Origin of the sequence: Micromonospora sp. NPDC093244 (assembly GCF_040683695.1) — a bacterium.
GTDB lineage: Bacteria > Actinomycetota > Actinomycetes > Mycobacteriales > Micromonosporaceae > Micromonospora.
This window is the reverse complement of the sequence record NZ_JBFBEO010000002.1, coordinates 565,422-791,518: the sequence shown is the minus strand read 5'-3', so window position 1 is coordinate 791,518 and position 226,097 is coordinate 565,422. Positions and strand designations below refer to the sequence as shown.

The window sequence follows — 226,097 nt, the reverse complement described above, 5'->3', positions numbered from 1 at the left end:
CCACCTCGCGGGCGGAGAAGCGGTTGACGTGCCCGAACAACCTGGCGCGTACGTCCCGGCCGAAGCCCATCGCGACCCGCGCGCCGAGGTAGACGGCGGCGATCGAGCAGACGATCTGGATGAGGCTGACCAGCAGCATCCAGCCGCCGGTGCGCACGATGTAGTCGGTGTCGCCCCGGGCCACGCCCTGGTCGATGATGTCCGCGTTGAGGCTGGGCAGGTAGAGCGAGGCCATGGTGCCCACGAACTGGAGCAGCACCACCGCCAGCAGCGGTCTCTGGTAGGTGCGCAGTTGGTTGCGCAGTAGCCGGATCAGCACGCCGGATCCTTCGGGTCGGTGGGTCGTCCGGTCATCCGCGGGTCGTCTCCGCTGCCGATGACCTCGAGCAGGAACTCCCGGATGACCTGGGCCTTCGCCGGGTCGGCGTCGACCGAGGTGAGGGGGCGTCCGGAATGCATGAGTGCGCCGAGCGCGGCGACACGCTCCCGCCCGGCGGGGGTGATGGCGAGCCGGATGCTGCGCCTGTCGCTGTCGTCGCGCTGTCGTTCGACGAGCCCGTCACGGGCCAGTGTGTCGACGATGCCGGTCAGGGTCGCGGGGCGTACGAAGCCCTTCTCGGCGACCTCGCGGTGGGGCAGTTCGCCGTGTCGGGCGAGCGTCATCAGGGTGACCATGCCGGCCTGGGTGAGGCCGTGCTCCTCGGCGAGGTAGCGATTCCAACGCTGCCCGACGAGGTGCCCGGCGACCACAAGCAGCCGACCGAGCGGTACGTCCTGGAGGGTGACGAGTTCCACGAGAGCAGATTAGCTCCCTGATAGTCAGGGGCCAAACGAAATAGCGGCAGCAGTGGCGACGAACACGACCTGCAGGACGGTGCGCTGCCCGAGCGGGGTGACCGGGCGCCCGGCGAGGGTCAGCGTCCGGCGCGCGGCCGACACGTTGGCCGGGAACATCGCGAGCATCAGCAGGCCCAGCGCGGCAGCGGCCCAGCGGGCGGTGGCCGGAACGAGCAGCCCGGCCGCGCCGGCCAGCTCCAGCACCCCGGTGAGCGTGACAAGCAGGTCGGGGCGGGACAGTCGGGGCGGGACCATCGCGACCAGGTCGGCTCGGCGCTGCCCGGCGAAGTGCGCGACGCCGGTCAGCACGAACATCACCGCCAGCCCGACCCGTAGGGCGGGGTGCCAGCCGTCGAGTGCGGAGATGCCGGCCAGGCCGGCGAGTCGGGCCAGCGCCGTGCCGACCACAAGGGCGATCAGGGGTGCCATCGGAATCCTCCTCGGCGTGAACTTGTCGGTGACAAGATTGCGTGTCGCGGTGGCATCTTGTCAATGGCAAGATAGGATCGCCGCATGACCTCGTCGCGCGGCTACCACCACGGCGACCTCCGTCGCGCCCTGCTCGCCGCCGCCGTGGAGGCGATCGACGATGCCGGCCCGACGGCCCTGAGCCTGCGCGACCTCGCCCGCCGGGCCGGCGTCTCGCACGCCGCGCCGGCACACCATTTCGGCGACAAGGCAGGCCTGCTCACCGCACTGGCGGCCGAGGGCTTCGACCTGCTGGCCGAGGCGCTGGAGGCCGCCGACGACCTGCTGGCCGCCGGCGTGGCGTACGTCGACTTCGCCGTTCGGCGGCGCGCGCACTTCGAGGTGATGTTCCGACCCGAGCTCTACCGGGCCGATGATGCCGAGCTGGTCGCCGCGCGGGGCCGCTCCGGTGCCGCGCTCCGCTCGGGAGTGGCGACACTGTCCACAGCCGACACCGACCGGGACGCGCTCGCCGCCTGGTCGATCGCCCACGGCTTCGCCACGCTCTGGCTGGCCGGTGCCCTGCCGGACCGGGTGGGCGCCGATCCGCACGAGGCCGCCCGCGCGGTGCTGCGGCGACTGTTCGGCTGACCGGTCCCGAGGCCCCGGGTCAGGGCTGGGGGCCGCCCACCTGCTTGTCGGTAGGCGCGGTGGCCACGTACTCCCGCATCACCTCGGTGATCGCCCGCAGGAACGCGGTGGTCGCCGCCGCCTGTTCCGGGGTCAACCGACTCACCACCTGGTCCACGCTGACGAGCATCGGTCGCAGAGCCATCAGGACCTCGTCGTAGGCGTGCTCTGTCACTTCGAGCGCGAGACGGCGCCTGTCGTGCGGGTGCGGCGCGCGGCGTACGTGCCCGGCCTGCACCAGGCGGTCCACCAGGGTCGTGGCCGACGCGGAACGGATGCCCAGCCGGTGGCCCAACTCGACCGGGCCGAGCGGCTCGGAGCTGGAGATCAGGTGGTCGATGGCCGCCGCGTCGGTGGTGCCGATCCCCAACCGGCGGGCGAGTGCCCCCCGGGTGTCGCTGGCGACACGCAGCAGCTCACGCAGAGCGCGGGCCGTCTCGCTCGTTGGGGTTGACGAAGGCCGCGCCATGGGTAAAAGCTAGCAGCTCGGGTAGCTAGAAAATCTAGCTACAATAAGGAGCTGACCATGGCCGAGCACGGGCGCGGACGCTGGTGGGGACTGTTCGCAATCAGCCTGGGCGTCGCGATGATCATCGTGGACGCGACGATCGTGAACGTCGCCGTCCCGCAGATCATCAGGGACCTCGACATCACCTCCACCGACGCGCAGTGGGTCCAGGAGGCGTACACCCTGGTCTTCGCGGCGCTGCTGCTGGTCGCCGGTCGGCTCGCCGACCGGTCCGGACGCCGCCGGATGTTCGTCGCCGGGGTGGTCGTCTTCGTGGCGGCAAGCGTGCTCGCCGCGCTGGCCGGCTCCGGCGAGACCCTGATCGCCTCCCGGGTGCTCCAGGGCGTCGGCGGCGCGATGATGCTGCCCACCTCGCTGTCGCTGCTCAACGCCAACTTCACAGGCCGGGACAGGGGCATCGCCTTCGCCGTCTGGGGCTCCACCATCGGCGGCGCGGCGGCTCTCGGCCCGCTGCTGGGCGGCTGGCTGACCACCGAGTACTCGTGGCGCTGGGCCTTCGGCATCAACGTCCCGGTCGGCCTGGCCGTCGTCGCGGTGACCCTCGCGCTGGTCGCCGAGTCCCGCGACGACCGCGCCGAACGGGGCATCGACATCGTCGGCGCGCTCCTCTCCGTGATCGGTATGACAGGCGTCGTCTTCGCCCTCATCGAGGGACGCACCTACGGCTGGTGGGAGCGGGAGAAGCCGTTCAGCCTCTTCGGGCTGGACTGGACCCTCACGCTCTCGCCCGTCCCGGTGGCCGGTCTGCTCGGCCTCGCCGCGCTCGCCCTCTTCCTCGGTCACCAGCTCCGCCGCAACCGGGCCGGCCGCCCCGCCCTGCTCGACCTGTCGCTGTTCGGGATCGGGTCGTTCCGCAACGGCGTCCTTGCCGCCGCCATCGTCAGCCTCGGCGAGTTCGGGCTGCTCTTCGCGCTGCCCCTGTGGTACCAGAACGTGCTCGGCTACAGCGCGTTCGACACCGGACTGGCGCTGCTGCCACTCGCCGTCGGCAGCTTCCTCGCCAGCGGCATCGGCGCTCCACTCACCCAGCGCCTCGGTGCCGCCCGGGTCGTCCAGCTCGGCGTCGCCGCCGAACTGGTAGGGGTCGCCGGGCTGGGCCTGGTCGTCGCGCCCGACACCAGCTGGTGGGCTCCGCTGGGCTTCCTGTTCGTCTACGGCATCGGCGTCGGAATGGCCACCGCCCAACTGACAGGCGTGTCGCTCTCCGAGGTGCCGGTGCGGCGCAGCGGGCAGGGCTCCGGCGTCCAGAGCACCGCCCGGCAGGTCGGCTCGGCGCTCGGCATCGCCGTACTCGGCACCGTTCTCTTCGCCAGCCTCGGCGGCATCCTCGGCGACCGGCTGGCCGACCAGCCCGGGCTCGACGCCGCCCAACGGGACCAGGTGGTCACGGCGGTCAAGGAGAGCGCCGGGGCCGCCATCGGCGGCCTTGCCGACGACCCGCGTACCGCACCGATCGCCCAGGAAGCCCGCATCGCCTTCTCCGACGCGACCCGGTACGCCGCCTTCGCCGCCGCAGGCTTCCTCCTGATCGGCCTGGTGGCCTGCGCCCGGCTGCCCCGGACCCGCCCCGAGCCACAGGCACCGGCGGACGCTGCTACCAGCTCGTCGGCAGCGGCATCCCCTCGGTGAAACCGGCGGCGCTCTGCACACCCACCACCGCCCGCTCGTGGAACTGTGTCAGGTTCCGCGCGCCGGCGTAGGTGAAGGCGCTGCGGACGCCGGCGATGATCTCGTCGATCAGGTCCTCGACACCGGGCCGGGTCGGGTCCAGGTACATCCGGGCCGAGGAGATGCCCTCCTCGAACACCGCCTTGCGGGCCCGGTCGTACGGGCTGTCGTCGGCGGTACGGGCGCTCACCGCCCGCGCCGAGGCCATCCCGAAGCTCTCCTTGTACCGACGCCCGTCCGGCTCGGTGTAGAGGTCACCTGGCGACTCGTAGGTGCCGGCGAACCAGGAGCCGACCATCACGTTCGACGCGCCGGCGGCGAGCGCGAGCGCGACGTCGCGGGGGTGCCGCACCCCGCCGTCCGCCCAGACGTGCCGGCCCATCTGACGGGCGGCCGTCGAGCAGTCCAGCACGGCGGAGAACTGCGGCCGGCCCACCCCGGTCATCATCCGGGTGGTGCACATCGCGCCCGGCCCGACGCCGACCTTGATGATGTCGGCGCCCGCCTCGACCAGGTCGCGTACGCCCTCGGCGGTGACCACGTTGCCGGCCGCCACCGGGACGCCCGGATCCAGCTTGCGGACCGCCCGCAACGCGGAGATCATCCGCTCCTGGTGGCCGTGCGCGGTGTCCACGACAAGCGTGTCCACCCCGGCCTCCAGCAGCGCGGCGGCCTTGCCTGTGACGTCACCGTTGATCCCGACCGCCGCCGCGATACGCAGCCGGCCCCGGTCGTCCACCGCCGGCGTGTAGAGGGTGGCCCGCAGGGCGCCCTGCCGGGTCAGCACCCCGACCAGCCGGCCGTCGGCGTCCACCACAGGGGCGAGCCGGCGACGGCCCGCCGAGAGCCTGTCGAAGCCGGTACGCGGGTCCGCGTCCGCCGGAACGGTGTGCAGCTCGGTGGACATCACGTGCCGCAACTGGGCGAACCGGTCCACGCCCAAGGTGTCGGCCTCGGTGACCACACCCACCGGCCGGCCCGCCTCGTCGACCACGATCACCGCGCCGTGCGACCGCTTCGGCAGCAGGTGGATGGCGTCGCCGACGGTCTCGGTCGGGCCCAGGGTGATCGGGGTGTCGTAGACCAGGTGGCGCTGCTTGACCCAGGCGACGACGTTCGCCACCACCTCGATCGGGATGTCCTGCGGGATCACCGCGATCGCGCCCCGCCGGGCCACCGTCTCGGCCATCCGCCGGCCGGCGACCGCAGTCATGTTCGACACGACAAGCGGGATGGTGGTGCCGGTGCCGTCGCCGGTGGACAGGTCCACGTCGAGCCGCGAACCGAGGTCGGAACGGGCCGGCGCCATGAAGACGTCGGTATAGGTCAGGTCGTGCGCGGGGACCGCGCCGTGAAGGAACCGCACCCGGCCATCATTGCCGCTCGTGGTCCGTCCCGCCGCCGGTGGTGTCCGAAACCACCCGCGACCAGCCGGTCACGCGATGGTGCAGATCGCGGCGCCGGAGGTGATCACGGCACCCACCTCGGCGGTCAGGCCGCTGACCGTACCCGCCTTGTGGGCGTGCAACGGCTGCTCCATCTTCATCGCCTCCAGCACCACCACCAGGTCGCCCTCGGCCACGGTGTCGCCGTCCGCGACCGCGATCTTGACGATGGTGCCCTGCATCGGCGAGGTCAACGCGTCGCCGCTGACCGGAGCGCCGGCCTTGGCGCCGCCGCCCCGCCGGCTCGGCTTACGCGAGGCCGGTGCCGCGGTGGTCGTACCCCCGCCGAAGCCGGCGGGAAGGCTTACCTCGAGGCGTTTGCCACCGACCTCGACCACGACGGTGTCGCGTTCGGCGGGCGCCTCGGCGGCGCCGGCGGCGGCGGCGAACGGCGGCACGGTGTTGTCGAACTCGGTCTCGATCCACCTGGTGTGCACGGTGAACGGCTCGGCGGTGAACGCCTCGTCCCGCACGACCAGGCGGTGGAACGGCAGCGCGGTGGCCATGCCGTCGACGACCATCTCGTCGAGCGCGCGGCGGGCCCGCTCCAGCGCCTCGGTCCGCGTCTCGCCTGTGATGATCACCTTGGCGAGCAGTGAGTCGAAGTTGCCGCCGATCACGTCGCCGGCCGAGATGCCGGTGTCCACCCGCACGCCCGGGCCGGTGGGCAGCCGCAGCGCGGTGACCGTGCCCGGGGCGGGCAGGAAGTTGCGGCCCGGGTCCTCGCCGTTGATCCGGAACTCGATGGCGTGCCCGCGCGGCGTCGGGTCCTCGGTGCTCCGCAGCTTCTCGCCGTCGGCGATCCGGAACTGCTCGCGGACCAGGTCGATGCCGGCGGTCTCCTCGGTGACCGGGTGCTCGACCTGGAGTCGGGTGTTGACCTCCAGGAAGGAGATCGTGCCGTCCCTGCCGACCAGGTACTCCACAGTGCCGGCGCCGTGGTAGCCGGCCTCCCGGCAGATCGCCTTGGCGCTGTCGTGGATCTGCGCCCGCTGGGCGTCGGTGAGGAACGGCGCGGGCGCCTCCTCGACGAGCTTCTGGTGCCGCCGCTGCAACGAGCAGTCCCGGGTGCCCACCACGATCACGTTGCCGTGCTGGTCGGCGAGGACCTGCGCCTCGACGTGCCGGGGCTGGTCCAGGTACCGCTCGACGAAGCACTCGCCCCGACCGAACGCGGCGACCGCCTCCCGGGTGGCCGACTCGAAGAGCTGGGGGATCTCCTCCATGGTCCGGGCCACCTTGAGACCGCGCCCGCCACCACCGAAGGCGGCCTTGATGGCGACCGGCAGGCCGTGGTCGACGGCGAACGCCATCACCTCGTCCGGGCTCGCGACCGGGTCCGGCGTGCCGGGGACCAGCGGAGCGCCGGCGCGCTGCGCGATGTGCCGCGCGGTGACCTTGTCACCCAGGTCGCGGATCGCCTGCGGGGTGGGGCCGATCCAGGTCAGCCCGGCGTCGATGACCGCCTGGGCGAAGTCGGCGTTCTCGGACAGGAACCCGTAACCCGGGTGTACGGCGTCCGCGCCGGACCGGGCGGCCACGTCGAGCAGCTTGTCGATGCGCAGGTACGTCTCGGTCGCGCTGTCCCCGCCCAGCGCGTACGCCTCGTCCGCGAGGGTGGCGTGCAGGGCGTCGCGGTCGGAGTCCGCGTACACGGCGACGCTGCCCAGGCCGGCGTCACGGCAGGCGCGGATGACCCGGACGGCGATCTCGCCGCGGTTGGCGATGAGTACCTTGCGCACCTTCGTGGCTCCTCCCGGGGAAGTTACTGACGGGGAGTGTATCGGCCACCGTGGTGGCCCTAACGATCGCTCAGTGTGGGATGTGGCACTGACCTTAGTCAAACTTGGCTATTACGCTTGTCAGGTGTCCTCGACTCGAATGATGATCCTCGGTCTGGTGCGGTGGATGCAGCCCGTGCACGGCTACGACGTACGCCGTGAGCTGCTGAGCTGGAGCGCCGACAAGTGGGCGAACGTGCAACCCGGATCGATCTACCACGCGCTGCGCAAGCTCACCGAGGAGGGTCTGCTGCGGACGGTCGCCACCGAGCAGGTAGGTGCCCGGCCGGCCCGGACGACCTACGAGGTGACCCCCAAGGGGGAGGACGAGTTCGAGACCCTGCTGCGCAATCTCTGGTGGAACTTCGCCGAGCCGATCGACCCGTTCACCGCCGCGTTCTCCTTTCTTCCCGCCATGCCCCGCTCCGAGGCGGCGGCGGCGCTGCGCAACCGGGCCAACCTGCTGCGGGCCGGCATCGGGTCGATGCGCGCCTCGCTCCAGTCGGACTGGGTGCGCAACACCAAACCGGTGCACGTCGGTTGGATGTTCGAGCTGTGGTCGGCGCGGGCGGAGGCCGAGATGACGTGGTGTGAGCGGATCGCCGAGCGGATCGAGAGCGGCGTGTCGTACCTACCTGCTGAGCTGGCGAACGCCGAGGGTTGGTCGGGTCGGCGCGACGGCGAGGAGCGGATCGACCCTAACGCGAAATAATCAACGTTGACCATAAGAGTTATATCGCGTTAGCCTGCTCTCGGCACAGCGGGGGAGTGCGCCGTCCGGCGTCGTTCCCACTCGACGGCCGGCCCGGCCGGCCAGACCGACCAGGAGCAGAAATGATCGAGACCAGAGGGCTGCGGAAGTCGTTCCGCTCCCGCGCAGGTCGAGAGACGAAGACGGTTGACGCCGTGCGGGGGGTCAACCTCGATGTCGCCGAGGGCGAGATCTTCGGCTTCCTCGGCCCCAACGGGGCCGGCAAGACCACCACGCTGCGGATGCTCGCCACGCTTATCGAGCCGGACGGCGGAGAGGCCACCATCGCGGGGGCCGACCTGCGCAAGGACCCGGCGGAGGTCCGGCGTCGCATCGGGTACGTGCCTCAGGGCGGCAGCACCTGGGACGAGTCCACCGCCCGCGAGGAGCTGGTGCTGCACGCTCGCATGTACGGCATCGGCAAGGCCGACGCGCAGCACCGCGCCGTCCGCGCCCTGGAAGCCTTCCAGCTCATCGAGTACGCCGACCGCAAGTGCAAGACCTACTCCGGCGGTCAGCGCCGGCGGGTCGAGATCGCGCTCGGCATCATCCACGAGCCGAAGGTCGTCTTCCTGGACGAGCCGACCACAGGCCTCGACCCGCAGAGCCGCGCCCACATGTGGGACGAGATCCGGCGCCTGCGCCGGGACGGGATGACAGTCTTCATCACCACGCACTACCTGGACGAGGCCGACGCGCTCTGCGACCGGATCGCGATCATGGACCACGGCGAGGTGGTGGCCGAGGGCACCCCGGCCGAGCTGAAGAGGGAGATCTCCGGCGACGTGGTGCTGGTCGGCCTCGACCTGGCCGCCACCCCGCAGGCCGCGCAGACGCTCGACGGCGAGCCGTACGTCAACAAGCTGGAGACCGCCGACGAGGGCGGCCTGCGTCTCTACGTCGACGAGGGCGCCACCGCCATCCCGCAGGTGCTGCGCCGCCTCGACCACGCCGGGCTGGAGCTGCGCTCGATCGAGCTGCACCGTCCCAGCCTCGACGACGTCTTCCTCACCAAGACCGGCCGCTCGCTGCGCGAGTCCTGACCACCGGAGACGACTCTCATGAAATTCGCCCGTGACACGTGGCTGATCTTCCAGCGCCAGACCCAACTCCTGCTGCGCAACCCGGTCTGGGTCTTCGTCGGCGTCTTCCAGCCGGTGATGTACCTGCTGCTCTTCGCCCCGCTGCTCAAGCCGGCGCTGAACGCGCCCACCCAGGCCGCCGCCTACAAGATCTTCGTACCCGGTCTGCTTGTGCTGCTGGCCATCTTCGGTGGCCTGTTCCAGGGCTTCGGCCTGATCGCCGAGCTGCGCGCCGGCGTCATCGAACGCTCCCGGGTCACCCCGATCAGCCGGCTCGCCCTGCTTCTCGGTCGCTCACTGCGCGACGTGGTCTCGCTCATCGTGCAGGCCGTCATCATCACCCTGCTGGCGCTCCTGTTCGACCTGCGGGTGTTCATCGGTGACCTGCTGTTGGCGTACCTGATGCTCGCCCTGATCGCGCTCATGACCTCGGCCGTCTCGTACGGCGTCGCGCTCAAGGTCAAGAGTGAGGACGCCCTGGCCCCGCTGATGAACACGGTGGCCCAGCCGGTGCTGCTGCTGTCCGGCATCCTGCTGCCGCTGACCTTCGCGCCCGGCTGGTTGCAGGGCATCGCCGACTGGAACCCGTTCTCCTGGGCGGTCGACGGCACCCGGGCGCTGTTCGCCGGTGACCTGGGCAGCGACAAGGTCTGGCAGGGCCTCACCATCACCGCGGTCCTCGCCGCGTTGGGTGTCTTCTGGGCGGCACGCCAGTTCGCCCGCAGCGTCCGCTGACGCTTCGGGGTGCTCCCCGACTCAAGGGGAGCACCCCGCCGTCGGCGTGTGGGGCGGCCTCAGCGCACCCGGGCGAGGGTGAGGCCGTCGGCGATCGGCAGCATCACCGGGTCCACCCGTACGTCGGCCAACACCTCGTCGTTGAACGCGGCGATGGCCCTGTCGTTCTCGTCCCGGGGGGCGATCACCCGGCCGCCCCGCAGCACGTTGTCCACGGCGATGACCCCACCCGGACGCATCCGCGGCACCAGCTCCGCCCAGTACACCGGGTAGCCCGTCTTGTCCGCGTCGATGAACGCGAAGTCCAGGAAGCGCTCGTTCGGCAGCTGCCGCAGCGTCTCCCCGGCCGGGCCGATACGCAGGTCGATCCGGTCCTGCACACCGGCGCGGGCCCAGTAGCGCCGGGCGATGCCGGTGAACTCCTCGGAGATGTCGAAGCAGGTCAGCCGCCCACCCTCGGGCAGCCCCCGTGCAATGGCCAGTGACGACAGTCCGGTGAACGTGCCGACCTCGACGGCCTGCCGTACGTCGAGCAGCCGGGTGAGGAACGTCAGGAAGGCGGCCTGCTCCGGCGCCACCTGCATGGTGGCGTGCTCCGGCAGCACCGACCGGGTCTCCTCGGCCAGGTCCCGGATGATCTCGTCCGGCGGAGCGCCGTGGGCGACCAGGTACGCGTGCAGCTCGTCGGTGAGCGGAATCGACTTGGTGGTCATGACCGGACGTTACCGAGCGGCTCCACGGATTGACCGCCCGGCGCGACAGTCGTCCACAGGTCGGTGATCCGCAGGTCCAACTCGGCGAGGAGACGGCGCAGCAGCGGCATCGACAACCCGACAACGGTGCCCGGGTCACCCTCGATCCGCTCCACGAACGGCCCACCCAGCCCGTCGATCGTGAACGCGCCGGCCACGGCCAGCGGTTCACCGGTGGCCACGTACGCGGCGATCTCGTCGTCACCGATGTCGGCGAAGTGAACGGTCGTCGAGGCCACCGCCTCCGCGCGCCGCCCGGCGACCATGTCGATCAGGCAGTGCCCGCTGTGCAGGACGCCGCTGCGCCCCCGCATCCGCAGCCACCGCCGGGTCGCCTCCGCCGGGTCCGCCGGCTTGCCGAGGATCTCCCCGTCGAACGCCAGCACCGAGTCACAGCCGATCACCAACGTCCGCTGGTCGACGTCGGCGTTCAGCCGGGTCAGCACAGCCTGCGCCTTGAGCCGCGCCAACTCCAGGCACAGATCCTCGGCCCGGTCGGTCACCACCAGCGACTCGTCCACCCCACTGACAAGCACGTCCGGCTCGATGCCGGCGGCCTGGAGAGACTTACGACGGGCAGGGCTCGCCGAGGCGAGCACGAGGCGGAGCGGCAAAGATGCAGACACGACCCCGACGGTACCGGCTGCGGTGCCGCCCGGCGTCTGCCGACGCCCACTGGCGCGCCCCGACCTCCCGTACCCCTTGATCCACTCCACATCGCCGATATGGGGCTATCCCACCTCGACGAAAGCGCAATATCGGCGATATGGAGTCGATCCTCGCGCTCGGGTCGGTTAGCGACTGATCCTGGGCGGCGGATCATCACCGCGCCGACGACGTCGCACCACCAACGCCCAACCGACGCCAGCGGCCACGATCACCGCGAGAGTGACCAGGCCACGAACGGTCGCACCATCGCCGTCATCACCAGGACGAGCGCCAGCCGTCGTACTCGCCCCATCACCGGCCGGAGCGCTCGCCGACTCAAAACCCAACGGAGGTACGTCCGCCGTCAGCGCCGCCACAAGATCGATGACGCCGTACCCGTACTCGTCGTCACGACCAGGCGGACCCTTGTCGACGGCCGTGGCCGTGAGCCGATGCGCGACCTCCCGCGCCGGCAGGTAGGGGTACTTCGACCTGATCAACGCCGCAGCCCCCGCCACAATCGCCGTCGCGTCCGAGGTGCCGGTGCCCTTGCGGTACTTGCCGTTGATGCTCGTGCTGTAGATATCAACGGCTGGCGCAACCACGTCAATCTCCGACCCCGTCACGGACATGGCAGCACGGTTTCCATTGCGATCGATTCCGCCGACGGCAACGACACCCGGGTATGAGGCCGGAAAGCTGACGTACCGGTCACGTGGAAGATTGCCTGCCGCCGCGATCATAAGGACGTCTGCCTGTATGGCACTTTCCACGGCTTTCTGTAGATTCCGATTCGGGCCAGCGACAGAAGAGATGCTGATGATTTTGGCCCCGTGAGAAACGGCATACTCGATTCCCGCAGCAAGGTCGTCGCTGTCGCCTTCTTCATCCGCCACCTGGATCCGGATAGGCAGAAGGTTGGATCCTGGGGCGATGCCAAGCGCTCCTTGGTTGTCGCCACGTCCATGCGCAGCGATCAAACCCGCCATTCCAGTGCCATGGCTACTTGAATCGGTCTTACCGTCGCCAGTGTTGTCGGAAGTGATGTCTGTGCCGGAAAGCAGGTTGCTTCGCAGATCGGGGTGATCGTAAACGCCAGTGTCTGGCACTGCCACGATAACCCCACTGCCTCGACTGATCTTCTGCGCATCGCTTACATGAAGATAGCCCAGATGCCACTGGTCGCCGCGAATTCTCTCGACTTCTTGAGCTTCAGGTGCGGCATTTGCGTCTGTTGCCAGCGGGAGTTGCAGTGCGACGGCCGCAGCGCTCGCACTGACTATGGCCCTCCAGGCGGCATGCGGCTTATCGGTCAAAGCCGATGGCAGGGCCGGGGTCGATCGGACCCTGCTTGTCTGGTGGACGGACCACTGGCTCGACACCCTGCTCAGTTTCCCAGGGGTGATCAGGGTCCCACGGACGGCTCTTATCCCGGTCGCTTTCGCGCAAAGTCGGACGAAGCACGCCACCGCCTGGGCTCGAGTTCGGGGCACCACCGAATGGCGTGAACCCGCTTGAGAGGCCGACATTACGACCGCTGCCCGGCCTCGATCCCGCTCCGCCTGTAGGTCCGGTGCCGGCGCCTCCGCCACCTATCACGCCGCCCACCGGGTTAATGCGACGAGGCGATGTGCTCGCGCCTGGCTGGCCAATTCCGGCCCCGGGTATCCCCCCGATCAGACCACCAGGCGGCATTGAACGCGGTTGCGCTGGCGACGTTGCATGTGGTGGTGCATCGCCTCCGGCCGGGCGGTTGATCTGAGGGAGGTGCGAATCAGCGACTCTCGAAGGTCCAGCAATGGGAGCGACGCCAGGTGAGAGTGGTTGCGGTCCGAGGATGGATGTTGATCCTGCCAGCGTTGGTGGCGTGGACCCAAGACCTGAGCCGGCGTTCGTCACTGCGCCGGGTAACCCGCCGCTTGCAGCGCCAAGTATGGGCCCAGCACCTGGAACATTCGGCATGGAAACGGGCTCGGTTGTTATGGCCGATCTGCCTCCGGCAGGTTTCCGCGCCGGGACGGGCACGATTGGGGGAATGACTGGCCCCATACTTTCGCCGTAGACATCCGGGTTCGCCTGGTCAGCGACTGGTTTGCCTTTCGGTGGTGGTGGTGGTTTTTGGAGGGTGGCTTGGGCTTGTTGGAGTTCGCCGCTGAGGCCGAACATCATGCTCCGCGCCTGGACGTTCAGCCGTTCCAGTTCCGCGTCGGTCACAGGTGGCTCGGTGACCCGGTTCCCCATGATCGCCTTAGGGTCGGCCGCCGTCGTCTCGTACGCCTGCTTCTGCTGGAGTTTGTCCGCGTACTCCTCGTAGATCTTGCGGAGCGCGGCGCGGGTGGTGCCGATGGCCTGGGTGGCGGCGGACAGCGCGGTGTAGTTGGCGGCGGCGGCGTCGTGGGTGTGCCGGACCTTGTCGATGAGTTCGTCGAGTTGGGCGAGGTACGTGCGGGAGGCGGCGCTGGTTTCGGGGGGCCAGGCCGTGGCCAGCCCTCGCCGGTATTCCTGGAGCCGCCCGAGGTGGATCTGTGCCAGGTCGCAGACCTTGCGCCAGCCGGCGACCTGTTTCCAGTGGTTGGCGGTGTCGTGGTCCTGGAGGCACGCCCACATGCTGTTGACGTCCATGAGCTGCCAGTTGGTGCCGGCGGTGCGGCTGTTGCCCCGTTCGTTCATGGGAGCACCACCGGCCCGGTGGGGTCGCTGAGCATCGGTGTGGGCGCGGGGGTGTCGGGCAGGACGGCGCCCGGGTCGGCGAGGGCCTGTCGCACGTCGACCACTCGGGCGGCGGAGAAGGCGTCGGTGTCGGCGTATCGGGTGGCGACGCGGTCGGCGGCTGCGGCGAGGTGGCCGGTGGCGCCTCGGACGGCGTACACCATGTCGGCGGTCGCCTGCTGTGTCTCGTGGTGGGCGTGCAGGAACGTGACCAGCTCGACGAAGGCGTCGCAGGGATTGGGTATCTCGGCGGACATGTCGGCGGCGATGTACGGCAGGTGCGGCGCGTAGTTGCGTTCGACCTCGGCGGCGAGCTGGTCGGCGAAGTCCCGGAGTTGACGGATGTCAGCCTCGATACCGCCGTAGTTGCGCAGCCAGGGTGCTGGCCCGTCCTCTTCGGGGATCATCGATCCTCCCTACCGTCACCACACCGTTTCCCTGAGTGAGGTTAACGGCTTCCCGCGACCCTGGCAGCCCCCGTGGTGGGTCGTGTCAGCGGGGGAGGCCGGCGGTGCGCCAGGTGCGGGGGCTGGCCGGGCGGCCGCTGCGCGCCCAGGTGGAGACGGCGGCCGGCGCGGGGACCGCGGCCGGCCGGGACCGGACGACGATGGCCCCCACCAGGGCGGCCAACTCCTCGGCGGTGGGCACGCCGCGGACGACCCGGAACAGCGGCTCTTCGGCAGACATGCCGCCAGGGTACGCGGCCGGAAGTTACGGGAGACGCACAGTGGCGTGCCGGCGGTGTGACGGTCGGACGGTCCGGGTACCGTCTCACCGATGTCGAACGCGCTTCCCCAACTCGTCGCTGACCGATACCGGCTTCTGTCGCCGCTCGGCCAGGGCGGCATGGGTCGGGTGTGGAAGGCGCGCGACGAGGTGCTGCACCGGGACGTGGCCATCAAGGAGTTGGTGCCGCCGCCCGGTCTCACCGACGAGGAACGCCGTGAGATGCGGGAACGCTCTCTGCGGGAGGCGCGGGCCATCGCCCGGCTCAACCACGCCAACGTCGTGCGCATCTTCGACGTGCTGCGCACCGACGGCGATCCGTGGATCGTCATGGAGTACGTGGCGTCGAAGTCGTTGCAGGACACGCTCGCCGAGGACGGCCCGGTGCCGGTGGCCCGCGCGGTCGAGATCGGCCTCGGTGTGCTGGGCGCCCTGAACGCGGCCCACAAGGCGGGCGTCATGCACCGCGACGTGAAGCCGGGCAACGTGCTGCTCGGCAACGACGGCCGGGTGGTGCTGACCGATTTCGGTCTCGCCACCATCCCGGGCGACCCGAACGTCACCCGCACCGGCATGGTCCTCGGCTCGCCCGCGTACATCTCGCCGGAGCGGGCCCGGGACGGCACCGCCGGGCCGGAGGCCGACCTGTGGTCGCTGGGCGCGACGCTCTACGCGGCGGTCGAGGGCAAGTCGCCGTACGCCCGGCCGTCGGCGATCGGCACCCTGGCCGCGCTGGCCACCGAGCCGATCCCGCCGCCGAAGAACGCCGGCCCGCTCAAGGCCGTGCTCAACGGGCTGCTGCGGAAGGACCCGAACGAGCGGATCAACGCCGAGGTGGCGGAACGGCTGCTGCGCCGCGCCGGCGGCAAGCGGTCGCGCTCGATCTCGCTGCTCGATGGCGTACGCCGGCCGGGGCCGAACGGTCCGCGCGAGCCGCGCCTGCCGGTCGTGCCGGCCCCGCGACCCGCCGAGGATTCCTCGAACCGGCCGGTGTCACCGCCCCCGCCGCCGCCCGTCGCGGAGACCTCCGCCGACGCGACGCCGACCGCCACCGTGTCGTCCGGCGCCGATGCCGAGCCGACCGCGCTGGTGCCGGCCGAGCCGACGGCGACCATCGACCCGCCGGCCACGCCTGACGCCGACCCCACCGCGCCCGTCACGGCCGCGGCCAGCACCTCCGGCGGAGGTACGACGACCGACGACGAGCCGACAGTCGTGGACGGTCCGCCAGTGGCGCCGGAGCAGCGCAAACCGTCGACCCCGACGTCGGTGATGCCCCCGGTGAGTCCGGCCGGTCGTGCGGCGGTGCCGCCGTCGGACGGCACGAAACCGAACAACACCCGGCGCAACCTCCTGATCGGCGCCCTGGTGGCCGTGCTGCTGATCGGCCTCGTGGTGATCGTGCCGATGCTCACCAACGGTGACGACGACACTCCGCAGGCCGGCCCGACGGGTGCTGCCGCGACGTCCGCGTCCGCCCCGGCACCGACGTCCGCCCCGGCGGCGCCCCCGCCGACGAGCGGCGCGCCCAGTCCGACCCCGTCGGCCACGCCGTCGGTCGACCCCAACGCGCTGCCGGCAGGCTGGAAGCTGCACAAGGACCCGGTCGGCTTCTCCCTGCCGATCCCCGACGGGTGGGTCCGCAGCCAGCCCGACAGCGACACGGTCGTCTTCGACGAGTCCAACGGCCCGGGCGAGCTGCTGGTGCAGTGGACCCCGACGCCGGCTAAGGACGCGGTCAAGGACTGGCAGGACAAGGAGCCGGACCGGAAGAGGCGGGTCACCAACTACCAGTACCTCAGTATCGAGCGCTGCAACTTCTGGAAGACGTGCGCGGACTGGGAGTGGTTGGAGACCCGGGACGGGCAGCGGATCCACGTCCGTAACCGGGGCTTCGTGACGGCCAGCAACCGGGGTTACGCCCTGCGGTGGGAGATCGCGGAGAAGGACTGGCAGGCCAACCTGCCGAACTTCGACCGGATCGCCAAGGGTTTCGTGCCCGACCGCAAGGACTGAAATTGATTCGCATGACCTTCCGTCGTCCGGGGTAATTGACCTTCGACGACGGAAGGAGGTACGACATGGGTTACCGACGGAGGGATGCCCGGCCCCGGCTGGCACTGTGGATGCTCGTCGCGTTCGGCGACGCGGTTCTGCTGCTGGTCGCCGCAGGGGTTCCGGCGTTCATCGCACTGCTCAGCGTCGTGGCCGTTGCCGTCTGCGGGGTCGGCGCGTGGCGGCTGACCCGGCGGGGTGCGCTGACTCCCGATGAGACTCCAGTGCCGGCGATGAGCCGACGGCGGGCCTGACCCGAAACCGATTGTGTGGCGGCAGCCGGACCGATTGTCGACCGTGTGGTGACAGTCGATCCCGCTGCCGCCAACGGCTCGGTCAGGTGTTGTTGGCCAGTGCGATCAGCCGACTGCGGTCACCGTTCCAGTAGTTGCGGTCCACGTTGCCGCTGATCCCGGAGACGGCTCCCGTGCTGGTGTACTGCCAGAAGCTCCACACCGACGCGCCGGCCGGCAGGGCGCCCGGCGCGCTCGCCCAGCGGGCCAGCCAGAGCGGGTGGTTCGCCCACGGGCCGGTCCAGCTGCCGGTGCACTGGTTCCACCAGCTCGTGGTGGTGTAGATGACCGCGTACCGGCCGGTGCGCGAGCGGTAGGTGTTCAGGAAGTCCTGGATCCAGTTGCGCATCCCGGTGGTGCTCAGGCCGTAGCAGTAGCCGCCGGCGTACGGGTTGCCCTCGATGTCCAGCGCCGCGGGCAGTGTGCGGCTGTCGGCCGACCAGGCGCCACCGTTGGACGCCAGGTAGTTGGCCTGGGTGGAGCCGGCGGAGATGTTCGGCCGGGCGAAGTGGTACGCCCCGCGGATCACCCCGGCGTTGTACGCGTTCACGTAGTTCGCGTTGAAGTTCGGGTCCTTGTAGCTGGTGCCCTCGGTCGCCTTGATGAAGGCGAACTGGACGCCCGCGTTGCGGACGCTCGTCCAGTTGATCGATCCCTGGTAGCGGGACACGTCGACGCCGGGGGTGGTGGCCGCCGCCGCCGGGCCGGCGGTCGCGACGAGGGTCGCCGCCGCGGTGGCGAGGACGGTGAGGCCGGCCGCGAGTACGCGGCGCAGCGGTGAGTCGGTGCGGGCCATGAGTGCCTCCAGATGGGGCCGTCTATTGACGCCCATCTTTGGAGATAACTGCCCAAGATCGCAAGGGCTGCTGAAGAAAGTTTCATCGACGGGTGTCGGTCGCCCCGGTGACCGGACTCGAACTGATCAGCGCAGAGTGCCAGGGTCGAGCTGCCAGCGGAACGGCTCGACGACGGTAAGCGTTTCGCCGGGCTTTGCCACCTGGTCCTCGACGTAGTGCCCGCCGTCCAGCCGGAACAGCCGCAGCGAGTGACCGTCGCCGTCCTGCTCGACAAGCAGATACCAGGGGATGCGCGCGATGGCGTAGAGCTGCATCTTGACCAGCCGGTCGGCGGCGGCGTTGCCCGGCGAGACGATCTCGCCGACGAGGGCCACCCGGTCGGCGTCGAGGAAGGCGCCGTCGTCGTCGATGTCGGTCACGACGAGATCCGGAATGACGACCCGGTCGATGCCGAGCCGGACGTTGATCGCCTCATAGACCAGGAGGCCGTCAGGATCAGCCGCTGTCTCGATGCTGTTCGCCAGTCGGCGCGACACCCGCTGGTGCCATCGGCTCGGGGCAGGGCTCACGATCAGGCTCCCGTCGAGCAGCTCGATCCGGTCCGGGGTTTCACCCAGGGCGAAGTAGTCGGCCTCGGTCCAGAGCCCGACGTGGTGTCCCAGGGGGTCCGCACTCACCGGCGCTCACCTCCCGCTTCACTCGCCACCCGATCAGTTTCACAGGATACGAGCCGACGCCTCGGGAGCGACACGGAACGCCGCCGGTAGGCTCGCGCCCCATGATGTCGATCGACGGGCTGGGCGACATGTGGGACACGCTGTTCGACGCGCAGCCGGACCCGCCTCCGCTGCTGGTGCTGATCACCGCGATCGTCGCGCTGGTGGTGGTGTCCACCCGGCTGCCGTGGCGGATCGCCCGCAACGCCATCACCATCGCCCACGAGGGCGGGCACGCGCTCGTCGCCCTGCTCACCGGCCGTAAGCTGCGCGGAATCCGGCTGCACTCGGACACGTCGGGTCTGACGCTCTCCGCCGGTCGACCCACCGGACCGGGCATGATCCTGACCCTGCTCGCCGGCTACGTCGCCCCGCCGCTTGTCGGGTTGGCCGGTGCCTGGCTGCTCGGCGGCAACCGGATCACCCTGCTGCTCTGGGTCGCGGTGGTGCTGCTGCTCGCCATGCTGATCATGATCCGTAACGCGTTCGGTGTGGTGTCGCTCCTGGTCACCGGGGCGCTGGTGTTCGCCGTGTCGTGGTACGCGACGCCGCAGGTGCAGGCCGCGTTCGCGTACGCCGGGGTGTGGTTCCTGCTGCTCGGTGGGGTGCGGCCGGTGGTGGAGCTGCAACGGCTGCGCTCGCGCGGCCGGATGCCCGCCTCCGACGCAGACCAGCTCGCCGGGCTGACCCCGTTCCCGGCGTTCTTCTGGGTCATGGTCTTCGCCCTGGTCAACGTGGCAGCCCTCGTCGCCGGCGCCCTGCTCCTGGCGGGCCCCATCCTCACCAGCGCCGGCCTGACGGTCTAGCCGCACCGGGCAGAATGGGGCCATGCGATACGTGATCATCGGGGCCGGCGCGGTTGGCGGAACGATCGGGGCGCGGCTGGCCGAGGCCGGCCGCGACGTGACGCTTGTGGCCCGTGGGACGCACCTGGACGCGATCCGTGATCGGGGCCTGACCCTGCGCCAGCCAGACGGTGACATCACCGTCCGGCTCGACGCCGTGGACCGGCCCGGTGACCGTCCCCTGCCCGCCGACACGGTTCTGGTCCTCACTGTGAAGTCGCAGGACACCGCCGGGGCGTTGGCCGCCTGGGTGGACGCGCCGGTGGCCGGTGGCGGTACGGCGGGTGAGCGATTGCCGCTTGTCACCGCGCAGAACGGGGTGGCTAACGAGCGGACCGCGCTGCGGCTCTTCGCCGACGTGCACCCCGTCTGCGTCTGGCTGCCCGCCACCCATCTGCAACCGGGCGTGGTGGTGGCCAACGGGTACCCGCATCCGGGGATGCTCCACATCGGGCGGTACCCGGACGGCGCCGACGACACCGACCGGGCCGTCTCCGCCGACCTCACCGCCGCCGGATTCGTCGCGCCGGTACGCGAGGACGTGCTGCGCTGGAAGTACGGCAAGCTGCTCAGCAACCTCGGCAACGGCCTTCAGGCGCTGCTCGGGCAGGACATCCCCGACGCGCTTGCCGAGCGGGTACGCGCCGAGGGCGTCGCCGTACTCGCCGCAGCGGGAATCGCGCACACGTCCCCGCAGGAGGAGAAGGCCGAACGCGGCGACCTGGTCGGGCTACGCCCGGTGGCCGGCGAGGCCCGATCCGGCGGCTCCACCTGGCAGAGCCTGGCCCGGGGCACCGGCCGCACCGAGGTCGACCACCTCAACGGGGAGGTCGTCCTGCTCGGCCGGCTGCACGGCGTACCGACGCCCGCGAACGCGGCGGTGCAGCGCGCGGTACGCCGGGCCGTCCGCGAACGAGTCGGAGCTGGCGCGTTCCCGCTGACCGAGCTGGAGAAGATGATCGCCTGATCGGGGCAACCGGAGACCCCGCCCGACGCGTGTTCCCTGCGACCGACACGGGGAGGTAACGGGTGCCGGACGTCGACGGGTTCGACGAGTTCTACCGGGGGAGCCGGCAACGGCTGCTCGGGTTCGTCTACGCCCTGACCGGCGATCGGGTCGAGGCGCAGGACGCCGTGCAGGAGGCGTACATCCGGGCGTGGCAGCGCTGGTCGACGGTCAGCCGGTACGACGACCCGGAGGCGTGGGTGCGGGTGGTGGCCAGCCGGGTCGCGGTCAGCCGGTGGCGCAGCCTGCGCAGCCGCGCGCGGGCGTACCTGCGGCACGGGGCCACCGAGACCGTTCCCGGGCCGAGCACCGACACCGTCGAGGTGGTCGCCGCGCTGCGCCTACTGCCCGAGGAGCAACGCACCGCCATCGCCCTGTACTACCTGATGGGCATGCCCGTCGCCGAGGTGGCCCGGGAGACCGAGGCGCCGGTCGGCACCGTCAAGGCCCGACTCTCCCGGGGGCGCGTCGCGCTCGCCGGCCTGCTCGCCGTCTCTGATCTGGAGGAGGCCACCGATGCGTGACGACGACCTGGCATTCGTCGAACGGGTCCACCGGGATCTGGCGGACGTGCGCTGGCCCGGCCCGGAGGAGATCCGTGCCCGTGCCCGTCGTCGCGGCCGACGCCGGATCGTGGTGGCCACCGTCGTGCTGGTTCTCGCCGGTGCCTCCGCGCTGGCGGGCGTAGCCCCGGGACGGTCGCCGGCGCCCGCGCTGCCGGCGGCCGCGCCGACGCGGCACGAGATTCCCCTCGACGCGCTCCTACAGCCGGAGGATCTGTGGCAGCCGGTCTACACGCAGCTCAGCCAGTCGGGGCTGGGCGAGCCGGTCCAGCTGGAGGACACGCTCGGCCGCTGCCGGACGAGCCAGGGACTCTCCGACGGTTGGCAGACGTCGAACCTGTCCCGCTCACAGACCCTCATGCGCAAGCACCCCCCGAGCAACCTCGTGCTGGGTGACGGCGTGGTCATGCAGGATCTCTTCAGGCTGGCACCGGAGACGGCCCGACATGTCTTCACCAGTCTGGACGACCTGGTCGCCCCCTGCGCCGAGTGGCGGAGCGTCGAGCAGCTGGAGACGGTGGACACCACCCACACCGTGGAGGTGATCCACCGGTGGGCGGTGGTGCAGCGGGGCTTCGCGGGGGACGACGCCGCCATCCTGCGGGATTCGTTCACAGCCGCTCGGGATGTGCAGACCGGGCAGACGTTCGGCAACACACCGCCGCCGACCGTCGTGGCCGTCGTCCGGGTCGGCGACACTGTCTCTCTGCTCCGCGTCGCGGATGACGACGCCGAGGCGAAACTCCGCCAGCTCGCCCCGGCGGCGGCAGCGCGGATGTGCGCCGCCGCCAACCCTGCCTGCTGACCATCCTGGTTCGCACAACTTCATGGACGGTGCTGCCTCCCGGCGCAGGGAAGCAACAGTTTCCGGGAAGTTGCGCGGACCACGCCGGCGCGGATCAGGCGACCATGCCGGCGCGGATCAAGCTCTACAGCGGGATGTTGCCGTGCTTCTTCGGCGGCAGGGTCTCCCGCTTGGTGCGCAGGACACGCAGCGCCCGGACGATCTGCGTCCGCGTCTCGTGCGGCGGGATCACCGAGTCGATGTACCCGCGCTCGGCTGCTACGTACGGGTTGGCCAGGGTGTCCTCGTACTCGGCGATCTTCTCGGCACGGACCGCAGCCGGGTCTTCGGCGCCTGCCAACTCCGAGCGGTAGAGGATGTTCACCGCGCCCTGCGCACCCATCACGGCGATCTGCGCGGTGGGCCAGGCGAAGTTCAGGTCCGCGCCGAGGTGCTTGGAACCCATCACGTCGTACGCCCCGCCGTACGCCTTGCGGGTGATCACGGTGACCTTCGGGACTGTCGCCTCGGCGTACGCGTAGATGAGCTTGGCACCTCGGCGGATGATGCCGTCCCACTCCTGGCCGGTGCCGGGCAGGAAGCCGGGCACGTCCACGAAGGTCAGCACCGGGATGTTGAAAGCGTCGCAGGTGCGGACGAACCGGGCGGCCTTCTCCGAGGCGGCGATGTCCAGGGTGCCGGCGAAGTGCATCGGCTGGTTGGCGACCACGCCCACCGGCCGCCCCTCGACCCGGCCGTAGCCGACCACGATGTTCTGCGCGTAGAGCGGCTGGACCTCCAGGAACTCCCCGTCGTCCAGGACGTGCTCGATCACCGTGTGCATGTCGTACGGCTGGTTGGCCGAGTCCGGGATCAGCGTGTCCAGTTCCCGGTCCTCGTCGCTGACCTCCAGGTCCGCGGGGGCCTCGAAGACGACAGGCTCGTCGAGGTTGTTCGACGGCAGGTACGACAGCAGCGCCTTGACGTAGTCGACCGCGTCGTCCTCGTCGGTGGCCAGGTAGTGCGCGTTGCCGCTGCGCGTGTTGTGCGTGCGTGCCCCGCCCAGCTCCTCCATGCCGACGTCCTCGCCGGTCACCGTCTTGATCACGTCGGGGCCGGTGATGAACATGTGCGAGGTCTGGTCGACCATGACCGTGAAGTCGGTGACCGCCGGGGAGTAGACCGCGCCGCCCGCACACGGGCCCATGACCAGCGAGATCTGTGGGATGACGCCTGAGGCGCGCACGTTGCGGAAGAAGATCTCGCCGTACAGGCCGAGCGAGACGACACCCTCCTGGATGCGGGCGCCGCCGGAGTCGTTGATGCCGACCACCGGGCAGCCAATCTTCATGGCGAGGTCCATGACCTTGACGATCTTCTCGCCGAAGACCTCGCCCAGCGAGCCGCCGAAGACCGTGAAGTCCTGGGCGAAGACGCAGACCTGCCGGCCGTCCACCGTGCCGTAGCCGGTGACCACGCCGTCGCCGTACGGGCGGTTCTTCTCCAGGCCGAACGCCGTGGAGCGGTGCCGGGCCAGTTCGTCGAGCTCGACGAAGGAGCCCTCGTCGAGGAGCATCTCGATCCGCTCGCGGGCGGTCTTCTTGCCCCGGGCGTGCTGCTTCTCGACCGCGCGCGCCGACCCGGCGTGCACCGCCTCGTCGACCCGGCGCTCCAGGTCCGCCAGCTTGCCCGCGGTGCTGTGGATGTTGGTCCCGGTCTCGGTAGTCACCCAGGGAATATAACGATGGTTCAGGTCGACGCGGCTGTGCAGTACACCTCAATGCCTCCCCGGGCGTCGCCGTACGCTGACGGGATGCCGGGCTCCCCGTACACCGATCTGGACCGCCCGCCGCTGTCGGCGGCCCGGCTGCGGCGCGCGCTTGTCGCGCCGAACGGGCCGTGGGCCCGGCTGGAGTTGCACGCCGAGACCGGCTCCACGAACGCGGACGTGGCCGCGGCCGCCGCGGCCGGGGAGCCGGAGGGCCTGGTCGTAGTCGCCGAGCGACAGACCGCCGGGCGCGGTCGTCGCGGCCGGGTGTGGCAGTCGCCGCCGCGTGCGGGCATCGCGACGAGCGTGCTGCTGCGGCCCGGCGAGGCCGTTCCGGACCGCGGCTGGCCGGCGGCACCACCGACGGGGTACGGCTGGCTGCCGCTGCTGGCCGGCGTCGCGCTTGTCGAGGCGGTGGCCCGGCTGGCCGAGCTGGACGCCGCCCTGAAGTGGCCGAACGACCTTCTGATCGGCGACGCGAAGTGCGCCGGGGTGCTCGCCGAGGCGGTGCCCGGCCGCTCGCCGGCACAGCCGCCGGCCATCGTGCTCGGCGTCGGGCTCAACGTGACCCTGCGCGCCGACGAGTTGCCGGTGAACCCGACCGGGCTGCCGGCCACCTCGCTGCAACTGGCCGGTGCGGCGGCCACCGACCGCGATCCGCTGCTGCGGGCGCTGCTGCGTTCGGTCGCCGACTGGTACGACCGCTGGCGCTCCGCCGGTGGCGACGCGGTGGCCTCCGGCCTGCGCGACGCCTACCTGGCGGCCTGCGCGACTGTCGGCCGTGAGGTACGCGTCCTGCTGCCCAACGGCGAGGCGCTGACCGGTACCGCCACCGGAGTTGACCCGGACGGCCAACTGCTGCTGACCACCGCAACCGGCACCCGCACCCTGGCGGCCGGCGACGTCCTCCACCTGCGCTGATCTTCGCCCCTTGGTGGGGGCCGCGTGGCGGATGTTGTGGTGGGGGTTGGGGGGTTTACGGTCTGCGCGTCGAGAAAATGGCGTTGGAGGTTGTCGTGGCGTTTCCCGAAGACGTGCTCACCAAGGACGAGCACGTCGTGCTGCACCTGCACCCGCACTGGAAGGCGCTGATCCGGCCGATCGTGGTGCTGGTGCTGGCCATCGCGGCGCTGGTGGTCGGCGTGCTCCTGCTGCCCGAGACCAGCGGGGGTTCGATCGCGCTGGCCGTGATCGGCGTGATCGCCCTGGTCGCGGTGCTGTGGCTCGGTCTGTGGCCGTTCCTGGTCTGGCGGACCACCCACTACCTGTTCACCAACGAACGCGTGCTGCTCCAGCAGGGTGTCTTCTCCCGCGACCGGAGGGACCTGCCGCTCACCCGGATCAACGACCACTCGATGAACCAGCACTTCGTCGAGCGGCTGCTCGGCTGCGGCACGCTCACCATCGAGTCGGCAGGCGAACGCGGCCAGTCCGTGCTGGCCGACGTACCGGGGGTCAGCCGGGTGCAGACCACCCTGTACGAGCTGGTAGAGGCGCAGCACGACAAGCACTCCCTGGGCGACGGGGAGATGCGCGACATCCTCGCCGACATGCGCGAGGGCAAGCCGCTGCGCGACACCACGACCTGATCCCGAACGGCTGAGATCATTCCGGCGTACCCGCCGGGGTGGTCTCAGCCGGTCGGTCCGGCCCCGGTCGGCTCGGCCCTGGTCGCGCTGGTCTCGGCCTGGTCGGCCCCGTTCGGATCCGCCTCAGGCGGGTCGGGCTCCGCCGCGTCCGCCCCGGTCGGGTCCGCCTCGGCCGGATCGTCCTCGGTCGGGCCGGGCTCGGCAGAGCCGGGCTCGGCAGAGCCGGGCTCGGTCGGGCGCAGGGCGAACCAGCCACGGAACCGCGTCCGCAGCACCTCCTGCTCGGGCCGGCCGTCCGGGCCGAGGCGGAGCATGGTGCCGGTGAGGGTGGCCGTACCCAGCCCGGGGCGGGCGGTCGACGGTCGCGCGCCCATCACGTCGACCCGTACGGCGAGCCGGTCGCCGGCGCGTACCGGGGCGAGCCAGCGCAGCTCCTCCAGGCCGGGGGAGGCGTCCGCCGCCGCCCGGGACAGCAGGTGGTCGACGTACGCCCGCATGAAGAGGCTGACCGTGTAGAAGCCGCTGGCGATCACGCCACCGTGCCGGCTGGCAGCGGCCAGTTCCTGGTCGACGTGGTACCACTGCGGGTCGAAGCGGCGGGCGAAGGCGACCATCTCGTCGCCGTTCACGGTGACCACGCCGAGATCGACGGTGAGCCCCGGGACGAGGTCTTCGAAGAACAGTTCGGCGGGAGTGCCGGTGCCGGACCGGGCGGCTGGTGTCGTCACCGGCGGGGTGAGCGGCGCGTGCCGGCGTGCAGTTCGGCGGCGAGCGCCGCGTCCAGGTCGGCGGTGAGACCGGCGGTCAGCGGTGTGGGCCGGCCCTGAACGGGTGTGCCGCTCGGGTCCGGACGGTCGTTGGCCTGTGCCTCCTCCAGCTCGGTGACGGACTCGGCGAGTTCCGCGACCGGGTCCATGCCGGCCATCGTGTCCCATTCGTCGCGCGGGATGTCGTGCCAGGTCGGCTCGGGCTTGGTCTCCGCCTCGGCCGGTGCGACAGGCTGGAAGACGAACGTCCGGTAGGACCAGAACCGGAACAGTGTGGCGAGCAGGACACCCGCGGTCTTCGCCACGTTCAGGGCGAGCAGCCCGTGTACGCCGAGCCCGTACTTGGCCGCCGCCACGGCGCCGAGTTCGATAAGAAGACCGGCGCCGTTGAACAGGAAGAACAGGACGTACTCCCGGCGAAGTGCCGATTTCGGGCGATCCCGGTACGTCCAGTGGCGATTCATCAGATATGACGTGATCGTGGCGACGATCGTCGCGATCACTGTCGCCTTCAACTGACCGTTGACGAAAACGGTAAGTGCAAGGACATTGAACACCGCGTAATTGATGACGGTGTTGATGCCGCCGACGATGCCGAACTTGAGCGCCTCGTGGATGAACTTCTGCCAGCGCTCAGGCAGCAGACGGACAAGACGCATGCGAAACACCTTAGGGCAGTCGGAGAGGCCGGCGATCACCGGCTGGACGAAGGTGGGCGGCAGGTCACGCCCCGTGGTCACGGTCGTGCTTCACCTGCGGAACGGTCCGGTTTCCCGCTTCGACGAAGACGAACCGCCGGTAGGACCAGAATCGGAACAGCGTGCCGAGGCCCGTGCCGACCACGAAACTGGCGATGTTGTCGGCCAGCGGCGTCTGGAACACGGACGGCCAGATGCTGCCCAGCCCGTACCGGCTGATCGCGAGGCAGGCCACCGCGATGCCGAGACCGACTGCGTTGAAGAAGAAGAACAGCGCGTACTCCCGCGCGGGGTTGCTGCGCTGGCGGTGCCGCCACGTCCAGAACCGGTTACCGACGAAGGCGACGGTGGCCGCGATCACTGTGGAGATCGTCTTCGCGGTCACCTGCTCGACCCCGCGCACGGTGGTCAGGTAGTTGAACAGCGCGAAGTCGAGGAGGAAGGCGATCCCGCCCACCGTGGCGAACTTGCTCAACTCGCGGAAGAGATGACCGAAGCGGTCGAGCAGCGCCCGAAGCGGACCCCGTCGGGTCTGCCGGGGGCCCGGTTGCTCCCCGGTCATCGTGGCGGCCACAGGCCGAGCCTACCGGCTGGTGACCAGTCAGCGGGGGAGCAACGACGAGTGGGCGTCGACGCCCGTGCCGGCTGATCACCGGGTGCGCCTCCGCTACACACAGCGTAACCAAATGGGAGGACTGACCCGCCTCCGAACGGGAATCCACGGATCGGTCGGCGAGGCAGGTCCACGACCGACCGCACCTCACGTCGGCCGGGGTGCACAACAAGATTTGCGTGAAACTGCGCGGGAAAGCGGGTATCAGATCGTGATGCCGCAGCGTGGCCGTACCTTGTGCAGTTCTTCACAACCAGTCCCACTGACTCGGAAGGCTGCCCGGTTTACGCTGAGCCCAATCCCAGGTTTCCACGAAGCGACGCATCGCGCCGCTGAGACTCGTGCATCCCATAGATCGGTCAGCGTCGACCACAAGGAGATGTGTCATGGTTGCTCCGGCTGTTGTGCGGGGTATCGATCAGGCCCCGACGTCCCATCCGAAACTGCTCGCCTGGGTCCGTGAGGTCGCAGAACTGACCACCCCCGACCGGGTCGTGTGGGTGGACGGGTCCGACGAGGAGTGGCGCCGCCTCACCGATGAACTGGTCGAGGCCGGCACGCTGATCCGTTTGAACCCGGAGAAGAAGCCCAACTCGTTCTACGCGCGCACCGACCCGACGGATGTCGCCCGGGTCGAGGAGCGCACGTTCATCTGCTCCGTCGACGAGGCGGACGCCGGCCCCACCAACAACTGGATGGCGCCGGCCGAGATGAAGCGGACGATGACCGAGTTGTATCGCGGCTCGATGCGGGGCCGCACGATGTACGTCATCCCGTTCGTGATGGGCCCGGTCGAGGCCGAGAGCCCGATGTTCGGCGTCGAGATCACCGACAGCCCGTACGTGGTCGCGTCCATGCGCATCATGACCCGGATGGGCGCGAAGGTCCTCGAGGCGATGGGGAACGACGCGGACTTCGTGCACGCGTTGCACTCGATCGGTGCGCCGCTCGCCCCCGGTCAGCAGGACGTGGCCTGGCCGTGCAACGAGACCAAGTACATCTCGCACTTCCCGGAGACCCGGGAGATCTGGTCGTACGGCTCGGGTTACGGCGGCAACTCGCTGCTCGGCAAGAAGTGCTACTCGCTGCGGATCGCCAGCGTCATGGGGCGGGACGAGGGCTGGCTCGCCGAGCACATGCTGATCCTCAAGATCACCTCGCCGGAGGGCAAGGTCCACCACATCGCAGGCGCCTTCCCCTCGGCGTGCGGCAAGACCAACCTGGCGATGGTGGAGCCCACCATCCCAGGCTGGAAGGTCGAGACCATCGGCGACGACATCGCCTGGATGCGGTTTGGCCCGGACGGCCGGCTCTACGCGGTCAACCCGGAGTACGGCCTGTTCGGCGTCGCGCCCGGCACCGACTGGAAGACGAACGCCAACGCCATGCGCACGTTGGACCGGGGCAACTCGATCTTCACGAACGTGGGCCTCACCGACGACGGTGACATCTGGTGGGAGGGCATGGGTGAGCCGCCGGCGCACCTGATCGACTGGAAGGGCAACGACTGGACGCCGGAGAGCGAGGGTCTCTCCTCGCACGCCAACAGCCGGTTCTGCACCCCGATCACCCAGTGCCCGATCCTCGCCGACGAGTACTTCGACCCCAACGGGGTGCCGATCGACGCGATCCTCTTCGGCGGTCGCCGCAAGGACACCATCCCGCTGGTGACCGAGGCCCGCGACTGGGTGCACGGCGTCTACATGGGTGCGACGCTCTCGTCGGAGACGACCGCCGCCGCGTCAGGCGCGGTCGGTGTGGTCCGCCGGGACCCGATGGCGATGCTCCCGTTCATCGGCTACCACGCGGGTGACTACTTCAGGCACTGGATCGAGATGGGCAAGGGCGCCGACGGAGACGAGGCGAAACTGCCGAAGATCTACTACGTCAACTGGTTCCGCAAGGACCCGGAGGGCTCGTTCCTCTGGCCGGGCTTCGGGGAGAACTCCCGGGTGCTCAAGTGGATCGTCGAGCGGATCGAGGGCAAGGCCGACGCGGTGGAGACCCCGGTGGGCATGGTTCCGGCACCCGACGCGCTCGACGTCGAGGGCCTGGACATGACTCCGGAGGACGTCCGGATCGCGCTCAAGGTCGACCCGGAGGAGTGGCGCAACGAACTGCCGTTGGTCACCGAGTGGTTCGAGAAGTTCGGTGACAAGCTGCCCGGCGTGCTGTGGGCCGAGTTGGACGCGCTGCGCGCACGCCTGGACGCCGCGCAGCCGCAGCGGTAGGTGTGAAAGACGCCCTTCGCGGGCATCATCGGATTCCATGAGGACGGCCGCCGAGACCGAGGTCCGGCGGCCGTCCGCCGTCCGGGTGCTCACCTTCCTGCTCGCGACGACCGCGGCGGCCACGGTCGTGGTCGAGCTGCTCAACTGGTGGTACGCCCCGGAGCAGGGCTTCGGGCTGGCCGTACGCACCGGCTGGGCGATGCTGCGCTCGTTCGGCTTCCTGCTGCTCATCGGGCACGTCCGGCGGGGCCGTACGGTGGCCCGCCCGTTCGGGCTGATCCTCGCGGTCACCACGATCTTCGCGGTCGGCCGGCTGATCGTGCCCCGGCAGGGCGTGCCGCCGCTGCCCGGGCTGCTCGGCTTCGGCGTCCTCACCGCGCTCTGCGTGGCGGTGGTCTGGCTGCTCTACCGCTCGTCGGCGCTGGCCGGGCACCTGGTCCGGCACCGGCCGAGGCTGGTCATCGACCGGGACGGCATCTCCTGGCGGGAGACCCCGCCGCGCCGACCGCAAGCCAGCGCCTGGCTGCTGACCAGCCGGGTGGCGGCGTTCACCTACAGCCCGCTGATGCTGGTGCCGGCGCTGGTGGCCGGCGGCTCCATCCTGGACGGTCGGCTCAGCGCCGTACCGGCGGTGCTGTTCTGGTTCGGCGCCGGCATCGCGGCGAGCTACGCGGTGCTGTTCTGCACGGCGTTCCTGATGCGCGGCAAGCACTGGGCCCGTGGGCTGCTGGTCGCCGTCACAGTGGTCGTCCTCGCCGTGGACCTGCCGCTGTGCTGGTGGCTGCTCGGGGTGGACGGCCTGGTCCGCGACGGCGCGCCCCTGGTCGCCGCCGCGGCCCTGACGGTGTACGGCCTCCGGCGCGCGGCCCGCGCGGCGGACGCCCCCGTTCCGGCCTGATCCCGCACCGCCGGTGCCGGCTTGCCGGGGTCGGCTTCCTCGCCGATGCCAATCGCGGCAGCCTCACCGTGCTCAGGGGGCAGGTCGCCGCCGCCGGCGCCGCGAAGCCGCTCGCCCCGGCGCGGGGCTGGTCGCCCCGGCAAGGAGCCGGTCGGTCCGTTCAGCCGTATACCTCAGGGTCGCATTTATGACTCAGTGGTATATCGGTCCCCAGCGTGGCGGGTTTCGACCGGTGCAGCCCCGCCATCGTCGTAACGACGCCTGGTCGGCGCTTCCGGCGGCACCCCGGCGCTTCGGTGCGGTCGCGCGGGGGCGGCAGGAGGCAGGATGGCGGGGTGGCGTCGGTCACAGCGACCGAAGGCGTGGACGGATCGCGGGCCGGACCGGCCGTGCGTCGCCGGCCGCGCCGCACCTGTCGAAAGGAGGCCCATGGTGGGCGACGAGTTCGACGTGGTGGTGGTGGGGGCGGGGCCGGCCGGAGCGGCCGCCGCGCTGACGGCCCGCCGGGCGGGTGCCAGCGTGCTGCTTCTGGACCGGGCCGACTTTCCCCGGGACAAGGCGTGCGGCGACGGGATCGCGGCGCACTCGGTGGATGTGCTCACCGAGCTGGGGGTGCCCGAGGCAGTGGCCGGCTACGCCCCGCTGCCCGCGCTGCGGATGGTCGCCCCGGGGGGCGGTTCGGTGGCCCGGGCGTTGCCCCGACCTGCGTACACGGTGCCCCGGGAGGTCTTCGACGCGCGACTGGTGGCGGCGGCGGTGGCCGCCGGCGCGCAGCTGCGGCGGCACACCGTACGCCGGGTCGAGCCGCGCGCCGACCGGGTGGTGCTCGACGGCGAGGTGTCCGGTCGGGTGGTGGTGGGCGCGGACGGTGCCGGGTCGGTGGTGCGCCGGGCGCTCGGCCATCCGGTGAACCCGGATCGGCACCTGGCACTTGCCATCCGCGGGTACGCTCCGGCGCTGCCCGGGCCACCCGAGCAGCTCATCGTCACCTCGAAGGCGCGCTGGCCGGCGTACGCCTGGTCCTTCCCGATCGGCGACGGGCGGGCGAACGTCGGGTACGGGGAGGTGCTGCGGGGCGAGCCGCTGAGCCGCGGCTACCTGCTGGACCGGCTGGTGGCGCTGCTGCCCGGCACCGACCTGGGCACGGTGACCGCGCTGCGCGCCCACCACCTGCCGCTGTCCACCCACCGACCCGCACCGGGGCAGGGTCGCGCCCTGCTGGCCGGCGACGCGCTGTCGTTGATCAATCCGTTCACCGGTGAGGGCATCTTCTACGCGCTGCTCTCCGGCGCGCTTGCCGGCTCGGCGGCCGCTGGCGCTCCGCAGAACGCCGCCCGCCGCTACGCACACGGGCTGCGCCGCCGCCTCGGCACCCATCTGCGGCACAGCTCGGTGGCGGCGTGGCTGGCGCGGCGTCGGCGGGTGGTCGACGCGGCGGTGCGGGCGGCCCGTCGGGACGACCGGGTCTTCGACGACGTGGTCGAGTTGGGGTTGGGTGACGGGCGGCTCACCGCTCGTACCCTGGCCATGATCGGCGCCGGTCTGCCCGGCGGTGATCGGGCTCCGAGGCGGTGATCCGGCTGGCGGGTCGCTACGCTGCTAGGTGATGACGCTGCGGAACCTTATCTACTCCGTGTACGAGCGCCGGCTCACGGCGAAGCTCGCGGGTAAGCCGGTGCCCCGGCATGTCGGGGTGATGTGCGACGGCAACCGTCGGTGGGCGAGGGAGATGGGCTTCGTCGACCCGAACGACGGGCACCGGGTCGGCGCGGCGAAGATCAAGCATGTCCTCGGCTGGTGCGACCAGGCCGGCATCGGGCACGTGACCCTCTACCTGCTCGCCACCGACAACCTGCGCCGCCCGGCCAGCGAACTGGATCCACTGCTGAAGATCATCGAGGATCTGGTGGTGGAGCTGGCCGAGGAGGGCAACCCCTGGCGACTGCGCATCGTCGGTGCGCTCGACCTGCTGCCGGCGCAGACCGCGACGGCGCTCAAGGGCGCCGAGGAACGCACCCGCGACCGCAGCGGCGGCGCGGAGGTCAACATCGCGGTGGGGTACGGCGGCCGGCGGGAGATCACCGACGCGGTCCGCTCACTCCTGCTGGAACACGCGGCCGCCGGCGGCACCATCGAGGAACTGGCCGAGGTGCTGGACGTCGAGCACATCTCCGAGCACCTCTACACGCGCGGCCAACCCGACCCCGACCTGGTCATCCGCACCAGCGGCGAGCAGCGGCTGTCCGGGTTCATGCTGTGGCAGTCCGCGCACTCGGAGTTCTACTTCTGCGAACTCAACTGGCCGGATTTCCGGCACATCGACTTCCTGCGCGCCCTGCGCTCGTACGCCACGCGTCAGCGCCGCTACGGCGCCTGACCCCGGGCCCGCCGGGGCCGGTCAGGGCAGGTGGGTGAGCGCCTCGGTGAGGAAGTCGCCCAGGGCGTCCGGGGACTCGATGGTCAGGTCGGCGGCGTTGGCCACCTCGTGACCGGTCTCCGGGTTGGCGACCGCCACGCAGACACCGAAGAAGTCCGGGTCGGCCGCGGCCCGGGCGCGCAGCGCGGCGAACGCCTTGATGTCCGAGACGTCGTCGCCGAAATACCACGCGCCTGTGGCGTCCCTGATGACCTCTCCGATCACCATGCCCTTGTCCCGGTCGACGGGCGGCTTGAGCTCCAGCACCATCCGCCCCGCCTGCACCCGTAGACCCAGGCGGTCGGCCTGCTCCTGCCCCCACTGCTGCACGGTCGCGCCGAGCTGCGGCGCCGTACGCCAGTGCAGCGCCACGGAGAGCCGCTTGAACTCGACGAGTGTGCCCGGCGGCAACTCCGCGCGGGCCAGGTCGGCAAGCTCCGCCATCGTCGGCACCCAGGGCAGCGCGGCGGGCTCGGTGACGATCTCGCCGTCGGAGTGGCTGTGCTCCAGCCCGTAGAGGCCGTAGAGGTCCACGCCGGTCAGGCCGCCGAGGCGTTCCCGGAGGAACTCGACAGGTCGGGCGGAGACGATCGCGACCCGTTGCACGACCGGGGCCAGCGCCTCGATCGCGGCCAACGCCCTGGGAGCGGGGCGTACCGCGGTCGGGTCGTCGTCGACGGGCGCCAGTGTCCCGTCGAAGTCGAAGAAGAGGACCGTCCCGGCGGCCCGGCCGGCGGTGGTTCGCCAGGCCTGGTCGGCGTTCAACGGGGTCCTTGGCTGCTGATTGCCCAGATTCAACGGCGGCACGCGCGTCAGCGTACCCCGGCGCCCGGGGCTCATTCCTGGCCGAGCGGACCCACTCGGCGGCCCTCGGTCAGCGTTCGGCGGCTCCCCGACCACGCCGTCCGAACGGCACCACCGCCGCATCCTGGCCGTGGCTCAACAGGTAGCCCTCCACGAAGCCGGTGTTGCGGTCCCCGGTGTGGCTCTCGATCTCGTTGAGGCGTGCCACCAGGAACTCGGTGAGGGCGCTGATCCGGTCGTTGAGCCGCTCGTGCAGCTCGGCGACGACGGCCAGGATGACCGCGGTGCCGGCGGTGATGAGCGCGAGAAGGTTGACGAGCAGCGGAAGCTGCCCGCCGTTGACCACGAGGGTCACCACGTTGCCGGTCACCCACAGTGTCATCGACACAGTGGCGACCACGACTGCCAACCACTTCAGGGTCATGGACAGACCCCTCCTTCTGTCCCGCAGGGCTGGGTTCGGCCTTGTCCCGTCCCCCCGCCGACGACGAGCCCAAGCAGTACGAATAGGGACGCTAGCGTGCCCGTTCCGGCCCCGGAGCGAAACGAATGAACCCGACCAGGCGTTCTTTCGCCATCTGAGGAACTAGCCTGCCTGATTGCCCCTTTTTCGGACATCGACCGGCAGCGTTGGTCGGTATGCGAGGTATCTGATGGTTTCGCGGATGTGGAACTTCTCCGCGTCCGACACGTTCGGGTCGATCAGCCGGCGCAGCAGCGCCTCCACGTCGGGGTCCATCGGAGGGGCCGGTTGGCCGGCGCGTGGGCCTGTCGCGGTGCGGTCCCAGCCGAGCGCGGTGAAGGCGGCGGCCGGGTTGAGCCCCAGGCCCTCGCAGAAGGCGACCACCCGTTCGGCCTCCGGGTCGCTGGCCCAGTCGCCCCGGACCCACCTGTTGATGGTCTGCCGGGACACGCCGGTGCGCCGCGACACCTCGGTGCCGCTCCAGGCCCTTGTCGCCCGCGCCTCGTCCAGGGCGCGGCGGACGAAGGTGGCGAAGGCGATCTTCCGCGCGTTGGCCGTCTCGGTCACCTCGTGACCGTACGGCGAGGCATTGGCGGACGTGCGTCCGGGCATGCCACTGTCACGCGAACGTGACAAGCTGCTCAGATTTCCGGTAAACGATCCAGTGCCGCTCTTGAGGGGTCTCACCCGGGCAGAATAGATGCCCGTAGTGGTGGAGGTAAACAGACGAAAAGCTGATACTGTCACGCTCATGGGACAACCTACGGTGTGTCACGTGCATGAGACGACTGGTGCTCACATGCGTCACGCCCCCGGTTCCGAGGGGGTGTGGTGACCGAGCTCGCCACCCGAGCCCAGGCCTTCGGGCTGATCGCCGAGGGCGTCGCCGCCGGGCTGACCGCCCCATGGCGCCTCTACCTCGCCCGAGGCTGCCGCTATCTGTCACTGAGTGTCGGAGACCGCACCGAGTGGAACGCCTGGCGTACCCATCTCGGCTGTCCGGAGCTGAGCGTCCGCGTGTACGACGCCGGCGGCGAGATCCGCCGGTCCTCGGTCGCCGAGGTCGTGCTCGACGGCTGCCGGATCAGCGTCGAGCTGGTCGAGGAGGTCAGCACCGACGACCTGGACCGGCTGCTCATCGCTGACCCGACCGCTATCGAGCCGGAGGAGCGATGATCCGGCGACCGGGCCGGGCCGGAGCCGCCCGATGAGCCCGTTCCTCGCGGTCTTCCTCGTCCTGGTGCTCGGTGCCACCAGCTACGCGGCCGGACGGCTGCACGGGCAGCTCAGCTACCGCATCGGCTACCGCTTCGGCTACCGGCAGGGCTACTTCGACGGTGACCGGGGCGCCTGGAACCGGCGTCGACGCGACGCGCAGGCAGCGCTCGCGTCGGCCCTGTCGGTGTCCCCGGCCGACGTGACGCGCTCGGCCGGCACCGTCGCCCGTCCCGGCACCACCTACACCGGCTCGTCGTTCACCGCGCCGGCCGCCCCGATCACCGGGCGGCACCCGACCGGCACCCTGGTTCGACGGTCCGGCTGAGCCGGCCGGCGGGCCGCCACGAGCGCGGTCCCGTCGACCGGCGCCACGATCGCGGTGCGTCGTCCGCGGCGGACACGCACCGTCGGGGTCACGTCAGACCGGTGACGGTGACCCCACCGGCCGGGATGCGCGCAGGGGGCATGCATCCCGGCCGGATCCGCCGCGTCCACTCCGGGCGTGCCCCGTGCCTGTTCACACGCTCGACTTCGGAGATCCACGATCGCCCTCTAGCCGCGACGGTCCGGCGCGGCTAGCGTCTAGGCATGGCACGGGGTTCTCCCGAGCCAGCCGGTCCGCCCGGATCTGCGACCTCGCACACGGGGTTCCGCATCCGACCCCGTGTCCCCGGGCACCGGAGGAGGCGGAACACGGGTGGCGGGTGCCCATCCGTCGGAGCAGGCCTGTGACGACTCGCCGTACCACCGCCGGTGCCGATCAGACCCCGGCCGCGACTGCCACGACCCGCCGCGCCACCAGGAGCCGCCGTACGGCGGCGACCGCGCCGGCCGACCCCAAGGAGCCGCGACAATCGGGCCAGGCGTTCGTCCTGGACACGTCAGTGCTGCTCTCCGACCCGGCGGCGTTCCACCGGTTCGCCGAGCACGAGGTGGTGCTGCCGCTGGTGGTCATCACCGAGCTGGAGGGCAAGCGGCACCATCCGGAGCTGGGCTGGTTCGCCAGGCAGTCGCTGCGGATGCTCGACGAGCTGCGTGTCAGGCACGGCCGGCTGGACACGCCGGTGCCCGCCAACGACGCCGGCGGCACCCTGCGGGTGGAGCTGAACCACACCGACGACGGAGTGCTGCCACCCGGCTTCCGGACCGAGAGCAATGACGCCCGGATCCTCTCCGTTGCGCTCAACCTCGCCGCCGAGGGGCGGGAGGTCACGCTGGTCAGCAAGGACATGCCGCTGCGGGTCAAGGCCGCCTCGGTGGGCCTGCGGGCCGACGAGTACCGGCACGGTCAGGCCAGCGACCCGACCTGGACGGGCATGTCCGAGCTGGAGCTGGGTGAGGAGCAGATCTCTTCGCTGTACGCGGGGGAGACGCTCGACGTGGACGAGGCGGCCGGGCTGCCGTGCCACACCGGCCTGGTGCTGCACTCGACGCGCGGCTCGGCGCTCGGCCGGGTGCTGCCTGACAAGTCGGTACGCCTGGTCCGGGGGGACCGGGAGGCGTTCGGGCTGCACGGCCGGTCGGCCGAGCAGCGGGTCGCCCTGGACCTGCTGCTCGACGAGTCGATCGGGATCGTCTCGCTGGGCGGGCGGGCCGGCACGGGCAAGTCCGCGTTGGCGCTCTGCGCCGGCCTGGAGGCGGTGATGGAGCGGCGCCGGCACAAGAAGGTGATCGTGTTCCGCCCGCTGTACGCAGTCGGTGGCCAGGAGCTGGGCTACCTGCCGGGTTCGGAGTCGGAGAAGATGTCGCCGTGGGCCCAGGCGGTCTTCGACACGCTCGGGGCGGTGGTGCACGAGAACGTGCTGGAGGAGGTCACGTCGCGGGGCATCCTGGAGGTGCTGCCGCTGACCCACATCCGGGGGCGCAGCCTGCACGACGCGTTCGTGATCGTGGACGAGGCCCAGTCGCTGGAGCGGGGGGTCCTGCTGACCGTGCTGTCCCGGATCGGGCAGGGCTCCCGGGTGGTGCTCACGCACGACGTGGCCCAACGGGACAACCTTCGGGTGGGGCGGCACGACGGGGTGACCGCCGTGATCGAGACGCTCAAGGGTCATCCGCTCTTCGCCCACATCACGCTCAGCCGTTCGGAGCGGTCGCCGATCGCCGCGATGGTGACGGATCTTCTGGAGGACATCCCGTTGTGATGGTGCTTTTGTAGAGGTTTATCCCTATTTTTTATGTGGCGCAGATCACAAAGCGCTCGGTCCGTTTCCCATCGGTCTCACTGTGCGCGATGGTGTCCCACGAGCGCCCACGCACCATGAGCATCGTTGACGATCGTTCGTCCCGGGACGGACGGCATCGGCGAAGGTCGGTGCGTCGGCGCGGCCGGCAACCGGTCGGGGCGCTCGTGGCACGGCCGACGGCCAGATGTGGCCGGCGCCGCGCCGCGTCCTTGCCCCCGACGAAGGGACCTCTTCGTGAGTCGGCTGTGGAGCCGGTTGGGCGCCCGTACGGCCGCTGTCGCGCTGCTCTCCGTTGGCGTCGCCGGTGGCTTTTACCTGGGCGAAGACCGGGAAACCCAGCAACAGGGCCTGACCGAACAGGTCAGCGTCGAAGTCGACAAGGCCGACCTCGCGTACCAGCGCGAGCGGCACGCCGCCCACCAGGTGCAGTTCTCCAGGCAGCGGGCCGCCGAGTACCAGGCCAAGCTGCGGGCGGCGCAGGCCGCCAAGGAGGCCGCCGAGCGGGCCCGCAAGGCCGAGGCCGCGGCCGCGTCCCGCAAGCGCGAGCGCGACGCGGCCAACGCGGCAGCCAAGCCGTACAACGGGCCGATCCCCGCGTCCTGCGCGGAGTACAGCGGCAACCGCAAGACCGGGTGCGCGCTGATGATCGACGCGGGCTTCGGCATCGCCGAGTTCCCGTGCCTGGAGAAGCTCTGGACCAAGGAGAGCGGCTGGAACCACAAGGCCAGCAACTCCTCCTCCGGCGCGTACGGCATCCCGCAGTCGCTGCCGGGCAGCAAGATGAGCTCGGTCGCGGACGACTGGCGTACCAACCCGGCCACCCAGATCAAGTGGGGGCTGGGCTACATCAAGGGCAGGTACAAGACGCCCTGTGGCGCCTGGAACTACTTCCAGAACAACGGCCACTACTGACATCGTCGACGGCGGGGCGGGTGGACGACAACCCGCCCCGCCGTCGCGCGTCCACCCGGTGGGCGTACGGGACGCGAGTGGCGGCGGACCCTTTTTGCTGATAGCAGTTGGGGGGTGAGCCTGCACCCGCCAAGCGGCGACCCCTTCCGGTTCGGCACCGAGGCGTTCTACGCCGCGCTCGGCCGGGCCTTCGTCGCCATGTGCGCGGTGGTCCCGTTCCTCTTCCTCATCGAGGCGGTCGACCAGGGGCTCGCGTTCGGCCTCGACGCCACGGCCGGCATCATCCCGCACCGCATCGACGGCCTGGACGGGGTCTTCTTCTCCCCGTTCCTGCACCACGGCTTCGACCACCTGTACAGCAACAGCATCCCGCTGATCCTGCTCGGCACGTTCGTGCTCGCCGCCGGCGCCCGCCGATTCCTCTGGTCGACCCTGATCATCATCCTGGTGAGCGGGCTCGGCGTCTGGTTCACCGGCTCGCCCAACTCGGTGGTGGTCGGCGCCAGCGGGGTGATCTTCGGTTACCTGGGCATCCTGCTCACCCGGGGCATCGTCGAGCGCAGCTGGTGGAACTTCGCGGTCTTCCTGCTGGTCGGCCTGCTCTACGGGTGGCAGCTCGTCGGCATCCTCCCCACCGACGAGCGGATCTCCTGGCAGGGGCACCTGTTCGGGCTGCTCGGCGGGGTGGTCGCCGCGATCCTGTTCCGTCGCCGCAGGCCCACAGTCGAAGGTCCGGACTACTCCGGGTCCACGCTCAGCCTGCCCTGACCTGCTCGTCGGCGCGCCTCTGGGACATGCTTGCCCGACCGCTGCCACCCGCCTACCGTCGAGATCAGCAAGCGTTGATCCGTGAGCGGAAAGCGACGGTACGCCATGCGTGAGGTCGACATCGCCGTGATCGGGGCCGGGCCGTCCGGCCTCTTCGCCGCGTACTACGCCGGGTTCCGGGGGTTGTCGGTGGCGGTGATCGACGCGCTGCCCGAGCCAGGTGGTCAGGTCACCGCGATGTATCCGGAGAAGCTGATCCTGGACGTGGCCGGGTTTCCCGCCGTCAAGGGCCGGGACCTGGTGGCGAACCTCGTGGCCCAGGCGGCGCCGTTCGGCCCGCAGTACCTGCTCAACACCCGGGCCGAGAAGCTCTCGTACGCCGACGAGCGGCCGGTGCTGGGCCTGGCCGGTGGTGAGCAGCTCGGCTGCGGCGCCGTGGTGGTCACCGGCGGGCTGGGCAGCTTCAGTCCTCGGCCGTTGCCCTGCGCCGACGCGGCTCCCGGAAGCGGGATCGTCTACTTCGTGACCGAGCCGGCGGAGCTGACCGATCGGGACGTGCTGATCGTCGGTGGCGGTGACTCCGCCTTCGACTGGGCGTTGGCTCTGCAACCGCTGGCCCGTTCGGTGACTCTCGTACACCGGCGGGAGAAGTTCCGGGCGCACGCCTCGACTGTCGCCCGAGTGCTGTCCCTGCCGGTCCGGGTGGTGGTCAACGCCGAGGTCACCAGGCTCTTCGGAGAGGGCGCGGTGACCGGGGCCGAGGTGACCGTACGCGGTGGCGCGACCGAGACGTTGCCCGTCGACACGGTGGTCGCGGCGCTCGGCTTCACCGCCGATTTGGGCCCTCTCGCCGAATGGGGACTGCGGCTGGACCGCCGGCACATCCTGGTGGACAGCGCCATGGCCACCAACCTCCCCCGGGTCTTCGCGGCCGGTGACATCACCGAGTACCCGGGCAAGGTCCGGCTGATCGCCACCGGCTTCGGCGAGGCGGCCACCGCGGTCAACAACGCGGCGGTGGCCATCGACCCGAGCGCACACCTCTTCCCGGGGCACTCCTCCGACGCCGGCTGACCGTCGGTATCGGACACTGACCGCTCCGTGTCCGGATCGAGACTGGCCGCCCCGACCCTGGGGGGATGACGGATCCCGAGACACCACGCGACGGCGCGTCGACGACGTTGTCCTGGCTCTGCCATCCCAGCACCCTGCTCGCGTTGGCCGTGCTGCTGGTCAACGACCACGTACTGAAGGCGGCCTTCCCGGGCCTGCTGACCGGCAAGCTGAGCGACGTCGCGGGCCTGGTGCTCACCCCGCCGCTGGTCGCGGTGCTGCTGACCCTCCTGGTGCCGCGGTTGCCCGCCCGGGCCGCCGCGCTTGTCGCCCTGGCGTCGGTGGGCGCCGGGTTCGCGGTCGTCAAATCCAGCGGGTACGCCGCCGAACTGGCCTCGTCGGCGTGGACCGTGCTGGCCGGTCCGTCGCTGGTCCGGGCCGATCGGACCGATCTGCTCACCCTGCCCGCGGTCGCCCTGGCCTGGTGGAGCTGGACGCGTTCGCGCCGCCGGCCGGTGCGTCGACGGACCGCCCGGACGGTCCGGCTGCTTGTGGTGCTGCCGCCCGCGGTGCTGGCGGTGGCCGCCACCAGCGCGGTCTACTACCCCTACGCGGTGAGCACCGCGCTGCTCGACGGTCAACCGGCCATCTCGGCCGGCATGGGATACGACAGCCGGGACTGGCCGACCCGGCCGGCCGACGGGTCGTGGTTGGTCAGCGAGAACCGGGGAATCACCTGGCGCAACGCCACCCTCGACGAGGAGCGGCGGTTGTCCGGCCAGGGCGCCGGGCAGCGGCAGGCGTGCGTGCCGGCCGAGCCGCAGCGGTGCTACCGGGCGGTCGAGGGTCACCTGCGGGTGGAGCAGAGCGACGACGCGGGTACGACGTGGCGGGTGGCGTGGGAGGTGTCGGACGCGCGCCGCGAGGGGCTGGCCCGCCAGTCCTACAACCCGGGTGACGTCAACCGGCACTTCGCCTCCCGGGACCTGATCGTCTATCCCGCCGCCGGCGGAGGCCACGAGGTGCTCGTCGCCAACGGCCGGGACGGCATCCTGCACCGCGGGTCGGATGGCGCGTGGCAGCGGAAGGGCTTCCTGGAGGGGCGGTTCTCGGAGGAGGCCCGCTGGGAAGATCCGCCCCCGCTGGACGGCGGCCCCGGTGACCGCCGGACGGACCTGCTGCTCGCCGTGGCGCTCGCGCTCACCCTCGGCTGCGCGGTCACCGTGCTCGCCAGTCACCTGGCGATCCGCCGCGGTGAGGGTCCACGCTGGTGGGGGTTCGCCGGCGGCCTGTCGATGCTTGTCGCGGCGAGCCCGTTGGCCGCGGTGTGGGACCGTGAGGACGACGGCCTCACGTTCATGGCCCTGGCGGCTGTCACGCTGCCGATGGGCGTGCTGACGGCGGTGGCTCTGCTCGTCCGGGCCCGTTACCAGGGCGCGTCATCCCGGTGGATCGGTTGGGCGCTGACCGGGCTTCTGCTCACCGCGCTCCTGGCCGGGTTGCCGCTCGTCGGTTGGCTGTTCGGCAACCCTCCGCAGGGCAGGGTCGCTGTGGCGATCGCCCTACTGGCCACGGTGCCGGGTGTGTTGCTGGCGATCCGGATCTCCCGGTTTGTCGACCCGGCTCGCGCGTACGAACGCCGGTACCGGCCGCGCCCGCCGTACCCGCCCTATCCGAACGCGCCCTACGCGTATCCGCCCTCTCCTCATCCGCCGCACCCTGCGGGCCCACCGGCGGTGCCGGATCCGCCCTACCCGTCGCAGCTGCCACCGCGCTGAGCAGGTCGTCCGGCGGGCTCTGCGTCGTGCGGTCCGGGGGCGGCCCGGTCAGCGGCGGGCGGGAGGCGCCAGCGCGGCGACCAGGACGGCCACCATGGTCAGCCCGGCGCCGAGCAGGGTGTTCGGCCCCGGGTGCGAGGCAGCCGTGGGCAGCACCAGGTCCAGCAGGACCGCCCCGACGATCTGACCGGCGATGGTGGCCAGGCCGAGCAGCAGGACACCTGTGAAACGCACTATCGCGGCGGCGATCGCGATGAACACGATGCCGATCGGGCCGCCCAGGTAGAGCCACGGCTCGCTCGGCAGGTGACCGGTCGGCCGGCCGCGTACCGCGATGTCGATCGCGAACGCGATGAGCAGGACTGTCGTGCCGACGGCGAAGTTGACGAGGGTGGCGGTCAGCGCGCTCCCGGCCGCCGCCCGGACCCGCCCGTTGACCGCCTGCTGCCAGGCGGTGCCCACCCCGGCGAGCAGCGGAAGGAGGGCCAGCAGCAGCGTGCCCGGTGCACCCAGCCGGTCACCGACCGCCAGGACGACCGCGAGCACGGTGAGCACCGCACCGGCCAGCCGTTGCCGGGTGACCGGCTGTCGACCGGTCGGACCGATGCCGGCCCGGTCCACGGCGAGGCTGCTGCCGCTCTGCCCGGCGACCACGGCCACGGTGAAGACGGCAACCCCCAGCGAGCCGATGGTCAGCCCCTGGGAGGCGACCAGGAACGCCCCGCACATGCCACCGAGGCACTGCCACGGCCGGAGCGTCCCCGTGGCGAGCGCCCGCCGCAGCGCGACCAGCCCACGCCGCCCGCCGGGGGTGGCGGGCACGAGCACCAGCAGCACCAGCAGACCCAGCCCGAACGACACCACCGCCGCGGCGAACCCGTCGGCCAGACGTACGCCCAACTCGCCGTTGATGCGGGACTGCACCGCCACCGCGACCCCGGAGAACGACGCCAGCGCGACGCCGGCGATCCGGCGCGTCGCGGAGAGGGCCTGCGGTGTCGCGGTGCCGGTGTCGATCACTCCTGCTCGGCCAGCGGTCGGCCGTCGAAGTCGACGGCTGAGTAGAGCGCCAGCTTCTCCAGACGGTGGTACGAGTCGATCACCCGGATCGTGCCGCTCTTGGAGCGCATCACGATCGACTGGGTGTACGCGCCGCCGGCCCGGTAGCGCACCCCGCGCAGCAGGTCGCCGGAGGTGACGCCGGTGGCCACGAAGAAGCAGTTGTCTCCGGTGACGAGGTCGTCGGTGCCCAGCACCCGGTCCAGGTCGTGCCCGGCGGCGAGCGCCTTCTCCCGCTCCTCGGCGTCGCGCGGCCAGAGCTTGGCCTGCATCGCCCCGCCCATGCACTTCAACGCGCAGGCGGAGATGATGCCCTCCGGGGTGCCGCCGATGCCCATGAGCACGTCGACGTCGGACTCTCCCCGCGCCGCGGCGATCGAACCGGCGATGTCGCCGTCGGAGATGAAGCGGATGCCCGCCCCGGCCCGGCGGATCTGCGTGACGAGGTCGTCGTGGCGGCTGCGGTCCAGCACACAGACCGTCACCTCGGAGACGTCGGTGCCCTTGACCTTCGCGATCCGGCGCAGGTTCTCGGCCACCCCGGCGTTGATGTCGATCACGTCGGCGTACGCCGGGCCGACCGCGAGCTTCTCCATGTAGAAGACAGCGCTCGGGTCGAACATCGCGCCCCGCTCGGAGACGGCGAGCACCGCGAGGGCGTTCGGCATCCCCTTGCTCATCAGCGTGGTGCCGTCGACCGGGTCGACCGCGACGTCCACCTCCGGGCCGGTGCCGTCACCTACGTGTTCGCCGTTGAAGAGCATCGGGGCGTTGTCCTTCTCGCCCTCGCCGATCACCACCACGCCACGCATCTGGATCGAGTTGATCAGCTTGCGCATCGCGTCGACGGCGGCTCCGTCGCCGCCCTCCTTGTCGCCCCGGCCGACCCAGCGGCCGGCGGCCATCGCCGCGGCCTCGGTGACCCGGACCAGGTCGAGGGCAAGGTTGCGGTCGAGATCCTGTGGGATCCGCGTCCTGGTGTTCGTCATGACGGCTCCTCCTCGCGACGGTGCGGGGACGACCGGTGGCAGGGTGTTCCCCGCCGCCGGCTTTGTCGCTGATCCTCACACGATGGCCGACCGGGCGTCGGCGCGGGGCGGTGATGGCCCGGATACCGCCGGTCGGGCGGCTGCGAAGATGACGGGGTGGAACCCGCACAGCCAGCTGACCGCGTACCCGCCGACCGCACACTGCCGGAGGGCCAACCGCCGGCCGGCGTCCCCGCCGGCCCCGGCGGTGAGCCTGCCGCGACAGTTCCGACGTCCCCGCCGGACGGCGAGCCGGCGCTTGTCGAGCCCGGGCCCACCGCCGAGCCGGCCCGGGGCGACGCCGCCACCGAGACCGGTGAGTGGCCGGCGCCGCCGCCACGACGGGAGTCCGCCAGATCCGAGCGGTCGCCGAAGGACATGGCGATCTCGCTGCTGGTGCTGCTGGTCCCGATCGCGCTGCTGCTGGCGTTCTACCGGGGTTTCCTCGGCGGCGACCAGGCCACCACCGTCGACCCGGCCCCGGCGATCGAGCAGGCCCGCTCGGCGAACGTGTTCCCGGTGAGCCAACCGCAGGGGCTCGGCTCCGACTGGCGCACCGTCAGCGCCCGCTACCAGACGGTCGACGGGGGCGCGAACCTCCGTATCGGCTACCTCACACCGGAGGGGCGGGGCGTCCAACTGGTGCAGAGCAGCGTGCCGGCGGAGCGGCTGCTGCCCGCCGAGCTGACCGACCAGGGTCAGCCGCAGGGTCCGACCGAGCTGGCCGGGCGGACCTGGCAGCGCTACACCGCGCGCGGCAACCAGCAGGCACTCGTTCTGCTGGAGCCGACCCGTACGGTGCTGGTCATCGGCGACGCCCGGGACAACGAGCTACGCGAACTCGCCACCGCCCTGCGCTGAACCGGATCCGCCGATCGGCGGACCCGGACGGCAGCGAAGATCCGTTACGCTCCCACGGCTCAGATCCGGCAGATGTCGCAGCCGGATATTTTTTCCCCTGTCTTGGAGTGGAATCTTCGTGAACATTCGACGGTGGAGCTACGGCTTCCTCGCCGCCACCCTGCTCGTGCCGGCTCTCGCTGCGTGCGGCTCCGACACGGACGACAAGCCTGCGGCCTCGGGTTCGTCCCCGTCCGCCCCGGCGGTCCCGGCCGACCCCAAGGAGGCGCTGCTCGCCTCCACGAAGGAGCTCGGCAAGGGCGACTTCACCTTCACCCTGGCCGGCGCCGACACGACCGGCGGCGGTCTGGTGCACAAGCCGAGCAACAGCGCGCAGTTCACTGTGAAGTTCGGTGACGCGTCCGAGGACGTGTCGATCGAGATGGACATGATCTACATCGACTCGGAGAGCTGGGTGAAGATGGACATGGGCGGTGCCATGGCCGCCGCCATCCCCGGCGCGACGAAGAACAAGGGCAAGTACCAGCACCTCGACAAGACCAAGATCAAGGACATCAAGGATCTCCAGCTGGACCCGGAGACGCTTGACCCGCTGGCCAGCGACGCACTGGTCAAGGGTATGACCGAGGTGCAGAAGACCGGCGAGGGCGCCTACGCCGGCAAGATCGACATCACCACCGCCGCGACCGACTCGGCCGCCCTCGACGAGGAGGTCGTGACCGCCCTGGGTGCCCAGGCCAAGGCGCTGCCGTTCACCGCGAAGCTGGACCCCCAGGGCCGGCTCACCGAGCTGGTCATCTCGGTTCCGGCCGCCGGCGAGACCGCCGCGCACGAGGTCAAGATCGGTTACACCGGCTACGGGGCCGGCACCGGCGCGAAGAAGCCGCCGGCGGACAAGGTCGTCGAGGCGCCGGCCGAGACGTACGAGATGTTCAAGTAGGTCTGATCCACGGAACCGGGGTGGCCGTTGGCCGCCCCGGTTCCGCCTTTCCGGGCCTCACCCTTTCGAGCAACCGGACAGAAGGGTGATTGTCCGACGGGCCGACAGGGAACAGAGAGGGGGTGACCCTGGGCACGTTGCTCGGCCCGGGTCGCGCGGCGCAGCCGACGGTGCTGCTGCGTCGCCCGGTTTCCGGCGCCGTCCAGGTTGTCGGGTGACCCTCTTGGGAGACACGCATGACTGTTCGACGACTCGGCGCAGGCCTGGTAGCCGCCGCCCTGTTCACGCCCGCCCTGGCCGCCTGCGCCAGCGGCGGCACCGGCACCGCCGGATCGACGGCGTCCCCGACCGTGAGCGCGTCCGGCTCGGCGAGCCCGTCCGGCGGAGCACCGGTGGCGGGTGACGCCAAGCAGGCGCTGCTCGACTCCACCAAGGAGATCAGCAACGGCAACTTCCGATTCACCCTCACCGCCGCCGGCTCCACCGCCGAGGGGCAGGTGCACCAGCCGAGCCAGAGCGCGGCCATGAAGATCGCCATCGGCGGCCCCTCGTCCGACCTGGCGATGAAGCTCGACGTGATCCACTTCAAGCCGGACAGCTGGGTCAAGCTGGAGCTGACCGGCCCCACCGCCAACAGCCTGCCCGCCATCAAGCAGCTCAACCTGGGCAAGTACCAGCACCTCGACCAGGCCCGGATCAAGGGCAACAAGAACCTGGGCTTCGACTTCGACAAGGTCGACCCGGCCGGCAGCGCCGTCCTCACCCAGGGCATCACCGAGGTACGCAGCACCGGCACCGGCGCGTACGCGGGCACCATCGACGTCACCAAGGCCGCCGAGGCCGGCTCGCTGAACGCCGCCACGATCGCCGCGCTGGGCACCCAGGCGAAGACCGTCCCGTTCACCGCGAAGGTGGACCCGCAGGGCCGGCTCAGCGAGCTGGTGTTGCAGCTTCCGGCCGCCGGGCAGACCGCCGCCCAGGAGATCAAGATGACGTACTCCGACTACGGGACCGCCACCGCCGCGCAGAAGCCGCCGGCGGACCAGGTCGTCGAGGCGCCGGCCGAGCTGTACAGCCTGTTCAACTGACGCTCGTACGGGTGGGGTGGCTCCGGCCATCCCACCCGACGCTCAGGAGGCCTGCTCCTGCCGGGCGGAGTCGATCCGCGCCCGGGCGCCGTCAAGCCAGCGCTGACAGATCACCGCCAGGGCCTCACCGCGCTCCCAGAGCGCCAGCGACTCCTCAAGGGACGTGCCGCCGGCCTCCAGCCGCTCGACCACCGACGCCAGCTCGGCGCGGGCCTGCTCGTAGCTGAGCCGCTCGTCCGGCCCGGCCTTCGTGTCGTCAGTCATCGCGTCCCATCTCAGCACACCGCGTTTGTCTCATCGCGCCCCACCACTCAGCCGTCGACCGTGACGGCCAGTTCGCCGTCGGCCAGTCGTACCCGCAGCGGATCGCCCTTGCCGACCTCGGTCGCCGCGCGCACCACGTGGCCGTCGGCGCGCTGCACGATCGCGTACCCCCGGTCGAGGGTGGCGGCGGGGGACAGCGCGCGCAGCCGGGCCAGGGTGTGCCGCAGCTCGTCCTCGGCACCGGCCAGCCGGTGGTCCAGGCAGCGTCCGGCCCGCTGGCGCAGAGCGGCCAGGTCGGTCGTCCGCTGCTCGACCATCACCTGAGGTCGGGCCAGCACCGGCCGGGACCGCAGACTGTCGAGCCGGTGGGCCTCCCGGTCGACCAGGTTGCGCACCGCCCGGTGCAGCCGGTGCCGGGCCTGGCCGATGAGGCGTACCTCCTCGGTGAGGTCGGGCACCACCCGCTTGGCCGCGTCGGTGGGGGTGGAAGCCCGGACGTCGGCCACGTAGTCGATCAGCGGCGCGTCCGTCTCGTGGCCGATGGCGCTGACCACCGGCGTACGGCAGCCGAACACCGCCCGGCACAGCGCCTCGTCGGAGAAGGGCAGCAGGTCCTCGATGCCGCCGCCGCCCCGGGCGATGATGATCACGTCGATGGTCGGGTCGGCGTCCAGCACCTTGAGCGCGTCGACGATCTGCGGAACGGCGGACGGGCCCTGCACCGCCACGTTCACCGTGCGGAACTCCACCGCCGGCCAGCGACGCCTGGCGTTGGTCAGCACGTCCCGTTCGGCAGCCGAGGCGCGCCCGGTGATCAGCCCGACCCGGCCGGGCAGGAACGGCAGCCGGCGCTTGCGGGCCCGGTCGAAGAGCCCCTCGGCGGCGAGCAGCTTCTTGAGCTTCTCCAACCGGGCCAGCAGCTCACCGAGCCCGACCTGGCGGATCTCGTCGGCGCGCAGGCTCAGCGTGCCCCGGGCGGCGTAGAACTCCGGCTTGGCGTGCAGCACCACCCGGGCGCCCTCACGCAGCTCCGGCGCACCGATGTCGAGGACGTCCCGGTTGGTGGTGACGGTGAGGCTCAGGTCGGCCGACGGGTCACGCAGGGTGAGAAAGACAGTGCTGGCACCGGGCCGGCGGCTGATCTGCGCCACCTGCCCATCCACCCAGACCCAGCCCAGCTTCGCGATCCATGCGCCCACCTTCTGGCTGACCACCCGCACGGGCCAAGGCTCCTCCGCGCTGCTCCGCGCCCCCTCAGTCACCCGCCCACCCTACGACCCACCCCGTCCGGCCCGTCGATCATGAAGTTGTCGCCCTCCGTGCCGGCGTGTCGGAGCAACAACTTCATGATCAACGCGGAGGGGGGTGCGGGGCGGCACGTAGGATGGACGGGTGACTGATCTCCGGACCGGCAAGCGCGTGCTCCTGGCCAAGCCCCGCGGCTACTGCGCAGGTGTCGACCGCGCCGTGCAGACCGTCGAGGAGGCGCTCAAGCTCTACGGCGCCCCGATCTACGTCCGCAAGCAGATCGTGCACAACAAGCACGTCGTGCAGACCCTGGAGGCCCAGGGTGCGATCTTCGTGGAGGAGAACGAGGAGGTGCCCGAGGGCGCCACTGTCATCTTCTCCGCGCACGGCGTGGCACCGGAGGTGTACGAGCAGGCCAAGGCGCGTTCGCTGAAGGCGATCGACGCGACCTGCCCGCTTGTCACAAAGGTGCACCAGGAGGCGAAGCGGTTCGCCGCCGAGGACTACGACATCCTGCTGATCGGCCACGAGGGGCACGAGGAGGTCATCGGCACCGCCGGTGAGGCTCCCGCGCACATCAAGCTCGTGGACGGCCCGGACGACGCCGACAAGATCACCGTCCGCGACCCGGAGAAGGTGGTCTGGCTCTCCCAGACCACGCTCTCGGTGGACGAGACGCTGGAGACGGTGGCCCGGCTCAAGCAGAGGCTGCCCCTGCTCCAGTCGCCGCCCAGCGACGACATCTGCTACGCCACCTCCAACCGGCAGCACGTGGTCAAGGAGATCGCCGCCGACTGTGACGTGGTGCTCGTCGTCGGCTCGACGAACTCCTCCAACTCGGTCCGCCTGGTCGAGGTCGCACTGGACGCCGGCGCCCGCGCCGGTCACCTGATCGACTTCGCCCACGAGATCGACGACGCCTGGCTGGAGGGCGCCACCACGGTCGGCCTGACCTCCGGCGCGAGCGTCCCTGAGGACCTGGTCAAGGACGTGCTGGCCCACCTCGCGGCGCGCGGCTTCGGCGACGTGGAGGAGATCACCACCGCCAACGAGCGGCTCACCTTCTCGCTGCCGCAGGAGCTCAAGCGGGACATGAAGGCCGCCGCGGCGCGCGGCTGAATGCCTGAGGGAACGGCTCGGCGACGCGGCACGTCGGATACGGGTATGAGGATCTCTCGGCTCGCCGTACCCGCAGTCGTGCTGTGCGCGGCACTTGCCGCCTGCGGCGGAACGAACGACCCCACCACGCCCGGCCCGAGCGCGTCGGCGACCGACCAGCCCAGTCCGGAGCCGTCGCCGTCCACGGCCGTGCCGGCGACTCCCGGCCCGGGCGTGACCACCACGCCGACCCCGCCGGGACGCCCGAAGCCCGGTGGCCCCACGCCGCCGCCGCCGGTGGGCGCGACCACGCTCACCGGCACGGTCACCGCCGGTGTGGAGCCGAACTGCGTGCTGCTCGACGGCTACCTGCTGCTGGGCGGCCCACGGGACGTGCTGCGCGCCGGCGCGAAGGTCACCGTCACCGGTCGGGTGGAGGCGGGCGTGATGACCACCTGCCAGCAGGGCACCCCGTTCCAGGTGGAGAACGCCCAGCCCGCCTGACTCAGGGACGGGTGGGCTCGCCGGCCGCCACCCCGTCGTCGGCCGCGTCGACAAGCTCGGGTGCCTGCGGTTGCCGGGGCGTCAACTCGACCTGCGCCGGCGTGGCCAACTCCTCGTCCGAGACACCCAGCTCGGCGAGCTTGCGGGCGCTGACCAGCACCCGGGCCTCCAGCGACCCGACCGCCCGGTTGTACGCGGTCACCGCCCCGGCCAGCGACGACCCGAGCTTGCCCACGTGGTCGCCGAGCGTGGACAACCGGCCGTACAGCTCCCGGGCCAGGGTGTGCACCGCCAGCGCGTTGCGGGCCAGCGCCTCCTGGCGCCACGAGTAGGCAACAGTGCGGAGCAGTGCGACAAGGGTGGCCGGCGTGGCGAGGACAACGTTGCGGGCGAAGGCGTGCTCCAGCAGCGACGGGTCACGCTGCAACGCGACGTCGAGGAACGGGTCGGCGGGCACGAACAGCACCACGAACTCCGGTGAGTTGTCGAACGCCGACCAGTACGACTTCGCGGCCAGGGCGTCCACGTGCCCGCGCAGGTGCCGGGCGTGCGCGTCGAGGTGGGTGTCCCGGCCGCGCTCGTCGCGGGCCTCCATCGCCGTCAGGTACGCGTCGAAGGGCGCCTTCGCGTCCACCACCACCGACCGCCCGCCGTGCAGCCGGACCACGAGATCCGGGCGGACGACCTGCTGGTCGGTGGCGGCCGTGACCTGCTCGGAGAAGTCGCAGTGCTCAAGCATGCCTGCCGCCTCGACGATCCGGCGTAGCTGGTGCTCACCCCACCGGCCCCGCACCTGAGGTGCGCGCAGCGCCGCCACCAGCTGTTTCGTCTCCGTACGCAGCTCGCCGGAGACCGCGCTCATCGAGCGCACCTGCTCCCGCAGCTCCGCGTACGCGTCGACCCGGTCGTGCTCCAGCTCGGCCACCCGCTGCTCGTAGCGGCGCAGGGTCTCGTGCAGCGGAGCGACCGCCCGGGCCACCGCTTCCTGGGACTGCGCGGTGGCCTCGTAGCTCAACGCCCGCATGGACTGCTCCAGCCGCCCCTCGCCCTCGCGGGTGGCGGCCAGGGTGGCGTCGAGGCGGGCGATGTCGGCCACCGACCGGGACCGGGCCGCGAGCCAACCCACCGCACCGCCGACGCCGAGGCACACGATCACCAGCAGCAGCGTCGAGACGTCCATCACCGGAGCTTGCCAGACGGGTACGACGTGACACCCGGGGGTACGTTCGTTGACATGGAACTTGTGCTCTGCCTCGCGGTTGTGCTGGTCGGCGCGCTGGGCGCCGCGGCGCTCATCCGCGCTCAGGCCACCGCCCGTCGACGCACCGAGCTGGGCGACGCGCGCGCGGAGGCGCACCGCTGGTACGAGCGCCTCGGCGGCCAGTTGATGAACCTCCAGGGCGAGGAGCCGGCGGTCCGGCAGGCGCTCGCCGACGCCGGCGAGCGGTACAACGCGGCGGGTTCGCAGCTGGAGCAGGCGTCCACGCCGCACCAGTTCGCGCTGGCCCGCGAGACCGCGCTGGAGGGGCTGGCGTACATCCGGGCGGCGCGTACCGCGATGGGCATCGACCCCGGGCCCGAGCTGCCGACGCTTGCCGCCGCGCGTGGTGTCGGGCAGCTCACCAAGGAGCGCACGGTCGACGTGCAGGGCCAGACCTTCCGGGCCGGTCCGCAGCCGGGTCGGGAAACGCCCTACTACTACCCGGGTGGGCGTTACCAGGGCCGGCCGGTGCCGGCCGGCTGGTATTCGACGCCGTGGTGGAAGACGGCGCTGGGCGCGGGCGCCGGTGTGCTGGGCGGCATCCTGATCGCCGACGCGCTGTTCTCGCCTGCCTTCGCCGACCCGGGGTACGGGTACGAGGAGGGCTACCAGGAGGGCTTCGGCGACGGAGCCGACCAGGGCGGGGACGGCGGCGACCAGGACTTCGGCGGTGACCCGGGTGGCGACGCCGGCGGCGACTTCGGTGGCGGCGACTACGCCGGCGGTGACTTCGGCGGAGGCTTCGGTGGGGGTGACTTCGGTGGCGGTGACTTCGGCGGGGGCGACTTCTGACAGTCGGTGAATGACATGCGAAACAGGCCCCGGTCGTGGTGACCGGGGCCTGTTTCGTCGTTCCGACAGGTCAGCCGGTGTTGCGCATACCGGCGGCGATGCCGTTCACAGTGGTCAGCAGCGCGCGTTCCAGGGCGGTGCCGTCACTCGGCGCGCGGCGGCCGCCCGGCGCGGTGGCCACCGCCCGGCCGGCGGCACCCGAATCGCGGTACTGCCGCAGCAACGCCACCTGGAGGTGGTGCAGCGGCTCCAGGTAGGTGTCGCGGACCGCGAGGGTGCGCTGGAGCACTGGCGAGTTCTCCAGCAGGGCCGGGGAGGCGGTCACCGCCAGCACCTCCCGCTTGGTCAGCTCGTACTCCCGCTCGATCTGCTCGAAGATCGGGTGCAGCTTCTTCGGGACCAGCGTCTCGACGTACCGGCGGGCGATGCTCAGGTCGGTCTTGGTCAGCATCATCTCGACGTTCGACAGGAACGTGCGGAAGAAGTGCCAGTTGCGGTGCATCTCGGCCAGCACGTCGGCCAGCCCGGCCTCCCGGGCGGCGGCCAGCCCCGAACCGACGCCGAACCAGCCCGGCACGATCTGCCGGGTCTGCGTCCAGCCGAACACCCACGGGATGGCCCGCAGGCCGGACAGCCCCGCGCCGGTGTTCGGGCGCTTCGCCGGCCGGGAGCCGATGTTCAGTGCGCCGAGCAGTTCGGTGGGCGTGGACGCCCAGAAGTACGCCGGCAGGTCCGGATCTTCCACCAGCGACCGGTACGACCGGAATGCCGACTCGGACACCACGTCCATCGTCGCGTCCCAGCGTTCCAGCATCTCGGCCGGCTGCCGGGGTGCGGTGTGCAGCAGCGTCGCCTGGAGCACCGCGGCGAGGGTGAGTTCGAGGTTCTCCCGGGCCAGCGAGGGCAGCGTGTACTTGTCGGAGATCACCTCGCCCTGCTCGGTCACCTTGATCGCGCCGTCGAGCGTGCCGTACGGCTGGGCGAGGATCGCCTCGTGCGTCGGCCCGCCGCCACGCCCCACCGTGCCGCCCCGGCCGTGGAACAGCCGCAGGTGCACACCGTGCCGGGCGGCCACGTCCCGCAGCGCGCGCTGCGCCCGGTGGATCGACCACTGGCTGGTGGTGATCCCGGCCTCCTTGTTCGAGTCCGAGTAGCCGAGCATGACCTCCTGCACGTCACCCCGGGCCGCCACCAGCGACCGGTACGCGGGCAGCGACAGCAGCTCGTCGAGGAGTTCCCCTCCGGCGTTCAGCTCGGCGGGGGTCTCCAGCAGGGGCACGAAGCCGATCCGGGCCCGTCCGCTGTGCACGTCCACCAGCCCGGCCTCGCGGGCCAGCACCACCGCGGCAAGCACGTCGTCCACGCCCAGGGTCATCGAGATGATGTACGACTCGATCACCTCGCTGCCGAACCGGTCCTGTGCCTCACGGATCGTGCTGAACACGTCGAACGTCTTGCGCGTCGCCTCGGTGAGCGGAGTGTCCAGGGTGGACAGCGGCCGGCGGCCGGTCAGCTCGTCGGCGAGCAGCTTGGTGCGTTCCAGCCGGGTCAGCGCCGGGTAGTCCGCGACCTCGCCGACCGCCTCGTACAGCTGGGCGAGCACCGCGTGGTGCGCCTCGGCGTGCTCCCGGACGTCCATGGTGGCCAGGTGCAGGCCGAACGCGGACACCGTACGGATGGTGGAGGCCAGCCGGCCGACGGCGGTGAGCTGCCCGGAGTTGCGGGCCAGCGAGGCACGCAGCAGCTCCAGGTCGGCGACCAGCTCGGCGGAACCGCGGTAGTCCCGTCCCGGGACGTGCGCGGTGCCCATGCGCAGCCGCTGCCGGGTGTTGGCCAGCTTCGCCTTCACGCAGCGCGCCTTGAGCCGGTACGGCTCCTCGGCGTTGACCCGGCGGAAGCGCTGCGCCACCTCGGGCAGCGCGTCCAGGTCGGCGGCGAGACTGGCGGAGAGGTCAAGCGACACCCCGCGCAGCCGGCGGGAGACGGACACCTCGTTGATCAGGTGGTCCATCGCCTTCTCGGTGGCCGCGATGCCGTGCTCGTGCTGGATGTTCAGCACCTCGCGGGTGACAGCCGGGGTGACGAACGGGTTGCCGTCCCGGTCGCCGCCGATCCAGGTGCCGAAGCTCAGCGGGCGGGCCGTCGGCGAGGTCTCCACGCCGAGCGTCCGCAGCGTGTCGGCCAGGTCGTCGAGCACCTGCGGGGCGGCCTCGGCGTACAGGTCGCGCAGGTAGTAGATGGCGTTGCGGGCCTCGTCGGTCGGGTCCGGTCGGTCCAGCCGCAGCTCGTCGGTCTGCCACATCAGGTCGAGCAGCTCGGCGAGGCGGCGGTTCGCCGGGCCCTCGTCGCTGGCGCCGTAGAGGATCGCGTTCGCGGTCTCGGTGTCCAACTCGTCGGCGATGGCCCGCAACTTGGACAGGATCGAGCGGCGGGCCGCCTCGGTGGGGTGCGCGGTGAAGACCGGTCGGACGGCCAGCCGGCGGGCGGCGTTGGCGATCTCCTCGGCCGGTACGCCGCGCTCGGCGATCATCTTGGCGGCCTGGTCCAGCCAGCCGCCCTGTACCGCGCGGCGGCGGCGCAGGTCGCGGGCGCGGTGCACCTGCTCGGTGATGTTGGCCAGGTGGAAGTAGGTGGAGAAGGCCCGCGCGAGCTTGGTGCCTGTGGTCACGTCGAGCCCGCCGAGCCGCTGGGCGGCAGCCGGGGCGTCGCTGCGGACCTGGGCGCGGATCTCCTCGACGAGGTCGAGCAGCGGGCGGCCCTCCTGGCGGGCCAGGGTCTGCCCGAGCAGGGTGCCGAGCCGGCGGATGTCGGCGCGCAGCGCGGCGTCCGGGCCGTCGTGGTCGTGCTGGTCGGTCACGATGCGCTCCTTACGTTGGTACGAAGGACAGCGCTGTCCGACTTCCTGGATCGTATCCGCGTGGACCCGGATGGCAGGAGGGGCCCCGCCGGATCTCCCGCCCGCAAAGGGTCGATTCGGACGTGATCTCAACCACCGTCCCGGGTCGGGGCGGGGAGGGAGGCACCCACGCGGGGACCGCGGACCAGGCTGGCGGTGACCAGTCCGACAGCGCCGAGGAGCGCCCAGAGGGCGAGCGCCGCCGCCGGCCAGCCCGCCGACCGCCAGTCGAAGTACACAGCCGCCTTGGTGAGGTCGTTGGCGAGTCCGGGGATGTTCCAGGTGTGCATGCCGCGCAGCAGCGTGGGCAGGAACTCCGGCGCGTAGATGCCGCCCGAGCCGGGATTGCCGAGCACGACGAGCAGCAGGATGACGAGCGCGGTGCCGGCGACTCCGAGCCACCCCTGGATGGCGCTGGCGAGCATCGCGGCGGCGAAGACGGCGAGCGCGCCGATGGCGGCGATTGTCGGTACGTCGTGGTGCCAGATGTCCAGGCCGGGACCGACCACGAGCGCGCCGGCGATGCCGAGCAGCACGCTGTAGACCGCGAGCGCGGCGATCCGCAGCCCGGCGCGACGCGCCGTACGCGGGGTGGTGCCGGCGGAGATGCCGAGCACTGTGGAGGCGAGGTACCCGCCGAGCACGAACCCGACGTTCAGGTAGAAGGGCACCACTCCGCGCGGGTCGGCCGAGGGGACCGGCACCTCGTCGACGACCTCGAGCGGCGTGTTGGAGCGGGCCGCAGCGGTGGTCAGCACCGCACGGATCGCGCTTGTCGCGGAGGGGCCGGACGCGCTGGCGACGGTGAGGAGAAGACCGCTGTCCCGGCTGCTGAGCACCGCGTACACCGAGCGGCTGAGCAGGCCGTGTTCGGCGGCGTCCGGGTCGTCGTACCCGATGGGTTTGATGATTGTGCTCTGGTCGCGCACCGCGGCGAGCGTCCCCTCGGCGCGCTGGTCGCCGGCGGCGACGCCGACCGGCAGGTCCCGGGGTGTGGGTTGGTGCAGCGCCCCCACGTAGGCAGCGATGAACGCGGTGGCCAGCGCGAGGGTGCCGAGGAGCAGCCCGATGCTGCGCGGCGCCCAGTCGCGGGATCCACCGTGCGGCGTCTGGTCCACCTTGTCAGCCTATGTCTCGGTTGGGGTTCCGCCGGGGGAAACCGGTTGGCCGGGCCGCTAGCTTCTGAGCATGGTGTCGCTGAGCTACCCGCCGAAACCACGGCCGGGCGACCGGGTCGCGGTCGTCTCGCCCTCCGCCGGCCTACCGGCCGTCTTCCCCCACGTGTACGAGTTGGGGCTGCGCCGGCTGCGCGAGGAGTTCGGCCTGGAGCCCGTCGAGTACCCGACCACCCGCGCTGCGGGAGCGGACCCGCGCGACCGGGCCCGTGACCTGACCGCCGCCTTCGCGGACCCGGGCATCACCGCGGTGCTCGCCACCGTCGGCGGAGACGACCTGATCACGGTCACCCCGCACCTCGACGACGACGTGCTGCGGGCCAATCCGAAGCCCTACTTCGGCTACTCCGACAACACGAACGTGCTCAACCACCTGTACCGGCTGGGGATCGTGGCGTACCACGGCGGTTCGGTGCTGGTGCACCTCGGTCGCCCGGGCGCGCCGCACCCGCTGACCTTCGACTCGCTGCGCGCCGCGCTGTTCACCACCGGCTGGTACGACCTGACCCCCGCGCCGCTCTGGGGAGACCGGCCGAACCCGTGGCAGGAGCCCGAGGCGCTGGCGTACGAACCGGAGATGCTGCCCGGCTCGGGCTGGCGCTGGCAGGGGCCGGCGCGGGTGGTGCAGGGACGCACCTGGGGCGGCTGCCTGGAGATCCTGCACTGGCTGATGGCCACCGACCGGGTGCCGACCGCCGACGAGCTGACCGGATCCGTACTGGTCTTCGAGACCTCGAACGAACTGCCCGGCGCCCGGGAGGTGTTTCGGATCGTGCGGAACATGGGGGAACGCGGACTGCTCGCCGCCTTCCCGGCCGTCGTCGTGGGCCGACCCAAGGCGTGGGACTTCGACAAGCCCCACTCGGTGCCGGAACGGCTCGCGTGGGGCGAGGCCCAACGCGCCGCGATCACCCGCGCGCTCGCCACCTACAACCCGGACGCCGTGGTGGTCTTCGACGTCGACCTCGGCCACACCGACCCGCAGCTGATCATCCCGTACGGAGGGGAGATCCGGGTCGACGCTGTCGACCACCGGATCGCGGTGCGCTACTGACCGGTGCCGGCTCGGGCTGTCCCGTCCCGGCGCGGGCTCTGGTGAGTGAGCAATTTTGTTCAAGACCGGGGTGGGCGCGCGTCGGCAGGATGGTCCGTGTCGGTCCGGGAGCCACCAGCGACGGCTGGCGGAGCGCGGCACGCGGACCTGTTCGGGGAGGTCCGACGCCCGCCCGGACCTTGGCGGGCCGCCTCGGCGCGCGCCCGTGGAGGTGCCGTACACCCCACGTGCGGCACCTCCACGCGATCGTTCCGCCGTCGTGGTCTGCGGTGCGGCAGGTCAGGCCGTTCCGCTCGCGTCACCGCCTGCGGTGAGCAGTCGGCGCAGTCGGGCCGGTGGATGACCTACCTGCTCGCGGACCACCCGGGTCAGGTGTGCCTGGTCGGCGAAGCCGTACTCGGTGGCGAGCGCGCCGAGCGGGCGCCCGTCCGGCTCGGCGAGCGTGTTCAGCACCTCCCGCACCCGCAGCCGGTTCCGGTAGGCGGTCAGGCTGCTGCCCGTCATGCGCTGGAACACCCGACTCAGGTGGTGCGGTGAGCTGCCCACCTCGCGCGCCACCTCGTCCAGACTCATCGTGAAGCCGGAGTTGGCCAGCACCTCCCGGGCCCGGTCGGCGAGCCGCCGGTGCGCGGCCAGTGTCGCCGGTCGTCGCCGTACCGCCCGCTCCACCTCTGCGTCCGCGTCGTCAGAGCTGAGGGTGCTGTGGTGCAGCAGACGGGCCAGGAACCGTTGCAGCCGTTCGGCCATCTCGAACCCGTCCAGCCCGCGCCGGAACTCCGCCACCAGCAGGCGGTGCGCCAGGTCCAGCGTGGCGTCCGAGGTGCCGGCCCAGCCCCGTTGGTCCAGCCAGCGCTCGGCGTCCTTGCGTTCCGCCAGCACCGCCGGATCGATCTCCAGGCAGGTGTACGAGTCGCCGCAGCCGAACGGGTGCGCGACCGACATCTCGTCGCCGGGCCGGGTCACAAGGACCGAGGTGGCGTCGGAGAGCCCGACACGTCCGTTGAGCCGACGCCGGTACGCACCGGAGCGGCCCAGCACGATCTTGTGGCGGTCCTCGGCGACGGTCTCCGTCCAGCCGTGGTTTTCGACGATGCAGTGCACCTGATAGATCAACATTCCGTCCGGGTGCCCCAGCACCCGCCATCGCGCCGGAGTGGTGCGGCGGCGCGGGTCACTCCCGGTGCCTTCTGCGGGCATCGTCCCTCCTGGCTCACGACCGGCATGGCGATCTTTCGTCCTCCCCCGATGGTGTCGGCCCACCCGCCCCCGGTCCACCCCCACGTTCTGCGGACCGGCCTCGCGGCGTCAGCCGTCGACCACCGCGAAGGCGCGAACCGGGAAGGTACCCATGCCGGCCACCATCGGCGGAGCCGCCGTGAACCGGAAGCCGCTCGGCGGCAGCGCGTCCAGGCCGGTCAGATGCTCCACGATCGGGATGCCGGCGGCCAGCAACGTACTGTGCGCGGGGCGTTCGCCGCCGGCCGCCGGGCCCATGTCGTCGATGTTGATCGAGTCGATCCCGACCAGGGCGGCACCGGCGTCGGCAAGCGCCCGGGCAGCCTCCCCGGTGAGATGCGGCGCCTCCGGCGCGGCGTACCGCTCGGTCCCGAAGTGCGCATCCCACCCCGTGTGCAGCAGCACCGCGTGCCCCGCCACCTCGTACGGCGCCAGCATCAGCCGGTCCACCGCCCGGGCGCCCGCGGGGACCCGGACCACCACCCCGGGCAGATCGGCGAGCCGGTCCAGCGGCACCCCGGTCAGGTCGTCGCCGCCGGCCCACCGGTGGGCCGGAGTGTCCAGGTACGTACCGGTGTTGGCGATCAGGTCGATCCGGGCCACGTGGAACTCGGTGCCCGGGGCGTAGTTCGCCCGGGAGTCCGCGAAGGTCAACCAGTCGCTGATCCGGGGCGCCGTCCAGCCGGGCAGCGTCACCATCCCGTCGCTGATCACATGGCTCAACTCGACGAGCCGGCGGCCGGTGCCGGGTACCCCGGTCACACTCCGGCCCCCCTTGTGCGGCTCCTCGATGATCGTCTTGGCGCTGATCCGGACGTCGGAGACCATCAGCAGCCCGAGGTGCCGCACGAAGAGCGCGGCCAGATCCTCGTCACTGATCTCCCGACCCTGGACGTCCAGCCGGAACCCCTCGGTGCGCAACCCGCCGCCGTTCGCGAAGCTCACCTCCGCGTCGAACTGCACCCGCCACTGCCTATCCATGCCCCAAACCCGATCACGACCCCCCGCCCCGGTCAAGATCCGCACGTCCCGCGCCGGCGGAGGCCCAGGTGCACCGCGCGGCGGGTTCCTCGCGCGTTGCGCCGTGGAGATCCGCGCACCTTCGGGGAAAGTGCTGCCTCAGCGCGCCGTGATGGCGCACTTTCCCGGAAGTTGTCCGGATCTTGGGTGCGGGGTGCGGGGTGCGGGGCGCCGGGTGCGGGGTTGGACCTGGGCGGAAGGGGGTGGCTGTCGGTGGACGGGGCTAGTCTGGTTGTCGTGCACCCCCCGTCCGACCGGACGAGGGGCAGCCGTCGTGTGCGTCGACTCCCCTGGAAGTGATCACATGCTCACCGGTCTGTTCTCCGCCGCCCTGGCCGACCCGGGGCTGGCCCGGGCGCGTGACCTGGCGCGCTCCGGTGCCGCCCGGGTCGACGGCCTCGACATCACCGCCCCTGCCGCGCTGCGCCCGTTCGCCGTCGCGGCGGTCGCCGCCGACAACGAGGGCGCCGGGCGGCCCGTGCTGGCGGTGACCGCCACTACACGGGAGGCCGACGACCTGGCCGCCGCCCTGGGTGGGTTGCTGCCGTCCGAGCAGGTGGTGGTGTTCCCCTCCTGGGAGACGCTGCCCCACGAGCGGCTGTCGCCCCGCTCCGACACCGTCGGGAGGCGGTTGGCTGTTCTGCGTCGGCTGGCGCATCCGGAGTCGACCGACGCGCACGGTGGCACCGAGCCGCTGCGGGTGGTGGTGGCGCCGGTCCGTTCGCTGCTCCAACCGCAGCTCAAGGGCCTGGGCGACCTGGAGCCGGTGCAGCTCGCTGCCGGCGAGGAGGCGGACCTGGAGGAGGTCGCCCGCCGGTTGACGGACATGGCGTACGCGCGGGTGGACCTGGTCACCAAGCGGGGCGAGTTCGCGGTACGCGGCGGCATCCTCGACGCCTTCCCGCCCACCGACGAGCACCCGTCCCGGGTCGAGTTCTGGGGCGACGAGGTGGAGGAGATCCGCACCTTCGCCGTCGCCGACCAGCGGACCATCGAGCAGGTTCCGCTGCTGTGGGCGCCGCCCTGCCGTGAGCTGCTGCTGACCCCTGCGGTCCGGGAGCGGGCCGCCGCGCTGGCCGAGCAGCACCCGGAGTTGGCGGAGATCCTCGACAAGCTCGCCGAGGGCATCCCCGTGGAGGGCATGGAGTCCCTCGCCCCGGTGCTGGTCGGCCCCGACTCGCTGGAGCTGCTGCTGGACGCGATGCCGGCCGGCACCCACGTGCTGCTGTGCGACCCGGAGCGCATCCGCACGAGGGCACACGATCTGGTGCGTACCTCGGAGGAGTTCCTTCAGGCCAGCTGGGCCGCCGCCGCGGTCGGTGGCCAGGCCCCGGTGGACGTCGGCGCTGCCGCCTTCCGCACCCTCGCCGAGGTGCGCGCCGTCGCCGGCAGGCTCGGCCAGCCGTGGTGGACGCTGTCCCCGTTCGGGCTGGTGGAGGCGGGGGCCACCGAGACGCGCCAGCCCTGGGAGGACGCGCCCGAGCAGGCGTCGGTCACCCCTGACGACGCCATCGCGGTGACCCTCGCCGCCCAGCCGGCCCCGCTCTACCACGGTGAGACCAGCCGGGTCGTCGACGACCTGAAGCGTTGGGCCGGCGAGGGCTGGTCGATCGCGCTGGTCTTCGAGGGGCACGGCCCCGCCCAGCGGGCGGTGGAGGTGCTGCGCGACGCTGGGCTGGGCGCCCGGTTGACCGAGGAGGTCCCGACCGCACCCGCCCCCGGTGACCTGGTGGTCACCTGCGGGGCGCTGAGCAGCGGGTTCGTCGACGAGTCGTCCCGTTTCGTGGTGCTGACCGGCAACGACGTGACAGGCGGTCGGGGCACCTCGACGCGGGACATGCGCAAGATGCCCAGCCGGCGGCGCAACACGATCGACCCGCTCGAGCTCAAGGCCGGCGACTTCGTGGTGCACGAGCAGCACGGCATCGGCAGGTACGTCGAGCTGGTGCAGCGCACGGTGAACGGCGCGAGCCGGGAATACCTGGTCATCGAGTACGCGGCCAGCAAGCGCGGCCAGCCCGGCGACCGGCTGTTCGTGCCCACCGACCAGCTCGACCAGCTCTCCCGTTACGTGGGCGGTGAGCAGCCGACGCTGCACAAGATGGGCGGCTCGGACTGGCAGAAGTCCAAGGCGCGGGCCCGCAAGGCGGTCCGGGAGATCGCCGCGCAGCTCATCCAGCTGTACGCGGCGCGCAAGGCGTCCAAGGGGCACTCGTTCGGCCCGGACACGCCCTGGCAGCGGGAGTTGGAGGACGCGTTCCCCTGGCAGGAGACGCCGGATCAGCTCGCCGCTATCGACGAGGTCAAGCGGGACATGGAGCAGACCGTCCCGATGGACCGGCTGATCTGTGGCGACGTCGGCTACGGCAAGACCGAGATCGCGGTCCGGGCGGCATTCAAGGCGGTGCAGGACGGCAAGCAGGTGGCGGTGCTGGTGCCGACGACGCTGCTGGTGCAGCAGCACTACAACACGTTCGCCGAGCGGATGAGCCAGTTCCCGGTGCAGATCCGGCAGCTGTCCCGGTTCCAGACCGCGAAGGAGACCGAGCGGACGCTGGAGATGGTGGCCGACGGCACCGTCGACATCGTCATCGGCACGCACCGGCTGTTGCAGACGGCGACCCGGTTCAAGCAGCTGGGCCTTGTGATCGTCGACGAGGAGCAGCGCTTCGGCGTCGAGCACAAGGAGCACCTGAAGACGCTGCGTGCGTCGGTGGACGTGCTGAGCATGTCGGCCACCCCGATCCCGCGGACCCTGGAGATGGCGATCACCGGCATCCGGGAGATGTCCACGATCGCCACCCCGCCGGAGGAGCGGCACCCGGTGCTGACCTTCGTGGGCGCGCAGGACGACAGGCAGGTGGCCGCGTCCATCCACCGCGAGCTGCTGCGCGACGGGCAGGTCTTCTACCTGCACAACCGGGTCGAGTCGATCGACCGGGCGGCGCGGCGGCTGCGGGAGCTGGTGCCCGAGGCGCGGGTCGCGGTGGCGCACGGCCAGATGGGCGAGGACGCGCTGGAGAAGGTGATGGTCGGCTTCTGGGAGAAGGAGTTCGACGTCCTGGTCTGCACCACGATCGTCGAGTCGGGCATCGACATCCCGAACGCCAACACGCTGATCGTGGAGCGGGCCGACCTGCTCGGCCTGGCCCAGCTGCACCAGATCCGTGGTCGGGTGGGCCGGGGCCGGGAGCGGGCGTACGCGTACTTCCTCTACCCGCCGGAGAAGCCGCTCACCGAGCACGCCCACGAGCGGCTGGCGACCATCGCGCAGCACACCGAACTGGGCGCCGGCATGTACGTGGCGATGAAGGACCTGGAGATCCGGGGCGCCGGCAACCTGCTCGGCGGCGAGCAGTCCGGGCACATCGAGGGTGTCGGCTTCGACCTGTACGTGCGGATGGTCGGCGAGGCGGTGTCCGCGTTCAAGGGTGAGCGGCCGGAGGAGGAGACCGACGTCAAGATCGACCTGCCGGTCGACGCGCACCTGCCGCACGACTACGTGGGCGTGGAGCGGCTGCGTCTGGAGATGTACCGCAAGCTCGCCGAGGCCCGCGACGAGGACCGGCTGCGCGAGGTCGTCGCCGAGATGACCGACAGGTACGGCGAGCCGCCGGCCCCGGTGCAGAACCTGGTGGAGGTGGCCCGGTTCCGCCTGCTGGCCCGCCGCTACGGCCTGACGGACGTGTCGATGCAGGGCAAGCACGTACGGTTCGGTCCGCTGCCGTTGCCCGATTCGAAGCAGATGCGGCTCAAGCGCTACCACCCGGACGCGGTCTACAAGCAGGCCACCGACCAGGTCAGTGTGCCCCGGCCGACGACCCGCCGGGTCGGTGGTGAGCCGCTGCGCGACCAGGCGCTGTTGCAGTGGTGCGCCCAGTTGCTCTCCGATGTGCTCGGTGCTCCCGCCCCGCTCGCCGTCGCGGCCACGTGAGGTGGGGGGCGTGCGCGGTGTGGTGGGGGCCGTCACAGCGACCGGGAGGGCATGAGAGAGTGACGGGCATGCGTGCTCGCCGTGTGATCGCCGCCGCCAGCGTCGCGGCTCTGGGTGTCCTCTCCCTCGCTGCCTGCGGGAAGTCCGCGCCGGACGTCGCCGCGTACGTCGGTGACACGACGTACTCCCTGGACCGGGTCGACGCGATCTACGACGACGTGCAGGCGAAGTACGGGGAAGCCGTCCGCCGCGAGGCCGGCCAGGCGGGCGCGTCGCCGTCGCCCGAGCAGCTGCGTTCCGCAGTCACCCGGCAGGACGTGGTGAACCTGCTGGTCAGCCTGGACCTGGGCAAGCGGGTCGCGTCGGCGAAGAACCTCCAGGTGCCCGACGAGATCAGCCCGGAGCAGTTGGAGCAGAACCTGCGGGTGCCGGCCAGCACCGAGTACGCCAAGCTCTGGGGTGAGTGGATCGACCTGCTCCAGGCGCTCAACCAGCAGCTTCCGCCGGCCGACCTGAGCGACGACTCGTTGATGGCTGTCTACGACGCCCTCGCGAAGACCGGCGCGATCCAGGGCGGGATGTCCGTGGCCGACGTGCGGCGGGCCTTCGGCGACGGCGGTTTCGTGCGCAGCGCTACCGCGCTCAGCGCCGCCCTGGAGGAGGAGGCCGACCGGGTCGACGTCACGATCAACCCCCGTTTCCGGGCGGTGGGCGTGCCGTCGGTGGTGAGCACCGGCCAGTCGTTGGTGTTCTACTCGCTGCCGTACATCAACGAGGAGGGCCCGGTCACGGACATCTCCACCCCGGAGTCGGTGCCGTCGAGTGGCAGCCCGGACGCCGAGGGCACGGCCAGCTGAGCATGACGGCACGGATCGTCCTGCTCGTCACCTCGCCCCGGCTGCCCGCGGGTCTGCTGACCGCTGCCGCCTGGGACGTCGTACGTCAGCATCCGGTGCTGTGCGGCGCGGAGAGTGAGCTGGTCACGGCCGTGCGCCAGGCGGGCGCCGAGGTGACGGTGGTGGACGGCCCGGCGACGCAGCGGCTGCTGGACACGGTGGCGGCGCACGGTACGGCGGTCTGGTTGGCAGGGCCGGCCGGCGACGAGGCGCTGGCCCGGGAGTTGGGTCTGCGGCTGGCGCGGGAGCCGGGGTTGGCCGAGATGGAGCTGATGTACGGCTCGTGGGACCCGCCGGGTGCCCGCCTGCTGGACGCGGTTGCCGTGATGGACCGGCTGGCCTCGCCTGGTGGTGATCCGTGGAAGCGGGCGCAGACGCACCGTAGCCTCGCCCCGTATCTGCTGGAGGAGAGCTACGAGGCGTACGACGCGATAGGCGCCGACGACACCGACGCGTTGCGCGAGGAGTTGGGCGACGTGCTCCTTCAGGTGGTGTTGCACGCCCGGCTGGCCGAGGAGCTGCCCGAGGGTGAGCGGTGGACCATCGACGACGTGGCCGGTGGCCTGGTCGACAAGATGATCAGGCGCAATCCGCACGTCTTCGCCGGGGCGGAGGCGGGCACGCTTGAGGAGATCACCGCCAACTGGGAGCGGATCAAGCGGGCCGAGAAGGCACGCGACTCGATACTGGACGGGGTGGCGCTGAGCCAGCCCGCGCTGGCCCTGGCCGCGCAGATCCTGGACCGCGCCGCCCGGATCGGCCTGGCCGTTCCGCCGCCGCTGGCCGACACCCAGGTGGACGAGGAGGCGCGGCTCGGTGCCAGCCTCCTGGCGACGGTCGCCGCGGCCCGTCAGGCCGGCCTGGATGCGGAATCCGCCCTACGTCGCACCGCACTGGCGTACGCCGAGGCCGTCCGCGCCGCCGAGTCCGGCTGATCGCCGGATCCCTGACCTGCCGCCGGCGGCCGATTCAGGGACGCCGGCCGGTCACCAGGTTGGCGACCGCCTCGGCACCGGTGCCGATTCGCCGGCACTCGTTCCCGAAGAGCATGAACACGGTGGACTCCTCGTCGATGGCGAGAATGGCGTGTCCGCCTCCGGCGTCGCCGATCGGGTAGAGCTCGCCCCGAGCCGGGCAGCCGAGACTGCGGAACCAGTCCCGGCGGCCCTCGGCGTTACGGGGATCCAGCTCGAAAGCGACCGAGGCGACATCCTGCCCGAGGCCGCGGATGCGGGGCACGTTGATCCCGCCGAACTCGGCCAGGAACGTGGCCGCCGCCGGATGCAGCTGGAATCCGCTGCCCGTGGCCAGCTCCTGCGCCCAGTCGCGCAGGTCGATCCGGCGGCCCGGCTGCCAACCGGCAGTGGTCAGGTGGGCGACGACCTCTGACGTCCAGTCGTGTGCCTCGGCCATCAGATCGCCCTTCTCAGGTCCAGCTCGTCGAACAGCGGTTCACAACTATCACACGGCGGAACGTACCGCCCGTGGGTGCGACTGCCTGGCGGGCCGATCTGAGCCGAGCCGACCGATGCTCCCCGGAAGTCCTCCAGGTCGAGGCCGTCCCGCACGATCGCGTCCTCGATGGCCCGGGGTAGCGCGCAGCGCCCGTGCCAGTCGGCGCGCGGGTCCGCGCGGTCGATCACGTCGCGCACGTCCGGATCTTGAACGGGGAAGGGGGTGTCCGAGCTGCTTGCCGTGTATTCGCGGCCATCGGCTGTCACCACCGACTCGGAGACGCCCTCCTCCCGTCCCTCGCGCTGGCGGCGATCGGCGTTCTCCGCGGCGAGCTCTCGGGCCCGGGCGTCCCGTTCCTCAGGGGTCATGTCGCGGCCCCGCCCCGGTGGCCGGGGACCACCCGGGCCGCCGGGACCCCCGGGGCCCCCGGCGTTCGGCGGGAAGTCGAAGAAGTCGTTGGCCGGGCTGGCTATGCCGCGACCGCCACGACCGCCACGACCGCCACGCCGGTCTCCCCGGCCCCCGCCACCTCGGCCGCCGCCACCCCGGCCTCCTTTAGCCATTGAGGATCATTTCCAGGGCCATCCCGATCAGCTGATCGATGATCAGCTCAGCGATTATCTTGAAGATCGGTATCTCGAGCAGTGAGGCGCCAAACGTGGCCACGGCGGTGGCGATCGCCTGGGCGACCTGGAACGCGAGAAGCGCCAACTGCACGATCACATTGATCTTCAGCGCGAGCACGATCCCGGCGCAGACGATCATCGCCAGGCCCAGGATCCGCGCACCCTGGCCCGCGTTCTCCAAATTGCCAGCCGGTGAGTTCTCCGCCGTCCAGGCGGCCCGGAAGGCGTCGATCGCCTCACCGGCACTGCTCTGCCACAGCGTGGTGGCGGCGTTCGACGCGTAGGTGACCGGACCGTCGACCTCGTCGGCTAACCGCAGCCACTGCTGGCCCAGTTCGAACATCCGCTCCTCGTCGGCCTCCGGCCAGGAGAAGCCCAACCAGCCAAGCACCGATACGAGTTCGCCGGGGAGCTGGAGACCCATCGTTCACGCCCTCCCGGCGCCGCTGTCGAGAGCCCGCCCCAGGTCGAGCAGGGTCTGGGTGTTCGTCTCCTCCACCCGCTGGTACGCCTCGGCCATCCCACGCAGCCGGTCGGCGTACTCCTCGAGGGCTTCGGTGTTGGCCTCGAAGCAGTCGACTGCCAACTCGAAGGCGCCGCCGAAACACTCGCCGATGAGGAATCCCACGTCGTCACCGCCCCACACCTCGCCGACCGTCGCGAGTTGGCCGCTCACCTGTTGGACCAGCGCGTCCATCCGCTCCGCCGCCGAGTCGAGTTCGCCGCCGGTCTGCCGCAGCAGCTCCGGGTCCACGTCCAGCGGCTTCACGGGCGCCGCATCCGATCGAGGACGTCGTTCACCGTCTCGGAGAACCTCGCCATCTGCCGGAGGCTCTCGGACTGGATCCGTCCGATCCGTTCCCCCAGAGCGTCGAGGTCGACTTGGGGCACGTCGTCCGGGATCTGCGGCTCTGTCGCGGCCCGCGCCTCGGTGACCGCCGCGTTCACCGCCTGCCGTACGCCGTCGGCGACATCGGCCAGCGGGACGCGCAGCACCCTGGGGTCCAGGGTGAGGTCGGAGAGGGCGCCGTCCGCGTTCGCGACGGCGCGTACCAGACCGTCCAGGGCCTCGCCCACCGCCTGAACCGCGCCCGGCTCGGTGTCGCCGCCGCTGGTGGGCTGCGCCGCCCGGCGAGTCGAGGCCAACGTGTCACGTGCCTGCTGGAGGAGTTGGTCGAACTCCACCGCCCCGAAGCCGGGGCCACCCAGCCGCCCGCCCTGGCGCGGAACCCGCGCACTCTCGTCTTCCACGACCAGACCTCCCGACGCCGAGGTGTCGAGAATATCGACACAAGTCAAACCGTTGAGCCCCGTTCGCCGACGGTGAGCGCAGGGCGGTCGGTAGGGTCGGGGGGTGGAAGAGTTTGAGGTCCTGGCGGAGCGGGTCGTCGAGGCGTTGTTGGAGAGTCGGCCGGGGATCGCCACCGCCGCCGGCGACCACCGGTTCGACGATCGGCTGCCGGATCTGTCCGCCGGGGCGATGGCCGGCGACGTGGCGATGCTCTCCGACGCGGCGAACGCACTGTCCGAACTGGACCCGGACTCGCTCGACGTGGACGAGCAGGTGGACCACGCGCTGCTCACCTCGTTCGTCGACCGGGAGCTGTTCGAGCTGACCGAGATCCGCTCCCACGAGTGGAACCCGCTGCGGCACAACCCCGGCCCGCTGCTGCATCCGCTGCTGGCCCGCCCGTACGCCCCGGCCGAGGTGCGGCTGACCCAGCTGGCCGGCCGGCTCGCCGCCGTACCCGACGCCCTCGCCACCGCCCGCGCGACCCTGCGGGACATGCCGCGGATCCACGCCGAGACGGCGGTCGGGCAGTTCACCGGCACGGCCGCGCTGATCCGTGACGAGCTGCCGGGGCTGATCGCCCAGGCGCCGGGCAGCCTCGACCGGGTGGAGCCGGCGGCCACCGCCGCCATCGCCGCGCTTGAGGAGTTCGTCGCCTGGCTGCGCGCCGGTCTCGCCGCCGACGCCGGACCGGGCCGCGACCCACGGCTGGGCCGTCGCCGCTGGGAGGCCCGGCTCTGGCACACCCTCGACACCGAGCTGAGCGCCGCCGAGATCCAACGCCGCGCCTGGGCCAACCTGGACCGGGTCACCGAGGAGATCCGCGCGGCGGCGGTCGAGCTGGTCGGTGGCCGGGCCGACGACGAGGCGGTACGCCGGGCACTCGACGTGCTCGCCGCCGAACACCCCGACGACGCGACGATCGTCGAGCTGGCCGGCGTCACCCTCGACGAGGCGACCGACTTCGTCCGCCTCCACGACCTCGTCAGCCTTGTCGACGACAGGTGCGTCATCCAGGAGATGCCGGAGTTCGCCAGGGGCGTCGCCGTGGCGTACTGCGACTCGCCGGGCCCGCTGGAGACCGCGAACGTCCCCACCTTCTACTGCATCGCCCCCACCCCGTCGGACTGGCCGGCGCAGCGGGTGGAGTCGTTCTACCGCGAGTACAACGACCACATGATCCGCAACCTGACAGTGCACGAGGCGATGCCCGGGCACTTCCTCCAGCTGGCCCACGCCCGCCGCTACGTCGGCGGTACGCGGGTGCGGGCGCTCGCCGAGTCCGGTCCGTTCATCGAGGGCTGGGCGGTGTACGCCGAGGAGCTGATGGCCGGGTTGGGCTTCGGCGGGCTGCCGGTGCGGTTGCAGCAGCTCAAGATGCAGCTGCGGATGACCATCAATGCGCTGCTCGACCAGCTGGTGCACGCCGAGGATCTGCCCGAGGCCGAGGCGATGGCGCTGATGACCGGGCGCGGCTTCCAGGAGGAGGGCGAGGCGGCCGGCAAGTGGCGCCGGGCGTTGCTCACCTCCACGCAGCTGTCGACGTACTTCGTCGGGTACAGCGAGGTGGCCGAGATCGCCGCCGCCCGCCCGGACGGCGTGTCGACGCGCGAGTGGCACGACGCGATGCTCGCCCACGACTGCCCGCCTCCGCGCCACCTGCGCACCCTGCTGGGGGTCTAGGAGACCTCCGCGCCGGTCACGCGCCCCCGGGGCGGCGGTCCACCACGTTCGCGCCCGCGGGCGGGTCGAACGCGTCCTGCGGGACCGTCTCGGAGTAGTGGCTCAACGCCAGTTCCATCGGTTTGCCGTCGACCGGCCCGGTGAAGCTGCCCAGCACACCCTCTGTGGTCACGCAGGCGGTGAAGTCGCCGTCCGACCGTTGCACCTCGACGCAGGTGGCGTGCCGCCCGGCGACAGTGGTGTCGGTCTGCTTGATGACCGCCTGCGGGTCGAGCGCGGCGGCGGTCAGCAGTCCCACCACCACGGGTGGGGTGGCCAGGCCCTGCTGGTTGGCCTCGGTGAACAGCGACACGGTGGGCTTGCCGGCCGGTGTGGGAGGTGCGACGAGTGTGCACTCGGTGCGAGGGCCGGTGCCCGTGCACCTGGTGACCGCCTCCGGGGTGACGGTGAGCCGCCCACCGGGGTAGGTGTACGACGAGCGGGCCGGGTCCTGTGCCTGCACGATCGCTGCACTCTGGCCCCCGGGGAGCTGGTAGTCGGCCGAGTAGGTCAACTCCAGCGCCCGGTCGAGGCGGGTGGCGAGGTCGTTGACGAGTTCGGAGCGCTCCAGGGCGACTCCGGCGTCCTCGAATGTCTGACAGCCGGTGACCGTGAGCGACGCGATGACCGACACGGCGAGCATGCGGAGGGTGGTCGAGGCGGCGGGCATGACGACCAGCCTGGTGGATCCGGTCCGCGCAGCGCAAACCAGTTGCCGGTTGACGCCCGGAAATCCGGGAATGTCCGTCAGTGCGGGGCGGCTCGGGTGCGCGGGCGACGCCGTGCCCTTTCCCGTGGACCGATACGCTGCGTTCAACACCTGCCTCAGCCGCACCGTCGCGGCCCACCCACGGACCGGATCACAACAACGAGGAGCGACTCAGTGGCAACCATCGAGGGAATCGTCGCCCGGGAGATTCTCGACTCGCGGGGCAACCCCACGGTCGAGGTCGAGGTCGGCCTGGACGACGGCACGGTGGCCCGCGCCGCGGTGCCCTCCGGCGCCTCCACCGGCGCGTTCGAGGCGATCGAGCTGCGCGACGGTGACGCCGACCGCTACCAGGGCAAGGGCGTGGAGAAGGCGGTCTCCAACGTCGAAGACAAGATCGTCGACCAGATCATCGGGTACGAGGCCAGCGAGCAGCGGCTCATCGACCAGAAGATGCTCGACATCGACGGCACCGACAGCAAGTCGGAGCTGGGCGCGAACGCCATCCTGGGCGTCTCCCTGGCGGTGGCGAAGGCGGCCGCCGGCAGCGCCGAGCTGAGCCTCTTCCGCTACCTGGGCGGCCCGAACGCGCACCTGCTGCCGGTGCCGATGATGAACATCCTCAACGGTGGCGCGCACGCCGACTCGAACGTCGACATCCAGGAATTCATGATCGCGCCGATCGGCGCGCCCACGTTCCGTGAGGCGCTGCGTTCGGGCGCGGAGGTCTACCACGCGCTGAAGTCGGTGCTGAAGAAGAAGGGCCTGTCGACGGGGCTCGGCGACGAGGGTGGCTTCGCGCCGAACCTGCCGACGAACGCCGCCGCCCTGGACCTGATCGCCGAGGCGGTCGAGAAGGCCGGTTACCGGCTCGGCACCGACATCGTGTTCGCGCTCGACGTGGCGGCGACGGAGTTCTTCGAGAACGGCACGTACACGTTCGAGGGCGCCGGCAAGTCCGCCGAGGAGATGAGCACCTACTACACGAAGCTCGCGGACGAGTACCCGATCGTGTCGATCGAGGACCCGCTGGCCGAGGACGACTGGAGCGGTTGGCAGACGCTCACCGCCTCGATCGGCGACCGGGTGCAGATCGTCGGCGACGACCTGTTCGTGACCAACCCGCAGCGCATCGCCCGCGGCATCGCGGAGAAGGCGGCGAACGCCGTCCTCGTCAAGGTCAACCAGATCGGTTCGCTCACCGAGACCCTGGACGCGGTGGACCTGGCCCACCGGGCCGGCTTCAAGTGCATGATGAGCCACCGTTCCGGCGAGACCGAGGACACCACCATCGCCGACCTGGCGGTGGCCACCGGCTGCGGTCAGATCAAGACCGGCGCGCCGGCCCGCTCGGACCGGGTGGCCAAGTACAACCAGCTGCTCCGGATCGAGGAGGAGCTGGCGGACGCGGCGCGCTACGCAGGCGCCGGCGCCTTCCCGCGCTACCGTTCGGCCTGAGACGTGGTCGGGAAGCCCCACCGCGGGGCTTCCCGGCAATCTCCGTAACGCACGAAGCCTCGGGGGAGGGGTGTGACGATGCAGCAGCGGCGCACACCGGGTGGTCAGCGTCCCGCCCGCCGGCCGGGTCAGTCCGGCCGGCCGGGTGGCGGCCGGGGCACCCGTGGGTCGGTCCGCGAGACAGGCGTACGCGCCGAGCCGCGGGGCGCCGCCGGCCGGGCGCCGGGCGCGGCGCGGGGTGCCGACGGCGTGCGCTCGGCGAACCGTCCGGCCGCCGCTCGGCGTACCGCCGCCGGTGGGGCCGTCAAGCGGCTCGCCGCACCCCATCCCCGTCGCTTCACCGGTCGGGCCACAGTGCTGTTCGCGGTGCTCATCGCGCTCGCCCTCGCGTACACCTATCCGGTGCGCGTCTACCTGGACCAGCAGGCCGACATCGAACGGATGGAGGCCGCGCAGGCGGTGCAGGAGCAGGAGATCGCCAAGCTCGCCGCCGAGGCCGCGAAGTGGCAGGACGACGCGTTCATCGAGACCAAGGCCCGGGAACGGTTCTTCATGGGCCGACCGGGCGAGAAGATGATGGTTGTCCTGCACGATCCGGAGGGCGCCGCCCGCGACGCCGGGAAGTCGGCCGGTCCGGCCGCCCCGGCGGGGCCGGTCACCTGGTACGACACGATGTGGTCGAGCGTACGGGCGGCGGACAGCCAGCAGCCCGGCAAGTGACCGACCGACAAGCGTCAGGAGAGATGGGCACCGTGACTGTCGTACCACCGTCGGAACCGGCGGCGGATTCCGTACCTCCGCCGAAGCGGGAACCGGCCACGGAGGCCGACCTGGCCGCGGTGGCCGCGCAGCTCGGCCGCCCGCCCCGGGGCACCCGGGCGGTGGCGCACCGCTGCCCGTGCGGCCTGCCGGACGTGGTGGAGACGACGCCGCGCCTCGCCGACGGCACCCCGTTCCCGACGCTGTACTACCTGACCTGCCCCCGGGCCACCGCCGCGTGCAGCCGGCTGGAGTCGGCGGGGCTGATGAAGGAGATGGCGGACCGGCTGACGACGGATCCGGAGCTGGCCGCCCACTACCGGGCGGCACACGAGGACTACCTCACCCGCCGGGAGGCGATCGGTGAGGTGCCGGAGATCGCCGGCATCTCCGCCGGCGGTATGCCGGGTCGGGTGAAGTGCCTGCACGTGCACCTGGGGCACGCGTTGGGCGCCGGGCCCGGTGTGAACCCGTTCGGCGACGAGACGCTGGACCTGGTCGAGCCCTGGTGGGCGGCCGGTCCGTGCGTGGACGTGCCTCCCGCCTGATGACAGCGTCCGTCGAGGGTCAGATCCTGGTGCGGCGGGCCCGCACCGGCGACGTGCGGGGCATCCGGCGGCTGGTCGACACGTACACCGACGACAGGCGTCTGCTCAGCAAGGCCACCGTCACCCTGTACGAGGACGTGCAGGAGTTCCGGGTGGCGGTCCGGGCCGAGGACGGCGTGGTGGTGGGCTGCGGCGCGCTGCACGTGATGTGGGAGGACCTGGCCGAAATCCGTACGGTGGCGGTGGATCCGTCCTGCCGGGGCCGCCGGATCGGTCACCGGCTGGTGGGCGAGCTGATCGACGCGGCCCGGGAGCTGGGCGTGGCGCGGATCTTCGTGCTCACCTTCGAGACGCGGTTCTTCGGCTCGTTCGGCTTCCGGGAGATCGACGGCGCTCCGGTGCCGCAGCCGGTGTACGAGCAGTTGCTGCGGTCGTACGACGAGGGTGTCGCGGAGTTCCTGGATCTGGAGCGGGTCAAACCGAACACGCTTGGCAACACCCGGATGCTGCTGCGCCTGTAGGTCAGGCCCTGCGCGGGTGGGCTGTCCGATCGCCAGCGAACGGGCCGTCCGGCACCACCTGACCACGCTTGGCGCGCAGGTGCTGGGAGGTCCGGTGCACGCTGTGCGAGGCGTGGCCTGCCGTAAGGTTGCTGCCGTGACGACGCGTGTGGCGGCCATCGACTGCGGGACCAACTCGATCCGACTGCTGGTGGCCGATCTGCCCGAGGCGTCGGCCGGCTCCGAGGCACCGCTGACCGACCTGACCCGGCGGATGGAGATCGTCCGGCTGGGGCAGGGCGTGGACCGGACGGGCCGGCTCGCGCCGGAGGCGATCGAACGGACGCGGGTGGCGCTGTCGTCGTACGCCGCCGACATCGAGAAGCTGGGCGCCGAGCGGGTGCGGATGTGCGCCACTTCCGCCTCCCGGGACGCGGCGAACGCCGACGACTTCACCGAGATGGTCCGGGCGACCCTCGGGGTCGAGCCCGAGGTGGTGACCGGCGACGAGGAGGCGCGGCTGTCGTTCACCGGCGCGGTGCGCGGGTTGCCGTCCGACGCGAAGGAGCCGTTCCTGGTGGTCGACATCGGCGGTGGCTCGACCGAGTTCGTGGTGGGAGACCGGGCCGCCGGGGTGCGGGCGGCGATCTCGGTGGACGTCGGCTGTGTCCGGATGACCGAGCGTCACCTGGCGGGCGACCCGCCGACGCCGCAGCAGGTCGCGGCCGCGCAGGCCGACATCGCGGCTGCGGTGGACCGGGCGCTCGCGGTGGTGCCCGGCCGCGAGGCCGCCACGCTTGTCGGCCTCGCCGGGTCGGTCACGACAGTGGTCGCCATCGCGCAGGGCCTCCAGGAGTACGACCCGGAGCGCATCCATTACGCCCGGGTGTCGTACGAGGCGGTGGCCGGGGTGACCGACGATCTGCTGGCTCGCACCAGCGCGCAGCGGTTGGAGATCCCGGTGATGCACCCGGGTCGGGCTGACGTGATCGGCGCCGGCGCGCTGGTGCTCCGCGTGATCATGGAGAGGGCCGGGATGCCGTCGGTGGTCGCCTCGGAGCATGACATCCTCGACGGGATCGCCTGGAGCCTCCGGTAGGCCACGCGCGGCCCTGATCGAAGGTCGTGTTCTAGATCCGGGGTCCGTGTCCCCCCGCCGAGGCCGGCGGGGGGTGGGTGATTCACGAGTCGGTGGGCAGGTGTGGGGTGCTCACTGGTGTTGGTGGCCGTAGGTCTTGGTGCGGTTCATCATGTCGCGCAGGTTCGCGGGTGCGTTGTAGCCGAAGGTTTGCTCGAAGGACTGGTAGCCCTCGGTCGAGGACGCGGCGCTGCGGGGCAGCATCTGTTCGGCGAAGGTGTTGAACGCCGTGTCGATGTCGGCGGGCTTTGCGGCGATGGCTTGTGCGAGCTGGGCGCCGTCGTAGAGGGCCCAGTTCGCGCCGTCGCCGTCGGGCGGGGTGAGGTGGGCGGCGTCGCCGATGAGCATGATGCCCGGGACGCGGTCCCAGGTGTGTTCCAGCGGCAGTCCCCAGATCGGGCGTGCGACCGGCGTGGTCTCGCCTCGGGTGACCAGTTCGAGCAGCTCAGGTGCCCAGCCCTGACCCAGCTGCTCGGCGACGAGCGTCAGCGCGCGCTCGCGGTCGGAGAAGTCGACCGACCGCATCCACTCGAGCGGCTTCTTCAGTACGACGTAGGTGTGGATCACGTCGTTCGCCTCGCGGTGTCCGAAGATTCCCCTGCCCGGCTTCATCGCCAGCATCGCGCCGCTGCCGACCAGTGCGGCGCTCTGCGGGTGGTTCTTTTCGACGTCGTGGAGGAACGTTTCGACCCACAGGGTTCCCAGGTACTCGGGCATGGCGCCGTTGAGCGAACCCCGGACCCGCGACCAGGCCCCGTCGGCGCCGACCAGCGCGTTGGTTGAGACCGACGAGCCGTTCGCGAAGTTGATCACGTGCGGTCGGTGGCCGTCTCCTGGGGTGACCGAGGCGATCTTGTGGCCCCACTGGATTGTGCCGTGGGGCAGTGACTCGATCAGGATCCTGCGCAGTTCGCCGCGCAGGACTTCGGGGTTGTTCAGTTCCCCGTCGTCGAGGATCTCGCCGACGAGTTCTCCGTCGGGGTTGAGGAATCGCATGGCCTCGGCGCCCATGTTGACGATCGAGTGGAACTCGTCCATGAGCCGGCACTGCTGGAGGGCGACCTGGCCGTTGAAGTCGTGGATATCGAGCTGGCCGCCCTGGGTGCGTCCGCTGGGCGATGCCTCCGCCTCGTAGACGGTCGAGGCAATGCCGTGGACGTGCAGGACGCGGGCGAGGGCGAGTCCGGCCAGTCCGGCTCCGGCAATGGTGATCGGTCCGTTCACTGTGATGACTCCTTGAGTTCCTTCGATGGGCCGCAGGCGACTGCTGGTCTGGGTGAGTCCGGCGGCCTGGTGGGCCCCGACCTCAGGTTGTTATGTCGCAAAACTATTATGCCACATAACTATACGAGGTTGCCGTAAGGTGCCGAGGGTGTCGAAAGGTGGGTCATGGCAGAGGCTGAGCCGGGTGATGAGTACGAGCGGGTGCTGAGCAGCCTCACGGCCTTCACCGCCACGCAGAAGGAACTGGCAAGGGCCTTCGCCCGCAGTGCGCGGTTGCACACCACCGACGCTGACGCCATCGTGCTGATCATCGAGGCGGAACAGCGTGGTCGGCCGCTGACGCCAGCTCGCCTCGCCGAACGCGTGGGGCTCTCGCCGGGTGCGACCTCGATCCTTCTCGGACGCCTGGAGAAGGCGGGGCATGTCGAGCGCGCACGGGAGGGCTCCGACCGGCGGATCGTGACCCTGCGCTCGACCACGACGATCAACGCCGCTGCCGACACCTTCTTCGAACCGCTGCATCTGCAGCTCGGTCAGGCGTTGGGTGAGTTCACCACGGAACAGCTCGCCCTCATCGTCCGTGCCGCCGACAATCTCCGCACCGCCATGGAGGCCTACCTCCGCGACTGCGAATCAACCCCGAAGGACTAACCCTCTGGGGCCGGCCGAGCCGAGCGGGCCAACGGCACGTCGGCGGACTGCGGGCTCCGCAAGGGCCTCGCTTCAGTCGGTCAGGTACGGGCGGGGAAATCGCGCCGGGAGGCAACCACGGAAGCCCGAGCGCCCCGCCGTTCATCAACGGGTTCGTTGACGGTACTTCGCACTGCACAGTAGTGTGCACTGCGTGGACACCACACAGTTGCTGAAGGGCGTGCTCGACCTCGCCGTCCTCGCCGTGCTCCGGGAGGAGGACGGCTACGGCTACGACATCCTGCGCCGGCTCCGCGAGGCAGGGCTGGAGGAGGTCGGCGACGCCTCGGTCTACGGCACGCTGCGCCGCCTCTTCGCCGCCGGCCTGCTCACCACGTACGTCGTGCCGAGCGAATCCGGGCCGCACCGCAAGTACTACGCACTGAACGCCGCGGGCCGCGACCAGTTGACCCGCTCCGGCAAGCTCTGGCGCTCGTTCGCCACCACAATGGACAGTCTGCTCGACGATCGGGGGATGGCGGCATGACCGTCACGGAGCAGGAAATCACGGACTACGTGGCGCGGGTCCGGGCCGCCCTGGCCGACCTGCCGCCCACCCAGCGCGACGAGCTGACCGAGGATCTGGCCGACCATCTCGCCGAGTTCGCCGCCGAGACCGACGGCACCCTCGTCGAGCGGTTGGGTGAGCCCGAGACGTACGCGGCCGAGCTGCGCGCCGCGGCCGGCGCCGCGCCGGACGGCGGCCGCAACCTCGACCAGCGGGTCGCCGCCCTGGTGGTCCGGGTCCGCACCCGGCTGCGCGCGGTCGACCTTCGGGTCGGCCCCCTCCTCGGGTACGAGAACGCGAGCGAATTCCTGCGGCTGCTGCGCCCCGGTTGGTGGGTGCTGCGCGCCTACCTGGCGGCGATGCTGATCACCGTGATGAGCACCGGCGGCGACTTCGGTCTGCTGCCCCGGTTCGGCGGCGAGCTGCTGGCCGGCCTGATCATGCTGGTCGGTCTCGTGCTCGCCTCGATCTGGCTCGGCCGCCGTTCCGAACGACTGACCAGGTGGCCACGCTGGGCGATGCACGCCGGCAGCCTGGTGCTCGTTCTCTTCGCGCTCGCCGCGCTGGCCAACGCCGAGGACCGGCTCGGCTACGACGACTACTACTACGACCAGACCTCGGTCGACAGTCAGTACAGCCAGGTCCGGGACGTCTTCGTCTACGACAGCGAGGGTCGCCTGGTGGAGAACGCCCGGCTGTTCGACCAGAACGGCAACCCGATCCGGCTGGGCTACCCGGACTGCTCCAGCCCCGTCGACGAGTACGGCAATCCGCTGCTGCGGCCCTACCCGTACTGCGTCGACCAGGCGCCCTTCGGTCACCGGGCGCCGGGCGCGGTGGTCCCGACACCCACCGACACACCGGAGCCCACCTCGACGCCGTCGACGAACCCGACGGCGACCACCACGCCCCCGGCGACGCCGGCTACGCCTCCGACGCCGACCCCGACGAGCTGACCGGCCATGTGAACTGGATCATGTGGGGAAAGCTGGGAAATAGCTGAACGGACGAGGCGAGCGGGACGGCACCGTAAATCAATGATCGTTACGGTGTCGTCTGCTCATCAACCCCTCGGAAGGAACCCCCGTGCCAGAGCAGGTCGCACCGCCCTCCGCCCCCGACTCGACGCCGCAGCAGCCAACCGACCAGACGCCGCAGCAGCCGGCCGACGAGACGGCGAAGCCCGCCGTCGAGACGCCGACGCCCCCGCCGGTCGAGCAGGAGGCGAAGAAGTCAGGTGCGAAGAAGGCGCTCGGGATCATCGGCGCGATCGTCGTGTTCCTCGTCATCGCCGGCCTGAAGTTCGGTATCGGCTCGGCCATCGGCAACTTCCTGAACAAGGACGAGACGGCCGACGCCAAGGCCGGTGACTGCATCGCCGAGCTTCCCGAGGTGACCGGCACCAAGGAGGAGGAGGTCGACGGCGCCAAGGTCGTCTCCTGTACCTCCACCGAGGCGGCGTACAACGTGGTCGGCCGGGTGGACGGGCAGACCGAGGCGCAGGCCAAGGCGCCCACCTCGTGTGAGCAGTTCCTCAAGGAGGGCGACGAGGGCTACGTCTTCTACAACATCGAGCCGGGCAAGACGGGCTACGTGCTCTGCCTGACCAAGAAGGCCTGACGAAACATCGGCGCGGACGACGGCGGCGGGGAAAGATCCTCGCCGCCGTCGTCGTACCCAAAGTCACCGGCCGTCGAACAGGAGGTGAATGCCACTGTTCGCGCGTCTTCCCGACGGCCCCCGCGGCGTGGCAGGCTACCGGCACGTAGGACCACTGGGCGACCAGCCAACGATGACTGACCGCTAGGAGGACGGCCGATGGGCGAGATGGTGCGCTACCGCAGCAACGGGGGCACGAGCGAGGGGTATCTCGCGATACCCGCCAGCGGCACGGCCAGTCCCGCGGTCATCGTCATCCAGGAATGGTGGGGCCTGGTGCCGCACATCCGCTCGGTGGCGGACCGGTTCGCCGAGGCCGGCTTCGTGGCGCTCGCCCCGGACTTCTACAACGGTGAGACGACAAGCGAGCCGGACGAGGCGCAGCGGCTGCTGATGGCCATGCGGATGGACGAGGCCGCGAAGGACATCGCCGGCGCGGCCGACTACCTCGCCGGACGGCCCGAGGTCACCGGCAAGGTAGGTGCCGTCGGCTTCTGCGCCGGTGGCAGCCTGGCCCTGTGGTCGGCCACCATCTCCGAGCGGATCGTCGCCGCCGCGGGCTTCTACCCGGTGCTGCCGTGGGAGTCGATGCGCCCCGAATGGGCCGACTACGCCGGCAAGGCCGCCGTCATCCACTGCTCCGAAGAGGACGGCACCTCCGCCGCCGAGGGCGTACAGACCGCCCGCCGGGCCATCGAGGAGGCCGGTGGCACCTGCCACCTCTACGACTACCCGGGCACCTCGCACGCTTTCTTCAACGACGACCGGCCGGAGGCGTTCGACCAGCGTGCCGCCGCCAGCGCCTGGGCCCGGACCCTGGAACTCTTCCGGGCCAAGCTTGGCTGAGTCGCGTACCCCCGAGCAGGTGGTCGCCCGCGCCGCGCGGGCGACCGACCTGGCCGGCCTCGACGCGGCGGTGAGCGACTGTTTCGCCTGCCCCCGGCTCGTCCAGTGGCGGGAGGAGGTGGCGCGTACCCGCCGTGCCTCCTTCCGCGACCAGGAGTACTGGGGTCGTCCGGTCCCGGGCTTCGGCACCGCCGACGCGCGGATCGCCATCCTCGGGCTGGCGCCCGCCGCGCACGGCGGAAACCGGACCGGTCGGATCTTCACAGGTGACCGCTCGGGCGACGTGCTGTTCGCCGCGCTGCACCGTGCCGGGCTCGCCAACCAGCCGACGAGCGTCGCCGCCGACGACGGGTTGGCCCTGCGCGACCTGCGGATCTTCTCGGCCGTCCGGTGCGCGCCGCCGGACAACAAGCCCACGCCTGACGAACGGGACACCTGCGCTCCCTGGCTGCACCGCGAGGTCACGCTGATCCGGCCCACCCTGCGCGTCGTGGTCGCGCTCGGCGCGTTCGCGTGGGCCGCGTGGTGGCCGGTGCTGCGCCAGGTGTACGGGCAGCGCCCGCCCAGCCCGCGACCGGCGTTCGGCCATGGGGCACACTGGTCCGGAACGGACGCACCGGAGCTGCTCGGCTGCTACCACGTCAGCCAGCAGAACACCTTCACCGGGCGGCTGACACCAGAGATGCTGGACGATGTCTTCGGCCGGGCCAAGCAGTTGGCCGGAGTGGACTGAGAACGCGTGGGGCGGTGGCAATGACTGACGGTACGCGCCCGCCCACGCCGTACCCGGCTGCCGAGCAGGGGGTGCTGCGTCCGGCTGTCGGGCTGCTGCGTCGCTGGTGGCCGGTGGGCGTGATCGCCCTCCTGCTCGCCGGGGCCGCGCTGGCGTCCGGAAACTCGTCGATCGGGGCCAGCCGGATCCCGCCTGTGGAACAGGTGCCGTGGGTCCCGGAGTACCCGACGGCCGAGCCGCCACCGTCGATCCCGGTGGAGCCGCGCGACGCCGGAGAGGCCACCCAGGCGCAGATCCCGCAGTGGATCGCGACGGTGGCGATGGTGCTGCTCGGGCTGGCCATCCTCGCCGCGCTCAGCTACCTGGGCTGGATCCTGCTGCGCGGCCTGCGGCGTCGTCGGGCGACCCGCGCGCTGCCCGCGCAACGGTCCCGGCGTACGGCCGAGGGCACCGCCCGCGAGGTCGTCGCCGCTCTCGACGCGGGTCTGGTGGACCTCGACGACCAGGCCACCGACCCGCGGGTCGCGGTGATCGCCTGCTGGGTGCGTCTGGAGGAGGCCGCCGCCACGGCCGGTGTTCCCAGGCGTACCGGTGACACCCCCACCGACCTGGTCAGCCGTCTGCTGCGCGGCGACCCGGACGCGGGCGTGCCGGCGATCGTCAGCGCCGACGTGCTGGCCGAGCTGGCGTACGTCTACCGGGAGGCCCGGTACGCCACCCGCCCCGTCGACGAACGCACCCGCGACCAGGCCCGCGCCGCGCTGCGCCGGTTGCGCGGCGAACTGACGACGGCGGTGGGCTCATGAGCAGCACCAGCATCGACGACCTGCTCGCCTTCGAGGAGGAGGCGGCGCCGGCCGGCCCGCAGGAGCACGGCTCCCGGGCCCGCCCGGTGTTGCGTGCGCTCGCGGTGGCCGCCGCCGTGGTCGCGGTGCTGCTCGTCGGCCTCCGCGCCGTAGGGCTCCAGGTCTCGCTTCCCGTGCTGGTCGCCGGGGTGCTCGCCGTGCTGGCGGTCCGCCGGGTCACCGCCCTGCTCGCGCCGCCGCCCCCTCCGCCACCCGCCGGCCGGATGGCCACCGGCGAGGAGGACGGCAGCTACCGCTGGACCTCCCGGGACGCGCTGCGCGGCGCGATCAACGGCTGGGAACGGCCCCTGGACTGGGCGTCCGGCAACCGCGAGCGGTTCACCGAACGGATCCTGCCCCGCCTCGGCGAGCTGGCCGACGAGCGGCTGCGCCAGCGGCACGGCCTCACCCGCGACTCCGATCCGACCCGCGCCCAGGCGCTGCTCGGTGACCAGCTCTGGAGCTTCCTCGCCACCCCCTCCCGCCGCCCCCCGTCGCCGCGCGACGTCGCGGCGATCGTCGCCGAACTGGAGAAGATCTGATGAACGACGTGGACCGGACCATGCCCGCCGCCGAGGTCGGCCACCTGGCGCGGGCGGTGCTGGACGCGGTCGGCACCGTCGTGGTCGGCAAGCGGGACGCGTTGGAGCTGGTCCTCGCCGGCATCCTGGCCGGTGGGCACGTGCTCCTGGAGGACCTGCCGGGTCTCGGCAAGACGCTCACCGCGCGTTCCTTCGCCCAGGCGCTCGGGCTGGACTTCCGCCGCCTCCAGTTCACCCCGGACCTGCTGCCCGCCGACGTCACAGGCTCGTTCCTGTACGACCAGCGCAACGGCGACTTCACCTTCCGGGCCGGGCCGGTCTTCACCAACCTGCTCCTCGCCGACGAGATCAACCGGACGCCGCCGAAGACGCAGTCCGCGCTGCTGGAGGCCATGCAGGAGAAGCAGGTCTCGGTGGAGGGGGTGACGTACAAGCTGGACGAGCCGTTCCACGTCCTGGCGACCGCCAACCCCATCGAGTACGAGGGCACGTACCCGCTGCCCGAGGCGCAGCTGGACCGTTTCCTGTTGCGGGTCTCCTTCGGCTACCCGGAGGGCGACGAGGAGTGGGAGGTGCTGCGTCGCCGGATGGGCCGCCGCCGCGAGGAGGCCGACATCAAGCCTGTGGTCGACGCGGCCACCCTGCGCACGATGCAGGCCGCCCTGGAGGACGTGGTGGTGGAGGACTCCATCGGCAGGTACATCGTGGCCCTCACCGCGGCCACCCGGGAGCACCCGTCGGTGCTGGTCGGGGCGTCTCCCCGTGGATCGCTGGCGTTGCTGCTGCTGGCCCGGGTCCGCGCGGTGTTCGGCGGCCGGGACTACGTGGTGCCGGAGGACGTCAAGGAGGTGGCGGCGCCGGCGCTCGCGCACCGGATCACGCTGCGCCCGGAGATGTGGTTGCGCCGCGTCGACCCGGCGTTCGTGGTAGGCGAGGTGCTGGACGCCACGCCCGCGCCGGCCAGCGGCGCGCTGCCGAGCTACGCCGCCGGCGGGCCCCGGCGCTGATGACCGGATCGACGGTGCCGCACGCTGCCGAGCCGGAACCGGCCGCCGGCTGGGCGCCCACCCGGGCGCTCGGCCGGGCGGTGCTGCTCGCCGGTCTGCTGCTGGTGGCGGGGGTGCTGCTGGGGCGGGTCGACCTGATCGTGCTGGCCGCGCCGTTCGCGCTGGGCACCGCGTACGCGCTGCGCCGCCGACCCACCGCGCTGCCGCAGGTCTGGATCAACCCCGGGGACGACGGGCCGCTGGTCGAGGGCGGCGACGTGGCGGCGGCGGTCAGCGTCGGCAACCCGGACACTGTGGACTACGACCTGGTGGTGGTGCGGTCCCGGGTGTCGCAGTGGCTGCGGATCGACCGGGCCGGCTTCGCCGGGTCCGTCGACGACGCGCTGGCGGCCGATGTCACGGCGGCGGGCGGCGCCGCTCGATCCGCCGCGGACCGGCCGTTCGTGACGTCGGTGCCCACCGGGGCGGCCGTCGACCTGGAACTCGCCGGCCGGGCCCTGCGCTGGGGCCGGCATCCGGTCGGCCCGGCCGGAGCCCGGGTCGCCACGGCCGGCGGCCTGCTGGTCTCCCGCGCGGTGATCACCGAGCCGGTCGGGGTGCGGGTCTACCCGCGCACCGAGCCGTTCGAGGCGGTGGAGGCGATGCCCCGCGCCGCCGGCCTGGTCGGGGCGCACCACTCCCGCCGGCCCGGCGAGGGCGGTGAGCTGGCCGGCGTACGGATCTTCGCTCCCGGCGACCGGCTGCGCCGCATCGACTGGCGGGTGTCGCTGCGCGCCCGGCAACTGCACGTGGCGGCGACCCTCTCCGACCGGGACGCCGAGGTGGTGGTGCTGCTCGACGTGCTCGCCGAGGCTGGCCGCTCCGGCGGGGTGGGCGGTGCCGCATCGGTGCTGGACACCACCGTGCGGGCCACCGCCGCGATCGCCGAGCACTACCTGCACCGTGGCGACCGGGTGTCGTTGCTGGAGTACGGGCCGGGGGCGCGACGGTTGCGCCCCGCCGCCGGCCGTCGGCAGTACCTGACGGTGCTGGAGTGGCTGCTCGACGTCCGCGCCGACTCGTCCCCGCACGAGCCGTACGACCAGGTGTTCGGCCCGCAGCTGCTCTCCTCGGACGCGCTGGTGGTGGTGCTCACGCCGCTGCTGGACGAGCGTTCGGCGCAGATGTTGGCCCGGCTGGCCCGCGCCGGGCGGTTCGTGGTGGCTGTCGACACGCTGCCGACCGACCTGACGCCGCCGAAGGACAGGGGCTGGGCGGAGGTGGCGTACCGGCTGTGGCGACTGGACCGGGAGACCATGATCGGCCAGTTGCGGGAGCACGGTGTCCCGGTGGTGCGGTGGGCCGGCGCCGGCAGCCTCGACCAGGTGTTGCGTGACGTGGCGCGGCTGGCCACGGCTCCGAGGGTGGGTGGCCGGTGAACGCCGTCGCCGAGCGGGTCCGGGCGGCCCAGGCCGCTTTCGGCCGGATCAGTCTCGTGCCGCTGCTGGTTCGCGGCGGGATCTTCGTCACAGTGCTGGCCGGGTTCGCCCTGGCGTTCCCCGCCGAGGTGCTGCCCGGCCGGCCGTTGCTCTTCCTGACGGTGGCGGCGCTGCTGCCGGCGGTGGGGCCCCGCCGTATCTGGTCGACCTTCGCGGCGCTGGTCACGGTGGGTGGCTGGCTGCTCGCCACCGACGGGTACGGCCGGCCGGTGGCGCTGTGGCGGCTGCTGGCAATCGCCGCGCTGCTCTACCTGGGGCACACCCTGTGCGCGCTTGCCGCGCTGCTGCCGTACGACGCCGTGGTCGACCCGGATCTGGTCGTCCGTTGGCTGCTGCGGGCGGGCGCGGTGCTGCTGGGTTCGGCTGTGCTCGCGGTGCTGCTGGTGCAGGTGGGGGGCCTGGGCGGCGAGACCGGCCACCAGTGGGTAACCGTGCTCGGACTGCTTGTCGCGGTGGGTACGTCCGCGTTGCTCGGCTGGCTGCTGCGCCGCAGGTAGCCCTGTGGGGCAGCAGGGTTACGCAGGTCACAGGGGTTGTGCTCCGTCACAGATGGGGGGCGCGAGCGGGATTACCTGAGCAGGCCGGGGAAAGATAGATGACGTGAATCCGAAGCGGATCCTTGTGGTGGGTGCCGGGCACGTCGGTCTTTACGCCGCCCTGCGCCTGTCGAAGAAGCTCAGCTCCCGTGAGGCTGAGGTCATCGTCGTGGACCCCCAGCCGCACATGACCTACCAGCCGTTCCTGCCCGAGGCTGCGGCGGGCAACATCTCCCCGCGGCACTCCGTGGTGCCGCTGCGGCGGGAGTTGCGCCGGTGCAAGGTGGTGGCCGGCACGGTCACCCGCATCGAGCACGAACGCAAGGTGGCCACCGTGCAGCCGATCATCGGCCCGGCCCGGGAGATCGCGTACGACCACGTGATCGTGGCGCCGGGCTCGGTGTCCCGGACGCTGCCGATCCCCGGCCTGCACGAGCAGGGCATCGGGTTCAAGACCATCGGTGAGGCGATCTACCTCCGCAACCACGTCCTGGACCGGCTGGACGTCGCAGCCGTCACCCCGGACCCGGACGTCCGCCGCTCGGCGCTGACCTTCACCTTCGTCGGCGGTGGGTACGCCGGCATCGAGGCGCTCGCCGAGATGGAGGACATGGCCCGCGACGCGCTGCGCTACTACCCGGAGCTGAAGCCGGAGGACATGCGCTGGGTGCTCGTCGAGGCGACCCAGCGGGTGCTGCCCGAGGTGGACCGGGACATGGGCGCCTACACGGTGCAGCAGTTGCTCAAGCGGAACATGGACATCCGGCTGGACACCCGGCTGGAGTCCTGCGTCGACGGCGTGGTCAAGCTGTCCGACGGTGACAGCTTCCGCTCGGACACGATCGTCTGGACCGCAGGCGTGAAGCCGTCGCCGATGCTCGACGCCACGGACTTCCCGCGTGACGAGCGCCGACGGGTCACCTGCATCCCCACCCTCCAGGTGGTCGACGGTGACCGGGTGATCGAGGGTGCGTGGAGTGCTGGCGACTGTGCCGCGGTGCCCGACCTCACGAAGGAGCCGGGCAACTTCTGCTCGCCGAGCGCCCAGCACGCGGTGCGCCAGGCGGCGCGGATGGCCGACAACATCGCGAACGTGATCCGGGGTCGCGAGCCGGTCAACTACAAGCACAAGCACGTCGGCAGCGTGGCGAGCCTCGGCCTGCACAAGGGCGTCGCCCAGGTGTACGGCATCAAGATGACCGGCTGGCCGGCGTGGTTCATGCACCGTACGTACCACATGAGCCGGATCCCGTCGTTCAACCGCAAGGTCCGGGTCGTGGTCGACTGGTCGCTGGCGTTCTTCCTCAAGCGCGAGGTGGTCGCCCTTGGCCAGCTGCACGACCCGCGCGAGGAGTTCGTCGAGGCCTCCCAGCCGGTGGGTGCCCCGCGCGTCTGATCCGATCGAACGACGAGGGCCCTGCCGTGTCGGCGGGGCCCTTCGCCGTCTCCGGTCAGACTTGCCAGGTCCAGGCGTCGGCGATCCGGGTGGACGGGCCGTAGAGCTGCTCCAGGGTCGCCTTCAGACTCTCCGCGTGCGGGGCGTCGTCGGCCAATGCCACGCAGGACGCGCCCCAGAAGTCGGCGTCCCGCGCGGCCTGTCGGCGCTGCTCGTCGCCGATGGCCGGCTGGTCTCCACGCCGTGCGACGTCCGCCAGCAGAGCAGAGGTGGGCTGCTTGAAGGTGCCCATCGCGGCGGTGCCGCCCCGCCCGTACGGGCCGATGAAGAACCCCTCGGGCATCCCGAAACCGGCGTCGGCGGCGGCCGCCCAGCGCATCGGCCACGGGTCCTTCGGCGTGGGCAGCGGCACCGGGACCAGCACCCCACCCGGTTTCACGCACTGCCGCCACCCCCCGCCGGTGATGAACTCCGGAACGGCGGGCCGCTCGGCGGTCGGCAGCGGCGTCGGGAAGATCGGCAGCAGCGCCGCGACCACTGCCAGCGGCACGAACCGTCGGACCCGACCGGTGCTGCCCAACGCCCGGTCGACCGCGAGGACGAGCAGCGTCGCGACGATCGGCAGGACCGCCAGGCCGAACCGCATGGGCAGCGCGCCGTCCACCACGGGCAGCCCGGCGAGCAGGGCGTACGGGCCGGGCAGCGCGGTGCGGGTGCCGCCGAGCACCACCTCCGGGCCGAGCGACAGGGCCGTCATGACGAGTCCACCGGCGACGCAGGCCAGCACCAGCCGCCGTCGCCCCGCCCAGCAGGCGCAGGCCACGGCCGCCAGCAGCAGTGGCCACCCGAGGAAGGTGTTGTACTCGGCCGGGCCGGTGGTGAGCCGCGCGGACTCGTCGCTGCCGAGCACCGACAGTGGGGAGACCGTCCACCAGCTGCTCAGGTCGGCGGAGAAGTACGCGGGGCTGAACATGCCGTCGGCGACGCCCTGCGGCCCGGCGAACTGGAACCACAGCGGGTAGCCGAGCACGAGCAGCGCCAGTCCGGCGGCGACCGCCAGCCCGGCGGCGAAGTTGGGCAACGCCCGCCGTGCCAGGTCCCGGTCCGTCACCGCGTAGCTGACCGCCATCACGAAGAGTGTGATGGCGGCGAGGAACAGCACCTCCTCGCCGACGAAGACCTGCACGGTGATCGCGGCGGCCAGTCCGGCCGCGGAGGTGAGGACCCGCCGTCGGTCCGGCCCGGCGAGCGTCGTCGCCCCCGAGTCGGACGCCCGCAGCAGCCGGACCACCAGCCAGACGATCACCGGCACCAGCCACTGGGCGGTCATGTGCAGGTGACTGTTGGTCTGCGACACCATCCCGGGGCCGAACCCGCACAGCCCGCCGCCGAGCGCGGCGGCGAGCCGGCGGGCACGCAGGGTCCGGTGGAACAGCAGATACCAGGCGAGCGCGGTGCCCGCCAGGTTGGCGGCGGCCAGCAGGGCGAAGGTGACCGGGGCGCCGAACAGGAGGGTGACCGGCGCGCAGACGACGCCCAGCGCGATGACGGTCGTGTTGGCCATCAGGTTGACCCCGTCCGGGGCGTTGAGCCGGTCGGTGAGCAGGCTGAAGTCGCCGAGCAGCGCTCGCGCGTCGATGGCCAGGAACCACTCGTACAGGGCCTGGTCCTCCGGGTTGAGCGCGAGCGTGCGCCCGCCCGGGTCGGGCCACAGCCCGTGGGTGAGCCAGCCGGCCAGCAGCACGAACAGCAGGACGACCGGCAGGTCCGCCCGACGGCGACGGACGGCAGCCACCAGCCGGACGGCCAGGGGCCGGCGGTTGGCCTGATCGGCGAGGCGCAGGGCCTGCTCAGGCGCGGCGTCGGGGGCCGTGGGGGCTGCGCTGCTCACGGCATCGACCCTAATGTGGCAAGCCCGTCGGGGTACGTCGGGTCGCCGCAGACCCGCTACGGTGACATTGCACCGCGCGTGTCGACGCGCCGGTGCCACCCGCCCGGGTGGTGGAACGGCAGACACGGCCGCCTTAAAAGCGGCTGCCGCAAGGCGTGCGGGTTCGACCCCCGCCCCGGGCACCAGTCGACTCGGTACGCATCCTCATTCGTGATCACCGGGACTTGGCTGCGCCGTTTACTCTTGGAGGGCACGTTCACGTGCAAACGACCCCCTGAGGGAGGCCAGACAGTGAAGACCTCGAACCCGGTGCTCGCCCGGCTCGGCCAGGCGGCCGAGCGGGAGCGCTCCGCCGGGTACGCCCCGGCCGGGCCGTACGGACAGCCCGGCATTCCCCAGCAGTACCCCTCCCAGGCCGGTTACCCGGCCGCTCCGCCGACCGTCGCACCCATGACTGTCGACGACGTGGTCGTCAAGACGGTCGCCCTGCTCGGCATCCTCGGCATCACCGCCGCGGCGGCCTGGGTGCTCGTGCCCGACGCGCTGGTCAGCACCGCCTGGATCGGCGCGGCGGTGGTCGGCCTGGTCCTCGGCTTGATCATTTCGTTCTCCCGGATGGCCAACCCGGCGCTCGTCATCGCGTACGCGGTCGTCGAGGGTGTTTTCGTCGGCATGGTCAGCAAGGCGTTCGAGACGCTCTACGACGGCATCGTGCTCCAGGCCGCCGTGGCGAGCTTCGGCATCTTCTTCCTGATGGCGATGCTCTACAAGGCGAAGGTCATCCGGGCCACCCCGGCCTTCGTCAAGGGCATGATCGCGGCGATGGTCGGTCTCTTCGCCGTCATGATGATCAACCTGGTGCTGGCGCTGTTCGGCGTCAACACGGGCCTGCGCGACGGCAGCCCGCTGGCCATCGGCTTCAGCCTGGTCTGCATCGTGGTCGCGTCGCTGAGCTTCGTGCTCAGCTTCAAGGAGATCGAGGACGGCGTCCGGATGGGCCTGCCGCAGCGCTACTCCTGGGTGGCCGCGTTCGGCATCCTGGTCAGCCTGGTCTGGCTCTACATCGAGATCCTGCGCCTGCTGAGCTACTTCCAGGGCGACGACTGACCTCGTCCGCACTGTCGACCGGCGCCCGCTCCCGCCTCTGGTGGGGGCGGGCGCCGTCGTCCGCGCCGTTTGCCCGCCGCCGCCGGTCCGCCCGGGGCAGAGTGACTGCGAGGGGTACGCGGGCGAAGGAGGCGGCGGTGCGCAGCAACAACCCGGTGCTCAACCGGCTGGACGAGACCGGCCGGTTGGAGTCCCGGGTGCTCGGCTCCCGCGACGTCGAGCCGATGACCGTCGACGACGTGGTGGTCCGTACCGTCGGGTTGCTGCTCGTCACAGGGGTGGCCGCCGCGGTGTCCTGGATGGTGATCCCCGACGCGGTGTGGCTGGGTGCCGCGCTGGCCGGCAGCGCCCTGGCGTCGATCGCGCTGGTCCTCGTCATCTCCCTGCGCCGGATCACCAACCCGGTGCCGATCGTCGGCTACGCCCTTCTCCAAGGGCTGCTGCTGGGGGTGGCCAGCCGGACCTTCGAACAGGTCTATCCGGGCATCGTGGTGCAGGCGGTGGCCGGCACCTTCGGTGTCTTCATCGGCATGGCGGCGCTCTACCGGGCCCGGATCATCCGGGCGACGCCCCGGCTGGCCCGTCTGGTGATCGGGACACTGCTCGGAATCGCCGTGCTCAGCGTCGTCAACCTGGTGTCGTATCTGATCTCGGGACGGCCGGGGCTGGAGGTCTACAGCGCCAGCGGGCAGGTCGGCTGGCTGCCGTACGCCTTCTCGGTGGTGGCGATCATCGCCGGGGCGTTCAGCTTCATCCTCGACTTCGACCTCGTCGAGCGCTCGGTGCGCGACGGCCGACCCCGCCGGTACGCGTGGCTGAGCGCTTTCGGGCTGCTCACCGGGCTGGTGTTCCTGTACTGGCAGTTGCTGCGGCTGATCAGCTACCTGCGTCGCTGAGCGGGCCGGCCCGGTGTGACAAGTGCCGGCCGTAGACTCGGCGCCGATGAGCGCAACGGAGTTGGATCAGACCGTACGCCTGCTGGTCGGCCAGGTCGGGCACTGGGAGCAGCCACGCTGGGCGGCGACCGCGACCACGGGCAACGTGCCCCGCGCCGACCTGGTGCACCGGCTGGTGCAGGAGGTCGCCAACCTGGCCGCCGACGCCGAGGGTCAGCCGCGCCGGGTGGTGCCGCGGCTCGACAACGACCTGGCCCTGCCCGACCAGCTGCGGGTGGTGACGGCCGACCTGCTGGCCGCCCGGCCCGGCGACGAGGTACTGGCGCGGGCCGCCGCCGAGGTGGCGGCGACCCGCGGCGCGCTCTGAGAACAGCTCAGCTCAGCCGCTCCAGCACCATGGCCATGCCCTGTCCGCCGCCGACGCACATGGTCTCCAGGCCGATGGTCTTGTCGTGCCACTCCAACGCGTTGAGCAGCGTGCCGGTGATCCGGGCGCCGGTCATGCCGAACGGGTGGCCGACGGCGATCGCGCCGCCCATCACGTTCAGCTTCTCCTCCGGGATGCCCAACTGGCGGTAGGAGGGGATGACCTGCGCCGCGAACGCCTCGTTGATCTCCACGAGGTCGACGTCGTCGATGGTCATGCCGGCCCGCTTCAGCGCCTGCCGGGACGCCTCGACCGGCCCGAGGCCCATGATCTCCGGCGAGAGGGCGGTGACGCCCGTCGAGACGATCCGGGCCAGCGGGGTCAGCCCCAGCTCCTCGGCCCGCTGGGCGCTCATCACGACCACTGCGGCGGCGCCGTCGTTCAGCGGGCAGCAGTTGCCGGCGGTGATCCGGCCGTCCGGGCGGAACACCGGCTTCAGCCCGGCGACCGCGTCCAGGGTGACGCCGGCGCGCGGGCCGTCGTCGGTGCTCACCACAGTGCCGTCCGGCGTGGTGACCGGGGTGATCTCCCGGGCCCAGAAACCGTCGGCGATGGCCTTCTCGGCGAGGTTCTGACTGCGGACGCCGAACTCGTCCATGTCGGCGCGGGTCACGTCGTACACCTGGGCCAGGTTCTCGGCGGTCTGCCCCATGGTCAGGTAGATGTCCGGCAGCTCGCCGGCCTCGCGCGGGTCGGTCCACACCTCGGCGCCGCCCTGCGCGCGACGCTTCGAGCGCTCGGCGGCCTCCGCGAAGCGCGGGTTCTCCCAGCCGCCGCCGACCAGGGCCTGCGCCTCCGGCGGTAGACCGTCGGAGCTGCCCCGCGCGTACCGGGAGACCATCTCCACACCTGCGGAGACGAAGACGTCCCCCTCGCCGGCGCGGATCGCGTGCAGGGCCATCCGGGTGGTCTGCAACGAGGACGCGCAGTAGCGGGTCAGCGTGGCGCCGGGCACGGTGTCGAGCCCGAGCAGGGTGGCCACCACGCGGGCCATGTTGAAGCCCTGCTCACCGCCGGGCAGGCCACACCCGAGGTAGATGTCGTCGATGGTGGTCGGGTCGAGCTGGGGGATTTTGTCCAGTGCGGCCTGGACGATTGTCGCGGCGAGGTCGTCGGAGCGGACGTCGCGCAGGGACCCCTTGTGCGCCCGGCCGATGGGGGAGCGGGCGGTGGCGACGATGACGGCGTCGCGGGACGACTCAATCGGCATGGACCAACGTTAACCGGTCGGTAACATGGCGGGAAGAAGCGAGCGCGGCGGGAAATGTCACCCCGCCCCGGGCCTAACGCCGGGAGGCGACCGCGGCCGCCGCCGCGATGGCGGGCAGCAGCGCGTGCGCCCACACCCGGTAGCCGTCGGCCGAGGGGTGGAAACCGTCGTGGCAGAGCGTCCCCGCGTCGGCCCGGAACACCGGCCCGGTCTCGGTGGCCAGGTCGACCACGCTGCCGCCGGCGTCCAGCACGGCAGTGGTCTGCGCGCGTGCCATCCGCCGGCCGGACCAGCCGATGACGTGGCGCAGCGGTGGGGCGATGGCTCGTACCGCGCCGAGATCGGGGCACGTGCCCACCACCACCTCGACCCGCGCCTCGCGCAGCCGGTGCACCGCCGACCCCAGGTACGCCGCCGCGTCGGCGGGCCGGCGCATCGCTGTGGCGTCGTTCGCGCCGATCAGGATCAACGCCACGTCGGGCCGCTCACCGAGCAGGGCACGGGCCACCTGGGTGGCCAGGTCCGTCGAGCGGGAACCGGAGACTCCTACGCTGGACAGGTGCACCCGGCGGCCGGCCGGACCCTCGGCGAGCAGATGGGCCAACTGACCGCCGATGGTGTCCTCCAGGCGGTCCACGCCCACGCCCAGGGCCGACGAGTCGCCGAGCAGCACCAGCCGCAGCGGCGGCGCGCCGGCCCGGCCGATCGTGGCACGCAACGCCAGCCCCAGCTCCGGCTGGGCGTACCGCCGGTGACGGGCGACGAACGCCTCACCGGCCAGGACGGCGGCGCCGCCCACCGTGCCGGCGAGCAGCGAGAGTGCCGCCGCCCGCCCCACTCGGCCGGGGAGGCCGGCGGTCACGTCCCGCCCGCTGCGCTCGTTCATGCGAGTCCCTCCACTGTCGAGGTGTCCGGGGCGGAGCCGCGCTGCGGCACCGCGCCGACACCGAAGAACGCCCGGCGGCGCAACTGCGCCCACCGACCGGCCGGTCCTCGGTCGTGGCCCCGGACCTGGGTGCCGCTGACCTCGGTGCCGGCGTGCCGGGCCGCCTCCTGCGCGGCCTCAGGCAGCGACCGTACGCCCTCGCCGCGCGCCTGTGTAGCCCGTCGTTCCGGCCTCGCGCCGAGTGCCGAGAGCATCGTCGGCAGGAGTGCGGCGGCGGCCATCGCGTACCCCTCGGCGGAGGGATGGAACCGGTCCCAGGCGAACATCCGGGCCGGCTCGGCGGCGAACCGGGGACCGAGCAGGTCACCGAGGGAGACGGTCCAGCCGCCGGCCTCGACCACCGCCACCGTCTGGGCGGCGGCGAGCTGGCGGCTCCAGCGGTGCGCCAGCCAGCGCAGCGGCGGCTGGATCGGCCGGATCGCGCCCAGGTCGGGGCAGGTGCCGACGACCACCTCGCACCCCGCCTCGCGCAGGGTGCGCACCGCCTCGACCAGGTAACGCACGGCCAGCCCGCGAGGCGTGCGGTTGGTGATGTCGTTGCCGCCGATGAGGATCACCGCGATGTCCGGCTGGTGCTCCAGCGCGGCCTCCACCTGGTGGCGCAGCGCCGACGAGATGGCACCTACCACCGCGAAGCGATGCAGTTGCACAGGTCGGTGCAGCCGACGCGAGAGGCCTGTGGCGAGCAGCGCGCCAGGCGTTTCCCGGCGGCGGTGCACCCCGTAGCCGGCCGCCGACGAGTCGCCGAGCACGACCATGGTGAGCGCGGGGCCGGGGAACTTCGCGCCGTACACCCCGTCGCAGCGCGGCGGCGGCGCCTCGGCCATCGGGATGGTGCGCCGGGCCTGCCGGGCCTGGCCGAGCAGCACCCCGCCGGTCGCCATCGCCGCCGCCGCGGCGGCGCCCGTTCCGATGGCCGCCAGGCGGGCGACCCGCCGGGCTTGTCGCCAGCGCGGGCCAACGGGTACGACGAAACCAGCCACCCCCATACAGCGACATTATCGCGCCGGCCCGACACGCCGCTGTCGTCGTGACGGCACCCGGGTGCCTGGAAAGCGACGCGACGGGGTACCAGTACGGGGGTGGCCGGCCGACTTGCGCCGACCCGCCACGCTGATCCGGCGGAGAGGAGCGCGACGATGGGGAAGACACTCAAGCGCAGCGCGGCGTTCACGGCACTGGCCCGGGCACTGGCCGCCGGGGCGCGCGGTGGCCCGTCGCTGGGCACCCGGTTGGCGGCGCTGCCCCGGATGATCAGGGCCACGACCAGGGGCGAGTACGACGGTGGCCTCCGGTTGGCCCTGATGACGGCGGCGACGGCGTACATCGTCTCGCCTATCGACCTGCTGCCGGAGATCCCGCTGGCGATCTTCGGGCTGGCCGACGACGCCGTCATGATCACCTGGTTGGCCGGCAGCGTGCTCGCCGAGACCGACCGTTTCCTGGAGTGGGAGGCCCGACGCAGCTCGGTCATCCCCGGGGGCCTGGTGCCCTGACGGCACGTACGCTGGGCGGCGAGGAAACGTCTGCCCGGCCGCCGTCGCCGGCGCCGCAACGAAGGGCACACCGTGCAGTACTACGACAACGTCGTCGACATGATCGGCAACACCCCGCTGGTACGTCTGCGTAACGTCACCGAGGGCATCCAGGCCACCGTGCTCGCCAAGGTGGAGTACGTGAACCCGGGCGGCTCGGTGAAGGACCGGATCGCGCTGCGGATGGTCGAGGACGCCGAGGCCGCCGGCCTGCTCAAGCCGGGTGGCACCATCGTCGAGCCGACCAGCGGCAACACCGGAGTGGGGTTGGCCCTGGTGGCCCAGCTCAAGGGCTACCGGTGCGTCTTCGTCTGCCCCGACAAGGTCAGCCAGGACAAGCAGGACGTGCTGCGGGCGTACGGCGCCGAGGTGGTGGTCTGCCCGACAGCTGTCGCACCTGAGGACCCGCGCTCGTACTACAACGTCTCCGACCGGCTGACCCGGGAGATCCCCGGCGCCTGGAAGCCGAACCAGTACAGCAACCCGGCCAACCCGCGTTCGCACTACGAGACCACCGGTCCGGAGCTGTGGAAGCAGACCGAGGGCGGGCTCACCCACTTCGTGACAGGTGTCGGCACCGGCGGCACGATCTCCGGCATCGGCCGGTACCTGAAGGAGGCGTCCGAGGGCCGGGTGAAGGTCATCGGGGCCGACCCGGAGGGCTCGGTGTACTCCGGCGGCACCGGCCGCCCGTACCTGGTGGAGGGCGTCGGCGAGGATTTCTGGCCGGAGACGTACGACAGGGACGTGGCCGACGAGATCGTCGAGGTGTCGGACAAGGCGTCTTTCGAGATGACCAGGCGGCTGGCCCGCGAGGAGGGGCTGCTGGTCGGCGGCTCCTGCGGGATGGCAGTGGTCGCCGCGCTGGAGGTGGCCCGCAAGGCCGGTCCGGACGACGTGATCGTGGTGCTGCTGCCGGACGGCGGCCGGGGCTACCTGTCGAAGATCTTCAACGACTCGTGGATGGCCCGGTACGGCTTCCTCGACAACTCCGGCGCGGAGCCGACGGTGGCCGACGCGCTGGCCAGCAAGCCGGGCGGGCTCCCGGAGCTGGTGCACGTGCACCCGACCGAGACGGTCCGCGACGCGATCGACTACATGCGCGAGTACGGCGTCTCGCAGCTGCCGGTCCTCAAGGCCGAGCCGCCAGTGGTGACCGGTGAGGTCGCCGGCTCGATCGCCGAGCGGGATCTGCTCGACGCGCTGTTCACCGGTCAGGCCCACCTGCACGACACCATCGAGCGGCACATGGGCGACCCGCTGCCGATGATCGGTGGGGGTCAGCCGGTCAGCGAGGCGGTCGGCCTGCTGGAGAAGTCCGACGCGGCGCTGGTCCTGGTCGACGGCAAGCCCAAGGGCGTCCTGACCCGCCAGGACCTCCTGTCCCACCTCGGCGCCCACTGAGTCCCGTCCCGGTGCTCCGCCTCCGGGCGGGGCACCGGGCACCGGCGTGGGCGGGGACCACTCAGAGCGGGCGGGCGTAGCGCAGTTGCAGGGTCCGGGCCGTGCCGATGTGCTCCTCGCGCTTCGCGCCCGTGGGGGTCCAGCCGCCGCGCTCGTAGAACGCACGGGCGTGCGCATTGTCCTGGAGCACCCAGAGCACCGCGCGTCGCCAGCCCTGCGCCCGCATGGCGTCCAGGGCGTCCACCATCAGGGCGCGGCCGGTGCCCCGGCCCTGTTCACCCGGGTCGAGGTGGATCGCGTTGAGCAGCCCGGTGGCCGGGTCGTCCTCGTCGTCCGGGCCCAGGTGGCTGAACCCGACCAACCTCCCGGCCCGTTCGGCCACTGTCATCCGGTGGGTGTCCCGCTCCCACTGCCACCGCTCGACCCAGTACCGCCCCATCGCCTCCGGCGTCGGGTCGGCCAGCGCCCCGGCCGGCAGGAACGAGGAGTACGCGGCGACCCGGGAACGCTGGTGCAGGGCACCCACCCCCATCAGGTCGTCACCGGTCGCGGGACGGAGCGTGACGGTCATCCGGCCGAGGGTACCCGGCGCGGCGGCACCTGCACCGTCGTCAGGTCCTCGGCGATGATCAGCTCACCGTCGAAGTGGGCCCGCGCCTCGTCGTGGAACCGGCGCGGGTCGGGGTACCGCTGAGAGAAGTGGGTGAGCACCAGCCGGCGTACCCCGGACTCGGTAGCCACCCGGGCGGCCTGCGCCGCGGTCAGGTGCCCGACCTCGGCGGCCAACGCGGCCTCCGACTCCAGGAACGTCGACTCGACGACCAGCAGGTCGGCGTGCTCGGCGAGGGCGTACACGCCGTCGCAGAGGCCGGTGTCCATCACGAAGGCGAACCGCTGCCCCGGCCGGGGCACGCTCACCTCGTCCCGGGTGACGCGACGCCCGTCGAGGTCGAGGTGCCCGACGCGGATCAGCTCGCCGACGGCCGGCCCCGCGATGCCGTACGCGGCAAGCTTCTCCGGCAGCATCCGGTGCCCGTCCGGCTCGACCAGCCGGTAGCCGTACGTCTCGATGGGGTGCCGCAGCCGGCGGGCCTCCAGAAAGCCGCAGCTCAGCGCGATCCGCTGCCCGTCGGCCTCGATCGGGGTCACCGCCAGCTCGGCCGTCTCGTAGAAGGAGGTGGCGTGCCGCAGGCGGGCGAAGTACTCCGCGCCGCCGGCCGGGAAGTGCACGGCCACCGGGTGCGCCACCCGGTCCAGGGAGAGCCGCTGGATGGTGCCCGGCAGCCCCAGGCAGTGGTCGCCGTGGAAGTGGGTGACACAGATCCGGGTCAGGTCGGTGGCGGTGACAGTGGTGTGCAGGAGCTGCCGCTGGCTGCCCTCGCCCGGGTCGAAGAGGATCACCTCGTCGTCCCAGCGCAGCACGTACCCGTTGTGGTTGCGCAGCCGCGTCGGCGCCTGGCTGGCCGTCCCCAGCACCACCAACTCGCGCATCGACATCGACGGGCCTCTTCCGGATATGAAGCGACCCCCGGGGCGCTCCGCGCTGTCGCGCGGGCCGGCTGGACTGGGCCGGCGCCCCGGGGGTCGGGTGGCTGCCTGGAATTCGCCGCACCGCTGCCACACGGTCTCGACGATGGTGCAGGTTGCCCGCCTGTCGGCGGACCGATCACTGTCGAGGACAGCGGCTAGCTGACAGCCACCTCACGAGTCCGATTGCTATACAAGTCTGGACCACCTCCTTTCACGTGTACCGCCACGCTATCGAGTTCCCGGCGGGCTCGGCAACGGATTTCGATCACAGGGCCGAACGGGAATGCCCGGCCACCCTCTCGGTGGCCGGGCATTCGAGGTCGTGCGGGCGTACGGCGGTCAGCCGGCGGTACGGGCCACGCCGACCGGGCAGCTCAGCCCGTTCGGGCCGTGGTTGCAGTACCCGTTCGGGTTCTTCGTCGGCGCCAGGTACTGCTGGTGGTAGTCCTCGGCGAAGTAGTAGTCACCGAGCGGGGCGATCTCCGTGGTGATCTCACCCTTGCCGGCGCGCGTCACGATCGGCTGGAACGCGTCCCGGGACGACTCCGCGATGGCCCGCTGCTCGTCGGTCGTCGTGTAGATCGCCGACCGGTACTGGGTGCCCACGTCGTTGCCCTGACGCATGCCCTGGGTCGGGTCGTGGTTCTCCCAGAAGACCTTCAGCAGGTCCTCGTACGTGATCTTGCTCGGGTCGTAGACCACCTGGACGACCTCGGCGTGCCCGGTCCGACCGGAACACGTCTCCTCGTAGGTCGGGTTCTTCGTGATGCCACCGGCGTAGCCGGCGGAGGTGGTGTACACGCCGGGCAGCGTCCAGAACAGCCGCTCGGCGCCCCAGAAACAGCCCATCCCGAACACGGCCACCTGAAGGCCCTCAGGGAAGGGCCCCTTGAGCGGGGTGCCCAGGACCTCGTGCCGGTCGGCGACAGGCATGGCGATCGGGCGGCCCGGCAGGGCCTGGTCGGGCGAGACCATCTCGGCGTTCATACGGCGCAGGAACACGGTGGGACTCCTCTCGTACCTCTCCCAGCGTGTAACACAGGTGGGTACGGCTTCCTTACCCGCGTGGGTGTGACTCAGGCCCCTGCCGGCAGGGCGGCGGCGATCCGGTCGGCGTGGGCCCGGGCCTCGGCGTCGTCGTCGTACCGGGTGCGCGGCCAGAAGAAGCCGCGCAGCCCGTCACCCTTCGTCCGCGGCACCACGTGGGTGTGCAGGTGCGGCACCGACTGGGACACCTTGTTGTTCATCGCCACGAACGTCCCACCGGCGCCCATACCGGTCTCCACCGCCACGGCCAGCCGCCGGACCAGCGCGAAGTAGCCGGGCAGCAGCTCGGCCGGCAGCTCGGCCAGGGTCACCAGATGCACCCGCGGCACGACCAGCACGTGCCCCTTGAACACCGGCCGCGTGTCCAGGAAGGCCACCCCGTCCGGCTCGTCGGCGACCCGGAACGCCGGCACCGCACCCGCCACGATCTCGCAGAACACACACCCGCTCATCGGCCCAGGCTATGCCGACCACCCGGGTCCGCCACGCCCCGCCGGGCGGGGCACTAGCCTCACCAGAATGAGTCACGGCTTCGAGACGCTCGCCATCCACGCCGGTCAGGACCCTGAGGCCCGCACCGGCGCGGTGATTCCACCGATCTATCAGACCAGCACGTACGCCCAGGACGCCGTCGGCGCGCCCCGGCTCGGCTACGAGTACAGCCGCTCCGGCAACCCGACCCGTGACGCCCTCCAGGAGTGCCTCGCGGCGCTGGAGGGTGGGCCTGTCGGTCTCGCCTTCGCCAGCGGCCTGGCCGCCGAGGACACCCTGTTGCGGGCCGTCTGCCAACCCGGCGACCACGTGATCATCCCGGACGACGCGTACGGCGGCACGTACCGGCTCTTCGCCCGGGTCGCCCAGCGCTGGGGGCTGGAGTTCACCCCGGCCAAGGTCTCCGACCCGGCCGCGATCCGGGCCGCCGTGCAGCCCGGCCGCACGAAGATCGTCTGGGTGGAGACGCCCACCAACCCGCTGCTCGGCATCGCGGACATCGCCGCCCTGGCCGCCGTGGCGCACGACGCGGGCGCGCTGCTGGTCGTCGACAACACCTTCGCCTCGCCGTACCTTCAGCAGCCGATCGCCTTCGGCGCCGACGTCGTGGTGCACTCGACCACGAAGTACGTCGGCGGGCACTCCGACGTGGTGGGCGGCGCGCTCGTCGTCGCCGACGCCGCGCTCGGCGAGGAGCTGCGCTACCACCAGAACGCGATGGGTGCGATCAACGGCCCGTTCGACGCCTGGCTCACCCTGCGCGGCATCAAGACCCTCGGGGTACGGATGGACAGGCACTGCGACAACGCCGAACGCCTCGCCGCGTACCTCGACGGGCACGCCAAGGTGTCCGAGGTGATCTATCCCGGGCTGCCCTCGCACCCCGGCCACGAGGTCGCCGCGAAGCAGATGCGCCGCTTCGGCGGCATGATCTCGTTCCGCGCCTCCGGCGGCGAGGAACACGCCGTGGAGATCTGCAACCGCACCAAGCTCTTCGTGCTCGCCGAGTCGCTCGGCGGCGTGGAATCCCTGATCGAGCACCCGGGCCGGATGACACACGCAAGTGCTGCCGGCTCGCCGCTTGAAGTTCCCGGCGATCTCGTGCGACTGTCTGTCGGCATCGAGACGGTCGACGACCTGCTCGCCGATCTGGAGCAGGCACTGGGCTGACCGCTGGGGAGGATGGCCGTGCAGGACATCATGGCGACCTGGGTCGGAGCGACCGCCAAGCAGATCGCCCGGGGGGTGCGCCGGGGCGACGTCTCGGCCACCCAGGTCGTCGCCGACCACCTCGAGCACATCGCCTCGGCCGACCGCGAACTGACCGCGTTCCGCGTCGTTCGCGGCGGCGAGGCGATCACCGAGGCGGAGAAGGTCGACGAGCAGGAAGACCTGGCCAACCTGCCCCTCGCCGGGGTGCCGGTGGCGGTCAAGGAGAACACCCCGGTCGCGGGGCTGCCCACCTGGAACGGGTCGGCCGCCGCGCGTACCGACGTCGCGGAGGCCGACCACGAGGTGGTCCGCCGGCTGCGCGGCGCCGGTGCGGTGATCCTGGGCGTGACCCGGATGCCGGAGCTGGGCCTGTGGGCGCTCACCGACGACGGCAGCGCGGTGACGCGCAATCCGTGGGACAGCTCCCGTACCCCCGGCGGTTCCTCAGGCGGCGCGGCCGCTGCGGTGGCGGCCGGCCTGGTGCCGATCGCGCACGGCAACGACGGGCTCGGTTCGATCCGGATCCCCGCCGCCTGCTGCGGCCTGGTCGGGCTCAAGCCGGGCCGGGGCGTGGTGCCCTGCCAGCTCGGCGCGGACGACTGGTTCGGTCTCACCGAGCACGGAATGCTGACAAGCACCGTCGCCGACGCGGCGGTCGGCTTCTCGGTGCTCGCCGGACGGCGGCCGGAGAAGCTGGTCCCCCCGCAGCGGCTGCGGGTGGGCGTCTCGCTGCGCTCCCCGGTGCGGGGAGTGTCGCCGGACGCGCCGAACCGCGACGCGGTCGCCGCCGCCGGCCGGCTGCTCGCCGCCGCCGGGCACGACACCGTGCCGGCCGACCCCGTCTACCCCACCGCGCTCGGTTTGCAGGGCATCGCCACCTGGCTCGCCGCCGCGGCAGCCGACGTACGGGCCGCCGGCCTGGACCGACGCGGCCTGCAGCGGCGTACCCGTCGACACGTCGCGCTGGGCGAGTGGGCGCAGCGCCGCGGGTACGTCCGGGAGGCCGATCGGGCGGCGTGGCGGGAGCGGTCCGTCGACTTCTTCACCGACCACTCGGTCGACCTGCTGCTCACCCCGGCACTGGCCACCGCGCCGCCGGAGGCCGCGCGCTGGTCCGACCGGTCCTGGCGGGCCAACATGGCCGCCAACATCAGGTACGCCCCGTACGCGGCGCCGTGGAACATCGCAGGCCTGCCCGCGATCGTCGTGCCGGTGGGCCGCCGCCCGGACGGCCTGCCGGTGGCCGTGCAACTGGTCGGTCCGCCCGGCTCGGAGCTGCTGCTGCTCGGCGTGGCCGGTCAGTTCGAGATGGCCGCTCCGTGGTCGCGCCACGCCCCCGGTTACCCCCGGGTCGGCACGGGGTCGCCGGCCACCGCTTGATCGTCGAGCCGGTCGCTCCCGGTGTCGCCGACGGCGGCGCCGGGGGCGGGTGGCACGATCGGGGCATGACGGAACTGGTCGGCCTCGACGACGTGCGGGCTGCGCGGAAACTGCTCGACGGCGTCATCCGGACCACCCCGCTGGAGCCGTCCCGGCCGTTGAGCGCGCAACTGGGCGGGCCGACGTGGCTCAAGTGCGAGAACGTGCAGCGGGCCGGCTCGTACAAGGTGCGCGGCGCGTACGTGCGGATCTCCCGGTTGTCCGCGGACGAGCGGGAACGCGGTGTCGTCGCGGCGAGCGCCGGCAACCACGCGCAGGGCGTGGCTCTCGCGGCCGGCCTGGTCGGTACGCACGCGACTGTCTTCATGCCGGTCAACGCGCCGCTGCCGAAGGTCGCCGCCACGAAGGGGTACGGGGCGCAGGTCGAGTTGGCAGGCAACACCGTCGACGAGGCGCTCGTCGCCGCCCAGACGTACGCCGAGCGGACCGGCGCGGTGCTGATCCACCCGTTCGACCATCGGGACGTGATCGCCGGGCAGGGGACTGTGGCGCTGGAGATCCTCGAACAGTGCCCGGAGGTGAAGACCATCATCACCGGTGTGGGTGGCGGCGGCCTGATCTCGGGCATGGCCGTGGCGGCCAAGGCGCTGCGGCCGGACATCCGGATCGTCGGCGTCCAGGCGGCAGGTGCGGCGGCCTTCCCGCCCTCTCTGGTGGCCGGGCAGCCCGTCCGGCTGCCCGCCTTCGCGACGATCGCGGACGGCATCGCGGTGGGCCGGCCCGGCGAGATCACCTTCCACCACGTCCGCGAGCTGGTCGACGAGATCGTCACCGTCACCGAGGAGGACATCTCCCGGGCGCTGCTGTGCCTGTTGGAGCGGGGCAAGCAGGTCGTCGAGCCGGCCGGCGCGGTAGGCGTGGCCGCGCTGCTGGCCGGTGTCGTGGAGGTGGAGACACCTGTGGTCGCGGTGCTCTCCGGCGGGAACATCGACCCGCTGCTGATGATGCGGGTGATCGAGCACGGCCTGGCCGCCGCGGGCCGCTACCTGCGGGTGACGGTGCGCTGCTCGGACCGGCCGGGGCAACTGGCCTCGCTGCTCAGCCAGATCGCCGAGCACCGGGCCAACGTGGTGGACGTGGAGCACCAGCGCGCCAACCCGCACCTGGGCCTCGGCGAGGTGGAGGTGGCGCTGTCGGTGGAGACGCGGGGTGTCGAGCACTCGGACACGCTGATCAGCGCGCTGCGGGCCAGCGGCTACCAGGTGGTCTTCGCCGCCGAGGCGTGACACCCGTGGGTGTCACGCCTCGGCTGCGGTGTCTCAGCGAGCGCCGGCGTCAGCCGGAGAACGGCTCGAAGCTGACCACTGTCACCTTGATGTCGGCGCCGCTGGGTGCCGTGTAGGTGCAGGTCTGCCCGGCCCGGCCGCCCAGGATCGCCTTGCCGAGCGCGGACTCGGGGCTGTAGACGGTCAGGTCGGTGGTGGCCGCGATCTCCCGGGAACCGAGCAGGAACGTCTCGGTGTCGTCGGTGTCGTCGTCGAAGTAGATCGTCACGACCATGCCGGGCGACACGACATCCGCCGTCGGCGCCTCGCCGACCTTGGCGGTGCGCAGCAGCTCCTTCAGGTAGAGGATGCGCCCCTCGGCCTTGCCCTGCTCCTCACGGGCGGCGTGGTAGCCGCCGTTCTCCCGCAGGTCGCCCTCCTCGCGCCGCGCGTTGATCTCGGCTGCGATCGCGGGGCGGTTGGCGATGTGCTCGTCGAGCTCGGCCTGGAGGCGGTCGTACGCGTCCTGGGACAGCCAGGTGGCGGGCGCCTCGTTGCCAGTGGACACAGGCGGTCTCCTCAGTTGTGCGTGGCTGGCTGACAGGTGAACTACCAAGTTACCAGTGCCGTACGACACAGCGTGTCGGCCATCACCGGCGGTGCCCGTGTGCAGCACCCCGGGTGAGCGGCCTCTGCCACGCCGCGAGAGCGACGTCTTCCCAGCTCAGGCCGGGGGTCGACAGCGCAGTACCTCGCCGATGAACGGCCGTGCGGTGGTGGCGAGGCGGTGCCTGGTGGTGACGTGCCTGTCGCCCGGGGCCGCAGTCACTGTGACCTCCTCGCGGGCCACCTCTGCACCGGCGCGGTCGCGGGCGCGCAGCACACACACCGCCGAGCCGCCCGACGGCACGGTCACCCGGAAGTCGACACGCACCTGGCTGTCGGTGATGTCGGTGTACGTGATCACCTGCGCGTCGTACACCGGGTCGCCGTACTGCTTGTAGAGGCGTACCGAGATCAGCGTCAGCGACGCCGCCAGCACCAGGAGGGCCAGCGTGGCCAGCAGCGTACGGCGGGTCCTGCCGCCCGGTTCGCGGCGGCGGCCGTAGCGCCCGGCGGGAAAAACCGGCGCGCCCGGTGAAATTGTGGCGTGCGTCTCGGTCACCGGCGGGTATCTCCTGGCGTTGTTGTCGGCGGCATCGGCAAGAATGACAGAGTCCATCCTCCCAGCCCGGCTCAGCGGCAGGAACGGCAGGTCGGGCCCCGCGCGGTGCGGCCGGCGGCGGAGTGTGGAGGATCCCCGGCAGGTCAAGCCGGTCGAGTCCGGTCGGGTCCACCGTCCGGCACAGACGAGGAGCGCCGAAGTTGGCAGAGCAACTGCGTCTCATGGCCGTCCACGCGCACCCGGACGACGAATCGAGCAAGGGTGCGGCGACAATGGCGAAGTACGTCGCCGAAGGGGTGGACGTCCTGGTCGTGACGTGCACCGGCGGTGAGCGCGGCAGCGTGCTCAACCCCAAGCTCGACAGGCCCGACGTGTGGGCCAACATCGCCGACATCCGGCGCGCCGAGATGGACGCCGCGCGGGCGATCCTCGGCGTCGACCAGGCCTGGCTCGGCTTCGTCGACTCGGGGCTGCCCGAGGGCGACCCGCTGCCGCCGCTGCCCGAGGGTTGCTTCGCCCTCCAGGACGTCGAGGTGGCCGCCGGGCCGCTGGTGCGGCTGATGCGCGAGTTCCGTCCGCACGTGGTCACCACGTACGACGAGGAGGGTGGCTACCCGCACCCCGACCACATCATGTGCCACAAGGTCAGCGTGGCCGCCTTCGAGGCCGCCGGCGACCCGGAGCGCTACCCGGAGCTGGGTGCCCCGTGGCAGCCGCTGAAGCTCTACTACGACATCGGCTTCTCCAAGGCCAAGATCATGGCCTTGCACGAGGGCATGCTCGCCGCAGGCCGGGAGTCGCCGTACGAGGACTGGCTCAAGCGCTGGGAGGACCGCCCGGACAAGGGCCCCCGGATCACCACCCGGGTGGAGTGCGCCGACTACTTCCCGGTCCGCGACGACGCGCTGCGCGCCCACGCCACCCAGGTCGACCCGGACGGCTTCTGGTTCCAGGTGCCGATGGAGTTGCAGCAGGGAGCCTGGCCCACTGAGGACTTCGAGCTGGCCCGATCGATGGTGGACAGCCCGATGCCCGAGTCCGACCTCTTCGCAGGTGTGCGGGAGACGGCGCACGCGCGCTGACTAACCGCGGCGCTACCCTGGTAACCAACCGCACATCGGAGGAACGCCATGCTGACCGCTGCCCAGGTGCTCGCGGAGAACAACTTCGGGGACACCCGCACGGGTGGGCTGGCCGGCCCGATGGGCCTCTTCCTCATCCTGCTGCTGGCCACCGCGACCATCCTGCTGATCCGCAACATGAACTCCCGGCTGCGCCGGCTGCCCGACCGGTTCCCCCAGCAGGGGCGGCCGACCGACCCGACCAGGGCCGATACGGCAGTCGCCGATCCGACAGACGGGACCGGAGGCCGTGATTCATCCACGCCCGCTCCCAACGGGCACCAGCAGCACCGGAACGGGTAGTCCCCGCATGATTCACGCCCAACCGGGTGGTCGCCCCCTGTTGCGACCACCCGGTTTGGCTTAGCCTTCCGCCGGGGGGACCAAAAGTCCCCGAGCCGTGCGCGGGAGGGGGCGCCGATGACAGTCACAGCACCGGCCGCCCGTCGTACCCTCGCCAGGCCGCCTGACGGGGGAGGTCGATGACCTCCGGCCCGGTCGGCGACCGGCTCGGGGTACGCGGCACGCCGGTCCGGCTTCTCGTGCTCACCGCAGCGGTCACGATGACCGCAGTCGTCGCCGCCACCGTGGGGTTGACCCTGCCCGCCAACCTGCCGTCGGACGACCCGCTCGGTGGTCCGGCCCGCTTCGGCATCGCCGTCGGCGTCGTCGCCCTCGCCCAGCTCGCCCGGCTGCGGTTCCGCTCACCGGCCGGGATGGTCAGCATCACCTGGGGCGAGGCGGCGTTGATCGTCTGCCTCTACCTGGCGCCCGCCGGTTGGCTGCCGTCGGCCACCCTGCTCGGCGCCGGGCTGTCCTGGACGGTGCTCTCGCTGCACAACGACCGCCGCCCGGCACTGGAGATCGTCCGGATCGCGGCGTCGTTGGCCGCCGCCACCGCGCTGGCCGTGTCCGTGGCCACCGCGTTGGGGGAGCCGCTGCTCGCCGCGCCCACCCCGATGCTGGCGCTGGCCGTGATCGCCGGCTCGGTGACGTACCTGCTGGTGACGGCCTGGCTCGGCGGGGTGACGCTGGGCCTGCGGCACGGTCTGCCGATCGGCCCGCCCCTGCTCGCGGCGCTGCGCGGCAAGCTGCTGATGTTCGTCGGCAACGTGGCGGTGGGCTTGGTGGTGGTCGCGCTGCTGGAGCTGGACGCGCGCTGGCTGCTGCTGCTCCCGCCGCTGCTCTGGCTGCTCCAGCAGACCTACCGCTACCGGCTGCGGGCCGACCAGGAACGCCGGACGTGGCGGGCCTTCGCCGAGGCCACCGCGGCCCTCAACCAGCTCGACGAGCGGGGCGCGGCCAGCGCGGCGGTCACCGGCGCGCTGGCGCTGTTCAACGCCGAGCTGGTGGACGTCGACGTGGCGCGGGCCGACGGCCGGTGGCGCCGCTACCGGGGGGACGCGGGCGGCCAGATGGTCGACCGTGAGGTGGGTCCACCGGACCTGTCGGAGCCGGACGAGCACGAGCTGATCCGTCCCCTCTCGGTCGGCGCCGCGCCGGTCGGCCGGCTGCGGGTCCGGTTCCCACGATCCGCCCCGCCGAGCGACCGGGAACGCGACGCCGTCGCCGCGTTCGGCGACGCCCTGGCCGCCGCGCTGCACGACGCCGCGACCCACCGCGAGCTGCGGCTGGTGACCGCGCGGTCGTCGTACGAGGCGGTGCACGACCCGCTCACCGGGCTTGCCAACCGGGCGGCCATGCTCGGCAAGGGTGACCAGTCGTTGCGGCAGCTCGCCCACGACCACCCGGTGGCGCTGCTGCTGCTGGACATCAACCAGTTCAAGGAAGTCAACGACACCCTGGGGCACGCCGCCGGTGATCAGCTGCTGCGGCTGACCGCGAACCGGCTCAGTTCGATGGCCCGGGCCGGTGACCTGCTCGGCCGGCTCGGCGGTGACGAGTTCGCGCTGCTGCTCACGTCCGTGCCGGTGCTCGGCGACCGGGCCGCGCCGCTGGCGCACGCGCTGCGCCAGGCCCGGGAGATCGCCGAACGGCTGGCCGCCCCGACCGAGGTGGCCGGGGTGCGCATGTCGATCGAGGTGTCCGTCGGGGTGGTCGTCGCCGACGCCGGCACTGCAGACATGACCGAGCTGCTGCGCCGGGCGGACATCGCGATGTACCAGGCCAAGGAGGGTGGCGGCAGCGTCGCCGCGTACGACGGCAGCCGGGACGCGGCAAGCACCGACCAGCTCGCCCTGCTGGCCGAGCTGCGTGAGGCGCTGAAGGTCGACGACCAGCTGGTGCTGGCGTTGCAGCCGGCCGTCGACCTGGCCACCGGCGCGCCCACCGGCGTGGAGGCGCTGATCCGCTGGCAGCATCCCCGCCGGGGCTGGCTGGGCCCGTCCGACTTCATCCGTCCGGTGGAGAACAGCGAGCAGCTCGGCACCTTCACCAGGTACGTGCTGGACAAGGCCCTCGGTGTGGCCGCCGGCTGGGCGCGGGAGGGGCTGGACGTACCGATCTCGGTGAACCTCTCGGCGCGCAGCCTCCTCGACCCCCGGCTGCCGGCGGAGATCGCCGATGCGTTGCGCCGGCACCAGGTACCACCGCACCGGCTCGTGTTGGAGATCACCGAGACCGTGGTGATGAGCGAGCTGGAGGTCATCGACGAGGTGCTGGCCACCCTGCGGTCGATGGGTGTGCAGCTCGCCGTGGACGACTTCGGCACCGGCTTCTCCTCGCTGACCTTCCTCACCCGGATCGCTGTGGACGAGTTGAAGGTGGATCGCTCGTTCGTGATCCGGATGGCCGATTCGCCGGAGGCCGCCGCGATCGTCCGGACCACAGTGGGTCTCGCCCACGAACTGGGCCTGCGGGTGGTCGCCGAGGGGGTGGAGACCGCCGAGCAGCGGATGGCGCTGGCCGAGCTGGGCTGCACCTCCGCGCAGGGCTACCACTTCTTCAAGCCGATGCCGGCGGACAAGATCGGCGCGGTGCTGGGGACGCTGCGCGACTCGGCCGAGTCGAACGTGTTCCGGCTCCGCGCCGACGGCGCCTCCTGACCACCGGGCACGTCCCGGCGGCTGTGGTTATGGTCGTCGGGTGAACCGACTCGCCGACGCCACAAGTCCGTACCTGCTCCAGCACGCCGACAACCCGGTCGACTGGTGGCCGTGGTGCGACGAGGCGTTCGCCGAGGCGAAGAGGCGCGACGTCCCGGTGCTCATCTCGGTGGGTTACGCCGCCTGCCACTGGTGCCACGTGATGGCGCACGAGTCGTTCGAGAACGAGCAGGTCGGCGCCCTGATGAACGACAACTTCGTGTCGATCAAGGTGGACCGCGAGGAGCGCCCGGACGTGGACGCGGTCTACATGACCGCCACCCAGGCGATGACCGGTCAGGGCGGCTGGCCGATGACCGTCTTCGCCACCCCGGACGGCACCCCGTTCTTCTGCGGCACCTACTTCCCGCGCGCCAACTTCGTCCGGCTGCTCCAGTCGGTCACCACCGCCTGGAAGGACCAGCGCGAGGAGGTGCTGCGCCAAGGCGCCGCCGTGGTCGAGGCGATCGGCGGCGCGCAGGCCGTGTCCGGCCCCACCGCGCCGCTGGACGCCCCGCTGCTCGACGCCGCGGCCGCCACGCTGGCCAACGAGTACGACGCCACGAACGGCGGCTTCGGGGGCGCCCCGAAGTTCCCACCGCACATGAACCTGCTGTTCCTGCTGCGCCACCACCAGCGCACCGCCGACCCGCGCAGCCTGGAGATCGTCCGGCACACCGCCGAGGCGATGGCCCGGGGCGGCATCTACGACCAGCTCGCCGGCGGTTTCGCCAGGTACTCGGTGGACGCGCACTGGACGGTGCCGCACTTCGAGAAGATGCTCTACGACAACGCGCTGCTGCTGCGTGTCTACACCCAGCTGTGGCGGCTCACCGGCGACCGTCTGGCCCGCCGGATCGCCCGGGACACCGCCCGGTTCCTCGCGGACGAGCTGCACCGGCCGGGGGAGGGGTTCGCGTCCGCGCTGGACGCCGACACCGAGGGCGTCGAGGGCCTCACCTACGCCTGGACGCCAGCCCAGCTCGTCGAGGCGCTGGGCGAGGAGGACGGCCGGTGGGCCGCCGACCTGTTCGCCGTCACCGACGACGGAACCTTCGAGCACGGCATGAGCGTGCTGCGCCTCGCCCGGGACGTGGACGACGCGGCACCCGAGATCCGGTCCCGCTGGCAGCAGGTGGTGGGTCGGCTGCTCGCGGCCCGCGACGAGCGCCCCCAGCCGGCCCGCGACGACAAGGTGGTGGCCGCCTGGAACGGCCTGGCGATCACCGCCATCGTCGAGTTCCTCCAGGTCGCCGCGCTGTACGCGTCGCCCGAGGACGACGACGTCAACCTGATGGAGGGCGTCACCATCGTCGCCGACGGCGCGATGCGCGACGCCGCCGAGCATCTGGCCACCGCTCACCTGGTGGACGGCCGGCTGCGCCGCGTCTCCCGCGACGGCAGGGTCGGCGATCCGGCCGGCGTCCTGGAGGACTACGGCTGCGTGGCCGAGGCGTTCTGCTCGCTGCACCAGCTCACCGGCGAGGGCCGCTGGCTCGACCTGGCCGGCCAGTTGCTGGACGCCGCGCTGGAGCACTTCACGGCGTCCGGCGGCGCGTACTACGACACGGCCGACGACGCGGAGCGGCTGGTCGCCCGACCGGCCGACCCCACCGACAACGCCACCCCGTCCGGCCGGTCCGCGTTGGTCGCCGGGCTCGTCGCGTACGCGGCACTGACCGGGGAGACCCGTTACCGGGAAGCCGCCGAAGAGGCCCTCGCCACAGTCGCGCCGATCGTCGGGCGGCACGCCCGGTTCACCGGGTACGCCGCCACCGTCGGCGAGGCGCTGCTGTCCGGGCCGTACGAGATCGCCGTGGTGACCGACGACCCGGCCGGTGATCCGCTGGTGGCCGCTGCCCGCCGGCACGCCCCGCCCGGCGCGGTCGTGGTGGCCGGGCTCCCGGACCAGCCCGGCGTGCCGCTGCTCGCCGACCGGCCGCTTGTCGACGGGCGGCCCGCCGCGTACGTCTGCCGGGGTTTCGTCTGCCAGCGACCGGTCACCTCGGTCGAGGAGCTGGTCGCCGAGCTGGGTGGGGCCCGCTGACCGTCGGCTACTGGACGTGACAGCCGACCTGGTCGCCGATCTCGTTCGGGATGCCGAATGAGCTGCATTCGAGGGCGCTGCCCTCGCCGATCTTCTTCCACCTGCCGGCCGCGTACTCGAAAACGATCACGCCGTCGCCCTGCTGCCCCGGGTCGACAGCGATCACACCGGCTGTCGCCCAGCGGCGTGCGCATTTGATGTGCTCCGGGTTGATCCGGTGGGTGCTGCCCAGCCCCGCCGCCTTGTGCAGGGTCGCGGCGCTCACCGGGCAGGCGGCGGCGGTGCTGGCCGACGTGGCGGGTGCCGGGCTGGGGGTCGACGACGCGTCGCTGGATGCCGTCGCACCGGAGGGCGTGGCGCTGGGCGCGGACGTCGTGGCGCCGGATCCGGCCACGGGATCGGGCGACGCGGTGGTGCAGGCCGTCAGCACCGCCAGCACGGCGACGGGCACGAGGACCCGTAGAGCTGCCAGATTCATCATCCCCCATGGTCCAGCGTGGATGGTCGATGCCTGTCACACGTCCGGTCAAGCCGCGGGGTTGCGTCGGGCACCGTCGCTTTGGCGACAACCGGCACCACGCCGCCCCACAGCCCGAAATGCTGCAATAGTCAGTCGCATGTCCGTGTGGGGTGGCGATCCCGTGTCGCCCGGGTGGGTCGCCGGCCCTCCGGGGTGGCTACGTCGATGGCCCGGATAGGCTGGCCGCGCTATGGATTCCCGCACCGGACTACCAGTTGTCGGCATGGTGGGTGGCGGCCAGTTGGCCCGGATGACCCACCAGGCCGCGATCGCCCTCGGCCAGTCACTGCGCGTGCTCGCGGCGGCCCCCGACGACGGCGCGGCCCTGGTCGCCGCCGACGTCCAGTACGGCGACCACACCGACCTCGCCGCGCTGCGCACCTTCGCCAAGAGCTGCGACGTGGTCACCTTCGACCACGAGCACGTGCCCAACGGGCACATCCGCACGCTGGCGGCCGAGGGCGTGTCCCTGTACCCGCCGGCGGACGCGCTGCTGCACGCCCAGGACAAGCAGGTCATGCGGGAACGCCTGACCGAGCTGGGCGCGCCGAACCCCGCGTGGATGCCTGTCGGCGACCCGGCCGACCTTGTCGACTTCGGCACGCGCGTCGGCTGGCCTGTGGTGCTCAAGGCGGCCAGCGGTGGCTACGACGGCCGGGGCGTCTGGATGGTCGACGACGCCGCCCAGGCCACCGAGCTGGCGACCACGCTGCTCGCCGGTGGCACCCGGCTGATCGTCGAGGAGCGGGTGCCGCTGCGCCGGGAGTTGGCCGTGCAGGTGGCGCGTTCGCCGTTCGGTCAGGTGGCCGCGTACCCGGTCGTGGAGACGGTCCAGCGGGACGGCATCAACGTCGAGGTGCTCGCCCCGGCCCCCGGCCTGGACGAGGACCTGGCGGTAGCCGCCCAGCAGCTCGCCATCGACCTGGCCACCGCGCTCGGCGTGGTCGGACTGCTCGCCGTGGAGCTGTTCGAGGTACGCGACGCCGCCGGCCGCCCCGCCATCGTGGTGAACGAACTGGCCATGCGGCCGCACAACTCGGGGCACTGGACCATCGAGGGCGCGCGGACCTCCCAGTTCGAGCAGCACCTGCGGGCGGTGCTGGACTACCCGATGGGCGACACTGCGCTCACCGCCCCGGTGGTCGTGATGGCGAACGTGCTCGGTGGTGAGCCGGGCGGCATGTCGATAGACGAGCGGCTGCACCACCTCTTCGCCGCCGAGCCGGGCGCGAAGGTGCACCTCTACGGCAAGCAGGTGCGGCCCGGCCGCAAGATCGGGCACGTGACGGTGCTCGGCGACGACCTGGACGACGTACGGGCGCGGGCGGCGCGCGCCGCCCGCTGGCTGCGCGAGGGGCACGAGTGACCCGGGCGGCAGCGAACCAAGGAGGAACCGCAGTGAGCACCGTCGGGCTGATCATGGGCAGCGACTCGGACTGGCCGACCATGCGGGCGGCGGCCGAGGTGCTCGACGACTTCGGGGTGTCGTACGAGGTCCGGGTGATCTCGGCGCACCGGACTCCGGTGGCGATGATCGAGTACGGTCGCGACGCCGCCGACCGGGGCCTCAAGGTGATCATCGCTGGCGCGGGTGGCGCCGCTGCCCTGCCCGGCATGGTCGCCTCGGTGACCCCGCTGCCGGTGATCGGTGTGCCGGTGCCGCTGAAGCACCTCGACGGCATGGATTCGCTGCTGTCCATCGTGCAGATGCCGGCAGGTGTTCCGGTGGCCACCGTGTCGATCGGCAACGCCCGCAACGCCGGCCTGCTCGCCGTACGGATCCTCGGCGCGTCCGACGAGGCGCTGCGCGCCCGGATGGCGACCTACCAGCAGGACCTGGAGAAGCTGGTGGCGGAGAAGGAAGCAACCCTCCACGCCACCCTGCCCTAACCCCCCCGCCCTCCGCGCCCCGTCCTCGCCGATCTTGCACTTCCGGTCGGAGGTTCGCGGCTTTTGCGCCTTATGTCGAGGCAGAAGTGCAAGATCGGCGCGCGCGGCCCCAGGGGTTTATCTCATGCCTCTCAGGGCTGTCTGGAGGCGTTCCTGGGCTCGGCGGCGGCGTTCGTTGCTGGCGCCGAGCACCAGCAGCAGGATGCCGACCGGGATCAGCGCCAGCCACGGGCCGAGACTGAACAGGGCGTGGATGGCGGCGATCGCGGTGACCGACGCGCCGACGATCACCGGCGCCTGCTGCCGGCTGGACGAACCGAAGATCAGCACCCCGACGGCGCCGAGCAGCAGGAGCATCTGCCGCAACGTGCTCGACTCGGTGGCCAGCACGATCGCCAGGGTCGGCACGAATGCGGCGACCAGCGCCGGCCCGTACGCCACCCAGCTGCTGAGGTCCGGTCGGTGGCGCAGCTCCAGGACGCCGACAAGCAGGGCCAGTGCGGCGAACGGCAGCGTATAGGCCTCGGGCAGCGCCACGTCGGCGACCCTCATGAGGATCCACCAGGCGGTGATCTCGCAGGCCACCACCGACCAGAACAGGATCCGGCGTTCCACCGGCCGCCGGCCGGGCCGGGTGGCGGCCACGCCGAGGACCGCCCCCCAGGCGGCGAGCAGGGCAGCGATGTGCCGGGGCGAGTCGAAGGCGAGGGCGAGGGCGATCAGTGCGGCCGCGTACCCGCTCCACTCCACCGTGGAGGCTTCGCGCTGCGCTTCCGGACGGCGCAGGCGGGGCAGGGTCGCGGCGCACACCTGGAGGGCCGCCCCGACCGCGAGCACCCCGAACGCGGACCAGACGGCGGCCAGCCCGGCCACCAGACCGGCGGTGAGCACGAAGAGCTGCGCCATCAGTGAGGCGAAGAGCCAGCCGAGGATGCGGGCCCGCTGGGTGGTGCCGTAGAACGCCCCGACGGCGCCGACGGCTACCGCGCTGCCGAGGGTGAACAGCGTCATGTCCCTGGTGGCCAGGCTGCCGGCCAGACCGGCGCTGCCGGCGGTCAACCCGATGACGAACACCAGCACCCGGGCGAGCCGCAGCGAGCGCGCCGGGTCGACAAGCGGGGGCGGCGGGGTCAGCGCGAGACCGAGCATCGCGATGGTGAAGACGGCGAGCGCGGCGACGGTGCTCGCCGGCCAGCCCTGGCCCAGCGCGATGGGCGTGATCAGCAGGGTTACGGCGGCGCCGGGCAGCACCACCGGAACGGCCCGGGACCGCCGTCCGCCACTGAAACCGGTGGCGGCGAGCGCCGCGGTCGCGGTGAGCAGCAACGCGGTGAGCACGTGGGTCGGGTTGATCACGTCCGGGGGTGGGGTGAGCAGCTCGGGTGGCGGCCCCTGCCAGATCCGAGCCAGCGTGCGGTGCGGCTCGACCAGGGCGGTGACCAGGGCGGGTGCGATCGACACGAGGGCCAGGACGGTCGGCAGAGCCGCCGCCGCCAGCGCGCCGGCGGACGGGCTGACCCGCCACCGCCGGTTCTCCGGGTCGTCGGGCAACCTGCGCAGCGCCCCGTTGAGCAGCACCGACCACCGGCGGACCGGCTGGGCCGAGCCGGTCGGCGGCACGGTCGCGGCCCGGATCAGCTCGGCGAGCACACCCAGCAGGGCGGCGGCGGCCGCGTAGACACCAGCGGCGAGGCCTGTGGGGATCGCCGCGAGCGCGCTGATGGTGGCCCCGCCGACCACCGCCACGCTCGCCCACGGCAGGTACTGCGGGACGTGGCGGCGGACCGCCGCCACGGCGGCCAGGCCGAGGCTTGTGGCGGCAAGCGCGGCGGTGAGCACCACCTGCGCCGAGTGGTCGAACTCGGCGGACAGCGCCGCCACCGCCCCCGGCAGGGCCAGCAGCGCGGCGCCGATAGCCGCCCCGCCGATCTGCACCAGGTGCGGTGGCATCCCCTCGGTCTCGATGTCGGTCACCTGCGGCCCGGCCAGGACGCGGGCCAGCGTGGCCACCACCACGCCGATCAGCGCGATGCTGCCCAACGCCAGCGCGGTGGTCCACGGCCGGACCAGACCGGCCCCGGCCGCGTGCAGGGCCACCGCCCCGGCGACGCTGGCCCGGGACAACGCCGCGCGGGCCTCCTCGGTGGCCACCGAGGCCATCCCGTAGACGGTGGCGACCATGCCGCCGACCAGGACCGGTGACCACCAGGGCAGGTCGAACGCGGCCGGTGCGCCGATCGTGGCGAGCACCACAGCCGCGCCGGACACGTCCCACCGCCACGGCGGCGGGAGCAGGATGCCGGCCGCGACGGCCAGCAGCGCCAGCGCGACAGGGGCCTGCCAGGTGGACCCGCCGGTCGGTGCGGCCGGCCAGCCGCTCAGGTCGCCGTCCCAGATCGGTCCCGGGGTCGCCAGCACGCCCACCCCGCCGCGCAGCGCCGTCCAACCGGCGAGCACACCGATGAGTACGCCGCCGACGGCGATGCCGAGGACCGGCCCGCGCCGCCACTCCTGCGGCATGGCGCGGACGCCCACGGCGACCACGAGCACGAGGCCGGCGGCCACCGCCAGCTGCCCGCCCGGCGTGAGTACGGCGGCGATGCGTACCAGCGTCGCGATGAGCGCGGTGGTCACCGCCGCCGCGGCCAGGTCCGAGCCGTCCAGGGTGAGGTCGGAGCGGCGGCCGGCGTCGATCGACGGAGCCAGGAAGAGCAACACGGCGGCGACCAGCAGCAGCGCGCCCACCCACGCGTCGGCGACCGTCGCGCCGGGTGCGCCGAAGGCCGCGGCGGTGACCACAAGCGCGCCGAGCCCGGTGCCCACCGACAGCGGCGCGGGGATGCGCCGCTGGGAGACCTGCACGACGGCGGCGTACCCGAGGGTCACGCAGACGGCCAGGAAGCTCGCCGCCAGCACCGGTACGGTCGCCTCGCGGAGGCTGGCCGGGGTGGGCGTGGGATCGACAGGCACGGTGGAGGCCACGAACGCGGCCACCGCGCCGGGCAGCGCGAATGCGGCGCCGCCGGCGGCCCAGGCGGCGACCGTGTCGGCGGCCTCGGAGGCGAGGCGGACCCGGGGCGCCAGCACGACAAGCGCGCCGGCCGCGAAGAGGGTGAGCAGGACCGCGGCGGTGAGCGGCGGCCGGGCGAGGCTGGCGCCCGCGCCGAACAGGCCCACCACCGCGGCGCCGGCACCGTGGGCCAGAGCGGCCCGGCTGGTACGCGCGGAAAGGCCGATCACCCCGATGCCGACCGCGGTGACGACCATCGGCCAGGGCGCCGACGCCCAACCGAGACCGAACGAGGCAGGTACGGCGAGTGCGGTGAGCGCCGCGCCGGCGACCGCGAACTCCCGGCGGATCTCCGGTGGCAGGGCCAGTACGGCGGCGATGGTGAGCAGGAACGCGGCGGCGGCGAGCTGCCAGGCGGTGGGACCGACAGCGGCGGCCAGTTCGGCCGGGTAGAGGTCCAGGTCCGCTGCCCAGGCGGGAAGTGACGCCCGGACCGGTGCCACCCCGGCGCGCAGCGCGCCTCCGGCGACCACCACCCCGCTGACGGTGAGCGCCACCGCCGAGGCGATCTGTGGGCCCCGCCGGGCGGCCTCGGGGACCGCGCGGACGGCCAGCCCGGTGACAGTGATGACCGCCGCGATGAGCAGCAGAGACCGGCCGGGCAGCGCCACCGAGACGACCCGGCCGAGTGCGCCGATCACGGCCAGGGTGAGGATGCCTGCGGCGACGTCCGGCAGCGGCGGGCGCCGAAGCACCAGCGCGCCGGCCAGCCCCACCGCGGCGGCCAGCAGCAGCGCCGCTCCGGCGCTGACCGCCGTCGGCACGGTCTGTGCGCGCAGCAGGGCGGTGACCGCGTACGCGAGGGCGACCGCGATCGCCGCCGCGTGCAGCAGCCAGATCAGCTCGCGCAGCCCGGGCACCGGGCGGGTCGGTCGGAGGTCTGCGGACCCGGGGGTGGCGTCGACAACCTCGGCGGCCTCCTCCGGGTCGCCCTCCGGTCGGCTCTCCGGGTCACGTTGACGGGGCGCGCTCGGCGCGACCGGGTCCGGCAGGTCCTGCCGGACGGGCCGTTCGAACGCCACCCCGGAGCGGGTCAGCCACAGGTCGAACACGCCGACCACGGTCAGCACCAGGGCCCAGCCGGCGGGTCCGGTGACCCGGTCGTACGCCAGCAGGGGCAGCACCGGCTGCGCGGCGAGCACTGTGGCGAAGCGGGGTACGCGCAGACCGGTCCACCTGGCGTACCCGTACGCCACGGCGGCGGTGACCGCGAAGATCAACGCGGCGAAGACGGCGCCGGAGGAGCCCCCGTTGCCGATCCGGTCCACCGCCCAGAGCGCGTTGCCGGCCAACGGCACCAGCAGCAGGCCGACCGCGGAGATCGTCTCGGCGGTCGAGGTGAGCCCGCGCCGGGCCAGCGCCGGTGGGGCGAGCAGCATCAGCGCGGTGGCGAGGAGCAGGATGCCGAGCCGGGCCAGCGCGTCCATCGAGCTGGTCGCCACCGCGGCGAAGACCACCGCTGCCACGCCGAGCAGCAGGGCACCGAGCCCGAGGGGGATGTTCTGCACCTCCCGCGACGACGCCTCCGGCGGGTGCTCCGGGTCATCGGCGTCGAGCCAGGACGGCCGGGGCGGGGGTGGTGGCGGATCCTCCGGCGCGTGCGGTGTGCCCTGGCGGGGCACCCGTGGTGGGGCGCCTGTGGTGGCGGTCGGTGGGCGGCGGCCGGGACGGCGACGCAGCACCCGGCGGGGCCTGGTGGCCTGCTTGATCCGTTCCTCACCGGCGTGCGCGAGGATGTCCCGCTGGAAGAGCGCGGCCTGCATCTTGGCCGCGATCTGCCGTTGCTCGCGGGCGATGGCGGCGTCGCGCGCCTTCATCTCCGCGATCGAGCGCTCGATGTCCGCCAGGTGCTCGACCCACTGCGGCTGGTCGGCGCCGCAGTGCGGGCAGCGCACGGCCGGCTTTATCTCCCGACCGCACGAGGTGCACTGAAAGGTCGCCACGACACCCCTCCGCTCGCACTGTGGACTCCCACTGTCGCAGCATGCCCAAAGCTGGCGCGGATTTCGACACTTGTCGGCGGGTCCGGGGCAAACAAACGACAACGGCCGGCGGCGGAGAGTGCTCCGCGACCGGCCGTCGCCGTCGAATCCGTCAGGGGCGGCCCATGCCCCGGTACTCCCAGCCGGCCTGCGTCCACAGTGTCGAGTCGAGGCAGTTGCGGCCGTCGACGACCTTGCGGCCGGCGACCAGCTCACCGAGGGCGACCGGGTCGGCGTTGCGGAAGTCGGCCCACTCGGTGAGAACGCAGACCAGGTCGGCCTCCGCGACCGCCTCATTGATGCCGACCTCGTAGGTCAGCTCGGGCACGGCACGCCGGGCGTTCTCGGTGCCCTGCGGGTCGTACACGTGCACGTCGGCGCCGGCCTTCTGCAACAGCGCGGCGACGGCGAGCGCCGGGGCGTCGCGGACATCGTCGGTGTTCGGCTTGAAGGTGGCGCCGAGCACGGCGATCCGGGTGCCGGAGAAGTCCGGACCGGCCGGCCCGGAGCGGCGGCCGAGCAGGTCCGCGGCGAGCTGGAGGACCCGGGTACGGCGGCGCAGGTTGATCAGGTCGACCTCGTGCAGGAACCGCAGCGCCTCACCGGCGCCGAGCTCCTGGGCGCGGGCCTGGAATGCGCGGATGTCCTTGGGCAGGCAGGCGCCGCCGAAACCGAGACCGGCCTGGAGGAAGCGGTTGCCGATCCGCGGGTCGTACCCGATGGCCCGGGCCAGCTGGGTGACGTCGCCGCCGGAGGCCTCGCAGACCTCGGCCATCGCGTTGATGAAGGAGATCTTGGTGGCGAGGAAGGCGTTCGCGGCGACCTTGACCAGCTCGGCGGTCGCGAAGTCGGTGACCACCAGGGGCACCTCGCGGTCCTCGGTGGCGGCCAGGTCGAAGACGCCCTTGTGCGCGGCGTAGAGCATGCCGTTGGCCCACTCGCTCTTGACGCCGACCACGATCCGGTTGGGTCGCAGCACGTCGTCGACGGCGAAGCCCTCCTGGAGGAACTCGGGGCTCCACGCCACCTCGACGCCCAGGTCGCCGGGGGTGTGCTTGCCGACCAGCTGCTCCACCCACTCGGCGGTGCCCACCGGCACGGTGGACTTGCCGACGATCAGCGCCTTGCGGGTCAGGTGCTGCGCGAGGCTGGTGACCGACGCCTCGACGTACGACAGGTCGGCGCCCATCCCGCCGGCCCGCTGCGGGGTGCCGACGCAGATGAAGTGCACGTCGCCGAACTCGGCGGTCTCGGCGATGTCGGTGCTGAACCGCAGGCGGCCGGCGGCGAGGTTGCGCTTGAGCAGCTCGTCCAGGCCGGGCTCGTGGATCGGCACCTGACCGGCGTTCAGCATCGCGATCTTGTCGGCGTCGACGTCGAACCCGAGCACGTCGTAGCCCAGCTCGGCGTAGCAGATGGCGTACGTCGCACCGAGGTATCCGGTCCCCAGGAACGTCACCCGCGGCCGAGGTGCGCCCGAAGGCGGCGTCACCGCGGCGATGGCGGGGGTCGGCTGGATGGTGGGGTAGGGGATCGTCACGCCTGTCTTCTCCGCTCGCACTGGCGGCGCGTCGTCGCGTCGCATTCTGCTGCGGCGCCTGGGCGGGCACCGGAGGGATGTCTCACTGTCTGTCTTCCATCATCGCCCAGCCGCGTGGGTGCTCCGTCATGCCCATACCTACGCGCCGGTAACATCACCTGAACTGCAGTCGCTAGTCTTCAGTCTGCGCGTTCGGCGGTCAGGAGACGTCACAGACTGCGCATGATAGCGGTGAAGGGGAGGGGCCGACATGGCCGCAGGCGAGTCGTTCGACGTCTACCGGTTGCCCGAGGAGCACCAGGCGATCCGGGAGGCGGTCCGTGAGGTCTGCGCGGCGAAGGTGGCCCCGCACGCCGCCGAGGCCGACGAGACGGCCGAGTTCCCCAAGGCGTCCTACGACGCGCTGCGGGCAGCCGACTTCCACGCGCCGCACATCCCCGAGGAGTACGGCGGGGCGGGCGCTGACGCGCTGGCCACCGCCATCGTGATCGAGGAGGTGGCCCGCGCCTGCGCGTCCTCCTCGCTGATCCCGGCGGTGAACAAGCTCGGCACGATGCCGCTGCTGCTGTCCGGTTCCGAGGACCTCAAGCGCCGCTACCTGACACCCGTCGCGGCGGGCGAGGCCATGTTCTCGTACTGCCTCTCCGAGCCGGAGGCGGGCAGCGACGCGGCCTCGATGACCACCCGGGCGGTGCGTGACGGGGATCACTGGGTGCTCAACGGCGTGAAGCGCTGGATCACCAACGCCGGCGTGTCGGAGTTCTACACCGTCTTCGCCGTCACCGACCCGACCGCCCGATCCCGGGGCATCTCGGCCTTCGTGGTCGAGAAGTCCGACCCCGGGGTCAGCTTCGGCGCCCCGGAGAAGAAGCTCGGCATCAAGGGCTCGCCCACCCGCGAGGTCTACCTGGACAACGTGCGGATCCCCGCCGACCGCATGATCGGCGCCGAGGGCACCGGCTTCGCCACCGCCATGAAGACCCTGGACCACACCCGGGTCACCATCGCCGCGCAGGCCGTCGGGATCGCGCAGGGCGCGCTCGACTACGCCAAGGGGTACGTGGCCGAGCGCAAGCAGTTCGGCAAGGCGGTCGCCGAGTTCCAGGGCGTCCAGTTCATGCTCGCCGACATGGGCATGAAGCTGGAGGCGGCCCGACAGCTCACGTACGCGGCGGCCGGCAAGTCGGAGCGCGGTGACGCCGACCTGACCTACTTCGGCGCGGCTGCCAAGTGCTTCGCCTCGGACGCCGCCATGGAGATCACCACCGACGCGGTGCAGCTGCTCGGTGGCTACGGCTACACGCGGGACTACCCGGTGGAGCGGATGATGCGGGACGCGAAGATCACCCAGATCTACGAGGGCACCAACCAGGTGCAGCGCATCGTCATGGCACGTCAACTGCTTGCCGGCATCGCCTAGCCGCCACCCGATCACACCCGCCCCACCGCCCGCGCCGGCGGTGGGGCGGTCGTCATGCGCCCGTGAGTCCCCCCACAGTGGGGATGTCATACGGGTCTGTGACGTTGTCAGCACGTGAGAATCACCGAAACCGATCCCCACCACTGCTCGCCCCACGACGTACGACCTGACCCAGAGAGATCGAGATGACGAAGCAGCTGGTGGAGAAGACCGCCCCCGACGTGGAGGCGCTGCCCGGCGACCTCATGACCAACCGCGAACGCGTCCAACTCGTCCTGGTGCTGGGCGCGTTGATCGCGATCGGCCCACTGACAATCGACATGTACCTGCCGGCGCTGCCCGCCATCACCGCGGGTCTGCAGACCACCGAGACCGCCGTGCAGTTGACGTTGACCGGCACGCTGCTCGGCCTCGCGCTCGGCCAGCTGCTGATCGGGCCGGTCTCCGACGTGGTCGGCCGGCGCCTGCCACTGCTCGCCGGCCTGGGCGTGCACATCGTGGCCTCCGTGCTGTGCGTCTTCGCACCCGACATCGCCGTGCTCGGCGCGCTGCGGGTGCTCCAGGGTCTCGGCGTCGCGGCCGCCACCGTGGTCGCCACGGCCGTCGTCCGCGACCTGTTCAGCGGCGCGTCCTTCGCGCGGATCTTCTCCCGGCTGATGCTGGTGATGGGGCTGGCGCCGATCCTCGCGCCGACGCTCGGCAGCGGCCTGCTGCGCTGGACCGAGTGGCGGGGCGTCTTCGCGGCGCTGGCCGTGCTGGGCGCCCTGCTGATCGTCGTCGCCGCGCTGCGACTGCCGGAGACCCTTCCGGTGACGCGACGCCGCCACGGCGGGGTGGCGGCGACCATGCGCGACTACCGAGGGCTGCTCAACGACCGTGCCTTCGTCGGTCTGGTGCTCGTCGCCGGGCTGGCCATGGCGTCGCTCTTCGCGTACGTGTCCGGGTCGTCCTTCGTCCTGCAGGACCAGTACGGCCTCGACGAGCAGCAGTTCGGCCTGGCCTTCGGGGCCGGTGCCGTGGGCCTCATCGCGGCCACCCAGTTCAACGTGCGGCTGCTGCGCCGCTACACCCCGCAGCAGATCCTCGTCAGCGCCCTGGTCGCCGGTACGGCCGCCGGGCTGCTGCTGGTGCTGTTCGCCGTCACCGGCATCGGTGGCCTGGGCACCCTGCTCGCGTCGCTGTGGCTCGTCCTGGCCGCCGCCGGCCTGGCCCTGCCGAACGCTCCGGCGCTGGCCATGAGCCGGCACAGTGAGGCCGCCGGGACCGCCGCGGCGCTGCTCGGGGCCGTGCAGTTCGGCGTCGGCGCGTTGTCGGCGCCCCTCGCCGGCCTGTTCGGCACGGGGAGCGTACCGATGGCGATGGTCGTCGCGGGCGGCATGGCCGCGGCGCTGGCGGTCATGGTCCTGGTCGTCCCCCGCGCCGCCCTCGGCACGGTCGACCCGGACCTGGCCGTCGCCCTGCACTAGGGGCGGGCCGGTTGCCCGGCCCGCCCGGCGATCAACGGATCTCGGTGGTGTCCTCGGGTCGCGGTTGGCCACGCGGCGGCGCGGACCACGGCGATTCGCCACCCACCCGGCGCGGCAGCGGCTCGGTGGGCGTCGGGTCGGCCGGGTAACCGAGGGTGAGCGGGGCGGTCTCCCGCTCGGCGGGCTCGGCGGGCGGCCAGTCGGTCAGGGTGAAGTTGTCGCTGCGGGGGCCGTCCGTCGGCGTCGTCGCGGGGGCCTCGACCGGCCCGGTCGCCGGCTGCGGCCACTGCCGCCAGCGCTGGCGGCTGAACGTCGCCATCAGCAGCAGCATGCCGATCAGGAAGAGCGTGCCGTTCTCCACCGGCAGCCGAAGCGGCAGCGGATCGCCGAACACCTTCCAGTCCTGCGGGACCGCGTCACGCACCTCGAACGGCGCCACGAACATCCCGACGTACGGGATGACCAGCAGCAGCCCGGCAACCAGCGGGCCCACCGGCGAGAAGCGCAGCGTGCCGAGAAGGCCGAGCAGGACACCGCCGACACCGAGGTAGACGGCCGGCTCGATCAGGTTGGCGGTGTTGAAGGTGCCGATCTCCACCCAGCGGTCGACCGTCCGGCTCGACCCGTCCTGCCCCAGCGTGACGAGCACCCAGGTGATGGGCGCCACCACCAGCCCGGCGAGGAAGCTCCAGAGATGTCGCATCCGCGCACCGTACCGTTTCCGGCATGACCGAGCACCTCTCCGCCGCTCCGACCGGCAAGCCGACGTCGTACTCCCGCGTCACTCTCAGCAAGATCATGACGGCTGTCGATGTGAATCTCTACGGCACCGTGCACGGCGGAGTCCTGATGAAGTTCGTGGATGACGTGGCGGGAGCCGCGGCCGCCCGGCACAGCGGCGGTACGGCTGTCACCGCGGCGATCGACGAGATCGTCTTCTCCGAGGCGGTCCGGGTCGGTGACCTCGTGCACGCGCACGCCCAGGTGAACTGGACCGGACAGACCTCGATGGAGGTGGGCGTACGGGTGGTGGCCGAGCGCTGGGACTCGGCCGAGGACACGCCGGTGCGGGTGGCCACCGCGTACCTGGTCTTCGTCGGCGTGGACGTGGGCGGCGCGCCGCGGATGGTCCGTCCGGTGCTGCCCGAGACGGCGGAGGACGAGCGCCGGTACAAGGAGGCGGAGATTCGGCGCGCCCACCGGTTGGCCCGTCGCAGGGCCATCCAGGCCCACCGCGCTGGCTGAACCACATGGGTGGGCCGGGTGGAGTGTGGGCCGCGCACGCGTCGATCGGCGTACCCGGTGCGCAGAATGGCGCTTCGAGGTAGGGCAAGATGGCGCCACGGCCCATTCACAGTGTCGTGCCGGGCCAGGGGAGGGTTGAGCAGTGGGTGACATGCTGTGGGCGCCGCCGGCGGACGTACGCGAGCGGTCCCGGATCGGCAACTACCTGCGCTGGCTGCGCGAGCACCGCGGGCTGGACTTCGCGGACTACGACGCGCTGTGGCGCTGGTCCACCACCGACCTGGACGGGTTCTGGCGCTCGATCTGGGACCACTTCGAGGTGATCGCGCACACCCCGCCGACCGCCACCCTGGCCGAGCGGGGGATGCCCGGCGCCCGCTGGTTCCCCGGGGCAACGCTCAACTACGCGGAGAACGTACTGCGGATGCCCGGCCGCGCCGACGACGACCCGGTGGTGATCGCGCACGGTCAGACCCGCGCGCCCGTCACGCTGACCGCCGCGGAGCTGCGCGAGCAGGTCCGCCGGGTGTCGGCCGGGCTGCGCCGGCTCGGCGTCACCGCCGGGGACCGGGTGGCGGCGTACGCCCCGAACATCCCGGAGACCTACGTCCTGTTGCTGGCCACCGCCAGCCTGGGGGCGATCTTCTCGTCCTGCGCGCCCGAGTTCGGCACCCGCAGTGTCACCGACCGCTGGCAGCAGATCGAGCCGACAGTGCTCGTCGCCGTGGACGGCTACCGGTACGGCGACAAGCCTGTGGACCGGCGTGCCGAGGTCGCCGCCATCCGCGCGGCCCTGCCGTCGCTGCGGCACACCGTCAGCATCGCGTACCTGGACCCGGCCGGCCCCGTCCCCGATGGCGCGCTGGGCTGGGCCGACCTGGCCGCGCCCACCGACGAGCCGTTGACGTTCACGCCGGTGCCGTTCGACCACCCGCTGTACGTGTTGTACTCCTCGGGCACCACAGGTCTGCCCAAGCCGATCGTGCACGGGCACGGTGGCATCCTGCTGGAGCACCTGAAGATGCTCGCCCTGCACCACGACCTGGGCGCGTCCGACAGGTTCTTCTGGTTCACCACCACCGGCTGGATGATGTGGAACTTCCTGGTGTCCGGGCCGGCGGTGGGCGCCGCCATCGTGCTGTTCGACGGCAACCCGGGCCACCCCGACCTGGGTGGGCTGTGGCGGCTGGCGGCCGAGACCGGCACCACGTACTTCGGTACCTCCGCGCCGTTCCTGCTGGCGTGCCGCAAGGCCGGCCTGGTGCCCCGGGACATCGCCGACCTGTCCGCGCTGCGCGGCGTCGGTTCCACAGGCGCGCCGCTGCCCGCCGAGGGCTTCGGATGGGTGTACGACACCGTGAGCGACCACGTGCAGCTCCAGTCGCTCTCCGGCGGCACCGACGTGTGCACCGGCTTCGTCGGAGGGGTGCCGCTCCTACCTGTGTACGCCGGTGAGATCGCCTGCCGGGCGTTGGGCGCGAAGGTGGAGGCACGGTCCGCCGACGGCACCCCGGTGATCGGCGAACTGGGTGAGCTGGTGATCACCGAGCCGATGCCGAGCATGCCGGTGGGCTTCTGGAACGACCCGGACGGCACCCGCTACCGCGAGGCCTACTTCGACGTCTACCCGGGCGTCTGGCGGCACGGCGACTGGATCACCATCAACGAGCGGGGCGGCTGCGTGATCACCGGACGCTCCGACGCCACCCTCAACCGAGGTGGGGTGCGGCTGGGCACCGCCGAGTTCTACTCGGTGGTCGAGGGCCTCGACGAGGTCGTCGACTCGGTCGTCGTGCACCTGGAGGACGACGAGGGCGGTGCCGGCGAGCTGCTGCTGTTCGTGGTGCTGGCCGATGGGCTGACTCTGGACGACGCGCTGCGGAAGAAGATCTGCCGGGAGCTGCGGACCGCCCTCTCACCCCGGCACGTGCCCGACGAGATCCACCAGGTACGCGCCGTTCCCCGCACCCTCTCGGCGAAGAAGCTGGAGGTGCCGGTCAAGAAGATCCTCACCGGCACCCCTGTCGACCAGGCCGCGGCCAAGGGCGCCCTGGTGAATCCGGATTCGCTTGGCGCGTTCGCCGCCCTGGCCCAACGCCGCCCTTCGAACAAGACGCCCGCCTGAGGTTGGCCGCGGCGACTCGTCCGCCCTGTCGGGGAGCACGGTGGTGACTGGGGTGTGCCCCGGCATGCGCGTCCTTTGCTCTGCTTACGGGGGCGCAACAGTCCGGGCCGCTTTCTGTTGCGCCGGTTGAAGCAGAGCAAAGGACGGGCGCGTGCCTACCGGCAGCTGCCCGTGCCGGGGCGCCACGGGGCCGCCGGCGGGTCGGTCACGGGAGAGCGTGCGTGACCTTCTCCGTGGTCAGGCGGGTGGGGAGGTTGGCCGGGGCCAGGTTGGCGCACAGGACGACGGTGGCGGCCCGGGTCAGCGGGGCCAGGAGCCAGTCGACCGGGTCCGGATAGCGGCTGGTGTCGGCCAGGACACGTGCCCCACGCTCGATGCCCAGCTCGTCGGCGCGGGTCTCGGCCCGGGCCAGCAGGCGCGCGTCGGCGGGGCCCGGACCGGACTGTGGCGTGAAGTGGTCGCCGTGTCGGCGTACCTCGACCACGTAGTCGGCGAACCCGGGCGGTACCTCCCGCAGCGGGGCGGCGAGTGGGGCGAGGCCCAGGGCGTACTGCTCGGCGGCCGACCAGGACTGCGCCTCGTCGAACCGGTCGACGGCGGCGAAGAGCACCTCCACGTCGCCGGGCGTGTCGGTGACGCTCACCTTGGCCGACCAGCAACCCAGCAACACCGCCGCGGTCTGCCAATGCGGAGGCAGCAGCACCCCCGCCGGTGAGCCCGGCGCGAGACCCACCTCGTCGACGAGCAGGTTCGCGGTCTTCGCCACCCAGTTCGCAAGTGTGGCACCGGACAGTTCGGTGCGGTCGCCGCTGGCGTCGTCGTACCAGGTCAGCAGCGGTCGGGTCGGGTCGGTCGCGATCGCGTCGGCGAAGACGCGGGCAATGTTGTCGGCCATCGGCGCGAACGATACGCCCCCGGGAGCCGTACTCGAAGACGATGACAAGTCGGCGTACGGTCGGGTCGCAGTCAGCGTCGGCCCCGTACTCCGGCGTAGGCTTTACCCCCGGAGTGTTGTTCCCCACAGACCCGCCAGTTCAAGGAGTCGCCCCGTGACCGCCGGTCGCCCGCCCCGCGTGCTCATCGACGCCACGAGTGTCCCCGCCGACCGTGGTGGTGTCGGTCGATACGTCGACGGTCTGCTCGGTGCCCTCGGCAAGGTCTGCGGGTCGGGGGTGGAGCTGGCAGTTGTCAGCCTCCGCACCGACCTGGAGCGGTACACCCGGATGCTGCCCGGCGCGGAGATCATTCCGGCGCCGGCCGCCGTGGCGCACCGCCCGGCACGCCTCGCCTGGGAGCAGACCGGCCTGCCGCTGCTGGCCCAGCAGGTGGGCGCCCACGTGCTCCACTCGCCCTTCTACACCTGTCCGCTGCGGGCCGGCTGTCCGGTGACGGTCACCGTGCACGACGCGACGTTCTTCACCGAGCCGGAGCACTACGACAAGTCGCGCCGGACGTTCTTCCGCAGCGCCATCAAGACCTCGATGCGGCGCGCCAACCGGGTGATCGTGCCCAGCAAGGCCACCCGGGACGAGCTGATCCGGCTGCTCGACGCCGACCCGACCCGCATCGACGTGGCCTACCACGGGGTCGACCACGCCGCCTTCCACGCGCCCAGCGACGAGGAGAAGGCCCGGGTGCGCGCCCGGCTGGGGCTCGGCAACAGCAGCTACGTCGCCTTCCTCGGCGCCAAGGAGCCGCGCAAGAACGTACCCAACCTGATCCGTGGTTGGGCGCGCGCGGTGGCCGACCGGGACGACCCGCCGGCGCTGGTGATCGCCGGCGGGCAGGGCCACGACGACGACATCGACAGGGCGGTGGCCGAGGTCCCGTCGCACCTGCGCCTGCTGCGTCCCGGCTACCTGCGCTACGGGGACCTGCCCGGCTTCCTCGGCGGCGCGCTGGTCGCCGCCTACCCGTCCTACGGTGAGGGATTCGGCCTGCCGATCCTCGAGGCCATGGCGTGCGCCGCGCCGGTGCTGACCACGCCCCGGCTGTCGCTGCCCGAGGTGGGTGGCGACGCGGTCGCTTACACCTCGGAGGACGCGGAGCAGATCGGCACCGACCTGGCCGCCCTGCTCGACGACGAGCAGCGCCGGTTGACGCTGGCGAAGGCTGGTTTCGACAGGGCCAAGGAGTTCACCTGGGAGTCCAGCGCCGAGGTGCACATCGCCGCTTGGAGCCGCGCCCGTTCGTGAGCGTCGAGGGCTGGGTGGGCGACGCGGCCACCGGCCCGACGTCCGTCGGGCATGATGTGCGGATGCTCTATGCGGTCATCCCGGCAGGTGGCAGCGGCACGAGGTTGTGGCCGTTGTCCCGCGCCGGCCACCCCAAGTTCCTCCACCCCCTGACCGGCACCAACGCTTCGCTGCTCCAGGCGACGGTGGCCCGGCTCGCGCCGTTGACCACCGCCGAACGCACCCTTGTGGTCACCGGCGCCGCGCACGTCGCGGCGGTGGCCCGGCAACTGACCGGACTGCCTGAGGAGAACATCCTCGTCGAGCCGTCCCCGCGGGACTCCTGTGCGGCGATCGCGCTCGCCGCGGCGGTGATCGCGTTGCGGGAGCCGGAGGCGGTGATGGGCAGCTTCGCCGCCGACCACCTGATCGGCGACCCGGAGAGCTGGGTGCGTACGGTCCGGGAGGCCGCCCTCGGCGCGGAGCGGGGCCTGCTGATGACCGTCGGAATCACCCCGACCCGGCCGGAGACCGGCTACGGCTACCTGGAGACCGGCGAGGAGACCAGCGGCACGCCGTGGCGGGCCGTCACGGAGTTCAAGGAGAAGCCGGCCGTCGACGTCGCCGAAGCGTACGTCCGCTCCGGACGCCACCTGTGGAACGCCAGCATGTTCGTGTGGCGGGTGGACGTGTTCCTCGCCGAGCTGGCCCGCCAGCAGCCGGCGCTGCACGCCGGTGTCACCGCCATCGCCGCCGCCTGGGGGACCCCCGAGCAGGACGACGTGCTCGGTGCCATCTGGCCGACCCTGCCGAAGATCTCCGTCGACTACGCGGTCATGGAGGGCGCCGCCACCGCGGGCCGGGTGGCCACGGTGCCTGGTGACTTCGGCTGGAACGACGTCGGCGACTTCCACACCCTCGGTGAGGTTCTGTCGGCCGACGAGGCGGGCAACGTGGTGCTCGGCAGCGCCGACACCAAGCCGGGCGTGCTGCTGCACGACAGCGCCGGCCTGGTGGTGGTCCCGCAGTCCGGCCGGATGGTGGCCGTTCTCGGGCTCCGTGACCTGATCGTCGTGGACACTCCCGACGCGGTTCTGGTCTGTCCGCGCGACCGGGCCCAGGACGTGAAGGCCCTGGTCGACGAGCTCAAGGAGCGAGGCGAAGAGGGCTACGTCTGAGGGCCGCGAGGGCCGGCGCGACGAGTTGAGCGGTCCCGCCGGCCAGCGGCTCGGGCAGCGCGTCCGGCGGGAACCACCCCAGCGCCTCGGCCTCGTCGCTCACCTGTTCCACCGCGCCGGGCGGCGCGAGTACGGCGAACCGGACGTCGAAGTGCAGGGAGCCGCCCTGGCAGGCGACCTGGTGCACGTCCACGTCGATCGGCACGGGGTCGATGCGCAGGCCGTCGATCCCGGACTCCTCGGTGGCCTCCCGCAGCGCGGCGGCCACCAGGGTCTCGTCGGTGGGTTCGCAGTGCCCGCCGAGCTGCACCCACATGCCGAACTTGCCGTGCAGGCAGAGCAGCACCCGTGAGCCGGTCGGGTCGAGGATCAGCGCGCTTGCGGTGAGATGGCCGGGGCGGTGCTGCCTGCTCATCGCGACCGGGCCGGCGGCGAGTACCGCGAGGGTCCTCTCGCGGGCGGTGGCGGCGTCCGGGCTGGTGGGCTGCCAGCCGCCGAGCAGCGCGGCGGCGTCGGCGTGCAGCGCGGCGTACGTCTCGGCGTCGGTGGGGTGGGCGGCGGGGCCGGTGAACGCGGTGTCGGGCACCTCGCCACTGTACGAGCGCCCGCTCCGTACCCTGGCGCGGTGACCCTGCGACTCGTCGAATTCGTGGTGGCCGGCAACGAGGCCAGCGATCTGCTGCCGGTGCGTTCGGCGGCGCTGCTGCGCGCGTACGGCGCCCGGCGGGGCTTCTGGACGGTGCTGGACGAGGGGCCTGTGGAGCGCTGCCTGGCGCTGCTGCTGGAGGTGGACGGCGGCGGGTGGACGGCCCGGCACGTGGTGGCGGACGCCGGGGCCGAGAACGGCCGCACCGAGGACGGTGAGGCGCTCGCCCACCACGACGGCTGGGTGTACGTCTTCGGCTCGCACTTCGGGTCGAAGGCCGGCCCGCTGCGCCCCAGGCGTGCCTTCGTGGCCCGGTTCCGGGAGGACGACGCGGCGGTCGGTCCGCTGCCGGTGCAGGTGGTCCGTAACCGGTTCCGGCTGCACCGGGCGGTAAACGACGCTCTCGCCGTGGCGCCGCTGAGCCTGCTGCCGCCGGGGGAGCGGGTGCGGGACCGGTTCATCGTGGAGACCCTGGCCCGGGGGACGGCCCGGTCGAAGAGCTGGGTGACCCGGCTGGCCCCGGACGACCTGCCCCTGAACGTGGAGGCGGCGGCGTTCACCCCGGCCGGGACGGTGCTGCTGGGGCTGCGCTTCCCGGTCACCTCGGCCGGTGAGCCGATCGTGGTAGAGGTGGCGGGCGTCCCGGACATGTTCGCGGCCGAGCCGGCGTGGCCCAGGGCGCTGGGGGCGTACGCGGTGAGCGGGGTGACGCCGACGGGGGCGTTGACCGGCTTCCGGGCCATCGCGCCGACCTCGGACGGCGGGTACGACGCGGTGGTCGGGTCGATAGACGCGCTGGGCAAGGGTTCGGTGCTGCTCGACGACCATCCGGGTGGGGGTGACGTCACGTCGCGGCATGTCCGGTTCCGGTTGCCGGCGGGTGGGTCGGGCGGCGCGGTGCCTGACGCGTACCTGCTCGACGGGGAGGTTGTGGCGGAGCTGGCGCCGTTCCACCACGTCGAGGGGCTGGCCACGCTGGACGGGCGGGTCTTCTACGTCACCGACGAGGACCACCGGGTCGCGTTGTGGGTGGGGTGAGCGGAGTTCGGCGAAATGATCGGACGGCACCTCTGCGGAGCAAGGGCCGCAGACCCTCGTGGTGCCGCCCGATCACCGGTCCTCCCCGGCCCCGGCGCCCAGGCGCCGCGTACGTCCACGACGTACCGGTGCCGTGCTCGGGCACTGGAAGCATGCCGAACTGTCCCGGGAGGCGTCGAGGTTTTTCATCTCAGGCTTAAAGATGGAGATAACTGCCGGGCAGGTAGAGTCGAACGGTCACCCGGCATCCCCCTGCCGGCGACACGGGAGTGCTCCATGCTGAAGATCCACTTTTCGGGCGAGGACATCCTCCGGACCCGGGTGGCCCCGGCGGCGGACCCGGTCTGGGAGCTGGTCCTCAGCCTGCACGTGTTGCAGGGCCGCAACCGCGACCCGCTGACGTCGTCCTGGCGACGCACGGTGAGCCGGGAGTTACGCCAGGACGCCGCCTCCGAGCAGCTCAGACTCCTCTTCGCGCTGAATCCGCCACGCGGGTACTTTCCCGACTTCCTGACCCCGTACGCGAGTGTGGAGGGTTTCGAGGCCGGGCTGGACGCGGTCCGCAGCACCCCCGTCGAGCTGCTGCGCCGGGACCTGGGTGTGCTTGCCGCCGAGACCCCGCTGCCGTCGTCGGCCGCCGCGCTGGCCCGCGGCGACGTGGGGGTGCTGCACCACCTCGCGCAGTCGATGGAGCAGTACCGGTCGCTGGCGATCGGCCCGTACTGGCACCGGATCCAGGCGGCCGTGGCGGCGGACCGGGCCCGTCGGGCGCGAGCGCTGCTCGACGGCGGCGTGGAGGGGCTGCTCACCAGCCTCCGGCCGGCGATGCGCTGGGAGGGCGGGGTCCTCGAGGTTCGCGACTACCCGCACCACCGGGAGATGCACCTGGATGGTCGGGGGTTGCTGCTGGTGCCGTCGTTCTTCTGCGCGAGCACCCCTGTCGCGCTGCTCGACCCGGCGTTGCCGCCGGTGCTCGTCTACCCGGTGGACCGGCTGGGCGGGCTGGCCCCGGCCGACGGCACCGCACCGGATGCGACAGGCGCCGGCCGGGACTCGCTCGCCGCTCTGCTCGGGCGGACCAGGGCGGCTGTGTTGCAGGCCAGCGACGACGGCTGCACCACCGGCGAGGTGGCCCGTCAGCTCAACATCTCACCGGCGGCGGCGAGCCAGCACGCCACGGTGCTGCGCAACGCCGGCCTGCTCGTCAGCCATCGTGACCGCAACCGGGTGCTGCACACGTTGACCCCGCTCGGCCGGGCCATGCTGGACGCCTGAGCGCGGCCGGACGGGTCACAGGGCGAGCGCCGCGCTCGCCGCGCTGCCGGACGGCGGCGGGAGCAGTGCCGATCCGATGCCCTCGGCGGCCAGGGCGACGCGCAGCCGGTGCAGGTCGGCGCCGAAACGGACCAGGTCCATCGGGTCGACGGGGGCCGGCGGTGTGCCGAGCACCAGGGCCGTGGCGCCGTCCGGCCAGCCGGGCACCCCGGCGATCAGACCGGCGCGTACCTCCGATTCGTCGACGAGGGTGAAGACCGTGCCGGGCGCGACGACGCCGGCGACCGCCTCGATCGCCCGTCGCGTGGCCTCCGGATCGGCAGGCGTCGGACCGGGACCGTCGGGCAGCGTGACGGCGTCGGCCAGACCGGCCGCGCGGGCCTCGGAGGTGCCGAGGGAGAAGAGGTCCTGCTCGGCGTCACGCACCAGCACCTTCGCGCCATCGCCGTCCGGGGCGTCGGCGGTCGAGAGGTAGCCCCGGACCACGGCGACCGGGACCTGGTCGCACTTGCCCTTGATCAGCTCGCCGGCGGCGGCCAGCTCGTCCACCACTGCCATCTGGGTCAGGTGCAGCTCGTTGCCGTAGGGGTCGACCTCGCCCCGGTGGTCGCGGATCGCCGGCATCCCCGCCACGCCGAGCGCCACGTCGGTGAGGCCGTTGCGCCAGGGCCGCCCCATCGTGTCGGTGACGATCACGGCGACGTCCAGCCCGTAGTGCTCGCGCAGCGCGGCGCGCAGCGCGCGAGCCGACGCGTCCGGGTCCACCGGAAGCAGGACCAGCCGGGTCTTGTCCACGTTCGACGCGTCGATGCCCGCGGACGCCATCACGAAGCCGTGGTGGGTCTGCACGATCCGGGTCGGCCCCCGGCTGGCGACCACCCGTGCGGTCTCCGCCGCCAACACCTCGTCGCGCGCGGCGAGCCGCTCCGGCCCGTCCGCCGGAACGTCGACAAGCCGCCCCTCGGCCTTCGAGACGATCTTGCTGGTGACCACCAGCACATCGCCGTCGCGCAGCCAGGGCGCGGCGGTCGCGATCAACGCCGCCAGGTCGTCGCCCTCGGTCACGTGGCCGATGCCCAGCACCGGCAGGATCTCCAGCCTCACGTCAACTCCACCGCGGCGCGGACCATCGCCGCCGTCGCCGCCTCGTCGGTCATCCGCAACGGCACCGCGCGGACCGTCACCTCCGGCACCACCGCGCCCGAGTCCTCCTCGGCGACCAGCCAGCCGTCCAGCAGACCACCGGCCGGTCGGCCCCCGTAGAGCCGACCCACTCCCGCCGCGCTGCACTCGACGCCGAGCACGGCCAGGCACCTGTCGGCCATCCCCCGCACCGGCGCGCCGCCGATGATCGGCGACACACCCACTACCGGCGCCGGGCCGTCCGCCACGGCCTCGCGCATTCCGGGTACGGCCAGCACCGGCGCGACGCTCACCACCGGGTTGCTCGGTGCGATCAGCACCAGGTCGGCCGCGCCGATGGCGTCCAGCACCCCAGGTGCCGGCTTCGCCGTCTCCGCGCCCACGAAGACGAAACGGTGCGTCGGGATGTCCGCCCGGTACCGCACCCACCACTCCTGGAAGTGGATGGCCCGCTGACCCTTGTCGTCCTCGACGGCGCTGGCGCTGTTCGCGACTGCGGGGCTCGCAAGCTCACTCCTCCCGCTCACGACGGCGTGGGTCTCCAGCCGGTCGTCGGTCGCCGGCAGCAGGCGTACGCCAGGCTCCCAGCGGGTTGCCAGCGCCTCGGTGACCGCGCTGAGCGGGTAGCCGCCGTTGAGCATGGTGCTGCGGACCAGGTGGGTGGCGATGTCCTTGTCGCCGAGGCCGAACCAGGTCGGCTCTGCCCCGTACGCGGCCAGCTCCGTCTTGACCGTCCAGCTCTCTCCGACCCGGCCCCAGCCTCGCTCGGGGTCGGCGCCACCGCCGAGGGTGTACATGACGCTGTCCAGGTCGGGACAGATCTTCAACCCGTGCAGCCACAGGTCGTCGCCGACGTTGACAACTGCGGTCACCTCGGCGCCGACCTCGCGGGCGTACGCCCGGACGCCGAGCAGGAACCGGGCGCCGCCGATGCCGCCGGCCAGTACCACGATGCGCATGTCGACCATCCTCGCGCACGTGACGCCTCCGGGACGCCAGTGGCCAAGGAGACTAGGCTCACGTGCGCCCTGTCCGTCCACGCCCCGAGGGGGAGCTCGTGACCAGCCCCGCCGAGCCCGCGTCCACCGACGCGACGCAGGCCCGCCAGCTGACCAGGCCACTACGCGAACTGGCTGCGCTCGCCCTGCTGGGCGCCAACGCCGTGTTCCTCTTCGTGGGCCTGCTCCGGCTGATCGCCCCGAACGACTACAGCGACTTCACCGACCGCGCGGGCAGCGCCTTCTTCGCGTTCGTCGGGATCGAGGCGGTGGTCCTGCCGCTGCTGGCCGTGCTGCTGGCCACCCACATCTCGCCGGTGCTGCCGAAGGCCAAGCTGATCACCCAGGTGGCCCTCGGCGAGTACGCGGTGAGCGCGCTGTTCGGCACGCTGACCCTGCTGGTCTGGACGGTGGGCCGGCTGGCCGAGGCCGAGGTCCTCGACGCGCTGCTGGGCGTGCTCACCCGGTTCGCCTGGATGGTGATCTTCGCGGTCGCCGCCTGGGTGGTCTTCACGCTCTGGCGCACCCTCTACTACGTGCCCAAGCCCAAGGCGCAGCCGGGCGTGTACGGCCAGCCCCAGCAAGGTTGGCCGCAGCAGCAGGGCGGGTGGCCGGGTCAGCCCGGTGGCCAGCCGCAGGGTGGGTGGCCAGCTCCCGGTCAGCCGGGCGGTTACCCGCAGGCCGGTCAGCCGGGTGGCTACCCGCAGGGCCAGTACGGGCAGCCCTCGCCGCCGTTCCAGCCCGCCCCGCAGTCGGCGCCCCCGTTCCCGCAGTCCGGACCGCCGGCCCCGCAGTCCGCGCCGCCGTTCCCGCAGTCGGCCCCACCGGTGAACCCCGCGCCGCAGTCCGGGCCGCCCGCTCCGCCGTTCGGGCAGCCGCCGTCGGCGGACCCGACCCAGGCCATCCCGCGCCAGTCCGCCGAGCCGGGCGCCGCCGACCCGACCCAAACCATCCGGCGCCCCGCCGACACGGACGGCGACCGTACCCAGCACATCAACCCCGACGGCCCGCGCTGAGTCAGCACCGACCAGACCCGCGCCGATCTTGCACTTTCGGTTGTCGACATGAGCGGTATACCCCTTGTGTCGCGACCGAAAGTGCAAGATCGGCGGGTCGGGGTGGGTCGGGGCGGGCCGGGGGCTCGTTGGGTGGGGAGCTGCTGCGCATAGGCTGAGTGGATGGTTGATCGCACCCACTCCGGTCCCAGCGAGGCGAGCGTGCGGCGGGCCCTGGGCCGGGCCGCGACCGGGCGGGCCCTCGACGTCGACGAGGCGACCGCGCTGCTCTCCGCCCGCGGTAACGCCCTCGACGAGCTGCTCCGGGTTGCCGGTGGGATCCGCGACGCCGGGCTGCGTGACGCGGGGCGGCCGGGCGTCGTCACGTACTCGAAGAAGGTCTTCATCCCGCTGACCCGGCTCTGCCGGGACCGCTGCCACTACTGCACGTTCGCCACCGTGCCGCACCGGCTGCCGGCGCCCTTCCTCGACCGTGACGAGGTCCTCGCGATCGCCCGCGAGGGCGCGGCGCAGGGCTGCAAGGAGGCGCTGTTCACCCTCGGTGACCGGCCCGAGGAGCGCTGGCCGGCGGCGCGGAGCTGGCTGGACGAGCGCGGCTACGACTCCACACTGGATTATCTGCGCGCCTGCGCGGTGGCCGTGCTGGAGGAGACGGGGCTGCTGCCGCACCTCAACCCGGGCGTGCTGTCCTGGTCGGAGCTGCAACGACTCAAGCCTGTCGCGCCGAGCATGGGCATGATGCTGGAGACCACCGCGACGCGGCTCTGGTCCGAGCCGGGCGGCCCGCACTACGGTTCACCGGACAAGGAGCCGGCGGTCCGGCTGCGGGTGCTCGACGACGCGGGCCGGGTCGGGGTGCCGTTCACCACGGGCATCCTGATCGGCATCGGCGAGACGCCTGCCGAGCGGGTCGACGCCCTCTTCGCGATCCGTCGCGCCCACCGGGAGTACGGCCACCTCCAGGAGGTGATCGTGCAGAACTTCCGCGCCAAGCCGGACACGGCGATGCGCGGCATGCCCGACGCGGAGCTGCACGACCTGGCCGCCACGGTGGCGGTGGCCCGGCTGCTGCTCGGCCCGAAGGCCCGCATCCAGGCCCCACCGAACCTCATCGCCGGCGAATACGACCTGTTGCTGCGCGCCGGGATCGACGACTGGGGTGGTGTCTCGCCGCTCACCCCGGACCACGTCAACCCGGAGCGGCCGTGGCCGCAGATCGAGGAGTTGGCCCGGCACACCGAGCTGGCGGGGTTCACGCTGCGGGAGCGGTTGACGATCTACCCCGAGTACGTCCGTGCCGGCGACCCGTGGCTCGACCCTCGGCTGTCGCCGCACGTGAACGCCCTCGCCGACCCGGATACCGGCATGGCTGTCGAGTCGGCGATGCCGCAGGGCCACCCGTGGCAGGAGCCGGAGGAGGTGTTCGGCGGGCGGACCGACCTGCACGCCACCATCGACACCACGGGCCGGACCGACGACCGGCGCGGCGACTTCGACAGCGTCTACGGCGACTGGTCCGAGGTCGCCGGCAAGGTCACGCCCGAGGCGGAGGCGCGGCGCACGGGCGTACCCCCGGTGGCGGCCGGAAGCGGCGCGGACCGTGACCTGGCTGCCGGGCTGCGGCTGGCGGCCGACGACCCGGCGGCGCTGCTGGAGCCCGGCAACACCGACGCGGCGCTGGCCCTGTTCGGGGCGGACGGCCCGGCGCTGGACGAGCTGTGCCGGCTCGCCGACGACGTCCGCCGTGACACGGTCGGCGACGACGTCACCTACGTGGTCAACCGCAACATCAACTTCAGCAACGTCTGCTACGTGGGCTGCCGGTTCTGCGCGTTCGCCCAGCGTGAGCGGGACGCCGACGCGTACCGCCTCTCGGTCGACCAGGTCGCCGACCGGGCCGAGGAGGCGTGGGCGGCAGGTGCCAGCGAGGTGTGCCTCCAGGGCGGCATCGACCCGAAGATGCCGGTCACCGGGTATGCGGACATCGTCCGCGCGATCAAGGCCCGCGTACCGGAGATGCACGTGCACGCCTTCTCCCCGATGGAGATCGTCACCGCCGCCGCGAAGGCCGGCGTGCCGGTCCGCGAGTGGTTGACCCAGCTCCGTGAGGCCGGACTGGACACCATCCCGGGCACCGCCGCGGAGATCCTCGACGACGACGTGCGCTGGGTCCTGACCAAGGGCAAACTCCCGGCCGCCGCCTGGGTCGACGTCGTCAGCACGGCCCACGAGCTGGGCATCCGGTCCAGCTCCACGATGATGTACGGCCACGTCGACCACCCCGGGCAGTGGCTGGCGCACTTCCGGGTGCTGGCCGGGGTGCAGGACCGCACCGGCGGGTTCACCGAGTTCGTGGCGCTGCCGTTCGTGCACACGAACGCCCCGATCTACCTGGCCGGCATCGCCCGCCCCGGCCCGACCTGGCGGGAGAACCGGGTGGTGCACGCCATGGCCCGGTTGCTGCTGCACGGCCGGATCGACAACATCCAGTGTTCCTGGGTGAAGCTCGGCGACGAGGGCACTGTGGCGATGCTCCAGGGCGGCTGCAACGACCTGGGCGGCACGCTCATGGAGGAGACCATCTCGCGGATGGCCGGCTCGGGGAACGGGTCGGCGCGTACCGAGGAGCAGTTGCGGGCCATCGCGACGGCGGCCGGGCGACCGGCGCGCAAGCGTTCGACCGCGTACGGTCACGTCCGGCCCTGAGGTCGAACCTTTTCCCGCCGGCACCCGTACCACGCGGTGCCGGCGGCGGTCGCGGCGAGGATCGCCGCCGGTGTCCCCGGAGGGGCCGGCGGCGTCGGTAGACGGCAACCGGACCCGTCCGTCACCGCGGGCGCGTTCGCGCCGCAGCCGGAAAGGTTGCCCATGACCAGTGATCAGCGGAAGCGGCAGTGGCCGCGACTGACCCGCAGGCAGACGTTGACCGCCGCGGCCAGCGCCACCCTCGGCGCCGCCGCGCTCACCGTGCCGGGTCTGTCCGCCGCCCAGAACGCCCCTGGCGCGGCCGCCCGTGCCGACGAGCCGATCGTCGTGCACCTGCGGGACGCCGCCTCCGGAACGATGGACGTCTTCGTCGGCGAGTCCCGGATCGAGGTCCGCGACCGTGGCCTGGCGGACCGGCTGCGGCGCGCCGCCCGGCGCTGACCGACCCGCCACCCCGCCATCCGCCCCCGCCCAGTGAGGTTGGTCCGCCATGTCTTCCCACCGCGAGGCACCGGAGATAGCCAAGGATCCGGTCGCCGACAGTTCCGACCTGTACGCGTTCGTGAGCCCCGACAAGCCCGACACGGTCACGCTGATCGCCAACTACGTGCCGTTGCAGCTCCCCTCCGGGGGGCCGAACTTCTTCGAGTTCGGTGACGACGTGCGCTACGAGATCCATATCGACAACGACGGCGACGGCCGTCCGGATGTCACCTACCGGTTCGAATTCACCACCGAGATCACCAATCCGAACAGCTTTCTCTACAACACCGGTCCGATCGACTCCCTTGACAGCGAGACCTGGAACCGGAGGCAGTTCTACAGCCTGACCCGGGTGGCCGACGGCCGGGAGCACCGGCTGGCGCACAAGCTGCAGTGCCCGCCGTGCAACGTCGGCCCGCTGTCCACCCCGAAGTACGCAAACCTGGTCCGGCAGGCCACCTACTCGCTCTCCACAGGTGAGCGGGTCTTCGCCGGGCAGCGTGCGGACGGTTTCTTCGTCGACCTGGGGGCGATCTTCGACCTCGGCACGCTGCGGCCGTTCCAGCAGTTGCACGTGGCCGGCAAGAAGATCTTCAAGGCCGAGGGTGAACCGGTGAACGCCACCGACCGGATGAACGTGCACAGCCTCGCCGTGCAGGTGCCGCTGAACCGGGTGCGGCGGCGCGCCAACAGGTACGGCGCGGACGACCAGGCGTCGGTGATCGGCGTGTGGACGTCGGCGTCGCGCCGGCAGGTCCGGGTGCTCGGCGACCGTGGTGCTGCGGACACCGCCACCGGCCCGTTCACCCAGGTCTCCCGGCTGGGCAATCCGCTGTTCAACGAGGTCATCGTGCCGATGTCCAAGAAGGACCTGTGGAACTCGCTGCCACCGTCGGAGGACAAGCGGTTCGCGAAGTTCGTCGAGCAGCCGGAACTGGCCGCGCTGCTGCCGGCGCTCTACCCGGACGTCTTTCCCAACCTGGACCGGCTCACCAAGTCCAAGAAGGCCCGGGCCGACCTGGTGGCGATCCTGCTCACCGGCGTACCCGCCGGGCTGATCGACGGCTTCACCAACGCCACAGGTGACGTGCAGGCCGACATGCTGCGGCTGAACACCGCGATCCCGCCGACCCGTGAGCCGGACCGGTTCGGGGTGCTCGGCGGTGATCTGGCCGGCTTTCCCAACGGGAGGCGGGTCGGCGACGACGTGGTGAGCATCGCCCTGCGGGCGATCGCCGGGGTGACCGTCCCGCTGGTGGACAGGTCGTTCCGTCCGGACGCGGCGGCCGGCGCGGTCACCCCCGGGTTGAGCGCCGCCGACGTGACCGCGCCGTTCCTCGGGAACTTCCCCTACCTGGGTACGCCGTACGACGGTTTCAACAACCCGCCGGCGTCGTCCTGACCGGGGTGGGGGAGCGGCGGATGCACGAGCACACGTACGGGCCGTCGGAGACCGGGACCGTCGTTCTCGAACTGGGCGGCGAGACCGGCGCGTTGATCCTCTACACGGGTCCCGATCTGCGCGGCCGGGAGATCGAGATCAGCCGGGGCGACGACCGGCGCGTCCACTCGGCGGTGCGCGAACGTCGGGTGCGGGACGGGTCGTTCCACAGCGCGGTCTACCCGGATCTGCCGGCCGGCATTTATACCGTCTGGTGGGACGAGGGTACGTCCGCCGGCACAGTTTCTGTCCATGGTGGAGCGATAGCCGAGTTCGTGTGGCCCACCAGCGGTTTCGGGGCCGCGGGCTGATCTCACCGCACCGTTTTGGCAGGCACGCCCCGTCCACATCGTGGACGGGGCGTGAATGCTGTCCCTCACTCGACGGGCGGTCTGCGCCGCGCCGCGTTAACCTGTCCCCCACCAAGATCAGCTTGACGGGAGGGGGTCGTCCGATGTGTCTGGCGCCGTCATGGCGGCGACTCGTCGGAGGCGCGCCACGGCAGAAAAGTCGGGCAACTCGCCGGAGAGGGCGTTACTCGGCCGGGGTCTGAATCGATAGGGCAGGTTGCGAGGCTGGACGACCTGAGGGGTCGGCCGGGGGTGTCGGGAGGGCGACTCCATTATCAAGTTTGGCTTGACGGCGCACGCATTACACGCGTGTAATTTGAATGGGGTTGTTCGCACGGAACGCAACAAAACGGGACCGGACGGACAAGCACGCCTTTCGCGTGGGGGGTTGCAGCGGCGATGACGCCGGTGCGCGACAAGGAGGCATTTGATGGACGGCCAGCTTGAGGTGGCCGACCTGCTCGGAAACGCGCCGGAGTGGCAGGAGCGGGCGCTGTGCTCGCAGACCGACCCCGAGGCGTTCTTTCCCGAGAAGGGCGGCTCGACCCGCGAGGCGAAGCGAATCTGTTCGCGCTGCGAGGTCAAGACCGAATGCCTCGAATACGCTCTCGGGCACGACGAGCGGTTCGGCATCTGGGGTGGGCTCTCGGAGCGGGAGCGGCGCAAGTTGAAGCGGCGGGCCGCCTGAGCGGTACGGGGTCGGGGCGGTGGGGGCCGCCCGGCTCAGGCCAGCTCGTCGGGGTCGACCCCGAGCAGGTTCGCCACCTGTTCGATGATCACATCGTGGACGAGATCGGCGAGGTCCTCACGGTCCATCGCCCGGAACTCCAGAGGCCGCCGGTACAGCACGATCCGCGGCGGCACCTCCTGTCGGCCCGGGCGGCCGGGGAGCAGCCGGGCCAACGGGACCTCGCCGTCCTCCAACACGTCGGAGTCGTAGACGTTCAGGTCCGGGGGGACGTCCTCGACGGCGAACTCGACTCCGGCCAACTCCTTGGCGAACCGGCGTTCCAGCGTCTCGACGGTGTCCAGGACCAGGTCGTCGAAGACCTCCGCCTTGGTGCGGGCCAGCGGCACCGTCGCCGGCACCAGTCGCCCGCGCAGGCCGCGCCCGTGCCGGTCGCGGTGCGCGCGCCGGCCGGAACCGGGGCGGCGGTGTTCCGGACTCGTCATGAGGCAAAGGGTAGCCCCCACGCCGGGCTGGCCAGCGGCAGCGCCGCACGCGCGGCGCGGCGCGTACCGGACGGGCGAATTGTGATCACCACGACGGGCGTGTCGCATCGCGAAGCGATGCGCCGGACCCGGTAATGGAGATACCCTGCCGCCGTGAGGTCACCACGGCGCTGCTCCCGTAACGGCTGCCCCCGGCAAGCGGTCGCCACATTGACCTATGTCTACAACGAGTCGACGGCTGTGGTGGGCCCGCTGGCGGCCTTCGCCGAGCCGCACACGTACGACCTGTGTGAGCCGCACGCCCGCAGCCTCACCGCCCCCCGGGGCTGGGACGTGGTCCGGCACGAGGGCGAGTTCGAGCCGCCGCCCCCCACCACTGACGATCTGGTGGCGCTCGCCGAGGCGGTCCGTGAGGCCGCCCGCCCGGCCCCCCGCCCGCCGGAGCCCGACCCGCACCACGACAACCCCCACCAGACCGGCCGCCGAGGCCACCTGCGCGTGATCCCTCCGAACCACTGACCCCGGCGGCCGGGCCGTCTCAGAGCCGCGCCCAGGCCTCGGTGAGGACCGTCCGCAGGATCTGCTCGATCTCGTCGAAGTGCTGCTGCTCGGCGATCAGCGGCGGGGCGAGCTGGACGACGGGGTCACCCCGGTCGTCGGCCCGGCAGTAGAGCCCGGCCTGGAACAGCGCGGTGGAGAGGAAGCCGCGCAGCAGCCGTTCCGACTCGGCCTCGTCGAAGGTCTCCCGGGTGGTCTTGTCCTTGACCAGCTCGATGCCGTAGAAGTAGCCGTCGCCCCGGACGTCGCCGACGATCGGCAGGTCGTGCAGCTTCTCCAGGGTGGACCGGAAGGCGTCCTCGTTGGCGCGTACGTGCCCGATGAGGTCCTCGCGGGCGAACACCTCCAGGTTGGCCAGGGCCACCGCGCAGGAGACCGGGTGGCCGCCGAAGGTCACCCCGTGGGCGAACATGCCGGTCTCGGTGAGGAACGGCTCCATCAGCCGGTCGCTGGCGATCATCGCGCCGAGCGGGGCGTACCCCGAGGTGATGCCCTTGGCCGTGGTGATGATGTCCGGCTGGAAGCCGTAGCGCACCGCGCCGAAGTACTCGCCGAGCCGCCCCCAGGAGCAGATCACCTCGTCGGAGACGAGCAGCACGTCGTACGCGTCGCAGATCTCCCGGACCCGCTGGAAGTAGCCGGGCGGGGGCGGGAAGCAGCCGCCGGAGTTCTGTACGGGTTCCAGGAAGACGGCGGCGACGGTGTCCGGCCCCTCCCGCTCGATGGCCCGGCCGATCTCGTCGGCGGCCCAGCGGCCGAACGCCTCGGCGTCGTCGCCGTGCTCGGGCGCCCGGTAGAAGTTGGTGTTCGGCACCTTGATCGCGCCCGGCACCAGCGGCTCGAAGTCGCTCTTGATGCCGGGCAGGCCGGTGATCGACAGGGCGCCCATCGAGGTCCCGTGGTACGCGATGTACCGGCTGATCACCTTGTACTTGTTGGGCTTGCCGGTGCGCTTGAAGTAGGCGCGGGCGAGCTTCCACGCCGCCTCCACGGCCTCGGATCCCCCGGTGGTGAAGAAGACCCGGTTGAGGTCGCCGGGGGTGAGCGTGGAGATCTTCTCGGCCAGCTCGACGGCCTTGGGGTGCGCGTACGACCAGAGCGGGAAGTAGGCCAGCTCGCCGGCCTGCTTGGCGGCGGCCTCGGCCAGCTCGGTACGCCCGTGGCCTGCGTTGACGACGAAGAGCCCGGCGAGCCCGTCCAGGTAGCGGCGACCCTGCGCGTCCCACACGTACGCGCCCTCGCCGCGCACGATTGTCGGCACCTCGCCGGCGGAGTAGCTGGCCATCCGGGTGAAGTGCATCCAGAGGTGGTCGGTGGCGTTGGCCATGTCAGCCCCATCGGTCGTCGGGCCGGTCCAAGGGGTGGCACCGGCCGCTCTGCCAACGGTTATCGCACAGGCCGGGGGGCGGAAGCAAGTGGTATCAGTGGCGCGGCGGGCTGCCTGCGACGGATTTAGCGCATCCATGTCGATGCTGCAACGGAATCCGCATCGCTGTCGGTCGGTCGGCGGGCGGTCCGGGGGAGGCGGGGTGTGCTGTTGGTTGCCTTTGGAGCTGAATCGTTTGCGACATCACGATCGCCAGTCGGCTCGCTCCCGCCGGTCTCCCGCCGGGTGCTTCTGCCGGGCTGTCCGGCTGGTCCTGTCGACGGCCGAATCGTTTACGACATCAGCTCCACTTCACGTCGCCGATGTGGCGGTATCAACCGCACCCTGATACCGCGATATCGGCGACGTGGAGTGGATCAACGCGGGGACCGGCGCGGCGGGTCTCGGGGCGCTGGCGGGACACCTCGGGGGCGGTCGGGGGGCGTCCTGAATGGGCGCCAACACGTCCTACCGCAACACGCCGGTAGGACACAGACACGGAGAGTCAGCGTGGCTATTGTCCGCCGCAGCGTGCATCGAGCGCGTCGCAGCGCGCCTGCTGGGCGGAGATCCCGGATCGTCCGCGCGCAACGACGAGCGGCGGGAGGATCGGGTGGCGGGAGGATCGGGTGGCGAACGAGGCGTTGCGGGTGGCGATGGCGGAGGCGGGGGAGACCGTGGAGTCGCTGGCCGAGAAGGTCGGCGTCGACCCCAAGACGGCGGCACGGTGGCTTGCCTCGGGTCGCATCCCGCATCCGCGTACCCGGGTCGCGGTGGCGGAGGTCCTGCGTCGGGAGCCGGCCGACCTCTGGCCGGAGCCGTTCCGCCGCCGGGACCTGCCGTGGTTCCGGCCGTGGGCCGACCTCGAACAGGACGCCACAGGCATCCGGTCCTATCAGCCGCTGTTGGTGCCGGGCCTGCTTCAGACCGAGGGGTACGCCCGCGCGGTGCTGAGCACCGGCGGCCTGGTCCCTCCGTCCGAGGTGGACCTGATCGTCGCTGGCCGGATCGAACGCCAGGCGGTCCTCAGACGGGACGACCCGCCGCAGTTCGTCGCGGTGATCGACGAGGTGGTACTACGCCGGCCGGTCGGCGACGGGTCGGTGATGGCCGGACAACTCCGGCACCTCGCGGCGGCGGCCGAGTGGGAACATGTGCAGGTCCGGGTCATCCCGGCGGAGAGTCCGTGGCACACCGGGCTGGCCGGTCCGTTCGTGCTCGGTCGGCTGCCAGACGGGACGGAGTTGGCGTACCTCGACAACCAACTCCGCGGTCAGGTCGTGACCGATCCCGTCGACGTCGCTAGCCTGGGGCGCAGGTGGGAGAGCGTCACCGGTGAGGCGCTGCCCCGACGACGATCGATCGAGCTGATCAGGGAAGTGGCCGAGACATGGACATGACCGACGCCCGCTGGCGCACCGCGACCCGCAGCAGCAACAACGGCGGCGACTGTGTCGAGGTGGCCGACAATCTTCCTGGCCGGGTGCTGGTCCGCGACAGCAAGGACCGGGACGGCGGCACGCTGACCTTCGCCCCGGCCGCGTGGACGTCCTTTGTGGGCGGCTTCCGGCGCTCCGGTCAGGCCGTACCCCAGGTGTAGGTCTGCTTGCGCAACTTGAGGTAGACGAACGCCTCGGTGGAGAGCACGCCGGGCACCGCGCGTAGGCGTTGCAGGATCTCCAGCAGGTGGTCGTCGTTGCGGCAGACCACCTCGGTGAGCAGGTCGAACGACCCGGCGGTGATCACCACGTAGTCGACCTCGTCCAGCTCGGCGAGCCGGTCGGCCACCGCCTCCAGGTCGCCGTCGGTACGCAGCCCGATCATCGCCTGCCGGGGAAAGCCGAGCTGGAGCGGATCGGTCACCGCGACGATCTGCATCACGCCGGAGTCGAGCAGTCGCTGCACCCGCTGGCGGACCGCCGCCTCGGAGAGCCCGACGGCCTTGCCGATGGTCGCGTACGGGCGGCGACCGTCCTCCTGGAGCTGTTCGATGATCTGCTTGGCCACGTCGTCCAGCAGAGCGTGATTGGCACCTTCACGGACAGCGACACGTCGGCCGCCGTTGCCGTTCTCGTGCTGCCGGTTTGTCATCGTGCGCTCCCCATGTCCCGGATCGTGATGTCGCGCGTGTATCCCCGCGTAGTCTGGCGTATTTCGTCGTGCATCGCTAATCCCGCAACGGAATCCCTTGTAAGGGAGGTCACCTCATGTCAGGATCAGTCGTCCACGGCACCGACCCCTAGGAGTCGTCATGCGTACTCCCCTCCGGCCCCTCTCCCGGCGTGGACTGCTCACCGGCACTCTCGGTTCGGCCGCCCTGTTGGCCGCGGGCGGTAGTCTCGCCGGCTGCGGCACCAAGGGCGCCCAGCAGACCGAGGCCGGCTGCGTCAGCGAGGACCTGTCCGGCACCGAGAAGAAGCTCGCCTTCTCCAACTGGCCGCAGTACATGGACGTGGACGAGAAGGACGAATCCAAGCGGCCCAGCCTGGACGAGTTCATCACGAAGACCGGCATCCAGGTCACGTACACCGAGGACATCAACGACAACAACGAGTTCTTCGGCAAGGTGCAGAACCAGCTCGCCGCCTGCCAGAGCACCGACCGGGACGTCATCGTGCTCACCGACTGGATGGCGGCGCGGATGATCCGGCTCGGCTGGATCCAGAAGCTCGACCCGGCGAAGATCCCGAACGTGCAGGCCAACCTGCTTCCGTCACTGCTCAACCGCTCCTTCGACGCCGAGAACCGGATCTCCATCCCGTGGCAGTCAGGCCTCGCCGGCCTGGCGTTCAACGGCAGTGTCACAAAGGAGCTGCGTACCGTCGACGAGCTGCTCACCCGCCCCGACCTCAAGGGCAAGGTGACGGCGCTCAGCGAGATGCGCGACACCATGGGCCTGCTCCTCGGATCCAACGGGCACGACCCGGCCAACTTCACGGCAGCCCAGTTCGACGACGCCCTCAACAAGCTCAAGAAGGCCGTCGACTCCGGGCAGATCCGCAAGTTCACCGGCAACGACTACGCACCCGACCTGGCCAAGGGCGACATCGCCGCGTGTATCGGCTGGTCCGGAGACGTCATCCAGCTCTCCAGTGAGAACGAGAAGGTGCGGTTCGTCGCGCCCGACTCCGGCGTGATGCTGTACAGCGACAACATGATGGTGCCCAACAAGGCCACCCACAAGGGCAACGCCGAAGCGCTGATCAACTACTACTACGAGCCGGCGGTCGCCGCGAAGCTCGCCGCGTACGTCAACTACATCTGCCCGGTCAAGGGCGCCCAGGCCGAGATGGAGAAGATCGACCCGGAGCTGGCGGCCAACCCGCTGATCTTCCCCGACGAGGCGCTGCTGTCGAAGTCCAAAGTGTTCATGGCCTTGGACGAGAAGCAGGAACGGGAGTACGAGGGTAAGTTCCAGCAGGTCATCGGGGCGTGACGGGATGGCGCGCGAGACACCCGCAGGCGATCTGCGCCTGGCCGACCTCACCAAACGGTTCGGCATCTTCACCGCCGTCGACGACCTCAGCCTGACCATCGCGCAGGGTTCGTTCTTCGCGCTGCTCGGCGCGTCCGGCTGCGGCAAGACCACCACGCTTCGGATGATCGCCGGCCTGGAGGAGCCGACAAGCGGCCAGGTGCTGCTCGGCGACACCGACATCGCCCGGCTGCGACCGTACAAGCGGCCGGTCAACACCGTCTTTCAGAGCTACGCGCTCTTCCCGCACCTGAGCATCTTCGAGAACGTCGCCTTCGGGCTGCGCCGACGCGGCATCCGCTCGGTCGACGACGAGGTCACCCGGATGCTGTCGCTTGTGCAGCTCGACGGCTACGGCAGCCGCCGGCCGGCCCAGCTCTCCGGCGGCCAGCAGCAACGCGTCGCGCTGGCCCGCGCGCTGATCAACAGGCCGCAGGTGCTGCTGCTCGACGAGCCGCTGGGCGCGCTCGACCTGAAGCTGCGCCGGCAGATGCAGATCGAGCTGAAGCGCATCCAGACCGAGGTCGGCATCACCTTCGTGCACGTCACCCACGACCAGGAGGAGGCCATGACGATGGCCGACACCGTCGCGGTGATGAACGCCGGCCGGATCGAGCAGCTCGGCGCACCTGCCGACCTCTACGAGTTCCCCGCCACCGCGTTCGTGGCGAACTTCCTCGGCCAGTCGAACCTGCTCGCCGCCGAGGCCGCCGGCACCACCGGCGGCGACGTCGCGGTGACGGCGCACGGCTCGCGCTTCTCGGTGCCCGCCGGCCGGTCGCGCGCCGACCGGGGTCCGGTCCACCTGGGGGTACGCCCGGAGAAGCTGCATCTGGTCGGCTCCGCCGACCAGGTGCCCCAAGGACATCAGCACGTCACAGGTGTCGTCACCGACGCCTCCTACGTGGGGGTCAGCACGCAGTACCTGCTGCGTACCGGCTGGGGGACCGAACTGTCGGTCTTCGCCGCGAACAGCGGCGCGGTGGCGCAGGTGCCGGTCGGCAGCGAGGCTGTGGCGTACTGGGATCCGCGGCACGCGTTCCTGCTGCCCCGGGACGCCGACGACATCGACCGGACCTCGCCGGTGCTCGACGAGCCGGTGGGCGCGTCGTCGTGACCCTCCTGGCCCCCACCCGACCGGGGCAGCCGCCGAGCGTGCCACCGGCAGCCCGGTCCGGGCGGCGCCGGCTCCTGCCGTACCTCCTGCTGTTGCCCGGCGCGGCCTGGCTGCTCATCTTCTTCGGTGTGCCGCTGCTGCAGCTCGCCGCGGCAAGCCTGTACGACCCCAGCGGCTCGCTCTCCACCGGGTACGCGCTGACGTGGGCGTTCGGCAACTACCCGGAGGTGCTCCAGGCGTACTGGCCGCAGTTCCTGCGCTCGTTCGGCTACGCCGGACTGGCCCTGGTGCTGGCGCTGCTGCTGGGCTACCCGTTGGCGTACGCCATCGCGCAGAAGGCCGGCCGGTGGAAGAACCTGCTGCTGGTGTGCGTGGTGGCGCCGATGTTCACCAGTTTCCTGGTCCGCACGCTGGCCTGGAAGACGATCCTGTCGGACAACGGCGCGCTCGTCGGCCTGCTGCGGGACGTGCACCTGCTCGCGCCGGATGGCCGGCTGCTGGCCACCCCGTTCGCGGTGGTGCTGGGCCTGACGTACAACTTCCTGCCGTTCCTGGTGCTGCCGCTGTACGCGAGCCTGGAGCGGCTGGACCCCCGGCTGCTGGAGGCGGCCACCGACCTGTACGCGAGCCCGGCGCAGGCGTTCCGGCGGGTGACGCTGCCGCTGTCCATGCCCGGTCTGGTCGCCGGCACGCTGCTCTTCTTCATCCCCGCCAGCGGTGACTACATCAACGCCGAACTCCTCGGCACCCCGAACGAGTACATGATCGGGAACGTCATCGACTCGGCGTTCCTGGTCCGGCTGGACTATCCGCAGGGCGCCGCACTGTCGTTCCTGCTGATGGCGGCGATCCTCGCGGTGGTCTTCGGCTATCTGAGGCGGGCCGGCACGGAGGAGGTCCTGTGAGACTTTCGCGGTGGTTGGCGGACCGCTGGGTGATGATCGTGGCGCTGCTGGTGCTCGGCTACCTGGCGCTGCCGATCCTGGTGGTGGCCGGGTTGTCGTTCAACAGGCCGTCGAGCCGGCTGTCGTACGACTTCAACGAGTTCACACTTGACAACTGGCGTCAGCCGTGTGCCACCTCGGACATGTGCGACGCGGTGGTCCGCAGCGTGCAGATCGGCTTCATCGCCACGGTGGTGGCCACCGTGCTCGGCACCCTCATGGCGTTCGCGCTGGTCCGGCACCGCTTCCGGGGCCGGTCCGGGGTCAACGTGCTGATCTTCCTGCCGATGGCCACCCCCGAACTGGTGATGGGCACGTCGCTGCTGGCCCTGTTCGTGTCCGCAGGGGTGCCGCAGGGCTTCTGGACTATCGTGATCGCGCACGTGATGTTCTGCGTGTCGTTCGTGGTGGTCACAGTGAAGGCGCGGCTCGCCGGGATGGACCGGCGGCTGGAGGAGGCCGCCATGGACCTCTACGCCAACGAGTGGCAGACGTTCCGGCGGATCACCCTGCCGCTGGTGCTGCCCGGCATCGTGGCCGCCGCGCTGCTGGCGTTCTCGCTGAGCTTCGACGACTTCATCATCACGAACTTCAACGCCGGCACCACAGTCACGTTCCCGATGTACGTCTGGGGCGCCGCCCAGCGGGGCATCCCGCCGCAGGTAAACGTCATCGGCACTGCCATGTTCGCGATCGCCCTGCTGCTGGTCGGGCTCAGCTCGCTGCGCGGCAGGCGGGAACGCCGCGCCAACCTGCTGGCCGGTACGGCCTCGGTTCGCCGGCCGTCATGACCGTCCCGCAGGTCGGCCGGGCGCTCGCCGACGCGGCGCCCCTGCCGTACTGGCTCGACCGACCGGAACGCCCCGACCCGCTGCCGCCGCTCACCGGCCCGCGGGACACCGACCTGCTGGTGATCGGCGGCGGGTACGGCGGTCTCTGGGCCGCGCTGCTGGCCAAGCAGGCCGACCCCGACCGCGACGTGCTGCTCGTCGACGCCGGTACCTGCGGGTGGGCGGCGTCCGGACGCAACGGCGGGTTCTGCGCCGCCTCGCTCACCCACGGGCTGGCCAACGGCGTCGACCGGTTCCCCGACGAGGTCGGCGAACTGGAACGCCTCGGCCGCGCCAACCTCGACGCCATCGCCGCCACCGTCGACGAGTTCGGCATCGACTGCGACTTCGAACGCACAGGTGAGCTGGTCGTCGCCGTCGAGCCGTACCAGCTCGACGGGTTGGCCGCCGACGCGGAGTTGGCCCGCAGGTACGGCCACCGGGTGCGGCTTCTGGACCGCGACGAGGTACGCGCCGAGGTCAACTCGCCGACGTACCTGGGTGGGATGGTCGACGCCGACCGGGTCGCCATGGTGGACCCGGCGAAGCTGGCCTGGGGCCTCCGCCGTGCCTGCCTCGACCTGGGCGTACGCGTGCACGAACACACCCGGGTCACCGGCCTGCATGCCGACGGCGCGGCCCTGCACGCGGTGACCGCCGGCGGGCCGGACGCCGCTCCCGGCTCGGTGCGGGCACGGCGGGTCGTGCTGGCCACCAACGCGTTCCCGCCACTGCTGCGCCGCCTGCGGGCGTACGTCGTGCCGGTCTACGACCACGTGCTGATGACCGAACCACTCACCCCCGCCCAGCGGGACACGATCGGCTGGCAGAACAGGCAGGGGCTGGCCGACACCGGCAACCAGTTCCACTACTACCGGATCACCGCCGACGGGCGGATCCTCTTCGGCGGCTACGACGCCGTCTACCACTACGGCAACCGGGTCGCCCCCGAACTGGAACAGAACCCGGCCACCTTCACCACCCTCGCCCAGCACTTCTTCACCACGTTTCCGCAGCTCGCCGACGTGCGCTTCAGTCACCGCTGGGGCGGCGTCATCGACACCTGCACCCGGTTCTGCCCGTTCTTCGGCACCGCGTACGACGGTCGGCTCGCGTACGCGGCCGGCTACACAGGCCTCGGTGTCGGGGCCACCCGCTTCGGCGCCCGGGTGCTCCTGGACCTGCTCGACGGCGGGAGCACCCCGCTGACCCGGCTCGACCTGGTCCGCCGCAAGCCCCTGCCGTTCCCGCCGGAACCCGTGCGCGCGATCGGCATCAACCTCACCCGCTGGTCACTGGCCCGCGCCGACGCGCGCGAGGGCCGGCGCGACCTCTGGCTCCGTACTCTCGATCGTCTCGGTTTGGGGTTTGATTCCTGATGCGTGTCCTGCTCGTCGGCGCCGGTGGCGTCGGCTCCGCCGCCGTAGCCATCGCCGCCCGACGGACCTTCTTCGAGACCATGGTCGTCGCCGACCACGACCCCGCCCGCGCCGACCGCGCGGTCGCCGAGCACGGCGACCGGTTCGTCGCCGCGCGCGTGGACGCCGCCAATGCCGACGCGGTCGCCGCGCTGTGCCGGGAGCACCGGATCACCCACGTGCTGAACGCCGTCGACCCGCGCTTCGTCCTGCCCGTCTTCGAGGGGGCGTTCGCGGCCGGCGCCGACTACCTGGACATGGCGATGTCGCTGTCGCACGCCGACACCGGCGTGAAGCTCGGCGACGACCAGTTCGCGCAGGCCGAAGCCTGGGCGGCCGCCGGCCGGCTGGCGCTGTGCGGCATCGGCGTCGAACCCGGCCTGTCCGACGTTTTCGCCCGCTACGCCGCCGACGAACTCTTCAGCGAGATCGACGAGATCGGCGTCCGGGACGGCGCGAACCTCACAGTCGACGGCTACGACTTCGCGCCCTCGTTCTCCATCTGGACCACAATCGAGGAGTGCCTCAACCCACCTGTCGTCTGGGAGGCCCACCGGGGCTGGTACACGACCGAACCGTTCTCCGAGCCGGAGGTCTTCCACTTCCCGGAGGGCATCGGGCCTGTCGAGTGCGTCAACGTGGAGCACGAGGAGGTGCTGCTCATCCCGCGCTGGGTCAAGGCCCGGCGGGTCACCTTCAAGTACGGCCTCGGCGACGAGTTCATCGGGGTGCTCAAGACGCTGCACAAGCTCGGCCTGGACGCGGTGTCCCCGGTGCGGGTACGCGGTGTCGACGTGTCCCCGCGCGACGTGGTGGCCGCCAGCCTGCCGGACCCGGCCACCCTCGGCGCGCGGATGCGCGGCAAGACCTGCGCCGGCACCTGGGTCCGTGGCCTCGGCCCGGACGGGCAGCCCCGGGAGGTCTACCTCTACCACGTCGTCGACAACGAATGGTCGATGCGGGAGTACGGCCACCAGGCGGTGGTCTGGCAGACCGCCGTCAACCCGGTCGTCGCGCTGGAACTGCTCGCCGCCGGGGCGTGGGCCGGTGTCGGGGTGCTCGGCCCCGAGGCGCTACCCCCGATCCCCTTCCTCGACCTGCTGACCGACTACGGGTCGCCATGGGGCATGGAGGAGCGCTGAACCGCACTCGTTGACAACATCCCGACACGGTCGCCGGTCGCCGCCGCAGACCGAACCGGGGCTGAGTGACAGGTGCTGATATGCGGCTTTGGTCGGTAGATGTGGCGGCACGATCGGCCCTGCCCGACCGGCCTGAAGACTTACCGCAGGTGTCGACTCGTCGCCGGGAACACCGCCCACCGATCATCCCCGCCGGAGCGAACGACGCCTGTGACAGACGCGACGGTGGATATTGCGTACGGTGTTTGCGACGACACTCATCGCCGTGACGATGCAACCACCGCAGAATCCCGGTCCGCCGTTCAGCCCCGGACCCCCACCGCCTGCCGCGCCGAACTGGTTCCGCCGCGCCAGCTCGGGCCACCGGGCCGCCGTCATCATCGGCTCGATCACCCTGTCGGTCCTGCTGCTCTGCTGCACCGGCACCGCAATCGTCGGCGCGCTTGACGGTGAGCCGGAGCCGAGCCGTACCGGCACCGCCGCCGAACAGGCAGGGCAACCCATCGTGGCGGCACCCGCCGAGCCGTCCGAGGAGGCGGCGTCGCCCGTCGCTGATGCCCCCACCCCGGCCGCACCGACCCCGTCCAGCGTGGCGCCCACACCTGTGGTGCAGGTGACGACAGTGGCGGAGCGGGCCACGATCCGGTACGGCGAGCGGACCGTCAAGGACTCGTCCCTGGCCGAGGGCAAGCGGGTGGTCCGCACCAAGGGCGTCAACGGTGTGCAGACCCTGACGTACGAGGTGACCACCACGGATGGGGCCCAGACAGGAAAGAAGCTTGTCAGGTCCGTCGTGACGAAGCAGCCGGTGACGCAGGTCGTCGCCGTCGGCACCAAGAAGGCCCGGTCATCGAACTGCGACCCCAACTACACCCCCTGCGTCCCGATCGCCAGCGACGTCGACTGCGCGGGCGGCAGCGGCAACGGCCCGGCCTACGTCAGCGGAGTCGTCAAGGTGATCGGCGACGACATCTACGACCTGGACCGAGACAACGACGGCTACGGCTGCGACTAACCCCCTTCCCCCCCGCCCCCCGGCCCTCCTCCCCGCCCCTCCTTCCCGGCGATCTTGCACTTTCTGTGCTCACATTTTGTCCTTATCGGACATAACGTAGACAGAATGTGCAAGATCGCGGGGGAAGGGAGGCGGGGTAGGGAGGGCGGGGTGTGGGGGCGCTAGCACGGGTGGGGTGGCGGTGGGGGTTGTCCACAGGTGGGACTGTTTTCCACAGGTGGGCTTTGGGGGGCGTTCTTCGGGGCTTCGGGTGGTCAGCCTGCTGTCATGGCTACTCAGTTGTGGCGCACTGACGCGCTGATGCGGGAACTCACCATGAGCCGGATCCGTACCCGGCTCGACCGCGAGGAATTGTTCCGGGTGCGCAGAGGGGTCTACGCCGATCAACCCTGCGGGGACGACGACGAACTCCGTGCACTGATGCTGCGCCTACCCGACGGGGCGATGTTGGCACGGCAGAGTGCCGCCCGCCGACACGGCTTCGGGGTGCTGCGCGACGACCTGATCCACATTCGGCTGCCCTCCGAGTTGCCAAAGCCCCGCCTGCCCGGGGTGGTCGTACACCGGACGGTTCTCCCCGTCCATCCGGTCGTCGTCGGAGGCCTGCCCTGCGTACCGGCGGCCCACTGTGCCGTTGACCTGGCTCGCGCGGTTCGGCGGCTCGACGCACTGCCCGTACTCGATGCTGCCCTCCGGTCGGGCGTGGTCACCCGGGATGACCTGCTGGCGGAGGTCGCGGCTCACAGGGCGTTGCGTGGGGTCTGCCAGGCCCGGCAACTCATACCGCTGGCGGACGGACGGGCGGAGTGCCGACAGGAGAGCCAACTGCGACTGATCCTGATCGACGGAGGCCTGCCCCCACCGGAGCCACAGATCTGGGTGACCGACAGCTGCGGCATCCCTCTCTACCGGCTCGACCTGGGCTACCGCGAGCGTCGGATCGGCATCGAGTACGACGGACTGTCGCACCTGAACCGTGACCGGCTCAGGCACGACCGGGAACGGGTCAACTGGCTGGATGCCGCCGGTTGGCGAATGCGCTACTTCACCGACCGCGATCTCTACCGCCGCCCCCAACACATCAGAGCCACCATCCGCGCCGCCCTCTCCTAACCCCGCCCCTCACCCCGTCGATCTTGCACTTCCCGTCACGACAAATGCCACCATAGAAGGCATTCCGGCAACACGAAGTGCAAGATCGACGGAGTGAGGGGCGGGACGGGGTTAGGGGGCTAGGCGGGAGCGGATCAGGAAGCGGACTCCTTCGGGTGCCTCCAGGGAGAAGCCGCTGCCTCTGCCCGGCACCACGTCGACTGTCATCGTGGTGTGTTTCCACAACTCCCACTGGGACGTCGACATCCAGAACTCGACGGGTTCGGAAACCCCGTCGACCGAGAGCGAGGCGAGCAGCACATCGGACGAGCCGGTGCGGAACTCGCCAGCCGGGAAGCACATCGGGGCGCTGCCGTCGCAGCAGCCGCCGGACTGGTGGAACATCAGCGGCCCGTGCCGCCCCCGCAGCGACCTGATCAACTCGGCCGCCGCGGGGGTGAGTGAGACCACGGACATCAGAAGAAGCCGAGCTTCTGGGTGGAGTAGCTGACCAGCAGGTTCTTCGTCTGCTGGTAGTGCTCAAGCATCATCTTGTGGTTCTCCCGGCCGATGCCGGACTGCTTGTACCCGCCGAAGGCGGCGTGCGCCGGGTACGCGTGGTAGCAGTTCGTCCAGACCCGGCCGGCCTGGATTGCCCGCCCGGCCCGGTACGCGGTGTTCATGTCCCGGCTCCACACGCCCGCGCCGAGGCCGTACAGGGTGTCGTTGGCGATCTTCACGGCGTCGTCGAGGTCGGCGAACGAGGTCACCGAGACGACCGGCCCGAAGATCTCCTCCTGGAAGATGCGCATCGAGTTGTCGCCCTCGAAGATGGTTGGCTCAACGTAGTATCCGCCGGACAAGTCGCCGCCCAAGTCCGCCCGTGATCCTCCGGTCAGTACCCGGGCGCCCTCCTGCCGGCCGATGTCCAGGTAGGACAGGATCTTCTCGAGCTGGTCGTTGGAGGCCTGCGCACCGATCATCGTCTCGGTGTCCAGCGGATGCCCGGCCACGATCGCCTTCGTGCGTTCCACGGCCGCGGCCAGGAAGTCGCTGTAGTGGCCCTGCTGGATCAGCGCCCGGGACGGGCAGGTGCACACCTCGCCCTGGTTGAGCGCGAACATGGTGAAGCCCTCGAGCGCCTTGTCGTAAAAGTCGTCGCGCGACGCGCTCACGTCGTCGAAGAAGATGTTGGGGCTCTTGCCGCCCAGCTCCAGGGTGACGGGTTTGATGTTCTCGCTGGCGTACTGCATGATCAGCCGCCCGGTGGTGGTCTCACCGGTGAACGCCACCTTCGCCACCCGGGCCGAGGACGCCAGCGGCTTGCCGGCCTCCACGCCGAAGCCGTTGACGATGTTGAGCACGCCCGGCGGCAGCAGGTCCGCCACCAGCGACAGCCAGTAGTGGATGGACGCGGGGGTCTGCTCGGCCGGCTTGAGCACCACGGCGTTGCCGGCGGCCAGAGCGGGCGCCAGCTTCCAGGTGGCCATGAGGATCGGGAAGTTCCACGGGATGATCTGCCCGACCACGCCGAGCGGCTCGTGGAAGTGGTACGCCACGGTGTCGTCGTCGATCTCGCCGAGGGAACCCTCCTGGGCCCGGATCGCGCCGGCGAAGTACCGGAAGTGGTCGATGGCAAGCGGGATGTCGGCCGCAAGTGTCTCCCGGACCGGCTTGCCGTTCTCCCAGCTCTCGGCGATCGCGAGGGATTCCAGATTGTCCTGCATGCGGTCGGCGATCCGGTTGAGGATCAGCGCCCGCTCGGCCACCGAGGTACGCCCCCAGGCGTCGGCGGCGCCGTGCGCGGCGTCCAGGGCCTTCTCGACGTCCGGGGCCGTGCCCCGGGCCACCTCGGTGAAGGCCTGACCGGTGACCGGGGTGGGGTTCTCGAAGTAGCCACCACCGTGCGGCTTGACGTACTCGCCGCCGATGAAGTGGTCGTAACGGGACTGCCAGTGGGTGGGCGCGTCGTAGCGCGTCATGGTTACCTCCGCCGTCGTGGTGCGGGTGTGCCGACGGCGACGCTAGTTTCCAGAACGTTGCAGCCACGTTGCGCGCGCAAGGTCGTACTCCCGGGCAAGCTGGTCGATGCGCGCCAGGGCGAGCGGCCGGCGCGGCGTGCCCACCGGCAACGCCCGCGCCAGGGCCTGCCAGGCGGCCAGGTCGTCGGCGCCGGCGGGAGTCGCGGTCCAGGCCGTGAGCAGCGTCGGGTCCGCGCTGGCCAGCACGGCCGCGCGGAGCTGGCCGTCGATGAGCCGGCGCAGTCGGGCCACTCCCGGCGCGTCCGACCCGGGCAGCAACGACCCGGGGTACGCGTCGAGCGCGCCCGCGACATCGCCCTGGTCGAGCCGTGCCGCGATGGCGGTGAAGTCGGCCCGGACGGTGCCGCGCAGCCGGTACGGGCGGGAGTCGAGCAGCTCCGGCCCGAGCACCCGGCGCAACCGGGACAGCTCCGCGCGCAGGGTGACCGGGTGCAGCCGGTCGTCGCCGTAGAGGTCGAGGCCGAGCTGTTCGCCGGTGCGACCCTCGGGGTGGTGCAGCAGCAGCACCAGTAGCTCGCTGTGTCGGCGGCCGAGCCGGATCCGTCGCCCGTCGACGCGCAGTTCCGCCTCGTCGCGGCCGAGCGCGGTCACCACTGCGACGCCCGGCTCGACCGGCCGGTCCGCGGCGAGCTGCGCCTCGGCGGCGCGGGCGGTGGCCCGGACCAGCGCCAGGCTGTGCGGGTTCGCCAGATTGTCGCCGCCGGTGATGTCGACAGCACCGAGCAGCAGCCCGGTGGCCGGGTCGTGAATCGGCGCCGCCGCGCAGGTCCACCGCTGCACCGGTCGGCTGAAATGCTCGGTGGCGAAGATCTGCACGCTGTGGTCGACGGCCAGCGCGGTGCCGGGGGCGTTGGTGCCGGCGTGGGTCTCGTCCCAACGGGCGCCGGGCACGAAGTTCATCCGCTCGGCGTGCCGGAGCACCCCCGGATGCCCCTCGACCCAGAGCAGCCGCCCGTACGCGTCGCACACCGCCATCAGGTGCGCGCTGTCCTGCGCGATGCCTCCGAGCAGGTCCCGGAAGAGTGGCAGCACGCGGGCCAGTGGATGCCCGGCCCGGTACGCGGCGAGCGCGTCGTCGCTCAGGTCGACGGGTGGGGTGGCTTCCGGGTCGAGTCGCGCCGAACGTTCCCACGAGCGGCGTACCACCTCGCGGACCCGGTGTGGCGCGGCGCCGGCGGTGAGGAACGCCTCGTGGGCGGCACCGACCTGCGCGATCCGCTCGGCCGGATCGACGCCGAACTCCAGGGCGAGCCACGGGTCAGCCATGGGGCGACCTCCTCCGGCCCTATCGTGACGCAGCTCACCCTCGATCGCCAACCGTCGAGTCGCCGGGATGGCCGGAGCAGAGATTGCCCGGACCGGATGAACGGTAGGGCGCTGCGATCCGTACCACGCGGTGACGAACACCACCGAGGACGGGAGCGACTGGCGATGAGGGTGCAGCGCAAGCACGTGCTGGCGGCGACGGTGGCGGTGCTCGCCGCGGCGGGAGTGGCGGTCGGGACCGGATTCGGGTTCGCCGGCACCGCCCCCACGCGGTCGTCGGTCTGCTCCGGCTCGGTCACCTTCTCGGCGGAGGGTGGGGCACCGGCGGCGACAAGCGACCGCTTCCCGGTGGGTACGCGGCTGCGCGTGACCAACCTGGACAACAACCGGGCCGCCACTGTGACGGTGACCGGCCCGTCGGGCAGTTGTGTGCTGCTCAACGCGGCGGCCATGGACCTCGTGCGGGAGCCGGGCAAGAACGTGATCCGCCGCAACGTGGTCGAACGCCTCGACGCCGCCCCGCCGGCCGCCGGTGCGCCGGCACCCGGCACGGTACGCCCCGGAGCCGCGTCACCGGGCGCGTCGGGCCCGGCGCCCCGATCGGCGTGCCCGGGGGCGATCACCTTCTTCGAGGAGGCGGCCGGGCCGGCGGCGACAAGCGGGCAGTTCCCGGTGGGTACGCGGCTGCGGGTGACCAACCTGGACAACAACCGGGCGACCACCGTGGCGGTGACCGGCCCGTCGGGCAGTTGTGTGCTGCTCAACTCCGCCGCCATGGAGCAGATCCGTGAGCCCGGCAAGAACCTCGTCCGCCGTAACACGGTCGAGGTGCTCCGCTAGGCGTCGGGCCGCCCGAGGGCGCCGTCGAGAATGTCGGCGCCCCGGGTGAGCTGCTCGTCGGAGATCACCAGCGGGGGCAGGAAGCGCAGCACGTTGCCGTACGTGCCGCAGGTCAGGGTGAGCAGGCCGGCGGCGTGACAGGCGGCCGAGACGGCCGCCGTGGCGACCGGGTCGGGGATGAGGGTGCCGGGCTGTACCAGCTCCACGGCGAGCATCGCGCCCCGGCCGCGTACCTCGGCGATGCGGGGATCGCGCTCGGCGGCGGCCCGGAGCCGGGGGACCAGCACGGACTCGATGCGCCGGGCGGCGGCGGCCAGGTCCAGCTCGTGCATGGTCTCGATGGTGGCCAGCGCGGCGGCGCAGGCGAGCGGGTTGCCGCCGTACGTGCCGCCGAGGCCACCGACGTGCACCGCGTCCATCAGCTCGGCCCGGCCGGTCACCGCCGCGAGGGGCAGCCCACCGGCGATGCCCTTGGCCAGGGCGACCAGGTCGGGTTCGACGTCCTCGTGCTGGCAGGCGAACCAGTCGCCGGTACGGCAGAAGCCGGTCTGGATCTCGTCGGCCACGAAGACCACCCCGGCCGCCGTCGCCCAGGATCGCAGCGCCGGCAGGAAACCGGGTGCCGGCACCACGAAGCCGCCCTCACCCTGGATCGGCTCGATCAGCAGCGCGGCCACGTTCTCCGCCCCGACCTGCTTCTCGACCATCTCGATCGCCCGCGCGGCCGCATCGGCGCCGGAGAGCCCACCGTCGCGAAGCGGGTACGACATCGGCACCCGGTAGATCTCCCCGGCGAACGGCCCGAACCGGTGCTTGTACGGCATGTTCTTCGCGGTCAACGCCATGGTCAGGTTGGTCCGCCCGTGGTACGCGTGGTCGAACACCACCACGGCCGGCCGTCCGGTGGCGTGCCGCGCGATCTTCACGGCGTTCTCCACCGCCTCCGCGCCCGAGTTGAACAGCGCGGAGCGCTTCTCGAACCCGCCAGGCGTCACCGCGTTGAGCTGCTCGCACACCGCCACGTACGACTCGTACGGCGCGACCATGAAGCAGGTGTGGGTGAACCGTTCGACCTGCGCGCGGACCGCCTCGACCACCTTCGGCGCCGAGCTGCCGACGCTCGTCACCGCGATGCCTGCGGCGAAGTCGATCCACTCCCTGCCGTCGACGTCGGTAATCGTTCCACCCGACGCGCTGTCCACGTAGGACGTGATGACACTGCCGACGCCCCGGGCGACGGCACCACCGCGCCGCTTGTGCAGTTCTTCCGAGGAGGCCACGGGTCAGCCCTCGATGTTGTGCATGACGTGCTTGATCCGGGTGTAGTCCTCCAGGCTGTAGACCGAGAGGTCCTTGCCGTGCCCGGAGTGCTTGAAGCCGCCGTGCGGCATCTCCGAGACGAACGGGATGTGCGTGTTCACCCAGACGCAGCCGAAGTCCAGCCGGCGGGTCATCCGCATGGCCCGGCCGTGGTCCTTCGTCCACACCGACGCCGACAGGCCGTAGTCGACGCCGTTGGCCCAGCGCACCGCCTCGTCCTCGTCGGAGAAGCGCTGCACGGTGATGACCGGGCCGAACACCTCGTCCTGGATGATCTCGTCGTTCTGCCGCACTCCACTGACCAGGGTGGGGGCGTAGAAGTAACCCTGCGTCCCCTGCCGGGATCCCCCGGTCCGGATCGCCGCGTGGTCCGGCAGCCGGTCGACGAAGCCGCTGACCCGGGCGAGCTGGTTGGCGTTGTTCAGTGGGCCGTAGAGCACGTCCGCGTCGTCAGGCGCGCCGGTCTTCGTGTTGCGGGCCTGCTCGGCGAGCGCCGAAACGAAGTCGTCGTGGATGCCCGGCCCGGCCAGCACCCGGGTGGCCGCCGTGCAGTCCTGCCCCGCGTTGAAGTAGCCGCCCATCGCGATGGCCTCGGCCGCCGCCGCCACGTCCGCGTCGTCGAAGACCACCACCGGGGCCTTGCCGCCCAGTTCCAGGTGGGTCCGCTTCAGATCGGTCGCCGCCGCGGTGGCGACCTCCATGCCCGCGCGGGTCGAGCCGGTGATCGACACCAGCTGCGGCGTGGGGTGGGAGACGAGGGTACGACCGGTGTTCCGGTCGCCGCAGACCACGTTGAACACACCGGGCGGGAAGAACTCGGCGGCGATCTCGGCGAGCAGCAGTGTCGACACAGGAGTGGTGTCCGACGGCTTGAGCACCACCGTGTTGCCGGCGGCCAGTGCCGGGGCGATCTTCCAGACGGCCATCATCAGCGGGTAGTTCCATGGCGTGACCTGGGCGCAGACGCCGATCGGCTCGCGCCGCACGTACGAGGTGTGCCCGGCCAGGTACTCCCCGGCGGACCGCCCCTCCAGCAGCCGGGCCGCGCCCGCGAAGAACCGGAATTGGTCCACCGCCGGCGGCAGCTCCTCCTCGGCGGTGAGCTGGCGCGGCTTGCCGGTGTTGCGGACCTCGGCGTCGACCAGCTCGGCCGCGCGGGCCTCCACGGCGTCGGCGAGCTTGAGCATCGCCCGCTGCCGCTCGGCGGGAGTGACCTCCCGCCAACTCTCGTACGCGGTGGCGGCGGCACTCATCGCTGCGTCCACGTCGGCGGCGCCGGACACCGGGGCCTGCGCGAACACCTCGCCCGTGCAGGGGTCGATCAGGTCGGCGTACCCGCCGTCGGCCGGTTCGACGTAGGAGCCGTTGACGAAGTTGCGCAGCTGCTGCTGATCACTCATGACGGGATCTCTCCGAGGGGCCGGGGTGCGGTTCTGCGGCGGTTATCGCAATCTCCCTGCCATCTTGGCCACTGAATTCGCGGCAGACAAGGGTTGCGGCGACTGTTTCCGTCGACAGCCGACTCGTCTACGCTGCTCGGCGTGGAGCCCACCGCGTTCTTCGTCGCCTCCCGCCCCGCCGCCGGCGAGGGTGAGTTGACAGTCCACCACCCGTACGACGGTCGCCCGGTGGGGCGTACCACGATCGCCACGCCCGACCAGGTCGAGGCCGCCGTCGCCGCGGCGGCCGGTGTGGCCGCGCAGGCCGCGGCCCTGCCCGCGCACACCCGCGCTGCCGCCCTGGACCACGTGTCCCGCCGGCTCGCCGAACGCGCCGACGAGGTCACCGCGCTGATCACCGCCGAGAACGGCAAGCCGGTGAAGTGGGCGCGGGCCGAGGTGGGACGGGCCGTGTCCACCTTCCGGTGGGCCGCCGAGGAGGCCCGGCGCTTCTCCGGCGAGCTGCAACGCCTCGACACCGACCCGGCCGCCACCGGGCGGATCGCGCTGGTCCGGCGGGTGCCGAGAGGGCCGGTGCTGGGCATCGCGCCGTTCAACTTTCCGCTCAACCTCGTCGCCCACAAGGTGGCGCCGGCCATCGCCGTGGGCGCGCCGATCATCGTCAAGCCCGCCCCGGCGACACCCCTGTCCGCGTTGCTGCTCGGCGAACTGCTTGCCGAGACCGACCTGCCGGCCGGCATGTTCTCGGTGCTGCCGCTGCCCAACGACCGCGCCGGCGAACTGGTCGCCGACCCCCGGCTGCCGGTGGTGTCGTTCACCGGGTCCGGGCCGGTCGGCGCGGCCATCCGCCAGCAGGTGCCCCAGAAGCACGTCACGCTGGAACTGGGCGGCAACGCGGCGGCCGTGCTCTGCGCGGACTGGACGTCCGGCGAGGACCTGGACTTCGCCGCGCAACGGATCGCCACCTTCGCCAACTACCAGGCCGGCCAGTCGTGCATCGCCGTCCAGCGCGTGTACGTGCACCACAGGCTGCACGCCGAGTTCCTGCCCCGGCTGGTCACGGCGGTCCGCGCGCTGCGCACCGGCGACCCCACCGACGAGTCGACGGACGTCGGCCCGATGGTGTCCGAGGACGCCGCCCGCCGGGTCGAGGCATGGGTGGGCGAGGCAGTGGCCGCCGGCGCCACGGTCGAGGTGGGCGGCGCGCGGGACGGCGCCACGTACCCCCCGACCGTGCTCACCGGCGTGCCCGCCGACGCCAGGGTCGTCGCCGAGGAGGTGTTCGGGCCGGTGCTCGTGGTCGCCCCGGTCGCCGACGACCAGGCCGCGTTCGCGGCGGTGAACGACTCGGCGTACGGGTTGCAGGCGGGCGTCTTCACCCGACGCCTGGACGTGGCCTTCGCCGCCGCGCGGACGCTCGAGGTGGGCGGGGTGATCGTCGGCGACGTGCCGTCGTACCGGGCCGACCAGATGCCGTACGGCGGAGTCAAGGGCAGCGGCGTCGGCCGGGAAGGGCTGCGTAGCGCGATGGACGACTACACCGAACCGCGGGTCATGGTGCTGACCGGGCTCACCCTCTAGGCCTCGTCGGCGCGCCAGGTGCCGTCGTCGCTCACCCGGGCCGGGGCGCGGCCGAGCAGCAGGGTGGTCAACGCGGCGTCGATCGTGTCGCCCAGGAACCACTCACCGGCCTGGTCGAGGGCGAAGACCCGGCCCCGCTCGTCGACGGCGATGATGCTGTCCTGGCCCTCGGTGCCGACCGGGAAGAGCCGTACGCCGAGGACCGCGCCGAAGTCGGCGAGCGTGTCGGCGGTGTGCGCGATCATGTGCGGGCGGATGTCGAACCGGGAGATCCACACCTGCTCGCCAGGGCCGCGCCGGGCACCCACCAGGCTGGGGAACGCGGTCAGCGCCTCGACGGCCGCTGGGAAGACCTCGTGCCGGTGGGTGCGCCCCGCCACTGCCGTGACGTCCCGTACGGCTGCGGCGGCCATGAGCTGGTCACCGATGTGCGGTCGCCAACCGGCAGCCACCAGCGCGTTGGCCACCTCGGGCGGGAAGCGGCCCGGGTCCGGGTCGGGCTCCGCCGGGGGTAGCCAGGTCTCCGTGTACGCCCGGGTCGACTCCGGCAGGACGTTGGCGCTCACCAGGAAGTTGACGCACGAGTCGCAGGGCCGCTCGGCCGGGCCGCCCGCCGGGTCCCCCGGCTCCCGCACCCGGAAGATCTCGAACCGCGCCCCCTCCAGCAGAGCCGCCGCCTCGGCCCGGCCCATCGGCGCGATGCCCTCGGCGGCCCGCCGGTGGTCGTACTCGTGCAGCACGTCGGACACCACGATCAGCTCGGCGTGACCCTCGCCGCCGCGGACCAGCTCCCCAGGGGGCAGCTGATCCAGGTAGGTGCGCACGAGCGGGTGATGGTTCAGGGGGACGGCGCCCTTCGTGCCCCGCGCCGTCCAGATGCGACCGTCGAGTGTCAGATGCGCCGTGGTGTTCGGGGTGGCGATCCGATGGATCTCCCGCACCAGCAGGCTCGACTGGTCGACGGTGCGCGCGGCGGTCGGCCCGTCCGGCTGACTACGCCGGTACATGTCCGCCACCACGTCGCTGGGCACCCGGGGCCAGGTGGTGACCTTCCCGGTCTGCTTGTCGACGACCGTCGTCGGCAGGTCACCCGGGACCGTCCGCACCTCGGTGGACACGACGGACGTGATGACGTAGCCGAGATCGAACTCGTCGACCACCGGCGTGCACTCGTGGCCGAGGCGGTGTGAATCGCGGCGGGCCCAGGTGGCCGCGAGCTGCTCGGCCTGTTCACGGTCGATCACACACCGAAACTACCGGACTACACGGATCGATGGCGGCCGGTATGGTTCGGGCTACCGACGGTGACGGGAGGAACGGCGGTGAGCGAACGCGTGGACCGCGACGTCAATCGCGAGCTACGGGCCCGATTCGACGACGTGTACGGGCAGTATCAGCAGCTCAGGTCCAACCTGGACGAACTGCGCGCCCGGCTCGCCGCGGTCCGGGTGACCAGGCGGTCTGCCGACGGGCAGGTGACAGTGACAGTCGGCGCCCGGGGCGAGCTGGTCGCGATCGAGCTGGACCCGGCCATCTACCAGGACCGGGACGCCGAGGCGCTGAGCCGCAGGATCACCGAAACCCTCCACGCCGCCACCACCGCCGCCGGCGACACCACACGGGATCTGGTGGCCGCACACGTACCGGCCGGCTCCGGCTCTGTCGAGTTCCTGCGTACCGGAGATTTCGGCGCGCTGCTCGGGCGCGCCGAGGCCGTCCTCGGGCGGCGCGAGGGGCCGGCATGACCGACGGGCAGCTGTGGCTCGACCCGTACCGAGCCCGCCGGGGCGGCGCCGACCTGGCCCTCGCCGGCGAGGCGGTGACAGCCCGCCGGGCGGCGGAGGGCGGCGAGATCGAAGCCGCAAGCGGCAACCGGCCGTGGGGCCGCGACGACATCGGCGCGGCGTTCGAGCGCAGCTACCGAGGGTTCGAGCAGACCGTGCTGCGGGCCTGGACGGGCATCGGCCACCGGCTCACCGAGCTGGGCACCGACGTGGTCCGCGCGGTAGACGCGAGCGTGCAGACCGACGGCAGCAGCGCCGCCCGGCTCGACCGGGCCGCCGACCGGCGCTGACAGCGGGGCGATCCGGATGAGCGTTCTGCCCAGCCCCATTCCGCACCCGCTCGACTACGCGCCCTGGGACGTGCCCGGCTGGATCTACGAGGCACTGGACTGGGTCGTCGGCGTGCAGTGGCCCGAGGGCGACGAGCGCGCCGTCTGGGACGTCGCCGACCGCTGGTACGCCGTCGCCGCCGTCCTCGCCGGGCCGCACAGCGACGCCGCCACCGCCGCCGGTGAGGTACGCGCCGGGTACGGCGGCGTCGGCGCGGTCGACGAGGCGTTCGAGGCGGCCTGGCGGGGGATCGCCGAGAACGCCGACGCGCCCCTGCCGGTGCTGCTCGCGGTCACCAGCGACCTGGGCCGGCTCGTCGAGGAGTGCGGCTGCGACATCGAGGGCGCCAAACTCGAAGTCTGGATCGAGCTGGGCATCCTCGTCATCGAACTGCTGACGGTGGCGGTGGCGGCCGTGCTCACCGCCGGCGCCGCCTCCCCGGCCGCCGGCGCGGCGGTCACCACCACCCGACTGCTGATCCAGCAGATCTTCAAACGGCTGATGGGGCAACTGGCCAGCAAGTCCCTCAAACACGGGCTGAAGGAGGCGGGGGAACGGGCAGCCAAGGAGGTCGCCCGGGGCGGCGTACGCGGCCTTGCCCGGCGCGCCGCCCGGGAAGGGCTGGAGGAGGCGGCGGAAGAGGCCGGGGTCACGCTGGCCACCCAGGCGTACCAGAACTCCACCGGCCGGGCGCACGGCCTGGACCTCACCGACCTGGGCGCGTCGGCCGTCGGTGGCCTCGCCGGCGGGGCGGTCGCGCCGCTGGCCGGCCTGGGTCGGCACGTGACAGGTCGCGCCGCTCGGGTCGGTGAGCACCTGGGCCGGGAGATGACAGGTGAGGTGCTCGCCGAGACCGCCGCCGGCCTGGCCACCGGGCAGGGCCTCACCTCGATGGAGGACGTGGCCCGCGCCGCCGCCTCCGGGGCCACCGGCTCGGCCACCGCCCAGACCGACCACGCGTTGCACGCCAAACTCGACGCGCAGGCCAACGCCCTGGCGGGCGCCTCCCTCACCGGCCCGTCCCTGGCGCCGCCTCCCGCAGCCTCCTTTGTGGAGGCCCCTGCCGCTTCCGCCGTCGTCTCGTCCGCTGCCGCCTCATCGGATCCGCCTTCGGCGGGATCGGTCTCTTCGCTGTCGGTGTCCTCCGCTGTCGGCGGGCCGGTGGCCGGGTCGCCGGTGGCTGCGGTGCAGCAGGCGGTCGGTGGTGCGGATGCGGCCGCGTCACCTGTGGGGTCGGTCCCTGACGTGCGGGCCGCCGTGTCGTACGGCCCGACCCAGCCCACTGTCCCGGACCTGGCCGGCTCACCTGTGTCGCCGACGATCGGCGACGAGCCGAGCCGCTCAATGCTGCCGACCGAGACCGTCGCGCCATCGCCGGACGGGCTCACCATCGACCGCCCCGGCCCCGCGCAAGCGATCGCCACCGACCCCACCCTCTCCTCGGTCGCCGCGCCCACCACCGGCACGCTCGACCAAGCCGGCACACCAGCCACCGGCGTCGCGCCCAGCCCGCACAACGGCAGCACCGGAACGGCCCCCGGTGTCACCGGCCCGTCCGCGTGGTCCCCGTCGGCGACGAACCCGACGAGCACCGCCGCTCCGGCAGTCGCCGCAGGTGTGGCACCACCGGCCGCCACCGCCAGCCCGGCGCCGTACCCACCGACGTGGCAGGCGTTCGGGCCGGGCCGCGTACCCGCCCACCCGGCGCGCGGCAGGGCATCGGTCCCCGGTGACCTGACCGCGCCGTCGCAGTCCGATTTCGAGGCCAGCGACTGGTACGCGGCTCGGTGGGCGGCCGAGGCGGAAGCCGCCGAGCGGCAGCGCTACCGGGGCTACTACGAGTCGCGGCGCAACGAGTTCGAAGCCAGCCGCCGGCAGGCCGAAGCCAGCCGACTTCACGCCCTGGCCGCCGAACACGACCGCCGGGCCGTCGAGTACGCCACCTACGCCCGGCAACTCCACCGGGCCGGCCACCAGCGGTGGGCCGACGGCTGGCAGCGGGCCGCGAACGACGAGACACGCGCGTACACCCAGTGCCGTGACCTGGCCGACGCGGTGCTGGCCGGCGCCCGGGCGCCAGAGGTCATCGACATCAGCGACGCGGCCTTCCGGCAGGCCAACACGGACGTGGGTGCGCTCGCCCTCGGTGCGGTGGAGGTCCGCGGCCCGTCCCGGCTCACCGGCGACGACGTGCCCCCGCCGATCGACGACTCCCGGCCGTACGGGCAGCCCGGCGGCCTACGCCCGCCGCTGGCCCTGCACCAGGTCGACGTCGAACGGCAGATGCCCCGCGACCCGGACGGCAGCGTCACCCGCACCGCCGATCCCCGCCGCGGCGCCTGGTTCCGGCTCCTCAACGACGGCGGGCCGATGGCCGACGCCACCCGGGGCATCAACTGCCTGGACTGCACCCTGTCCATGTTCGAGACATGGGTGCACGGGCGGCCCCGCGTGTCGGCGCCGCGCACCTTCGACGGGTACCTCGACGGCGACACCCGCCGCCCCATCCGAGGCGAAGCTGGCGGCCCCGGCCGGGTGGAGGACGTCACCGGAGGCCGGTTCCAGCGGCTGCTCGCCCCGCCGCCCGGCCAACGGCTGCACCCGGCACACGCACGACAGGCCGCCGACCGCGGCTACCGCAACCTGCACGACCAGATGCTGCTGGGCGGACACGGCAGCTACGCGTTCCTGATCACCGAGTGGGCCGGCGGAGGCTCCCACGCCTGGGTGGCGCTCAACCAGAACGGCACGATCCTCTACGTCGACCCGCAGACCGGCATCATCCGCGACCGGCCGCTGTACCCCGACGTGGTCGGCATCGACGCGCTGGTGCTCGACGGCGCCGGCCGGCCCATGCCGCTCGGCGGACTGCCCCGAGGCCGGTTCAGCGAACGACCCGACCTGCCGACCCACCCGTCGGCGCGGGACGACGGCGGTCACGGCGACCCGTACGTCAACCGGATGTACCTGCTCCTGGACGGGCCGGGCTCGGTTCCCGACGCGGGTGACGGATCCACCCACGGGGACGCCGCGTCGGTGGACCGTGATTCGGCTGAGGTGCTCGCATCGGCCGGCAGTCTGGACGAGGTGTTCGCGGCCGGAGTGAGCCCAGTTGAATTCGCTAGAGCGGCGTCCCAGCAGACCCTCCGGCGACTGGTACCCGACCTCGACGAGGCGGCTGCCCAGGATGTGTCGCGACTCTTCGCCGACGTCCGTATCCGCGACATGTTCGACACTGCTGTACGGGAACCGCTCCCGAACGAGCCGGGTCTCGCGGAGAGCCTGGCTCGGCAACTGGCGCAGGCGCCGGATCTGGCGCGAATGGTCCTGGCCACCCCCGAACTGGCGAACTCACTGACGGCCCGCCCGCTGACAATGCATCACCTTGCGAGTCACCAGCAGGCCATCGATGCCCTCGCCGGGGTGCTCGACGACATCGCCCGACAGGAGGAGGCGGGCGTAGGCGTGCCATCCGAACGAAGCTTGCCTCAGCCAGAGCCGACACCGCTCACTGAGGAACAGTTGAGGATCAGCGCCAGCATTGAGGTAGACCATGAGCCGGTCGTACAGGCAGGATTCGACAACCTCCGCCGCGGTGACCCCGACTATCGCGCGCGTTACCTCGACAGTCTTTACGCGGCGGCAGCCGTGGCGCAGGCAGATCTGAATCAGCTTGCGATGTCTGTGGCCCACGTCAATGGCCGTCGTATCGGAGAGCCTGGTTGGCGTTCGCAGCCCAAGGACCGCCGCCGAGCCGAGGACAAGGTAAACAAGAGACAGGGTGACGCGTCGACGTTGCTCGACCTGGCGGGGGCGAAGGTCGAGTTCGGTTGTCTGGACGACCTCTACGCTGCTCTTCAACGGGTCAAGGAGTATCCGGACGCCGTGATTGTGAGCTGCGACGATCGGTTTGTATTTCCCATGAGCAGTGGCTACCGGGATGTGCAGCTCACCTTGCGGATGCGCAACGGTCACCTGGCGGAGTTCCGCCTGCACCTCGCAGCGCTCGACGCAGTGGCCGTTTGGGAGCATGTGCTGTACGAGGTGCGCCGCGACGTGGAGGCCCTGGCACTTCTCGACCACCGAACGCTGACGCCTCGTGAGCGGGCGATCACGCAGGGGATTCGCATTCTGGAGCAGCAGCTGTTCTGGCAGGCGTTGCAGTCAACTTTCGAGGAGAAGTCCGGATGACCGAGGTGTCCAGCTCGGACCTTCCCGCCTACTACCTTTACCACCAGTCGCCAGTAAAGATCGTAGAGACCCCTGACGGTGGTGCTCGGGTCTGGCGCGTTTCCATCGACTCCGGCGGGTGGCACGAAAAGAACGACATCTTCGTGGAGATCATGCTTGCCGTCGGCGGCGACATCTTCACTCGCAGCGCCGCGGACTTCGTTCAGGAGGTGGAGGCGTTCCGAGCCCACTATCTTCAGGGCGACGGGCCGATCTTCGCGCTTTACGAGACGGTGCAGGCGCTTCGGGATGCCGCGAAAGCCGAGGGGCGCCATCTCACGCCGAAGGAGCGGGCGTTGATTCGGGGGATCCGCCAGCGGACGTTCGTGATGTTCGAGGAGCAGCTTCGTGCGGCTGGTGATCCCGGCGCGGACCCTGATATCGCCAGAGCGGTGTAGGCAGGGCTCTGTCGAGGACCCGTGGGTCGCGGAGGCGAACCTCAGCGCGCGTGCGTTGGGCCCGGCGGTCGGCGAGGCAGTCTCCCGAGGCCGGCGTCCCGTCCGCGCTTTCGGCTTGATCACGTGATGAGAAACAGTTGCCGGGCCCTTCCGAGGGATTTCGCCTGGTCCGAATAGGATCGAGACATGAGTGGGTCGAGGGCGGAGAAGAGCAGATCCCACGTCTGGGCGTGGCCGGCCGGCATCCTGATCGGTCTGGCGATCGGCATCCCCTCGTTCGGTTCGAAGGGTGGCGTCGCGTTCGGCGTAGCCCTCGGCGTCGCCTTCGCGATCGCCTTCGGCGCGGCGGGGAAGCGTTCCGAGGGCGGCAGGGCCGACGGTGACATGTCCGCGGGCGGCGCCGACGGCCCGCGTGGAGGGTGATCGACTCCAGTTCGCCGATGTTGGCGTATCCGGAGCCACTGGTTACCGCGATATCGGCGATGTTGAGTGGATCAAGCCGGGTGCCAGGCTCGGCGCCGACGAGTGTCGCCGAGGCGGTGGGCGTACAGGAGGTTTTGCGGCCGCTCGTCGACCTGGTCGGGCCGGGGCCTACCGCGCCCGCGACGGTCGCCGGCCTGGACGTGGCGTACGCGCAGAGCGGTGACCTGCTGGCGGCGGCCGTGACCGTGTTGGACGCCCGGACGTTGGCCGTGGTGGATTCCGCGGTCAGTGTGGGCCGGCCGGCGTTCGGTTATGTGCCGGGGCTGTTCGCGTTCCGGGAGTTGCCGGCTCTGCTCGCCGCGCTGGACCGGCTGACCACCCGACCGGACCTGCTGGTCTGTGACGGGCACGGGTTGGCTCATCCGCGCCGGTTCGGGCTCGCGTGCCATCTCGGGGTGGTGACCGGGCTGCCGGCGATCGGGGTGGGGAAGACGCCGCTGGTCGGCGAGTGGGATCCGCCGCCGGTGCGGCGGGGTGCCTGGTCGCCGTTGCGGGACGCGGGTGAGGTCGTCGGTCGGGTGCTGCGGACGCAGGACGGCGTGAAGCCGGTCTTCGTCAGCGTGGGACACCGGATGAGCCTGGACAACGCCACCGCCCAAGTGCTCGCGCTGGCCCCGCGCTACCGGCTGCCGGAGACCACCCGGACGGCCGACCGGCTCTGCCGTGACGCGCTCGCCAGGGTGGAGGAGCAGGCTGGCCGACCGGGGGCGTAAACCGTAACGCCGCACACATGCGGGCCGCTCTATGACCAGGGGTGGGGGTGGGCCGGTAGTAGCCTGACCCGCGGACCCCACCCGGGGTGAAACGGTGAGGTGATCATGACGGTGCGTCGGCGTGCGGCGCGGCTCGCGACGGTCTGCGGTGTCCTGGGCGGCCTGGTGCTGCTCGGTGCGTCGCCGGCGTCGGCCGACGACGACTCGGTCCGGGTCGGCGCCGCCAGCAGTTTCTCCGCCGGTGGTTCGGCGCAGGGGGTGAACGTCGCGGTGCGCAAGCGCTCCGACGGGTGCGTGCTGCTGCGTACCGCCCTGGGCCTGAGCCTGGAGGGTCTCCAGCCGGATCAGGTGACGGTGCAGGTGAACGCCGGTGGGCGTTGGTTCCCGGTGGCGGTGTCCGGGGGTGACGGCAGCGCGGTGACCGGGCAGACGTCGCCGGCGAAGCCGACCCTGTGCAAGGGCAAGGGCATCACGGTGCGGTACCGGGTGGCGTTCGCCGAGGGCACGCCTGGCGGGCGGCTCGTGGTGACCGGCGTGGGGGTCAGCGCGGCCGGCCAGGAGCTGGGTCGGGGCACCGACACGGCGCGGCTGAACGGCGCCCGGGTCACCCCGACGCCGTCGAAGAAGCCCACGCCGACTCCGAGCCCGACCGAGGTCGCGACCGCCAGCGAGGTGGTGAACCCGGCCGCGCTCGCGCCGACGGCCGCCGCGCCGTCCACGACGCCTGTCGCCGCCGAGTCCGGCGGCGGTTCACCTGTCATGTTCTTCGGTATCGCGATGGTCGCCGTCGGACTACTGCTCATCGTGCTGCTGGTCCGCCGCTCGCGGCAGGACCGGTCACCTGCCGACCCGCCGCCCGTGCCCCTGCCGGGCAACCCCGGCGGCACCACCTACCGCTCCGGCGGTGGGTCACCGGCCGCGCCCGCCAACCCCGGCTCGGTGTACGGCCAGCAGCCGTCCGGCGGCTACGGCACGATGCCCGCTCCCCGGCCCGCCCCCGGCGCTGTGTACGGGGCCCGACCGGTGGAGAACGCGCCGGCACCCCAGGCGACGCAGCCGATGCCGGGCGCTCCGGGCACCCCACTGCCGCCCGAGGATCCGCCCGACGGTGGCGAGCGCACGGCGATCATGCCCCGGCTCCCCGGCTGAGCGGGGCCGGACCCCTACCCTCCGATACGCTCAGGTTCGGTGGAAACTGCGGCCAAGGAGCGGAACCAGTGTCTGATCTGTCCCAGATCGTGAAGGCGTACGACGTCCGAGGGACGGTGCCGGACCAGTGGGACGAGCGGGTCGCCGAGGCGCTTGGAGCCGCGTTCACCCAGCTTCTCAACACCACCGACGAGCCGGGCGACGCGGTCGTCGTCGGGTACGACATGCGGGCCAGTTCGCCAGGGTTGGCGGAGGCGTTCGCGGCAGGCGTCCGCGCTGAGGGCCGCTCGGTGATCGAGATCGGGCTCGCCTCCACCGATCTGCTCTACTTCGCGTCCGGTTCGCTCGACCTGCCCGGCGCCATGTTCACGGCCAGCCACAACCCCGCGCAGTACAACGGCATCAAGATGTGCCGCTCCGGTGCCCGGCCCATCGGTCAGGACAGCGGGCTCGCCGAGATCCGCGATCGCGCACAGGCCCTCCTGGATTCGGGCACGGCCCGTCCGGGCGGCGAGCCGACCCGACCTGTCGAGCGCCGTGACCTGCTTCCCGACTACGCCGCGTACCTGCGCAAGCTTGTCGACCTGTCCGGCATTCGGCCGTTGAAGGTGGTGGTCGACGCGGGCAACGGGATGGGCGGCTTCACGGTTCCGACAGTGCTCGGCGACGCGGCCCTGTCGGCCCTGCCGTTGGAGATCGTGCCGCTGTACTTCGAGTTGGACGGCAGCTTCCCCAACCACGAGGCCAACCCGTTGGATCCGGCGAACCTGGTCGACCTCCAGCGCGCGGTGGTCGAGCACGGTGCCGAGATCGGGCTGGCCTTCGACGGTGACGCCGACAGGTGCTTCGTGGTGGACGAGCGCGGCGAGCCGGTTTCGCCGTCGGCGATCACCGCTCTGGTCGCCGCTCGCGAGTTGGCGAAGCACCCGGGCTCCACGGTGATCCACGGCCTCATCACCTCCAGCGCCGTCCCGGAGATCATCCGTGAGCACGGCGGCGAGCCTGTCGTCGCCCGCGTCGGTCACTCCTTCATCAAGGCCGAGATGGCGCGCACCAACGCCGTCTTCGGTGGCGAGCACTCGGCTCACTACTACTTCCGGGACTTCTGGTTCGCCGACACCGGGATGCTCGCCGCGATGCACACCCTGGCCGCGCTGGGTGAGCAGTCGCTGCCGCTGTCCGTGCTGGCCGGGGAGTACGAGCGCTACGTCGCCTCCGGCGAGATCAACTCGACGGTGGCCGACCAGGCGGGCGCGGTCGCCGAGGTGCGGGCCGCGTACCCCGAGGCGAAGGCCGACGAGATGGACGGGCTCACGCTGCGTTTCCCCGACGGCGCGTGGTTCAACCTGCGCGCCTCCAACACCGAGCCGTTGCTGCGGCTCAACGTCGAGGCGCCCACCCGGGATCGGATGGTCTCGCTCCGGGACGACGTGCTCAACCGCGTTCGCCGATAAGATCGCCTGCGCCGGTCGGCACCGCCGCCGGTGAAGCCGCACACGTGGAAGGAGCCGTGCCATGGCCCTGGATCCGCAGTTGCTCGAGATTCTCGCCTGTCCGGACACGCACCACGCCCCGCTCACCTACGATGCCGAGGCGCAGACGTTGACCTGCACGGAGTGCGGCCGGATCTTCGAGGTCCGTGACGACGTGCCGGTGCTGCTGCTCGACGAGGCGCGCGGTGGCCCCGGGCAGGCATCATGATCGACGGTACGGCCGGGGTCAGTGGTCGGCGCGACGCCGACGAGGCCCTGCTCGACAACCCGGCGGCGTTGGCCGAGCACGATCCGGGTGACATGCTCCGGCACACCGCCTCGGCGGGCGCGCAGGTGCGGGAGAGTGCGGCGCTGGCCGCCGAGGCGAATCTGGCGGTGCTCGCCGACGACGGGCGGCCCCGGGCCGTGGTGATCGCGGGCATCGGCACCGCCGGGCGTACCGGTGACGTGCTGGCCACCGTCGCCGGGCCGCGCTGCCCGGTCCCGATCATCGGGCACCGCAGCGCGGGCGTACCCGGCTGGGTGGGCGCGGCCGACGTGGTGATCGCGGTGAGCGCGTCCGGCCGGAGCCCGGAGGCGCTGGGCGCCGCCGAGGCGGCCCACAGGCGTGGTGCCCGGCTCGTCGCGGTGGGTGCACCGGATTCGCAGTTGCAGTCGATCGCCGAGCAGGCCCGGGCGCCGTTCATCCCGGTGCCCCGACGCGCGCCGGCGCGGGCCAGCCTCTGGGCGCTCACCGTGCCGGTGCTGCTCGCCGCCCGTTCGCTCGGGCTGGTGAAGGTCAACGAGGCGGACCTGGCGGAGACCGCGGCCCGACTCGACGCGGACGCGGACCGCTGCCGGTCCGCCGCGGAATCGTTCGTCAACCCGGCGAAGTCGCTGGCGCTGGGGCTGGCCGGCTCGATCCCGATCGTCTGGGGTTCGTCCCCACTGGCGACGGTGGCTGCCCGCCGGTTCGGCGACACACTGTCGGCCAACGCCCGCTACCCGGTGGTCACCGGGGCGCTCGGCGAGGCCGGTAGGGGTCGCGTCGGCCTGCTCGACGGCGTCTTCGGAGGTCTGGCCGAGGGCGAGCGGGACATCTTCGCCGACCCGGCGGAGGACGACGGCGAGGGGACCCGTCTGCGGCTGGTACTGCTGCGCGACGGCGGGCTCAACGCCGAGGACGACACCGACGAGCCACTGGCGGTGGAGGAGCGCCGCGCGGACGCGGTGCAGACCCTCGCCGAGCGGCGCGGGGTGCGGTGTGACGTGGTGACCGCCGAGGGCGGCTCCGCGCTGGAACGGCTGGCCTCGCTGATCGCGGTGCCGGATTTCGCGTCGATCTACCTGGCTCTGGCACATGGACTGGACCCGATGGCCGTACCGGCCATCACCGAGATGAAGGAGCTGTCGAACCAGTGAACGGACGTAGGGGGCGGCGCGTCATGCGCGGACCGGTTGGCTTCGTTCGGCGGAGCGGAGCGGCGGCGTGAGCGCCAACGGTGGAACGAAGGCGATCGTCGCCGCCCTGCTGGCCAACGTCGGCATCGCCGTCACCAAGTTCGTCGCGTTCCTGCTGACCGGGTCGTCGTCGATGCTTGCCGAGTCGATCCACTCGGTCGCCGACTCGGGCAACCAGGGCCTGTTGCTGCTCGGCGGCAAGCGGGCGAAGCGGGCGGCCACCCCGGAGCACCCCTTCGGGTACGGCCGTGAGCGCTACATCTACGCGTTCATCGTGTCGATCGTGCTGTTCAGCCTGGGTGGCCTGTTCGCCCTCTACGAGGCGTACCACAAGTGGTCGGATCCGCACGGCATCAGCGAGTGGCAGTGGGTGCCGATCACGGTGCTGGTGGCGGCGATCCTGATGGAGTCGTTCTCGTTCCGGACCGCCATCAAGGAGTCCAACCACATTCGGGGCAACCAGTCCTGGGTGCGGTTCATCAGGCGTGCCAAGGCACCGGAGCTGCCTGTCGTTCTGCTCGAGGACTTCGGCGCGCTTGTCGGTCTGGTCTTCGCGCTGTTCGGCGTCACCATGACGCTGATCACCGGAAACGGCAAGTGGGACGCCGCGGGCACCGCGATGATCGGTGTCCTGCTCGTGGTGATCGCCATCGTGCTGGCGATCGAGACGAAGAGCCTGCTGCTCGGTGAGGGCGCCGAACAGCAGGACCTGGACGCCATCGAGCGGTCCATCACCGACGGTCCCGAGGTGGAGCGGATCATCCACATGAAGACGCTCTACCTGGGCCCGGAGGAGCTGATGGTCGCCGCGAAGATCGGCGTACCGGCCTGCGAGAGCGCCGAGGACCTTGCGCGCGGCATCAACGCCGTGGAGGCGCGCATCCGCGCCGCCGTGCCCGTCGCCCGCGTGATCTACCTGGAGCCGGACATCTGGAGTGTCGCCGCCGCCAAGGCCGGCACGGGCGCCGCCGCCGACACCGCCGTACCCCAGCCGCAGGAGGGCGAGGCGGCCGGGCGGCCCGGGGGCTGACCTGTGGAACTGCTGTACGGACCGATCCGGGACTACGCCTGGGGGTCGCGCTCGGCTCTCGCGCTGTTGCAGGGCCGGCCGGTGCCCAGCGCCGGTCCGGAGGCGGAGCTGTGGCTGGGCGCCCACCCGGGTGCCCCGGCCATGGTGGAACGCGCCGGGCTCCAGGTCAGCCTGTGTGACCTGGTGCGGGACGAGCCGGGGCAGTGGCTCGGTACGCGGGTGTCCGACCGGTTCGGCAGCAGGCTGCCGTTCCTGCTCAAGGTCCTCGCCGCGGACGCCCCGCTGAGCCTGCAGGCCCACCCGGACGCCGAGCAGGCCCGGGCCGGGTACGAGGCGGAGGCGGGGCGTCCGGCGGCGGAACGCAACTACTCCGACCCGCACCACAAGCCGGAGTTGCTGGTGGCGCTCACCCCGTTCGAGGCGCTGTGCGGGTTCCGGCCGCCTGTGGAGTCGGCCGAGGCGCTCGCGTCGTTCGGCGTACCGGTGCTGGCGCCCGTGATGGAGGCGTTGCGGGCCGGTTCGCCGGGGTTGCGGACGGCGGTGCGGACGCTGCTGGCCTGGCCGGCCGGTGAGCGTGACGAGTTGTTGTCCGCAGTGGTGGCCGCGCCGGCCGACGGCCCGGACGCGGAACTGGCCCGGCGGTTGGCGGCGGCGTACCCGGGGGATCCGGGGGTGCTTGTCGCGTTGCTGCTGCACCACGTCCGGCTGGTGCCGGGGGAGGCGATCTGGATGCCCGCCGGCAATCTGCACGCCTACCTGAGCGGTTGCGGCGTGGAGATCATGGCGGCCAGCGACAACGTGCTGCGTGGTGGGTTGACGCCGAAGCGGGTGGACGTCGACGAGTTGTTGCGGGTGCTGCGTTTCGAGGTGCTCGAGGACCCGGTCCGGGCGGCGCAGCCGGTGGGCCCGGGGGTGGACTGGTGGCCGGTGCCGGTGGATGACTTCGCGCTGCACCGGGTGCGGGTCGGCACTGCGGTGCCGTCGGTCACGTTGTCGCTGCCCGGCCCGCGGGTGGTGCTGTGCGGGTCCGGTGCGGTGACGGTGGACGACGGGGCGGGCGCTGTGACGTTGGTGTCCGGTCAGGCGGCGATCGGCGACGCCGCCGGTGCGCCGCTGCGGATCGGTGGCGCCGGTGAGGCGTACGTGGCGACGTCCGGGCTGCGCTGACGCGCTCCCCGCAACGACGCAAGTCCGACTTTCCCGGAATAGCTTGACGTCATCCTGCCCCAGTGTGACTCTATGAGTACGCAGCGTTATCGCGACGACGGTCCGACAACGTGCGGGGAACCAAACCGGGGGGATGCGCGGGGCGGGCGGGAGTGGACGGGAAGCTGTCCACGACCGGCCGCCCCGTGCGCTGTCCACGTCCCCCTGATGCCCGTCGCCGACGCGCGTAAGGTGGAGGGTCGGCGCAGACATCGTTCGACAGGAGCTTTCATGACCAGCACCCTCCCGGCGTCCGCCAGCGGTACGCCGTCCGAGGCCCGGCCGAGCACGCTCGCCGAGGGCGACTTCAAGGTGGCGGATCTGTCGCTCGCCGAGTTCGGGCGCAAGGAGATCCAGCTCGCCGAGCACGAGATGCCCGGCCTGATGGCGATCCGTCGGGAGTTCGCCGACGCCCAGCCGCTCGCCGGCGCGCGGATCACCGGCTCGCTGCACATGACCATCCAGACCGCAGTCCTGATCGAGACGCTGGTGGCCCTCGGCGCGCAGGTGCGCTGGGCGTCCTGCAACATCTTCTCCACCCAGGACCACGCCGCCGCGGCGATCGTCGTCGGCCCGGACGGCACCCCCGAGGCCCCCGCCGGCGTCCCGGTGTACGCCTGGAAGGGCGAGACGCTTCCGGAGTACTGGTGGTGCACCGAGCAGGTGCTCGCCTGGCCCGACGGGCAGGGCCCGAACATGATCCTCGACGACGGCGGTGACGCCACCCTGCTCGTGCACAAGGGCGCCGAGTTCGAGAAGGCCGGGGTCGTGCCGCCCGTCGAGTCCGCCGACTCCGAGGAGTACGCGGTCATCCTCGACCTGCTGCACCGCTCGCTCGCCGAGGACGGCCAGCGCTGGACGCGGATCGCCGCAGGCATCAAGGGCGTGACCGAGGAGACCACGACGGGCGTGCACCGGCTCTACGAGATGCACCGCGCCGGCACCCTGCTCTTCCCGGCCATCAACGTCAACGACTCGGTCACCAAGAGCAAGTTCGACAACAAGTACGGCTGCCGGCACTCGCTCATCGACGGCATCAACCGGGCCACCGACGTGCTGATCGGCGGCAAGATGGCAGTCGTCATGGGCTACGGCGACGTGGGCAAGGGCTGCGCCGAGTCGCTGCGCGGCCAGGGCGCCCGGGTCGTGGTGACCGAGGTGGACCCGATCTGCGCGTTGCAGGCCGCGATGGACGGCTACCAGGTCGCCACCCTTGACGACGTGGTCGAGCAGGCGGACATCTTCATCACCGCCACCGGCTGCTTCGACGTCATCACCAACGAGCACATGGCCCGGATGAAGCACCAGGCCATCGTCGGCAACATCGGCCACTTCGACAACGAGATCGACATGGCCGGTCTGGCCAAGCGTTCCGACGTCGAGCGGGTCAACATCAAGCCGCAGGTCGACCTGTGGCGCTTCGCCGACGGGCACGCCATCATCGTGCTCTCCGAGGGCCGCCTGCTGAACCTGGGCAACGCCACCGGGCACCCGAGCTTCGTGATGTCGAACTCGTTCGCCAACCAGACGATCGCCCAGATCGAGCTGTTCACCAAGACCGAGGACTACCCGATCGGCGTCTACGTGCTGCCCAAGCACCTGGACGAGAAGGTGGCCCGGCTGCACCTGGGCGCGCTCGGCGCGAAGCTGAGCACGCTCACCAAGGAGCAGGCCGCGTACCTGGGTGTCGCGCAGGAGGGTCCGTTCAAGCCGGACCACTACCGCTACTGATCGCTCTTTTCGGGACCGGGTCGGCTGTTCGCAGCCGGCCCGGTTCGTCGTCTGCGCCTCAGGGCCGGCGGCGGGCGGGGCGGAACCAGGTCCAGACACACCAGGCGAGCCAGCCGAGCGACACGACTGTGGCCAGTGCCCGCATACGTAACGCGCTGAGCAGCAGAACCACCGCCAGCACCGTCAGCCACGGCAGGAATCCCTTCACGGCGGGATCCTCCCACAGCCGGGATGGGTGAGCTTGTCATGAACGACTTGACGAGCCCTCTGTCCAGGAGGAAGGTATGGCTGCCCTAAGTAAGCTGAGGCAGACCTGATGGACACGGAGCCGGGATGTTCGCGACCTACCTGATCGGGCTGCGGGAGGGCCTGGAGGCGACCCTGGTGGTCAGCATCCTGGTGGCCTTCCTGGTGAAGTCGCAGCGCCGGGACCGGTTGCCCCAGGTCTGGTCGGGCGTCGGCCTGGCCGTGGCGCTCTCGGTGCTCTTCGGCTGGTTGATCGAGTACACGTCGACCTCGCTGCTGGCCCGCTCCGAGGACCGGGAGCTGTTCGAGGCGATCACCTCCGTCGCCGCAGTGCTCTTCGTCACCTGGATGATCTTCTGGATGCGCCGTGCCGCCCGGACGATCGCCGGCGAGCTGCGCGGCAAGCTCACCGAGGCGCTGGCCGTCGGGTCCCTCGCGGTCGCCGGCATGGCCTTCCTCGCGGTGATCCGGGAGGGCCTGGAGACCGCGCTGATCTTCTACTCGGCCGCCCAGGGCGCGGCCGGCGACAGCGGGCCGCTGCTCGCGCTGATCGGTGGCATCCTCACCGCCGTGGTGCTCGGCGTACTGCTCTACGCCAGCGCCCTGCGGATCAACCTCAGCAAGTTCTTCACCTGGACCGGCGCGCTGCTGATCCTGGTCGCCGCCGGCATCCTCAAGTACGGCGTGCACGACTTCCAGGAGGCAGGTGTCCTGCCCGGCCTGAACGACCTGGCCTTCGACATCACCGGAACGCTCGACCCGAGCACCTGGTACGCCGCTCTGCTGGCCGGAATGTTCAACGTGACGCCCGCGCCCACCGTGCTGGAGACGATCGCCTGGATCGGGTACGCGGTGCCGGTCCTGGCGCTCTTCCTGCGCCCGGCCCGGCGTAAGCCGGCGCCCACTGCGTCCACCGGCACCGAGCGCCTAGCCGACACCGGCACCGAGGCCGAGGCGGCGACCGCGCCGCAGCGCGCCTGACCTCACGAGGAGAGACAGCCCAAGATGCGTACCACAGGCTTTTTCGCGCTGGCCGCCGCCGGTGTGCTGGCCACGACCGGTGTCGCCGCCTGCTCCGACTCCGCGAAGGATGACGCGGTGGGGGCCGGTGGCCCGATCGTGGTCAAGGCCAGCGACACCGCCTGCGACGTCGGTACGACCGATCTGGGCGCCGGTGCCGCCACCTTCAAGATCACCAACTCGGGCGCGAAGGTGACCGAGTTCTACGTGTACGCCTCAGGCGACCGGGTGATGGGCGAGGTGGAGAACATCGCCCCCGGCCTGAGCCGCGAGCTGCGCGTCGAGCTGCCGGCCGGGACGTACGAGACGGCCTGCAAGCCGGGGATGAGCGGCAAGGGCATCCGGGGTGCGCTCAAGGTCAGCGGCTCGGCGCAGCCGCTCACCGCCGACGCCGCCCTGGCCGGCGCCACCGAGAACTACCAGCGTTACGTCACGAGCCAGACCGCCGCGCTGCTGGACAAGACCGAGGAGTTCGTCGCCTCGGTGAAGGCCGGCGACGTGGCGAAGGCCAAGACGCTCTACCCGGTCGCCCGCACCTACTGGGAGCGGATCGAGCCGGTGGCCGAGATCTTCGGCGACCTCGACCCCAAGATCGACGGCCGTGAGGAGGTCATCGAGGAGGGGATGGAGTTCACCGGCTTCCACCGGATCGAGAAGGACCTCTGGCAGTCCGGCGACATCAGCAAGGACGGCCCGATCGCCGACCGGCTGCTTGTCGACGTCAAGGAGATCGTGGCCAGGGCCAACGCCGAGAAGCTCTCCCCGCTCCAGCTCGCCAACGGCGCGAAGGAACTGCTCGACGAGGTGGCCAGCGGCAAGATCACCGGCGAGGAGGACCGCTACTCGCACACCGACCTGTGGGACTTCGCCGCCAACCTGGAGGGCTCCAAGGCGGCCGTGTCGGCCCTGCGGCCGGCGCTGGAGCAGCGCTCACCGGAGCTGGTGACGCAGTTGGACACCGAGTTCGCAAACGTCGAGGCGCTGCTCGGCAAGCACCGGGCCGGCGACGGCTGGAAGCTGCACACCGCGCTGAGCAAGGCCGAACTCAAGGAACTGTCCGACGGCATCAACGCGCTCGCCGAGCCGATCAGCAAGGTCGCCGCGGCCGTCGCCAAGTGACCGTACGTCAGGGGGAGTCGAACCGATGAGCGGAAGCAGGGTGACCCGGCGCCGGGCGATCACGCTCGCCGGTGCCGGGGTGGCAGGCGTCGCCGGAGTGGCGGTCGGCGCGGGAGCGCTCGTCGGCGGCTCCCGTGGGCCGGCCGCCGCCAGCGACCACCCGGCCGGGGCGGTGCCGTTCCACGGCGAGCACCAGGCCGGAATCGTCACCCCGGCGCAGGACCGGCTGCACTTCGTCGCGTTCGACGTGATCACCAAGGACCGGGCGCGGCTGGTCGGGATGCTCGAGGAGTGGAGCGCCGCCGCCGCCCGGATGACCGCCGGCCGGGACGCCGGGGTGCTGGGCGCGGTCGGCGGGATGCCGGAGGCTCCACCTGACGACACGGGTGAGGCGCTCGGCCTGCCCCCGTCCCAGCTCACCCTGACCATCGGGTTCGGGCCGACGCTGTTCCGCGACGCCGACGGCCGGGACCGCTTCGGCATCGCCGACAGACGTCCGGCCGCCCTCGCCGAGCTGCCGAAGTTCCCAGGTGACGCGTTGCAGCCGCAGATCTCCGGCGGCGACCTCTGCGTCCAGGCGTGCGCCAACGACCCGCAGGTGGCGGTGCACGCCATCCGCAACCTGGCCCGGATCGGCATGGGCGTGGTGAGCGTGCGCTGGTCGCAGCTCGGCTTCGGTCGTACCTCGTCGACCTCCCGGGACCAGGCCACCGCGCGCAACCTCTTCGGCTTCAAGGACGGCACGGCAAACCTCAAGGCCGAGGACACCAGCCTGCTTCGCGACCAGCTCTGGGTGCAGCCGGGCGACGGGCCGGACTGGATGACCGGCGGCGCGTACCTGGTCACCCGCAAGATCCGGATGCTGGTGGAGACCTGGGACCGGACGTCGCTGGCCGAGCAGGAGGAGATCGTCGGCCGGGCCAAGGGCAGTGGCGCGCCGCTGGGCCGGAGGAACGAGTTCGACGAACCGGACTTCGCGGCGCGCGGTGACGACGGCAAGCCGGTGATCGCCGAGCACGCCCACGTCACGCTGGCCCATCCGAGCCGCAACAACGGTGCCCAGCTGCTGCGCCGGGGCTACAACTTCGTGGACGGCTCGGACGGCCTCGGTCGGCTCGACGCGGGCCTGTTCTTCATCGCCTACCAGCGTGATCCGCGCCGTCAGTTCGTGCCGATCCAGACCCAACTGGCCCGCCACGACGTGATGAACGAGTACCTGCGGCACGTCTCCAGCGCGCTGTTCGCCTGCCCGCCCGGCGTCCGTGACGGCGGGGACCACTGGGGGCGTGCGCTCTTCGGCTGACAGCCGTCCGGATCACGACAGCGCGACCGGCCCGAGGCTCCGGTGGCGCTGGGCGGCGCCGACGGGGGATCATGGTTGCAGCCGGGCGGGATCCACCCGACGCCGGTCCCACCGAACTGAACGGGGATGCAATATTAATCCCATGAGAGCCCGGGTACTGGTGGTCGACGACGACCCCGCACTCGCCGAGATGCTCGGCATCGTGCTGCGTAGTGAGGGCTTCCTGCCCTCGTTCGTGGCAGATGGTGAGCGGGCGCTGGCCGCCTTCCGCGACAGCCGGCCCGATATCGTGCTGCTCGACCTGATGTTGCCCGGGATGAGTGGTATCGACGTGGCCAGGTCCATCCGGGCCGAGTCCGGCGTGCCGATCGTCATGCTGACGGCCAAGAGCGACACCGTGGACGTCGTGCTCGGCCTGGAGTCCGGCGCCGACGACTACGTGGTCAAGCCGTTCAAGCCCAAGGAGCTGGTCGCCCGGATGCGGGCCCGACTGCGCCGGGGCGAGGACGTGGCGCCGGAGATGTTGACCATCGGCCCGCCCGGCAACCAGATCACCATCGACGTGCCGGCGCACACGGTCAGCCGCAACGACGAGGAGGTGAAGCTGACTCCGCTGGAGTTCGACCTGCTGGTCGCGCTCGCCCGTAAGCCGCGTCAGGTCTTCACCCGCGAGGTGCTGCTGGAGCAGGTGTGGGGCTACCGGCACGCCGCCGACACCCGGCTGGTGAACGTGCACGTCCAGCGGCTCCGCGCCAAAATCGAGCCGGACCCGGAGCGGCCGGAAATCATCCTCACCGTGCGGGGCGTGGGCTACAAGGCGGGTACCGGATAGCCTGGTCACACTGTGTTGACCTCACCGCCCCCACACCCCCCGACAGCGGCTGCCCGCCGGCGTATCGCCGGTGGGGAGCTCTGGCGTGCGGTGAGTGGCCGCGCCGCGCGGGTGCTGGCCCGGGTGCACCAGACCTGGCGCCGCTCGCTCCAGGTGCGGGTGGTGACCATCACGCTTGTCGCCTCCAGCCTGCTGGTCGGCGGCTTCGCGTTCCTGATCGCCGACAAGATCACCACGATCCTGCTGGACAACGCCCGCACCGACGTGCGGCTGCGGGTGAACAGCGGCGCCAGCTACGCGGCCAAGCAGGTCTCCCTGTACGGCCAGCCGCAGGAGGCGCAACTCCAGGAGACCATCGACGGCACGGTCAACTACCTGGCCGGCGGTGACCCCCAGCAGACCAGTGGCGTGGTGGTGGCGATCACCGCCGACGACTACCCCAACGACATCCAGACCCGCGCCGCGCCGTCGGTGAACGTCCAGCCGCTGATCAGCCCGGAGCTGCGGGCCGCGGTCGCCGACGGCAAGGTGGCCAGCCAGATCCGTACCGGCCGGCTCACCGGGCAGAGCACCAAATACCTGGTGTACGGCTCTCCGGTGCCCACCCGCTTCGGCCAGATCGAGCTGTACTACCTGGTGCCGCTGACCCGGCAGGACTCCACAGCCGCCGACGCCCGGGCCACGGTGGTGGCCACCGGAGTGGCGCTGGTGATCCTGCTCGGGCTGCTCGCTGCCCTGGTCACCCGCCTGGTGGTCAACCCGGTCCGGGTGGCCGCGCGTACCGCCCAGCGGCTCTCCGCCGGCCTTCTGGACCAGCGGATGGTGGTCAACGGCGAGGACGACCTCGCCCTGCTCGCCGCCTCGTTCAACCAGATGGCCACCAACCTGCAACGGCAGATCCTGCGCCTGGAGGAGATGTCGCGGTTGCAGCGCCGCTTCACCTCGGACGTCTCGCACGAGCTGCGTACCCCGTTGACCACGGTCCGGATGGCCGCCGACCTGATCTTCGCCGAGCGGGACGAGTTCGATCCGGCGGTGGCCCGCAGCGCCGAGCTGCTCCAGGCCGAACTGGACCGCTTCGAGGAGCTGCTCACCGACCTGCTGGAGATCAGCAGGTTCGACGCCGGGTTCGCCATGCTGGACGCCGAGCCGACCGACCTGGTGCCTGTGGTGCACCGGGTGGTCGAGCGGCTGGCCGGCCTGGCCGAGCGGGTGGGCGTACCCATCGAACTCGACCTGCCGGGCACCCCGGTGATCGCCGAGGTCGACCCGCGCCGGGTCGAGCGTGTGCTGCGCAACCTGGTCGGCAACGCCGTCGAGCACGGCGAGGCCCGTCCGGTGCTGATCACCCTCGGCATCGACGAGACCGCCGTGGCGATCACCGTGCGGGACCACGGGGTCGGGCTCAAGGCCGGCGAGGAGAAGCTGGTGTTCAACAGGTTCTGGCGGGCTGATCCGTCCCGGGCACGGCAGACCGGTGGCACCGGTCTGGGCCTGTCGATCAGCCTGGAGGACGCCCGACTGCACGGCGGTTGGCTGGAGGCGTGGGGCGCGCCGGGGCAGGGCGCCCAGTTCCGCCTCACCCTGCCGGCCCGGGCCGGTGACCGACTGACCACCTCGCCGCTGCGGCTGGTGCCGGCCGACGCCGCCCTGCCGTTCGGCGGCCCCCGCGACGGTGGTCCGCTGGCCATCGGGCCCGGCACCGGTGGGGCGTTGGCGATCGGCCCGGCGCCGACCGGGGACGGGCAGCGGGCGGAGGTGGGCTCATGAGGCGGCCGGTCGTGCTCGGGGCACTGGGTGTGGTGCTTCTGCTGGGCGGCGCCTGCGGCATCCCGGCCTCGTCGGACGTGCGGGTGGACGGTAAGGGCGGGGCGGCGACGGGGGCCGGTTCGGGGAACGGCCGGCCGAGCGAGCCGCCGTCGCGTACGGCGAGCGGCAGCTCCAACGAGGCCTTCGTCCGCAACTTTCTGTCCGCGGCCGCCGGTGAACCGGATCGGGCCTACGAGCGGGTCAAGGCGTTCATCGCGCCGGAGGACCGGGCCCGTCTCCAGGACAAGAAGGGCAGCGAGGTCGCCATGACGGTGGTCCGGTTGCGCGAGGCCGTCTACACCCTCAACAGCGACTCGACCACCACCGTGAAGATCAGCGTGCAGCAGATCGGTGTGCTGCGGGCCAACGGCACGCTGGCCCCGCCGGTGGCGACCGAGACGGAGTACGAGTTCAGGTTGCGCAGCGGCACGTTGGACGGCGCCGCCAACGACGAACGCGCCGGCCTGTACGTGGTCGACCCCCCGAACGTGCTGCTGCTCAGCGACGTGGCCCTCCAGCAGTACTACCAGGGCGAGTCGATCTACTTCTGGAGTTCCGACCGCACCCGCCTGGTGCCCGACCAGCGTTACCTGCCGGTGGCGGTGCCGCAGGAGCGGCGGGTCAACGAGGTCGTCAAGTGGTTGGTGGCCGGTCCGTCCGACTGGCTGCGCCCCGGTGTCGTGGGGCTGCCCGACCGCACCGAGCTGATCAACAACGCCACCGGCGCGAACGACAGGTGGGAGGTCAACCTGGACATGTCCGGCGACGACCAGAACGGCATTGACCAGCTGCTCACGCAGCTCGCCTGGTCGCTGGGCGACCTCGGGGGCCAGTTGGACCTGAAGATCCGCAACAACTCGCAGCCGGTGCTGGATCTGAACGCCCGCCGCGCGGTCGAACGGCTCTACCCGATCACCGAGAGCCCGCAGCGGTTCTGCGTGTACGAGGGCGGGATCCGCCCGCTCGACTTCGTCGGCGAGCTCAGCGGGGCGGTGCCCCTGGCACCCGACATCAACCGCAACATCGTCTCCGCCGGCCTGGCCCGGGCCGACAACCGGGTGCTCGCCGCGATGGTGGTGAGCAGTGGCAAGAGTCGCCAGCGCCTCGCCGTGGGCAGCGGGCCCGCCCCGATCACCACGCTCAACCGCAGCACCTCCGAGTACGCCTCGATCAGCCGACCGGTCTGGCTGCGGATGGCCGACTCCCGGCCCGGCCGGGGCCTGGTGGTGGCCGACGGGCAGCTCTACCGTTTCGACGAGGGTGCCCGGATGTATCAGGTGCCGCTCAACCTGCCCGCGCCGGTGAGCGCGGTGGCCGCCGCGCTGGACGGCCAGCGGGTCGCCCTGGTCGCCGGCGGTCAGCTCTACGTGGCGGCGGTCAACCTCGACGGCGGCGGGGTGTCCATCGGCCCGCCCCGGCAGCTGGTGACCTCGCTGACCGGCCTCACGACAGTGGACTGGGGTCGGGAGGACCAGCTCGTCGTGGCCGGGTCGGCCGGCCAGCCGGCGATCTACGAGATCAGCGTCGACGGCGCCGTGGAGACACCGCTGCGTACCGACGTCGGCGCCAAGGTGAACCACCTGACGGCGTACCCGACGAACCGCACCGTGCCCCTGCCCAGCGGGGCGTACATGTACGAGGCGAACGGGGTGGCGTACCGCAGCAGCCCGTTGGAGCGGATCGAGCCCGACCGGGTACGCGACATCGCCCCACCGCCGGCCGGCGGCCGTCCGAGCAACCCGTCAGCCCCGTTCTTCCTCTACTGACACCATGCGCGGGCTCTGGACGGACCTCACCGACCTGGTGCTGCCCGCCGACTGCGCGGGCTGTCGGGAACGCCGGTCCGGCCTGCGGCACGGGGTCTGCCCGTCCTGCGTGACGGCGCTCGACGCGCTTCGTCCCGGGCCGGTACGTCCCACCCCCGCCCCGGCGGGCCTCCCACCGTGTGTCGCCCTCGGTCCGTACGCCGGCCCGCTGCGGGAGGCCCTGCTGGCGTACAAGGACCATGGGCGGCACGGGTTGGCCCGTCCACTGGGCGGTCTGCTGGCGGAGGTCGTCGCGACGGCCGTCGGCGACGGAAGACGACAGGTGGCGCTGGTTCCGGTGCCGGACACGGCGGCGGCGGCCCGGGCCCGGTACGGCGATCACCTGGACCGGTTGGCGCGGCACTGCGCGGCACGCCTTCGTCGGAGCGGCTGGTCGGTCCGTGTGCACCGGCCGCTGCGTGCGCTGCCCCGACCCGACTCGGTGACGCTTGACAGCGCGGGCCGGGCCGAGGCGGCGCAGGAGGCGTTCCGACGGCGCTCGGCCGCGCCGATAGGCGCCGGTGCGGCGGGTGTCGCGCCGGTAGTGGTGCTCCTCGACGACATCGTGACGACCGGGGTCACGTTGGCCGCGGCGGCCCGCGTGCTGGGTGCTACCGGGTCGGCACCGGGTGTCGCGGCGGTGCTCGCGGCGACCGAGAAAAGAGTCCGTTCGTAACCGATAGTGTTTCCGTTTCACCCGTTGGTGTATGAGCTGCGAAAAATCTCGGGCGGTCTCGGCAACATGGGGTGACTGCCGGGCGAACAGGCGTTAGCGTTTTCCTGTCGGGGGTAGGAGGTCCATTCCACCCGCCCCCGGCGGTGAGAGGAGGCGTAGCCGCACTGTCCGGTCGACGCCAGCGGGTCTCCCACGGCGCGCGACCGGGTTACCGGATCGAAGACGTCCGAACAAGGGAGGTCACGTGGACATCGTGGTCAAGGGCCGCAACGTCGAAGTGCCGGACCATTACCGGGTGCACGTAGCCGAGAAACTCGCAAAGATCGAACGCTACGACCACAAACTTATTCGTGTCGATGTCGAGCTGTTTCACGAGCGCAATCCGCGCCAGGCCGACCACTGCCAGCGGGTGGAGATCACCTGCATTTCCCGGGGTCCGGTGATTCGGGCCGAGGCGTGCACGAACGACTTCTACAGCGCGCTCGACGCCGCCATCGCGAAGCTCGACACCCGACTGCGCCGCGCGGCCGACCGTCGCCGCGTACACAGGGGTCGGCACGCTCCGATCTCCGTCGCCGCCGCCACCGCAGGCCTTCCTGTCGCGGATCTGGTGGCCCCCCCGCTCAGCGCGCCGGGTGACGGCGCACGCGCCGGCACGGCCGTCGCCGAGCGGGTCGAGGAGGAGGACGACGCCCAGCAGCCGTGGCACATCGCCCGGGAGAAGGTGCACCCGGCGGAGCCGATGACCATCGACGACGCGTTGTTCGAGATGGAACTGGTCGGCCACGACTTCTACCTGTTCCAGGACAAGGAGACGGGCCGTCCCAGCGTCGTCTACCGGCGCCACGCCTACGACTACGGGATCATCTCCCTCGCCACCTGACCGGCAGCCGAGCCGATCGATCACGGGGTCGTGGTGGGGCAGCCCACCGCAACCCCGTGATCGCTCTCAGCGCAGGTCGGCGGGGAGCAGTGCGAACGTCAGGTCGTCCAGACGCCTGCCGTCCAGTCCCGGCAGGCGGCCGCGCTGGAGGCCTTCCCTGTGGAAGCCGGCCCGCTCCAGGACCCGGTGCGAGGCGCCGTTGTCCGGCACCGTGCCCGCGACAAGCCGAGCGACACCGGCCGAGCCGAAGGCCCACGCCGCGAGCAGCCGGACAGCCCTTGTCGCGTACCCCCGGCCCCGCCAGTCGGGCAGCAGCGCGTAACCGACCGAGGCCTCGCCGCTGGCCGCGTCCGTGAACGACAACCCGCAGCTGCCCGCCGGTTCGCCGGTGGCCGCGTCGACGATCAGCAGCCGGGCGATGTCGCCGGTCAGCCACCCGCTCTCGGCGAGCAGGCAGCGCCGCTCGATCGCCTCCCACGCCGGTGGCACCGGCGGCGCCTGGTTCGCGACGACCTCCTGCCGACTGTGCAGCCGGTACATCAGCTCCGCGTCGTCGGGCGCCAGCCGGCGCAGCGTCACCACCCGGTCGGTGAGCACCCCGTCGGGCAGGTCGGGCAGCGGCCGGGCGGTCGGGCCCGGTGGGTCGTCGGCGAGACGTACCCAGGCCAGCAGGTCGTGCCGGCCCCCGTCGCGGCCGGACCCGGCGGACCGGCGCGACCCCTCGTGACGGAAGCCGGCGGCCAGCGCGACCCGCTGGCTCGGGCCGTTTGCCGCCTCGGTGAGCAGTTCCAGTCGGGCGGTTCCGGTGGCGAACGCGTGGTCGCTCAGCGCGCGGGTCGCCGCGGTGGCGACCCCGCGTCCGCGCGCCTCGGGCCGCACCCAGTAGCCGATCTCGGCCTGACCCCGTTCGGGCACCGGGTTGCTGAGACCCACCGCGCCGAGCAGCCGGTCGGTGGCCGGGTCGGCGACGGCGTACGCGGCGCCACCGCCGGTCCAGGTCGCCGGGGCGCCGACGTCGATCCACCAGCGGGCGTCGACCTCGGTGTACGGGGAGGGCAGGTTCGGCACGAACCGCTGGCTGACCGGATCGGCGCAGCCGTCGACCACGTCGGCGGTGTCCTCGGTGCGGAACAGCCGCAGCCGCACCCCGTACGCCTCGATCACCTGCGGCGGCGTCATGCCAGGTCATCCGCGAGCAGCGCGGCGACCCAGACGTCGGCCCGCTCGCCCCGGTGCGGGATGCCACCCCGGGCGATCCCCTCGAACGAGAAGCCCGCCTTCTCCGCCACCCGGCGGGAGGCGTTGTTGCCCACGTGCGCCTTCCACTCGACACGCGCCAGACCCAGCGCGGTGAACCCCCAGGCGCTCAGCGCCAGCAACGCGGCGGGCATGACGCCGCGGCCACGGGCGTCGGGCGCCGTCAGGAACCCCACGTCGGCCAGCAACGGGTCGACCGGGGAGAGCCGAAGGTCGATCGAGCCGACGTACCTGTCGGCCGGGTCGGCGATCGCGAAGCATGCGGCGTCGCCGCGGGCCCACAGCTCCCGGCAGTGCTCCTGGTACCACCGCGCGTCGGCGTGGTCGTACGGGTCCGGCACCGTGGTCCAGCGGACGGTCTCCGGGTCTCGGCAGGTCCGCACCAGGGCGTCGAGGTCCTGCTCCTCAAGCGGGCGGAGCCGCAGCTCGCCGGCTCCGGCGGTGGCGAACAGCGGGGGCTGCGGGCGGCCGAAGACGGCGGCCCGCCGAGCGGCCAGGGTGCCCGGCCCGGCCGGCCCGGTCGACCCCTGTTCGGGTACCTCGCCGGGCAGCAGCGAGCCGACCCAGCCGTCCTGGAGGCCGTCCGGCGCCGGTCGGCCGAGCCGCAGTCGTCCGTCGATCCGGAACCCGGCCCGGAGCGCGACAAGGCGGGAGGCGTGGTTGCCCACCTCGGCCTGCCAGAGAAGCCGGCGCAGCCCGAGCGTTCCGAGGGCCCAGCGGGCCACCGCCCGGGTCGCCCGGACGGCCACGCCCCGGCCGCGCGCCCACGGGGCCGTCCAGTAGCCGACCTCGCCGGTGCCGCCGCCGTCGATGGAGACCAGGCCGCACGAGCCGAGCAGCTCGCCGGACGCGGGGTCGCAGACCGCGAACGGAGCACCGGTGCCCTCCGCCCAGGCACGTCCGCTCAGCTCGGTGACGAAGCCGTGCGCGTGTTCCGGAAGGTACGGGCGCGGTACGGTGGTCCAGCGCTGAATGTCCGGATCCTGGCAGGCGCGGTGCACGTCGTCGGCGTCGGCGTTCCGCCAGGGTCGCAGCAGTACGCCGTCCTCGATGATCTCCACGGGCTCCACTCGTGCATAGTGCCGGAACGTTCGCCGACGGCGTAACCGGATAACGTCCGGCGCACGACCCGGACGCGAGTTATGTCGGGTTCGGCGGGACGGAGCACCGCCACCAGTGACCATCGCGCCGATGGAGCGCCTACGATGGTTCGAGACTGTCTAGGGGAGCGTTGATCCGTGTCGATTCTGGAAAAGGTCCTTAACGCGGGCGAGGGCCGCATGGTGCGGCGGCTCAAGGCCATCGCCAATGCCGTCAGCTCGATCGAGGACGACTACGTCAACCTCACCGACGAGGAGCTGCGCGGCATGACCGAGCAGTTCCGGGAGCGGCTCGCCGACGGTGAAACCCTCGACGACCTGCTGCCGGAGGCGTTCGCGGTGGCCCGCGAGGCGGCCGCCCGGGTGCTCGGCCAGCGGCCGTACGACGTCCAGGTGATGGGCGGCGCGGCTCTGCACTTCGGCAACATCGCCGAGATGAAGACCGGTGAGGGTAAGACGCTGACCTCGGTCATGGCCGTCTACCTCAACGCGCTCTCCGGCGACGGCGTGCACGTGGTCACCGTCAACGACTACCTCGCCCAGCGCGACGCGGCCTGGATGGGTCGCGTGCACGAGTTCCTCGGGCTGACCGTCGGCGTGGTGCTGCCCAACCGGCCGGCCAGCGAGCACAAGGCCGCCTACGAGTGCGACATCACGTACGGCACCAACAACGAGTTCGGCTTCGACTACCTGCGCGACAACATGGCCTGGTCGAAGGACGAGTTGGTCCAGCGCGGTCACAACTTCGCCGTCGTCGACGAGGTCGACTCGATCCTCATCGACGAGGCACGCACCCCGCTGATCATCTCCGGTCCGGCCGAGCACTCGGCCCGCTGGTACGGCGAGTTCGCGGGCGTGGTGGCCCGGCTCCAGCCCGGCACCGACGGCGAGGGCGACTACGAGGTCGACCACTCCAAGCGCACCATCGCGGTGACCGAGCGCGGCGTGGCCAAGGTCGAGGACCGGCTCGGCATCGACAACCTGTACGAGTCGGTGAACACTCCGCTGGTCGGCTACCTCAACAACGCCATCAAGGCCAAGGAGCTGTACAAGCGCGACAAGGACTACATCGTCAGCGACGGTGAGGTCCTGATCGTCGACGAGTTCACCGGTCGCATCCTGCACGGCCGCCGCTACAACGAGGGCATGCACCAGGCGATCGAGGCCAAGGAGGGGGTGGAGATCAAGCAGGAGAACCAGACCCTGGCCACCATCACCCTCCAGAACTACTTCCGCCTCTACAACAAGCTGTCCGGGATGACCGGTACGGCGCAGACCGAGGCGAGCGAGTTCAACAAGGTCTACAAGGTCGGCGTCGTGAGCATCCCGACCCACCGCCCGATGGTCCGCGAGGACCGGCCGGACGTCATCTACAAGACCGAGAAGGCCAAGTTCAACGCGGTGATCGAGGACATCGCCGAGCGGCACCAGATGGGCCAGCCGGTGCTTGTCGGCACCGTCTCGGTGGAAAACTCGGAGATCCTCTCCCAGTTGCTGCGTCGGCGGGGCATCCCGCACAACGTGCTGAACGCCAAGTTCCACGCCCGGGAAGCCGAGATCGTCGCCCAGGCCGGGCGCAAGGGCGCCGTCACGGTGGCCACCAACATGGCCGGCCGTGGTACGGACATCCTGCTCGGCGGCAACCCCGAGTTCCTCGCCGCGAACGAGCTGCGCCAGCGTGGCCTCGACCCGCTGGAGAACGAGGAGGAGTACGCCAAGGCGATGGAGGAGGTCCTGCCCACCTGGAAGCAGGCCTGCGACGCCGAGGCGGAGGAGGTCGCCGCCGCCGGTGGCCTGTACGTGCTGGGCACCGAGCGGCACGAGTCCCGGCGGATCGACAACCAGCTGCGCGGTCGCGCCGGCCGGCAGGGTGACCCGGGCGAGTCCCGCTTCTACCTGTCCCTGCAGGACGAGCTGATGCGGCGCTTCCGGGCCGGCGCGGTCGAGGCGGTGATGGAGCGCTTCAACATCCCGGAGGACGTGCCCATCGAGTCGAAGATGGTCACCCGGCAGATCAAGAGCGCCCAGGCCCAGATCGAGGGTCAGAACGCCGAGATCCGTAAGAACGTGCTGAAGTACGACGAGGTGCTCAACAAGCAGCGGCAGGTCGTCTACGCCGAGCGGCTCCGGGTGCTCAACGGTGAGGACCTCTCCGACCAGGTGCGCAACATGATCGACGACACCGTCGAGGCGTACGTGCGGGGTGCCACCTCGGAGGGCTACGGCGAGGACTGGGACCTCGAGCAGCTCTGGTCCAGCCTCAAGCAGCTCTACCCGGTCGGCGTGACGATCGAGGAGCTGGAGGAGGAGGCCGGCGGTTCCCGGGCCGGCATGGACGCCGACTTCCTGGTCGCCCGCCTCAAGGAGGACGCGCACGCCGCGTACGACAGGCGCGAGGAGCAGCTCGGCACCGAGGGGGTGCGCCAGCTCGAGCGGATGGTGCTGCTCCAGGTGATCGACCGCAAGTGGCGTGAGCACCTCTACGAGATGGACTACCTCCAGGAGGGCATCAACCTCCGGGCGTACGCGCAGCGGGACCCGGTGGTGGAGTACCAGCGCGAGGGCTTCGACATGTTCGCCACCATGATGGACGGCATCAAGGAGGAGACTGTCGGCTTCCTCTACAACGTGGACGTCCAGGTGACCGAGCCGGAGCCCGCGGAGTCGGAGGAGGTCACGCTCCTGGACAAGCCTGTGGAGATCCGGGCCAAGGGCCTCAACCGCGCTCCGCAGCGGCAGGGCCTGCAGTATTCGGCTCCCACGATCGACGGCGAGGCCAGCCCGGGTGCGGTGGCGGTCGAGCAGGCCGAGCAGCAGGCGCCCGCGCTCGGTGTGGGTCGCCCGGCTCAGGGCGCCCCGGCGTCGCCGGGGCAGAGCGCGCCGTCCGCCCCGCAGCGGCCGGCTTCCGGGCTGCGTGGCCCGGCGCTTCCGACGGCCGGCTCGCGCCGTCCGGCGCCGAGTCAGGCGGACGCCTCCAACGGCCCGTCGCGCAACGCGCCGTGCCCGTGCGGTTCGGGCCGCAAGTACAAGCGCTGCCACGGCGCCCCCAACGGCGGCAACTGACCGAAGCAGCTCGAGCGATGGGTCCCGGCCGATTCTGGCCGGGGCCCGTCGGCGTATCCGGGCTCACCCGGCTCCGGCCGCTGAGCCGTGCCGGTGGGTGGTCAGAGGACGTGCAGGGCGGTGCAGAGCCAGCGGCCCCTGCGGTGTTCCAGGCGCAGCGCCATCGCCCAGCTCCGGCCGCCGTCGCCGGTGAGCACGGCGGCGGCCTCCACCGCGGCGTCCCCGATCTCGCAGACCCGCAGGCGGAGCAGCCGGGCCAGCGGCCGCGCGGCGCGGCGGCGGGTCACGCCGGTCCGTCCGGAGGCCCGGGCCAGCTCGATCAGCAGCTCTCCGGAGCGGGCCGGGTCGAGCAGTGGCCGCACCTGCGCCGGCGAGCGGTAGCCGTTGACAACCTCGAGGCAGGTGCTGACGAAGCGGTGCGCCGCCCGGGTCGCCTCGGAGGCGGTGGTGGACGGCAGTGGCGCACCCGGGTGGCCGGTCGGCCTGCTGGGCACCGGGCGGAGGGTGCGGCGACGCTGCGGTGGCCGGGCCTGCTCCTGGCGGGAGGCGGCGAACAGGTCGAGGGCGAGCTGGCCGTGGGTCGGCGCCGGCCAATAGGGTCCCTCCGCCTCGTCCGCGTACGGGGGGTCGATGGGTGGGGCGGGGCGCAGCCGTACGGGTGGTCGGGACGGACGCTCACTCATCGCAGCCCTCTCGATCTTGCGTTTGTCTTCGTTTGCTTTCGACTCATCGATTCTGGGCGATCGGACCGCCCGGGTCAATGGCGTCGTCGAAGGGCGGGACGGCGGCGGCGCTACTCCGGATCGCGGTCGACGAGGGGATTGCTCTGCACCCAGTCGGCGGTCTCGTCGTACTTGCGCGCGATGTACTCCTCCAGCCGGGCGCGCTCCACCCGCCACTGGCCACGCCCGCCGATCTTGATCGCCGGCAGTTCCCCGCTGCGCACCATGTGGTAGACCTGCGAGTCCGACACGTTGAGCTCGGCGGCGACGTCGGACAGCAGCAGGAACCTGGGCTCCACGGACACTCCCGGGGTTGATGTCGTTTGGTTCAGTTTGCCATCGACAGCGCGGAGAGCCCAGCGCCGGACCGCCCGGTCGCGGGACCGGCGACTGCTGACACACCGGCGAGGAACTTCCACCGAGCGGAGGTGCGGTGTATGACGGTCACGGCGTGCGGCATGATCTGCGCCCGTGCCGGCGGCCGCCGGTGGAGGACCGAGCGGGGAGACAACCGGTGAACCAGGAGCTTGTCCGGGTGTACGTACCGGCGACCGTACCGATGCTGGCTCGACTGCGCGAGCAGGGCCTGAGCGCCGACCAGGCGCACGCCGTGACGCCGGCGCTGCGCGAGTGGTATGCCGAGGGCGACGAGGAGGAGCTGGAGTACGTGGCGTTCACCAGGGCCGCCCAGGAGGCGCTGCACCTGCTCCGGGCCGACCCGGGCGCGCCCCGCCGCCGGGTCGTCGTCTCGGCCGACCTGCCGCCGGCAGCGCTCGGGCGGGGCGACGGCGAGCTGGGATCCAGCATGGTGACGCTGGCCGACGTCGTGCCTGTCGCCGCCGTGGCGGCGATCCACGTGGACGGCGCGGACGCCGTCGAGGAGATCGCCGCGGCGGCCGACGTGGTTGCCGAGGCCGCCGCCGGCGACCCGGACGCCCAGTTCACAGTCGACGGCGCCGAGGACCACGAGCTGGAGTGGTACGACGTGACGGAACTCGACCTGTTGCTGCGCGCGGCCGGCTGAGCGGCCGGGTCAGCGGGCCCGGTCCGCCTCGACGGCGTCGGTCGGGTCGTCCGCGTCGGCGGGGGAGTCGACCGGCTCGTCGTCGTCGGTGTGCGCCGGCCCGAGGGTGCGTCCGAACGCGATGAGCGCGGTCAGCGCGCCCACGAAGAGCACCCAGATGCCGTTGTCCACCCGCGAGGTGCCCAGTGAGGTCTGCGCCACCGCGTCCGCCTCGCTGAGCGCGCTGGCCAGGTCCAGCAGGGAACGGCCGCCGATCCGGATGATCACCTCGGCGAGCAGCAGGAGCAGCCCGGGTCCGGCGCCGGCGAGCAGGTACGCCGGCCAGCGCAGCGCGGGCGTCTCGGGATCGTGGCGGACGGCCCGACGCCGCGCCCAGCTCAGGTAGCCGAAGGCGAGCAGCCCCGCGAGCAGTCCGGCGACGAGCGATTCGGTACGCGACACCCACTTCGCGGCGTTGACCAGCGACTCCTGGGTGTCCCCGGCGCCGAAGAGGTCGAACAGCGGGTCGCGGGCCTGGCTGAACGCCACCACGAAGAGCAGTGTGCCGAGCGCGGCGGTGACCACCGCGCCGACCGTCGGGGCCGAGCGCGCGCCGGCGATCGCGCCACCGATGATCGCGGCGGCGGCCGTGGTGCCGGCGATCACGTTCGTGGTCGAGGTGTCGAAGTAGGTGAGGTTGATGGCCAGCGCGGCGGCCAGCCCGACCACCATCCCGGCGCCGATCGCCCCGACGAAACGCAGGGTGATCCCGTCGCCGTAGCGGCGGGCCAGCAGGTTGCCGCCGGCCAGCGCCACGGCCGCCCCGGCCACCAGCGCGGCCGAGATCACGCCGGGCAGGGCGAACGCGGAGAGGCTGATCGCGGTGACCCCGGCCGCTGCCGAGGTGGTGGCCTCCCGGGTGGACCAGAGCATGGCGGCCAGCCAGCCCAGCGCCAGCAGCGCGAGCACCGCCGCGCCGGGGGCGAGCGTCGGCCGACCGTCGGTGGCGTCGACCGCCGGCTCGTCCGACTCGACGGCCGGGACGCGGCCGGGCTGCTTGGTCATCGTCTCCCCTTCGAGGCGGCAGGTCACCGACCATTCAGGGTACGCGGGCCCGCTGGGTGACCCGTCGCACCCGACGGGTGCCGCCCGGTCCGGCTCCGCCGGTGGCGTGGGCCGAGCCGCCGCACGATGGCTGCGGGCTGTCGGATCGAGCCCGGTCGGTAAGGGGAGAAGGGGTGGGGCGGTCCTTGGCGTACGGAGGTGGCCGAGGTGGGGCGCACGGCCTCGCATGGGAGAATCGGGGGAGGTCCCGCCGCTGCTCGGCCCTGTCCTGCGGCGTCCGGTGTCCGGCCGTCCGGTCGGTGCCCGCGGGTCCGGTTTCGCCACTGCTGTCGAGATCGCCAGGAGCCTTGATGGACGCCGTGTTCTCCGTACCCGAGCCGCGCAACGAGCCGGTTCGCAACTACGAGCCGGGCAGCGGGGATCGGGAGCGGCTTCAGCGGCGGCTGACCGAGCTCGCCGCGGAGCGCATCGACCTGCCGATGACCATCGGTGGCGAGCAGCGGATGGCCGCCGGTGACCCGATCAACGTGGTGCAGCCGCACAAGCACGCGCACGTGCTGGGTGTGACGGCGCACGCCACCCACGACGACGCGCACGCCGCCATCAAGGCAGCCAAGGCCGCCGCCCCGATGTGGCGGGCGCTGCCGTTCGAGGAGCGCGCCGCGATCTTCCTGCGCGCCGCCGAGCTGCTCGCCGGCCCGTGGCGCGACACCCTCAACGCCGCCACCATGCTCGGCCAGTCGAAGACCGCGATCCAGGCGGAGATCGACTCGGCCTGCGAGTTCATCGACTTCCTCCGGTTCAACGTGCACTTCGCCCGTCGCCTGCTCGAGGAGCAGCCGGCGTCGTCGCCAGGTGTCTGGAACCGCTTCGACCACCGCCCGCTGGAGGGCTTCGTCTACGCGGTCACCCCGTTCAACTTCACAGCGATCGCCGGCAACCTGCCGTCGGCGCCGGCCCTGCTGGGCAACACGGTGATCTGGAAGCCGGGCCCGACCCAGCAGTTCGCCGCGCACTTCACCATGCGGCTGTTCGAGGCCGCCGGCCTCCCGCCCGGCGTGATCAACATGGTGACCGGCCGGGGCGAGGAGGTCTCCGACGTCGTACTCGCCGACCCGGACCTGGCCGGCATCCACTTCACCGGCTCCACCAAGGTCTTCCAGCAGTTGTGGCGGACCGTCGGCGACAACATCGCCCGCTACCGGGGCTACCCGCGGCTGGTCGGCGAGACCGGTGGCAAGGACTTCGTGGTCGCGCACACCAGCGCCGACGTGGACGCGCTGCACACCGCGCTGATCCGTGGCGCGTACGAGTACCAGGGCCAGAAGTGCTCGGCGGCGTCGCGGGCGTACGTGCCGCGCTCGCTCTGGGAGGGCGGGCTGCGCGACCGGCTGGCCGCCACCGCCGACTCGCTCACCTACGGCGACGTGGCCGACTTCGGCAACTTCGGCGGCGCGGTGATCGACGACAAGGCGTTCGCCAGGCACACCGCGGCCCTGGAGCTGATCGCCGGTGACGACTCCTGCCGGGTACTGGCCGGTGGCACGGCCGACGACTCGGTGGGCTACTTCGTCCGACCGACCCTCTTCGAGTGCGGCGATGCCGCGCACGAGACCTTCACCACCGAGTACTTCGGGCCGATCCTGGGCGTGCACGTCTTCGACGACTCCCGCTTCGACGAGGTGGTCGCGCAGGCCGAGTCGATCGCCCCGTACGCGCTGACCGGCTCGGTGTTCGCCACCGACCGGCAGGTGATCGACTCGGTCGGCGAGCGCATGCGGTACGCGGCAGGCAACTTCTACATCAACGACAAGCCGACCGGCGCGGTGGTCGGGCAGCAGCCCTTCGGCGGCGCCCGGGCCAGCGGCACCAACGACAAGGCGGGCTCCTGGCTGAACCTGGTCCGCTGGGTGTCGCCGCGCACGATCAAGGAGACGTTCGTGCCGCCGACCGACCACACGTACCCCCACATGGGCTGACCGGCGACGACCCGCCGGCGGCGCGCTCGGTGCCGCCGGCGGTCGGCCCGCCGATCCAATCCATCGATAGTCCTCAACGGACAGTCTGTCGCCGACAGTGCACTTAGGAAGTCCTGTCGGGTGGCAAACTGCCAAATCCTGGACGCCGCGTGCGCAAAGTGGCAGCGTAGTGGCCATGGCGGAATCCGGAGTCAACCCTACGGCGGCGGCCCTGCTCGGCCTCCTCCACGAGGGCCCGATGACAGGCGGCCAGTTGATGGCCGCCGCTGAGCGCCGTCTGGCGCCGTACTGGTCGATGACCCGCAGTCAGGTCTACCGCGAGTTGCCGGTCCTGGCCGAGCGGGGTTTCGTGCGGCTCGGTAAGCCGGGGCCGCGGATGAGCCAGCCGTACGCACTCACCGCAACCGGGAAACGGACATTTTCCCGCTGGCTGGCGGAGAACCCGGGGCGGGACACCATCCGTAACCCGATAGCGCTGCGGATGGCCTTCGGCAACCTGCACTCCGCCAGCCAGCTCAAGAGCCTGTACGCCTCCGCGAACGAGTACCACACCGAGGCCCTCGCCCAGGTCCGGGAACAGGTCAAGAACGCCAAACGGGACGGCGAGACCTACGACGCCAGCGCCCTGGAGTTCGCCGTCGCCTACCACCGGGCCGCGCTGTCGTGGTTGAAGTCCGCCCCCGTCGGGTGATCTCCGGCGGGTCCGCCGACAGGGAACGAGCTGCGCCTTCCGTGACGCAGTGCCGATTTGGCGCGGAGCTGCGGGGCTCGCAAGCTCACTCCTCGTCTGCGCAGTACCCTTGTCTGTCGTGACCGCTGCCGATTACGCCGAACAGCTCAAGGAACTCGACGCGACCCTGCGAAACATCGAGGCCGTCCTCAACCTCGACCGTCTCCACGAGGACAAGGCCCGCCTTGAGCAGGAGGCTTCCGCCCCCGATCTGTGGGACGACCAGGCCAAGGCTCAGCAGGTGACCTCGCAGCTGTCGTACGTCAACGGCGAGATCAGCAAGCTGGGCAGCCTGCGCGCCCGGCTCGACGACGCCCAGGTGCTGCTGGAGTTGGCCGAGGCCGAATCCGACCCGGGTGTGCTCACCGAGGTCGAGACGGAGATCGCCGGGCTGACCAAGGCCATCCAGGAGATGGAGGTCCGCACCCTGCTCTCCGGCGAGTACGACTCCCGGGAGGCACTGGTCGCCATCCGGGCCGGCGCGGGCGGCGTGGACGCGGCGGACTTCGCCGAGATGCTGCTGCGGATGTACCTGCGCTGGGCGGAGCGCCACGGCTACCCGACCGAGGTCTACGAGACCTCGTACGCCGAGGAGGCGGGTCTGAAGTCGGCCACCTTCGCGGTCAAGGTGCCCTACGCGTACGGCACGCTCAGCGTCGAGTCGGGCACGCACCGGCTGGTCCGGATCAGCCCGTTCGACAACCAGGGCCGCCGGCAGACCAGCTTCGCGGGCGTCGAGGTCCTGCCGGTCACCGAGCAGACCGACCACATCGACATCCCGGAGAACGAGGTACGCGTCGACGTGTACCGCTCCTCCGGCCCCGGCGGGCAGAGCGTCAACACCACCGACTCGGCGGTCCGGCTGACCCACATCCCGACCGGCATCGTGGTGACCTGCCAGAACGAGAAATCGCAGTTGCAGAACAAGGCCTCCGCGCTGCGGGTGCTGCAGGCCCGGCTCCTGGAGCGCAAGCGCCAGGAGGAGGAAGAGAAGATGGCCGGCCTCAAGAGCGGCGGCACCAGCTCGTGGGGCGACCAGATGCGCTCGTACGTCCTGCACCCGTATCAGATGGTGAAGGATCTCCGAACCGAGCAGGAGACCGGCAATCCGAGCGGCGTCTTCGACGGCGACCTGGACGAGTTCATCGAGGCCGGTATCCGTTGGCGCAAGCAGCGTCAACTCGCTGGCGACGGTGCGTGACGGTTCGCGGGCGGAGCGCGTCATCGATCTCCAGGTAGAGGCCTGATTCGACGACGCGCACCGGATCTGTGGGGCGTGGGGCTTGGCTCAGTTGTTACACCGCGTAGACTCACCACCCGTGATTCAGCTTGAGCAAGTGACGAAGACGTACCCGAAGGCGTCCCGGCCTTCGCTCGACAACGTGTCCGTCTCGATCGAGAAGGGCGAGTTCGTCTTCTTCATCGGTCCATCCGGCTCCGGCAAGTCCACAATCATCAAGATGCTGCTGCACGAGGTAGCCCCCAACAAGGGTCGCGTCGTCGTCAACGGCAAGGACGTCACGTCGATGCGGTCCTGGAAGCGACCTCACTTCCGCCGCTCGATCGGCTGTGTCTTCCAGGACTTCCGGCTTCTGCCGAACCGCACCGCCTACGAGAACGTGGCGTTCGCTCTCGAGGTGATCGGCAAGACCAAGGCGGTTGCCCGCCGGGTCGTGCCGGAGGTGCTGGAGCTGGTCGGGCTCGGTGGCAAGGAGCACCGCTACCCGCACGAGCTCTCCGGTGGTGAGCAGCAGCGGGTCGCCGTCGCCCGGGCGTTCGTGAACCGTCCGCTGATCCTGCTGGCGGACGAGCCGACCGGAAACCTGGACCCGGACACCTCGATCGAGATCATGCGTCTGCTGGACCGGATCAACCGCACCGGCACGACCGTCGTGATGGTCACCCACGACTCCAACATCGTGAACCAGATGCGCCGCCGCGTCGTCGAGATCGAGAGCGGTCGCATCGTGCGTGACCAGGCCCGCGGCGTCTACGGGTGAGTCGGCGCTCCACCCCATTCGCAGCCTGACGACGAACACCTCATGCCGGAGACCCGGAGGAAATCCCGATGCGCGTGAAATACGTCCTGTCCGAGGTACTGGTCGGACTGTGGCGCAACGTGACCATGTCCATCGCGATGATCATCACGATGGCGGTCTCGCTGACCATGCTCGGCGCCAGCGGTCTCATGTACCGCCAGGTCGACGACATGAAGGACCTCTACTACAAGAACATCGAAGTCTCGATCTTCTTGAACCAGGAGGTGAGCGAGCAGGAGCGCACCGACCTGGATGGCAAGCTCAAGAGCGACCCCCTGGTGAAGGAGGTCCTCTACGTCAACAAGGATGAGGCGTACAAGCGCTTCAAGGAGATGTACCAGGACGCGCCGGACCTGGTGAACGCCGTCAAGCCGGACCAGCTGCCCGAGTCGTTCCGGCTCAAGCTGAACAACCCGGAGCAGTACAAGAACATCTACGACCAGTACAAGGACACGGCCGGTGTCGACGAGATCGTCGACCAGAGCCGCCTGCTGGACAAGATCTTCAACATCCTCACCTCGATCCAGAACATCGCGCTGGCCGCCGCCATCGTGATGGCGATCGCCGCCCTGCTGCTGGTCGCGAACACCATCCAGGTGGCCGCGTACAGCAAGCGGCGCGAGGTGGCGGTCATGAAGCTGGTCGGCGCGTCCAACTGGTTCATCCAGGCGCCGTTCGTGCTGGAGGCCGTCGTGGCCGGCCTGATCGGCTCGCTGCTGGGCCTTGTCGCGCTCATCGCGGCGAAGTATCTGCTCTTCGACGGATCACTGAGCGCGTTGCAGGGTCTGCTCTCGCCGATCAGCTGGGGTGACATCCTGTTCATCTTCCCGCTGATGGCCGGCGTCGGTGGCCTCGTCAGCGCCGCCACCGCCTGGATCACCCTGCGGTTCTACCTGCGGGTCTAGGCACCGTACCTGGCGTCCCGTCGTCTCCCGGGGACCCTCCTGCGGCCGGAAATAAACGGCGCGGGAGGGTCCTTGTGACTCAGGTAGCATGATCGGTTGTCCGGCCGGGGTGACCTGCGGCCGTGACGTCAGACGGGAGGGGGTGGCACCGATGCCACGGGAAAAGGGGCGCAAGGTGGTCGCCTCCAACAAGAAGGCGCGCCACGACTACTCGATCCTCGACACGTACGAGGCGGGCATGGCGCTGACCGGCACCGAGGTCAAGTCGCTGCGGGCCGGGCGGGCGTCGCTTGTCGACGCGTTCGCGCAGGAACGTGACGGCGAGTTGTACCTGCACGCCATGCACATTCCGGAGTACACCCAGGGCACCTGGACCAACCACGAGCCCCGGCGTACGCGCAAGCTGCTGCTCAACCGGGGTGAGATCGACAAGCTCGTCGGCAAGACCCGCGAGGGTGGTCTGACGATCGTCCCGCTCCAGGTCTACTTCTCCGACGGCTGGGCCAAGGTGGAGATCGCCCTGGCCAAGGGCAAGAAGTCGTACGACAAGCGCCAGGACCTCGCCAAGCGCGACGCGGACCGGGAGATCGCCCGGGTGTCCGGTCGACGCGGCAAGGGAATGGACGACTGATTCATCCCGTTTGTCCAGGTCGGCGCGCCGGCCCGGGGCTCGGGATGAAAGCCGTTGCGCCAAGCGTTAGTCTTGTCAGTGCCGCCACATCGGCGGCCTGTCGAGGGGGTGACTGGTTTCGACTTCGTACGCAGCGACAGGGGAAGCGAGCCGAGGAAGCCGACGTCGTCTCGAGAATCGGTCGTCGGAAACCAATAAGCGCCAAGAACAATCGCGCTGACTTCGCTCTCGCCGCCTGAGGCGAGTAGCTAAGTCTGTCGGCCTGGGAACGCCTTCGTCCCAGTAGCCGGCATCAGCTAGAAGGCTGGCCAATCGGACCCGGTCGCGGGGTCCGTGCGGCGAGATCAATCAGCGACTGGGCCCGTCACACCAACTTGCTCGCGTGAGCGGTGGGGCCGAGTAGAGGCACAGCGAGCTGCGCTCGGAGAAGCCCTGACAAACCGGCGAAGGACCCGGGTTCGATTCCCGGCACCTCCACCACCTCGAGCGAAGCGCCCCGGCCCCAACGGCCGGGGCGCTTCGTCGTGTCCGGGGGGCACTACGCTGCCGCTGTGACGAACGAGGAGATGCGTCTGTCGGTAGGCGCGTCACCCGGCCAACGCACGGTCGCGGTGGTGCTCGGCGTCCTCGTCGCGGCGGTGGGTGCGACGTTCGTGCTGGTGCCCCTGATCGCCGGCGGGCTGCTGCGCCGGCTGACCGGCCCCGGCGACGCGTTCTCCTCCTACGAGGAGGCCCGGGACCTGCCGCCGGGAATGCTGCCGCCGGGCCTGCGGGACTCCGGCGGCGCGGACGGGCCCAGCCCGTTCGTCGGGCTGTGCGGCCTGCCCTTCGTCCTGCTCGGCGTCCACCTCGTCCTGCGGGTGCTCCGCACCGCCGCGTGGCTGGACGGCAGCCGGGCGCGGGTGCGGGGTGCGTTCCGTACGCGCGCCGTCGACCTCGCCACAGCCCGGATCGAGGGCGGCGCGGTGTCGTACCGCGAGGTGGGAGACCCCGACCGGATGCGGAGCATCATCGCCACCGACCCGTCGAGCGGGCAGCGGGTCACCGTCCCGCTGCGCGGCATGGGGCTCGCCTCGCTGCCCCCGTCCGAGCTGCTGGCGCTCGCCGACGCGATCACGACGGGCCGACCGGCCGATGGTCGGGACGGCGACGCCCACGCCGTCGCCGACCAGCTGCGCCGCCTGGCGGTCCGCGACCGCTGAGGACGGGGGGACTGGTGGGGCCTACGGGGCAGATGAGGCGCGACCCGACCCTGGACAGGGCGCGGCCGGCGGTTCACCATCGGCGTATGGAATAGAGCGCGGGAGGTGCCATGGCCACCGGACCGGTCCAGCAGCCGTCACCCGTCAGGGCGTCCACCGCGCACAGGCATCCATCCGGGCTGTCCGCCCCTGATCCGTACCCCGTCGGTCTTCCCGGTGAGCCCCGGCCCGCCGGGCTCGCGGGGGACGTGCACGCCCTCGCCCGGGCCGTCGCCGCGCCGCCGACCGAGCCGCGCTGGCGCGAGGACCTGCTGCTTCGCCTGCGTCCGGTCGGGCACCGCTTCGCCGAGCACGTCCGGCTCACCGAAGGCCCGTCCGGTCTCTACCGCGAGCTGCTCACCCACTCGCCCCGGCTGCACCACGGGGTGCTGCTGTTGACAGGTGAGCACGGCGCGATCGTCGCCACCCTCCAGGCCGTACAGCGGTTGGCGGAGTACTCGGACGTCAGCCTCGACGAGGTACGGCACCGGGCCGGGTACCTGCTGCGGGCGCTGGCCCGGCATCGACGGCGCGGCGCCGACCTGCTCTGGCAGGCGTACCAGACGGACCTCGGTGGCGAAACCTGACCGCCGGTCGGGGAACCGGGGCATCGACTGAGGCGTCGTACCGGCATGCGTCGACCGGCCCTGCTCCTCGTACTTCCGCTGCTGATGACGGTGGGCTGCGCCCCGACGGACGCCGGCCCGGCGATCGGGTCCAGCGACTCGCCGCAGCGGTCGGCGGCGTTCGACAAGCGGGCCGCCGAGGTCGCCGGCGCGTGGCGACCCGACGAGACGTGGCGCAGCGGGTACGTGCCGTTGCAGGGTCCTACCGTGCTCGTCGGCGACCCGCGCTTCACGCCCGACACCGAGGCGGCGTTCCGGGCCGGCTGGTACCGCGAACAGGTCCCGATCCCGCCCACCCCGGCCAGCGGGGAGATCCGGTTCCCGGACGGCCGGCTGCCCGTGCCGTTGGTCAACGCGGCCGAGGCGTACCGGCAACTCGACAGGGGTGACCCGGAGCCGTGCCCGGGCCGGCCGAAACGACAGGGGCTGCCGAGCCCCGGTGGCCCGACCGTCGAACCAGGACCGGACGGCTGGACCACCAGCGCGCCCCGGACGGCCTGCCTCGCGCTGACCGTCACCGGTGTGAAGTTCGGCAACGTGCCGGTCCGCACCAGCCGGGGTGAGGCGCAGGTGCCGGCCTGGCTGTTCACCATCGAGGAACTGGCGACCCCGGTGGCCCGGCTCGCCGTGGCATCGACGGCTGTCACGCCGGTCCCCGAGCCCGCGGCGCCGCCCCGTCCGCTGCCGGACGGGCTGGTCGCCGCCCAGGACCTGGCGGCGGTCGACGGCGCGCGGCTGACCGTCCGGCTCGGAGTCGGCGCCTGCGACACAGGCATCACCCCGCTGGTGTGGGAGGGGCCGGACGCCGTGGTGGTGGGTGGCGGCGTCACCCGGTCCACAGGGGTCTGCCCCGACCTGCTCAAACTCGAACCGGTCACGGTGACCCTCGCGGCGCCGCTGGGCGCCCGCCCGGTGCTGGACGTCTTCACCGGCACCCCGCTGTCGATCCCCGCACGCTGACCGACGGGCCGGTCAGAGAATGCTCGGCACCTCGGTGCTGATCGGCACCGGCACCACTGTGGGACGGTCGGCGCGCAGCCCGGCGGTGAGCGCCGCGCCGAGCTGGTCGGGGGTCTGGACCACCTCGGTGGCGCAGCCGTAGCCGGCCGCGATGGCGGTGATGTCCAACCCCGGCAGGTCCAGCCCCGGCACCCCGGGTGTCTCCTTCAACTCGGCGAACGCCTTCAGGATCGCGTACTGCTTGTTGACCGGGACGACGACCACTACCGGCAGTGACAGGCGCGCGGCGGTCCACAGCGCCTGCACCGAGTAGTGGAACGAACCGTCGCCGATCACCGCCACCACCGGCCGGCCCCGCCCGGTGTCCCGCTCGGCCAGGGCCACGCCTACCGCGGCCGGCAGGCCGTAGCCGAGGCCGCCGCTGGCCATCGTGAAGTACGACGCCGGCCGGGTGATCCGCAGTCGGCGGCGCAGCGCGGCCAGGTTGGACGGTGACTCCTGCACCAGCACCCCGTCGGCCGGCCAGTGCCCGGCCAGCGCGGCGAACAGGGCGTCGGCGGACAGCGGCGTGCTGATGTCCGGCGCGGCCTGGGTGGCGCGGGGCGCCGGGGGAGTCCGGTCGGCCTGCGGGAGCAGTTCCAGCAGCGCGGCCAGGGTCAGCCCGGGGTCGCCGAGCAGGCTGTCCCCGACCGGGGCTCGCGCGGCCTCGTCGGGGTCGTCGGTGACGTGCAGCAGGCGGGTACCGGAGGGCAGGTGCTCGCCCGGCACGTACGGGTAGTAGCGGAACACCGGGGCACCGACCACCAGCACCGTGTCGTGCCCGCTCAGCGCCTCGGCCAGGGGCCCGATCGCGAACGGCAGGACGCCACGGAAGTGCGGGTGGTCCTCCGGGAAGACGGCCCGCTCCGGTGCCGGCGCCGACCAGACGGGCGCGGCCAGCCGCTCGGCAAGGGCGACCGCCTCCGACCAACTGCCGGAGCGGTCCACCCCCGGCCCGAACACCAGCACCGGGTTGCGGCTGCCGGCCAGGATCCGGGCGAACTCGTCGAGGCGCCGCGGGTCCGGCCCGAACCGGGTGGCCACCGAACGCATCTCGGGTGCCGGCTCGGCGGGCTGGGCCCAGTCGTCCATCGGCAGCGACAGGAAGACCGGCCCGGCCGGGGGTTGCACAGCTGTCGCGTACGCCCGCAGCACCGCGCCGGGGATGTCCTGCGCCCGGGCCGGCTCGTAGGCCCACTTGACGTACGGCTGGGGCAGTTCGGTGGCCCGCCTGCTGGTCAGTCGGGGTTCGAGCAGCAGCATCTCCCGGGTCTGCTGGCCGGCCGTGATGATCAGCGGGGTCTTGTTGTGCCAGGCGGTGACCAGGTTGCCCATGCCGTTGCCGGTCCCCGGTGCGGTGTGCAGGTTGACGTGCGCCGGTACCCCGGCGGCCTGGGCGTAGCCGTCGGCCATCGCGACAGCCGTCGCCTCGTGCAGGGCGTGGACGTAGTGGAAGTCGGCCGGGAAGTCCCGCAGGAACGGCTCCTCGGTCGACCCGGGGTTGCCGAAGACGGTGGTCATGCCGAGGGTGCGGAGCACGTCGTACGTCGCGTCCCGGACCGTTGCCATCGTCGCCTGCCTCCGTCTCGCGCGCAGGGACGACTGCGGTCGCCCTCCCGATCATCCGAATCTATCGGGATGTGACGGACCTTTCGGGCTTTTCTCGAGCGCTTCGTCTCCGACGGCGGCTCAGGGCAGTGTGAAGGGCAGGGTGATGCCGTCGAGTGCCCGACCGCAGGCGCAGTCCTGGGCGGCCGGGAGCGCGGCCAGCGCTTCCAGCAACACGTCCCGCAGCCGGTCGGTGTTCGCCGCGAAGACCTGGAACACCTCGTCCTGGGTGACCGAATCGCCCGCTTGGACTCCGGCGTCCAGGTCGGTGACCAGGGCGATCGACGAGTAGCAGAGGGCCAGCTCCCGGGCGAGGACCGCCTCCGGGTGGCCTGTCATGTTCACGACAGTGCCCCCGATCGAGGCGAACCAGCGCGACTCGGCCCGGGTGGAGAACCGCGGACCCTCGACCACCACCACCGTGCCGCCGTCCACTGCCGCGACGTCCCGACCCGCTGCCGCGGCGAGCAGTGCGCGTCGGCCGTGCGGGCAGTACGGATCGGCGAACGGCACGTGCACCGCACCCCTGTCGTAGTAGGTCTGCGTCCGGCCGCTGGTCCGGTCGATCAACTGGTCCGGCACCACGAACGTGCCAGGTCCCAGTTCAGGGCGGAGCCCACCGACCGCGCAGGGGGCGAGCACCTGGCGTACGCCCAGCGAGCGCAGCGCCCAGAGATTGGCCCGGTAGGGGATCAGGTGCGGTGGATATCGATGGTCCCGACCGTGCCGGGGCAGGAACGCGACACGCCTCCCGGCCACCTCGGCGATGGTCACCGCGTCCGACGGCGGGCCGTACGGAGTGTCCAGCTCATGCGCTGTGCCATCGAGGAGCGCGTACAGACCAGAACCGCCGATCACCGCCACGTCCGCCGTCGGCGCCATCGAACCTCCGTCGCAACTGTCCGATCACCTGCTGGTCAGACCTTAGCCACCGCCCGGGACGCAGGCTATGGTGCCAGGCATGGCGTTGACAGCGCGGTTGATCCCGATGCACCGTGCGGATCCGGTGGGCGACGGATCCCCGGTGCGGGCTCACGGTTGACGGGTGTGTGGGATGCAGGGAGAGGGCCAGGCGATCGGCGGACGAGCGATGGAGTCGATGACCGGGCGGCTGCTGGTCGCGACTCCGGCGCTCAAGGACCCGAACTTCGACCGTACGGTGGTGCTGCTTGTCGCCCACGAGCCGGGCGGCGCGCTCGGCGTGGTGCTGAACCGGGCCACCGAGGTGCCGGTCGCTGACGTGCTCGGCGACTGGAGCGACCTGGCCCGCCACCCGGCGGTTCTCTTCGAGGGCGGCCCGGTGCAGCCCGACTCGGCCATCTGCCTGGCCCGGATGCGGCACCCGATGCGCCGGGTCAAGGGGTTCCACCAGGTGTCCGGCGCGGTAGGCACGATCGACCTGTCGGTCGACCCGGAGCGGCTGCGGGAGAGCATCGGCGGCATCCGGGTGTTCGCCGGCTACTCGGGCTGGGGCAGCGGCCAGTTGGAGCAGGAGATCGAGGACGGTTCCTGGTTCGTGCTGGACGCGCTGCCCGGCGACGCGTTCGTCGACCGTCCGGACGACCTGTGGCCGATGGTGCTGCGCCGGCAGGGCGGGATGATGGCGGCGGTGGCCCACTTCCCCCCGGACGTGGCGCTGAACTGACCCGGCGGTGGGGGCACCCCGCGAGATGACCATGCCGGCCGGTCTGTGTATAGTTTCCCAGTGCCCGGGCGACCGGGACGACAGCAAGGGGCCGTGGCGCAGCTGGTAGCGCACCACACTGGCAGTGTGGGGGTCAGGGGTTCGAGTCCCCTCGGCTCCACCTTGCGGACGCGGGTGAACGGCCCGGTTGATGATCATCAACCGGGCCGTTTCCTGTTGTCCACCCGACGCCAAAACGCCCTGACCGGAGTGACCCGGTCAGGGCGTTCGTCGACTGTATGTCCGGTAAGGGCGGGATCAGCCCTGGCGGCTCTTCCACTGCGGGTTCGCGCGGTTCACCACGACCACCCGACCGTGCCGGCGGACCACCACTGAGCCCGGCTTCTGCTTGAGCGCGCGCAACGAGGTGCGTACCTTCATGTCTGCCTCCTCGGCCTGGGGTCTGGCCTGAATTCGTACCGCCTATCGGAACGCCGGAGGCGGTGACGGGATTCCCGACCAGCCGACGTCGAACCTTTGACCCTTCGCGCCCGTACCACTGCCCGGGAGGTCACGCCATGACCATGCGCCGAGTGCTAACCGCCGTGCTGGTCGCTGCCGCGACCGTGCCGCTGGCCGGCACGCCCGCCGCCGCGCACGGCGCCCCGACCGACCCGATCAGCCGCGCTGCCGCCTGCGGACCCCAGGGCCGGTACGCGACGACCGCCGCCTGCCGGGCCGCCGTCCGGGCGGGAGCCGCCGTGCGCGAGTGGGACAACGTGCGCGTCGCCGCGATCAACGGCCGGGACCGGGAGCGGATTCCCGACGGCGAGCTGTGCAGCGGAGGCCTGTCCGCGTACCGGGGACTGGACCTGCCCCGGACCGACTGGCCGTCCACCGAGCTGACCCCGGGCGCGACGTTCACCTTCCGGTACCGGACCACCATCGAGCACCGGGGCACCTTCCGGCTCTACGTCACACGCCCCGGCTACGACCCCCGCGAACGGCTCACCTGGGCGGACCTGGAGTCGCGCCCCTTTCTGACGGTGACCGACCCGCCGGTGCGGGCCGAGGCGTACCAACTCGCGGGCCGGCTGCCGGCGGGCCGCAGCGGCCGGCACCTGATCTACACGATCTGGCAGAACTCCAACACCCCGGACACCTACTACTCCTGCTCCGACGTGGTGTTCCGGGCGGCGCGGAGCGGAACGGCGAAGAGCGCGCCGGCTGTCCCGCGTACCACGGCGAGTCGGCCAGCCGCCGCCGCGTCGACGGTGGCGGCGGCGGCCGACCCGGGCGTGCCTGTGGCGTCGGTGACCGACCTCGGCGCCCGGTGGCCGGTGCTGGCCGGCGCAGCCACCGTGCTGCTGCTGGCGTTGCTGATCACCGCCGGCTGGCGACGCCGGAGCGTCGCGGCGCCGGCCGGCCGGCAGTGCGGGGTACGCAACCACAGGGCCGGGCGGCGCCGGATCTGGTGACCCGACCCCGCCCGACACCCGGTGGCGCTCAGCCCAGGTGCCTGTCGAACGGCACCTGGCCGGCTCACCCGAGGTTCAGCTCCACCGTGTCGGCGCTTGCCCCGCCGCCGCAGGTGATCGCCCCCGCCACGAAGTAGCCGCGATCGCCGACCCGGGCGGCGCCCAATCCGTGCCGGCCCTGCGGCAACGGCGAAAGCGTGGTCCAGCGGTCCTTGCGGGGGTCGTACGCCGTCACGTCGTCGTAGGTGGTCTCGTCCGGCCTGCACTCGCCGCCGGCGTACACGATCCGGCCGTTGAGCACGACTGCGGCTCCGGCGGAGCGGGGAGTGGGCAATGGGGCTGCCCTGCTCCACCGTCGGGTCCGGGTGTCGTAGACGTCATGGCGTGCGAGGTTGTCCTCCCCGTCTGCGACCCGGCCGCCGAACACGTGCACGCGATCGCCGAGGACGGCGACTCCCGCGTGGTCGCGCGGCTCGACCGGCAGTGGCTCGGCCGTGGACCAGCTGCGCCGCGCCGGGTCGTACGTCAGGTGGGTCCGGACGGTGCCGTACCCCATGGAGATCGGCGGATCCGGCAGGGTCACGACGGTGTGAGAGTCCCGTCCGCCGAGCAGGTGCAGCTTTCCGTTCACCGCCGCGACGCCGACCGAGCCCAGCTTCTGGGGCATGTCCGGCAGCCGGCTCCAGGCGTCGCGCAGCGGGTCGTAGGCGTAGGCCACCTGCTGCGGGTGCATGTGCACGATGTCGGTGAAGCCACCGAAGGCATACAACTTTCCGTTCAGCCCAGTCACGCCGACGTGCGTGAGAGGGCGCGGCAGGGGTGCGTGCTGCCGCCACCGGTCGGTACGCGGGTCGTAGCTGGTCACCACTGTCGTCGCCCACGTTGGCTGCTCGTCGCCGTTCTGCACGGTGCCACCGACGACATAGACGCGGCCGTCCAGCGCGGCCACCCCTACCTCTGCCCGCGCCGTGTTCATCGGCGCCCTGCCGCTCCACACAGCTCGATCGTGGCCGGCGGGTGATTGTGCCTGCGCGCTGCCGGCCGACGTCACCTGCCCGAGGCCGGCGACGGACAGCGCCGCTGCCGCCAACGTCGCCGCGACGATGCGATGGTTCCTCTTCAACTCTGCTCCAAAGTGGGTAGTGGTCGACGGCTCGGTGGTGCGGTGTGTCATGCCCGAGGCGCGATCGGGGCCATCGAGTGGCGACCCCAGGCGACGAAGAGCGCGAGCGCGATGAACAGGACATTGACGGGCGCGTCCGCGGCCTCTCCCCGGGAGAGGTGGAAGACGATCGCGGAGGCTTGCAGCGCGACGCACCCGAGAGCCGCGAGCACTGTCACGCCGGGCCTGATCCGGGTGAGCGAGGGCAGGAGCACGCCGATCCCGCCGAGGATGTCGAGTGCGGCGGTCGCGTAGAACAGGCCCGGTGGGACCTCGCCTGCCCAGGCGAACGCCTCGGCGACGCGTTCGATGGGCGTGACGATTTTCCAGACGCCGCCGCCCGCGAAGATCAGCGCGAGGGCTCCCTGGGCGGCCCATAGGCCGATGGTGAGTGCGCTGACGGGCGGTGTCCGCAGCGTTTGTGCAGGGTCGGTCATCACGAGTTCCTCTCGGGGAAGCATGCCTCCAAAACTAGCCTAGTAGCTCAGTAATGAACAGCCTGTTCAGAAGTTGTCGGATGGTTTGGCTGTTCGGTAGGGTCGGTGATCGTGGAGCAGGAAGCCGACAGCGTCGATCCGAGGGTTCAGCGGACCCGGCGGGATGTCGTCGACGCGGCTACGGCGCTGTTCCTGGAGCAGGGTTGGGCGGCGGTGACCCACGCCGAGGTCGCGCGCCGGGCGGGCTACTCCAAGGCGACCCTCTATGCACACTGGCCAACGCGCCTGGACCTGGTTCGGGCGTCGGTCGATCAGATGTGTGCCGCGGTCGGGCACCCCCAGTTGACCGGCGACCTACGCCACGACCTGATAGCGGGCTTGCTCGACTTCGGGCAGGATCTCGCCGACGGGCACCTGGTCAGGGTTTTCGGCGGGCTCCTTGAGCGGGCCGGCAGTGACCCCGTCGTCGATGAGCTGCGCGAGCGGCTCTACGCGGCCGGGACCCGGTCGCTGGACTCGGCCCTCCGCTCTCACCTGCGGGCCGAGGATGTCGAGCCTTCGCTGGCGCTCCTGGTGGGCGGGGTGCTCGTGCGCGCGGGTTTCCAGGCTCAACCGGCGGATCGGCCCTTCGTCGAAGACCTTGTCGATCGGGTCCTGGCCGCGGCGAGGCGGAACGACGCGCGATAACCGTCCGGCCGTTGCCGGGACATCTTTTCCAACAACCGCGTTGGCCGGCACCCCGGAAGGGTGCCGGCCAACGTCGTATCGCGGTATCGCGGGCGCTCAGCCCAGCAGTCGGTCGATCTCGGCCAGTTCGTCGGCGGTGAAGTCGAGGTTGCCGACGGCGGCGACGTTGGTCTCCAACTGCTCGACGCTGCTCGCCCCGATGATGAGGCTTGTCATCCGCGGGTCACGCAGCGCCCAGGCCAGCGCGAGCTGCGCGAGTGACTGGCCGCGCCGCTCGGCGAGCCCGCCGAGCCCCCGGATGGTGGCCATCTTCTCGTCGCTCAGGTCGCTCTCGTTGAGAAAGACGCTGGTACGCACCCGCGAGTCCGCCGGGATGCCGCCCAGGTAGCGGTCGGTCAGCAGGCCCTGAGCGAGCGGGCTGTACGCGATGCATCCGGCGCCTACCTGCTCCAGCGTGTCGAGCAGGCCGTCGTCCTCGGTCCAGCGGTTGAGCATCGAGTACGACGGCTGGTTGATCAGCAGCGGCGTACCCAGGTCGCGCAGGATTGCGGCCGCCCGCGTCGTCTGCTCGGAGTTGTAATTCGAGATGCCCACGTAGAGCGCCTTGCCGGAGCGGACGACGGCGTCCAGCGCGCCCATCGTCTCTTCGAGGGGGGTGTCCGGGTCGAACCGGTGCGAGTAGAAGATGTCGACGTAGTCCAGACCCATCCGGCCCAGCGACTGGTCCAAGGAGGAGATCAGGTTCTTGCGCGAGCCCCACTCGCCGTACGGGCCGGGCCACATGAGGTAGCCGGCCTTGCTGGAGATGACCAGCTCGTCCCGGTACGGCTTCAGGTCGGTGGCGAGCAGCCGGCCGAAGTTCTCCTCCGCCGAGCCGGGCGGCGGGCCGTAGTTGTTGGCCAGGTCGAAGTGGGTGACACCCAGGTCGAAGGCGCGCCGGACGATGTCGCGCTGCCGTTCGAACGGGCGGTCCGGGCCGAAGTTGTGCCACAGCCCGAGGGAGACGGCGGGCAGCCGCAGGCCACTGCGTCCACTGCGCCGGTAGGTCATGGTGTCGTAGCGGTCATCCGCGGCGAGGTAGGTCACGATCATGAGCCTAGCTCCGGCCGGCGGTGCCGGAGATCGGGCTTGCGAAGCCGGACAGCGGGGTAGTTTCGACGCCATGCGGTTCATCTCGCTCGACACCCCCAAACCGTTGTCCAAGATCGGGTTGGGCACCTGGCAGTTCGGCTCCCGGGAGTGGGGCTACGGGTCGGACTTCGAGCGGCAGGCGGCCCAGATCGTCCGGCGGGCCGTGGAGTTGGGCGTCACGGTGTTCGACACCGCCGAGCTCTACGGCTTCGGGCGCAGCGAACGCATCCTCGGTGCCGCCCTCGGCGACGACCGGCCCAGCGTGGTGATCGCGTCCAAGATCCTGCCGGTGCTGCCTGTCGCCGCCGTCGTGCAGCAACGGGCTGTCGCCTCGGCGGCCCGACTCGGCGTCACCAGCATCGACCTCTACCAGGTGCACTCGCCCAACCCGCTCGTCGCCGACCACACCACCATGCGTGGCATGCGCGTCCTGCAGGACGTCGGGCTGGTCGCCGAGGTCGGGGTGAGCAACTACGGGCTGCGCCGCTGGCAGGTCGCCGAGGCGGCGCTCGGCCGGCGGGTGCTCAGCAACCAGGTCCGCTACAGCATGCTCGACCGCGCCCCCGAACAGGACCTGCTGCCGTACGCGCGGCAGGCCGGCCGGGTCGTCATCGCGTACAGCCCGCTGGCCCAGGGTTTCCTCTCCGGCCGCTACGACGCGAAGAACCCACCCTCCGGCGCGGTCCGGCGGGCCAACCCGTACTTCCTGCCGGAGAACCTGGAACGCGGCGCCACCCTGATCGAGACGCTGCGCCAGGTCGCCGACGCGCACGACGCCACCCCCAGCCAGATCGCGCTCGCCTATCTGCTGCGCCACCCGAACGTGCTGGCCATCCCCGGCGCGTCAGGGGTGGAGCAGATGGAACGCAACGCCGCCGCCGCGGACATCGACCTCGCCGACGACGAGTACGCGGCGCTCGCCGAGGCCGCGAAACGCTTCCGACCGGTCACCGGCCTCGCCGCGATGCCCGCCATGGTGCGCGCCCGGTTCGCCGGCTCAACGGGAAAGTGAGCACAGTGGACGACATCACCGCGCTGATCCTGGACGACCACGCCGCCTTCCGGCGCGGCTTCGCCCGCCTCGACGACGCCCGCGACGAGCAGGAACTGCTCGCCATCTGGGACGCCCTCGCCCTGCACCTGGACATCCACGCTGAGGCGGAGGAGGCCATCCTCTACCCGCACCTGGTCAAACACGGCGACGACGGCGAGGACGAGACAGCCGACGCGATAGGCGACCACAACAAGATCCGCGACGCCATCGCCGAGTCGAAGCTGCACCCGGTCGGCTCGAAGCAGTGGTGGGAGGCAGTCGGCACGGCCCGCCGGGAGAACAGCGAGCACCTGGCCGAGGAGGAGGACGAGGCCCTGCCCGACTTTCGCCGGCACGCCAGCTTCGAGCTGCGTGCCGAGTTGGGCCAGCGCTGGCTGACCTTCTACGGCGAGCACAAGAACGGCCGCGACCTGCCGTTCCGCGACAAGGATCCGCAGGGGTACGTCGCCGACCACCGCTGAGATCTCCCCGCTGCGGGGGAGTCGCGGCGCGGGGTGGGCGCAGCAGAATGACGGCATGACCTTCCGCGTGGCACTGGCCCCGCTGGTGGCCGGCAGCACCTGGCGACGCGGAGTTTTCCTGCTGCTCGGCGGTGTGCTGGCGCTGCCGTACGGGGTCCTCGCGGTGACATTCGCACAACTGCTCACCGACTCGACGATCCCCCGCCCACTGGTGTACGCCCTCCTGGTGATCGCGGGGCTGATCGCCGTGGTGCCGCTGCTGCTGGACGGCAGCCGGGCTCTGGAGATCGCCGCCGTACGGGCGCTGCTCGGCGTCGACCTGCCCGACCCCGCGCCCGGGCACCGCGCCGACCGGGAGAGCCGCCTGCGCAGCGCGCTCTGGATCGCCACGCACCTCACCATCGGCGCGCTGGTGATGATCGCGCTGTTCAGCGCGCTGCCGATGGCGCTGGCGTTCATCGCCCAGCAGTTCGGAGTGGGCGCGGAGATCACCAGCCGGGAGCGGTTCGGCCCGCTGGACGGACGGGACGGCGGCTGGCTGACGCTGACCGGGGTGGCCCTGCTCGTCGGCCTCGGCTACGCGGTCGCCGGGCTCGGCGCCCTGGCCGTGTCGATGGCGCCTGTGCTGCTCGGCCCCGCGCAGGCCGAGCGGATCGCCGCGCTGGAGGCGCGGGCCACCCGGCTGGCCGAACGCAACCGGTTGGCCCGGGAACTGCACGACTCGGTAGGTCACGCGCTGACCGTGGCCACCCTCCAGGCCGGCGCTGCTCGCGAGGTGCTCGACACCGATCCGGAGTTCGTCAGGCGGGCGCTCGCCGCCATCGAGGAGGCTGGACGGACCGCGATGGACGAGCTGGACCACGTGCTCGGGCTGCTCCGCGAGACAGGTGGTGACAGGCCACCTGCGGCGCCGCAACGTACCCTCGCCGACCTGGACCGGCTGGTCGCCGACACACGCGCGGCCGGGCTGACCGTGCACGCGCAGCGCGTCGGCGACCCGGCGCGACTGCCCGCGATCGTCTCCCGGGAGGGCTACCGGATCGTCCAGGAGGGACTGACAAACGCCGCCCGGTACGGGTGCGGGCCTGTGACGCTGCGCCTGGACCTGCGGCCGGACGCGCTGGAGCTGGAGCTGGTCAACACGATGAGCCGCCCCGACCGGGCCGACACGGGGCGGTCCGGTCGGGGCCTGGACGGTATGCGGGAACGGGTGCTGCTGCTCGGCGGTCGACTCACCGTGGGGCCGGCCGGCGACCGCTGGCTGATCCGGGCCCGACTGCCCTACGAGGACGCACGATGACCACTGGTGTGCTCATCGTCGACGACGACGAGTTGATCCGGGTCGGGCTGCGGGCCATCATCGACGCCCAACCCGACCTGCGGGTGCTCGCCGAGGCCGCCGACGGCGCCGAGGTCCCGCCCCTGGTCGCCCGGCACCGGCCCGACGTGGTGCTGATGGACGTACGGATGCCAGGCATCGACGGCATCCAGGCCACCCGCCACCTGCTGGCCACCTCGGCCGACCCGCCCCGGGTGCTGGTGGTCACCACGTTCGCCAACGACGAGTACGTCTACGAGGCGCTGCGCGCCGGCGCCTCCGGATTCCTGCTCAAACGGGCCCGACCCGCCGAGGTGGTGGAAGCCGTCCGGGTGGTCGCGGCGGGCGAGTCGCTGCTCTTCCCGGCCGCGATCCGCCAGCTGGTCGGGGCGTACGGGCCGGTCGGCGGCGATCGGCTGCGCGCGGCCCGGCTCACCGAGCGGGAGGCCGAGGTGCTGCGGCTGATGACCACCGGCCGGTCCAACCCGGAGATCGCCGCGCACCTGGTGGTGGGGGTGGAGACGGTCAAGACGCACGTCGGCAACGTGCTGGCCAAGCTGGGTGTCCGGGACCGCACGCAGGCCGTGATCGCCGCCTACGAGTCCGGCTTCGTCACCCCGTCCGGCTGACCGGTCCCCCACCCGGGGGAGCGGATTCACCGCGGGCCGGGAGGGATTCGGCGGGCTGTCGGCCGAGGCTCAGAGCATGACGACGATCACTGCATCCCGAGTCCGTGCCGGCTCCCGCTGGCCCGACCGACTCGCCCCACTGGCCGCCGGTTGGCTCGGCCTGTGGGGCGTACTCGCCCTGATTGGCACACTCACCGGCGCCGGCTATCCGTTCGGCGCGAACGACACGCACGGCGGCGACGTCAACCTGCTGCGCCTGGTGCCGGTGGACCTGGCCACCCCGCTCTTCGCCGGCGTCCTGCTGACCGCCGCCGTGGCCGCCCTGGCCATGAGCCGCCCCGCGGTCCGCCCGCCCGGTCCGCTGCGGGCGCTGCTCGCCGGCTACGCCTGGGCCGTGGCGTTCGGACTCGCCGTGGTCGTCCCGGACGCCCGGGTGCTGATCGTCCTCGGCTACCTGCCGATCCTGCTCGTCGGCGCCCCGTTCGGCTGGCCGCCGATCGAGTACTCCGACGTCTTCGACTGGGCGCTGTTCGGCAGGTTCGCCGCGCTGGCCGGCGGGCTGCTGCTGGCCGGGGCCGTGCTCGCCTGGCAGCGCCGCACCGCAGGGGCCTGCGTCGGTTGCGGGCGGGACGGCACCGACCGGGGGTGGACCACCCCGGCCGCCGCCGCGCGCTGGGGTCGGTGGGCCGCCGGCATCGCGGCGGCGATTCCGCTGACGTACGCGGTGACCCGGTTCGCCTGGGCGGCGGGCATCCCGCTCGGCATCTCCCGCGAGTTCCTGACCGAGATGCAGGACACCGGACTGGTCTGGGCCGGATTCGGGCTGGGCGCCTTCGCCACCGTCGGCGCGATCCTCACCCTCGGCCTGGTGCAGCGCTGGGGCGAGCGGTTCCCCCGCTGGATGGTCGGGCTCGCCGGTCGCCGGGTGCCGGTGCTGCTTGCCGTGGTGCCGGCCACCCTCGTCGCCATCGCGGTGACCGCGGCCAGCCTGGGGCTGCTCAGCAACCCCAGGTTCTGGGAGCTCACCGGCGGGGTCAGCCTGACCGGGACGCCGATGCTGCTCTGGCCGCTGTGGGGCGTGGCGCTCGGCGCGGCGACATACGCGTACCACAGGCGCCGCCGGGGAGCCTGCCGGCGCTGCGGCCGGGGCTGAGGGTGGGATCGGGGGTGCCCCCGCGATGCCGGGGCACCTCCGCGAATGTGAGCTAGCGTGGGTCGGGTGACTGCGCCTAACCCGGTAATCCCGGTTCCACCGGCCGACCTGCCCGGCACGCTCGGCGCGCTACGGGCGGCCGGTCACCAGTACCGCACCGTCAAGCAGGAACTCCGCGACAACCTCCTCGCCCGGATGCGTTCCGGCGAGCCCCGTTTCCCAGGCATCGTCGGCTACGACGACAGCGTGCTGCCCGAGGTCGAGCGCGCGCTGCTCGCCGGGCACGACATGGTGCTTCTCGGTGAGCGCGGCCAGGGCAAGACCCGCCTGATCCGCTCGCTCGGCGCGCTGCTCGACGAGTGGACCCCTGTCATTCCCGGCTCGGTGCTCAACGAGCACCCGATGCACCCGCTCACCCCGGCGTCCCGTGCCCAGGTCGCGGAGGCCGGCGACGACCTGCCGGTCGGCTGGCTGCACCGCTCGATGCGCTACGGCGAGAAGCTGGCCACCCCGGACACCAGCGTCGGCGACCTGATCGGTGACGTCGACCCGATCCGGATCGCCCAGGGTCGTACGCTCGGCGACCCGGAGACCATTCACTTCGGGCTGGTACCCCGTACCAACCGGGGGATCTTCGCCGTCAACGAGCTGCCCGACCTGGCCGAACGGATCCAGGTTGCCCTGCTCAACGTGCTGGAGGAGCGCGACATCCAGGTCCGTGGCTACCAACTGCGCCTCCCGCTGGACCTGCTCCTGGTGGCCAGCGCCAACCCGGAGGACTACACGAACCGGGGCCGGATCATCACCCCGCTCAAGGACCGGTTCGGCGCGGAGATCCGCACCCACTACCCGATGGAGCTGGAGCTGGAGCTGGCGCTGATCCGGCAGGAGGCGGACCTAGTCGCCGAGGTGCCGGAGCACGTGCTGGAGGTGCTGGCCCGGTTCGCCCGCGCGGTACGCGAGTCGCCGTCGGTGGACCCGCGCTCCGGGGTCTCCGCCCGGTTCGCCATTGCCGCCGCCGAGACCGTCGCCGGCGCCGCGCTGCGCCGCGCCGGACTGCTCGCCGCCTCCGCCGATGCGGACGACCGCCCGGAGGCCGCAGTGGCCCGCGTCGGGGACGCCGTGTCGGTGACCAGCACGCTGCGCGGCAAGGTGGAGTTCGAGAGCGGCGAGGAGGGGCGGGAGATCGAGATCCTCGCCCACCTGCTGCGCACCGCCACCGCCGAGACGTTCCGGGCGCACCTGTCCGGGCTGGACCTGTCCGGCTTCACCGCCCTCGTCGACGACGGCGCGGCGATCGAGACCGGCGAGCTGGTAAGCGCCGCCGAGCTGCTGCGCCAGGTCGGCACCGTACCGGGGCTGGCGAAGGTCCTGGACCGGCTCGACCTGGGCGACGCGCCCACCCCGGAGGAGGCTGCCGCCGCCGTCGAGTTCGTGCTGGAAGGGCTGCACCTGACCCGTCGGCTCGGCAAGGACGTCACCGACTCCGGGCGCACCGTCTACGGCGGCCGGGGCTGACCGTGGCCGGCAACCGGTTCCGGTACGGGCAGTGGAACGGCGGGCCCGACCCGCTCGCACCCCCGTACGACGTGCGTGCGGCGGTCGACGCGGTAGGCGCCGAGGTGCTGGCCGGCGGCAGCCTGCGCGAGGCGCTGCGTGACCTGCTGCGCCGGGGCCCGCAGGGGCGCGCCGGCCTGGACGACCTGGCCGCCCGGGCGCGGCGACTGCGCCGCGAGGCGATGCGTCGGGGCGATCTGGACGGCGCGGTGACCCGTGCCCAGGCACTGCTCGACCAGGCCCTCGCCGCCGAACGGGACGAGCTGCGGGGCCGCGACGACGACGCGGCGCGATTCGCCGAGGCGGTGCTGGACAACCTGCCCCGCTCCACGGCGCGGGCGGTGCAGGAGCTGTCCGGCTACCAGTGGGCGAGCGAGGACGCCCGCCACTCGTACCAGCAGATCCTCGACCAGCTCCGCGACGACGTGCTCGGTCAGCGCTTCGCGGGACTGCGCGACGCGGTCCGCGCGTCCGCCGACCCGGCCGCCCAGCAGCGGCTCGGCGAGATGATGGGCGACCTGAACGACCTGCTGGCCCGGCACGCCCGCGCGGAGGACACCACCGACGCGTTCGCCGAGTTCATGCGCCGGCACGGCGACTTCTTCCCGGAGAAGCCGGAGACCGTCGACGAGTTGATCGACGTGCTGGCGCGTCGCGCGGCGGCCGGCGAGCGGCTGATGAATTCGCTGTCCGAGCGGCAACGCGCCGAACTGGCCGGCCTCATGCAGCAGTCGCTCGGCGACCGCCTCGCCGGGGAGCTGTCCGCGCTCGACGCGCACCTGCGGTCGTTGCGGCCCGACCTGCGGTGGGGCCGTGGTGAGCGGGTCCGCGGCGACCAGCCGTTGGACTACGCCGACGCGGCCGGCGCGCTCGGTGAGATCGGCGAGTTGGACGACCTGCTGGACCAGCTCGACCAGGAGCACCCCGGCGCCACCCTGGACGACGTGGACGTCGACGCGGTGGCCCGTACGCTCGGTCGGGACGCCGCCGACGACGTCCGCCGGCTACGCGAGCTGGAGCGGGAGCTGCGTCGGCAGGGCTGGGTGAGCCGGGACGCGGACGGGCTGACGCTGAGCCCGAAGGCGCTGCGCCGGCTCGGCGGGACCGCCCTGCGGCGGGTCTTCGCCGACCTGACCGCCGGACCCCGGGGCCAGCACGACCTGCTTTCGGCGGGTGCGGCGGGCGAGGTCAGCGGCGCGTCCCGCCCCTGGGAGTACGGCGACGAGCAGCCGCTGGACGTCGTCCGCACGCTGACCCGGGCGGTGCGCCGGGCCGGGCCGACGGTTCCGCTGCAACTCGCCGCCGACGACTTCGAGGTGGTGGAGACCGAGAAACGCGCATCGGCGGCGGTGGTGCTCTGCGTCGACCTGTCGTACTCGATGATCTCCCAGGGTCGTTGGGGGCCGATGAAGCAGACGGCGCTGGCGCTGGCGCACCTGATGGAGACGCGTTTCCCGCAGGACGCGTTGCAGATCGTCGGCTTCGGTCGGGAGGCGATGACGCTCACCCAGCAGGAGCTGGCCGCCGTCGAGCCGGACGGGGAACAGGGCACCAACCTCCAGCACGCGTTGCGGCTGGCGGGGCGGCACCTGCGCCGGCACTCGGACGCCGAGCCGGTGGTGCTGGTGGTCACCGACGGTGAGCCGACCGCGCACCTGGACCCGGACGACGGGGAGGCGCTGTTCCACTGGCCGCCGCTGCCGGAGACCATCGAGGCGACCGTCCGGGAGGTGGACCGGTTGAGCCGCTACGGCGCGACGCTCAACCTGTTCATGCTCGGCGACGACCCGGGCCTGCGCCGTTTCGTCGACGCGGTGGCCCGCCGCAGCCGGGGCCGCATGTTCACCCCGGACACCGACGACCTGGGCGAGTACGTGGTCAGCGACTACCTCCGCTCCCGCCAATCCCGCCGCTAAGTCCCGCCGGGGCGGGTTGACTGGATGGATGGAGAGTGGGGGTTTGCGCCGGGCGTACGGCGGTGTGTTCGCCGAGCTTGACGCCTGGGAGTTCGAGGCGGCTCCGGAGGGGCAGCTCAGCGCCGAGCAGATCGTCGCGCATCTGGTCGCCAACGACGAGCTGATGATCCAGGCCACCGAGGCGTTGCTGGCGGGATCGCCGTTCGCCTACTACGAGCTGGAGGAGGACGTCCACCGTCCGCAGCTCGACGCGCTGGTCGCCGAGCAGGGCGGCCTGCGCGGCCTGACCGCGCTGCTGCACGGCACAAGCGACCGCCTGTGCGGGCTTGTCGACCAGCTCGGCCTGGCCGCCGAGACCCCTGTCGAGACCCACCTGCGCGAGGGCTTCGACCTCGTCGTCGACGAGTCGCTGCCCTGGTCCCGCACCCTCGACCTGCACGCCCGCGTCCACCTCCCCAAACACCAGGCCCAACTGCACATGCTCCACCCCTGACCGCCCGCCCCGCCCCGTCCGTCCCGCCCGCCCCGCCCTGTCCCGCCCTGTCCCGCCGATCTTGCACTTCCTGTGCCGACAAACTGGGGCGCACGGGGCAATCCGACAACCGCAAGTGCAAGATCGGCGGGGTGGGGGGGTGGGGTGGGGTGGAACCGGGTCAGGTTTCTACCAGCTCGGGGCGGGGGTGGAAGGTGCGGCGGTAGGTGGACGGGGCTACGCCGATGCGCTGGTGCAGCTGTTGGCGCAGGGCGGCGGTGGTGCCGAAGCCGCAGCGGCGGGCGATCTGGTCGACGGTGAGGTCGGTCGTCTCCAGCAGCAGCCGGGCGTGGTCGGTGCGCTGTTGCAGCAGCCACTGCGCCGGGCTCAGCCCGGTCTCCGAGCGGAACCGCCGGGTGAAGGTGCGCACGCTCATCCGGGCCTGTTCGGCCAGGTCGCGCAGGGCGATCGACTCGTGCAGCCGCTGCCGGGCCCACTCGCGGGCGGCCGCGGTGCTGGCGTCGGTGGCCCTGGGCACCGGGCGTTCGATGTACTGCGCCTGGCCGCCGTCCCGCCACGGTGGCATGACGCAGCGGCGGGCTGCCCGGTTGGCCACCTCGCTGCCGTGGTCGAGGCGGATGACGTGCAGGCAGAGGTCGATGCCGGCGGCCACCCCGGCCGAGGTGAGCATCCGGTCCTCGGCGATGAAGAGCACCCCCGGGTCGAGGTCGACCCGCTGGTGCAGGCGGCGGAACTGCTCGGCGTACGCCCAGTGGGTGGTGGCCCGCCGTCCGTCGAGCAGGCCGGCGGCGGCCAGGACGAACGCCCCGGTGCAGATCGACATCACACGTGCGCCCCGCTCGTACGCCGACCGCAGCGCGTCGGCCACCTCCGGCTCGATCCTGCCGGCGGTCAGCGCGTTGCCGTCGTGGATGCCGGGGACGATCACCGTGTCGGCGGTGTCGAGCAACTCCAGACCGTGGTCGGGGAGGACCTGGTAGCCGGCCGTGCTGCGGACCGGCCGCCCGCCGGGCGTGCACACCCGCACGTCGTAGAGGTGCGAGCCGTCGGTGCTCCGGGCGGTGCTGAAGACCTGGGACGGGGTGCCGAGGTCGAGGCCGACGACGTGGTCGAGGGCGAGGACGGCGATCCGGTGCGGACGTACGCTCATGGCCCGATTATTGCGCATGATGGCTTTCCGGCCACTCGTCGTGGACGGCGCCCCTGCCGAGACTTGTGACGTGACAGGGAAACGTCGTCTGCACCCCGCCTGGCTCGTCGCCGCCGTCGCCTTCGTGGCGCTGGTCGGCGCCGCCGGCTTCCGCGCCACGCCGTCGGTGCTGCTGCACCCGCTGCACGAGGAGTTCGGCTGGCCACTCGCCACCATCTCCGCCGCCGTCTCGGTCAACCTGCTGCTCTACGGGCTCACCGCGCCGTTCGCCGCGGCGCTGATGGACCGGTTCGGCATCCGCCGGGTGGTAGCGGTGGCGTTGCTGCTGGTGGCCGCGGGCAGTGGGCTGACCGTCTTCATGACCGCGAGCTGGCAACTGTGGCTCTGCTGGGGTGTGCTCGTCGGTCTGGGCACCGGCTCGATGGCGCTGGCGTTCGTGGCCACCGTCACCGGTCGCTGGTTCGTCCACCGCCGGGGCCTGGTCACCGGGGTGCTGACCGCCGGAGGGGCGGCCGGGCAACTCGTCTTCCTTCCGCTGATCGCGGTGCTGGTACGCGACAACGGTTGGCGCACGGCGGCACTCGTCGTGGCCGGGGCGGCGCTTGTGGTCGTACCCCTCGTGGTGTGGCTGCTGCGCGAACACCCGGCGGATCTCGGCCTGCCCGCCTACGGCGCGACCGAGGTCGTGGCGGCGCCGCCGCCGGCCGGCGGCGCGGCGACCCGGGCGTTGGGCGCGCTTGCCGCCGCGGCCCGGACCCGGCCGTTCTGGCTGCTGGCCGGCGGGTTCGCGATCTGCGGCGCGACCACGAACGGCCTCGTCGGCACCCACTTCGTGCCGGCCGCCCACGACCACGGCATGACCGAGACCACCGCGGCGGGGCTGCTCGCGCTTGTCGGCCTGTTCGACATCGTGGGCACGATCGCCTCCGGCTGGCTGACCGACCGGGTGGACAGCCGGCTGCTGCTCGGCGCCTACTACGCGCTGCGGGGATTGTCGCTGCTGGTGCTGCCGAGCCTGTTCAGTGGCACTGCCCGGCCGAGCATGCTGGTGTTCATCATCTTCTACGGCCTGGACTGGGTGGCCACGGTGCCGCCGACGGTGGCGCTGTGCCGGGAGTACTTCGGTGGCGCGGGAGCGGTGGTGTTCGGCTGGGTGTTCGCCGCGCACCAGCTCGGGGCGGCGGTCGCGGCGACGGGGGCGGGGCTGGTCCGGGATCGGCTCGGCGACTACGCGCTGGCCTGGTACGTGGCCGGTGCCCTGTCGATAGGCGCTGCCGGGCTGTCGCTGCTGCTGCGTCGGAGGCCGGGTCGGGCCGTGCCGGAGGCCGTCCTGGCCGCCGCCACCGCGCCCCGGGCCTGGAGCTACCGGGGCTGAGCGGGTCGGACGGTCAGCCGAGGGTCCACTGTTGGGCGGGGCTGCCGTCGCAGGCGCGCTGCCGGATCTCGTCGTCGGGCTCGTCGCCGTCGTCGTCGGCCTGCCCGCACTTGCCGCTGTGCGCGGCCACCAGCAGCACCGGGCCGGTGCCGGTGGGGGACAGCCGCCACTGCTGGTTGGCCCCGCCGTGGCAGGGGAACTGGAGCAGCCGCGCGCCGTCGTCGGTGCTGGCGCCCTCGACGTCGAGGCACTGCCCGTGGGCGGCGTTGGTAAGCGACACCGCGTCCGCGCCGGCCGGGTTGACGACCCACTGCTGCTCCGGCCCGCCGGTGCAGACGGCTAACTCGGCCCCGGCCTCCTTGTCGTCGCCGTCGAGCCCCAGGCAGAGCCCGGACGCGACCCGCAGCACCCGGGGCCCGGTGGTCGGCGCCACCGAGGGCGTCGGTGACGGTTCGGCGGACGGGGTCGGGCTCGGCTCGGCCTCCGGGGTGGTGGGCTCCGCCGCGCTGGACGGCGCGCCGACCGTGGCCGGCACCACCGGATCGCCACCGCCGCCGAGCAGGCCTGTCGCGAAGACCACCCCGAGGAGTACGCCCACCAGCCCCACCCCGAGCGCCACCCGCAGCAACGGGTCGGCGAGCGGGCCGGAACGTGCTGCCCGGCGACGGCCGCCGTAGACGGTGCCGGCGGGGTCGGGGCGTTCCTCGGGCGCGGACATACGGGTCATCCTCACCCACCGCCGTCGGCCACGGCCAGTCGGTGGGTCAGTCGACGACCCGGACGTCCTTCCAGAACGCCACCCGGTCACGCACCATCTCGGCGTCCGGCTTGGGGTCCGGGTAGTACCAGACGGCGTCCTGGCTGGTGCTGCCCTCGTGTTCGAGGGAGTAGTAGGAGGCGGTGCCCTTCCACGGGCAGACGGTGTGCGTCGCGGACTCGCGGATCAGGTCGTCGCGCAGGGCGGAGCGGGGGAAGTAGTGGTTGCCCTCCACCAGCACGGTGTCGTCGCTCTCGGCGACGACCAGGTCGTTCCACACGGCTTTCGGCATGCCTCAACACTAGGCCGTCCCGACGCCCGCGGCAGTGCTCAGCGGGTGGGCTGCGGGTCGGTGACGTCGGCCACCGTGGCGTCGAGGGCGGTGATCGCGGCGTCGGCGTCGACGGCGATGGCGAGGCCCCGTTCGCCGGCACCGAGGGTGATCTCCCGTCCGCGCAGCCGCTCGTCGGCGATCACCGGCCAGGCAGTGCTCGCGCCGAACGGGGTGATCGTGCCGCGTTCGTAGCCGGTGGCGGCCAGGGCACCGGCGGCGTCCGGCATGGATAGCCGGTGCACGCCGAGCAGGGCGCGCAGCTTGGGCCAGGACACGACCCGGTCGCCGGGGGTGAGCACGAACAGGTGGTCGTCGGCGCCCCGACGGACGACGATCGTCTTGACCACGTCCGCGACGGCCACCCCCCGGACCGCCGCGGCCTCGGCCAGGCTGCCTACCGCGCCGTGACTGACCAGCCGGTACGGCAGTCCGGTGGCGTCCAGGGCGGCGATCGCGGGCGACGGCATGACCGCCACGGTAACCGCCGGGCCTGCCGCGGGACGGGAAACGACCGGTGAGGACATCCCACGATTTCCCGGGGTGCAGGCGTAAGGTGATCACATGCGCGCTGAGCGTGTGGATCACCCCATTGACCATGATGAAGCGGTGGACACGCTGCGGCGGTCGTACGCCGCGGTGCCCACTGGCGAACCTGTCCGGCTCGCCAAACGCACCTCCAACCTGTTCCGCCCCCGGTCCGCACCACGGACCCCGGGCCTCGAC

Annotated in this window: 217 protein-coding genes, 2 tRNA genes, 1 other RNA gene and 1 pseudogene (2 of these 221 cut by a window edge); 141 read left to right on the top strand and 80 right to left on the bottom strand. The window is 71.7% G+C overall.

The genetic code is table 11. The features are described from left to right. The 3 genes in view from AB0N27_RS13760 to AB0N27_RS13750 are tightly spaced (at most 24 nt apart) and all read right to left on the bottom strand, a layout consistent with a single transcriptional unit that may run on beyond the window. On the bottom strand, positions 1-319 hold the 5' portion of the coding sequence (locus AB0N27_RS13760; protein WP_364368169.1) for an ABC transporter ATP-binding protein. It extends 1,415 nt beyond the left edge of the window; the window shows 319 of its 1,734 coding nt (coding positions 1-319); its start codon is at positions 317-319; its stop codon lies beyond the left edge, outside the window. Beyond that, positions 313-795: a MarR family transcriptional regulator gene (locus AB0N27_RS13755; RefSeq protein WP_364368166.1), complete on the bottom strand. Its 483-nt coding sequence runs from the start codon at positions 793-795 to the stop codon at positions 313-315. The genes AB0N27_RS13760 and AB0N27_RS13755 overlap by 7 nt, the downstream gene beginning before the upstream one ends. A 24-nt stretch (positions 796-819) precedes the next feature. Then, complete coding sequence (locus AB0N27_RS13750) at positions 820-1,266, bottom strand: DoxX family membrane protein (protein WP_364368163.1); 447 nt, start codon at positions 1,264-1,266, stop codon at positions 820-822. An 84-nt stretch (positions 1,267-1,350) separates the two neighbouring features. On the opposite strand from AB0N27_RS13750, the gene AB0N27_RS13745 reads away from it, so the two are divergent. Beyond that, positions 1,351-1,896, top strand: coding sequence for a TetR/AcrR family transcriptional regulator (locus AB0N27_RS13745; protein WP_364368160.1), 546 nt, complete (start codon positions 1,351-1,353; stop codon positions 1,894-1,896). Between the two features lie 19 nt (positions 1,897-1,915). On the opposite strand, the gene AB0N27_RS13740 is transcribed toward AB0N27_RS13745, so the two are convergent. Then, complete coding sequence (locus tag AB0N27_RS13740) at positions 1,916-2,404, bottom strand: MarR family transcriptional regulator (protein WP_364368157.1); 489 nt, start codon at positions 2,402-2,404, stop codon at positions 1,916-1,918. A gap of 57 nt (positions 2,405-2,461) precedes the next feature. Between AB0N27_RS13740 and AB0N27_RS13735 the strand changes: the two genes are divergently transcribed. Beyond that, positions 2,462-4,093 carry a DHA2 family efflux MFS transporter permease subunit gene (locus AB0N27_RS13735; RefSeq protein ID WP_364368154.1) on the top strand — a complete coding sequence of 544 codons (1,632 nt, stop codon included), beginning with the start codon at positions 2,462-2,464 and terminating at the stop codon, positions 4,091-4,093. Here the strand turns inward: AB0N27_RS13735 and AB0N27_RS13730 are convergent. Both AB0N27_RS13730 and AB0N27_RS13725 read right to left on the bottom strand, forming a co-directional pair. Then, positions 4,059-5,498, bottom strand: coding sequence for a GuaB1 family IMP dehydrogenase-related protein (locus tag AB0N27_RS13730; RefSeq protein WP_364368151.1), 1,440 nt, complete (start codon positions 5,496-5,498; stop codon positions 4,059-4,061). The two genes, AB0N27_RS13735 and AB0N27_RS13730, sit on opposite strands and share 35 nt — an antisense overlap. A gap of 69 nt (positions 5,499-5,567) precedes the next feature. Continuing rightward, the gene (locus tag AB0N27_RS13725; protein WP_364368149.1) at positions 5,568-7,319 is read right to left on the bottom strand and encodes a biotin carboxylase N-terminal domain-containing protein; all 1,752 of its coding nucleotides are present in this window, start codon (positions 7,317-7,319) and stop codon (positions 5,568-5,570) included. Positions 7,320-7,458: 139 nt separating this feature from the next. On the opposite strand from AB0N27_RS13725, the gene AB0N27_RS13720 reads away from it, so the two are divergent. The 3 genes from AB0N27_RS13720 (at position 7,459) to AB0N27_RS13710 (ending at position 9,926) form a co-directional block, all read left to right on the top strand. Next, positions 7,459-8,070, top strand: coding sequence for a PadR family transcriptional regulator (locus tag AB0N27_RS13720; protein WP_364370682.1), 612 nt, complete (start codon positions 7,459-7,461; stop codon positions 8,068-8,070). A gap of 122 nt (positions 8,071-8,192) precedes the next feature. Further along, positions 8,193-9,152, top strand: coding sequence for an ATP-binding cassette domain-containing protein (locus AB0N27_RS13715; RefSeq protein ID WP_364368146.1), 960 nt, complete (start codon positions 8,193-8,195; stop codon positions 9,150-9,152). An 18-nt stretch (positions 9,153-9,170) separates the two neighbouring features. Beyond that, the gene (locus AB0N27_RS13710) at positions 9,171-9,926 is read left to right on the top strand and encodes an ABC transporter permease (protein WP_354817453.1); all 756 of its coding nucleotides are present in this window, start codon (positions 9,171-9,173) and stop codon (positions 9,924-9,926) included. Positions 9,927-9,985: 59 nt separating this feature from the next. Here AB0N27_RS13710 and AB0N27_RS13705 read toward each other — a convergent pair whose 3' ends face one another. The 6 genes from AB0N27_RS13705 to AB0N27_RS13680 form a co-directional block, all read right to left on the bottom strand. Next, entirely contained in the window at positions 9,986-10,639 is a 654-nt protein-coding gene (locus AB0N27_RS13705; protein WP_364368142.1) for an O-methyltransferase, read from the bottom strand. After that, the gene (locus AB0N27_RS13700) at positions 10,636-11,304 is read right to left on the bottom strand and encodes a nucleoside triphosphate pyrophosphatase (RefSeq protein ID WP_364368139.1); all 669 of its coding nucleotides are present in this window, start codon (positions 11,302-11,304) and stop codon (positions 10,636-10,638) included. Before AB0N27_RS13700 ends, AB0N27_RS13705 begins: the two co-directional genes overlap by 4 nt. Positions 11,305-11,472: 168 nt before the next feature. Then, positions 11,473-12,642 (bottom strand): type VII secretion-associated serine protease mycosin, encoded by a 1,170-nt coding sequence (gene mycP / locus AB0N27_RS13695; RefSeq protein WP_364368135.1) that lies wholly within the window; start codon positions 12,640-12,642, stop codon positions 11,473-11,475. Next, positions 12,632-13,996, bottom strand: a complete 1,365-nt coding sequence (locus AB0N27_RS13690; RefSeq protein WP_364368132.1) for a hypothetical protein — start codon at positions 13,994-13,996, stop codon at positions 12,632-12,634. Before AB0N27_RS13690 ends, mycP begins: the two co-directional genes overlap by 11 nt. Beyond that, complete coding sequence (locus tag AB0N27_RS13685) at positions 13,993-14,442, bottom strand: hypothetical protein (RefSeq protein ID WP_364368129.1); 450 nt, start codon at positions 14,440-14,442, stop codon at positions 13,993-13,995. Before AB0N27_RS13685 ends, AB0N27_RS13690 begins: the two co-directional genes overlap by 4 nt. Before the next feature lie 85 nt (positions 14,443-14,527). Next, entirely contained in the window at positions 14,528-14,722 is a 195-nt protein-coding gene (locus tag AB0N27_RS13680; RefSeq protein ID WP_364368126.1) for an acyl-CoA carboxylase subunit epsilon, read from the bottom strand. A 90-nt stretch (positions 14,723-14,812) separates the two neighbouring features. Here AB0N27_RS13680 and AB0N27_RS13675 point away from each other — a divergent pair, with 90 nt between their 5' ends. Further along, the gene (locus AB0N27_RS13675) at positions 14,813-16,777 is read left to right on the top strand and encodes a protein kinase (protein ID WP_364368124.1); all 1,965 of its coding nucleotides are present in this window, start codon (positions 14,813-14,815) and stop codon (positions 16,775-16,777) included. Between the two features lie 65 nt (positions 16,778-16,842). Continuing rightward, entirely contained in the window at positions 16,843-17,070 is a 228-nt protein-coding gene (locus AB0N27_RS13670) for a hypothetical protein (protein WP_357988666.1), read from the top strand. An 82-nt stretch (positions 17,071-17,152) separates the two neighbouring features. On the opposite strand, the gene AB0N27_RS13665 is transcribed toward AB0N27_RS13670, so the two are convergent. Continuing rightward, complete coding sequence (locus tag AB0N27_RS13665) at positions 17,153-17,905, bottom strand: GH25 family lysozyme (protein ID WP_364368121.1); 753 nt, start codon at positions 17,903-17,905, stop codon at positions 17,153-17,155. 126 nt (positions 17,906-18,031) lie between these two features. Then, positions 18,032-18,583, bottom strand: coding sequence for a Uma2 family endonuclease (locus tag AB0N27_RS13660; protein WP_364368119.1), 552 nt, complete (start codon positions 18,581-18,583; stop codon positions 18,032-18,034). Between the two features lie 101 nt (positions 18,584-18,684). Here AB0N27_RS13660 and AB0N27_RS13655 point away from each other — a divergent pair, with 101 nt between their 5' ends. The 4 genes from AB0N27_RS13655 (at position 18,685) to AB0N27_RS13640 (ending at position 21,841) form a co-directional block, all read left to right on the top strand. Beyond that, the gene (locus AB0N27_RS13655) at positions 18,685-19,428 is read left to right on the top strand and encodes a M50 family metallopeptidase (protein WP_364368116.1); all 744 of its coding nucleotides are present in this window, start codon (positions 18,685-18,687) and stop codon (positions 19,426-19,428) included. A gap of 22 nt (positions 19,429-19,450) precedes the next feature. Further along, a complete protein-coding gene (locus tag AB0N27_RS13650) occupies positions 19,451-20,434 on the top strand; it encodes a 2-dehydropantoate 2-reductase N-terminal domain-containing protein (RefSeq protein ID WP_364368113.1) in 984 nt (327 codons plus the stop codon). 62 nt (positions 20,435-20,496) lie between these two features. Beyond that, positions 20,497-20,997, top strand: a complete 501-nt coding sequence (locus AB0N27_RS13645; RefSeq protein WP_364368110.1) for a sigma-70 family RNA polymerase sigma factor — start codon at positions 20,497-20,499, stop codon at positions 20,995-20,997. After that, a complete protein-coding gene (locus AB0N27_RS13640) occupies positions 20,990-21,841 on the top strand; it encodes a hypothetical protein (RefSeq protein ID WP_364368107.1) in 852 nt (283 codons plus the stop codon). The genes AB0N27_RS13645 and AB0N27_RS13640 overlap by 8 nt, the downstream gene beginning before the upstream one ends. A 124-nt stretch (positions 21,842-21,965) precedes the next feature. On the opposite strand, the gene AB0N27_RS13635 is transcribed toward AB0N27_RS13640, so the two are convergent. Next, the gene (locus AB0N27_RS13635; protein ID WP_364368104.1) at positions 21,966-23,549 is read right to left on the bottom strand and encodes an acyl-CoA carboxylase subunit beta; all 1,584 of its coding nucleotides are present in this window, start codon (positions 23,547-23,549) and stop codon (positions 21,966-21,968) included. An 84-nt stretch (positions 23,550-23,633) separates the two neighbouring features. Between AB0N27_RS13635 and AB0N27_RS13630 the strand changes: the two genes are divergently transcribed. Together AB0N27_RS13630 and AB0N27_RS13625 are read left to right on the top strand one after the other, a co-directional pair. After that, entirely contained in the window at positions 23,634-24,509 is an 876-nt protein-coding gene (locus AB0N27_RS13630) for a biotin--[acetyl-CoA-carboxylase] ligase (RefSeq protein WP_364368101.1), read from the top strand. A gap of 95 nt (positions 24,510-24,604) precedes the next feature. After that, positions 24,605-25,177, top strand: coding sequence for a PH domain-containing protein (locus AB0N27_RS13625; RefSeq protein WP_364368098.1), 573 nt, complete (start codon positions 24,605-24,607; stop codon positions 25,175-25,177). A gap of 44 nt (positions 25,178-25,221) precedes the next feature. On the opposite strand, the gene AB0N27_RS13620 is transcribed toward AB0N27_RS13625, so the two are convergent. The 3 genes and pseudogenes from AB0N27_RS13620 to AB0N27_RS13610 form a co-directional block, all read right to left on the bottom strand. Continuing rightward, entirely contained in the window at positions 25,222-25,905 is a 684-nt protein-coding gene (locus AB0N27_RS13620; RefSeq protein ID WP_364368095.1) for a MaoC/PaaZ C-terminal domain-containing protein, read from the bottom strand. Next, positions 25,902-26,603 carry a GtrA family protein gene (locus AB0N27_RS13615; RefSeq protein WP_364370679.1) on the bottom strand — a complete coding sequence of 234 codons (702 nt, stop codon included), beginning with the start codon at positions 26,601-26,603 and terminating at the stop codon, positions 25,902-25,904. The genes AB0N27_RS13620 and AB0N27_RS13615 overlap by 4 nt, the downstream gene beginning before the upstream one ends. A gap of 64 nt (positions 26,604-26,667) precedes the next feature. After that, a pseudogene (locus AB0N27_RS13610) lies at positions 26,668-27,506 on the bottom strand (GtrA family protein). Positions 27,507-27,641: 135 nt separating this feature from the next. Between AB0N27_RS13610 and AB0N27_RS13605 the strand changes: the two are divergent. The 4 genes from AB0N27_RS13605 (at position 27,642) to AB0N27_RS13590 (ending at position 32,761) form a co-directional block, all read left to right on the top strand. Next, on the top strand, positions 27,642-29,486 hold the full coding sequence (locus AB0N27_RS13605; RefSeq protein ID WP_364368092.1) for a phosphoenolpyruvate carboxykinase (GTP): 1,845 nt from the start codon (positions 27,642-27,644) through the stop codon (positions 29,484-29,486). A gap of 37 nt (positions 29,487-29,523) precedes the next feature. Beyond that, complete coding sequence (locus AB0N27_RS13600) at positions 29,524-30,384, top strand: hypothetical protein (protein WP_364368089.1); 861 nt, start codon at positions 29,524-29,526, stop codon at positions 30,382-30,384. 429 nt (positions 30,385-30,813) lie between these two features. After that, positions 30,814-31,959: a geranylgeranyl reductase family protein gene (locus tag AB0N27_RS13595; RefSeq protein ID WP_364368086.1), complete on the top strand. Its 1,146-nt coding sequence runs from the start codon at positions 30,814-30,816 to the stop codon at positions 31,957-31,959. Between the two features lie 31 nt (positions 31,960-31,990). Further along, positions 31,991-32,761, top strand: a complete 771-nt coding sequence (locus tag AB0N27_RS13590; RefSeq protein WP_139585087.1) for an isoprenyl transferase — start codon at positions 31,991-31,993, stop codon at positions 32,759-32,761. A gap of 21 nt (positions 32,762-32,782) precedes the next feature. Here the strand turns inward: AB0N27_RS13590 and otsB are convergent, their stop codons facing one another. The 3 genes from otsB to AB0N27_RS13575 form a co-directional block, all read right to left on the bottom strand. Then, positions 32,783-33,607 carry a trehalose-phosphatase gene (gene otsB / locus AB0N27_RS13585; RefSeq protein ID WP_364368082.1) on the bottom strand — a complete coding sequence of 275 codons (825 nt, stop codon included), beginning with the start codon at positions 33,605-33,607 and terminating at the stop codon, positions 32,783-32,785. Between the two features lie 67 nt (positions 33,608-33,674). Continuing rightward, on the bottom strand, positions 33,675-34,028 hold the full coding sequence (locus AB0N27_RS13580; RefSeq protein ID WP_364368079.1) for a hypothetical protein: 354 nt from the start codon (positions 34,026-34,028) through the stop codon (positions 33,675-33,677). 162 nt (positions 34,029-34,190) lie between these two features. Next, positions 34,191-34,634 (bottom strand): XRE family transcriptional regulator, encoded by a 444-nt coding sequence (locus AB0N27_RS13575; protein WP_364368076.1) that lies wholly within the window; start codon positions 34,632-34,634, stop codon positions 34,191-34,193. A 264-nt stretch (positions 34,635-34,898) separates the two neighbouring features. Here AB0N27_RS13575 and AB0N27_RS13570 point away from each other — a divergent pair, with 264 nt between their 5' ends. The 7 genes from AB0N27_RS13570 to AB0N27_RS13540 all read left to right on the top strand — a co-directional run bounded on the left by AB0N27_RS13570 (position 34,899) and on the right by AB0N27_RS13540 (position 41,982). Next, positions 34,899-35,243: a hypothetical protein gene (locus AB0N27_RS13570; protein WP_364368073.1), complete on the top strand. Its 345-nt coding sequence runs from the start codon at positions 34,899-34,901 to the stop codon at positions 35,241-35,243. A gap of 31 nt (positions 35,244-35,274) precedes the next feature. After that, a complete protein-coding gene (locus AB0N27_RS13565; RefSeq protein ID WP_364368070.1) occupies positions 35,275-35,610 on the top strand; it encodes a hypothetical protein in 336 nt (111 codons plus the stop codon). A 403-nt stretch (positions 35,611-36,013) separates the two neighbouring features. Continuing rightward, positions 36,014-37,429 carry a PhoH family protein gene (locus AB0N27_RS13560; protein WP_364368067.1) on the top strand — a complete coding sequence of 472 codons (1,416 nt, stop codon included), beginning with the start codon at positions 36,014-36,016 and terminating at the stop codon, positions 37,427-37,429. 276 nt (positions 37,430-37,705) lie between these two features. Then, positions 37,706-38,383, top strand: a complete 678-nt coding sequence (locus AB0N27_RS13555) for a transglycosylase SLT domain-containing protein (RefSeq protein ID WP_364368064.1) — start codon at positions 37,706-37,708, stop codon at positions 38,381-38,383. Positions 38,384-38,497: 114 nt separating this feature from the next. After that, a complete protein-coding gene (locus tag AB0N27_RS13550) occupies positions 38,498-39,151 on the top strand; it encodes a rhomboid family intramembrane serine protease (protein ID WP_364368061.1) in 654 nt (217 codons plus the stop codon). Positions 39,152-39,256: 105 nt separating this feature from the next. Continuing rightward, positions 39,257-40,225, top strand: coding sequence for an NAD(P)/FAD-dependent oxidoreductase (locus AB0N27_RS13545; protein ID WP_364370676.1), 969 nt, complete (start codon positions 39,257-39,259; stop codon positions 40,223-40,225). Positions 40,226-40,290: 65 nt separating this feature from the next. After that, positions 40,291-41,982, top strand: coding sequence for a hypothetical protein (locus tag AB0N27_RS13540; protein WP_364368058.1), 1,692 nt, complete (start codon positions 40,291-40,293; stop codon positions 41,980-41,982). Between the two features lie 48 nt (positions 41,983-42,030). On the opposite strand, the gene AB0N27_RS13535 is transcribed toward AB0N27_RS13540, so the two are convergent. Together AB0N27_RS13535 and glpX are read right to left on the bottom strand one after the other, a co-directional pair. Beyond that, entirely contained in the window at positions 42,031-43,002 is a 972-nt protein-coding gene (locus AB0N27_RS13535; protein ID WP_364368055.1) for a DMT family transporter, read from the bottom strand. Continuing rightward, the gene (glpX, locus tag AB0N27_RS13530; protein WP_357992627.1) at positions 42,999-44,030 is read right to left on the bottom strand and encodes a class II fructose-bisphosphatase; all 1,032 of its coding nucleotides are present in this window, start codon (positions 44,028-44,030) and stop codon (positions 42,999-43,001) included. Before glpX ends, AB0N27_RS13535 begins: the two co-directional genes overlap by 4 nt. 156 nt (positions 44,031-44,186) lie before the next feature. On the opposite strand from glpX, the gene AB0N27_RS13525 reads away from it, so the two are divergent. The 3 genes from AB0N27_RS13525 to AB0N27_RS13515 all read left to right on the top strand — a co-directional run bounded on the left by AB0N27_RS13525 (position 44,187) and on the right by AB0N27_RS13515 (position 46,958). Continuing rightward, complete coding sequence (locus AB0N27_RS13525) at positions 44,187-44,930, top strand: DUF4245 family protein (RefSeq protein ID WP_364368051.1); 744 nt, start codon at positions 44,187-44,189, stop codon at positions 44,928-44,930. Between the two features lie 118 nt (positions 44,931-45,048). Further along, positions 45,049-45,870, top strand: a complete 822-nt coding sequence (locus AB0N27_RS13520; RefSeq protein WP_364368048.1) for a hypothetical protein — start codon at positions 45,049-45,051, stop codon at positions 45,868-45,870. A gap of 236 nt (positions 45,871-46,106) precedes the next feature. Continuing rightward, the gene (locus AB0N27_RS13515; RefSeq protein WP_364368045.1) at positions 46,107-46,958 is read left to right on the top strand and encodes a hypothetical protein; all 852 of its coding nucleotides are present in this window, start codon (positions 46,107-46,109) and stop codon (positions 46,956-46,958) included. A gap of 42 nt (positions 46,959-47,000) precedes the next feature. Here the strand turns inward: AB0N27_RS13515 and AB0N27_RS13510 are convergent, their stop codons facing one another. Both AB0N27_RS13510 and xseA read right to left on the bottom strand, forming a co-directional pair. Beyond that, entirely contained in the window at positions 47,001-47,222 is a 222-nt protein-coding gene (locus tag AB0N27_RS13510; protein ID WP_364368042.1) for an exodeoxyribonuclease VII small subunit, read from the bottom strand. 47 nt (positions 47,223-47,269) lie between these two features. Continuing rightward, positions 47,270-48,484, bottom strand: a complete 1,215-nt coding sequence (gene xseA / locus AB0N27_RS13505; protein WP_364368040.1) for an exodeoxyribonuclease VII large subunit — start codon at positions 48,482-48,484, stop codon at positions 47,270-47,272. A 130-nt stretch (positions 48,485-48,614) separates the two neighbouring features. On the opposite strand from xseA, the gene AB0N27_RS13500 reads away from it, so the two are divergent. Then, the gene (locus AB0N27_RS13500; RefSeq protein ID WP_364368038.1) at positions 48,615-49,589 is read left to right on the top strand and encodes a 4-hydroxy-3-methylbut-2-enyl diphosphate reductase; all 975 of its coding nucleotides are present in this window, start codon (positions 48,615-48,617) and stop codon (positions 49,587-49,589) included. A 45-nt stretch (positions 49,590-49,634) separates the two neighbouring features. Next, positions 49,635-50,072 (top strand): hypothetical protein, encoded by a 438-nt coding sequence (locus tag AB0N27_RS13495; protein WP_364368036.1) that lies wholly within the window; start codon positions 49,635-49,637, stop codon positions 50,070-50,072. A gap of 1 nt (position 50,073) precedes the next feature. On the opposite strand, the gene AB0N27_RS13490 is transcribed toward AB0N27_RS13495, so the two are convergent. Further along, the gene (locus AB0N27_RS13490) at positions 50,074-51,252 is read right to left on the bottom strand and encodes a DNA recombination protein RmuC (RefSeq protein WP_364368034.1); all 1,179 of its coding nucleotides are present in this window, start codon (positions 51,250-51,252) and stop codon (positions 50,074-50,076) included. A 54-nt stretch (positions 51,253-51,306) separates the two neighbouring features. On the opposite strand from AB0N27_RS13490, the gene AB0N27_RS13485 reads away from it, so the two are divergent. Continuing rightward, positions 51,307-52,125, top strand: a complete 819-nt coding sequence (locus tag AB0N27_RS13485) for a hypothetical protein (protein ID WP_364368031.1) — start codon at positions 51,307-51,309, stop codon at positions 52,123-52,125. A gap of 70 nt (positions 52,126-52,195) precedes the next feature. Here the strand turns inward: AB0N27_RS13485 and ppc are convergent, their stop codons facing one another. Then, positions 52,196-54,982 (bottom strand): phosphoenolpyruvate carboxylase, encoded by a 2,787-nt coding sequence (gene ppc / locus AB0N27_RS13480; RefSeq protein WP_364368028.1) that lies wholly within the window; start codon positions 54,980-54,982, stop codon positions 52,196-52,198. Positions 54,983-55,110: 128 nt separating this feature from the next. Continuing rightward, positions 55,111-56,139, bottom strand: coding sequence for a hypothetical protein (locus AB0N27_RS13475; protein WP_364368025.1), 1,029 nt, complete (start codon positions 56,137-56,139; stop codon positions 55,111-55,113). A 70-nt stretch (positions 56,140-56,209) separates the two neighbouring features. Between AB0N27_RS13475 and AB0N27_RS13470 the strand changes: the two genes are divergently transcribed. Then, entirely contained in the window at positions 56,210-57,250 is a 1,041-nt protein-coding gene (locus AB0N27_RS13470) for a S66 peptidase family protein (RefSeq protein WP_364368022.1), read from the top strand. A 279-nt stretch (positions 57,251-57,529) separates the two neighbouring features. Here the strand turns inward: AB0N27_RS13470 and AB0N27_RS13465 are convergent, their stop codons facing one another. Continuing rightward, positions 57,530-58,447, bottom strand: a complete 918-nt coding sequence (locus tag AB0N27_RS13465; protein WP_364368019.1) for an AraC family transcriptional regulator — start codon at positions 58,445-58,447, stop codon at positions 57,530-57,532. A gap of 108 nt (positions 58,448-58,555) precedes the next feature. Then, positions 58,556-59,467: a cyclase family protein gene (locus tag AB0N27_RS13460; protein WP_364368017.1), complete on the bottom strand. Its 912-nt coding sequence runs from the start codon at positions 59,465-59,467 to the stop codon at positions 58,556-58,558. Positions 59,468-59,810: 343 nt separating this feature from the next. On the opposite strand from AB0N27_RS13460, the gene mfd reads away from it, so the two are divergent. The 3 genes from mfd (at position 59,811) to AB0N27_RS13445 (ending at position 65,271) form a co-directional block, all read left to right on the top strand. Then, entirely contained in the window at positions 59,811-63,440 is a 3,630-nt protein-coding gene (mfd, locus tag AB0N27_RS13455) for a transcription-repair coupling factor (RefSeq protein WP_364368014.1), read from the top strand. A gap of 68 nt (positions 63,441-63,508) precedes the next feature. Then, positions 63,509-64,297 (top strand): hypothetical protein, encoded by a 789-nt coding sequence (locus AB0N27_RS13450; protein WP_364368011.1) that lies wholly within the window; start codon positions 63,509-63,511, stop codon positions 64,295-64,297. Positions 64,298-64,299: 2 nt separating this feature from the next. Continuing rightward, the gene (locus AB0N27_RS13445) at positions 64,300-65,271 is read left to right on the top strand and encodes a nucleoside triphosphate pyrophosphohydrolase (RefSeq protein ID WP_364368008.1); all 972 of its coding nucleotides are present in this window, start codon (positions 64,300-64,302) and stop codon (positions 65,269-65,271) included. A 34-nt stretch (positions 65,272-65,305) separates the two neighbouring features. On the opposite strand, the gene AB0N27_RS13440 is transcribed toward AB0N27_RS13445, so the two are convergent. From AB0N27_RS13440 to AB0N27_RS13420, 5 genes are all read right to left on the bottom strand, one after another. Further along, entirely contained in the window at positions 65,306-65,749 is a 444-nt protein-coding gene (locus AB0N27_RS13440) for an SUKH-3 domain-containing protein (protein WP_364368006.1), read from the bottom strand. After that, entirely contained in the window at positions 65,749-66,159 is a 411-nt protein-coding gene (locus AB0N27_RS13435) for a hypothetical protein (RefSeq protein ID WP_364368003.1), read from the bottom strand. Before AB0N27_RS13435 ends, AB0N27_RS13440 begins: the two co-directional genes overlap by 1 nt. Before the next feature lie 187 nt (positions 66,160-66,346). Beyond that, positions 66,347-66,841, bottom strand: coding sequence for a hypothetical protein (locus AB0N27_RS13430; protein ID WP_364368000.1), 495 nt, complete (start codon positions 66,839-66,841; stop codon positions 66,347-66,349). Positions 66,842-66,844: 3 nt separating this feature from the next. Further along, the gene (locus AB0N27_RS13425; RefSeq protein ID WP_364367997.1) at positions 66,845-67,186 is read right to left on the bottom strand and encodes a type VII secretion target; all 342 of its coding nucleotides are present in this window, start codon (positions 67,184-67,186) and stop codon (positions 66,845-66,847) included. Then, positions 67,183-67,668: a YbaB/EbfC family nucleoid-associated protein gene (locus tag AB0N27_RS13420; protein WP_364367994.1), complete on the bottom strand. Its 486-nt coding sequence runs from the start codon at positions 67,666-67,668 to the stop codon at positions 67,183-67,185. The genes AB0N27_RS13425 and AB0N27_RS13420 overlap by 4 nt, the downstream gene beginning before the upstream one ends. Before the next feature lie 103 nt (positions 67,669-67,771). On the opposite strand from AB0N27_RS13420, the gene AB0N27_RS13415 reads away from it, so the two are divergent. Continuing rightward, positions 67,772-69,391: a DUF885 domain-containing protein gene (locus AB0N27_RS13415; protein WP_364367991.1), complete on the top strand. Its 1,620-nt coding sequence runs from the start codon at positions 67,772-67,774 to the stop codon at positions 69,389-69,391. Positions 69,392-69,407: 16 nt separating this feature from the next. On the opposite strand, the gene AB0N27_RS13410 is transcribed toward AB0N27_RS13415, so the two are convergent. Continuing rightward, a complete protein-coding gene (locus tag AB0N27_RS13410; protein WP_364367988.1) occupies positions 69,408-70,100 on the bottom strand; it encodes a hypothetical protein in 693 nt (230 codons plus the stop codon). Positions 70,101-70,313: 213 nt separating this feature from the next. On the opposite strand from AB0N27_RS13410, the gene eno reads away from it, so the two are divergent. From eno to AB0N27_RS13385, 5 genes are all read left to right on the top strand, one after another. Continuing rightward, entirely contained in the window at positions 70,314-71,597 is a 1,284-nt protein-coding gene (gene eno / locus AB0N27_RS13405; RefSeq protein WP_364367985.1) for a phosphopyruvate hydratase, read from the top strand. A 78-nt stretch (positions 71,598-71,675) separates the two neighbouring features. Beyond that, entirely contained in the window at positions 71,676-72,317 is a 642-nt protein-coding gene (locus AB0N27_RS13400) for a septum formation initiator family protein (RefSeq protein ID WP_364367982.1), read from the top strand. A gap of 32 nt (positions 72,318-72,349) precedes the next feature. Beyond that, positions 72,350-72,904: a DUF501 domain-containing protein gene (locus tag AB0N27_RS13395; RefSeq protein WP_364367979.1), complete on the top strand. Its 555-nt coding sequence runs from the start codon at positions 72,350-72,352 to the stop codon at positions 72,902-72,904. Next, complete coding sequence (locus AB0N27_RS13390) at positions 72,904-73,425, top strand: amino-acid N-acetyltransferase (RefSeq protein ID WP_364367976.1); 522 nt, start codon at positions 72,904-72,906, stop codon at positions 73,423-73,425. Before AB0N27_RS13395 ends, AB0N27_RS13390 begins: the two co-directional genes overlap by 1 nt. 148 nt (positions 73,426-73,573) lie before the next feature. Next, a complete protein-coding gene (locus tag AB0N27_RS13385; protein WP_364370673.1) occupies positions 73,574-74,503 on the top strand; it encodes a Ppx/GppA phosphatase family protein in 930 nt (309 codons plus the stop codon). Positions 74,504-74,614: 111 nt separating this feature from the next. Here the strand turns inward: AB0N27_RS13385 and AB0N27_RS13380 are convergent, their stop codons facing one another. Then, positions 74,615-75,766, bottom strand: a complete 1,152-nt coding sequence (locus AB0N27_RS13380) for an FAD-dependent monooxygenase (RefSeq protein WP_364367973.1) — start codon at positions 75,764-75,766, stop codon at positions 74,615-74,617. Between the two features lie 165 nt (positions 75,767-75,931). Between AB0N27_RS13380 and AB0N27_RS13375 the strand changes: the two genes are divergently transcribed. The 12 genes from AB0N27_RS13375 (at position 75,932) to AB0N27_RS13320 (ending at position 86,006) form a co-directional block, all read left to right on the top strand. Beyond that, complete coding sequence (locus tag AB0N27_RS13375) at positions 75,932-76,417, top strand: MarR family transcriptional regulator (RefSeq protein WP_364367970.1); 486 nt, start codon at positions 75,932-75,934, stop codon at positions 76,415-76,417. A gap of 193 nt (positions 76,418-76,610) precedes the next feature. After that, positions 76,611-76,943, top strand: a complete 333-nt coding sequence (locus AB0N27_RS13370) for a PadR family transcriptional regulator (protein ID WP_089017691.1) — start codon at positions 76,611-76,613, stop codon at positions 76,941-76,943. After that, entirely contained in the window at positions 76,940-77,920 is a 981-nt protein-coding gene (locus AB0N27_RS13365) for a hypothetical protein (protein WP_364367966.1), read from the top strand. Before AB0N27_RS13370 ends, AB0N27_RS13365 begins: the two co-directional genes overlap by 4 nt. A 130-nt stretch (positions 77,921-78,050) precedes the next feature. Further along, the gene (locus AB0N27_RS13360) at positions 78,051-78,584 is read left to right on the top strand and encodes a hypothetical protein (protein WP_364367963.1); all 534 of its coding nucleotides are present in this window, start codon (positions 78,051-78,053) and stop codon (positions 78,582-78,584) included. A 198-nt stretch (positions 78,585-78,782) separates the two neighbouring features. Then, the gene (locus tag AB0N27_RS13355) at positions 78,783-79,469 is read left to right on the top strand and encodes a dienelactone hydrolase family protein (RefSeq protein ID WP_364367960.1); all 687 of its coding nucleotides are present in this window, start codon (positions 78,783-78,785) and stop codon (positions 79,467-79,469) included. 19 nt (positions 79,470-79,488) lie between these two features. After that, positions 79,489-80,202, top strand: coding sequence for a uracil-DNA glycosylase (locus AB0N27_RS13350; RefSeq protein WP_364370670.1), 714 nt, complete (start codon positions 79,489-79,491; stop codon positions 80,200-80,202). A 20-nt stretch (positions 80,203-80,222) separates the two neighbouring features. Beyond that, positions 80,223-81,008, top strand: coding sequence for a DUF4129 domain-containing protein (locus AB0N27_RS13345; RefSeq protein WP_364367957.1), 786 nt, complete (start codon positions 80,223-80,225; stop codon positions 81,006-81,008). Next, the gene (locus AB0N27_RS13340; RefSeq protein ID WP_364367954.1) at positions 81,005-81,589 is read left to right on the top strand and encodes a hypothetical protein; all 585 of its coding nucleotides are present in this window, start codon (positions 81,005-81,007) and stop codon (positions 81,587-81,589) included. Before AB0N27_RS13345 ends, AB0N27_RS13340 begins: the two co-directional genes overlap by 4 nt. After that, positions 81,589-82,596 (top strand): MoxR family ATPase, encoded by a 1,008-nt coding sequence (locus tag AB0N27_RS13335; RefSeq protein WP_364367951.1) that lies wholly within the window; start codon positions 81,589-81,591, stop codon positions 82,594-82,596. The genes AB0N27_RS13340 and AB0N27_RS13335 overlap by 1 nt, the downstream gene beginning before the upstream one ends. Next, entirely contained in the window at positions 82,596-84,014 is a 1,419-nt protein-coding gene (locus AB0N27_RS13330; protein ID WP_364367948.1) for a DUF58 domain-containing protein, read from the top strand. The genes AB0N27_RS13335 and AB0N27_RS13330 overlap by 1 nt, the downstream gene beginning before the upstream one ends. Further along, positions 84,011-84,571, top strand: a complete 561-nt coding sequence (locus tag AB0N27_RS13325; RefSeq protein ID WP_364367945.1) for a hypothetical protein — start codon at positions 84,011-84,013, stop codon at positions 84,569-84,571. Before AB0N27_RS13330 ends, AB0N27_RS13325 begins: the two co-directional genes overlap by 4 nt. Before the next feature lie 103 nt (positions 84,572-84,674). Then, positions 84,675-86,006 carry an NAD(P)/FAD-dependent oxidoreductase gene (locus tag AB0N27_RS13320; RefSeq protein WP_364367942.1) on the top strand — a complete coding sequence of 444 codons (1,332 nt, stop codon included), beginning with the start codon at positions 84,675-84,677 and terminating at the stop codon, positions 86,004-86,006. Positions 86,007-86,061: 55 nt separating this feature from the next. Here AB0N27_RS13320 and AB0N27_RS13315 read toward each other — a convergent pair whose 3' ends face one another. Beyond that, complete coding sequence (locus AB0N27_RS13315; protein WP_364367940.1) at positions 86,062-87,897, bottom strand: hypothetical protein; 1,836 nt, start codon at positions 87,895-87,897, stop codon at positions 86,062-86,064. A gap of 101 nt (positions 87,898-87,998) precedes the next feature. On the opposite strand from AB0N27_RS13315, the gene AB0N27_RS13310 reads away from it, so the two are divergent. The 4 genes from AB0N27_RS13310 to AB0N27_RS13295 all read left to right on the top strand — a co-directional run bounded on the left by AB0N27_RS13310 (position 87,999) and on the right by AB0N27_RS13295 (position 90,267). Next, positions 87,999-88,082: transfer RNA gene (locus tag AB0N27_RS13310), tRNA-Leu, on the top strand. A gap of 106 nt (positions 88,083-88,188) precedes the next feature. Beyond that, positions 88,189-89,004 (top strand): Bax inhibitor-1/YccA family protein, encoded by an 816-nt coding sequence (locus tag AB0N27_RS13305; RefSeq protein WP_364367937.1) that lies wholly within the window; start codon positions 88,189-88,191, stop codon positions 89,002-89,004. Between the two features lie 137 nt (positions 89,005-89,141). Further along, positions 89,142-89,900 carry a Bax inhibitor-1/YccA family protein gene (locus tag AB0N27_RS13300; protein ID WP_364367934.1) on the top strand — a complete coding sequence of 253 codons (759 nt, stop codon included), beginning with the start codon at positions 89,142-89,144 and terminating at the stop codon, positions 89,898-89,900. Positions 89,901-89,946: 46 nt separating this feature from the next. Continuing rightward, on the top strand, positions 89,947-90,267 hold the full coding sequence (locus AB0N27_RS13295) for a hypothetical protein (protein WP_364367931.1): 321 nt from the start codon (positions 89,947-89,949) through the stop codon (positions 90,265-90,267). Positions 90,268-90,274: 7 nt separating this feature from the next. Here AB0N27_RS13295 and AB0N27_RS13290 read toward each other — a convergent pair whose 3' ends face one another. From AB0N27_RS13290 to AB0N27_RS13280, 3 genes are all read right to left on the bottom strand, one after another. Beyond that, positions 90,275-91,537 (bottom strand): acetyl-CoA C-acetyltransferase, encoded by a 1,263-nt coding sequence (locus tag AB0N27_RS13290; RefSeq protein ID WP_364367928.1) that lies wholly within the window; start codon positions 91,535-91,537, stop codon positions 90,275-90,277. 73 nt (positions 91,538-91,610) lie between these two features. Further along, entirely contained in the window at positions 91,611-92,423 is an 813-nt protein-coding gene (locus AB0N27_RS13285) for an SGNH/GDSL hydrolase family protein (RefSeq protein WP_364367925.1), read from the bottom strand. Next, a complete protein-coding gene (locus AB0N27_RS13280; RefSeq protein ID WP_364367922.1) occupies positions 92,420-93,472 on the bottom strand; it encodes an SGNH/GDSL hydrolase family protein in 1,053 nt (350 codons plus the stop codon). Before AB0N27_RS13280 ends, AB0N27_RS13285 begins: the two co-directional genes overlap by 4 nt. Positions 93,473-93,622: 150 nt before the next feature. On the opposite strand from AB0N27_RS13280, the gene AB0N27_RS13275 reads away from it, so the two are divergent. Both AB0N27_RS13275 and AB0N27_RS13270 read left to right on the top strand, forming a co-directional pair. After that, positions 93,623-93,979, top strand: coding sequence for a YkvA family protein (locus tag AB0N27_RS13275; protein ID WP_139584153.1), 357 nt, complete (start codon positions 93,623-93,625; stop codon positions 93,977-93,979). Positions 93,980-94,051: 72 nt separating this feature from the next. Then, on the top strand, positions 94,052-95,422 hold the full coding sequence (locus tag AB0N27_RS13270; protein ID WP_364367919.1) for a cystathionine beta-synthase: 1,371 nt from the start codon (positions 94,052-94,054) through the stop codon (positions 95,420-95,422). Positions 95,423-95,483: 61 nt separating this feature from the next. On the opposite strand, the gene AB0N27_RS13265 is transcribed toward AB0N27_RS13270, so the two are convergent. The 4 genes from AB0N27_RS13265 to AB0N27_RS13250 all read right to left on the bottom strand — a co-directional run bounded on the left by AB0N27_RS13265 (position 95,484) and on the right by AB0N27_RS13250 (position 98,451). Next, positions 95,484-95,993 carry a GNAT family N-acetyltransferase gene (locus AB0N27_RS13265; RefSeq protein WP_364367916.1) on the bottom strand — a complete coding sequence of 170 codons (510 nt, stop codon included), beginning with the start codon at positions 95,991-95,993 and terminating at the stop codon, positions 95,484-95,486. Next, positions 95,990-96,919, bottom strand: coding sequence for a ribonuclease Z (locus AB0N27_RS13260; RefSeq protein ID WP_364367913.1), 930 nt, complete (start codon positions 96,917-96,919; stop codon positions 95,990-95,992). The genes AB0N27_RS13265 and AB0N27_RS13260 overlap by 4 nt, the downstream gene beginning before the upstream one ends. 372 nt (positions 96,920-97,291) lie before the next feature. Then, complete coding sequence (gene msrA, locus AB0N27_RS13255) at positions 97,292-97,954, bottom strand: peptide-methionine (S)-S-oxide reductase MsrA (RefSeq protein ID WP_364367910.1); 663 nt, start codon at positions 97,952-97,954, stop codon at positions 97,292-97,294. Positions 97,955-98,028: 74 nt separating this feature from the next. Further along, complete coding sequence (locus tag AB0N27_RS13250) at positions 98,029-98,451, bottom strand: HIT family protein (protein ID WP_364367907.1); 423 nt, start codon at positions 98,449-98,451, stop codon at positions 98,029-98,031. A gap of 67 nt (positions 98,452-98,518) precedes the next feature. Between AB0N27_RS13250 and AB0N27_RS13245 the strand changes: the two genes are divergently transcribed. The 3 genes from AB0N27_RS13245 (at position 98,519) to ilvA (ending at position 102,369) form a co-directional block, all read left to right on the top strand. Beyond that, positions 98,519-99,661, top strand: a complete 1,143-nt coding sequence (locus AB0N27_RS13245) for a cystathionine gamma-synthase (protein WP_364367904.1) — start codon at positions 98,519-98,521, stop codon at positions 99,659-99,661. A 12-nt stretch (positions 99,662-99,673) separates the two neighbouring features. Further along, positions 99,674-101,083, top strand: coding sequence for an amidase family protein (locus AB0N27_RS13240; RefSeq protein ID WP_364367901.1), 1,410 nt, complete (start codon positions 99,674-99,676; stop codon positions 101,081-101,083). Positions 101,084-101,148: 65 nt separating this feature from the next. Further along, positions 101,149-102,369 carry a threonine ammonia-lyase gene (ilvA, locus tag AB0N27_RS13235; RefSeq protein ID WP_364367898.1) on the top strand — a complete coding sequence of 407 codons (1,221 nt, stop codon included), beginning with the start codon at positions 101,149-101,151 and terminating at the stop codon, positions 102,367-102,369. A 49-nt stretch (positions 102,370-102,418) separates the two neighbouring features. On the opposite strand, the gene greA is transcribed toward ilvA, so the two are convergent. Next, the gene (greA, locus tag AB0N27_RS13230; protein ID WP_364367895.1) at positions 102,419-102,916 is read right to left on the bottom strand and encodes a transcription elongation factor GreA; all 498 of its coding nucleotides are present in this window, start codon (positions 102,914-102,916) and stop codon (positions 102,419-102,421) included. A gap of 156 nt (positions 102,917-103,072) precedes the next feature. Next, positions 103,073-103,513, bottom strand: coding sequence for a DUF4307 domain-containing protein (locus AB0N27_RS13225; protein ID WP_364370667.1), 441 nt, complete (start codon positions 103,511-103,513; stop codon positions 103,073-103,075). Positions 103,514-103,713: 200 nt separating this feature from the next. Between AB0N27_RS13225 and mca the strand changes: the two genes are divergently transcribed. The 4 genes from mca (at position 103,714) to AB0N27_RS13205 (ending at position 109,725) form a co-directional block, all read left to right on the top strand. Continuing rightward, a complete protein-coding gene (mca, locus tag AB0N27_RS13220; RefSeq protein ID WP_364367892.1) occupies positions 103,714-104,595 on the top strand; it encodes a mycothiol conjugate amidase Mca in 882 nt (293 codons plus the stop codon). 48 nt (positions 104,596-104,643) lie between these two features. After that, positions 104,644-104,937 carry a hypothetical protein gene (locus AB0N27_RS13215; protein WP_364367889.1) on the top strand — a complete coding sequence of 98 codons (294 nt, stop codon included), beginning with the start codon at positions 104,644-104,646 and terminating at the stop codon, positions 104,935-104,937. A 179-nt stretch (positions 104,938-105,116) separates the two neighbouring features. Continuing rightward, entirely contained in the window at positions 105,117-107,639 is a 2,523-nt protein-coding gene (locus AB0N27_RS13210) for a bifunctional diguanylate cyclase/phosphodiesterase (RefSeq protein ID WP_364367886.1), read from the top strand. Positions 107,640-107,679: 40 nt separating this feature from the next. After that, complete coding sequence (locus AB0N27_RS13205; RefSeq protein ID WP_364367883.1) at positions 107,680-109,725, top strand: thioredoxin domain-containing protein; 2,046 nt, start codon at positions 107,680-107,682, stop codon at positions 109,723-109,725. 7 nt (positions 109,726-109,732) lie between these two features. On the opposite strand, the gene AB0N27_RS13200 is transcribed toward AB0N27_RS13205, so the two are convergent. Next, a complete protein-coding gene (locus tag AB0N27_RS13200; RefSeq protein ID WP_364367880.1) occupies positions 109,733-110,203 on the bottom strand; it encodes a hypothetical protein in 471 nt (156 codons plus the stop codon). 232 nt (positions 110,204-110,435) lie between these two features. Here AB0N27_RS13200 and AB0N27_RS13195 point away from each other — a divergent pair, with 232 nt between their 5' ends. Both AB0N27_RS13195 and purE read left to right on the top strand, forming a co-directional pair. Then, a complete protein-coding gene (locus AB0N27_RS13195) occupies positions 110,436-111,611 on the top strand; it encodes a 5-(carboxyamino)imidazole ribonucleotide synthase (protein WP_364367877.1) in 1,176 nt (391 codons plus the stop codon). Between the two features lie 32 nt (positions 111,612-111,643). Further along, entirely contained in the window at positions 111,644-112,135 is a 492-nt protein-coding gene (gene purE / locus AB0N27_RS13190; RefSeq protein ID WP_357980009.1) for a 5-(carboxyamino)imidazole ribonucleotide mutase, read from the top strand. Between the two features lie 117 nt (positions 112,136-112,252). On the opposite strand, the gene AB0N27_RS13185 is transcribed toward purE, so the two are convergent. After that, complete coding sequence (locus tag AB0N27_RS13185; RefSeq protein ID WP_364367873.1) at positions 112,253-117,148, bottom strand: permease; 4,896 nt, start codon at positions 117,146-117,148, stop codon at positions 112,253-112,255. 151 nt (positions 117,149-117,299) lie between these two features. Next, on the bottom strand, positions 117,300-118,727 hold the full coding sequence (locus tag AB0N27_RS13180; protein ID WP_364367870.1) for a UDP-glucose/GDP-mannose dehydrogenase family protein: 1,428 nt from the start codon (positions 118,725-118,727) through the stop codon (positions 117,300-117,302). Positions 118,728-118,977: 250 nt separating this feature from the next. Between AB0N27_RS13180 and AB0N27_RS13175 the strand changes: the two genes are divergently transcribed. Both AB0N27_RS13175 and AB0N27_RS13170 read left to right on the top strand, forming a co-directional pair. Then, positions 118,978-120,147 (top strand): acyl-CoA dehydrogenase family protein, encoded by a 1,170-nt coding sequence (locus AB0N27_RS13175; protein WP_364367867.1) that lies wholly within the window; start codon positions 118,978-118,980, stop codon positions 120,145-120,147. Positions 120,148-120,332: 185 nt separating this feature from the next. Continuing rightward, the gene (locus AB0N27_RS13170; RefSeq protein WP_364367864.1) at positions 120,333-121,613 is read left to right on the top strand and encodes a Bcr/CflA family efflux MFS transporter; all 1,281 of its coding nucleotides are present in this window, start codon (positions 120,333-120,335) and stop codon (positions 121,611-121,613) included. Positions 121,614-121,644: 31 nt separating this feature from the next. Here AB0N27_RS13170 and AB0N27_RS13165 read toward each other — a convergent pair whose 3' ends face one another. Continuing rightward, entirely contained in the window at positions 121,645-122,316 is a 672-nt protein-coding gene (locus AB0N27_RS13165) for a hypothetical protein (RefSeq protein WP_364367861.1), read from the bottom strand. Between the two features lie 23 nt (positions 122,317-122,339). Between AB0N27_RS13165 and AB0N27_RS13160 the strand changes: the two genes are divergently transcribed. Beyond that, on the top strand, positions 122,340-122,858 hold the full coding sequence (locus AB0N27_RS13160) for a hotdog domain-containing protein (protein WP_364367858.1): 519 nt from the start codon (positions 122,340-122,342) through the stop codon (positions 122,856-122,858). A 142-nt stretch (positions 122,859-123,000) separates the two neighbouring features. Beyond that, positions 123,001-124,983, top strand: a complete 1,983-nt coding sequence (locus tag AB0N27_RS13155; protein ID WP_364367855.1) for an acetoacetate--CoA ligase — start codon at positions 123,001-123,003, stop codon at positions 124,981-124,983. Positions 124,984-125,188: 205 nt separating this feature from the next. On the opposite strand, the gene AB0N27_RS13150 is transcribed toward AB0N27_RS13155, so the two are convergent. Then, complete coding sequence (locus AB0N27_RS13150; RefSeq protein ID WP_364367852.1) at positions 125,189-125,878, bottom strand: TIGR03089 family protein; 690 nt, start codon at positions 125,876-125,878, stop codon at positions 125,189-125,191. Positions 125,879-126,032: 154 nt separating this feature from the next. On the opposite strand from AB0N27_RS13150, the gene AB0N27_RS13145 reads away from it, so the two are divergent. Both AB0N27_RS13145 and AB0N27_RS13140 read left to right on the top strand, forming a co-directional pair. Next, positions 126,033-127,178: a glycosyltransferase family 1 protein gene (locus AB0N27_RS13145; RefSeq protein WP_364367849.1), complete on the top strand. Its 1,146-nt coding sequence runs from the start codon at positions 126,033-126,035 to the stop codon at positions 127,176-127,178. A 62-nt stretch (positions 127,179-127,240) separates the two neighbouring features. Continuing rightward, complete coding sequence (locus tag AB0N27_RS13140; protein WP_364370664.1) at positions 127,241-128,335, top strand: sugar phosphate nucleotidyltransferase; 1,095 nt, start codon at positions 127,241-127,243, stop codon at positions 128,333-128,335. Here AB0N27_RS13140 and AB0N27_RS13135 read toward each other — a convergent pair. Next, the gene (locus AB0N27_RS13135) at positions 128,304-128,921 is read right to left on the bottom strand and encodes an NUDIX hydrolase (RefSeq protein ID WP_364367846.1); all 618 of its coding nucleotides are present in this window, start codon (positions 128,919-128,921) and stop codon (positions 128,304-128,306) included. The two genes, AB0N27_RS13140 and AB0N27_RS13135, sit on opposite strands and share 32 nt — an antisense overlap. Positions 128,922-128,960: 39 nt before the next feature. Between AB0N27_RS13135 and AB0N27_RS13130 the strand changes: the two genes are divergently transcribed. Beyond that, entirely contained in the window at positions 128,961-130,019 is a 1,059-nt protein-coding gene (locus AB0N27_RS13130; protein WP_364367843.1) for a hypothetical protein, read from the top strand. Positions 130,020-130,295: 276 nt separating this feature from the next. Continuing rightward, positions 130,296-131,294 carry a winged helix-turn-helix domain-containing protein gene (locus AB0N27_RS13125; protein WP_364367840.1) on the top strand — a complete coding sequence of 333 codons (999 nt, stop codon included), beginning with the start codon at positions 130,296-130,298 and terminating at the stop codon, positions 131,292-131,294. Between the two features lie 15 nt (positions 131,295-131,309). On the opposite strand, the gene AB0N27_RS13120 is transcribed toward AB0N27_RS13125, so the two are convergent. Both AB0N27_RS13120 and cofD read right to left on the bottom strand, forming a co-directional pair. Beyond that, positions 131,310-132,398, bottom strand: a complete 1,089-nt coding sequence (locus AB0N27_RS13120; RefSeq protein ID WP_364367837.1) for a coenzyme F420-0:L-glutamate ligase — start codon at positions 132,396-132,398, stop codon at positions 131,310-131,312. Further along, on the bottom strand, positions 132,395-133,396 hold the full coding sequence (gene cofD / locus AB0N27_RS13115; protein ID WP_364367834.1) for a 2-phospho-L-lactate transferase: 1,002 nt from the start codon (positions 133,394-133,396) through the stop codon (positions 132,395-132,397). The genes AB0N27_RS13120 and cofD overlap by 4 nt, the downstream gene beginning before the upstream one ends. A gap of 98 nt (positions 133,397-133,494) precedes the next feature. Between cofD and AB0N27_RS13110 the strand changes: the two genes are divergently transcribed. From AB0N27_RS13110 to AB0N27_RS13085, 6 genes are all read left to right on the top strand, one after another. Beyond that, on the top strand, positions 133,495-134,451 hold the full coding sequence (locus tag AB0N27_RS13110) for a hypothetical protein (RefSeq protein ID WP_364367831.1): 957 nt from the start codon (positions 133,495-133,497) through the stop codon (positions 134,449-134,451). A gap of 162 nt (positions 134,452-134,613) precedes the next feature. After that, positions 134,614-137,157 carry a bifunctional FO biosynthesis protein CofGH gene (locus AB0N27_RS13105; protein ID WP_364367828.1) on the top strand — a complete coding sequence of 848 codons (2,544 nt, stop codon included), beginning with the start codon at positions 134,614-134,616 and terminating at the stop codon, positions 137,155-137,157. A gap of 162 nt (positions 137,158-137,319) precedes the next feature. Continuing rightward, entirely contained in the window at positions 137,320-137,598 is a 279-nt protein-coding gene (locus AB0N27_RS13100; protein ID WP_357980057.1) for a hypothetical protein, read from the top strand. A gap of 49 nt (positions 137,599-137,647) precedes the next feature. Next, positions 137,648-139,042, top strand: a complete 1,395-nt coding sequence (locus AB0N27_RS13095) for a DUF4331 domain-containing protein (RefSeq protein ID WP_364367826.1) — start codon at positions 137,648-137,650, stop codon at positions 139,040-139,042. Between the two features lie 20 nt (positions 139,043-139,062). Then, positions 139,063-139,392, top strand: coding sequence for a phospholipase (locus AB0N27_RS13090; RefSeq protein ID WP_364367823.1), 330 nt, complete (start codon positions 139,063-139,065; stop codon positions 139,390-139,392). A 469-nt stretch (positions 139,393-139,861) separates the two neighbouring features. Continuing rightward, the gene (locus AB0N27_RS13085) at positions 139,862-140,119 is read left to right on the top strand and encodes a WhiB family transcriptional regulator (protein WP_007455784.1); all 258 of its coding nucleotides are present in this window, start codon (positions 139,862-139,864) and stop codon (positions 140,117-140,119) included. 35 nt (positions 140,120-140,154) lie between these two features. On the opposite strand, the gene AB0N27_RS13080 is transcribed toward AB0N27_RS13085, so the two are convergent. Further along, positions 140,155-140,604, bottom strand: a complete 450-nt coding sequence (locus tag AB0N27_RS13080; RefSeq protein WP_074316962.1) for a metallopeptidase family protein — start codon at positions 140,602-140,604, stop codon at positions 140,155-140,157. A 153-nt stretch (positions 140,605-140,757) separates the two neighbouring features. On the opposite strand from AB0N27_RS13080, the gene AB0N27_RS13075 reads away from it, so the two are divergent. Beyond that, a complete protein-coding gene (locus AB0N27_RS13075; RefSeq protein ID WP_364367820.1) occupies positions 140,758-141,123 on the top strand; it encodes a DUF3499 domain-containing protein in 366 nt (121 codons plus the stop codon). Between the two features lie 19 nt (positions 141,124-141,142). Here the strand turns inward: AB0N27_RS13075 and AB0N27_RS13070 are convergent, their stop codons facing one another. Beyond that, a complete protein-coding gene (locus AB0N27_RS13070; protein WP_364367817.1) occupies positions 141,143-142,489 on the bottom strand; it encodes an aspartate aminotransferase family protein in 1,347 nt (448 codons plus the stop codon). Positions 142,490-143,184: 695 nt separating this feature from the next. Here AB0N27_RS13070 and AB0N27_RS13065 point away from each other — a divergent pair. Together AB0N27_RS13065 and AB0N27_RS13060 are read left to right on the top strand one after the other, a co-directional pair. Beyond that, positions 143,185-143,928, top strand: a complete 744-nt coding sequence (locus AB0N27_RS13065) for a helix-turn-helix transcriptional regulator (protein ID WP_364370661.1) — start codon at positions 143,185-143,187, stop codon at positions 143,926-143,928. Further along, complete coding sequence (locus AB0N27_RS13060) at positions 143,919-144,128, top strand: DUF397 domain-containing protein (RefSeq protein WP_364367814.1); 210 nt, start codon at positions 143,919-143,921, stop codon at positions 144,126-144,128. Before AB0N27_RS13065 ends, AB0N27_RS13060 begins: the two co-directional genes overlap by 10 nt. Here the strand turns inward: AB0N27_RS13060 and AB0N27_RS13055 are convergent. After that, positions 144,107-144,619, bottom strand: a complete 513-nt coding sequence (locus AB0N27_RS13055; RefSeq protein ID WP_203177830.1) for an Lrp/AsnC family transcriptional regulator — start codon at positions 144,617-144,619, stop codon at positions 144,107-144,109. The genes AB0N27_RS13060 and AB0N27_RS13055 overlap by 22 nt on opposite strands. Before the next feature lie 160 nt (positions 144,620-144,779). Between AB0N27_RS13055 and AB0N27_RS13050 the strand changes: the two genes are divergently transcribed. From AB0N27_RS13050 to AB0N27_RS13015, 8 genes are all read left to right on the top strand, one after another. After that, positions 144,780-145,964: a spermidine/putrescine ABC transporter substrate-binding protein gene (locus AB0N27_RS13050; protein ID WP_364367810.1), complete on the top strand. Its 1,185-nt coding sequence runs from the start codon at positions 144,780-144,782 to the stop codon at positions 145,962-145,964. 4 nt (positions 145,965-145,968) lie between these two features. Then, positions 145,969-147,120 carry an ABC transporter ATP-binding protein gene (locus AB0N27_RS13045; RefSeq protein WP_364367807.1) on the top strand — a complete coding sequence of 384 codons (1,152 nt, stop codon included), beginning with the start codon at positions 145,969-145,971 and terminating at the stop codon, positions 147,118-147,120. Next, positions 147,117-148,025, top strand: a complete 909-nt coding sequence (locus AB0N27_RS13040) for an ABC transporter permease (RefSeq protein WP_364367804.1) — start codon at positions 147,117-147,119, stop codon at positions 148,023-148,025. Before AB0N27_RS13045 ends, AB0N27_RS13040 begins: the two co-directional genes overlap by 4 nt. Then, complete coding sequence (locus AB0N27_RS13035; RefSeq protein ID WP_364367801.1) at positions 148,022-148,855, top strand: ABC transporter permease; 834 nt, start codon at positions 148,022-148,024, stop codon at positions 148,853-148,855. Before AB0N27_RS13040 ends, AB0N27_RS13035 begins: the two co-directional genes overlap by 4 nt. Beyond that, positions 148,852-150,273 (top strand): FAD-dependent oxidoreductase, encoded by a 1,422-nt coding sequence (locus AB0N27_RS13030; RefSeq protein ID WP_364367798.1) that lies wholly within the window; start codon positions 148,852-148,854, stop codon positions 150,271-150,273. The genes AB0N27_RS13035 and AB0N27_RS13030 overlap by 4 nt, the downstream gene beginning before the upstream one ends. After that, positions 150,273-151,454, top strand: coding sequence for a saccharopine dehydrogenase C-terminal domain-containing protein (locus AB0N27_RS13025; RefSeq protein ID WP_364367795.1), 1,182 nt, complete (start codon positions 150,273-150,275; stop codon positions 151,452-151,454). The genes AB0N27_RS13030 and AB0N27_RS13025 overlap by 1 nt, the downstream gene beginning before the upstream one ends. A gap of 271 nt (positions 151,455-151,725) precedes the next feature. Further along, the gene (locus AB0N27_RS13020; protein WP_364370658.1) at positions 151,726-152,469 is read left to right on the top strand and encodes a G5 domain-containing protein; all 744 of its coding nucleotides are present in this window, start codon (positions 151,726-151,728) and stop codon (positions 152,467-152,469) included. A 267-nt stretch (positions 152,470-152,736) separates the two neighbouring features. Further along, positions 152,737-153,582 carry a DUF559 domain-containing protein gene (locus tag AB0N27_RS13015; protein WP_364367792.1) on the top strand — a complete coding sequence of 282 codons (846 nt, stop codon included), beginning with the start codon at positions 152,737-152,739 and terminating at the stop codon, positions 153,580-153,582. Between the two features lie 111 nt (positions 153,583-153,693). On the opposite strand, the gene AB0N27_RS13010 is transcribed toward AB0N27_RS13015, so the two are convergent. The 3 genes from AB0N27_RS13010 to AB0N27_RS13000 are packed head-to-tail and all read right to left on the bottom strand — an operon-like array spanning position 153,694 to position 156,869. After that, positions 153,694-154,041 (bottom strand): DUF779 domain-containing protein, encoded by a 348-nt coding sequence (locus tag AB0N27_RS13010; RefSeq protein ID WP_364370655.1) that lies wholly within the window; start codon positions 154,039-154,041, stop codon positions 153,694-153,696. Continuing rightward, positions 154,038-155,543, bottom strand: coding sequence for an aldehyde dehydrogenase (gene adh, locus AB0N27_RS13005; RefSeq protein ID WP_364367789.1), 1,506 nt, complete (start codon positions 155,541-155,543; stop codon positions 154,038-154,040). The genes AB0N27_RS13010 and adh overlap by 4 nt, the downstream gene beginning before the upstream one ends. Before the next feature lie 42 nt (positions 155,544-155,585). After that, positions 155,586-156,869 (bottom strand): GAF domain-containing protein, encoded by a 1,284-nt coding sequence (locus AB0N27_RS13000; RefSeq protein WP_364367786.1) that lies wholly within the window; start codon positions 156,867-156,869, stop codon positions 155,586-155,588. Between the two features lie 165 nt (positions 156,870-157,034). Between AB0N27_RS13000 and AB0N27_RS12995 the strand changes: the two genes are divergently transcribed. Further along, positions 157,035-157,709, top strand: coding sequence for a hypothetical protein (locus tag AB0N27_RS12995; RefSeq protein ID WP_364367783.1), 675 nt, complete (start codon positions 157,035-157,037; stop codon positions 157,707-157,709). Here AB0N27_RS12995 and gabT read toward each other — a convergent pair. Together gabT and AB0N27_RS12985 are read right to left on the bottom strand one after the other, a co-directional pair. After that, positions 157,706-158,989, bottom strand: coding sequence for a 4-aminobutyrate--2-oxoglutarate transaminase (gene gabT, locus AB0N27_RS12990; RefSeq protein WP_364367780.1), 1,284 nt, complete (start codon positions 158,987-158,989; stop codon positions 157,706-157,708). The two genes, AB0N27_RS12995 and gabT, sit on opposite strands and share 4 nt — an antisense overlap. A 3-nt stretch (positions 158,990-158,992) precedes the next feature. Continuing rightward, positions 158,993-160,429 carry a gamma-aminobutyraldehyde dehydrogenase gene (locus AB0N27_RS12985; protein WP_364367777.1) on the bottom strand — a complete coding sequence of 479 codons (1,437 nt, stop codon included), beginning with the start codon at positions 160,427-160,429 and terminating at the stop codon, positions 158,993-158,995. Between the two features lie 141 nt (positions 160,430-160,570). Here AB0N27_RS12985 and AB0N27_RS12980 point away from each other — a divergent pair, with 141 nt between their 5' ends. Then, complete coding sequence (locus AB0N27_RS12980; protein ID WP_364367774.1) at positions 160,571-162,010, top strand: aldehyde dehydrogenase family protein; 1,440 nt, start codon at positions 160,571-160,573, stop codon at positions 162,008-162,010. Here AB0N27_RS12980 and AB0N27_RS12975 read toward each other — a convergent pair. Continuing rightward, positions 162,007-163,254: an SUKH-3 domain-containing protein gene (locus tag AB0N27_RS12975; protein WP_364367771.1), complete on the bottom strand. Its 1,248-nt coding sequence runs from the start codon at positions 163,252-163,254 to the stop codon at positions 162,007-162,009. The two genes, AB0N27_RS12980 and AB0N27_RS12975, sit on opposite strands and share 4 nt — an antisense overlap. Before the next feature lie 78 nt (positions 163,255-163,332). Here AB0N27_RS12975 and AB0N27_RS12970 point away from each other — a divergent pair, with 78 nt between their 5' ends. The 13 genes from AB0N27_RS12970 (at position 163,333) to ahcY (ending at position 177,997) form a co-directional block, all read left to right on the top strand. Then, positions 163,333-163,755, top strand: coding sequence for a YbaB/EbfC family nucleoid-associated protein (locus tag AB0N27_RS12970; protein WP_364367768.1), 423 nt, complete (start codon positions 163,333-163,335; stop codon positions 163,753-163,755). Then, on the top strand, positions 163,752-164,084 hold the full coding sequence (locus AB0N27_RS12965) for a hypothetical protein (RefSeq protein ID WP_364367765.1): 333 nt from the start codon (positions 163,752-163,754) through the stop codon (positions 164,082-164,084). The genes AB0N27_RS12970 and AB0N27_RS12965 overlap by 4 nt, the downstream gene beginning before the upstream one ends. Before the next feature lie 16 nt (positions 164,085-164,100). Then, complete coding sequence (locus AB0N27_RS12960; protein WP_364367762.1) at positions 164,101-168,315, top strand: toxin glutamine deamidase domain-containing protein; 4,215 nt, start codon at positions 164,101-164,103, stop codon at positions 168,313-168,315. Continuing rightward, positions 168,312-168,752, top strand: a complete 441-nt coding sequence (locus AB0N27_RS12955; RefSeq protein ID WP_364367759.1) for a hypothetical protein — start codon at positions 168,312-168,314, stop codon at positions 168,750-168,752. The genes AB0N27_RS12960 and AB0N27_RS12955 overlap by 4 nt, the downstream gene beginning before the upstream one ends. 186 nt (positions 168,753-168,938) lie before the next feature. After that, complete coding sequence (locus AB0N27_RS12950) at positions 168,939-169,175, top strand: hypothetical protein (protein ID WP_364367756.1); 237 nt, start codon at positions 168,939-168,941, stop codon at positions 169,173-169,175. An 80-nt stretch (positions 169,176-169,255) separates the two neighbouring features. Next, on the top strand, positions 169,256-169,948 hold the full coding sequence (nfi, locus tag AB0N27_RS12945) for a deoxyribonuclease V (RefSeq protein ID WP_364367753.1): 693 nt from the start codon (positions 169,256-169,258) through the stop codon (positions 169,946-169,948). A 105-nt stretch (positions 169,949-170,053) separates the two neighbouring features. Next, positions 170,054-171,097 carry a hypothetical protein gene (locus AB0N27_RS12940; protein WP_364367750.1) on the top strand — a complete coding sequence of 348 codons (1,044 nt, stop codon included), beginning with the start codon at positions 170,054-170,056 and terminating at the stop codon, positions 171,095-171,097. Positions 171,098-171,165: 68 nt separating this feature from the next. Beyond that, positions 171,166-172,551 carry a phosphomannomutase/phosphoglucomutase gene (locus AB0N27_RS12935; protein WP_364367747.1) on the top strand — a complete coding sequence of 462 codons (1,386 nt, stop codon included), beginning with the start codon at positions 171,166-171,168 and terminating at the stop codon, positions 172,549-172,551. 61 nt (positions 172,552-172,612) lie between these two features. Next, positions 172,613-172,798 (top strand): Trm112 family protein, encoded by a 186-nt coding sequence (locus AB0N27_RS12930; protein ID WP_364367744.1) that lies wholly within the window; start codon positions 172,613-172,615, stop codon positions 172,796-172,798. After that, positions 172,795-173,991, top strand: a complete 1,197-nt coding sequence (locus AB0N27_RS12925) for an SIS domain-containing protein (protein ID WP_364367741.1) — start codon at positions 172,795-172,797, stop codon at positions 173,989-173,991. The genes AB0N27_RS12930 and AB0N27_RS12925 overlap by 4 nt, the downstream gene beginning before the upstream one ends. Positions 173,992-174,058: 67 nt before the next feature. After that, on the top strand, positions 174,059-175,060 hold the full coding sequence (locus AB0N27_RS12920; protein ID WP_364367738.1) for a cation diffusion facilitator family transporter: 1,002 nt from the start codon (positions 174,059-174,061) through the stop codon (positions 175,058-175,060). Positions 175,061-175,063: 3 nt separating this feature from the next. After that, positions 175,064-176,227 (top strand): mannose-6-phosphate isomerase, class I, encoded by a 1,164-nt coding sequence (gene manA / locus AB0N27_RS12915; protein ID WP_364367735.1) that lies wholly within the window; start codon positions 175,064-175,066, stop codon positions 176,225-176,227. A 270-nt stretch (positions 176,228-176,497) separates the two neighbouring features. Then, entirely contained in the window at positions 176,498-177,997 is a 1,500-nt protein-coding gene (ahcY, locus tag AB0N27_RS12910) for an adenosylhomocysteinase (protein WP_364367732.1), read from the top strand. A 58-nt stretch (positions 177,998-178,055) separates the two neighbouring features. On the opposite strand, the gene AB0N27_RS12905 is transcribed toward ahcY, so the two are convergent. Then, positions 178,056-178,205 (bottom strand): hypothetical protein, encoded by a 150-nt coding sequence (locus tag AB0N27_RS12905; protein WP_364367729.1) that lies wholly within the window; start codon positions 178,203-178,205, stop codon positions 178,056-178,058. 125 nt (positions 178,206-178,330) lie between these two features. On the opposite strand from AB0N27_RS12905, the gene efeU reads away from it, so the two are divergent. From efeU to raiA, 8 genes are all read left to right on the top strand, one after another. Continuing rightward, complete coding sequence (gene efeU / locus AB0N27_RS12900) at positions 178,331-179,224, top strand: iron uptake transporter permease EfeU (protein WP_364367726.1); 894 nt, start codon at positions 178,331-178,333, stop codon at positions 179,222-179,224. Positions 179,225-179,248: 24 nt separating this feature from the next. Then, positions 179,249-180,382, top strand: coding sequence for an iron uptake system protein EfeO (efeO, locus tag AB0N27_RS12895; protein ID WP_364367723.1), 1,134 nt, complete (start codon positions 179,249-179,251; stop codon positions 180,380-180,382). A gap of 25 nt (positions 180,383-180,407) precedes the next feature. After that, entirely contained in the window at positions 180,408-181,685 is a 1,278-nt protein-coding gene (gene efeB, locus AB0N27_RS12890) for an iron uptake transporter deferrochelatase/peroxidase subunit (RefSeq protein ID WP_364367720.1), read from the top strand. Between the two features lie 142 nt (positions 181,686-181,827). Continuing rightward, on the top strand, positions 181,828-182,517 hold the full coding sequence (gene mtrA, locus AB0N27_RS12885; RefSeq protein ID WP_007455837.1) for an MtrAB system response regulator MtrA: 690 nt from the start codon (positions 181,828-181,830) through the stop codon (positions 182,515-182,517). A gap of 12 nt (positions 182,518-182,529) precedes the next feature. Then, positions 182,530-184,287: an MtrAB system histidine kinase MtrB gene (mtrB, locus tag AB0N27_RS12880; protein ID WP_364367715.1), complete on the top strand. Its 1,758-nt coding sequence runs from the start codon at positions 182,530-182,532 to the stop codon at positions 184,285-184,287. After that, positions 184,284-186,092, top strand: coding sequence for an LpqB family beta-propeller domain-containing protein (locus AB0N27_RS12875; RefSeq protein WP_364367712.1), 1,809 nt, complete (start codon positions 184,284-184,286; stop codon positions 186,090-186,092). Before mtrB ends, AB0N27_RS12875 begins: the two co-directional genes overlap by 4 nt. A gap of 4 nt (positions 186,093-186,096) precedes the next feature. After that, entirely contained in the window at positions 186,097-186,807 is a 711-nt protein-coding gene (locus tag AB0N27_RS12870) for a ComF family protein (RefSeq protein WP_364367709.1), read from the top strand. A gap of 244 nt (positions 186,808-187,051) precedes the next feature. Next, positions 187,052-187,690 (top strand): ribosome-associated translation inhibitor RaiA, encoded by a 639-nt coding sequence (gene raiA / locus AB0N27_RS12865; protein ID WP_364367706.1) that lies wholly within the window; start codon positions 187,052-187,054, stop codon positions 187,688-187,690. 66 nt (positions 187,691-187,756) lie between these two features. Here raiA and AB0N27_RS12860 read toward each other — a convergent pair whose 3' ends face one another. Together AB0N27_RS12860 and AB0N27_RS12855 are read right to left on the bottom strand one after the other, a co-directional pair. Then, the gene (locus AB0N27_RS12860) at positions 187,757-188,869 is read right to left on the bottom strand and encodes a GNAT family N-acetyltransferase (RefSeq protein ID WP_364367703.1); all 1,113 of its coding nucleotides are present in this window, start codon (positions 188,867-188,869) and stop codon (positions 187,757-187,759) included. Next, positions 188,866-190,017, bottom strand: a complete 1,152-nt coding sequence (locus AB0N27_RS12855; protein WP_364367700.1) for a GNAT family N-acetyltransferase — start codon at positions 190,015-190,017, stop codon at positions 188,866-188,868. Before AB0N27_RS12855 ends, AB0N27_RS12860 begins: the two co-directional genes overlap by 4 nt. 168 nt (positions 190,018-190,185) lie before the next feature. Between AB0N27_RS12855 and secA the strand changes: the two genes are divergently transcribed. Then, a complete protein-coding gene (gene secA / locus AB0N27_RS12850; RefSeq protein ID WP_364367697.1) occupies positions 190,186-193,110 on the top strand; it encodes a preprotein translocase subunit SecA in 2,925 nt (974 codons plus the stop codon). 101 nt (positions 193,111-193,211) lie between these two features. Here secA and AB0N27_RS12845 read toward each other — a convergent pair whose 3' ends face one another. Next, complete coding sequence (locus tag AB0N27_RS12845) at positions 193,212-193,793, bottom strand: Rv3235 family protein (RefSeq protein ID WP_364367694.1); 582 nt, start codon at positions 193,791-193,793, stop codon at positions 193,212-193,214. Positions 193,794-193,903: 110 nt separating this feature from the next. Then, on the bottom strand, positions 193,904-194,131 hold the full coding sequence (locus tag AB0N27_RS12840; RefSeq protein WP_030490852.1) for a helix-turn-helix domain-containing protein: 228 nt from the start codon (positions 194,129-194,131) through the stop codon (positions 193,904-193,906). A 215-nt stretch (positions 194,132-194,346) separates the two neighbouring features. Here AB0N27_RS12840 and AB0N27_RS12835 point away from each other — a divergent pair, with 215 nt between their 5' ends. Beyond that, on the top strand, positions 194,347-194,856 hold the full coding sequence (locus AB0N27_RS12835) for a hypothetical protein (protein ID WP_364367690.1): 510 nt from the start codon (positions 194,347-194,349) through the stop codon (positions 194,854-194,856). A 9-nt stretch (positions 194,857-194,865) separates the two neighbouring features. On the opposite strand, the gene AB0N27_RS12830 is transcribed toward AB0N27_RS12835, so the two are convergent. Then, the gene (locus AB0N27_RS12830; protein ID WP_364367687.1) at positions 194,866-195,900 is read right to left on the bottom strand and encodes a hypothetical protein; all 1,035 of its coding nucleotides are present in this window, start codon (positions 195,898-195,900) and stop codon (positions 194,866-194,868) included. A 350-nt stretch (positions 195,901-196,250) separates the two neighbouring features. Here AB0N27_RS12830 and pruA point away from each other — a divergent pair, with 350 nt between their 5' ends. The 10 genes from pruA to AB0N27_RS12780 all read left to right on the top strand — a co-directional run bounded on the left by pruA (position 196,251) and on the right by AB0N27_RS12780 (position 205,011). After that, a complete protein-coding gene (gene pruA / locus AB0N27_RS12825) occupies positions 196,251-197,879 on the top strand; it encodes an L-glutamate gamma-semialdehyde dehydrogenase (RefSeq protein ID WP_364367684.1) in 1,629 nt (542 codons plus the stop codon). 175 nt (positions 197,880-198,054) lie between these two features. After that, positions 198,055-198,570 (top strand): PadR family transcriptional regulator, encoded by a 516-nt coding sequence (locus AB0N27_RS12820; RefSeq protein WP_364367681.1) that lies wholly within the window; start codon positions 198,055-198,057, stop codon positions 198,568-198,570. Between the two features lie 118 nt (positions 198,571-198,688). Further along, positions 198,689-199,810, top strand: a complete 1,122-nt coding sequence (gene prfB, locus AB0N27_RS12815) for a peptide chain release factor 2 (protein WP_354817923.1) — start codon at positions 198,689-198,691, stop codon at positions 199,808-199,810. 118 nt (positions 199,811-199,928) lie between these two features. Then, positions 199,929-200,609, top strand: a complete 681-nt coding sequence (gene ftsE, locus AB0N27_RS12810) for a cell division ATP-binding protein FtsE (protein ID WP_030331491.1) — start codon at positions 199,929-199,931, stop codon at positions 200,607-200,609. A gap of 68 nt (positions 200,610-200,677) precedes the next feature. After that, positions 200,678-201,553: a permease-like cell division protein FtsX gene (gene ftsX / locus AB0N27_RS12805; protein ID WP_357980199.1), complete on the top strand. Its 876-nt coding sequence runs from the start codon at positions 200,678-200,680 to the stop codon at positions 201,551-201,553. A 151-nt stretch (positions 201,554-201,704) separates the two neighbouring features. Next, positions 201,705-202,184 carry an SsrA-binding protein SmpB gene (smpB, locus tag AB0N27_RS12800; protein WP_354817929.1) on the top strand — a complete coding sequence of 160 codons (480 nt, stop codon included), beginning with the start codon at positions 201,705-201,707 and terminating at the stop codon, positions 202,182-202,184. 104 nt (positions 202,185-202,288) lie between these two features. Continuing rightward, positions 202,289-202,664, top strand: a transfer-messenger RNA (tmRNA) gene (ssrA, locus tag AB0N27_RS12795). Positions 202,665-202,735: 71 nt separating this feature from the next. Next, positions 202,736-203,386, top strand: a complete 651-nt coding sequence (locus AB0N27_RS12790) for a hypothetical protein (RefSeq protein ID WP_364367674.1) — start codon at positions 202,736-202,738, stop codon at positions 203,384-203,386. Between the two features lie 110 nt (positions 203,387-203,496). Continuing rightward, complete coding sequence (locus AB0N27_RS12785) at positions 203,497-204,012, top strand: hypothetical protein (protein ID WP_364367671.1); 516 nt, start codon at positions 203,497-203,499, stop codon at positions 204,010-204,012. Positions 204,013-204,057: 45 nt separating this feature from the next. Continuing rightward, positions 204,058-205,011, top strand: coding sequence for a hypothetical protein (locus tag AB0N27_RS12780; RefSeq protein ID WP_364367668.1), 954 nt, complete (start codon positions 204,058-204,060; stop codon positions 205,009-205,011). A 12-nt stretch (positions 205,012-205,023) separates the two neighbouring features. Here AB0N27_RS12780 and mdlC read toward each other — a convergent pair whose 3' ends face one another. After that, positions 205,024-206,619 carry a benzoylformate decarboxylase gene (gene mdlC, locus AB0N27_RS12775; protein ID WP_364367665.1) on the bottom strand — a complete coding sequence of 532 codons (1,596 nt, stop codon included), beginning with the start codon at positions 206,617-206,619 and terminating at the stop codon, positions 205,024-205,026. Positions 206,620-206,739: 120 nt separating this feature from the next. After that, positions 206,740-207,540, bottom strand: a complete 801-nt coding sequence (locus AB0N27_RS12770; protein WP_364367662.1) for an S-methyl-5'-thioadenosine phosphorylase — start codon at positions 207,538-207,540, stop codon at positions 206,740-206,742. Positions 207,541-207,712: 172 nt separating this feature from the next. Here AB0N27_RS12770 and AB0N27_RS12765 point away from each other — a divergent pair, with 172 nt between their 5' ends. Together AB0N27_RS12765 and AB0N27_RS12760 are read left to right on the top strand one after the other, a co-directional pair. Continuing rightward, positions 207,713-208,303: a YqgE/AlgH family protein gene (locus AB0N27_RS12765; protein WP_357980217.1), complete on the top strand. Its 591-nt coding sequence runs from the start codon at positions 207,713-207,715 to the stop codon at positions 208,301-208,303. Positions 208,304-208,390: 87 nt separating this feature from the next. Continuing rightward, positions 208,391-208,463 (top strand) — tRNA-Ala (locus AB0N27_RS12760). A 137-nt stretch (positions 208,464-208,600) separates the two neighbouring features. Here AB0N27_RS12760 and AB0N27_RS12755 read toward each other — a convergent pair. Further along, on the bottom strand, positions 208,601-208,723 hold the full coding sequence (locus AB0N27_RS12755) for a 50S ribosomal protein L36 (RefSeq protein WP_357008690.1): 123 nt from the start codon (positions 208,721-208,723) through the stop codon (positions 208,601-208,603). Positions 208,724-208,860: 137 nt separating this feature from the next. Between AB0N27_RS12755 and AB0N27_RS12750 the strand changes: the two genes are divergently transcribed. Then, positions 208,861-209,760: a lytic polysaccharide monooxygenase gene (locus tag AB0N27_RS12750; RefSeq protein WP_364367658.1), complete on the top strand. Its 900-nt coding sequence runs from the start codon at positions 208,861-208,863 to the stop codon at positions 209,758-209,760. A 64-nt stretch (positions 209,761-209,824) separates the two neighbouring features. Here the strand turns inward: AB0N27_RS12750 and AB0N27_RS12745 are convergent, their stop codons facing one another. Next, positions 209,825-210,883, bottom strand: coding sequence for a kelch repeat-containing protein (locus tag AB0N27_RS12745; protein WP_364367655.1), 1,059 nt, complete (start codon positions 210,881-210,883; stop codon positions 209,825-209,827). 47 nt (positions 210,884-210,930) lie between these two features. Continuing rightward, positions 210,931-211,359 (bottom strand): DoxX family protein, encoded by a 429-nt coding sequence (locus AB0N27_RS12740; RefSeq protein WP_364367652.1) that lies wholly within the window; start codon positions 211,357-211,359, stop codon positions 210,931-210,933. Between the two features lie 111 nt (positions 211,360-211,470). On the opposite strand from AB0N27_RS12740, the gene AB0N27_RS12735 reads away from it, so the two are divergent. Continuing rightward, positions 211,471-212,046 carry a TetR/AcrR family transcriptional regulator gene (locus AB0N27_RS12735; protein WP_364367649.1) on the top strand — a complete coding sequence of 192 codons (576 nt, stop codon included), beginning with the start codon at positions 211,471-211,473 and terminating at the stop codon, positions 212,044-212,046. Positions 212,047-212,142: 96 nt separating this feature from the next. Here AB0N27_RS12735 and mgrA read toward each other — a convergent pair whose 3' ends face one another. Further along, positions 212,143-213,138, bottom strand: a complete 996-nt coding sequence (mgrA, locus tag AB0N27_RS12730) for an L-glyceraldehyde 3-phosphate reductase (RefSeq protein WP_364367646.1) — start codon at positions 213,136-213,138, stop codon at positions 212,143-212,145. Between the two features lie 70 nt (positions 213,139-213,208). Here mgrA and AB0N27_RS12725 point away from each other — a divergent pair, with 70 nt between their 5' ends. From AB0N27_RS12725 to AB0N27_RS12690, 8 genes are all read left to right on the top strand, one after another. Further along, a complete protein-coding gene (locus tag AB0N27_RS12725; RefSeq protein ID WP_364367643.1) occupies positions 213,209-214,189 on the top strand; it encodes an aldo/keto reductase in 981 nt (326 codons plus the stop codon). Between the two features lie 5 nt (positions 214,190-214,194). After that, positions 214,195-214,692 (top strand): hemerythrin domain-containing protein, encoded by a 498-nt coding sequence (locus AB0N27_RS12720; RefSeq protein WP_364367640.1) that lies wholly within the window; start codon positions 214,195-214,197, stop codon positions 214,690-214,692. Between the two features lie 55 nt (positions 214,693-214,747). After that, positions 214,748-215,992 carry a histidine kinase gene (locus AB0N27_RS12715; RefSeq protein WP_364367637.1) on the top strand — a complete coding sequence of 415 codons (1,245 nt, stop codon included), beginning with the start codon at positions 214,748-214,750 and terminating at the stop codon, positions 215,990-215,992. Further along, complete coding sequence (locus AB0N27_RS12710) at positions 215,989-216,639, top strand: response regulator transcription factor (protein WP_357980237.1); 651 nt, start codon at positions 215,989-215,991, stop codon at positions 216,637-216,639. The genes AB0N27_RS12715 and AB0N27_RS12710 overlap by 4 nt, the downstream gene beginning before the upstream one ends. A gap of 76 nt (positions 216,640-216,715) precedes the next feature. After that, positions 216,716-217,792 carry a hypothetical protein gene (locus tag AB0N27_RS12705; RefSeq protein WP_364367633.1) on the top strand — a complete coding sequence of 359 codons (1,077 nt, stop codon included), beginning with the start codon at positions 216,716-216,718 and terminating at the stop codon, positions 217,790-217,792. A 57-nt stretch (positions 217,793-217,849) separates the two neighbouring features. Then, on the top strand, positions 217,850-219,310 hold the full coding sequence (locus tag AB0N27_RS12700; protein ID WP_364367630.1) for a sigma 54-interacting transcriptional regulator: 1,461 nt from the start codon (positions 217,850-217,852) through the stop codon (positions 219,308-219,310). 2 nt (positions 219,311-219,312) lie between these two features. After that, positions 219,313-221,265: a VWA domain-containing protein gene (locus AB0N27_RS12695; protein WP_364367627.1), complete on the top strand. Its 1,953-nt coding sequence runs from the start codon at positions 219,313-219,315 to the stop codon at positions 221,263-221,265. A gap of 28 nt (positions 221,266-221,293) precedes the next feature. Then, a complete protein-coding gene (locus tag AB0N27_RS12690; protein WP_364367624.1) occupies positions 221,294-221,758 on the top strand; it encodes a hypothetical protein in 465 nt (154 codons plus the stop codon). A 160-nt stretch (positions 221,759-221,918) separates the two neighbouring features. On the opposite strand, the gene AB0N27_RS12685 is transcribed toward AB0N27_RS12690, so the two are convergent. Next, entirely contained in the window at positions 221,919-222,926 is a 1,008-nt protein-coding gene (locus AB0N27_RS12685; protein ID WP_364367621.1) for a helix-turn-helix domain-containing protein, read from the bottom strand. A gap of 1 nt (position 222,927) precedes the next feature. On the opposite strand from AB0N27_RS12685, the gene AB0N27_RS12680 reads away from it, so the two are divergent. Next, entirely contained in the window at positions 222,928-224,283 is a 1,356-nt protein-coding gene (locus tag AB0N27_RS12680; protein ID WP_364367619.1) for an MFS transporter, read from the top strand. Between the two features lie 13 nt (positions 224,284-224,296). Here AB0N27_RS12680 and AB0N27_RS12675 read toward each other — a convergent pair whose 3' ends face one another. The 3 genes from AB0N27_RS12675 to AB0N27_RS12665 are packed head-to-tail and all read right to left on the bottom strand — an operon-like array spanning position 224,297 to position 225,841. Then, entirely contained in the window at positions 224,297-225,001 is a 705-nt protein-coding gene (locus AB0N27_RS12675) for an RICIN domain-containing protein (RefSeq protein WP_364370652.1), read from the bottom strand. Between the two features lie 46 nt (positions 225,002-225,047). Next, complete coding sequence (locus AB0N27_RS12670; RefSeq protein ID WP_364367616.1) at positions 225,048-225,332, bottom strand: DUF427 domain-containing protein; 285 nt, start codon at positions 225,330-225,332, stop codon at positions 225,048-225,050. A gap of 38 nt (positions 225,333-225,370) precedes the next feature. Beyond that, the gene (locus AB0N27_RS12665) at positions 225,371-225,841 is read right to left on the bottom strand and encodes a YbaK/EbsC family protein (protein WP_364367614.1); all 471 of its coding nucleotides are present in this window, start codon (positions 225,839-225,841) and stop codon (positions 225,371-225,373) included. A 94-nt stretch (positions 225,842-225,935) separates the two neighbouring features. Here AB0N27_RS12665 and AB0N27_RS12660 point away from each other — a divergent pair, with 94 nt between their 5' ends. After that, positions 225,936-226,097, top strand: the 5' end (the start) of a protein-coding gene (locus AB0N27_RS12660) for an FAD-binding oxidoreductase (RefSeq protein ID WP_364367611.1). It continues 1,236 nt past the right edge of the window; the window shows 162 of its 1,398 coding nt (coding positions 1-162); the start codon lies at positions 225,936-225,938; the stop codon falls past the right edge of the window.

What these genes read in the sequence shown, in the direction of transcription:
- AB0N27_RS13750 (WP_364368163.1), bottom strand. Translation starts at nt 1,266, where the DNA reads ATGGCACCCCTGATCGCCCTTGTGGTCGGCACGGCGCTGGCCCGACTC.
- AB0N27_RS13745 (WP_364368160.1), top strand. Translation starts at nt 1,351, where the DNA reads ATGACCTCGTCGCGCGGCTACCACCACGGCGACCTCCGTCGCGCCCTG.
- AB0N27_RS13740 (WP_364368157.1), bottom strand. Translation starts at nt 2,404, where the DNA reads ATGGCGCGGCCTTCGTCAACCCCAACGAGCGAGACGGCCCGCGCTCTG.
- AB0N27_RS13735 (WP_364368154.1), top strand. Translation starts at nt 2,462, where the DNA reads ATGGCCGAGCACGGGCGCGGACGCTGGTGGGGACTGTTCGCAATCAGC.
- AB0N27_RS13720 (WP_364370682.1), top strand. Translation starts at nt 7,459, where the DNA reads ATGATGATCCTCGGTCTGGTGCGGTGGATGCAGCCCGTGCACGGCTAC.
- AB0N27_RS13715 (WP_364368146.1), top strand. Translation starts at nt 8,193, where the DNA reads ATGATCGAGACCAGAGGGCTGCGGAAGTCGTTCCGCTCCCGCGCAGGT.
- AB0N27_RS13710 (WP_354817453.1), top strand. Translation starts at nt 9,171, where the DNA reads ATGAAATTCGCCCGTGACACGTGGCTGATCTTCCAGCGCCAGACCCAA.
- AB0N27_RS13705 (WP_364368142.1), bottom strand. Translation starts at nt 10,639, where the DNA reads ATGACCACCAAGTCGATTCCGCTCACCGACGAGCTGCACGCGTACCTG.
- AB0N27_RS13690 (WP_364368132.1), bottom strand. Translation starts at nt 13,996, where the DNA reads ATGAACGAACGGGGCAACAGCCGCACCGCCGGCACCAACTGGCAGCTC.
- AB0N27_RS13685 (WP_364368129.1), bottom strand. Translation starts at nt 14,442, where the DNA reads ATGATCCCCGAAGAGGACGGGCCAGCACCCTGGCTGCGCAACTACGGC.
- AB0N27_RS13680 (WP_364368126.1), bottom strand. Translation starts at nt 14,722, where the DNA reads ATGTCTGCCGAAGAGCCGCTGTTCCGGGTCGTCCGCGGCGTGCCCACC.
- AB0N27_RS13675 (WP_364368124.1), top strand. Translation starts at nt 14,813, where the DNA reads ATGTCGAACGCGCTTCCCCAACTCGTCGCTGACCGATACCGGCTTCTG.
- AB0N27_RS13670 (WP_357988666.1), top strand. Translation starts at nt 16,843, where the DNA reads ATGGGTTACCGACGGAGGGATGCCCGGCCCCGGCTGGCACTGTGGATG.
- AB0N27_RS13665 (WP_364368121.1), bottom strand. Translation starts at nt 17,905, where the DNA reads ATGGCCCGCACCGACTCACCGCTGCGCCGCGTACTCGCGGCCGGCCTC.
- AB0N27_RS13655 (WP_364368116.1), top strand. Translation starts at nt 18,685, where the DNA reads ATGATGTCGATCGACGGGCTGGGCGACATGTGGGACACGCTGTTCGAC.
- AB0N27_RS13650 (WP_364368113.1), top strand. Translation starts at nt 19,451, where the DNA reads ATGCGATACGTGATCATCGGGGCCGGCGCGGTTGGCGGAACGATCGGG.
- AB0N27_RS13640 (WP_364368107.1), top strand. Translation starts at nt 20,990, where the DNA reads ATGCGTGACGACGACCTGGCATTCGTCGAACGGGTCCACCGGGATCTG.
- AB0N27_RS13630 (WP_364368101.1), top strand. Translation starts at nt 23,634, where the DNA reads ATGCCGGGCTCCCCGTACACCGATCTGGACCGCCCGCCGCTGTCGGCG.
- AB0N27_RS13615 (WP_364370679.1), bottom strand. Translation starts at nt 26,603, where the DNA reads ATGCGTCTTGTCCGTCTGCTGCCTGAGCGCTGGCAGAAGTTCATCCAC.
- AB0N27_RS13605 (WP_364368092.1), top strand. Translation starts at nt 27,642, where the DNA reads ATGGTTGCTCCGGCTGTTGTGCGGGGTATCGATCAGGCCCCGACGTCC.
- AB0N27_RS13600 (WP_364368089.1), top strand. Translation starts at nt 29,524, where the DNA reads ATGAGGACGGCCGCCGAGACCGAGGTCCGGCGGCCGTCCGCCGTCCGG.
- AB0N27_RS13595 (WP_364368086.1), top strand. Translation starts at nt 30,814, where the DNA reads ATGGTGGGCGACGAGTTCGACGTGGTGGTGGTGGGGGCGGGGCCGGCC.
- AB0N27_RS13590 (WP_139585087.1), top strand. Translation starts at nt 31,991, where the DNA reads ATGACGCTGCGGAACCTTATCTACTCCGTGTACGAGCGCCGGCTCACG.
- AB0N27_RS13580 (WP_364368079.1), bottom strand. Translation starts at nt 34,028, where the DNA reads ATGACCCTGAAGTGGTTGGCAGTCGTGGTCGCCACTGTGTCGATGACA.
- AB0N27_RS13565 (WP_364368070.1), top strand. Translation starts at nt 35,275, where the DNA reads ATGAGCCCGTTCCTCGCGGTCTTCCTCGTCCTGGTGCTCGGTGCCACC.
- AB0N27_RS13545 (WP_364370676.1), top strand. Translation starts at nt 39,257, where the DNA reads ATGCGTGAGGTCGACATCGCCGTGATCGGGGCCGGGCCGTCCGGCCTC.
- AB0N27_RS13540 (WP_364368058.1), top strand. Translation starts at nt 40,291, where the DNA reads ATGACGGATCCCGAGACACCACGCGACGGCGCGTCGACGACGTTGTCC.
- glpX (WP_357992627.1), bottom strand. Translation starts at nt 44,030, where the DNA reads ATGACGAACACCAGGACGCGGATCCCACAGGATCTCGACCGCAACCTT.
- AB0N27_RS13515 (WP_364368045.1), top strand. Translation starts at nt 46,107, where the DNA reads ATGACTGTTCGACGACTCGGCGCAGGCCTGGTAGCCGCCGCCCTGTTC.
- AB0N27_RS13510 (WP_364368042.1), bottom strand. Translation starts at nt 47,222, where the DNA reads ATGACTGACGACACGAAGGCCGGGCCGGACGAGCGGCTCAGCTACGAG.
- AB0N27_RS13495 (WP_364368036.1), top strand. Translation starts at nt 49,635, where the DNA reads ATGAGGATCTCTCGGCTCGCCGTACCCGCAGTCGTGCTGTGCGCGGCA.
- AB0N27_RS13490 (WP_364368034.1), bottom strand. Translation starts at nt 51,252, where the DNA reads ATGGACGTCTCGACGCTGCTGCTGGTGATCGTGTGCCTCGGCGTCGGC.
- AB0N27_RS13485 (WP_364368031.1), top strand. Translation starts at nt 51,307, where the DNA reads ATGGAACTTGTGCTCTGCCTCGCGGTTGTGCTGGTCGGCGCGCTGGGC.
- AB0N27_RS13470 (WP_364368022.1), top strand. Translation starts at nt 56,210, where the DNA reads ATGGTGTCGCTGAGCTACCCGCCGAAACCACGGCCGGGCGACCGGGTC.
- AB0N27_RS13465 (WP_364368019.1), bottom strand. Translation starts at nt 58,447, where the DNA reads ATGCCCGCAGAAGGCACCGGGAGTGACCCGCGCCGCCGCACCACTCCG.
- AB0N27_RS13460 (WP_364368017.1), bottom strand. Translation starts at nt 59,467, where the DNA reads ATGGATAGGCAGTGGCGGGTGCAGTTCGACGCGGAGGTGAGCTTCGCG.
- mfd (WP_364368014.1), top strand. Translation starts at nt 59,811, where the DNA reads ATGCTCACCGGTCTGTTCTCCGCCGCCCTGGCCGACCCGGGGCTGGCC.
- AB0N27_RS13450 (WP_364368011.1), top strand. Translation starts at nt 63,509, where the DNA reads ATGCGTGCTCGCCGTGTGATCGCCGCCGCCAGCGTCGCGGCTCTGGGT.
- AB0N27_RS13445 (WP_364368008.1), top strand. Translation starts at nt 64,300, where the DNA reads ATGACGGCACGGATCGTCCTGCTCGTCACCTCGCCCCGGCTGCCCGCG.
- AB0N27_RS13440 (WP_364368006.1), bottom strand. Translation starts at nt 65,749, where the DNA reads ATGGCCGAGGCACACGACTGGACGTCAGAGGTCGTCGCCCACCTGACC.
- AB0N27_RS13435 (WP_364368003.1), bottom strand. Translation starts at nt 66,159, where the DNA reads ATGACCCCTGAGGAACGGGACGCCCGGGCCCGAGAGCTCGCCGCGGAG.
- AB0N27_RS13430 (WP_364368000.1), bottom strand. Translation starts at nt 66,841, where the DNA reads ATGGGTCTCCAGCTCCCCGGCGAACTCGTATCGGTGCTTGGCTGGTTG.
- AB0N27_RS13410 (WP_364367988.1), bottom strand. Translation starts at nt 70,100, where the DNA reads ATGCCCGCCGCCTCGACCACCCTCCGCATGCTCGCCGTGTCGGTCATC.
- AB0N27_RS13400 (WP_364367982.1), top strand. Translation starts at nt 71,676, where the DNA reads ATGCAGCAGCGGCGCACACCGGGTGGTCAGCGTCCCGCCCGCCGGCCG.
- AB0N27_RS13390 (WP_364367976.1), top strand. Translation starts at nt 72,904, where the DNA reads ATGACAGCGTCCGTCGAGGGTCAGATCCTGGTGCGGCGGGCCCGCACC.
- AB0N27_RS13375 (WP_364367970.1), top strand. Translation starts at nt 75,932, where the DNA reads ATGGCAGAGGCTGAGCCGGGTGATGAGTACGAGCGGGTGCTGAGCAGC.
- AB0N27_RS13365 (WP_364367966.1), top strand. Translation starts at nt 76,940, where the DNA reads ATGACCGTCACGGAGCAGGAAATCACGGACTACGTGGCGCGGGTCCGG.
- AB0N27_RS13355 (WP_364367960.1), top strand. Translation starts at nt 78,783, where the DNA reads ATGGGCGAGATGGTGCGCTACCGCAGCAACGGGGGCACGAGCGAGGGG.
- AB0N27_RS13345 (WP_364367957.1), top strand. Translation starts at nt 80,223, where the DNA reads ATGACTGACGGTACGCGCCCGCCCACGCCGTACCCGGCTGCCGAGCAG.
- AB0N27_RS13340 (WP_364367954.1), top strand. Translation starts at nt 81,005, where the DNA reads ATGAGCAGCACCAGCATCGACGACCTGCTCGCCTTCGAGGAGGAGGCG.
- AB0N27_RS13335 (WP_364367951.1), top strand. Translation starts at nt 81,589, where the DNA reads ATGAACGACGTGGACCGGACCATGCCCGCCGCCGAGGTCGGCCACCTG.
- AB0N27_RS13330 (WP_364367948.1), top strand. Translation starts at nt 82,596, where the DNA reads ATGACCGGATCGACGGTGCCGCACGCTGCCGAGCCGGAACCGGCCGCC.
- AB0N27_RS13295 (WP_364367931.1), top strand. Translation starts at nt 89,947, where the DNA reads ATGAGCGCAACGGAGTTGGATCAGACCGTACGCCTGCTGGTCGGCCAG.
- AB0N27_RS13290 (WP_364367928.1), bottom strand. Translation starts at nt 91,537, where the DNA reads ATGCCGATTGAGTCGTCCCGCGACGCCGTCATCGTCGCCACCGCCCGC.
- AB0N27_RS13285 (WP_364367925.1), bottom strand. Translation starts at nt 92,423, where the DNA reads ATGAACGAGCGCAGCGGGCGGGACGTGACCGCCGGCCTCCCCGGCCGA.
- AB0N27_RS13280 (WP_364367922.1), bottom strand. Translation starts at nt 93,472, where the DNA reads ATGGGGGTGGCTGGTTTCGTCGTACCCGTTGGCCCGCGCTGGCGACAA.
- AB0N27_RS13275 (WP_139584153.1), top strand. Translation starts at nt 93,623, where the DNA reads ATGGGGAAGACACTCAAGCGCAGCGCGGCGTTCACGGCACTGGCCCGG.
- AB0N27_RS13265 (WP_364367916.1), bottom strand. Translation starts at nt 95,993, where the DNA reads ATGACCGTCACGCTCCGTCCCGCGACCGGTGACGACCTGATGGGGGTG.
- AB0N27_RS13260 (WP_364367913.1), bottom strand. Translation starts at nt 96,919, where the DNA reads ATGTCGATGCGCGAGTTGGTGGTGCTGGGGACGGCCAGCCAGGCGCCG.
- AB0N27_RS13250 (WP_364367907.1), bottom strand. Translation starts at nt 98,451, where the DNA reads ATGAGCGGGTGTGTGTTCTGCGAGATCGTGGCGGGTGCGGTGCCGGCG.
- AB0N27_RS13245 (WP_364367904.1), top strand. Translation starts at nt 98,519, where the DNA reads ATGAGTCACGGCTTCGAGACGCTCGCCATCCACGCCGGTCAGGACCCT.
- AB0N27_RS13240 (WP_364367901.1), top strand. Translation starts at nt 99,674, where the DNA reads ATGGCCGTGCAGGACATCATGGCGACCTGGGTCGGAGCGACCGCCAAG.
- ilvA (WP_364367898.1), top strand. Translation starts at nt 101,149, where the DNA reads ATGACGGAACTGGTCGGCCTCGACGACGTGCGGGCTGCGCGGAAACTG.
- AB0N27_RS13215 (WP_364367889.1), top strand. Translation starts at nt 104,644, where the DNA reads ATGCTGACCGCTGCCCAGGTGCTCGCGGAGAACAACTTCGGGGACACC.
- AB0N27_RS13210 (WP_364367886.1), top strand. Translation starts at nt 105,117, where the DNA reads ATGACCTCCGGCCCGGTCGGCGACCGGCTCGGGGTACGCGGCACGCCG.
- AB0N27_RS13200 (WP_364367880.1), bottom strand. Translation starts at nt 110,203, where the DNA reads ATGAATCTGGCAGCTCTACGGGTCCTCGTGCCCGTCGCCGTGCTGGCG.
- AB0N27_RS13195 (WP_364367877.1), top strand. Translation starts at nt 110,436, where the DNA reads ATGGATTCCCGCACCGGACTACCAGTTGTCGGCATGGTGGGTGGCGGC.
- AB0N27_RS13175 (WP_364367867.1), top strand. Translation starts at nt 118,978, where the DNA reads ATGGCCGCAGGCGAGTCGTTCGACGTCTACCGGTTGCCCGAGGAGCAC.
- AB0N27_RS13170 (WP_364367864.1), top strand. Translation starts at nt 120,333, where the DNA reads ATGACGAAGCAGCTGGTGGAGAAGACCGCCCCCGACGTGGAGGCGCTG.
- AB0N27_RS13165 (WP_364367861.1), bottom strand. Translation starts at nt 122,316, where the DNA reads ATGCGACATCTCTGGAGCTTCCTCGCCGGGCTGGTGGTGGCGCCCATC.
- AB0N27_RS13160 (WP_364367858.1), top strand. Translation starts at nt 122,340, where the DNA reads ATGACCGAGCACCTCTCCGCCGCTCCGACCGGCAAGCCGACGTCGTAC.
- AB0N27_RS13150 (WP_364367852.1), bottom strand. Translation starts at nt 125,878, where the DNA reads ATGGCCGACAACATTGCCCGCGTCTTCGCCGACGCGATCGCGACCGAC.
- AB0N27_RS13140 (WP_364370664.1), top strand. Translation starts at nt 127,241, where the DNA reads ATGCTCTATGCGGTCATCCCGGCAGGTGGCAGCGGCACGAGGTTGTGG.
- AB0N27_RS13125 (WP_364367840.1), top strand. Translation starts at nt 130,296, where the DNA reads ATGCTGAAGATCCACTTTTCGGGCGAGGACATCCTCCGGACCCGGGTG.
- cofD (WP_364367834.1), bottom strand. Translation starts at nt 133,396, where the DNA reads ATGCGCATCGTGGTACTGGCCGGCGGCATCGGCGGCGCCCGGTTCCTG.
- AB0N27_RS13105 (WP_364367828.1), top strand. Translation starts at nt 134,614, where the DNA reads ATGGTTGATCGCACCCACTCCGGTCCCAGCGAGGCGAGCGTGCGGCGG.
- AB0N27_RS13100 (WP_357980057.1), top strand. Translation starts at nt 137,320, where the DNA reads ATGACCAGTGATCAGCGGAAGCGGCAGTGGCCGCGACTGACCCGCAGG.
- AB0N27_RS13095 (WP_364367826.1), top strand. Translation starts at nt 137,648, where the DNA reads ATGTCTTCCCACCGCGAGGCACCGGAGATAGCCAAGGATCCGGTCGCC.
- AB0N27_RS13090 (WP_364367823.1), top strand. Translation starts at nt 139,063, where the DNA reads ATGCACGAGCACACGTACGGGCCGTCGGAGACCGGGACCGTCGTTCTC.
- AB0N27_RS13085 (WP_007455784.1), top strand. Translation starts at nt 139,862, where the DNA reads ATGGACGGCCAGCTTGAGGTGGCCGACCTGCTCGGAAACGCGCCGGAG.
- AB0N27_RS13080 (WP_074316962.1), bottom strand. Translation starts at nt 140,604, where the DNA reads ATGACGAGTCCGGAACACCGCCGCCCCGGTTCCGGCCGGCGCGCGCAC.
- AB0N27_RS13070 (WP_364367817.1), bottom strand. Translation starts at nt 142,489, where the DNA reads ATGGCCAACGCCACCGACCACCTCTGGATGCACTTCACCCGGATGGCC.
- AB0N27_RS13065 (WP_364370661.1), top strand. Translation starts at nt 143,185, where the DNA reads ATGGCGGAGGCGGGGGAGACCGTGGAGTCGCTGGCCGAGAAGGTCGGC.
- AB0N27_RS13060 (WP_364367814.1), top strand. Translation starts at nt 143,919, where the DNA reads ATGGACATGACCGACGCCCGCTGGCGCACCGCGACCCGCAGCAGCAAC.
- AB0N27_RS13055 (WP_203177830.1), bottom strand. Translation starts at nt 144,619, where the DNA reads ATGACAAACCGGCAGCACGAGAACGGCAACGGCGGCCGACGTGTCGCT.
- AB0N27_RS13050 (WP_364367810.1), top strand. Translation starts at nt 144,780, where the DNA reads ATGCGTACTCCCCTCCGGCCCCTCTCCCGGCGTGGACTGCTCACCGGC.
- AB0N27_RS13045 (WP_364367807.1), top strand. Translation starts at nt 145,969, where the DNA reads ATGGCGCGCGAGACACCCGCAGGCGATCTGCGCCTGGCCGACCTCACC.
- AB0N27_RS13030 (WP_364367798.1), top strand. Translation starts at nt 148,852, where the DNA reads ATGACCGTCCCGCAGGTCGGCCGGGCGCTCGCCGACGCGGCGCCCCTG.
- AB0N27_RS13025 (WP_364367795.1), top strand. Translation starts at nt 150,273, where the DNA reads ATGCGTGTCCTGCTCGTCGGCGCCGGTGGCGTCGGCTCCGCCGCCGTA.
- AB0N27_RS13020 (WP_364370658.1), top strand. Translation starts at nt 151,726, where the DNA reads ATGCAACCACCGCAGAATCCCGGTCCGCCGTTCAGCCCCGGACCCCCA.
- AB0N27_RS13015 (WP_364367792.1), top strand. Translation starts at nt 152,737, where the DNA reads ATGGCTACTCAGTTGTGGCGCACTGACGCGCTGATGCGGGAACTCACC.
- adh (WP_364367789.1), bottom strand. Translation starts at nt 155,543, where the DNA reads ATGACGCGCTACGACGCGCCCACCCACTGGCAGTCCCGTTACGACCAC.
- AB0N27_RS13000 (WP_364367786.1), bottom strand. Translation starts at nt 156,869, where the DNA reads ATGGCTGACCCGTGGCTCGCCCTGGAGTTCGGCGTCGATCCGGCCGAG.
- AB0N27_RS12995 (WP_364367783.1), top strand. Translation starts at nt 157,035, where the DNA reads ATGAGGGTGCAGCGCAAGCACGTGCTGGCGGCGACGGTGGCGGTGCTC.
- AB0N27_RS12985 (WP_364367777.1), bottom strand. Translation starts at nt 160,429, where the DNA reads ATGAGTGATCAGCAGCAGCTGCGCAACTTCGTCAACGGCTCCTACGTC.
- AB0N27_RS12965 (WP_364367765.1), top strand. Translation starts at nt 163,752, where the DNA reads ATGACCGACGGGCAGCTGTGGCTCGACCCGTACCGAGCCCGCCGGGGC.
- AB0N27_RS12960 (WP_364367762.1), top strand. Translation starts at nt 164,101, where the DNA reads ATGAGCGTTCTGCCCAGCCCCATTCCGCACCCGCTCGACTACGCGCCC.
- AB0N27_RS12955 (WP_364367759.1), top strand. Translation starts at nt 168,312, where the DNA reads ATGACCGAGGTGTCCAGCTCGGACCTTCCCGCCTACTACCTTTACCAC.
- AB0N27_RS12950 (WP_364367756.1), top strand. Translation starts at nt 168,939, where the DNA reads ATGAGTGGGTCGAGGGCGGAGAAGAGCAGATCCCACGTCTGGGCGTGG.
- AB0N27_RS12940 (WP_364367750.1), top strand. Translation starts at nt 170,054, where the DNA reads ATGACGGTGCGTCGGCGTGCGGCGCGGCTCGCGACGGTCTGCGGTGTC.
- AB0N27_RS12930 (WP_364367744.1), top strand. Translation starts at nt 172,613, where the DNA reads ATGGCCCTGGATCCGCAGTTGCTCGAGATTCTCGCCTGTCCGGACACG.
- AB0N27_RS12925 (WP_364367741.1), top strand. Translation starts at nt 172,795, where the DNA reads ATGATCGACGGTACGGCCGGGGTCAGTGGTCGGCGCGACGCCGACGAG.
- ahcY (WP_364367732.1), top strand. Translation starts at nt 176,498, where the DNA reads ATGACCAGCACCCTCCCGGCGTCCGCCAGCGGTACGCCGTCCGAGGCC.
- efeU (WP_364367726.1), top strand. Translation starts at nt 178,331, where the DNA reads ATGTTCGCGACCTACCTGATCGGGCTGCGGGAGGGCCTGGAGGCGACC.
- efeO (WP_364367723.1), top strand. Translation starts at nt 179,249, where the DNA reads ATGCGTACCACAGGCTTTTTCGCGCTGGCCGCCGCCGGTGTGCTGGCC.
- efeB (WP_364367720.1), top strand. Translation starts at nt 180,408, where the DNA reads ATGAGCGGAAGCAGGGTGACCCGGCGCCGGGCGATCACGCTCGCCGGT.
- mtrA (WP_007455837.1), top strand. Translation starts at nt 181,828, where the DNA reads ATGAGAGCCCGGGTACTGGTGGTCGACGACGACCCCGCACTCGCCGAG.
- AB0N27_RS12875 (WP_364367712.1), top strand. Translation starts at nt 184,284, where the DNA reads ATGAGGCGGCCGGTCGTGCTCGGGGCACTGGGTGTGGTGCTTCTGCTG.
- AB0N27_RS12870 (WP_364367709.1), top strand. Translation starts at nt 186,097, where the DNA reads ATGCGCGGGCTCTGGACGGACCTCACCGACCTGGTGCTGCCCGCCGAC.
- AB0N27_RS12860 (WP_364367703.1), bottom strand. Translation starts at nt 188,869, where the DNA reads ATGACGCCGCCGCAGGTGATCGAGGCGTACGGGGTGCGGCTGCGGCTG.
- AB0N27_RS12845 (WP_364367694.1), bottom strand. Translation starts at nt 193,793, where the DNA reads ATGAGTGAGCGTCCGTCCCGACCACCCGTACGGCTGCGCCCCGCCCCA.
- AB0N27_RS12830 (WP_364367687.1), bottom strand. Translation starts at nt 195,900, where the DNA reads ATGACCAAGCAGCCCGGCCGCGTCCCGGCCGTCGAGTCGGACGAGCCG.
- pruA (WP_364367684.1), top strand. Translation starts at nt 196,251, where the DNA reads ATGGACGCCGTGTTCTCCGTACCCGAGCCGCGCAACGAGCCGGTTCGC.
- AB0N27_RS12820 (WP_364367681.1), top strand. Translation starts at nt 198,055, where the DNA reads ATGGCGGAATCCGGAGTCAACCCTACGGCGGCGGCCCTGCTCGGCCTC.
- ftsX (WP_357980199.1), top strand. Translation starts at nt 200,678, where the DNA reads ATGCGCGTGAAATACGTCCTGTCCGAGGTACTGGTCGGACTGTGGCGC.
- smpB (WP_354817929.1), top strand. Translation starts at nt 201,705, where the DNA reads ATGCCACGGGAAAAGGGGCGCAAGGTGGTCGCCTCCAACAAGAAGGCG.
- AB0N27_RS12785 (WP_364367671.1), top strand. Translation starts at nt 203,497, where the DNA reads ATGGCCACCGGACCGGTCCAGCAGCCGTCACCCGTCAGGGCGTCCACC.
- AB0N27_RS12780 (WP_364367668.1), top strand. Translation starts at nt 204,058, where the DNA reads ATGCGTCGACCGGCCCTGCTCCTCGTACTTCCGCTGCTGATGACGGTG.
- mdlC (WP_364367665.1), bottom strand. Translation starts at nt 206,619, where the DNA reads ATGGCAACGGTCCGGGACGCGACGTACGACGTGCTCCGCACCCTCGGC.
- AB0N27_RS12770 (WP_364367662.1), bottom strand. Translation starts at nt 207,540, where the DNA reads ATGGCGCCGACGGCGGACGTGGCGGTGATCGGCGGTTCTGGTCTGTAC.
- AB0N27_RS12765 (WP_357980217.1), top strand. Translation starts at nt 207,713, where the DNA reads ATGCAGGGAGAGGGCCAGGCGATCGGCGGACGAGCGATGGAGTCGATG.
- AB0N27_RS12755 (WP_357008690.1), bottom strand. Translation starts at nt 208,723, where the DNA reads ATGAAGGTACGCACCTCGTTGCGCGCGCTCAAGCAGAAGCCGGGCTCA.
- AB0N27_RS12750 (WP_364367658.1), top strand. Translation starts at nt 208,861, where the DNA reads ATGACCATGCGCCGAGTGCTAACCGCCGTGCTGGTCGCTGCCGCGACC.
- AB0N27_RS12740 (WP_364367652.1), bottom strand. Translation starts at nt 211,359, where the DNA reads ATGACCGACCCTGCACAAACGCTGCGGACACCGCCCGTCAGCGCACTC.
- mgrA (WP_364367646.1), bottom strand. Translation starts at nt 213,138, where the DNA reads ATGATCGTGACCTACCTCGCCGCGGATGACCGCTACGACACCATGACC.
- AB0N27_RS12725 (WP_364367643.1), top strand. Translation starts at nt 213,209, where the DNA reads ATGCGGTTCATCTCGCTCGACACCCCCAAACCGTTGTCCAAGATCGGG.
- AB0N27_RS12715 (WP_364367637.1), top strand. Translation starts at nt 214,748, where the DNA reads ATGACCTTCCGCGTGGCACTGGCCCCGCTGGTGGCCGGCAGCACCTGG.
- AB0N27_RS12710 (WP_357980237.1), top strand. Translation starts at nt 215,989, where the DNA reads ATGACCACTGGTGTGCTCATCGTCGACGACGACGAGTTGATCCGGGTC.
- AB0N27_RS12705 (WP_364367633.1), top strand. Translation starts at nt 216,716, where the DNA reads ATGACGACGATCACTGCATCCCGAGTCCGTGCCGGCTCCCGCTGGCCC.
- AB0N27_RS12690 (WP_364367624.1), top strand. Translation starts at nt 221,294, where the DNA reads ATGGAGAGTGGGGGTTTGCGCCGGGCGTACGGCGGTGTGTTCGCCGAG.
- AB0N27_RS12685 (WP_364367621.1), bottom strand. Translation starts at nt 222,926, where the DNA reads ATGCGCAATAATCGGGCCATGAGCGTACGTCCGCACCGGATCGCCGTC.
- AB0N27_RS12680 (WP_364367619.1), top strand. Translation starts at nt 222,928, where the DNA reads ATGGCTTTCCGGCCACTCGTCGTGGACGGCGCCCCTGCCGAGACTTGT.
- AB0N27_RS12675 (WP_364370652.1), bottom strand. Translation starts at nt 225,001, where the DNA reads ATGTCCGCGCCCGAGGAACGCCCCGACCCCGCCGGCACCGTCTACGGC.
- AB0N27_RS12670 (WP_364367616.1), bottom strand. Translation starts at nt 225,332, where the DNA reads ATGCCGAAAGCCGTGTGGAACGACCTGGTCGTCGCCGAGAGCGACGAC.
- AB0N27_RS12665 (WP_364367614.1), bottom strand. Translation starts at nt 225,841, where the DNA reads ATGCCGTCGCCCGCGATCGCCGCCCTGGACGCCACCGGACTGCCGTAC.